The sequence below is a fragment of the Burkholderia sp. b14 genome (assembly GCF_900156195.1).
Lineage (GTDB): Bacteria > Pseudomonadota > Gammaproteobacteria > Burkholderiales > Burkholderiaceae > Mycetohabitans.
Genome location: NZ_FTPJ01000002.1, coordinates 1 through 230,686, shown reverse-complemented (window position 1 = coordinate 230,686; position 230,686 = coordinate 1). Strand labels below are relative to the sequence as shown.

Genomic DNA, 230,686 nt, shown 5'->3' with positions numbered 1-230,686 from the left:
TCGTGATCATAGCGCGCACCGATGCCGCCGCTGCCGAGGGCCTGGACGCCGCTATCGAGCGAGCACTCGCCTATGTCGAAGCCGGGGCCGATATGATCTTTCCCGAAGCAATGCGCACGTTGGATGACTACCGCCGCTTCAAGGCCGCCGTCAAGGTGCCGATCCTGGCAAATCTGACTGAGTTCGGCTCGACCCCGCTGTTCACTGTCAACGACCTGCGCGACGCCGACGTGGACATCGCGCTGTACTGCTGCGGCGCCTATCGCGCGATGAACGCAGCGGCGTTGCACTTCTATCAAACCGTGCTGCGCGACGGCACCCAGAAGGCCGCCGTCCCAACCATGCAGACGCGCGTCGATCTGTATCACTACCTGGGCTATCACGCATACGAGCAGAAGCTCGACGCACTGTTCGCCGCCAACAAATAACGCTTGCGTCCGGAGACGAAACCATGAGCGAAGCAGACAACAACGCGCCGGCAACGCGTGCCTTCAAGCCAAAGAAATCGGTCGCGCTGTCCGGCGTGGCCGCCGGCAATACCGCGCTGTGCACGGTCGGGCGTACCGGCAATGACTTGCACTATCGGGGCTACGATATTTTGGAGTTGGCCGACGCATGCGAGTTCGAGGAAGTCGCCTACCTACTGGTGCACGGCAAGCTACCGACCGTGGCCGAGTTGGCCGCCTACAAGGTCAAACTCAAGGCGCTGCGCGGGCTGCCGGCGAACGTCAAGGCAGTGCTCGAATCCATCCCGGCGTCGGCTCATTCAATGGACGTGATGCGCTCGGGTGTCTCCGTGCTCGGTACCATGTTGCCCGAAAAGGACGATCACAATCTGCCCGGCGCGCGAGACATCGCGGACCGGCTGATGGCCTCGCTTGGCTCGATTCTGCTGTACTGGTACCACTATTCGCACAACGGCAAGCGCATCGACGTCGAAACGGATGACGACTCGATCGGCGGTCATTTCCTGCGCCTGTTGCACGGCAAGGCGCCGACGCGCTCATGGGTTGACGCGATGCACGTGTCGCTGAACCTGTACGCCGAGCATGAGTTCAACGCATCGACGTTTGCCAGCCGTGTGATTACCGGCACGGGCTCAGACATCTACTCGGCGATCACCGGGGCAATCGGTGCGCTGCGTGGCCCGAAACACGGCGGCGCAAACGAAGTCGCGTTCGAGATCCAATCGCGCTATTCCACCCCCGACGAAGCCGAAGCGGACATCCGCCGCCGCGTCGAGAACAAGGAAGTGGTGATCGGCTTTGGCCACCCCGTCTACACGATCTCCGATCCGCGCAACAAAGTGATCAAGGAAGTCGCCAGGAAACTATCAAAGGAAGCGTCCAACACCAAGCTGTTCGACATTGCCGAGCGCTTGGAGAGCGTGATGTGGGACATCAAAAAAATGTTTCCAAACTTGGACTGGTTCAGCGCGGTGTCGTATCACATGATGGGCGTGCCCACCGCGATGTTCACGCCGCTGTTCGTGATCGCGCGCACGTCCGGCTGGGCGGCACACATCATTGAGCAACGCGTGGACAATAAGATTATCCGCCCGAGCGCCAACTATACCGGCCCGGAAAACTTGCCGTTTGTGCCGCTCGAGAAGCGGGGCTGATGTCGATGAATACCGCTTACAGAAAACCGCTGCCAGGCACCGACCTGGACTTTTTCGACGCGCGCGCCGCCGTCGATGCGCTGGCACCGGGCGCCTACGACGAACTGCCGTATACGTCGCGGGTGTTGGCCGAAAACCTGGTGCGCCAGTGCGATCCGGCCATGCTTGACGCGTTTCTATTGCAACTCATCGAGCGCAAGCGCGAACTAGATTTCCCCTGGTACCCGGCACGCGTCGTCTGCCATGACATCCTGGGCCTAACCGCGTTCGTCGATCTCGCCGGGTTGCGCGACGCGATCGCGGCGCGTGGCGGTGATCCGTCATGGGTCAATCCGGTCGTGCCGACCCAGCTGGTGGTCGATCATTCCCTGGCGGTCGAATACGGCGGCAATGACAAGGACGCGTTCGAGAAGAACCGTGCGATCGAGGATCGCCGCAACGAAGACCGCTTCGACTTCATCAATTGGACCAAGAAGGCGTTTCGCAACGTCGACGTGATCCCGCCCGGCAACGGGATCCTGCACCAGATCAACCTGGAGCGCATGAGCCCGGTTGTGCAGGTCAACAATGGCGTCGCCTTCCCCGACACGCTCGTGGGCACCGATTCGCACACGCCGATGGTCGATGCGCTGGGCGTGATCGCCGTTGGGGTGGGCGGGCTGGAGGCGGAAAGCGTGATGCTAGGGCGCGCATCGTGGATGCGTTTGCCGGATATCGTCGGCGTGAAGCTGAGCGGCAAGCCCCGAGCCGGCATCACCGCTACTGATATTGTGCTGGCCCTCACCGAGTTCCTGCGTCAGGAAAAGGTCGTGTCGGCCTACCTCGAGTTCTATGGCCATGGCGCGGCCAGCTTGACACTCGGTGACCGCGCAACGATCTCGAACATGGCGCCCGAGTTCGGCGCCACCGCGGCCATGTTCTACATTGACGAGCAGACGATCAAGTATCTGCGGCTGACCGGGCGCAGCGACGAGCTAGTCGCACTGGTCGAGCAATATGCGAAGCGCGCTGGCCTCTGGGCTGACACGTTGACACACGTGCAATACGAACGTGTGCTCGAGTTCGACCTATCGACCGTGGTACGCAACATCGCCGGTCCGTCCAATCCGCACAAGCGCGTGCCCACCTCGGAGTTGGCCGCGCGTGGCATCAGCGGCAAGGTCGAGCGCATGCCCGGCCGCATGCCTGACGGCGCGGTAATCATCGCGGCCATCACCAGTTGCACCAACACCAACAACCCGCGCAACATGATTACCGCGGGTTTGCTGGCACGCAACGCGAACCGGCGAGGGCTGACCCCTCAGCCGTGGGTGAAAAGCTCGCTGGCTCCCGGCTCGAAGGCCGTCACACTGTACCTGCAGGACGCGCAACTGCTGCCGGAACTGGAGCAATTGGGCTTTGGTCTCGTCGCGTACGCATGCACATCGTGCAACGGCATGTCCGGCGCGCTGGACCCGGCCATCCAACAAGAGATCGTCGAGCGCAACTTGTATGCGACCGCAGTATTGTCCGGCAACCGGAACTTCGACGGGCGGATCCACCCGTATGCAAAGCAGGCGTTTCTCGCCTCACCGCCGCTGGTAGTAGCGTATGCGATCGCCGGTACAATCCGTTTTGATATCGAGCGCGACGTACTCGGCCTCGACCGCGATGGTCACCCCGTCACGCTGCACGACATCTGGCCCGGCGACGATGAGATCGACGCGCTGGTTGCGGCCAGCGTCAAGCCAGAGCTCTTTCGCCAGGTATACGAACCAATGTTCGCGCTCAGCGTTGACGCAGGCCAGCAGACCAACCCGCTGTACAACTGGCGCGAGCGCAGCACCTACATTCGCCGTCCGCCGTACTGGGAGGGTGCACTCGCCGGGGAGCGTACGTTGCGCGGCATGCGTCCGCTCGCAGTGCTCGGCGACAACATCACCACCGATCACCTGTCGCCCTCCAACGCGATTCTGGCTGACAGCGCCGCCGGCGAGTATCTCGCCAGGATGGGCGTACCGGAAGACGACTTCAACTCGTACGCGACCCACCGCGGCGACCACCTGACCGCCCAGCGCGCAACGTTCGCGAACCCGACGCTGAAAAACGAGATGGTCTTGGAAAACGGCGCGGTTAAGACGGGTTCGCTTGCTCGCGTCGAGCCGGAGGGCAAGGTCATGCGCATGTGGGAGGCCATCGAAACCTACATGGCGCGCAAGCAACCGTTGATCGTCATTGCCGGCGCGGACTACGGGCAAGGCTCGTCGCGCGATTGGGCCGCCAAGGGCGTGCGGCTGGCCGGCGTCGAGGCCATTGTCGCGGAAGGCTTCGAGCGCATCCACCGCACCAACCTGGTCGGTATGGGCGTGCTGCCGCTAGAGTTCAAGTCCGATGTCAACCGCATCACGCTGGGTATCGACGGTACCGAGACCTTCGATGTGATCGGCGAGCGCAAGCCGAGCGCCGCTCTCACGCTGGTGATCCATCGCCGTGACGGCGGGCGTACTGACGTCCCGGTTACCTGCCGGCTCGATACGGCCGAGGAGGTCTCGATCTACGAAGCAGGTGGCGTGCTGCAGCGTTTTGCGCAGGACTTCCTCGAATCGGCGAAACCGGCCGCGTGACGGAGCGATACGCTGATGGTTCACTCATCCCAAATCAAGATCCCCGCCACCTACATGCGCGGCGGGACCAGCAAGGGCGTATTCTTCCGGCTACAGGACCTGCCCGGCGCCGCGCAGCAGCCCGGTGCGGTGCGTGACGCGTTGCTGCTGCGCGTGATCGGCAGTCCCGACCCGTACGGCAAGCAGATCGACGGCATGGGCGGGGCCACGTCGAGCACCAGCAAGACCGTGATTCTGTCCCGCAGTGAGCGCCCCGACCATGACGTGGACTATTTGTTCGGACAAGTAGCAATCGACCGCCCGTTCGTCGACTGGAGCGGCAACTGCGGCAACCTGTCGGCAGCCGTCGGACCGTTTGCAATCAGCAACGGCCTGGTCGACGCGTTGCGCATCCCGCGCGACGGTATCGCCACCGTACGGATTTGGCAGGCAAATATTGGCAAGACCATCATCGCGCATGTGCCAATCGTAAACGGCGCGGTGCAGGAGACCGGTGACTTCGAACTGGATGGCGTAACCTTCCCGGCCGCGGAAGTGCCGCTCGAGTTCATGGACCCATCCGCCGGCGACGAAGACGGCGGCTCGATGTTTCCAACCGGCAACCTCGTGGACAAACTGGACATTCCGGGTATCGGCATGCTGCAAGCAACGATGATCAATGCCGGCATCCCGACGATCTTTGTCGAGGCCGAGGCGCTCGGCTACCACGGCACGGAGTTGCAAGACGTGATCAACGGCGACGCAGACGCGTTGACCAGGCTCGAGACCGTCCGCGCCCATGGCGCACTGCGCATGGGGCTCATCTCGTCTATTGACGAGATCGCGACGCGGCAGCACACGCCGAAGCTGGCGTTCGTGGCTCGACCAGCCGACTACGTCGCGTCCAATGGCAAACCGGTCGCGGCGTCTGACATCGACCTGCTGGTGCGCGCGATGTCGATGGGCAAGCTGCATCACGCGATGATGGGCACTGCCGCCGTCGCGATCGGCGCGGCGGCAGCCGTGCCCGGCACGCTGGTCAACCGCGCGGCAGGCGGCGGCGAGCGCCGCGCGGTGCGCTTCGGGCATCCGTCCGGCACGCTGCGCGTTGGCGCCGAAGCGAGCTGCGTCAACGGCGAATGGGTCGTGACCAAAGCGTTGATGAGCCGTAGCGCACGCGTGCTCATGGAGGGCTTAGTGCGCGTGCCAGCCGATACGCTGCTGCTGCGCTAGTGCGGCGCAGGCTTGTCCGGACCATGCGCCGGTGGGCTGCCGGGCGGCACGGGCTCCTGATCGCTCTGCGGCGGTAGGCGAAGGCCGACGCGGCACCCGTAGGCAAGCCGCGCTTGAATGATTGGGTTAACGACACTGGCCATGCCGCTCGCGCTGGCAGCGGTAATCGCTGGCAGCGGCGGTATCACGCCGCGCCGGCGCGCGCTGAATGCCAGCCCGGATGTCAGCCTGCCGGCGGCTCAGGATACGTCAACGTTGCGCGTCGCAGAAGATCGCCGTCACGAATGGGCCGACATGGTGGACGATCGCCGGACTGCCAGCGTGTTCGGCACGGGCCTTGACCCGCTGGGTGGCCCCCATTACCACGACGCCATAGGCTGAGTCGCCGATGGGTTTGCTCCGGCCTTGCCGGAACAAGGGATCGTCCTTCTGGTAGCCGACGACTGCGATCACCGAAAACCCGAAAGCGCGCAAGTCCGCGCCGCGTACCGGAAAAAACGCATTGACCGAGTTGTCTTCGACGCGTGATGCCTTTGGGCCGATCAAGCCCTCGTCCACCAACGGCGCAATGAAATCATGGGCACGCAACTGGCACGCTAGCGCATCATCGAGCGAGCGGCTGGCCATGCGCGTGCCATCGGCCGCGTCCGCGCAAGCCTGTCCACACAACGCGGCGAAGGCCATGCCGGCGAATATGATGCGATAGCCGAGTAAGCGCATGATTCCGATCAGTGAAGTAGTACGCATGCCACGCGTCCATAAAGGTGTGCAGTTTACTCGAACCAATACCTTACCGCATCGCGCCCGCCAGTGTAGCGACACAACGCACCGAAGCAGGTTCACAGCGGCGCGTCGTAGACGTACGGGGTCGTGTCCGGCCCCCATGCACCGGCACGAGCCACTACGCGCTGCTGCACGCGTTCACCGACTGCCACACTTTGCAGCGCGGGCCACCCTCGAGCCGAACGAGCGCGGCTATTCTCGCCACACGCTCCGGCAAGCTGAGAAACGCAAAATTGATCTCGCTGCGCCAAATGCTGGCTAGCCCTTGTCTCACGCAAAGTCATATTGACTTACCCTGGATGAAACCGGTTGCTTGCAAAAACGCGGCGGGGGACAGCACCGCCTTACAACCTGCCCGACGTTCAAGTGTACCGCCATTCGCAACTTCGCTACGCCTGGGACCATTTGTGTCGGATGCACGTATGCACGGCCAAGTCGCGGTCGCTCCTGTGTGAGCGACACGACACGCACCTTGACCAATTTCACCGCCTCGGCTTTAAGTGCGTTGCTAAACCGCTTTATCTTCTTCATTCACTCCTTGGGCTTGCTGGCTCTCCCATTTGTCTAGCTTACAGGCTAGGATGGAAGCAATCGCGGCCGTGGGCTCTGGCTTAAGCATTTCTCCATGACTACAGTGAACGTCATGAACCTCTATCTTCCCGAGCACATACGGTCTCCACGCATCAGGCTTGACTAGCGGTTCACATCCCGCCTCTGCTACCGTGGCTCGAAACAATAGCGCATCACCGCCATACTGCGATGGAGAATAATCTCTTACGATACGCACATTATTCTTTGCGATTTCCTCAGTGTTTTCCAATAAACGCTCATCCATCGCCGAAACTAATTCGTTGCCATAGTGGGCGGCAAACACCTCTCTCACCATCGCCTGGTCAACTTGATTTCCTTGCTCTTCAAAAGCTTTGCCCGCAAAAGGGGAGCTATCCAGTAACGCCAGCAACGCCACTTTTTCGCCTTGGTGTTCGAGGCGCACAGCCATGCTATGCGCCACATTGCCGCCGAGGCTCCATCCTAATAAGCAGTAAGGCCCTTTGGGCTGAACGCAGCGCATTTGCTCAAGATAGTCTGACACCATCTCGTCAAGCGTAGACGCAAGCGGGCTTGCTCCATCAAACCCGCGAGCCTGCAAGCCATAAAGGGGCTGATCCGGAGGAAGATAGTTGGACAGACCCATATAGCTCCAGCTCAAACCCAATCCGGGATGAATGCAGAAAAGAGCAGGACGGCTACCTGTGGGTTTAAGAGGAAGTAGAACGGAAAACGAGTCTCCTTGCATCTTGTCATGCTTAACTAAATGACGTGCTAAGCCTGCAAGGGTGGGTGCCTCAAACAGCGTGCGAATGGCGAGTTCCACCCCTAGCACATTACGAACCCGGCTCATCAGGCGCATGGCCAGCAGCGAGTGACCCCCGAGTACAAAAAAGCTGTCGTGCCGACCGACACGTTCGACACCCAATAGCTCGGCCCAGATCGCCGCGAGCGTCGTCTCCAGCTCGCCTTGCGGCGCTTCATACGCTTGATGCGCCAGCGCCGCGTCATCCGGCTCAGGCAGTGCACGCCGATCAAGCTTGCCGTTCGGTGTCAGCGGAAACGCATCGAGCCGCACAAATGCGCTAGGCATCATATACTCGGGCAGGCTCGCCGCCACCTGTGCACGCAGTGTGCTCGCCAATGCCTCGTCCGCTTCGGCTTGCACATACGCGACGAGCCGCTTATCCGAGCCCTCACCGGTTGCCAGCACCACCGCATCACGCACCTGCGGGTGCGCGGTTAAGCACGCTGCGATCTCCCCCGGTTCAATCCGAAAGCCGCGGATCTTCACTTGCTCATCGTTGCGCCCCACAAACTCTAGGTTGCCATCCGGCCGGTAACGCGCCAAATCCCCAGTCTTATACAGCCGTGCATCGGCTTCACTTGAAAATGGATCCGGCACAAAGCGCTCGGCGGTCAGCGCCGGACGGTTTAGATAGCCCCGTGCCACCCCGGCGCCACCAAGATACAACTCACCGACCGCACCCAGTGGCACCGACTGGCCGTGCGCATCGAGCAGATAAACGCACGTATTCGCTATCGGCCGGCCAATCGGGATGCTGGCGTTTCTTCCCGGCACGGACGTGATCTTGTAAGTCGTCGCAAACGTGGTGCTCTCGGTTGGACCATAACCGTTGATCAGCTGCTCAGGAGGTGACTCGCGCATCACTTGCGCAACCCACCTCGCATCCAACACGTCTCCTCCGACAATTAATGTTTTCAGTTGAGAGAAAGCCGTGCCCACCTGCGCGGCCATCTGATTGAACAAGCCAACGGTGAGCCATAAGATGCTGATGCGCTGTTCGCGCAAAGTGTGCGCAAACGCAGCGGGCATCAGCACCGTGTCATGATCGATCACCACAACGGTGGCGCCATTTAACAGCGGTGCCCACACTTCAAATGTGCTCGCATCGAAAGCCGGGTTCGCTGCGAACGCCACACGATCATCGGTGCCAATGTCAACAAAGTCATTGTTGATGACCAACCGCGCAATCGCATGATGCGGCACCATCACGCCCTTGGGCGTGCCGGTCGAGCCCGACGTATAGATCACATACGCCAGATGCCGGGCCGTCGACTCGGCTACCGATGGATTCGTGTCCGGCCATGCTGGCAGGGTGGCCGGATCGAGCACCGTGCAGGACGCGAGTGCCGCCTCGCCCAACGCAGCGCGTCCAGCTGCATCCGCCAGCACAATCGTCGGGGCCGCATCGGCAAGGATGTACGCCAAGCGCTCACCCGGATACGCCGGATCCAACGGCACATACGCGCCCCCGGCTTTGAGGATCGCCAGCAGGCCGACGACCAGCGCCGGTGAACGCTCGACGCAGATCGCCACCCGGGTGTCTGGCTTGACGCCTAACTCGATCAACTGATGCGCGAGACGATTGGCTTGTGCGTTCAGCTGCGCATAACTGAACGTTTGGTCTTCATACACCAGCGCCGTCGCATCAGGCGTGTGCTCGACCTGCGCTTCGAATAGCTGGTGCACGCACCAGTGCGATGGATACGCCTGCTGCGTCGCATTCCATGTCTGCAGTAGCAACTGACGCTCGTTTGGCCCCAGTATCTGAAGCGTTGCGACCGGCTGTTTTGGGCGAGCCACCATGGCGCGTAACATCGTCTGCAGATACCCAACGTGCCGCTCGATCGTGGATCGCTCGAACAGCGCCGTCGCATACCCTAAGCTGCCGATGATCTCCTCGCCTGCCTCAGATAAGTGCAGCTCGAGATCAAACTTCACTGCGTCATACTCCAGCTCAGCCGACGTGGCCGTGAGTCCAGGTAAGCGCCACTCACCTGGCTCATGGTTCTGCCACGCCAACATCACTTGAAACAGCGGCGTATGATTCAATCGACGCGGCGGCTGCACAATCTCCACCACTTGCTCAAACGGCAGATCCTGGTGTGCTTGTGCGTCCAGCGTCGTGCGCCGTGCGCGCGCCAGCAGCTCCGCAGTATCAGGTTCGTCCGACAGATCCACGCGCAACGCCAGCGTATTGACAAAAAAACCAATCAACGGCTCGATCTGGCGGTGGTTACGATTCGCGCTGGGCGTGCCGATGACCACATCACACTGGCCTGACAGGCGCGCGAGTACCGCACTCCATGCGGCAAGCACCGTCATAAATAGCGTCGTGCCATGCTCACCGCTTAAGTGCTTGAGCGCTTGCGTGGTCGATGCATCAATACGCACCGGCACCTGTGCACCGGCAAACGACTGTTGCGCCGGGCGCGGCCGATTAGTCGGTAGTTCTAGTAGCACCGGCGCATCGGCTAGCTTCGCGCGCCAATAGTCACTTTGCGCCTGCAGCCGCTCACCCGTGAGCCACTGTCGCTGCCACGCCGCATAGTCCGGATACTGAACCGCCAGCGGCGGCAGCGGATCGGCTTGCGCGCCGACGCTCGCCGCGTACAGCGCGCTTAACTCGCGCGTGAGCACCCCGATTGACCAGCCGTCCGACACAATATGGTGTTGCGTGAGCAGCACCACGTGTTCGTCATCGGCCACTTGAATGCCGCACGCATGGATCAATGGGCCCTGCGCCAGATCAAACGGCGCGTGCGCGGCTTCGTGACGCAAGCGGGCCAGTTGCGCCTGCGCATCGGGCTCCCCGCGCAGATCATGCCAGCGCAGCGGCACACCCGTGTCCGCCGGCAACAATTGCACCTGCGGCTTTCCCTCGACGCTCACAAACGTCGAGCGCAGCGCTTCATGACGCGCCAAGAGCGCATCCAATGCCTGCTGCCATGCGGCTCGATCAAGCGGCCCGCGCACATGCAGCGCCAGCGGAATATGATACGTGTCACTAACCCCATCGAGCTGCGCGAGGAACCACAGCCGCTGCTGGGCGAACGACAGCGGCAAACTGCCTTCGCGCGACACCGGCGTGATCTCGGGCAGCGTATCGGGGCCTTGTTGCCAGTGGGCTTCAAGCGCCGCGGCAAACGCGGCCAACGTGGGCGTCGCGAACAAGGTCGCCAGCGGCACGTCAGCGCCCAGCCATCTGACCCGGTTCATCAACCGTACTGCCAACAGCGAATGCCCCCCGAGCGCAAAGAAGCTGTCGTGCCGACCGACCTGCTTCACACCCAATAGCTCGGCCCAGATCTCAGCGAGCGTCGCCTCGAGCTCGCCTTGCGGCGCTTCATACGCTTGATGCGCCAGCGCGGCGTCATCCGGTGCCGGCAATGCACGCCGATCAAGCTTGCCGTTGGGCGTCAGCGGCCACGCATCGAGCCGCACAAACGCACTGGGCACCATATACTCGGGCAGCCTCGCCGCCATCTGTGCGCGCAGTGTGCTCGCCAATTGCTCATCCGCTTCGGCTTGCACATACGCCACGAGCCGCTTATCCGAGCCTTCACCGGTTGCCAGCACCACCGCATCACGCACCTGCGGGTGTTGTATGAGGCACGCCGCAATCTCCCCCGGTTCAATGCGAAAGCCGCGAATCTTCACTTGGTCATCGTTGCGACCCACAAACTCCAGATTGCCGTCCGGTCGGTAACGCGCCAGATCTCCGGTCTTATACAGCCGCGCATCCGCGTCCTCTGAGAACGGATCCGGCACAAAGCGCTCGGCGGTCAGCGCCGGGCGGTTCAGATAGCCGTGTGCCACCCCGGCGCCACCAAGATACAACTCACCGACCGCACCCAGTGGCACCGGCTGGCCATACGCATCGAGCAGATAAACGCACGTATTCGCTATCGGCCGGCCAATCGGGATGCTGGCGTTTCTTCCCGGCACGGACGTGATCTTGTAAGTCGTCGCAAACGTGGTGCTCTCGGTTGGACCATAACCGTTGATCAGCTGCTCAGGAGGTGACTCGCGCATCACTTGCGCAACCCACCTCGCATCCAACACGTCTCCTCCGACAATTAATGTTTTCAGTTGAGAGAAAGCCGTGCCCACCTGCGCGGCCATCTGATTGAACAAGCCAACGGTGAGCCATAAGATGCTGATGCGCTGTTCGCGCAAAGTGTGCGCAAACGCAGCGGGCATCAGCACCGTGTCATGATCGATCACCACAACGGTGGCGCCATTTAACAGCGGTGCCCACACTTCAAATGTGCTCGCGTCGAAAGCCGGGTTCGCTGCGAACGCCACACGATCATCGGTGCCAATGTCAACAAAGTCATTGTTGATGACCAACCGCGCAATCGCACGATGCGGCACCATCACGCCCTTGGGCGTGCCGGTCGAGCCCGACGTATAGATCACATACGCCAGATGCCGGGCCGTCAGCGCGGCTACCGACGGATTCGTGTCCGGTAATGCCGGCAGGGTAGCCGGATCAAGCACCGTGCAGGACGCGAGTGCCGCCTCGCCCAACGCAGCGCGTCCAGCTGCATCCGCCAGCACAATCTTCGGTGCCGCATCCGCCAGAATATGCGCCAAGCGCTCGCCTGGGTAGCTCCGATCGAGCGGCACATACGCGCCACCCGCTTTTAAAATCGCCAACAACCCCACGACCAGCGCGGCACTGCGCTGCACGCAGATCGCCACCCGTGCGTCCGGCCTGACACCTAACTCAATCAATTGGTGCGCCAAGCGGTTGGCTTGGGTGTTCAGCTGCGCATAACTCAACGTTTGGTCTTTAAACACCAGCGCCGGCGCTTCGGGGGTATGCTCGACCTGCGCTTCGAATAACTGGTGCACGCACCGATGTTTTGGATACGCCTGCTGCGTCGCGTTCCACGTGTTAAGCAGCAACTCGCGCTCCGCCTCGGGCAGCACCTGCAGCTGCTGCACTGCAGTGTCGGGTGTCGCTTCGAGCGCGTCGGCCAAGCTGTGTAGCGCCTGTTGCATATACGCGCACACTCGCTCCGGATCCAGCGACGGCACGCTCTGGGCCGTTAGCCCCAGCGCCTGCCCGAAGTCCTCGACCGACAGTGTTAGCGGGTAATTGGTGCGCTCCTGCGCGCTCAAGAGTTCAACACCCGGTAGCCCGCTACGCGCGCTTGAATCCATCGCATTGTGCCGGTAATTGAACAGCGCACTAAAGAGCGGCGTGCCCGCTGGCACGCCACTGCAGCGCTGCGCGAGCGCCAGCGACGCGTGCTCATGCTCGAGCAACGCAGCCAGCCGCGCGTGCGTCGCATGCACAGCGGCTTGCACACTGCCGTCCAGGTCCACCCGCAGCGGCAGCGTATTGATAAAGAGCCCCATCGCACGGTCGGCACCCTCACCTGCTTGCATGCGCCCGAACAGCACGGTGCCCAATACCACGCGTTGCTGGCCGCTCGCACGGGCGAGCACCTGCGCCCACGCCAAGTGACACAGGCTCGCTAAACTCACGCCTAGGCGCTTTGCCTGCACACGCAGTTGATCGTTCAACGCCGGCGGCAGCATCCGGCGTGACTCGCTCACTTCACTGCCGTCGTGCTGTACCTGCGCGAGCCCAAACGGCAAGGTCGGCTCCACATCCGCGAGCAGCTCGGTAAAAAAGTGTTCGTGTTCGGCTTGGCTCACGCCCAGCCTGGCTTGCGCGACCAGATCGCGGAACGGCTGCGCCGGCGGCAGCATGTCGCCTCGACCTTCGATGAATGCGCGCACTTCCGCATGCATCACTTCCAGCGTCGAGTGATCAATGATCAGATGGTGCAGCCGCTGCATGAGTAGCCAGCGGCCCTCATTGTCTTGTGCGATCGCACCGTGCAGCAGCGGCGCTTGCGTCAGCGCCAAGCGCGTGTGACGCGGATCAAAGCGCCGCGCCAATTGTTCTGCGATCGGCCCGTCAGCGGCGTCCAACGTCAGCTCGGTCACCGGCAGCCGCGCGTGACGCCATACCACTTGCGCGGGCATGGACAGCCCTTCCCACACGAACGCGGTGCGCAAAATATCGTGACGATCGATCACTTGCTGCAGCGCGTGCAGATACTGGTCAAGCCGCGCTCGCGTGTCAAAGGCCAGCTGCTGCATTAGCAAATACGGATCACCTGTGCTGGACAGCAGATGGTGAAACAGCAGCCCGTCTTGCAGCGGCGACAGCGCATAAATGTCTTGGATATTGGCTACGCCCTGCGGCACCTGCTCGACAATCTTGTCAATGTCCGCTTGCGTCAGCTCAATGAGCGGCAGCATCGACGGCGTAATCGCACTCGTGTCGGGTGTGATCACGTTGGGCGGCACCACCACGTCACAATGCTGGCCCAACGACCGGGCCAGCGCGCTAAGCACCGGCATGTCGAACAGCGCGCGCACGGACAACCCGATTCCCCGGCGCCGCAAGCGCTCAATCAACTGCACCGCGAGCAGCGAGTGCCCCCCGAGTGCAAAGAAGCTGTCGTGCCGACCGACCTGCTTCACACCCAATAGCTCGGCCCAGATCGCCGCCAGCGTCGTCTCGAGTTCGCCTTGCGGCGCTTCATACGCTTGGCGCGCCAGCGCCGCGTCATCCGGTGCGGGCAGCGCACGCCGATCGAGCTTGCCGTTCGGTGTCAGCGGAAACGCGTCGAGCCGCACAAATGCGCTAGGCACCATATACTCGGGCAGCCTCGCCGCCACCTTTGCGCGCAGCGTGCTCGCCAGTGGCTCATCCGCTTCGGCCTGCACATACGCCACCAGCCGCTTAGCCGAGCCTTCACCGGTTGCCAGCACCACCGCATCATGCACTTGCGGATGCGCCGTTAAGCACGCTGCGATCTCGCCTGGTTCAATCCGAAAGCCGCGGATCTTCACTTGCTCATCGTTGCGTCCCAAGAATTCTAGGTTGCCGTCCGGTCGATAACGCGCCACATCCCCGGTCTTATACAGCCGCGCATCGGGCTCAATCGAGAACGGATCCGGCACAAAGCGCTCGGCGGTCAGCGCCGGACGGTTCAGATAGCCCCGTGCCACCCCGGCACCACCAATATACAACTCACCGACCGCACCCAATGGCACCGGCTGCCCATGCGCATCGAGCAGATAGATCGTTAGATCCGGAATCCGTGTGCCCACCGGACTGCCCGCTTGCTCGCTGTCTTGCTGCCGAAGTGGCCGATACGTCACATGCACGGTCGCTTCGGTAATCCCATACATGTTGATCAATTGCGGATGACGTTCGTCGTGCGTCGCATACCACGCCTGTAAGCTCGTCGGCTCGAGCGCCTCCCCGCCCAAGATCACATAGCGTAATTGATCGGATACAGCGCTGTGTGCTTGGCTGGCCATCAACGCTTTAAACGCACTGGGGGTCTGATTTAATACGGTGACACCCTGCTCACAAATCAACTGGTAAAAAGCGTCGGCAGAGCGGGCAATCGAATGGGGCACGATGACAAGCTTGCCACCGTAACGCAGTGCGCCCCACAGCTCCCAGACCGAGAAATCGAACGCAAACGAGTGAAACAGGCACCAAGTATCATGCTCGTTAAAGCCATACCACGGTTGCGTCGCCTCGAACAGCCGCACCACTTGCGCATGTTCGACCATCACGCCCTTGGGCATACCGGTCGAGCCCGACGTATAGATCACATACGCCAGATGCCGGGCCGTCAGGCCCGCCACCGACGGGTTCGTGTCCGGCAACGCCGGCAATATGGTGGGATCGAGCACCGTACACTCGGCCAGCGCCGCGTCGCCCAACACAGCGCGCCCGGCTGCATCCGCGAGCACAATCTTCGGGGCCGCATCAGCGAGAATGTGCGTCAAGCGCTCGCTCGGATAGCTCGGATCGAGCGGCACATACGCGCCCCCCGCTTTTAAAATCGCCAGCAGCCCCACAACCAGTGCGGCACTGCGCTGCACGCAGATCGCCACGCGCGCATCGGGCTTGACACCTCCCTCAATCAGCTGGTGTGCCAAGCGATTGGCCTGTGCATTCAGCTGCGCATAACTCAACGTTTGGTCTTTAAACACCAGCGCCGGCGCTTCGGGGGTATGCTCGACCTGCGCTTCGAACAACTGGTGGATGCATAAGTGCGATGGATACGCCTGCTGCGTCGCGTTCCACGTGTCAAGCAACAACTGGCGCTCCGCCTCGGGCAGAACCTGCAACTGCTGCACTGCGGTGTCGGGCGTCGCTTCAAGCGCGTCGGCCAAGCTGTGCAGCGCCTGCTGCATATACGCGCACACTCGCTCAGGCTCTAGCGACGGCACGCTCTGAGCCGTTAGCCCCAACGACTGCCCGAAGTCCTCGACCGACAGTGTTAGCGGGTAATTGGTGCGCTCCTGCGCGCTCAAGAGTTCAACACCCGGTAGCCCGCTACGCGCGCTTGAATCCATCGCATTGTGCCGGTAATTGAGCAGCGCACTAAAGAGCGGTGTGTCCGCCGGCACGCCGCTGCAGCGCTGTGCGAGCGCCAGCGACGCGTGCTCGTGTTCCAGCAACACCGCCAGCCGCGCGTGCGTGCTCCGCACACACGCCCGCACACTGCCGTCCAGGTCCACGCGCAGCGGCAGCGTATTAATAAAGAGCCCCATCGCACGATCGGCTCCGCTACCGGCTTGCATTCGACCAAACAGCACCGTGCCAAACACTACCTGTGACTGGTCGCTCGCGCGGGCGAGCACCTGCGCCCATGCCAAGTGGCACAGGCTCGCTAAACTCACGCCTAGGCGCCGCGCGTGCTCACGCAGCCGATCGTTCAACGCCGACGGCAGCATCCGGTATGACTCGCTCACTTCACTGCCGTCGCGCTGTACCTGTGCGAGCCCAAACGGCAAGGTCGGCTCCTCAATGTCCGCAAGCTGCTCAGTGAAGAAACGCTCGTGCTCAGCTTGGCTCACGCCAAGCTTGGCTTGCGCGACCAGATCGCGGAACGGCTGCGCCGGCGGCAGCATGTCGCCTCGACCCTCGATGAATGCGCGCACTTCCGCGTACATCACTTCCATCGTCGAGTGATCAATGATCAGATGGTGCAGCCGCTGCATGAGCAGCCAGCGCCCCTCACTATCCTGGGCGATCGCACAGTGCAGCAGCGGCGCTTGCGTCAGATCCAAGCGTGTGTGACGCGGATCAAAGCGCCGCGCCAATTGCTCGGCGATCGGCCCGTCAGCGGCATCCAACGTCAGCTCGGTGACCGGCAGCCGCGCGTGACGCCATACCACTTGCGCAGGCATGGACAGCCCTTCCCAGACAAACGCAGTGCGCAACATATCGTGGCGATCGATCACCTGCTGCAGCGCGTACAGATATTGGTCAAGCCGCTCGCGCGTGTCAAAGGCCAGCTGCTGCATTAGCAAATACGGATCACCTGTGCTGGACAGCAGATGGTGAAACAGCAGCCCGTCTTGCAGCGGCGACAGCGCATAAATGTCTTGGATATTGGCTACGCCCTGCGGCACCTGCTCGACAATCTTGTCAATGTCCGCTTGCGTTAGCTCAATGAGCGACAGCATCGATGGCGTAATCGCAGTGGTGTCGGGCGTGATCACGTTCGCAGGCACCACCACGTCACGGCGCTGGCCCAACGTCTGCGCCAATGCACTGAGCGTCGGCGTGTCGAACAGCGCGCGCACGGATAACCCGACTCCCTGACGCCGCAAGCGCTCAATCAACTGCACCGCGAGCAGCGAGTGGCCGCCGAGCGCAAAGAAGCTGTCGTGCCGGCCCACACGTTCGACACCCAATAGCTCCGCCCAGATCACCGCCAGCGTCGTCTCGAGCTCGCCTTGCGGCGCTTCATACGCTTGGCGCGCCAGCGCCGCGTCATCCGGTGCGGGCAGCGCACGCCGATCGAGCTTGCCGTTCGGTGTCAGCGGAAACGCGTCCAGCCGCACAAATGCACTGGGCACCATATATTCGGGCAATGCTGCCGCCACCTGCGCGCGCAGCGTGCTCGATAGCGCGTCATCGGGATCGGCCACCACATACGCGACCAGCCGCTTGTTCTGCCCTTCGCCCAACGCCAGCACCACCGCCTCGCGCACCTGCGGGTGCGCCGTTAAGCACGCTGCGATCTCGCCTGGTTCAATCCGAAAGCCGCGGATCTTCACTTGCTCATCGTTGCGTCCCAAATACTCCAGATTGCCGTCCGGTCGGTAACGCGCCACATCACCGGTCTTATACAGCCGCGCATCCGCGTCCTCTGAGAACGGATCCGGCACAAAGCGCTCAGCGGTCAGCGCCGGGCGGTTCAGGTAGCCCCGTGCCACCCCGGCACCACCAATGTACAGTTCCCCCATTGCGCCCAGCGGCACCGGCTGCCCGTGCTCATCGAGCAGATAAATCTTCAGGTCTGGGATCCGTACGCCAATCGGATTACCCGCTTGCTTACTGTCCTGTTGTCGAAGTGGCCGATACGTCACATGCACAGTCGCTTCGGTAAGCCCATACATGTTGACCAATTGCGGATGACGCTCGTCGTGCGTCGCATACCACGCCTGTAAGAGCGTCGGCTCCAGCGCCTCCCCGCCCAAGATCACATAGCGTAATTGATCCGACAAAGCGCTGTGTACTTGGCTGGCCATCAACGCTTTAAACGCACTGGGGGTCTGATTTAATACGGTGACACCCTGCTCACAGATCAACTGGTAAAAAGCGTCGGCAGAGCGAGCAATCGAATGGGGCACGATGACAAGCTTGCCACCGTAACGCAGTGCGCCCCACAGCTCCCAGACCGAGAAATCGAACGCAAACGAGTGAAACAGGCACCAAGTATCATGCTCGTTAAAGCCATACCACGGTTGCGTCGCCTCGAACAGCCGCACCACTTGCGCATGTTCGACCATCACGCCCTTGGGCATACCGGTCGAGCCCGACGTATAGATCACATACGCCAGATGCCGGGCCGTCAGGCCCGCCACCGACGGGTTCGTGTCCGGCAACGCCGGCAGGGTGGCTGGATCGAGCACCGTGCATGACGCGAGCGCCGCCTCGCCCAACGCAGCGCGCCCGGCCGCATCTACGAGCACCATGTTCGGTCCCGCATCGGCGAGAATGTGCACCAAGCGCTCGCCTGGGTAGCTCGGATCGAGCGGCACATACGCGCCCCCCGCTTTCAAAATCGCCAGCAGCCCCACGACCAGCGCGGCACTGCGCTGCATGCAGATTGCCACCCGTACATCGGGCTTGACGCCCAACTCGATCAACTGGTGCGCGAGGCGATTGGCCTGTGCGTTCAGCTGCGCATAACTGAACGTTTGATCTTCATACACCAGCGCCGTCGCATCAGGCGTGCGCTCGACCTGCGCCTCAAACAACTGGTGCACGCACCAGTTCGACGGATACGCCTGCTGCGTCGCGTTCCACGTGTTAAGCAGCAACTCGCGCTCCGCCTCGGGCAGCACCTGCAGCTGCTGCACTGCAGTGTCGGGTGTCGCTTCGAGCGCGTCGGCCAAGCTGTGCAGCGCCTGCTGCATATACACGCACACTCGCTCCGGCTCCAGCGACGGCACACTCTGGGCCGTTAGCCCCAACGACTGCCCATCATCGTCCACTGACAGCCCGATGGGGTAATTGGTGCGCTCCTGCGCGCTCAACAGTTCCACACCCGGTAGCCCACTGCGCTCATCCAAGCCCATTGCATTGTGCCGGTAATTGAACAGCGCACTAAAGAGCGGCGTGTCCGCTGGCACACCGCTGCAGCGCTGCGCGAGCGCCAGCGACGCATGCTCATGTTCCAACAGCGCGGCCAAGCGCGCGTGCGTGCTCCGCACACACGCCTGCACACTGCCGTCCAAGTCCACGCGCAGCGGCAGCGTATTAATAAAGAGCCCCATCGCACTGTCAGCGCCTTCACCGGCTTGCATGCGTCCGAACAGCACGGTGCCAAACACTACGCGTTGTTGGCCGCTCGCGCGGGCGAGTACCTGCGCCCACGCCAAGTGGCATAAGCTTGCCAAACTCACGCCCAGGCGCCGCGCGTACGCGCGCAGCCGATCGTTCAACGCTTGGGGCAGCATCCGGTGGGACTCGCTCACTTCACTGCCGTCGCCCTGTACCTGCGCGAGCCCAAACGGCAGGGTCGGCTCCACGTCAGCGAGCAGCTCGGTAAAAAAGTGTTCGTGTTCGGCTTGGCTCACGCCCAGCCTCGCTTGCGCGACCAGATGGCGGAACGGCCGCGCCGGCAGCAAGGTGTCGCCTCGCCCCTCGATGAATGCGCGCACCTCCGCATGCATCACTTCCAGCGTCGAGTGATCAATGATCAGATGGTGCAGCCGCTGCATGAGCAGCCAGCGACCTTCACTATCCTGGGCGATCGCACAGTGCAGCAGCGGCGCTTGCGTCAGCTCCAAGCGCGTGTGACGCGGATCAAAGCGCCGCGTCAATTGCTCGGCGATCGGCCCGTCAGCGGCATCCAGCGTCAGCTTGGTGACCGGCAACTGTGCGTAGCGCCACACCACTTGCGCGGGTGTGGACACGCCCTCCCACACGAACGCGGTGCGCAAAATATCGTGGCGATCGATCACCTGCTGCAGTGCATGCAAATATTGGTCAAGCCGCTCACGACTGTCGAAAGCCAGCTGCACCATCAGCAGATACGGATCGCTGTCGGGCGCGAGTAGATGGTGAAACAGCAGTCCATCTTGCAGCGGCGACAGCGCATAAATGTCTTGGATATTGGCTACGCCACCGGGCACCTGCTTGACGATCCGGTCAATGTCCGCTTGCGTCAGCTCAATGAGCGGCAACATCGACGGCGTAATTGCCGTCGTGTCGGGCGTGATCACGTTGGGCGGCACCACCACGTCACGGCGCTGACCCAACGTCTGCGCCAACGCACTGAGCGTCGGCGCCTCAAACAGCAGCCGCACCGACACACTCAAACCCCGACACCGCAGGCGCTCAATGAGCTGCACCGCGAGCAGCGAGTGGCCCCCGAGCGCAAAAAAACTGTCGTGCCGGCCCACACGTTCGACACCCAATAACTCCGCCCAGATCGTCGCGAGCGTCGTCTCCAGCTCGCCTTGCGGCGCTTCATACGCTTGATGCGCCAGCGCCTCGTCATCCGGGGCGGGCAGCGCATGCCGGTCGAGCTTGCCATTAGGCGTCAGCGGCCACGCGTCGAGCCGCACAAACGCACTGGGGATCATATACTCAGGCAGGCGAGCCGAGACATGTGCCCGCAAGGTACTGACTAAGGCTTCATCGGGCTGGGCCACCACATATGCGACCAGACGTTTATCCTGACCTTCGCCTGTTGCCAACACCACCGCATCACGCACCTGCGGGTGCGCCGTTAAGCACGCTTCGATCTCACCCGGTTCAATGCGAAAACCGCGGATCTTCACTTGCTCATCGTTGCGTCCCAAATACTCCAGATTGCCGTCCGGTCGGTAACGCGCTAAATCACCGGTTTTATACAGCCGGGCACCCGCGTCATCGGAGAACGGATCCGGCACAAAGCGCTCAGCGGTCAGCGCCGGGCGGTTCAGGTAGCCACGGGCCACCCCCGCACCTCCAATATACAACTCACCGACCGCACCCAGTGGCACCGGTTGACCGTGCGCGTCAAGCAGATAAACGCGCGTGTTGGCAATCGGCCGGCCGATGCTCTCAACCAATGTCTCACCACGCTGCATCGGCCGCCACGTCGAATAGGTGGTGCTCTCCGAAGGGCCATAAAGGTTACAGAGACGCTGGATGGGCGTTTGCTCAAAGATTTGCTTAATGAAGCGCGCTGTCAGCGGCTCACCCGCCACGTTAATCGTGGTGGCCGAAGATAGGTTAGCCCGATGCGCCAGCAGGGACTGCAGTGCGAAAGGCACCGTATTAATCAGCGAGACAGGCTGCGTCTGATGCATTAAAACCAATGCGTCCTTGACCAAGTGAACAGTCGAGCCTTGCGCAAGCGGCACAAAGCACTCATAGACGGACAGGTCAAAACTGATTGAGGTAGCAAATAGCGTATGTTGCGTCTCCAAGGGCGTAAAGGTTTGCACTGCCCAGCATAAGAAATTGACGGTTTGGGCATGTTCGACCATCACGCCTTTTGGAGTGCCGGTCGAGCCAGACGTGTAGATTACATACGCCAGGTGCCGGGCCGTCAGGCCTACCACCGAGGGATTCGTGTCCGGCCATGCCGGCAGGATGGCCGGATCGAGCACCGTGCAGGACGCGAGTGCCGCCTCGCCCACCGCAGCGCGCCCGGCCGCATCCGCGAGCACAATGTTCGGTGCCGCATCGGCAAGAATGTGCGCCAAGCGCTCGCCTGGGTAGCTCGGATCGAGCGGCACATACGCGCCACCCGCTTTCAAAATCGCCAGCACCCCCACGACCAGCGCGACACTGCGCTGCACGCTGATTGCCACCCGTACATCGGGCTTGACGCCCAACTCAATCAACTGGTGCGCGAAACGATTGGCTTGTGCGTTCAGCTGCGCATAGCTCAACGTTTGATCTTCAAACACCAGCGCTGGCGCCTCGGGCGTGCGCTCGACCTGCGCTTCGAATAGCTGGTGCACACACCGATGTTTCGGATACGCCTGCTGCGTCGCGTTCCACGTGCTAAGCAGCAACTGGCGCTCGGCCGGTGACAACAATTCAAGCGTGGCGACCAGCTGCTGGGGGCAAGCCACCATGGCGCGTAACATCGTCTGCAGATACCCGACGTGCCGCTCAATCGTGGATCTCTCGAACAGCGCCGTCGCATACCCTAAGCTGCCGATGATCTCGTCACCTGCCTCAGATAAGTTCAGCTCAAGATCGAACTTGGCTATGTCATACTCCAGCTCAGCCGGCGTGGCCGTGAGCCCGGGTAGACGCCACTCGCCTGGTTCATTGTTCTGCCACGCCAACATCACTTGAAACAATGGCGTATGGTCGAGCCGACGCGGCGGTTGCACAATCTCCACTACTTGCTCAAACGGCAGATCTTGATGCGCTTGCGCGTCCAACGTCGTGCGCCGCACGCGCGCAAGCAATTCGCTCGTATCGAGCTCGCCCGACAAATCCACGCGCAACGCCAGCGTATTAACAAAAAAACCAATCAACGACTCGATCTGGCGGTGGTTACGATTAGCGCTGGGCGTGCCGATGACCACGTCGTGCTGGCCCGACAGGCGCGACAGCACCACGCTCCACGCGGCGAGCACCGTCATAAATAGCGTCGTGCCATGCTCACCGCTCAAGCGCTTCAGTGCACGCGTGGTTTGCACATCGATCTGCACCGACACGTGTGCGCCGGCAAACGACTGTTGTGCCGGGCGCGGCCGGTCGGTCGGTAGTTCCAGCAGCACCGGCGCGTCAGCCAGCGTCGCGCGCCAATAGTCGCTTTGTGCCTGCAGCCGCTCGCCCGTGAGCCACTGTCGCTGCCACGCTGCATAATCCGGATACTGAACTGCCAATGGCGGCAACGGATCCGGTTGGCTTCTACAGGCGGCCATGTATAGCGCATTCAATTCACGCACCAGCACCCCGATCGACCAGCCGTCCGATACGATATGGTGTTGCGTGAGTAACATCACATATTCGTCGTCGGCCACTTGAATGCCGCACGCGTGGATCAACGGACCCTGCGCCAGATCGAACGGCGCGTGCGCAGCTTCATGACTCAAGCGTGCCAGTTGCGCCTGCGTATCCGGCACCCCGCGCAGATCATGCCAGCGCAGCGGCACGCCCCTATCCGCCGGCAGCAATTGCACCTGCGGCTGACCCTCGACGCTCACAAACGTCGAGCGCAGCGCTTCATGGCGCGCCAACAGCGCATCCAATGCCTGTTGCCAGGCCGCTCGATCAAGCGGCCCGCGCACATGCAGCGCCAGCGGAATATGATATGACTCACTGGTCCCATCGAGCTGTGCGAGGAACCACAGCCGCTGCTGGGCGAACGACAGCGGCAAACTACCTTCGCGCGACACCGGCGTGATCTCGGGCAGCATCTCGGTGCCTTGTTGCAAGTGGACTTCAAACGCCGCGGCAAACGCAGCCAACGTGGGCGTCGCGAACAACGTCGCTAGTGGCACGTCAGCACCCAGCATTCTCACCCGGTTCATCAACTGCACCGCGAGCAGCGAGTGGCCCCCAAGCGCAAAGAAGCTGTCGTGCCGACCCACACGTTCGACACCCAATAACTCGGCCCAGATCGCCGCGAGCGTCGTCTCGAGCTCGCCTTGCGGCGCTTCATACGCTCGATGCGCCAGCGCCTCGTCATCCGGCGCAGGCAGTGCACGCCGATCGAGCTTGCCGTTGGACGTCAGCGGAAACGCGTCGAGCCGCACAAATGCACTGGGCACCATATACTCGGGCAGCCTCGCCGCCACCTGTGCGCGCAGCGTGCTCGCCAGTGGCTCATCCGCTTCGGCCTGCACATACGCCACCAGCCGCTTAGCCGAACCCTCACCGGTCGCTACCACCACCGCATCACGCACTTGCGGATGCGCCGTTAAGCACGCTGCGATCTCCCCCGGCTCAATCCGAAAGCCGCGGATCTTCACTTGCTCATCGTTGCGTCCCACATACTCCAGATTGCCGTCCGGTAAATATCGCGCCACATCTCCGGTCTTATACAGCCGTGCCTCCGCTTCATCGGAGAACGGATCCGGCACAAAGCGCTCGGCGGTCAACTCCGGGCGGTTCAGGTAGCCCCGTGCCACCCCGGCACCACCAATGTACAGTTCCCCCATTGCGCCCAGCGGCACCGGCTGCCCGTGCTCATCGAGCAGATAAATCTTCAGGTCTGGGATCCGTACGCCAATCGGATTACCCGCTTGCTTACTGTCCTGTTGTCGAAGTGGCCGATACGTCACATGCACAGTCGCTTCGGTAAGCCCATACATGTTGACCAATTGCGGATGACGCTCGTCGTGCGTCGCATACCATGCCTGTAAGAGCGTCGGCTCCAGCGCCTCCCCGCCCAAGATCACATAGCGTAATTGATCCGATAAGGCGCTGTGTACTTGGCTGGCCATCAACGCTTTAAACGCACTGGGGGTCTGATTTAATACGGTGACACCCTGCTCACAAATCAACTGGTAAAAAGCGTCGGCAGAGCGAGCAATCGAATGAGGCACGATGACAAGTTTGCCGCCATAACGCAGTGCACCCCACAGCTCCCAGACCGAGAAATCGAACGCAAACGAGTGAAACAGGCACCAAGTATCATGCTCGTTAAAGCCATACCACGGTTGCGTCGCCTCGAACAGCCGCACCACTTGCGCATGTTCGACCATCACGCCCTTGGGCATACCGGTCGAGCCCGACGTATAGATCACATACGCCAGATGCCGGGCCGTCAGGCCCGCCACCGACGGGTTCGTGTCCGGCAACGCCGGCAGGGTGGCTGGATCGAGCACCGTGCATGACGCGAGCGCCGCCTCGCCCAACGCAGCGCGCCCGGCCGCATCTGCGAGCACCATGTTCGGTGCCGCATCAGCGAGGATGTGCGCCAAGCGCTCATTCGGATAGCTCGGATCGAGCGGCACATACGCGCCACCCGCTTTTAAAATCGCCAACAACCCCACGACCAGCGCGGCACTACGCTGCATACAGATCGCCACGCGCGTGTCCGGCTTGACGCCTAACTCGATCAGCTGGTGCGCGAGGCGATTGGCTTGTGCGTTCAGCTGCGCATAGCTAAACGTTTGATCTTCATACACCAGTGCCACTGCCTCGGGCGTACGCTCGACCTGCGCTTCGAACAACTGGTGCATGCATAAGTACGACGGATAGTCCCGCTGCGTCGCATTCCACTCGACCAGCAGCCGATACCGTTCGTCAGCGTCGAGCAGATCGATGCTGTCAATCGATTGCGTGGCATCGGCAGCGAGCACTTGCATGGACCGGATAAACCGGCGCTCATGCGCGTCGAGCATCTCCGCAGTGTAGCAACCAGGATTGGCATCAAAGTCGATCCGTAATTGACGGCTATTGGGTGTCCAATAGACATTGAGCATCAGATCCTCAACCGGACCCGCGAGCAGATTATGGCTCGTCGATGAATGCCCGCCAAACGACAGCGCGTAGTCAAACGGCATCACGTTGACCTTGATGCCGAAGAGCCGCTGCCCGGCCGGCAGACCAAGTAGACGCCGCAGCGCTTCGCTCGGGTAGCGTTGGTGCCGTAGCCCGCTTTGCATCGCCTGCGCGGCCTGCTGCATGAATGACGACAGGCTCATCCCTGGTCGTATTGTGAGCCGCAGTGGCAATGTATTGGACTTCATACTAGGAATATGCCGGTCTGCACCGAAGCGGGCCTTGACCGGAAGACCCAATACGACGTCTTGCTCACCCGTGAATCGATAAAGATACGCGGCCATCGCCGCCGTCATAAACTGCGTTAGCCGAGAAGCGTCCAACGCGGTGTCACCCAGCGCCTGGGTGGCCAGGTAAGTCGTCTGACGCAACCGCTGCTGTAAAGCCGGAGCGGCACGGTTGGCCAGTGTCGCAGGCTCAGGCCAATGGGCGCAGTGCTTGAGCCAATACGCTTCGTCCTTCTCCCGCTGCGCGGAGCTCTGATACTGTGCATCGCTTTCTAACAGCGTCAGTACCGAGCCCAACGTACAGGACGCGGGCTCATTCCCAGCACACAGCGCGCTATACACGTGTGCAACGCGTTGCGCGATCAGGTACTGGCCATGGCCATCCATCATGATATGGTGATAGCGCTGATACCAAAACCACTGCTCGGGCGCGACTTTCAACAATGCATACTGGAAAAGCGACCCTTGCACTAGATCCACCAGCTGTTCATAATCGGTGCGCATCCACGCCTGGGCCGCTGCCTGAGGATCGGCTTGTGTCGTGAGGTCCAGAACCGGTATTGACCACGCGGGTGTACCGATCCTCTGCCGCAACCCGTCATCGCTATCGACAAATTGCAAGCGCAGGGTGTCGGCCTCATTGATGACTTGGCGCAATGCCGCTTCAAAGACGGTCGCATCAATCACGCCATCGATCACCGTGTACTGCGCAATGTTGTAAACAGGGCTGTCTGGATGTAGTTGCTGCGCGAGCCAAACTTCGGTTTGCGCACTGGATAACGGCTGTGTAACAGGCGTGACGCTAACATCCATAACAAAGCTCCGACTCAGGCGACCAAGCGGCCTGTTAATTAATAGGTTTATCAATTAATTTCAATGCCGCACTCAGAATCTCTCGTTGTTCTTCAGGAACCACTCCGGCTTTTATGACACGTCGCGTGTAATCCTTAACCATTTACTGCGGCGATCAGGGCCATTCATCGGCACGCGTCAGTGCGCCGTTCGTATCACTTGGCTGACCAGTGATTGTGCCACGGTCAGTTTATGTCAAGCTTTAGTGGAAACATCAGGCATAACGCGCGTGAAGCTGCGCGAGAATTGGCACTACAGTGGGCCAAGCAAGACAGTTAAAACGAACAGAGCAAGCCAGTGCGTCGCACAGGCGCGGCGTCATTGGGCTCAGTGCTGGGATGCTTCTTCACCGTTCCCTCCAGACATCAATTTTATTTAGCCATACGGCTACGACAACGCACCTGTTCCCTGACCATCAGCTCGACACTCACTGCTTCACGTCTCGCAAGCACTGTGCCCAGCCACCAAGAGCCGCGATAAAAATTCAGCCAATTACTCCGTCTAACATCTATTTAAAAAACTATAGGGGCCCGTCACATAGTGTAAGCAAGCATATTACCTTTACTTAAAACGACAGATCTTGAGCGAATGAAACAATACATTAAAATTTGCAACCAAAGACCACATGATCGCCATACGAGATGGATGAAGTATGGTTTAAGGGCGTGCCTAGATCACCGTTCATGACCAGAAGAGTAAGGCTAAGCGGATACCATTGAAACTTCGATATCGCCGCGCATGACCGTACTACCGTCAATGGACAAGCAGCGTCGGTATCCCGCCCTGGCGTTGACAGAGATTTACGCCCTTGAACGAGCAGCACCCACAGTAAGCGCATTAAACTGAAGCTAGCCACCCATTTGCCTGTCACGTCTCGCAAGCAGGCTGTCGAAAGACTCGACGGGTATGCTTTACGATGAAAAAACTGAAGCGTTCCACCCGGTCCTAAAATTGGGCTGCAAGGCACACCGTTACGCACGGCAGAGCGGCTGCCTAATATCATTTCGGCACATATAACTGTCCGGCTATTAAAATGATCTTTACTAGATCAAACAAAAATAGTTCAAATAACGCTTGCTGATATATTTGGCAATTTCTTTTCAGTTAACTTGCCCATAGGACGTGCGGTGTTTCTGATACTGTGTCACCCAGGCGGGATCTTCGGGCACAGTAGCGAACGACGAGTTCATAGGGTTAATATTGCGGCGCTGCAGGTCACACACGGCCGCGCGCAATGCGTCAATGTGGATTCGGTCCGCTGCATCCACAGGAATTCAGATCAGGTAATCGCAACCGATCTCAAGCACATCCGCGGCTTTGCGCAACGAATAGTGCTCGCGCTCCGATACAAGGATAGCGAGCCCGTCGTAGCCGTAATGGCGAAGCGCCTGCATGAGCCCGAAACGGTTGACCCCGGCGAAGCCAGCTCGGGGACGCAGTAGATTATTGCGGCTCGCCCATAGCGCGGTGAGATTGGCCACCGTGCCGCCCGAGCAGAATCCACCGAGCGCATGATTGCCGCTATGCAGCCATCTTCGATAAAATGCATCGTCCTGACCCAAAACCAGCTTGTGCAGCATCCCGATGACCTGGCGCTCAAGCGCCGTCATCGCAGCAGAGGTTTCTAGCTTCACGACATTTTGGTTTAGCGCGGTCAGCATCTTCGCGAGCGACGGTAAAAACGACGGTAGCGACGAGGTCATGTGTCCGACGAAGGTCGGCGACGCGACCGGCATCACGCGACTGAACACGTCGTCGAGCAAGTGTACGGCGTGTTCGTCAGGCAACGCCGCTGTCTCAGGAAGATCGACCGTCGAGAACGTCGTTTCGGCATCGGCATGCGCACTACCTGACTTGAACCGGTTGCTTGCAAAAAACGCGGCTGGTACTGCGTGATCAGCTGCTCAAGCCACACGAATTCGCCGCGGTCCGCGTCGAACCATTGCAACACATCGTTCAGCTCGTGTGCTGCGCTGTCATTATCGGGCAGGCTAACCATGACCACTATCGGTTAACACGATCGAATTCTCGATTAAGAGTATTAAGCATTTCTGCATTGTAAAATTTATCGTACCGCATTCGTCTGTCCTTAAGCTTATTGATGCTCCAATTCATTTAGCTTGCGGGCTAGGATGGGAACAATGATAGCCATCGATTCCGGCTTGAGCATTGCGCTATGACTGCAGTGAATATTGAAAACTTCGATATTCCCCCGCACATAAGGGTTCCACGCATCAGGCGTGACTAGCGGTTCACATCCCGCCTCTGCTACCGTGGCTCGAAATAATAGCGCATCACCGCCATACTGCGATGGAGAATAATCTCTTACGATACGCACATTATTCTTTGCAATTTCCTCAGTCTTTTCCAATAAATGTTTACCCATCGCCAAGATGAATTCATTGCCATAGTGGTCGGCGAGCACCTCTCTCACCATCGCCTGGTCAATTTGATTTTCTTGCTCTTCGAAAGCTTTGCCCGCAAAAGGGGAGCTATCTAGTAACGCCAGCAACGCCACTTTTCCGCCTTCGTGTTCGAGTCGAACAGCCATGCTATGCGCCACATTGCCGCCGAGGCTCCATCCTAATAAGCAGTAAGGCCCTTTGGGCTGAACGCAGCGCATTTGCTCAAGATAGTCTGACACCATCTCGTCAAGCGTAGACGCAAGCGGGCTTGTTCCATCAAACCCGCGAGCCTGCAAGCCATAAAGGGGCTGATCCGGGGGAAGATAGTTGGACAGACCCATATAGCTCCAGCTCAGACCCAATCCGGGATGAATGCAGAAAAGAGCAGGACGGCTACCTGTGGGTTTAAGAGGAAGTAGAACGGAAAACGAGTCTCCTTGCATCTTGTCATGCTTAACTAAATGGCGTGCTAAGCCTGCGAGGGTGGGTGCCTCAAACAGCGTACGAATAGCAGGGTCAACCCCTAACGCTGTGCGTACACGCGCCGCGCAACGCCTGCAGCGCCGCACACGCGTGCCCGTCGATACCGTGTCCTATACTTGTAGGCAACATATACTTTGTTGGCGCTCCACGGCCCACGCGGACGGCGCATTCGATCCCGCCGCGTGCCCATGCCAGCGCAAGGAGAGCATCCGATGGCTACCGTTGCACAGATCTTGAAGAGCAAGCCGGACACTATCGTGCATACGATCGACGCGTCCGCACTGGTCTACGATGCAATGAAGCGTATGGCTGAGAAGCAAATCGGCGCGCTGGTCGTGACCGAGGACGGCAAGATTGTCGGCATCGTCACCGAGCGCGACTACGCCCGCAAGATCGTGTTGATGGACCGCTCCTCGAAGGCCACATCAGTGCGTGACATTATGACCCGTGAAGTCCGTTACGTGCGCCCGGAGGACAGTGCGCAAAGCTGCATGGCCCTGGTTACCGAGCGACGTCTACGGCATCTGCCTGTTATCGACGGAGGACGGCTCGTCGGCATGATTTCGATCGGCGACTTGGTCAAGAGCATCATCTCCGACCAGGCGTTTACGATCCAACAGTTGGAGCTCTACATCCGCGGCGAGCGCGCGTAGACTCGCGCGCGTGGACTAGCTTGCGAAATGGTCCATCGCGTGAGCGCGCGTGGATGCGCCAGCGCGCCGTAGCAATGTGCGCGCCCGCACATAAAACCCTGAATCGCCCCTCTAAGATCGGCTAATTCACGGACTGTCACCACCAAGACCATGAGCGCCAGATTAAAAACGCCCCATGGCGTGGCACCGGGCTTCACTAGACGGGGATCGGCGCGCAGCAGCAAACAGGTGCGCATCACGCGCAGAATCAAGCCCCGGCTGGGACCAGCAGGAACCCGCGCCGCCGCTACCCGCTCGCACGCCGACTCAACGGCAAACGACGAGGGTTCCTACTACGCGCGACGACAACAAGGGACTGAACCGGCGTACGCCACGGCACGCTCGTTCGATGCCACGCCGCCATCATTCGTTACGCCACCGTGGACCGGCCTGCAACGTGCTCCACTCGCGCGACGTCACATAGTCGCACTCGCCGCCTTGCTGGTGCTGGGCGCCGGCGCTTTGGGGGTAACAATCAGCCAGCTCTACCAGGACAAGACGTCGTCGGAGTCGCACCAGTATGCCGATATCATGCGCCGTGAGGCGCTGACGCAATCCAATGTGAGCGCCAGCACCGTCCCATTGTTCGATGCTGCCACGCTTGCAAGCCATACCGCTCGCTTGAGTGCGCAAGCACCGCAGCAGGCCGTCACGACACCGTCGAGCACCTTGCCGTCGCCGCAAGCGCGCATGCAGGCATCCGATATTGTGGCATTCGCGCGCATACCGCCAGCACGCAGCGCGAGTCCCGCGAGCACGGATTGGGACGCTGTGCAGCGCAGCCTACCGCGGGCACGCCATGCAAAGGTGCGCAAAGCTATCGCCCCGGAGACGCAAGACACCGACGGGCACACTGTACCGGTCAGGGCACATCCCGCCCAACATGCGGTGGCCGTTGCTGTGTCGCCCAAGCCGATGCAGCCACTCGCCGACACGCCGAGTGTGTCCCGCGCCGAGGCACGCGCGGCAACCGACGCTTTGACACAGGAGGCAATCACGCCACTGCCGCCGCAAGCCGCTCACGTCGATCCAACGCAGCCGCCGGTTGTCTATGGCATACAGACGGCCCCTTCGACCGCCGCGGCCGCGCCCCGCCCGCCGGCCGACGTGCCGTATGCAGCCGAGGCAACCGGTCCGTATGCCCCGCCATCCGCTGCCGAAGCAACCGCGGCATTGACGGCCCGGGCCGTCGCGCTACCGTCCCCGCAACCGATCCGGCCGGCCACCGCGGCTACGCGTCCGGCGCCCGTGCGACCACCTGCCGATACCAATGCTGCGGCTTCAATCAACGACGAACCGACGGCGCCGATCAATGATCAATACGGACCCTTAAATTTGGAGCCCCGGCGTTAAAGGTTCTGCCGGCTTGGCGGACTGCGTTTCGCAACTGTCTCCGCTGCCTTTGTATCTTAAAAATGAGTGTGGTAGGTTCAACTGATGGATGCAACACCAATGCTGGCGTTTAGTTTATCTGCTGGCGTCGCGAACCCCAAAGTTTTTTTTGGACGTTGATTCAACTGCATGGCGATTTTGTTCAATTCTGCCTGCGAGTAGCCCGCAAGGTTAGTACCTTGCGGGAAGTACTAGCGCAGAAGGCCGTTGGTGTTTGTAGTGGTCAACTGATTCCGGACACTGCATTAAGTTTTTCTTCCGCAACCGCTGGAGCCAGTGCGCCATTGAACTGATGCGGCCGTATCCAATTGTACCGGTGCATCAGGTAGTGACTGATATCCCGGTGTGCTTCCTGTGCCGACATGTAACCCATTGGTGGCAGCCATTCTGTCTTAAAGCTACGGAACAACCTCTCCATCGGCGAATTGTCCCAACAATTTCCGCGGCGACTCATGCTCTGCTTTATCCGATAGCGCCACAGCCGCTGACGCAATTTCCGGCTGGCATACTGACTGCCCTGATCCGAGTGGAACAACAATCCTTGCGCTCGGCCACGCTGCTCATAGGCCATTTCCAACGCCTGCACGACCCAGTCGGCATCCGGACGCGTCGAGAGAGCCCAGCCAACAACGCGCCGCGTGAACAGGTCGAGCACCGCCGCCAGATAATGCCAACGGCCTTGCGCCCAGACATACGTGATGTCGCCGCACCAGAGCTGATTCGGCGCATCAGCCTTGAACTGACGGTTGAGATGGTTCGCAATATCGATCCGCTCAACCGTCGCTTGCTTGTACGCATGGCCACCAGGCTGTTTGCAGATCAGTGCCAGCTCCTGCATCAAGCGACTGACCTTGAAACGGCCAATCGCCGTGCCTTCCTCCCGCATCATGCTCATGATGCTGCGGCTGCCGGCAGAACTGCGACTCTGGACGAACAGCTCGTGAACTCGGCTACGCAACGCCATGCGTTGGACATCAACGTGTTTGGCACGATCCCGGTACGCATACAGACAGGAGCGCGATACGCCCAATACCGAGCAGATCAGTTCGACCGATTCGCTCCCGCAGATCCGATCAATTACTTCGTACGTTCGATGCCTTCCGACATCAAGAGCGCGGTAGCCTTTTTTAAAATGGCCTTCTCACGCTCGAGGCGTTCTATACGCGCCTCGAGTCCTTTAATGCGTTGCTGATCCGGCGTGATCGCCTTGCCTTGAGGCATGATGCCCTGACGTTCCTGCTGAAGCGGGTGCACCCAGCGACGCAGTACCGTCTCGCCGACGCCCACCGAACGGCTCGCCTCCATATGGCTATAGCCCTGCTCGAGCACCAGACAGGCGGCTTGCTGTTTGAATTCCGGGGAAAACGTACGTCGCTGCTGCTTCATCAGACACCTCTTCATGGCGAGCATTCTCGCCTAGATCAGTGTCCGGTTTCATTAGACCACTACAGAAGATAGCGTTTAGCCGCCTTGGACCGCATGACAAGCCGATACTTCACTCGGATCAAGGTTGGCAGTACCAGATGTCGGTGTATCGCAAGGCGCTCCAAAAGCATTCCGTCATGCAGAGCATGTCGCGCAAAGGCAACTGCCTCGTGGATAACATCACAACAGCCAATCATCTTTGAGAAGGCGAAGGTATGCGAGTTTGAAGCAACCCTGCCAAGCCGACTTCTCTACTCACGGTCCGCGGCATCGCAGAGAAGCATAACTTTGTAAGCCTTTTCATCTGGGATCTAAAGCGGAACGATTTCCTTTATCTTTTTTTTATTTTACTAACAATATCGCAACGCGATCTATTGGAAAGGGCTTGCTACGTGCACAGGTGTGTCCACGGGTACCCGCTTTCATGCGGCCTTTATGTAAAGATTGTGTAATAAATTTCTCTATCTTTGCCGACGAGCCGTGCGAAATGGACAAGCTTCGCGCGCTCCAAGCTACGTGTGTACGGTGCGGCCCGAGATGGTGGAATGTAACTAAACCTGCACCATCACTTATTCGATCCGCACGTTGTTTCGGCTGCGTGCTGCTTACCATTGCCAGCTTCACACGAGCTTCTTCAGCAGTGTGCGTTACCAACAGACGATGTAATAGCTGCCGCATATGGGCATCGCACTATCCGCCAAGAACATGGCGTTTACAGCCCATCGCTGTGCTCAGCTTCCCGCTTTTAGCTAACCTGCCGTGCGGCTTCGCTTCGTGTCGCGCCGTTTCTTGTTATCGATTGCCGAGCTTACCGATGGACTTTGATCTGAATGCCGCTTTGAACGACTACCAAGCCTACATGCGTGCGTTGGAGTCGTGCCCGCAAGCTGCTGCGTCGGCGCCCCCGTCGACATTGAAACCAGCAAGCGGTGGGCTGGCGAACCCGTTGGCCAGCCGGCCCACGACATATCATGACCTGCCGCCCGAACTGATTCAGCAGATCGGTGACTACGTGCCTGTTCAAGACGTGGGAAGTTTTTCAGCAGTCGATCGTCGTACGTATCATGCGATGCATAGTCGGCGTTTAGTCTACCGCTACTGGCAACAAGCCAACCAAGTCGTAAGTCTCGCGTCAGTCAACCAGCTGCTCAATGAAATGGAGGGCACGCTCGCCGATCCGGCGCAGCACGTCGAGCCGATTGAGGCGTTGCGCCAGCGGTTGGAAGCGTTGCCGTATCGCGAGCAAGGCGAAGCCTTCAAGCGCATGTACGCGGCGGCGCAGCGTATTCCGAAGGATGGCGTGCAGATACAAAAAGCGCTGTTGTTGCACACATTGTCCGATTTTCATTGGAGCCATCGCGATGAATTATTCGACTTCGCTTACGCGATGGCGCAGCGGCGTGCGCCCGAGGAGGAGAATGTCTGGACGGAACTCGCTGACAGTTTGGGATTCTTGTTGTTTGGCTCAGCTGAGTTTGTCGAGCGTTATCAGGCGCTCGTGGCTCGGCTTGCATCCTTGAGGGTGTCCGAGCAAGCGGAGCTGATCCCGGTATTGTGTCTGCGAATGATTCACTTTGGTGGAAACGACGACCGTCGCCCTGAGCTGTATGCGGTGTTACTCGGACAAGCGCTGCAGTTACCGCTTTCTGTTCAAGGCGCATCAGTTGGCATGTTAGCAAGTTTCATATGGGTTTTGCCGCAAGCGGAGCACCTCGCACAGTACATGCAGCTGCGTGATTTGGCGCTGTCGCTGCCTGACGAACAGTTGGGCGTTGCGCTACGCGATCTTCCAGAGGGGTTGACGAATTTACCGCATGAGCATCACGCACACGAATTCCAGTTACTGGTGCCAGCATTGCTGCGCGTACTGCCAGCGCAGCGCGCGCAGGTCGCAGTGGGCCTACTAACGTGTACCTACAAACTGGACGATGCACTGATAAAGTGGGTGTGGCAGCAGGGTTTGAGTCTATTGAATGGCGCGGGCGAAGCTGCCTTATGCGATGTGCTTAGCAGACTTCGAGCGCAGGGTTCGATACGTAACTTAGACGATCGTCAATGGAATATAGCGAGGGGTGAAATCACCCGCTTTATGGAGGCCAACCAGTTCTCCGAACCGGCCCGGGTGCGAATTCAGGACAGTGTGCCTTGGTTCAGAAGTGTGCCACGTTAACCTGCGGCTGAACCAACATACTTCGTTTATCCGGGAGATCCTTCGCGGATCTGACAGGGCGATGCCAGTTCACCGTCTACCTTCAAGTGGTGAACCACCACCCTAGGATTCATCATGGATCACCGGATACCTCTTTCTTCCATTAATGTAGGCGCCAGCACCTCATCCGCGCCACCCAGCATTTCGCAGCGCTCAACGGCTCCCTTGCAGGGAACCCCTCGCTCTACGCCTTCGGCGCTTTCGGGGCTGTGTTGCCTAAGCCGAAGCTCAAGCACTGAGACCAATGGGTCTATAGCAGAAGAGACCCACGGACAATCGATCGGTCAGTCAGTGCTTTCTGGGGTGCACAGTTGTATAACGAGTTGCTTGCCGAGTTTGGGACCGAATCTTTCCAACTTGACACCAGAACAGCGCAGCAAGTACTACTGCAATCTGGCAGCGGATTATGCCAGGCGTTCCGCAGAATGCGATTCGAATGGTGATCCACTGCATAAAAAAGAAAATGAAGAATTGACGAGTAAAGGCAACGTATGTTGGGATGCGGTCAAGGACTGTGCATTTAAAGCAGGGGCCATCCCTAAAAATCGGTATAAATCGGTGAATGCTAAGACAGATTTGGTTACATCGTCCGATACACGGATAAATAATGCCAATGAATTGAGAAACGTGCCACCCGGACACACTCTCGGCTTCTTCGAGGCCGTAGGCAAATTAACCGAGTCCCCTCGCATAGCAACCAAACCCTTCCACGTGATGCTTACCACGGGCGACAATAAAGCCGCCGGACATAAAAATGGATGCATTGAAATCGGCAATCCTAGCGGCTGGGAAGAGCTTGATTTGAGCCAACTAAAATGGCATGAAGGCTACTTTATCGCTAGCTCGGAGGCAAAGGGTAAAGAGATTGACTTGAGCCGGTTAAGAGAACAAAATGGTCACTTTGTACTTAAAGAACCTAATAAAAAAGGCGTTTATTACAAGGCTTTTGTCGTCACCCATCGGCCCATCAGCGAAGCCGGCAAGCAACCGAGCAACGAAGCCTCCACCTCGGCGCAAGTGTGATGATCGAGCGGTGCTGGCAGCCACTCAAGGCAAGCTGCATGGCTTACCTTGCAACACAGGTGCCTATCTCCGTTGAAGTGCTGCTCGGGAAGCCCGGCTGATACCCTAGATTTTGTTCCGCAAAGCGGAAAAGCCTCAGGCGAAATACGGGTTTGCGGACTGCGACCCAAACTCGATTGCGGAACGGATTTTCCCATAAAAGTTAATATCTATAAAATTTTCGAGAGCCTCAAAAACCGAGCGGGCAAGCGATGACAGTACGTGTTACGCAGCAAGTGTTCGGCGCGCTGCTGTCAAAGCCGTACCCCCTCGGGCGCAGTGAGCGCAAGCTAGCGCTATACCGAACTCGGCTTCGTGAAATTGTGCAGCTGCTGCAGACGTAAGCCACTGAAAAGCGGCTGTCGAGTCACCGATGAGCCAAAACGCGCAGTCAGTCGATCGATGATGCTCGCTCTCGCCGTGGCGGATTAAGCTTTGACGAGCATCACGTTCGTTCACCATGGGCCAAGTCTTGCCTTTTTGGCACCGTCACTGCAACCCACCCTGTTCACTATTTCGCAGCGTAATCGCCTTGGCTCACTCGCCGAGGTGATGGTGACTGATTCAAAGCTAGACACCATACTTATTTTGTACCATAATGATCATTATGGTCAATGTGGCAATGGAGGGTGCGATGATTACCGAAGTCAATGCCGTGAATTTCCGACAAAATTTGGGCGAAATGCTCAATCAGGTACAGTATCGCAACGACAGTATCGTGATCAATAAGGACGGCAAGCCGGTCGCAGCGCTCGTCGACGCCGAATTATTCACCCGCATCCGGCGTATGCAGGACCGCTTCGATGCGCTTAGCAGCCGAATCGCCGAAGCCTATGCCGGCGTGCCGGTTCAGGAAGGTCAGGCGGAGATCGATGCCGCGGTGGCCGCTGAGCGGAAGCGGTGCTGATGGCTGGCTTACGTGTTGTGCTTGATACCAACGTGTTGGTTTCGGGCTTGGCTTACCCGAGCAGCGTGCCTGGGCGCATCGTTGCAGCTTGGCGTCAAGGCGGGTTGGAGGTGGCACTGTCGCACTACATTTTAGACGAGATGGTCCGGGTTCTACCGCGGTTGCCTAGGGTAGGCATGACACCGGCGCAAATTCGCGACCTAGCCGATAGTTTTATGTTATTAGCCGATGTAGTCGAGCCAGAAGGCGCGCAGGACGCAAGTTTGCGTGATTCGGCTGACCAGCCCGTATTACTTACGCTGCTGGCAGCGAAAGGGCAGTATCTCATTACGGGGGACAAAGATTTGTTGGCGCTGGTGGATCGATATCCCATCGTCACGCCGGCGGATTTTTGGAGGCGCCATGGGACCTAATTGAAATCGGCTGGTGATGCAAATACCAGGCGTGGGTCGAACAAAAGAATGGATCAGTCGTGCGCCGCCTCGTCGGGTATGGCCGGTTACGCGGACTTGAAGCCACGCAAACCCTTGCCTGCCTTTACGAGGTGCCACGTTTGTACATTAACTTCTTCCAGCCTTCATTTAAGCTGCAATCGAAGACACGTCATGGCGCGAGAGTCACGAAACGGTATGAAGCGCCGTTGACGCCGCTCGAGCGCGTGCTGCGCTCGGCGTCGGTGCCGCAGGCAACCACACCTGCTCGTGCTCCCCTCGCGGATTTCCTGGCGAGCCTTGGCACAGCGTGGCAGGACGGCGAGGTAAGACCAACGCATCAGCGAAAGGCGCGTGTGCCTCACACTTGGCGCAACCGGGAAGATCCATTCGAGCATACGTGGCCGACGATACAGCGATGGCTGGAAGCCGAACCGGGCATCACGGCCAAGAAGCTACATGAGCGTCTCGTTGCCATGGCGCCGGCGATGTATTCCGGCGCGCAGCTGCGCACTCTACAGCGCCGTGTGAAGGCATAGCGATCGAACCGCGCCAGAGAACTGGTAGCCAGAATACTGGGTGATGCCGATGCAATGAAGGCTGGGGTAGGTTCAACCGGTCGTCGCAACATCTTCTGGTCTAATGCAAATCCAGGAGGTCAGGTAAGTGCCCCAGAAAAGATGGGGCCTATCGGCCGCGCAGAAGGCTTTGTTGTGGCAGCGGTGGAAGGAGGGCGAGTCGTTAAGTGATACGGGCGCTCGCTGGGCAAACACGCGGCGTCGATCCATGCCATCGTACGGCCGAACGGCGGCATCATGCCTATCGCGCGCAAGCGCTCAGCTCGAGCATTGACGCTTGCGGATAGAGAGGAGATTTCGCGCGGCCTCGGCGCCAGCTATTCGCTTCGCAAGATCGCAAATACTGGGCGCAGCTTGGCCCGTTCCTCCAACGTCGCATCGTGGCGCACGTGCTGGTCGGTATCTCGCATGGTCCGTATTGCTCGATCAGTTGCACGCTGCGGGACAACGCGTATTGCACATACCGTTCATGTCATCCATGACATTTATTACCGTACCGCTCATGCCGAGTGCTGTACTGACGCCAACGCACCTTCGCCATTCGCGGCGCTGACGATTGCCACACGTAGCGCGTCCGCCTGCGGCAGCACGTGATGGGCAAAGCAATGCGCGGTCGCGATCTTCGCGTCGCAGAATACCGGATCCTGTGCCCGTATGGCATGCGCCGCAAGCATCGCGCGCGCAAGCTGCCACCCACACAGCACGATGCCGCACAGCTTCAGGTACGGCACACTACCGGCATAAACCGCGTTCGGATCCGTCATCGCGTGACCGATCACGAACTCGATCGATTCGGCCAGCGCAGCGCGCGCCGCCGCCAGGCGCTTGCGCATTGCCGCAAATACTGACTCCTCGTGATGGGCCAGCTCACACTCGGTGAGCGCAATCTGCTCGCACAGCCCGCGAGCGACCGCACCGCCGTCGTGCACGGTCTTGCGGCCCACTAAATCGTTCGCCTGGATAGCGGTCGTGCCTTCGTAAATCGGCAGAATGCGCGCGTCACGGTAATGCTGCGCGGCGCCGGTTTCCTCGATGAAACCCATGCCACCGTGAACTTGCACGCCCATGCTGGCAACGTCAACCGACAGCTCGGTGCTCCAGCCTTTGACGATCGGCACCAGGAACTCATAGCGCCGCGCATATTGTTCCCGCACCGAAGCGTCCGGATGCCGATGCGCGATATCGCAGGCAGACGCGGCAAAGTAGTTCAGCGAACGGGCACCCTCGGTCAATGCACGCATCGTCATCAGCATCCGCTTGACATCCGGATGCTGGTCGATCGTCACCGCCTGCTTGGCCGAGCCATCGACCGGACGGCTCTGCACGCGCTCGGCCGCATACGCAGCGGCCTGTTGGTAGGCGCGCTCGGCAATCGCCACGCCCTGCATGCCGACCGAAAACCGTGCCGAGTTCATCATGATAAACATGTATTCCAGACCGCGGTTTTCCTCGCCGACCAGCTCGCCAATCGCCCCCCCGTGGTCACCGAACTGCAGCACCGCGGTCGGACTCGCCTTGATACCGAGCTTGTGCTCGATCGACACGCAATTCACGTCGTTGCGCGCGCCCGGCGCGCCGTCACCGTCGAGCAAGAACTTCGGCACGATGAACAGCGAAATACCCTTGACGCCCGGCGGCGCGTCGGGTGTGCGGGCCAACACGAGATGGACGATGTTGTCCGCCATGTCATGCTCGCCGTAGGTGATGAAGATCTTTGTGCCAAACAGCTTGTAGGTGCCGTCTGCCTGGCGTTCCGCGCGCGTGCGCACCAACGACAGGTCCGAACCGGCCTGCGGCTCGGTCAAGTCCATCATGCCGGTCCATTCGCCGGCGATCAGCTTGGGCAGGTAACGCGCCTTCTGCACGTCGCTGCCGGCGGTCAACAACGCCTCAATCGCGCCATCGGTCAACAACGGGCAGAGCGCCCATGACAGGTTCGCCGCATTGATCATCTCGTTGCATGCGCTCGCAATGAGCTTGGGCAAGCCCTGTCCGCCAAACTCAGGCGGATGCACGACGGCCTGCCAGCCGCCTTGCGCGTATTGGCGATAGGCCTGCTTGAATCCCGCAGTCGTGGTGACCGCCCCGTCGGCCCATGTGGACGGCTGCGTATCCCCGGTACGGTTCAACGGCACGAGTACCTGCTCGGCGAATTTCGCGGCTTCCTCAAGCACGGCTTGCGCAGTTTCTAGCGTCGCCTCCTCATAGCCGGGCAGGCGGCTAACTACATCGATGTCCGCCAACGCGTTCATCGTAAACAACATATCTTTGACCGGTGCACGATAGCTCATCGCCTGGCTCCTTTTCAAACATCGCAGCGTCGTCCACCGAGAGCGCACGGCCTGCCGCTGCTTTGCCACCGTACGCGCCGAACGCACACGGCGTTCAATCACACACCATCGTAACGACGAATGGCTGCGAGACCATTATCCAAAGCTGCCTTTTCATTGACAAAACGTGCCGCGCGCCGGTGATTTACCGACTGCGGCGAACGGCCACGAGCGCTATCTCGACTGCACAATCTCAGCTATTGGCACTGACGCGGTATGGCTCGGCGCGATTGAACGAGGGAGCATGCAGGTCCATGCGCGGGAATTTGAGCGGCTCGGTTACGATACATGAACGAGGCACGCGAGGTACGCGACGGGGAGTCCGGCGCTATCCCATCTGCCGGTACATATTGGGTGTGCTGCCGGTCCACTGGCGAAACGCGCGGTGAAAAGCGCTTGGATTGTCGAACCCGACATCGTAGGCGATCGCCGCAATTGCATCGTGCGAGCGGGTCAGCCGCTGGATCGAGATATCGCGCCGCACCTCGTCCTTGATACCCTGGAATGTCGTGCCTTCCGCCGCCAACCTGCGGCATAGTGTGCGCACCGACCAATGCATCACGTCTGCAACCGCATCGACCGTCGGTACCGTCGGCAAGCTCTGTGCGATGAACTGGCGCACCCGGTGGCAAACCAGTTCTTGGCCAAATGACACGAAGATCCAATCCTCCGGCGCCCGCGCGAGAAACCGCTGCAGATCAGCCTTACGACGCCGTATCGGCATGTCCAGATAGGCTGCCGCGAAACGCATTTTGGTACACCGAGCGGCAAAGCGCACTGGACCAGGAAACAGATACAGGTAGTCACGCGCGTGCGGCGGGCGCGGGCAGTCAAACTCCACGTCGATCAACGGAATGCGCATCGCCACCAACCACGATGCGACACCATGAACCAATTTAAGCATCAACTCGCGGCCGAGCGGGCGGACAGCGCCGGAGTCCGAGTTGCCCACCACGAGCGTCACGCATCCAATACCGTCCTCGCAATGGGACTGTAGGCGGAAGTCGTCCAGGATCAAGTGAAAGAACTGGCCGAAGCGATGCAGTGCGACTTCCAGACGCGGCGCATCTAGCAAACTCAGGCACAGGTACTTGAGCGTGCCATTGCGCAGCGGACGGCTGAAGACGCCGGGCATCTCGTCGTCCAACTCAGTGGCAAGCAACCGGTATAGTGTGGAGAATTGCTCTTCGGTGACCCGCGCGTCCGGCTTCTCGAGCAGCGGACGCGGGATACCCGAGCGCTCGGCAAGTCGGGCGACGGCGTGCGGATCCGCGCCGGCAAGAAAGCCATTCACCAGAGAGATCGGCACGGTGGCAACGAGCGGATTCGCGGCATCAGACATGTGACGAACAGGCATAAGCACGGCGGCAACGGCACGCTGAACTGGTATTGTGTCACAAGCATCATGGCGGACCGCCGCCTCACCCGGCACCTGAGATAATGCCGGTTTCCCCGATATTGTTTCCAGGAGAAACGAAGTGACCGACCAGTCATCTCCTTCATCGAGCGAGACACCACGGCGCGTCGCGTTTCTCGGACTCGGCGTAATGGGCTACCCGATGGCCGGCCATCTCGCCAAGGCCGGGCTGGACGTGACAGTGTACAACCGCACGGCGGCCAAGGCGCAGCGGTGGGTTGCCGAATACGGCGGCCGGTTGGCGACTACGCCCCGCGAGGCCGCACGGAACGCCGACATTGTGCTCGCGTGCGTAGGCAACGACGATGACTTACGCAGCGTGACGCTGGGCGGGCACGGTGCGTTCGCCGGCATGTCGCGCGACGCGGTGTTCGTCGACCATACAACCGCCTCGGCCAATGTCGCCAGGGAGCTATTCTCGATCGCCGGTGAACAAAGCCTGCATTTCATCGACGCGCCGGTATCGGGCGGACAAGCCGGCGCTCAGAACGGCAAGCTGACGATCATGTGCGGCGGCGACGCCGCAGTGTTCGAGCGCGTCGCGCCCACGCTGCGGCACTATGGCGTCGCGGTCACGCTGCTGGGCGAATCCGGCGCGGGCCAGTTAACCAAGATGGTCAACCAGATCGCAATTGCCGGCGTCGTACAGGGGCTGTCAGAGGCCGTTCACTTCGGGCAACGCGCCGGGCTGGACATGCCGCGCGTACTCGAGGTCATCGGCAAAGGCGCAGCCGCGAGTTGGCAAATGGACAACCGCGGCAACACGATGATCGAAGGCCACTTTGATTTCGGCTTTGCGGTCGATTGGATGCGCAAGGACCTAGCGATCTGCCTGGATGAAGCCAAGCGCAATGGCGCGTCGCTGCCCGTCACCGCGCTGGTCGATCAGTTCTACGGCGACGTTCAGGCGCTCGGCGGCCGGCGCTACGATACATCGAGCCTGATCGTGCGACTGCGTCAGCTCAGCGCGTAACGGCGTCAGCCTTAAACATCGCCTTGATCCCGCGCACCGCCTGCCGTATTCGCGATTCGTTCTCGATCAAGGCAAAACGCACATGGTCGTCGCCGTGGTCACCAAGCCGATCCCCGACGACACCGATACCTTGGCCTTTTGCAGCATCTGCTTGGCGAACTCGAGCGAACCGAGTTCGCGATACCCGTCCAGTATCCACGCCCAGATATACATCGACGCCTTGGGCCGTTCCACCTGCCAGCCCGCCTCGTGCAATCCTTTGACCAGCACATCGCGCCGGCTCTGGTACTGCGCCGCAATGTCCCGCACGCATTGCTAATCCTATTCCAGCGCCGCAATCGCGGCAACCTATAGGGACGTGAACGCGCCGTAGTCGTGGTAACGCTTGATGCGCGCGAGTGCCGCGACCAGATCGGCATTGCCGACCATGAAGCCAATGCACCAGCCCGGCCACCACGCTGTTATTTATCGATCGTGTCCCGACGGAGCCCGGCGAAACACATCAACGCCCGCACCCTCCCGCGCCCGTTTGAATACCGCATCTACGTCGAGTGAGAATCCTGGCGTTGCAACCGGCGGCAACTGAAGCGTCACCGGGCCGAGCGCCTGCTGCAGTATCGTGCCCCATGCGCCAAGTTTTCTTTGTCGTTTCCGGGCCTCAATCATTTGACTGACCTGCCACTTTTCACCCATGCTGAGCCGCCCGCAAGCCGACTTCAGCCTAGCTTGCCCTTCCTTCTGCACATCTGCATCTGAAATTTTGAGTTTGTACAGCGACGGAATCCATTTGTCATCGAACACATCAAGAAACGACTCGAACACGGTGCAAGCGTCGTGACGAGCATGCCCGTCCTGATGGCCGAACGCATGCGCTGGGCCTGCGTTGGAATCCGATAGGTCTATCCTCTGTTGCAGCCGGTCGAGCATTTGCTGCAGTCGCCCCCAAGCGGGCTCTCCACGCTGGACCAGGACATTCTGCATTGCCGCCGTCCGGGTCATGAACTGCCGCAGTTCGGGCGTCACAGCGCGATTGATACCCTGTCGTCTCACATAACGCTCAATGTCATCGCATAAATCGGCCAGCGTGATCGGCTCTTTGGGAGGCGATGATGCGAAATCGGCACGACCACCATTGGCCGGTGCAGCGGACTGCTGCACCGGGCACATAAACATCAACGTAAGCAATATGGCATCCTGATTTCCTCTCATCTCCTTCGCATACGCCGATGGGCTGTCGCGGCGACATCCCGGTGTGATCCTGGATACGTTGAATAACGTATCGAGTGTCGGGTGTGCGCTGCGCGCACGCGGTGCAGCTTTTTCAGCAGCCTGCGGCCCCTTACGCGCCGCAGACGCGCCAGATGACTTTCTCCAGGTGCGCAAAGGCCAGCAACAGATCGACGAAAACACATTCGGCATCAAGCGCTCCCTCACGGCAATTCTCCAGTACGCAGCGTACCGCACCTTCATGTCGAAAGGACTAGCAATCACGAGCGCCCGGCCTGCAGAAGCGAAGCGTGGGGCAGCACCAGTGCCATTTAGGCGCACCGCGTCATCGCACCGATATTGCGACATCCATTCATTGAGCCGTGCCCTCAGGTCAACATCCAGCGTCACATCGACAACCGTAAGCGTGTCGACGAGTTGTTCGGGCCGGCTCGCAACGATGCTCGCACAGGTGGCGGCCAGATTGGCGAGCACCCATGCCACCGCGGCGATCGTCATCATGAGCCGGACAGCCCCACCACATCGCGCAATTGTTTTGTATTGCATATCATGTTAGTAACGCTCCTGGTAAAGCTTGGCGACATTGCCTAGCGCGAAGCAGTTACCGGCTCCGGGCCCGGCTTCACGCGAGTGTTTTCCTGTCAACAACCCGCCGGCCAGTGGGTTGTACGGCAACGCCGTGAGTTGGTCCTCCGCGGCAAGCGGCAGTAGTTCGCGCTCTATTTCGCAGTGCGGCAGACTGTAACGTGGCTGTACCGACACGAAACGGGCCGAGTTGCGTAACTGGGTACGCCCCCGCGCTTTTGCGAGGTGATACGCGAGAATCGCAAGCGAAATGTCCTCATCGGTCTGTACGCCGAACGTCATCGTTCTCATGCGCAAGCGCGAGACGGCCAGCCCGGTGTTGCCAAGCTTCATGTATTGCACCAGGCACGCCTTTGCGTGCCAGCATTGCGATCCAACATGATGACAGCAACACTTACTTGCTTCTGACGTGCCCCGCTCGCCAGTTGGCGTGCCGCTGTGCGACAGGCCACAGACAGCGCGATGGCGCAACGCCGACAATCGGCAGCTCCATTGAATCCCGGGACAACAGCACGGATGACACCGCGAACCGTACGCATGCTCGCCACGCTGCTCGCGGCGTTGGCCCTGGCGGCCGCGCTCGCCGGCGGCGCGTGGCTGTACCTGAACCGGCCGGGCCACGGCGGGCTACTATTCGAAATCGAGCAAAAACTCGACAAAATCGTGCATTTCGATAAGCGCGGCGTCGACTTCGGCACACTGCCGCTGGACGATGCGCTGCGCAGCGTCAACGGTGATGGCTCACGCCGGATTGTCGTGTTCTCCGATCCCTATTGCTCCTACTGCAAAACACTGGAGCACAGCCTTGCAGGACTACCCAACGTCACCGTGTACACGTTCTTGTACCCAATCCTCACGCCAGACTCGAAAATGATGTCCGCCCGGATCTGGTGCGCTAACAACCGCACCGGCGCGTGGTCGGCATGGATGCTCGAGGATCATGCGCCGCCGCCCGTTACGGCACCCTGCGATGCAACGGCGACAGTGCTGGCGCGTAACCTGATGCTGGGGCGCAAATTGCGTGTGATGGGAACGCCCACACTGCTGCTAGCCAACGGTCAACGGATCAACCGCGTGCCGTCGGCGGCCGAGCTAGAGCAAGCGCTAGCGGTCACCGCCAGGCCGAGCCGCGCTTCGATCCGCTAGCACCGCCCGGCGGTACGGCTACTCAGCTACTCAGCCACTCAGCCGCGCAACAGCGCGGCGCACAATGACGCAACCGGCAACGGCGCAGCACGCGGCACGCGTCAGCCCCACAGTAGCCAATGCGCAGCCATCCAGTACACCGTGATTCAATAGGCGTGGCCAGCAACAATAGGCCGACGTGCAACAGGATCAGCGCGTCATAAACCGCGCTATCGCAGCGTGGCCAATGCGTCGTCGAGTTCTTCGGCGCGGGTCGGGCGCACGACACGCGCCCGTTCCTGTCCGTCGCGCAGAAAAATCAAAGTCGGCCACAGTTTCACACGAAACGACCGTCCCAGCGGCCGCCCCGGTCCATCCTCGACTTTCAGGTGGCGCATCGCCGGATGGCGCCCAAGCGCCTCAGCGATCACCGGCTGCGCGCGTTGGCAGTAACCGCACCAGTTCGTGCCGAATTCGATAACTGTCCCGCCGGCGAGCGTGTACAACTGCTCGCGGTCCGGCGCATCAGGTGTGTAGGGAAATGGCTCCATTAGTCAACACTCCCGCCATACGTTGCATTCGTCACAGCATAGCCGCATGCGGCAAAACCTGCAGCAAGAAAGCAGCAGGCTGAGCGGCGAGGCACGCGGGCAATCGACTGGGCAGTAAGCCGGCACGAGAGCAACCGGTTGGGCAACGAGCCAGCATGAGGGCCACCAGCCAAGCGGCGGGCCGGCAGAAGGTCAACCCCCTATGCTGCAAGCCACACGTGCCGGCAAGGGCACAGTGCTTGCTCGGCCGCATTCATGTTGCGGAGCCCGTGCACGATGCGCGCGGCGCGACTACAATCCGCGGTTTGAACGGTTCAGTGATGTCTGCACGACAGGAGGGATGCTCGATGAGTGGAGTCGATCTCGATACCAGGGTTGAAACATACACTGTCAAGATTCGCGGGGCAGTGCAAGGAGTCGGGTTCCGGCATGCCGCGGTGCGCCGCGCGCATGCGCTGCAGGTACGGGGCTGGATCGCCAATCACGACGACGGATCGGTCAAGGCGGTCGTGCAGGGACCGGCCAACCAGGTGGACCTGATGCTGGAATTCCTGCGGCGCGGGCCGCCACGGGCCAGGGTGTCCGAGTTCATCGCGAATGAGGACTACTCGGAGCGCCGGTACGATCGCTTCGAGCAGCATTGAGCGCGGCGTCAGATCAAGTGCTTACGCTGTGGCCGAACACCACCTAGCGGTCCAGACCCTGCCGCTCCGCGGTGTACAACGCGGCATTGGCCTCGTTGAATAACACTGGGTAGCCGTGCATGTCGGGACGGGCGGCGGTCATGCCTACAGCGCGTCCCGCCGATCGTCGTTGAAGCGGATCTCTAGCATACAAGCCGGACCCCTTCAAGACGGGAAGCAGCCCCTCGCGCGTCCGACTAAGCGATGAGGCCGCCGCGCGCAGCGCCTTGGCAAACACTTTCCGGGCGAGCAGCGACGTGGTCAACACCCACTTGTCGAGTTCCGAGATGTTGCTGTTCCCCTCGGCGGCGGCAATAACGTTGGACGGCGGGACGATGGTCCCGCCGGCACCACGCATGCGCAGCATGCATTTCGAAGTCCAGCGCCTCGTCCGGCGTGCGCAGCGACATAATCAGCTGCATTTCGAGGAACAGCCCGATCGCCGCGAAACCGCCCTCAGTTGCTGAATCAGTCTCAGCGCCTTGGCACGCTCGGCCAGCGCGCCGGATTCCCGCCGACGGCCGCGCAGGCGGTTGTGCTTAGCTAACGCTGGGCCGATCCGGCACTTTACGGGCCAAGCTGTACGATCAAGCTTTACGGGCCAACTTCCTATCGATTATCGCCGCATCCGTTCAAAGACGATTGAAACACTATGGATGAGCAGCGGGATCGGACGGACAATCGAACGTTTTCTGACACGTTGCCGATCATGAGCCGGACCGCCCGCCTGACGCCTTTGCTGCTGCTGTGCCTGCTGGTCACCTATGTCGTCTGGGGCACCACATACTTCGCGATCTCAGTCGCCTTGCGAGCGATGCCGCCATTCATGCTGATGGCGTCGCGCTTCGCCGTCGCGGGCCTGTGCCTCGGCCTATTCGTACTTGTGCGGGGCCGCACGCGGGCGAGCTGGCGACAGGTGCGCAACGGCTCGATGCTCGGCGCGCTGATGCTGCTGGGTGGCATGGGCGGCACTGCGGTGGCCGAACAGACCATTTCATCGGGCGCGACCACCGTGATGATCGCCGCCATGCCGATCACCGCGATCGTCTGGCAACAACTGTTCGGTATTCGCCCGCGCGGCCACGAATTGGCCGCGATCGCCATCGGCACGGTGGGCGTGCTGGTGCTAATGTCGGGCGCCGAGTTCCGCACTAGCGGCAAGGGTGCCGGCGCACTGCTGCTGGCGATCAGCTGCTGGTCGCTGGGCACCCAGTTGTCGCGCTCATTGGACTTGCCGCCGCCAGCGCTGGCCGTGACAATCGAAATGCTCGCCGGCAGTATGATGCTGGCGATAGCCTCAGCGCTCAGCGGCGAGTCGCTTGCGACCGTGCCGCGCGGCGCGCCACTCGTGGCGTGGCTGTACCTGGTGACGATGGGCTCGCTGCTGGCGTTCTCCGCCTATATGTACCTGGCCAGTCACACCACAGCAGTGCTGGCGACAAGTTACGTCTACGCCAATCCGCCGATCGCGCTACTCGTGGGTGCAGCGCTGGGTGGCGAGCGGATTGCCCCACAAACGCTAGTGGCCATCGCGCTGATTCTGCGCGCGCTGGCGGTGCTCAGCTGGGGAATGTGGCGCCAGCCGACGACACCGTAAAAGCTACGTGAGTTTTTGGCGTGAAATAATGCCATTTTTTCAAATTGAAAGGCGAGGCAAAATGGGGCAACGAGCAAAATTCATCTTCGTCGCCGTGCTGACGGTGCTCGCGTTAATCGCCGCGCTCGGCAAAATGGGCCGAGCCGTTGGACAAGGTCTGTTGAGGGCGTGACGAGGTCGGTTGAGCATCTGATGAAGATCATTTGAGCCTCTGAAGCGGCCTATTGCCTCGTCCGACGAGGTCGGTTGAGCGTGCGATAGGCGGCTGAACCACGCGGCTGTGTCAACCACGGGAGTTAGCTGGGCCAGTCTGTTGTCAGCAAGGTCTGGCTAGACTTTCGAGCAGGTCGGCTTAGCCCCTACCGGATTCAATCGAAGTTCAGCGCCAGCGCACGCGAGGCCATCGCCATGTGGGCGACTTCGATGATGGCGCGAGCGCGTTCGACATTGTCACGAATAATCTCGACAAGCCGTGCACCGATCGGGGCAAGCCGGTCGCGCAGTGCTTCCTCGCTCAAGTCGGCCGGCAAGTTGAAAATAATAAATTGCATCTCGGTCTCCGTTGAAACATGACGTGAAAGCCATGATGCAACGCAATCCGTATGCCCAGTGTAGCAATTATGATGTGCGGTTTCGTAACCGGATGTGACAGGCAGAACGCAGCGACGCGTCACCCCGAGTGTCAATATGCCACCGCCGAGCGCTTGCACGCGATCAGCATCGACAGCGTACCGTCCGAGCGGTTGCGCTGCAGCGTGTCGTAGCCGGCGTCGCCGCATTGGGCCTGCGCACGCGCATCGCAGAACGGCCACCCTTCGGCGGCGGAGCACCGGATCAATTGCGTCGGCCGGCCATCGCCGGTGAACAGCGGCTGCGACGATCCGCAGCCGGACAACAGCAGTAGTACCCCGATCCATCGTGCTGCCTTCATCTCACCTCGCTCAGTGTCGTACGTCTTGTTTCGGATACGTGCGTCGATTCAGTGAAGGCTGAAATCGACACGGGTCGTGGCCCGCTTATCGCTAATCCCATCGGCGTCCAGCTTCGGCGCGACAGTATCAATCCGCGCGGCGTCTACCTTGCCTTCGATCCATTGCCGCACGGTCCTACGTCAACGCGCACAGCTTCTGCTCACCGACCGGCGCATGCCCGCCAGCAACTCGCGCCTCTGCTCGGCAGGCAACGATTTGGCGAAGCCGATAAAGTTGCGCTCCTTTTTGAAGTCCGCGGCCTTGTAGGCCCGGCAGCGCCTTATAGACTCGTGGCAGCGCGCTATTGAGCCGCACATCGGAGCAGACCCTACGCAAGGCTGGAGGCAACGGGGTGCTGCAACGAGGCGGCTGTACCCAGAACAGCGATGGCGACGGCGATTTACGGCAGCATGGTACCGGTTTGCGCCAGCCGCAGGTGGAACGAAAACGCCTGCGCCAGGTCATGCGGCGTGTGCCCCTGACCCTTGAGTGCGTCGCGATAGTAGTCGCGCAGCAAATCGCGGTACTGTGGATGCGCGCATCGCTCGATGATCAAACCCACTCGCTCGCGCGGCGCCAGCCCACGCAGGTCAGCCAGCCCCTGCTCGGTGACCACGATATCCACGTCATGTTCATTGTGGTCACAATGTGGCACCATCGGCACGATGCTTGAAATCCGGCCGTCCTTGGCCACCGACTTGGTCGCAAATATCGCGCAGCATGCGTTACGCGCGAAATCGCCTGAGCCGCCGATGCCGTTCATCATGTGGGTCCCGCCAACATGCGTGGAGTTCACGTTACCGTACAGGTCCACTTCGAGCGCGGTATTAACCGCGATCACGCCAAGCCGGCGCACGATCTCCGGATGATTGCTGATTTCTTGCGGACGCAATACCAGACGATCGCGATAACGCGCCAGCTCACGCAACACCTGACGCTGCCGCGCCGCCGACAGCGTGATCGACGAGCCGGACGCGAACGCCAGCTTGCCGGCGTCCATCAAATCGAACGTGGAATCCTGCAGGACTTCCGAGTACATTGTCATCGCTTCAAATGGCGAAGCGCACAATCCCCCCAGCACCGCATTAGCGATCGTGCCAATACCGGCCTGAAGCGGCGGCAGTTGCGCCGGCAAGCGTGCGCGAGAGACTTCATGCTGCAGGAACTCGATCAGGTATTGCGCGATGCGCGTGGTGTCGCTGTCCGCTGGCAACACAGCCGAGGAACTGTCCTCGTCGTTCGTGATGACAATGCCCGCGATCTTGTCCAATGGGATATCAATCGTGGTCGTTCCGATCCGGTCACGCGGGTCGGTGATCAACACTGGTGCGCGGTCGGGCCGGCAAGCCGGGATCCAGATGTCGTGCAAGCCTTCCAGCTCCACCGGCTGAGCCAAGTTCAGCTCGATGATCACCCGTTTGGCCAGAATGGCAAAACTGGCCGAATTGCCAACGGACGTGCTGGGTACAATGCCCCCGGACTCGGTAATGCAGATGGCCTCGATGACGGCCACGTCCAGCTGGCCGAGCAGATTGGCCCGCAGCATCTCGACCGTCTCAGACAGATGCTGATCGACAAACAATGCGCGTCCTGAATTGATCTCGCGACGCAATGTCGGGTCGGCCTGGAACGGCAGACGGCGCGCCAGCATGCCGGCCTCGCTCAGTGCCTTGTCATTGTCGTGACCGAGCGAAGCGCCCGTCATCAACGTGATGCGAGGCGGCGTCGGCTCGGTGCGCGCACGTTCGGCCAACGCGAGCAACACCGCCTTCGGATCGCCGGCTCGCGTGAAGCCGCTGGTGCCCACGCGCATTCCATCATGAACTAAGGCCGCCGCGTCGCGTGCGGAAATGATGCGGTTGCGCAGGCTCGCGCACCGAATGCGTTCTTCATACATAGCGTCTATGCTCCAATAACCTGACGGGGACCTGCTGCGGCCACACTCAATCTATGGGCGATTGGCCTGTGTGACAGGCCGCGGCGATATGCGCCATGGACCGACGCATTCCTCCGTTGCGTTACGTCCTGCGGCCTGCGCAACGGCACGCTGACGCGCGTTCTGCGCGCGTTGATACCGGAACGGGTCACGCGCGACATGAGCTTGTTCGACGCGTGCAGCACCGAGCAGCCGAATCCGCCGGCGGATTGGGGGCACGGACTCCTCCTCGGCCCGGTTCGCCATCGCGGTTTAGCGGTTTAACCGTCCAGCCGTCACCGGCGACGAACGCATCGACGACTTCGTACTTACCGCCACGCCGCGGCGGCACGGCGGGCCCGTACCGCACCGGCCAGCATCTCCAGCACCGGCTCGGTCTGCGCCCAGCCCAGGCACGCGTCGGTGATCGATACACCCCATTGCAGCGGCACACCGGGCTTCAAGTCCTGGCGCCCTTCCTCGAGGTGGCTCTCGATCATCACACCGCTGAGGCGACGCTCGCCCTGCGACAGCTGCGCGGCCAAGTCCCGCGCGACGTCGACCTGGCGCAGATGTGATTTGCCGGAATTCGCATGTGAGCAATCGACCATTACATGCTCACGCAGCCCCGCCGCCCTGAGCACCGCGCAGCTTTCCTCGATGGCGGCAGCATCGTAGTTCGGCCCTTTCTTGCCACCGCGCAGGATCACATGCGCGTCACAGTTGCCGCGCGTCTCGAAGATAGCTGCCATGCCCATCTTCGTCATGCCCATGAATGCGTGGCTGGCGCGGGCGGCCACAATCGCGTCTGTGGCGACCTGCACGCCGCCGTCGGTACCGTTCTTGAATCCGATCGGACAGCTTAAGCCTGACGCCAGTTGGCGGTGACTCTGGCTCTCGGTGGTACGCGCCCCGATTGCGCCCCACGCCACCAGGTCCGCGATGTATTGCGGGCTGAGCAGATCCAAGAATTCAGTGGCAGTCGCAAGCCCAAGGTCGTTGATTTGCAGCAGTAACTCGCGCGCGCGGCGCAGCCCCTCATTGATTCGAAAGCTGCCGTCCAAGCGCGGATCGTTGATATAGCCCTTCCAGCCAACCGTGGTACGCGGCTTTTCGAAGTAAACCCGCATCACGATCAACAAATCCTCGTGCAGCCGGTCAGCGGCACCTTTGAGCCGGCGCGCATAGGCGAGCGCTTGGTCGTGGTCGTGGATCGAGCATGGGCCGACCACCACAACCAACCGGTCGTCCCGGCCATTGAGCACATCGGCAATGCGCGCGCGGCTGTGCTCGACTAGTTGCTGCACCGAAGCCGGCGCCGGCAACTCGTCCAGCAACAACGCCGGGGAGATTAACGGCCGCACGGCGCCAATGCGCACGTCGTCGATGCGGGTCGTGTCCTGCGTGGCGTCGACCACGCCCACCTCCTGAGCGTGCGACAGGTTGTCGATGCGAGTCAAAATCGTCTCCAGGAAACTAGCGGCAAGACGAGATTATCGCATTGGTGCGCAGCCCGATACCCTATCGTTACTGCATCGCGACCTTCAGTCCCAGCGAGATAAAGATCACGCCGATGATCTTCTGTTGCCAGCGACGCAGCCAATGCAGCTTCGCGACAAAGCGCGCCAATGGCCGCATCGCGACGACAAGCAACGTCGTGTACACCGCACCCATCGCAACGAAAATCAGTCCCAGCACGGTAAACTGGACAAATGTGGTGCCGCGCTCCGGCTGCACGAACTGCGGCAGGAAGGCAAGAAAGAACAATGCGGTCTTCGGATTCAGCACTTCAGCCGGCACGGCCTGAAGGAACGCCTTCAGCGGCGAAATCTCGACTGCCGCAGGCGCCGGCGCGTGTCCGTCGGCGGTTCGTTTGCGCAGCGCGCACACGCCCAGGTACAGCAGATAGGCAGCGCCGACCAGCTTGACGATGTTGAACGCCAGCGCCGACGTCATCAGCAATGCCGACAGGCCCACGGCGGCAAACACCGTATGAATGAAATCGCCGACTGCCACGCCCAACCCGGTCAGCACGCCGGTCTTGCGCCCGCCCTGCACCGTGCGCGTGAGCACCAGCAGCACGGCCGGCCCCGGTATCAGAAACAGGCCGAGCACGACTACGATGAACGTGCCCAATGTCGAAAGCTCAAACATCGCACGCTCCCTGGATCAGCCAATTGACTCGAGTTGAGCACGGATCTGCTGTGCAATCGCCTCGAGCTTGCCTGGCTCGGCCGCCACACGCGCGTGATGCTTGAGTTCTTCGCCGGCATGACGTGGAATCACATGGAAATGCACGTGCGGCACGGTCTGCCCGGCCGCGGCCCCGTTGAACTGGGCCACCAACATGCCCTCCGGTTTCAGCGCAGCGCGCACAGCGGTGGCGACCCGACGGACCATCCGAAGGCACGCTGCCCCTGCCGCATCCGACAGATCGAAGATCTGCGCCGCCGCTTCCTTCGGCACCACCAGTACGTGGCCGTCGGCCTGTGGCATCAGGTCCATGAAAGCCAGCACGTCGCCGGTCTCCGCGACTTTGACGCATGGCAACTCGCCACGCAGGATGCGTGCGAATGGGTTATTGGGGTCATAGGGCATCACGGCTTTCACTCCGAGTCGTAGGCGTGCAGAACATAAGCGTAGCCGAGTTCCACCTGTTCCGTCATCTAAATTGCCGCGTGGTACACCAGTCCGGCACTCATATTTGGTGCTCTACGCCTACGTCTAGGTCCAGGTTGAGGCCTACGCCGCACGCCTACGCCCCGTCCGCGTTTCACGCCCCATACCCAGCACGGCTGTTCACAATCGCCGAGACGTAGTTCGTGTACTGCGCTCAGTGACATGGTCCAGCGGGAAAGCGGTCGTATGTTTGACCACCTCCATCGCAAAACTCGCGCTCACATCGAGCAGCTCGGCGACCTTAATCAGGCGCTTATACACGTTGTCATAGCCGGCGATGTCGGGCACCACCACTTTCAGCAAGTAATCAACGTCGCCGGTCATCCGGTAGATTTCCACGATTTCCGGGATCGCCGTCACCCCCTTCAGGAAACGGCTCGTCCATCCGTCGTTGTGCTGGCTCGCGCGGATCGTCACGAATGCAGTCAATCCGAGATTGAGCTTAATCGGATCGCATAACACGACTTGCCGCTGGATCACGCCGTCCTCGCGCAGTTTCTGTATGCGACGCCAGCACGGCGTCGGTGACAAATTCACCGCCTTGGCAATGTCGTTCAATCCGAGGGATGCGTCGTGCTGCAGCAACGACAATATCTTGGCGTCTATCTTGTCCATGGATGGGTCAATATTAGGAATTTTTTCTACTTTCACCTAGCATCGTGCACAAATTCGCAATCCTTTTTCAAGCCCCCGCCTATAAGATTGCCTTTGTTTCGCACGCAGCCGCCGGCTTGATGCGCGTCGGCCCATTGAATTAAACCATCGACTCGAGCGCTGCCCATGAGAATCCTATTCGGCGCGTTTACGCGGCACCCGGCCTCCGTCGGCGAAAGCTATCTGCAACACATGAGAGCGTCGTTCTCGTTCGGAGGCCCGATGCTGCTGGCCGCATTCGCTGCGCTCGTGCATGGATTGTTTCCGTTCCTGTTCGTCAAGACGGGTAGCACAACCGTGTCTCGACTCTACGAGCGCATGGTGCTCCACCGCTCTAGCGGTGCCCTCCGGCGTAAGCCGACATCCGGTCAGCCGCCGCTCGCCTGAACCACCCCTGTGCCGCACCCACGCGGCACAGCCGAGCAGTCGCGACGTTGCCCCAGCCAGGCGGACTCGCACGTCGAATTTGCACGATTTTGACAACCCCAGACTGCCTGATGAGGCACCTATGGGCAAATCACCGTCATCCCGCTCTTACATAGAATCGTGCGATCGTGTCGAACCGCACGTAAGCGTCCGCCTGAGATAGCTCGACGCCAGACGAAGGGTGGAACCATGCCCCTTACGCGTCGCGTCCATGCAGCAGGATCAGGTGGCCGGCCAGTCGCGAACGCCCACGCGCGGTCAGTGACTGCAACGGAAATGAACTGTCGTCAGGCCGCGATTGCCAAGGACTGCCAGAGTGACAAGCATCTGAAGCGGCTCAAGCGCTGTGGCGACGACAGCTTTTCCTCACTGCTCGTCTCGACGCGCATCGACGATACGACTTTGCGCTGGCGTCCAACATCCCGGCCGTCCGGCAACGCGTCGGCTTCGAGCGCGCGGGCGGCGCATTGGAGGCAGTGTTCTGACGACTGGGCAGCAAGCTCGGTTCCGTAAGGCACATCGACTGGTCGCCGCAGCCGTCGTCTGTTGGAGCGGGTGGACGCGCACGGCAAAGTAGTCGATGCCGTGCGCTTCGAGATACGCAGGGCATTCGTGCACGCCGACGCGCGCGTCGTCCACAGCAGCCCGCGCCACAGTGAAGATCAGAAGCCCATCGTGAAGAACACCGACCCCATATCCTGCGCGATCGCCGCACTACTTGCAAAGCGACGGCGGTATCCGATATCCAAGCTTGACGCTTTTACGGGTGTCGCAAACCGGCCACCGACACTAATCTCGCTCCATTGGCGTGTTGACTGCGCGCCGACCACAAACGGATCGAACCCTGGCACGCTGGCCGACACCGGATCGTTGCTCCTGCTCAATCGTTGGACGTGCTTGACGCCCGCCGAAATGACCGTTTGATCGGTGAAGCGCAGGTGACCGCTAAGTCCCACTGTGCCATATACGTTTTCGTCGGTACGGGCATTAAAACGAACCGGGAACTGGCCGGACGTCTCAGTGTAGTCGCCGAGTTTTGTGCGCAAGTAGTCAATGCCCAGGTAAGGCATGATGCTGGCGTTCCGTACGGCGAACACGTAACCACCCTGCGTCGACACGGCGCGCTGCGCGACCGTCGTGTCGCCGTTGGACCGGTCCACGCCGGAGGCAGTCAGGTAAGACCGGTTGATGGACAAGTCGCCTTGCTGATAGCCAAGCGCGACACGGGCAAACACGCCCGGGCGAGTATGGGTTCCGTACTCGGCGAATAACCCGAACAAGCTGGCACGGTTACGCATTGTGTCGTTACCTACGTCAAAGCGATAGCTCGGCGCCTGGTAGCCCAAACCGGCAGTCCAGTCGTCGTTGATTCGGTATGCCGTACTGAATTCGCCCTGCCAGTTCGCACCGTTCACTTTGCCCGCATTGTGGCTGTATAGCGCGCCAGCCGAGATGCACACGCCGTATTGGTCGAAGCTGCTGCAACGCATGCCGTCCTGGACAAACGTTTGCACCGCGGATTGCAACACGGAACTGTACAAGGTCGCGTTGTTCAACGAGTCGTTCAGGTCGAACAAGCCCACAATCCCGACCTTGCCTCCATCGTCACGCGCAATGAATGGCTGTGCGCGTCCGTTGATGAAGCCTTCGCCCACCACGATGGTGCCATCTTCCGACATGCGCTCGGCACTGTAAAGCGCGTTGCCCTCCAGCAGAGGGTACGAGGCGATCATTTCGCGCAGACGATCGTCGGGAGAAGGCTTGTCGTCGATCAATGCGGCAGTCTCGCGCGACTCCGGCTCGACGGCCGCGCTCTCTTGCTGCGTCGGTTCCTCTTCTACGACAGTCTGGACTTCTTCCTGCTGCTCCGTTTCCTCTTCTGGGATACTCCGGCTCTTTTGACGCTGCGCCGTTTCCTCTTCTACGAAACCCCAGCTTTCTTGATGCTGCACCGTTTCCTCTTCTACGAAACCCCAGCTTTCTTGATGCTGCACCGTTTCCTCTTCTACGAAACCCCAGCTTTCTTGATACTGCACCGTTTCCTTTCCTACGCGACTCGACACTTCTTCTGGCTGCTGGCGTGCCTCTTCCTTAGGGACCGGCGACGGCGTTTCCTCCTTTGGACCCACTTCCTGCTGTTGTATTAATTGCTGCTCTAGATCTGACAGATGCAGCTCGTTGTTCGCTTGCTGCGCTTCCTTTTCCCGCTCTTGCTGCCGCAACGTTTTCTCTTCTGCGCGATTCGACGCTTCCTTTGGCTGCTGGCGTACCTCTTCCTTAGAAACTGGCGACGGGGTTTCCTCCTTTGGACCCACTTCATGCTCTCGTATTACTTCTAAAAGAACCCGCTTCGCTTCCTGCTCGTCTAGAGCTGCCCGCTTCACTTCCCGCCTCTCTAGAGCTAACCGCTGCGTTTCTTTTTTCCACTTCTTCTGCGCCCTTTTACTTAGCCCCGCCGGCGGCTCAGAATTGGAAGAACCCGATACGTGCAACTCGTTTTTTCTTTCTTCTGTAGCATTTACATCCGCGCTATCTACTGCGAAATAGACGATTGCGCACGACATAATCGCGCGCAGCACGCGGTTCGATGAAAATCGACGGGTACGTTCTGCGCACTGACCACGAGTTAACTTTAAATTCATATCTTTAAAATAATGCCAATTTATTAACAAACCAAACAGTTAAAATTCTGAAATTACACAGCACAACTTCTTTTTTCATACTTGCACAAACAGCACGCCAGTTCTTTCACGATATCGATCTATAAGCCAGCAACGATGACCTACCGCACTCTAACGGCTTACTGACGATTTGCTTACATCGACTGCGTCATTAGGTAAGGAAATGGCGGATAAAGACTGAAATAAACTCCTCAGTATCAAGAGCGTTGAGCGCTATCTGACCGATGCCAACTACAAACCCGCTTAATAGAACCGGCTCCGACATTAATTACGGGATTTACAGAAAATAAACACCAAAACGAACAGACGCGACGGTTGTGCTTGTTGACACCCGGCCTGGTCTTCGCCGCTATACTCGGATGTACTCTACTGATCGACGGCTGCAACAATCCGCCAGTGGCCAAGCCATGCGCACATTGAAAGCAAATTTCAATTTGAACAAACCAGACTCGCTACTGTGCAAGAACTTCACGCCCGGGATCACGACTGAACAATAGATCCATGATCAGATGGGGAAACCGGAAACCAAAGGACCTTCGCGAGGGGATCGGGACGCCTCGAATACCCCCGCGGTCCTCAAGGCCTGAACACGGTCGATATCGGCGGAGACAGCAAGTGGGTTACGGTCACAGATGCATTGTCCGCTGACAATTTCACATGGACCCATGTCGGCATGACAGAAGACGAAGTGCGACATATCTGCTGGCAAGCCCGGTGACGTCGCCGTCTAACCAGTGAAGCAAGAAACGGTCTGGAGTTGGGCATGGCGTGAGGGTAACGTGACGCAGGCAGGCTATTTCAACGTGCACTTCGGCTCTGACCACACGGTGACGATGACCTCACGGTCGAGCATGATGCGCGGACACTAGTGGACGCAGTTCTCCACAGATTTTGTGAACGTCCCTGTGAATATCCTCGGGACAAACGGCGCAAGTGCTTGAGCCCGCGGCACTTGTTCCCCACCGCGCAATAACGTGCAACGAACAGCTGACCTTGCGCAGTTCGTGCCGGCCGACACCGCTTTCACGCCACGTCGGTCAGCTCAATGATCACCGACCCAAGCGGCGCAATTCATACGTCCTGCTGCGCGAGACTGATCGTGTCGCTGGGCCCTGGCAACTACCGAGTGAGATGAATATGCGCAAGCACAAGTTGCGCGGTGGCAAAAAAACAACACGACGAGCCACAGGCACGCGAGTCGAGGCCGGCAAGCAAAGATCATTTTCGACTCTCATTGGATTGAACGATAGCGCTCGACACCCGATGGGTGTCGCAGCCACCGACGCCCAAATCTACACCGGCTTATTCACAAATTTTGTTTGCAACGATGTGGACAACCATTGGATACGCATGCTAAGTGCCTGTCGCGCCAACAGAAAACGGGGCTGCTACGGCTTGATGCAGCGGCGTGCGGTACCGACGCAATCGCCACTGCAGCCGGGACAATAGTGGCGCGCGGCCAGGCCGGCACCACGCCACCCTTCACTGCTGCACGGCACAAGCGTGCCGATCGACTCACCCCCTTCCCGTGCATAGAACACCGGCTCGCCGGCCATGCCGCTCGCGATCATCGAATCGATTTCCACGTCGCCGAACGCCGCCCGTAGTGCATCCACGAATGCCGCCACCTGCGGCATCGAGCGACGCATGGGTTTGTCGGGCATTGTGGCACCTCCGGAAAAACGTGGCTTGCTTCAACACCTGTATAAATACACAGTATACACACACAAGGAGATGAAGATGGACGACGCATTTTTCTCGAAACGGGCGTTTGATCGCGCCGCCGCCGATTTGCGGCGAATCGTGCATGCGATCGCCGGACGCTATCGGGTTCGCGACGAGCCACTGACATGGCGGCGCCTTCACAACATCGAAGCAGAGGCGCTGTCCGACCTCGGACTGAGCGGCCGCCACGATGCCTCGTTGCTTGCTCTGTTCTCACCATCGCCGGAGCACGACTTTCCGCACTCGGACGAGGCGGTATGCGTGTCAGGCGTGCAACGCGTGCCGCTGATTACGTGGTTCGTGTTCGACGTCTATGGTCTGGTCGCGACGCCGGCGCCCGGGCCACCGCAAGTCCAATGCAAAACGGCTGCAATGTCGTAGCCTGTGCAAGCGCGCCGACTTGCGCAGAGACTGCGCGGGGCGACGGTGCGGACCGATAGCTTGCCGCGGTATCGTGTTATCCCCAGAATGTGTTGGGAAGGCTGTGGGTAAACTGGGCATATGCAGCGCAAACCGTTGACAGAACGGCAATCGCTGCCGACGATCGCACCGCGTGCAAACGCTGCCGGTCGCGCCAACGTGACATACCAGATTTGCACCAGGCGCTGTATGCATGCCCAGTGCCGCACAGTACTACACCGCGTTTGAACGACGTACGGCGAGTTGCCAGCGATACGTCCAAGGAAGGAGGCTTGTTGCGAGCGATCCTATTATGACTTGTGCTGACCGTTCGCATCGACGCGCCGTGCAGCGGTGGGGACCGGCGCCGGCACGCCAGGGCGATCCACTACGATCGACAGCCCTCGTGACCGCCGCGGTGGTCGCCGCGCGCGATCTGCTCAATGACAAACCGGGCCCGCTCACTCACCGGCCCGCAAGGCAGCTCGACCAACTGGTAGCCCAGCGTATCGTATGTCGAGACCATCACGTCGTATGTGCGCCGTGCTTCGTCGAAATCTTGCTTTCTTTCGACATCCTGCACAAAAATCTCGCGCCAAGGAGGCGCGATAAATACTTGGCGGTTATAGCGAAACGATTGCGCGGCGCGTAGCACGTGTGGCGGCACCGGCAAGCCGCAGAGACGAAGATAACCGACGACGTCGGGCACGCCTCGATCGAACAGTACCGGCACGCTGCGCTCGTGAGCCAAATGATACGAGCGCATCTCCCAGCACAGCATCCACTGCGCAAACAACACGGGATCATGCCACGGCAGCGCTGGGCCGCCAATCCGCACCTGGTCCTGGATCACCCCCCCTGCCTGCTTCGACCGAACGCGCATAGCCAGCCGCCTGCAGTGCGTCGAGCAGCATGCTCTTGCCCGATCCTGGTCCCCCGGTAATCACATGGAAGTGCTCAACATAAGTGAACTCGTTGTCGGCCATTGGCGTTGTCCCGATTCAATCCTTCACAGATCAGCTATTCACAGATTCAACCATTTGCACATCCAACCATTCGCAGGCTCCGCCGGCTCAGCCATACGTAGCCCCCTTCGCCTGCAAACTCATCTGCCTGCGGATTCAGCCGTTTCCAGCCACCCGCAGAACGAGCCGCTCGCAAACCTAGTCGGTCGCGGATTCAGCTACCGCAGGCTCGACTATTTGCAAATCAACCATTGACAAGCCCGTCCGGACGCGGCATCCGACTGCTGCCCGCAATACGCTATGTTGCGCGGGCAGCGTCCGCTTGATGTATTGCGAGTCCAGTGCAAAGGTTTCCGCTGCTGCCACCGCGGTCCCGACGTTCAAGTCGGCCATCCACCGCCAGTGCGCACGCCTGCATCAGGCGGTGCAGTTGCGGCGGATCGCCGTCATACAGCTGAGCCACACGCAACAGCAAGTCGTCCGGAGCCTGCGGCAACGACGATGGCGCTATGAGGTTATGTCAGCGGCACCGCGCAACGCCAACTGAATGGTCAACGCGAACACAATTGCATCGTTGCGTGCGGCACCCACGCCGGGCAGAGCGGCGACCAGTAGGTTCAATCAGCCGTCCAACCAAGGCCGTGCAGCGCCCAGCGGCCAGGGACCTAGATCACTTGCAGGCACCAGCGCCAATGGCCGGGCACACGTAGCGGCCAGGAGCCAGCGCCACGCCGCGGAAGGCATCAGACGCTCGGCAGCCTGCGCGTCGCGGCACGCTCCTCGGCACGCGCGTCAAGCAACCGACGCATCGTCGAAAACAATTCAGGATAATCCAGCGGCTTGCGCAGAAACGCGTCGTAGCGGACGAACGCGGGCGGACTGGATTCGCCCGACACAAGAATGAACAGCGTGTCGGCAAGCACGGGATGATTACGTATCGCCTGACACAATGCGCTCCCCGACATCCTGGGCATGCGCCAATCGGCCACGACAATATCGATTTGTGTCGCGTCGAGCAGCGCTAGCGCATGCCCGCCGTCAGTGGCACTCTGCACCCCATAGCCCTGCTGCGTGCAGCAAATGGCCCAGGCAGCGAGGGTTTCCGGGTCGTCGTCGACAAGAAGTACAGTCGTCGTCACGTTTAGCTCCAACCATCCGAGTGCCGCCGCTCCCGGATGCGGCAACTCGCGCGCACTCAAGCATATAAGAAAACACCCGCATACACGATCGACAACCAGCTTAGCAGGCGGACGCTCGTATGCGAGCAAGCAGCACGCCCGCCAACGCGACGGCGAATCCGATCCATTGCACCGGCAGCAACGTTTCGCCAAACGCCTAGTTAACTCCAGACGCAGCCAACGGTAGCACCAGGAACAGCAGGGCCGTCACCCGGCGTCACCGCGTCGCACCATCCGGACCAGCAGGGTCGTCGCGAAACCCGACGGCATCACGATACCCCATGCCAACTACGCCCACAGTTGGGGCGCGGCGACACAGCGGTGTTCGCCAAGCACCAGCGCGAAAGCGGTGGCGTCCAGCGCAGCGCCGGCGTTCTGTAACGCGGCGGCGCTGGTCAAATGCACATTCGACAACGAAGCTTTCTGATACAGCGTCCCCGCCATGATCGACAATACCGCGAAGATCGCCGCAATCACCACGATCCACTGCGCCGTGCCGGTCGCGCCAGCGACCGCATGGGGCAGCACAGCGGTATCATGCGCTGCGAGTTTAGGCAGCAGGACGCGTCACTGCGCCAAGCCCACCAACAAAGCCCGTCCAACCTAGCGACGAGAGTCGCTTTCCAAACAACCGCGATGCCACAACTGCCGTCAATAGCGGCTGCAGCGCACCTAACAGGGCCATCACAGCGGCGCCGCATCCCTGCTCAAGCCCACAACAGCCCGTGCCAAGATGGAAGCCCTACAGCAACGCTGCCGGCCAACAGATGTTTGCCCGACTCACTGCGATCGGGCCAGTGCGCCCGCACCGCCCATGCCGCCACAGTACACAGCAGTACGGTACCTGTGGCAGCCATGCCGTCAACCGCGCGTGGCGCCGCGGGCGCCACGGCTGCGGCTTTCAGCCACGCGACGCCGCAGCACCGCAGCGCCGACAACATTATCGCCAGTTACTTGGAGTCGGTTGCCCAAGCCGGCACCGAGCGCGAGCGCACTCCTTTCGAAACCGATTGCGTGCCAATGCTCTGTCGGGCGGCGGAAGGGCGATATGCATCGCCACTCCATGCGCCCTCCGGCAATATCGCATCCAAGCCGGTGATCGTGTGCCGGTTGAACACGGGTTGCGCGATGCCAGCGTTACGCTGAGCACAATAGTCGAGCCATGCAGCGCGTGCATACTTGCCAAGCGCCAAGACTGCCAACAAGTTGATCGTAGCCATCAGCCCCATGCTCAAGTCGGCCATCGACCAGATCAGCGGCAACTTCGCGACGCTGCCAAACATCACCATGCCGAGCACCGCGCATCGGAACCCGACCAACACGTCCTTGCGCCGTGTGATGAACATGACGTTGCCCTCGGCACACGCATAGTTGCCCATGATCGACGAGAACGCGAGCATGAAGATCGCACACGTCAGGAACGTCGCGCCCCAATCGCCGACATGGCTGGACATCGCGCGCTGCGTGAGCACTGCACCCTCGACCGGCGCGCCAGGCTGGTACTCGCCAGACAACAAAATGATCAACGCCGTCGCACTGCAGATCAGGATCGTGTCGACGAACACGCCGAGCATCTGGATCAGGCCCTGCGTGACAGGATGGCGCGTGGTGGCGGTCGCTGCCGCGTTCGGCGCGCTACCCATACCCGCCTCGTTTGAGAACAGTCCGCGCTTGATACCGACCGCGACGATCTGGCTGATGGCGTAGCCTGCGACGCCGCCGACCGCCTGCTCGAGGCCAAACGCACTGCGCACGATCAACGCGATCACCGCCGGGAACGAACTCAAGTGTGCCAACAGTACGTAGCCGGCCAGTGCAAGGTAGCCGAAGGCCATCACCGGCACGAGGAACTGCGCGATGCGTGCAATGCGGCGAATCCCGCCAAAGATCACCGGCGCGATCAACACGATCAGCAAGGCTCCCGTGACAACCCGGTCCGTGCCGAACGACGCATGCAGTGCGTCCGCGACCGAATTGGCCTGCACCGCGTTGAACACGAGGCCGAACGCAAGAATCAACGATGCGGCAAACACCATCCCGAGGCGCCTGGAACGCAATCCAACCCAGATATAGTAGGCCGGGCCGCCACGAAAAGTGTTGTCGTGATGGGACACCTTGAATATCTGCGCGAGCGTGGCCTCAACGAATGCGAGCGCCATGCCGAGCAGCGCGGTCAGCCACATCCAGAAGATCGCACCGGGACCGCCCGCGCTCAACGCAACGGCGACGCCCACGATGTTGCCCGTGCCGACCCGGCTCGCAAGCCCCGTGGCAAAGGCTTGGAACGAGGAAATGCCATCGCCCTTGCGCTTGCCTTCGCCATCGTCGCGAAACAGCGTCTGCACGCTCAGCGGCAGCGCGCGAAGCTGGATGCCGGCAAAGCGCCATGTGAACCATGCTCCCGCACCCAGCAACAGCGCGATCAGCATGTAGTTCCACAACACTCCGTTCAGGTGGCCAATGGCCGATGCCAGAAAAACTTCCACGCTCATTCCTGTTACAACCCTTACGAATTGATTTCAGCGTCCGAATTTTACACATAACGAGCCGCCGTAGGGGTGGTTCCAGGAGAATTAATTACGGGTATTTGCTGTATCGCTGCACGAATCGGTATTAATTACCGAAAACCCTAACAGTGAAAGAGTTCGACTTCGAAGTAGCAGCGGCCACCGTGCGCATCGCAGCCATTGCGGCTTATCAACGTTCCCGGATAGTGCCAGCCAGGACTACAAACAGCGCGATAGAGTATCGTTGAGAACGTCGGAACTTGGTTCATCGATGATCGCGGGTATTCTCGTTATCGACGTCGCCTGTCGCGTCGCCCCGAACCGTTGGCTGCCCTCGTGTGTCCGCGCGTGGAGAAAAAACACATCCTGTTTTGCGTCTGGGCAAATCGCAGCGGATGGAAATTGAATGCATTGCTGTTCGGCGAAACACATTGAATAGTCAACGAATTCCCCGTCGGATGCCCATTTGATTTGTAATCATCAGGTGGCGGGTTCGAGTCCTGCAGCCGGCACCAATACTGACGCGGGTCCCAGCAAATGGGGCCCGCTTTTTTTTGTTCTACAAAAATTGTTTTGGGTTGCCGTGTACCTGTACGGCGCTGCTACGGCTTGTGCGCGGGGCGCGTCAGCAGCCAGCAGACTCGCCACGGCCAGGCTCTTGGTAACTTTATTTGGATACTGTGTGGCCTGGGCCGCTGGCAGCCAGCCTAAGGTCGCTTTGTGAGGGAAATAGCCTAGTTGAAAGACCGCGACCTTAAGCGGCGAAATTTTGGGCGTGACGCCGCTGTTTAGCGTGGCACGGCTTCACCGATGCGATTGCTGTCAAATGCCCTAGAGCGTGTTATGCACTTTTCATAATGGGTACAGCATGAGCATAGCGAAGACGACGAAATGCAGGCCGGCCAGGGTTTCGGGCAGGCGCTCGTCGTCGCGGACCAGTCGCCTGAACCAGTTAAGCCAGACGAAGTTGCGCTCGACCACCCAGCGGCGTGGCAGCAGCACCAAGCCCTTCTTTGCCTCAGGCAGTTTGATGACCTGCAGCTCCACGCCTTCATCGCGACCGGCCTGCGCAGGCGTGTCGCCCGTAGAGCCCCAGTCAGCGAATGCAAGTTTCACCGTCTGAACGGTGACATGCTGAACCTGACGTGCAAGCTCGGCCACCTGTGTGCGCTCCTGCGCGTTGGCCGGCGTAATGTGCACCGCCAGCAGCAGACCCAGCGTGTCCTCAGCCATATACCTTACTGCCTTGCTTGCGCTGATGATCGTCGTAGCCCGCACGCGGACCGCTTTCGCACGTGGACTGCAACGTGCGACCATCCAGGATAACTGCACTGCACTGCGCTGTGCCTGGTGCTGTTGCGCCACGCGCAGCACCGAACGCAAATCGTTGATCACCGCTTCGAAGCAACCCGCGTTCAGCCAACGCTGCGTTTGCTGATAGACTCGTTCCTACGGCGGAAGTTGGTCGGCAGCATACGCCACGATGCACCCGCTCGCGCCATCCAGCGCAGCGCGTTGAACATTTCGCGCAGTTCGTATCAACGCTGCGGTGCGCCTTCGTTCATTAAAGTCAGGTAGGCAGTGGCAAAGCTCCATTCCTCGTTCGATACATCCGTCGGTAAGGCTTGCGTTCTGTCATCCCCACAGGGTAACAACTCTGATCAAAAGTGCCTAACACGCTCTAGAGGAAGCGCAGCCGGAAATCTTAACGCAGAGGTGGCCACTAAACTGAGGGAGACCCGTCCCAAAATTCTGATAACGCCCCGGAAGCGATACTGGTTGCACTGGCTGCGATACCGGCCACTGCGAGAGAGCAGCAAAAAGTAAGTTATTGTACTTGTCCAATTATTAACTCCGTTGTTTATATTACACAAAGCTCTTCCTATAGCATTCTTCGTAGTTCGCTTGGCTATGTCCTTCCGTCATTATGTAAGCAATCGGCAAGTCGTATGACTTGGGTGGTGAAGTATAGTTACAGTTTAACGACGATGAATCACCTACTCCTCACACCACCCATACAGAAGCAGCACTCCCATGAAGTTAAACAAGAATTGCACAAGTGCCACCTCGAGCACTACCCAAGGCAGCATATGATATTAACCATTTAAAATCGCTTACTCATATATAGAAACTTTATAAAACCAACTATCTCCCTTAATTTTCGAGCCATCTTGTCTTGCGGAAACATTGTTAACCCAAAGTGTTCCAACTGATCCCGGTGGAACGGGGATAACTACGCTGCAATCTCGATCTCCATTTTCTACAAAAGCATATTTATTTGGCGGAGAAGATGGTATTGGATTGATGAAATCATTCCCAAGCCATTCCGGCTTTTCTTTAGCCACAATACCTCCCGCACGACATACTCCATGATCATATTCTTTGGGAATACTATGAATCATGAACCACTGCGTCTTCTTTGATTCATTTCTCTTGGATAAATAGAGCATAGTAATATCGCCCTCAATTCTTTTTGCAGATGAGAAACCACATTCTTCTCGCCCAATACAAATATATTTTCCGCCACTTGCAGTTGCGTAGGACCAGCGACCGGACTGACAAAAGAGGGGCGTTCCATTAGCATCTCTTGCTATACGACCATTCTCAGGGCAAGCAGTATCTTCTGCCACGATATCCGTAATTTGGATTCCCTGAACTCGCATTACCCCGTCCTGCGGAGCGGGCGTAGCCGTGGTGTATCGTCCAATGTCCGACCAAGCAGGTACTGATACAAGCGAAAACAAAAAAATCAATATAACTGCAGATATTCTGCACATTGCCGCCTCACTAGGTTGAATTAATCCATTACTCATAGTTAGCATGCTTATTAGCTTGCTGGACTTAGCATATTTCCCCGTCGAGCGGGTAACAAGGAGCGTTGGCAAATGGGCCATGATAATTGGCGGCTTAGTATCTCCTATGTTTCGAAGCGGCTTTGCACTGAATAAAATCCGACACGCAATCACATGAGTACAAGGCTTACCTGTGCGATTCGCGGACATCATTTCACTTTTTAGAAGGCCGTTTTCGTCGCGTTGCTTCGCTCGCTCCAGAAGTGCGGCACAGATACGCGACTTGCGACAATGTCAGCAAGCCTCTCCAGTTGCGGGCGAAGGATGAAATGATGTGTTGTGTCAATAACGTGACTGAAATTAATTTACAGTCCGCAACGCGCTACAAACCGGTGAGCAGCAAGCAATTCCAGCAAATGGCAAATAGATAACCCGTCCTGAACAATACGCTTTGCTCTGCGGCGAGTTCATGCTGCCGACAACCTGTGAGCATCGCGATCGAGCAGAGCAACCAGGATCAAAGCGTAAAAAAGCCGCAGCTTCCTGAGAATCATGCGCAGGTTGTGGCCGGCGCCGCACAGCACCGCATGAATGGCATCGCCAAGCGCGCCTTTGAGCCAGTTGCGATCGAGCTTACCGTCTGCTTTCATATGGCCGATGACCGGCTCGATTGCACTGCGCCGCCGGATCATGAGAAGTGGCCTCGGTTGTTCGGACATTTTTTCGTGCTTGTTAGGTGGAACATCCGGGGCACTCATGCTGCCGATTTAATCGCAGGCAGCGTCGCGAAGTATGCCTCATCCGGCGTCTGATCTGCCAGGCTCGAATGGGGGCGTTTCTGGTTGTACAGCTTGATGTATTCGCCGATGGAGCTCCGGGCATGGTTGACCGACTCATACGCTTTCAGATAGACCTCTTCATACTTGATGCTGCGCCATACCCGTTCGACGAACACGTTGTCGCGCCAGCTTCCCTTGCCATCCATCGACAGTCGGATGCCTCGGCCCAGCACGGCCTCGGTAAATGCGTTCGCCGTAAACTGGCTGCCTTGGTCTGTGTTAACGATTTCGGGCTGTCCGTAGCGCGAAAACGCTTCCTCGAGCGCCTCGACAGCGTGCGTGGCTTCCAGCGTGATGGCCACTCGGTGCGCGAGGATCTTGCGACTTGTCCAGTCCACGACCGACGTCAGGTACACGAAGCCGCGCGCCATCGGAATGTAGCTCGTGTCCAGTGCCCACGCCTGGTTGGCCCGCTCGATCTTCATGCGGCGCAGCAGGTACGGCCAGAGCTTGTGCTGCGCGTTGCGGTGGCTTGTGTTCGGCTTGCAGTACAGTGCCTCGACGCCCATGCGCTTCATCAGCGTGCGCACACGCCGGCGGCCGACCTTATGCCCCTCACGATACAGCAAACGCGCCAGCATCCGTGCTCCGGCAAACGGAAATTCCATATGCAGTTCGTCGATTCGTCGCATCAGCAACTGATCTGCCTTGCTCGTCGGCTGCGCTCGATAATACGCGCTCGATCTTGCGATGCCCACTAGCCGTGCTTGCTGCAAAACCGGCAGCGCATGCGTACGGTCAATCATCGCTTTGCGCTCAGCAATCCCGCTTTGGTGAGCGCGCCTTCTAAAAAATCATGCTCCAGGGTCAACTGGCCGATCTTCGCATGCAGCGCCTTCAGCTCTACCGGCGGCTCACTCGAGAACGTGCCAGCCGTGCCGAACACGTCTGCCGCGCGTCTGCAACTGCCCTTTCCATTCCGTGATCTGGTTCGCGTGAACATCAAACTGCTGCGCTAGTTCGGCCAGCGTCCGCTCGCCTTTGACCGCCGCCAGCGCCACCTTTGCTTTGAACGTCGCTGAGTGCGTCCGTCTCGTTCTCTTCGTCATCTTCCAGGTTCCTTTGCCAGCATTATCGCCGGTTCAGGCCCCCTCCTTTCCACTTATCCAACTGTCCAAATTTGCTCAGCCTGTCTGGCGACAATTACTTTTGCCGGTGGCGACAACTAGATTTGCCGGTGTTGGGCGGCTGAACTGTTGAGGTTGCGGCCGTCGCTATCATGCGGCTCCTTGCGGAGCCAGCATGAAAAAAGACGGAGAAATCAAATTGTTGCGTGAAGAACGGCGTAAAGGAGCGAGTCAGAAGCTGGCGGCAGCGCGAACAGGTATGAGTGAGCGCACGCTCCGTAAGTACGAGCGTGCTGGCACGTTACCGAGTCAAATGAAGAAGCCGCGCATGCATCGCACGCGGGACAATCCGTTTAACGTCGATTGGCCATGGGTTGAGGAGCATCTCAAGCGAGATCCGGCATTGCAGGCCAAGACCTTATTCACGCTGCTGTGCCAGGCGTTTCCGGGGCGATATCAAGAAGGCCAGCTGCGCACGTTGCAGCGGCACATCCAAGCGTGGCGAGTTCGTCACGGCCCGGAACAAGAAGTCATGTTTGCACAGGAGCATGTGCCCGGGCGCATGGCTCAATCCGATTTCACTTCAATGAATAGGCTCAAAGTAACGATCTCGGGCACGGCATTCCCGCATCTGCTCTACCACCTGGTGCTGACGTACTCGAACGTGGAGGCCGTGCGCATTTGCTTCTCCGAGAGCTTTGAGGCGCTGGCTGAGGGGCTTGAAGCGTGCCTGTGGCAGATCGGCGGTGTTCCACAATGGCATCGCACCGATAATCTGAGTGCGGCCGTACGCGAGCTCGATCGCGAAGGCATGCATGAGTTCACGCAGAACTATCGTGCATTGCTTGCTCATTACGGCATGCAGCCATCAGCGAACACGGCCGGATGCGCGAACCAAAACGGCGACGTCGAGCAATCGCACTTTCGCCTCAAAGAGGCCGTGGACCAGGCGCTACGGGTTCGCGGCACGCGAGAGTTCGCAACGCGCAGCGACTACGAACACTTCCTTGGCGAACTTATTCGGCAGCGCAATCTTACGCGCTCGCAACGATTCGAGGCGGAGCGAGCCGCGCTTAGAGCGCTGCCCGCAGCGCCGCTGGAGTTCACGCGCGAGGTCACGGTGCGCGTTTCTCGTTTTAGTTTGGTTCGGGTACTCAACAATCACTACTCGGTGCCGTCACGATTGATCGGCGCCACGCTGAAGGCGCGCATCCGCTCGGAGAACTTGGATCTTTACCACGGCACGGCACATGTTCTGACTCTGCCGCGCCTAAGCGGGCGCAATCAGCGGCGAATCGACTATCGGCATCTGATCTGGTCACTGGTGAGAAAGCCCGGCGCGTTCGCGGCTTACTGCTACAGAGACGAGCTGTTTCCAACGACCATGTTTCGCCGGGCCTACGACGCACTGCTTGCCACAATGCCGACAAAGGCGGACCAGCAATACCTTCGCCTGTTGCATTTAGCTGCGAGCACATCCGAGTCGGAAGTTGACGAAGCAATCGGCCGCTTGCTGCATGAAGATCGCATACCGACGCTCGATGTCGTGCGCGAACTCGTCGCAAGCCCTACGCTGACGCCGGTGCCGAAAATCGGCAAGGCCGCCATCAACTTGCGCGACTACGACGCCCTAATCCCGTCGCGGAGCAATCATGCATAACGCCCGTGAAGAATTGCTGGTGTCGCTTCGTGCGCTTAATCTCGGTGCCATGGCGGCAGCTGTGCAAGACACAGCACTGCGAGCGGAAAAGGAAGGACTGACTCATGAGGCGTTTCTTCTCGAGCTGGCTCGTATCGAACGTGCCGCGAAAGCGTCGCGCCGAATCGAGCGACTACTGAGGCAATCCGAACTGCTGCCCGAGAAGAACTTGCGCACGTTAAAACTGGAAAGATTCGATCCGGCCACTCGCCTGCAGATCGAGCGGCTGCGTAGCGGCAGCTTCCTCAAGGATGCCATCAATGTGATTGCGCTCGGCCGACCTGGTGCCGGGAAAAGCCATCTTGCCTGCGCATTGGGGCACGCGCTCGTCGAGCAAGGGTACCCGGTCCTGTTCACATCCACGGGGGCCTTGGTGCAGCGGCTACTGGCAGCAAAGCGCGATCTGCGTTTGCTGCAGCAACTAGCAAAGCTAGATCGCTTTGAGTGCCTTATTCTGGACGACATCGGCTACGTCCAGCATAACCGAGATGAAATGGAAGTGCTGTTCACGTTGCTCGCTGAGCGCTACGAGCGCAAGAGCATCATCATCACGACAAACCTCGTGTTCTCGGAGTGGAAGCGCATCTTTAAGGATCCGATGACCACGCTCGCGGCCATCGACCGCGTCGTTCATCACAGTGTCATTCTTGACTTGATGAGCGTTGAAAGCTATCGGGCAAAAGCTGCCGGCGACAAGCCGACGGCATCAGCCCCCGTAGCAGCATAGGGCGGCAATTTTAGTTGTATTAGCCGGAACTTGATCTGACAGATAGTCGGGCCGATAGAAAAGAAGCGGTCAATGTGGAATGAGTTTCTCCTTGGCAAGTGCTAGTGAATCGAGGAAGGTGCGCATGGGCGTCTTGCCATAACACCATCGCCCCTGATGCTCACGTTCATTGTTGTACTGATCGAGCCATGCATCAAGATCGGTTTGTAAGGCGTCGATCGATTCGTAGATCTTCTTGCGGAACACCACCCGATAGAACTCGTTGAGCATGGTTTTGTGCAACCGTTCGACGATGCCGTTGGTCTGCGGCGACTTGGCCTTGGTGCGGGTATGGTCGATGTCTTCTACAGCCAAATACAGCTCATATTCGTGATGCTCGGGATTGCCACAGTATTCGGTGCCACGATCCGTGAGCACGCGCAGCAGCGGGATGCCGAAACTGTCGAAGAATGGGACAACACGATCATTGAGTAAGTCAGCCGCCGGCAGCGGTGTCTTGCGATCATAGAGCTTAGCCAATGCCACCTTCGAATAGGTGTCGACAAAGGTTTGTTGATAAACACGACCTACGCCTTTGAGGCTACCGACATAGAATGTATCCTGCGCGCCACAGTAGCCTGGACATTCAGACTCGAACTCGCCGTGGGCCTCTTTTTCCTGTTTGGCGCGCTCCAGCGCGACCAACTGGGCTTCGGTCAGCACCAGCCCGTCCTGAGCGGATTTGGCTTCCAGCGCCTTTAGACGCTTGTTCATGGTCTGCAGATCGTGACGCAGCCAGATGCTGCGAACGCCCTGAGGCGAGACCTTTAACGCATGGCGCTTGAGCACTTCATTGGCGATGCGGATCTGACCATAAGCGGGCAGTTCCAGGGCCAGTTCAACTACGGCCGCCTCGATCTGCGGATCCACGCGGTTTTTGGGCAGCGGGCGGCGGTGGGAGATTTCCTGCAGCGCCGCTTCGCCGCCTTTATCGTACAGTTCCTTGAATCGGTAGAAGCTGTCGCGTGAGTAACCCATCACGCGGCAAGCTTGGCTGACGTTGCCCAGTTGCCGGGCCAGTTCGAGCATGCCGACTTTGGCACGGATGACCTTCTGTTCCTGAGTCATGGCGGACCCCTTGCTGTTCGTGGCGCGCGTTGCCGCGCAGGGCGTAGCCCGTAGCGGCAACGCGCGCCAGCATGAAAAACCAACCACTGTCAGTTTTAGTCTAGTTCACTGCATTTTAGTTGTCGTCGGCGGCTTTTTTAGTTGACGTCAGACACTCAGCCACCTCTATCAGATCGGCCAGACGAACTAACGGATGCTTCAAGTTGATCTGCTCGCGCAGCGGCTGGCGGAACAAATCCCCCTCTAGCACCGGCGTCTTCGGACCCATTCAACCCTCGTCGAAATTTGCAGGAAATTCACGCTAATATGCCCGTCTCTTGCAAATCCCACCATACCATTCCGGCCTCAGAGCCTTACTGCACCAGCGTTTCCGAATTGTTCAGGGCGGACTTCTATGAGCAGAAAGTTGTCAAGAGTTTTGTGCAAGGAAAAAGTCCATAAGCAGATACCTCGACTTTTAGCCAAGCGATATCAACGCTCGTTAGGGTGGGGCCGAGCCGATTGTGCGCACGTGAGAGATTCACCTCTCACCCACTTCTATCCGCCGGATTTGGCCGGCCTCATCCTGTATGCGCGCTACGCCGGACATTCTGGTCCGGTGGATATGCCCCATCTAATGATCGGTTACATTCAGCAACCCGTCCGCCCTACGGGCATATCCCGGTTCAGCCCCTCCAATAGACGTTGATCCGACAGCTATAAGCCATGCCCACTCATGCCCCTTTGAACTGAGCGTTTTGTGGAATCACGCCGTCTTTAAGGTAGCGCCATAATGCAATCACTAACCGCCTGGCAAGCGCGACAATCGCAATGCGTCGCGCGCGGCGATTGGCTCCGGTGCCCTGCGTGCGCTTGTTGAACCACTGCGCCAGCGCACTGCTAGGCTGATAGCGCAGCCAGCACCAGGCCATCTCGATGAGCTGGGTTCGCACTCGCCTATTTCCCTGCTTGCTGATTCCCTGATCAATCCGGCTCTGTCCGCTATCGTAGGGCTGCGGGACCAAGCCTACGCAGGCGCCCAGTTGCCGCCGGTTACCAAACTCGCGCCAGAACAACTCAAGCATCAGGCGCGATGCCCCGAGCTGGCCTACACCTTTGAGGTGCCTAAGATAAGTGATCCGTTCGCGTACAGGTGCCGGTAGGCGTTCTTGCAGTGCGCGCTCAAGTGCCGCGAGTTGTTCTTCGGCAAGTGCCAGGCGGGCCGTCTCGCGTAACAGTCGTTCATGCAACTCGCTGGGCAGCGGTGTGCCATCGTGACAAACCAGTTTGCCGCTAGCTAGTCGCTTGGCAAACGTCCTATGATCGAAACCGTCCCAGCAACCCATCGTGATCAACAACTTACGCATACGCTCGCGGTGCTGCAGCACCTCTTTGTGCAATTGCCCTCGATCACGAATCAACTGACGCGAAGCTTCATCTTGCAGCGAGGGCACTCGCACTACGCGCATGCGGTCACGTTCGCCATGCAGCCATACTCGCAGATTCGTGACCAGCTTGATCGCATCAAGCCGATCCGTCTTAGCGCGACGCCTGTGCCGCTCCACCGGAATACTAGCCGCATCGATCACATAACAATCCATGCCACGCGAGCGCAGCGCTCTATAGATCCAAAATCCATCCTGCCCAGCCTCATAACTGACCACCACACGCACATCTTGGGGCAGCGACCATTTCTGCTTGTACCGCTCAATCACCTCCAATAGGGCTTGCACTCGCAGGGCCGCTTGCGCTCCCCTTACCGTGTGTACCGCTGGACTCTGTCTGCGTCCGTCGTGCAGCGCAATTTTCCATTGGGCCCCTGCCAGTTCGAGTGACGCTGCCAGTATTACGTTCTCAGCATCGGCTCCGGCTAAGTGATCTGTACGCATGATAGCCTCCGTTGCGTTCGCCTTGATTCACTTAAGCTTACAACTTAAGCTTTGGTTAGTCTCGCGCTACATAGGATCTAGGTATTCCACGTATAAACGACTATTGATTCCACGAAAAGGCGATTGGGATTCCATAGGAAAGCGACCTAGCTTTCTACTATGAAGCGACCAGCAGCCGGAGCGCTGGATGCGACTAGGGCAGCTCAGCGGAAACATTTTACGGAAGCAACTGATCGTGCCATTGAACAAGGCCTTACCTCCCGGTCCATGCATGGGTACGTGCACCATCGTGTCCTTTTCCGAACCGTTCTACAAAATCTAATTAAGTTCAGCACAGGTGTGCTGTTTTTTCGCCAACGATGGGCATTGCTGTAGAGCGATTCTCAACGTAACTTATTGAGTAAAAAAGGATTTTACGTGGCTCTGCCGGCAACACCTAGAGAACGCTGACACGCAAAGTATACATCCCAGCCATCCAACAGCACGTGGCCATTCGTTTGCCAAAACGTTTATGCGGATCCGACATTCAAACAGATACTGATGGCGGCGTAATGTAGACCCCACCTCCTATTCTCTCCACCGCCATGAGCATAAAGATCAACCCATTCCGCCAAGCACGCCAATCCGATCCGACACCCCGGGGCAATGTGACGACGTCCGGCAACACCGTCGCAGGAAGCGAGCGATCTTGGCACAGCAAATTCGACGGATTGTTTTCGCGCAAGAAAAAGACGATATCGACGCAACCGCCAATGGAAAAGCCAGCCTCCACCGACTCGAAAACGTCACAAACAGTCCGGAATGTGGCTAAGCAGCTGAAAAAGGCCTTCTGCCCATGCGGCTCGTCGGAGAGCAAGCTTATTAAGAAGTTTCCTCAAGTTCCGTCACGCCCTGCCCTCGCAGATAATCGCGCCGGCGTTGGAACAAAAGCTTCTACACAAACCAGCACGGCAAAGGGTAATACTCCAGACATCAAACTACCCGAACGAAAGAACTCGCTCGCACATCTAATCACCCACGAGGCTGGCTCGGCTCCCCGAAGCGGTAGCACCTCATCAAAACAGGCGTTCGCAAGGGTAAAAGTCGGCCAAGTCAACGTCAAAAAAGCTGAATTCAAAAAAATCGAAGTCGAAGTCAAAACAATGAAGGCAGAGTTGCTAAGTACAAAGGCTGTGATCTCCGAGGCGAAGAAAACGGTGAATGAAGCTACGCGGAAAAATCAGAGAGGCAAAGATAATGTTGCCTCAAAAGACATTGAAGATATAACAGAAACGGAGACCGAGCTCCTTAAGAAATTCCCTACAACTCCTGCCGTCCCAGCTTCCTGTCCCACCAAAGGCAACGTTTCGTCAAAGCAAACCACTCCGGCAGCGCCGCCTCGTCCGCCGAAATCAAGTAAAAGACCTTCGGTGATAGTCCAACTCGCCGCCAAAAAAATGAAGACTGCGTCTTTGCGCGAACAGACCCTGATCTTCGAAGGGTTGAAAACAGCGAGCGAGACGGATCGGTGGCTACCTGTCAAGCCTGTAAATCACGCCCCACCAACAGGTCTGAGCAAATTGGGTAAAGGCCCCGTAATAGAGTAACCACGGGGAACTTGCCATATGGGCCCGTCGCGAAGCGACAGGAACCGGAGTTCTGCGCACAGCGGCAAGCACCGGGCGCGTGCGGGCCCGCACAGGTCCACAACGACGGGTTGATGATGCCGCTTCTCAACACGCCGCGCTTCACCTCGCCCGCCAATACCTTGGATATGACCGAAACGGGCCGTATAGCGGCCGTTACGCTACTCGTCCTTTTTCCAGCATCGACGACCATCAGTGTGCAACGAATACGTTATTCGTTCCGTGCCATTTTTTCGCACGATCGGTAACCCGGCTTTTACTGCGTCACAAAGTCCCGAACCGTTGTTCGAATCCGAAGTTCAAATAGAAACTGATGGCGGCGTAATGTGGCCCCACCTTCTATCCCTACCCGCCATCATAAGCATAAAGATCAACCCATTTCGCCAAGCACGCCAACCCGATTCGACACTCTGAAACAATGTGATGACGCCCGGCAGCACCGTCGCGGGACGAGAGCGGTTTTGTCAAGGCAAGTTCGACGTATTGCCTTCCCGCAAGAAAAAGACGATATCGACGAAACCGCCAATGGAAAAGCGGGCCCACACTGACTGGTAAACGTCACGGACATTCCGCGATGCGGCCAGGCTACTGAAAAAGGTCTTCCGCCCCTGCGGCTCATCGGAAAGCAGGCTTAGTCAGACTGCAACCAAGTTGACTATGCCGGAGAACGAACTTATTACACCGGAAAGCAAATCCATTAAGTCGTTTACTTAAGTTCCGCCACATCCTACCCTCAACGACAATCGGGGCGGAGCTGGGACAAAAAAGTCGCCTCAAACTGGTACGGTCGCGGTAAATAGCACGACCATTACCCCGCCCAAACGAAAATAATTGCTTGCTCATTTTCAAGCCTACTCGTCGCGCGACGCGGCGCAACTTCGTGGCTCCGGTCCGTCTGATACGGAACTGCAGCAAGCCAACGCGGCCATACCGTCACGTCCATCGAAGTCAGCAAAAAGACCGCCCATCCCAACTTTCCGTCCTACCAAAGGCAACATTTCATCGAAGCAAACCACTCAGGCAGCACCGCCCCGTCCACGGAAATCAAATAAAAGACCCTCGCAAATAATCCTACTCGCCACCGATAAAATGAAGATAGCGTCTTTGCGCGAAGAGACCTTGATCATCGAAGGGCTGAAAACGGCGAAAGAAACGGGGCGTTGGTTACATGTCGATCCTGAAATCACACTTCATCAACAGGCCTAAGCAAATCGGATAAAGGTTCCGTGATGGAGTGACCAGGGAAAATGCCCCCATATGGGCCCTTCCGTAACTGGCGAAAACGGAAGTGCTGCGCACAGCGGTAATCACCGGGAGACGTGCCGGCCCGCATGGCTCGCCGCCATGCGCTAACGATGTAGCCTCTCGACACACCGCGCTTCGCTTCGATCGCCAATACATCGGATATGACGGAAAAGCAACGGACGCAACCCTTACTCTATTCGACATTCACCACTCATTGATGGTCATTGGTATGGAACGTCTCCGTTTTCCTCCTTCCTCCTTTTTTCGCCGCACAAATAATGAGTCAGCTACTCCCAAAAACGAGCGGTCATCGTCGTCAGCGACACGCCGCTCCGCATCGGGATTTTTATCGGGTCTTAACAACCTTTTCAAAAAAAAGGGAGGTGGCATATTTGATGGGCCCGCATATCTAGATGACGATGCCATTAGAAAGATCAATACTAAAAAGGGATTGCCTGAAAATGGCTCGATAAGATCACTTCGACCAGAAGATCGCGATTATTTTTCTAAATTGGCCGAAAGAGAAGCCTCCGCCGCAAAACAATCCCCGCAGCAGTCACCTGTCACCCCACCGCCGCCCTACTCGTCATCGGCGTCTAATAAGGAGTTACCATGGGCGTCGAGCAACCGGGCCGGCACGAGGCAGGGAAACTCGAACAGAGATAGCGCGGAAACAAAACTAATCCGGAATGTCCTACGCAACCGCCCTAAAGTAAACATCAGTGATCTGCCGCCAACACCACCGATTCCGCGAGAGTACGGGAATTGAGCAGCGCGATCGGCGACGTTCCAGCACAAGCATGGGACGGTGCTACAGCCAACAACTAAAGCACAAGGGGGAAACGCAGCTTAGGGCTTCCCCCATGTCTTCGCAGACATACCTGCCGCGAGCAATAGGGAGCAGCGGGCTGACCATTTGAAGTTCTGCAGTCGCCCGTCCCTCCGTTAGTGCACCATTACCGCACGCCCAATTTCTAAACCCTGTCAACGCAAGTGCCGATATAGACGTTTTGATGGCGTCTTTCCGCAACCTGAGCATCGCCGTCGTGAAGCAAAGCTGCGGTTTCTTGAAGTCGCGCACTACTCATGCGTCCCCAAATCAAACTGACTCTTTCGACCGCACGCGCCGAGACCCACCGCTGGGCCATGCTGCGACACGCGCAACGCCTGGTTACCCCAGCAATTGCATTGGGCGGCTGCGCGCTGCTGCTCGTACTGTTACAACATTTGTCTCACGCGGTCCATTACCGCTCGGTGATCCATCAACTGCGCCAATTAAGCGCCGCGGAATGGGCCGGCGCGCTCGCCGCCACGGTCCTGAGCTACATCGGACTCGTCGGGCGAGACATGGCCGGACTGCACCACATCGGCGCACGGGTACCGCGCGCATTGTTACTACTCGGTGCGACGGTCGGCTCGGCCATCGGCAACGCAACGGGCTTCGGCGCGTTGACCGGCGGGGCCGTACGTTGCAGGATCTACGGCGCGGCGGGCGTGACGCCGGCACAAGTCGGGCGCCTGACCGTCTTCACGGGCATCGGTCTGGCCGCGGCGCTGGTGCTAATAAGCGCCGCCGGCATGCTGATCGCCGCCGGCCAGCTCGAGTCAGCGCTGCACCTGCCGGCATTGATGCTGCGCTGCGCGGGTGTGCTCGCGCTCACGGCAATCGCGGCACTAATGATGGCATGCCGCAGCCAACCACGCACGATTGGCGGCGGCACGCGGCGCTGGCTCGCGCTGACGATTCCGTCGCGGCGCAATTTGATCGCCCAGCTGGGCTGGGCGGTTGTTGACGTCGCCGGCGCCGCGCTGGCGCTGTGGGTCCTGTTGCCGGATGCGTCGATTGGCTCCGCCACGTTCATGACGGTCTATGCGGCGGCGTTGCTGCTCGGGATGGTCGGCCACACCCCTGGCGGCGTCGGCGTATTCGAAGGCGTGGTGCTAATCGCCTTCGGTCGAGACCTGCCGATGCCGCAACTGGTGGCCGCGTTGCTCGCCTACCGGGCCATTTACTTCGGGCTGCCGCTGCTCGTTTGCGGTGGCGCGCTGGTTATGTTCGAAGGACGCACGCTCAAGCGCGTAGTGATGACTTCTCCCGCACTGCACGCCGCACGCAGCCTCGCACAGCTCGCGCCGCTACTGCTGAGCACCATCACGTTCGCAGTCGGCTGCATGCTGATTGTCTCCGGCGCAACACCAGCGTTCATGCACCGGATTGCGGTGCTAAGCACGCTCGTGCCACTGTGGGTCCTTGAAAGCTCGCAGTTGCTCGCCAGCGTACTCGGCGTGCTGCTGCTATTTGTCGCCCGCGGACTGCTGCGCCGGCTCGATGCCGCATGGTGGCTAGCCTTGCTGCTGACCAGCGTCAACCTCGGGCTATCGTTGACCAAGGGGCTGGCGTTCATTGAAGCCGGCGTGCTCGGGATCCTGGTGCTGCTGTTAATCGCAACGCGGCACCACTTCAACCGCCGCTCGTCGCTATTCGCGGAGCGCTTCACGCCCAGTTGGCTGGTGTCAGTCGGCATCGTAATCGTGATTGCGACATGGATCATGCTGTACGCGTTCCGCGACGTGCCGTACACCCACGAGCTATGGCGGCAATTCGCGTTCGACGGCCGGGCCCCGCGCGCGTTACGCGCTACGTTGGCTGCCGCACTATGCGCGGCAGCGCTGGCCTTCTGGCAGTTGCTACGACCGGCGGCCGGCCGCTTCGTGAAACCGGCTGAACAGGATCTGGCCGACGCGGCGCGTATCGTGCGTGCGCAAGAACGCAGCGACGCAGGACTCGCGATGATGGGCGACAAGAGCTTCCTGTTCTCCGCATCGCGCCAGGCCTTCCTGATGTATGCCAAGCGTGGACGCACGTGGGTGGCGCTGCACGACCCAGTCGGCCCGCGCGACGAATGGCCCGAGCTGATCCGCCGTTTCGTCGCGCTCGCGCACACGCACGGCGGCCGCGCCGCGTTCTACCAGGTGCGCGCCGACGCACTACCGTTCTACCTCGATACCGGCTTGCACCTGATGAAACTAAGCGAGGAGGCGAACATCCCGCTAGCCGACTTCGATCTAAAGGGGTCTCACCGCGCCCATCTTCGCTACGCCCTCAAGCGCGGCGAACGCGACGGGCTGGCTGTCGAAGTAGTTGAACCGGCGCGCATGCCGGAATGCCTGCCGACGCTCAAGTCAATCTCCGACGCATGGCTGCAAAGCCGCGTGGCGCGAGAAAAGAGCTTTTCGGTGGCCGCATTCAACCCGTCGTATCTGGCCGCGCAATCGGTCATGTTGCTGCGCCAGCACGGCCGTGCGGTCGCGTTCGTCACATTCATGACCACGGACGTGCACACCGAGGCGACCGTTGGCGTGATGCGCCACCTGCCGGATGCCTCCGGGTACGCGATGGAATATCTGTTCACTAAGCTGACCCTGCATTTAAAGGAGGCGGGACTGCGCACGTTGAGTCTGGGCATCGCGCCACTGTCGGGCGTGCAACCGACGCCATTTCCGTCGCTGTGGCAGCGCGTCGCGCGACTGGCGTGGCACCTTGGCGGACGCTTCTACAATTTCCGCGGCCTGCGTGGGTTCAAGAGCAAGTTTCAGCCGCGCTGGGAACCACGTTACCTGGCGGTGTCCGGCTCGCTCGGCCTATTCGTGACACTGGCCGACATCTCGCTGCTGGCAGGAGGCTGGCGCTCGTGAAAATTCGTTCCTTGATCGTCGCCGCGGCTCACGCGATCGCAGCATGCACGCTCGCGCTGCCCGCCGCGCACGCCGCCGCCACCAGCACGCTACCCGGCGGGCGCTATGGTGAAGTCACGCTGACCCGTCCGGACGGTCCCTTGCGCGGCTTCGTCGTGCTGTTCTCCGACGCAAACGGCTGGAGCGGATCGGATCACGACACCGCGCAGGCGTTGGCGCGCGAGGGCGTGCTGGTTGTCGGCGTCGATACCCGTCGCTATGCGGCGAATTTGGCCGCCAAACCGCAAAGCTGCCAACATCTGGTCGGTGACGCCGAAGCGTTGAGCCACCAGCTGGAACGACAGTGGAATTCGTCCCGTTATTTCGCGCCGATCGTCGCGGGAACCGGACAAGGCGCGACGCTGGCCAAGCAAGTTCTCGCCCAAGCTCCGGCGAATACGGTGGCCGGCGCACTATCGCTCGATCCAGCGCCTACGCTCGACGCGCGGTTCCAGCCGTGCCCGCCCGACCCGACGGTGAGCCGCGGCGCCGGGCTGCCAGGCTTTTTCGTGACCGGTACAGCCGCGGGCAAAAGCCCGGCGGAACGGCTGCGCGCATGGGCGGCGCCGTACCTGCGCGCGCCGTCCACCAGCGACGAGGACGTGTCCGATCTGCCACTGGTCGAATTGCGAGCGCCTAAGCCTTCCAACATGCTGGCGATCGTGATGTCCGGCGACGGCGGATGGCGCGACCTGGACAAGACCATCGCGGAAAATCTGCAAAAAGACGGCGTATCGGTGATCGGCTGGGATAGTCTGCGCTATTTCTGGAGCCGCAAGACACCGGAGCAGACCACACACGACCTTGCACGCGTGCTGCGCGTCTACGGCGCCCGTTGGCAGGCACGCGACATCGCGCTAATCGGCTATTCGTTTGGCGCTGACGTCATGCCGTTCCTGTATAACCGCTTGCCGCAGCCGTTGCGCGAGCGCGTGTCGTACGTGTCGTTGCTTGGCTTCGCGCCGGCCGCCGACTTTCAGATCCGCGTCACGGGCTGGCTCGGCATGCCGGCCAGCGCAGACGCACTGCCCGCCAAGCCCGAGGTCGCGAAGTTGCCCGCATCGATCGTCCAATGCGTGTATGGCGAGCACGAAACCGACACGCTATGTCCAGCGTTGGCCGGCACCGGCGTCGACGTGGTGCAAATGCCCGGCGATCACCACTTCGGACGCGACTACGATACGTTGACGCAACGGATCCTGGCCGGCTGGAAGAAGCAAATCGCGCTTCGCCACTAGTTTGCCGGTTGCGCCGTCCGCAGCGCTCGATTACGCCGTCGGTGGCGCTCAGTTGTGCCGCCCCTGTTCGCACATGCTCGTGCGTCGGCGGTAACGCACGCCTGGCTGATCAAAACCGGTGACGAATCCCCGCAATGGTGAGCAGTTGAGAATTGGCTCCGGCCTCCACGTTGTACGAGCCGATCACGGTTTGCGCGGGCCCCAGGCCGTTCTGACCGCAAGCATGTTGATAGCCGAGCATCGCATACACATCAGTGCGCTTGCTCAGCAGATAATCGACGCCAACGTTGACCTGCTGGTACACGGCCGACGAGGCGCCGCTGGAGCGGGTATAGTTGTATCCCACCAGCGCCTGCAGCGATGTCAATCCCTGCCAAAGTGCGAATACCGAGCCGTTGCCATACTTTTGCGCGTTGGAGAACCCAGACGAGGTGTCCGGATTGTATTGTGAAAAACTGAAAGCGGCACCCACTGTCACGAGGCCGAACACGTATTGCCCGCCTGCCCTGAAAATGCCGACCGAACGCGCGCAGGCATATGCCGAATTGACCGAAGTGTTGAACAGTGAATCGGGCGAGGACACGCCCCGCATCGAGCGCGCCGCATTGCCATTATCGATATGCAGGAAGCCAGTGCCCAAGCTCAGCGGCCCACCCGCATACACCAGTGCACCGGAATAAGCCTGACCGGACCCAGGTGCACCGGCAATTGCGCCAAACGCGTACATGGCTTCAACGGTCACCCCGCTCCAATTCGGACTCGTCCACTTCACCGCGTGGTTGAACGTGGCACTGCCGCCGCCGCTATCGACATCACCCGGCGCCACGAACACCCCGCTGTACGAACCGGCAGTCAGCGGTTGCAGCAAGTCCGCCACCGGATCGCTTTGCCGGCCAAACGTCACCGCACACCAACGCTCGTGCGACAGACCCACGAACGCCTTGGACCCGAACATCTGGCCCCTGCTGATCGACTGCCCGTGGCCGATGTCGAAGCTGTTCTCGACCGAGAAGTGGGCCGCGAGGCCGCCAACAAGCTCTTCGTTACCCTGCAATCCCCATTCGTTCGATGACAGCGTTCCTGGTGACATCTTCCATTGCGAGTGCTGTCCCGCACTGTGAAGAATGTACGCAATGCCCGTGTCCACCGTGCCATGCAGTGCCACGGAACGCTGCGCTTGGGCCGTCGTGGCTAATATCGTGCAGATAGTGGTGCTCGTGGTCAATATAGCTTTATTCAGCATCTAATCAATAAGTCTTACCTAATTTACTTCCTTGTGCACCGTTAGCTGGACACCCCAGCCTTGCCGACGGCGCGCGACACGGCGTCGAATTCGATCAACCCAAGGTCATCAGTGGCTATCCGCGCAACGCTCATGCGCCAATCTTCTTCATCAAGGGCCGGCCCGGACTCGTGCACACGGCCCGCTTTACCGACTACCGGGCACAGGTCCACCTTGCGGAACATGTCCGCGATCCATTTGCTATATTGAAGATCGGGTCTGGCGTAACACGCATGCGCGCTACGTCAGCAGGGCACGTAGAGAAACTCGCTGCGCGAAAGCTGACGAATCGGCGGGCGATGTCCGTCATTCCCACAACGTGGGCATCCCGATTTCGCCGATGTACAGTGAAGTAGGCCTTTACAGCTACCAGGGCGCAGCCTCGCGCGGACGCGAGCGCTAAGCAGCCCGGCAGCAATCCTTGGCGCGCGACGATTGAAAAGCAAAGCACTAAGACGCGTTTGTCATCGCGTGGCCTGATGACTTTCGATAGCTAGCGACCCGTGACGATACACCGACAACCTCCAAGCGTCACGGCTAAATGGCGCATCGCCGCAACTGTACGGCTGTTTCGAGACGGGCTTGCTCGCTGCACACGTGTTTACCGGCGAACGGCTCGTCAGCGGTATCCCGTGGATCGTGCTAGTTCCCGCCAACATGCTCGGCGTAAGTGTGAGTCTCGGCTATCTAACTTCAGATACGCGCCACCGGCTCGCCTATTCCGAGCCGTGAATCGGCTGGGCCGCAAGGATAGACTAAACGGCCGCCTCGATCGGCTGCTGCAGTGCCGCATCGGTCGGCGCAGAGGTGCGAATCAGGTGCTCGAACGCGCCCAGCGCCGCCTTCGCGCCTTCGCCCACGGCAACCACAATCTGCTTGTACGGAACCGTCGTTACATCGCCAGCCGCGAATACACCTGGCACCGACGTCTGACCCTTGGCATCGATTTCAATCTCACCGCGCGGCGACAGCGCGACGCCGCTGCCCTTGAGCCATTCGGTGTTCGGCACCAAGCCGATTTGCACGAACACGCCCTCGAGCGCCAGATGGTGACGCTCGCCCGACGAACGGTCCACGTAAGTCAAGCCATCAACCTTATTGCCATCGCCGGTGACCTCGGTCGTCTGCGCGTGCGTGTGCACCGTCACATTACCCAGGCTGCGCAGCTTGCGCTGCAGCACCTCATCGGCACGCAGCTGGCCATCGAACTCCAGCAACGTCACATGCTTGACAACGCCCGCTAGATCGATCGCGGCCTCAACACCAGAATTGCCGCCGCCGATCACCGCCACGCGCTTGCCCTTGAACAGCGGACCATCGCAATGCGGGCAGTACGCAACGCCACGATTGCGATATTCGCGCTCGCCAGGCACGTCGATCTCGCGCCAGCGCGCACCTGTGGCAAGCACCACGCTGCGCGCGCGCAGCCGTGCACCACTGGCCAACTGCACCGTGATCACGTCGCCCGGCTGCAACGATTCGGCGCGTTGCAAATCGATCACGTCGACGTCATAGCCCTTCACATGCTGCTCGAGCGCCGCCGCAAATTTCGGTCCATCCGTTTCCTGAACCGAAACAAAATTCTCGATTGCCAGTGTGTCCAATACTTGCCCACCAAAACGCTCGGCCACCACACCGGTGCGGATGCCCTTGCGCGCGGCATAGATCGCCGCGGCAGCGCCAGCCGGCCCGCCGCCGACGATCAGCATGTCGAACACTTCCTTCGCGTTGAGCTTGTCGGCCATGTGCGCGGCGCCGCTGCTGTCCAGCTTCGCCAACAATGCCTCGACACCCATGCGGCCTTGGCCGAACACTTCGCCGTTCAAATACAGGGTCGGCACCGCCATGACCTGTCGCGACTGCACTTCGTCCTGAAACAGCGCGCCATCGATTGCCACATGGTGAATCTTGGGATTGATCACCGACATCGCGTTCAATGCCTGGACGACTTCAGGGCAATTCTGGCAAGACAGCGAGACATAGGTCTCGAACGTGTAGTCGCCATCCAAACTCCGGATTCGCTCGATCACATCCGGCTCGAGCTTGACCGGGTGGCCACCGACTTGCAGCAACGCCAACACTAGCGATGTGAATTCGTGACCCATCGGAATGCCGGCGAAGCGCACAGCGATATCCGTGCCAGCGCGCCGGATCGCGAATGATGGCACGCGCTCCATGTCATGACCCGTGTGCTCGGTCACCACGATGCGCGTGGACAGCGATGCGATGTCCTGCAGCAGTGCGCACAGTTCACCCGATTTAGCACTGTCATCCACGAACGCGTCGATCTCGATCGCTTCAGTAACGTTGTCCAGGTAACTTTTTAATTGGGCCTTGAGATTGGCGTCGAGCATCGCGAGGATTCCAACGGAGGGAACGAAGAAGGGGCGCGCCGAGTAGGCGGCACGTCGCGGCGCAGTGCCGCGACGCCGCATTCATGCGCCGTCCGGCGTAGGACGGCGCATGAACGTCAGATCTTACCGACCAGGTCCAACGACGGCTTCAGCGTCTCGGCGCCCGGGGTCCACTTGGCCGGGCACACTTCGCCGGGGTGCGATGCGACGTACTGCGCAGCCTGCACTTTGCGCAGCAATTCCTTTGCGTCACGGCCGATGCCGTTGTCATGAATCTCATACAGCTTGATCTGACCTTCCGGGTCGATCACGAACGTGCCGCGCAGCGCCAGGCCTTCGTCCTCGATCAGCACCTCGAAGTTGCGAGCCAGGGTGGCCGTCGGATCGCCCACCAACGGATACTTGATCTTGGCAATCGTTTCCGACGTGTCGTGCCAGGCCTTGTGCGTAAAATGCGTATCTGTCGACACGCCATAAATCTCAGCACCGAGCTTTTGGAATTCGGCGTAGTGGTCTGCCAAATCACCCAACTCGGTCGGGCACACGAACGTAAAGTCAGCCGGATAGAACACGACGACCGACCACTTGCCCTTCAGGTTCTCTTCCGTGATTGTCACGAAATTGCCATTGTGGTAGGCAGTTGCCTTGAACGGTTTGACTTGCGTGTTGATAAGAGACATTGCGCTTTTCCTTCTTGAGTTGAAGACGACCACCCCGAAGCTTACGACAAATGGTGCGATGCGGTGAAGTTGTTTAGCTGTATCGGACCGATTGGCTACATCTATCGCCGAATATTTTTCGCATTATGAAACGCAGTGCAGGGCACGTTCGCGGCATGGATGATGGCGACTTGCTCTACCTGCGACCAACCACCTCGATAGGGAGCCCGCACTCAGTGGTGGCACGCCAGTGTCCCGCCTGTCACCGTCGAACACGAACCGTCGCACTCCGTCGTCAAGTAATTCAGCCTGTACAACGGGAAACGGTCCCGCTCCAATCTGGCCGAGCAGACGCCGGACAAGGCATACTTCGCGATGCTGCCTACAATTAATCGACGATGTGACTAACCCAATGTTCCACTTAAAAATCTCATAACATTATCCAAACAATTGAAGCCACTTATCCACATCGCAGGACTCACGCATCAGCCTACCAGAGCGAGCAGTTTAACGACTTCGCACAATGGCGGATGTTCAACGGCAAGGTGATTACATGATGAGTCTTTGGCGCCGTCTCTCCGTTCGACTCAAAGGAAAATTTTACATTAAAATCAAAAACTTAATTTCGAATATGGCGGATTTCAATGTAATTTAGGCTAATTGACACAACCTATCGCTCCGCCAAAGTTTGAGGCAAACTGTCGGTCGCAAATGATCAACGATGTTACTGTGACGGCCTCAACTTAAACCAATTCAGGATGTGCTGTTTCCTATATGGAGCGGAAGCGGCGGCTCGCTTTTATCAGCATTACCAGGATTGCATAGTAGCAAAGCGTATTGGGTAATTGCTTGAAGTGGAGAGAATAGTGATTCGAGGCATTGCTGCTGTCTACGCAATTTACCTATTACTGCCCATCCTGCTGTTGAGCATTGGTAGTGTGGGTGAGCTATGGATGAACTCGCTACTTCCTAGCGGGATAACAGTTAAATGGTACGCTGATATTTGGTTGGATTCTTCTTTTCGTAGTGCGTTTACGACGAGCCTCGTGGTGGCGCTGAGCGCGTGCGCGATCAATACGATTTTAGCCCTCCCACTTGCTTACTCCTTATACCATAAAGCCGGACGGGGTGGGAGCGCCGCAGCTAAAATTGTGAGTATGATGCCCATAGTCGTACCGACCATCACGTTGGGTTTTGGCTATATCATTGTGTTTAACACAGATGTTTTCCCTTGGCTCGGAACCTTGCCATTGCTGATCGTAGTACACGCTGTTCATACGCTGCCCTACCTTACTAATACTTTGTTATCCGACCTTCGGCATTCCGATTTGGCGACGCTAGAACGCGCAGCCGCGACGTTGGGAGCTACGGAACTACAGCAGTTTTTTGGGATTGCCATACCTAATCTACGAAAAAGCCTGTTAAGCGGTCTTATGATGGTTGCTGCTATTTCGGTGGGTGAATTTGGTTTATCCAATTTACTTGCCAGCTTTCAGAATCGCACTTATCCGGTTGTCTTGTGGCAAGCTTTTTATGGTACAACTGGGTTTGCTTGTGCGGCCACCGTTATTCTTCTTGTGTTAGCCAGTACAGCGGCATTTGTTTCTTCTACCGCTATCAAAAAATCATGAGCCTGGTTCTGGATAGAGTGAGTTATCAATACCCAGGGACCGGACATGGGTTAACTGATATTTCGTTTGAGGTCGAGACCGGTGAAATGGTAGCCGTGATTGGAGCAAGCGGTTCTGGTAAGTCAACGCTTCTGAAGGTTATTTCTGGCCTAATTAGCGAAGCATCAGGGTCGATCACCCTAGACGGCGAAAATTTAGCAGGAAAACCTGTGCATAAGCGCAATATCGGAATGGTATTCCAAAATTATGCGCTTTTCCCGCATCTCAATGTAATCGAGAATGTAGCATACGGACTCGCTTTAAAAAAGATCCCGCTGAAAAACCGACTAGCTAAAGCAGCCGAATTATTAGAAACAGTGGGTTTAGAAAACTTTGCCACCAGGCCAGTTTACAATCTATCAGGCGGACAACAGCAGCGAGTCGCGCTGGCTCGAGCTTTGGCAATCGATCCCAAAGCGTTATTGCTCGATGAGCCATTGGCTGCACTCGATGTAGGTATTCGAGGATATTTGCGCGATCAGATCCGGTCAATTCAGAAGAAATTTAACGCAACAACTATATTGGTCACACATGATCAAGAAGAGGCGTTGACGCTATCCGATTATGTCGCCGTGCTCAAAGACGGTAAGCTCCTACAATTTGGCTCGCCAAAAAATATTTACTGTTATCCAAATAGCCGAGCGGTAGCCGAGTTTGTGGGATTATCGACATTACTCCCCGCAAAAATTTCAGCACATAATCAGGTGGATTTAGGATTTGCTCAAATCGCTGCCAATACTGATGGGCGACGTTTGGGAGAGAAGGTACTTATTCTGATCCGTCCCGAGCATGTGGTAAAGGATCCTCCAGAAGGAACACTGAACTATTTGGTAGGTTGTACAGTTAACCAGCGCTACTTGGGCTCAGTGGTTCGGTACGACTTTCAAGTAAACGGCGCTTCCAAACCGATCGTAGGCGAAGCAATCGAGGTGCCGGTAAGCGGCATTTCTATTCCACCGCAGTGTGTTCAACTACTTGACGACGACCCTTCACAGGAGGTCTTATGAAACGCAGACGCTTTGTTCAATCGGCAGCGCTAGTGTCATTTGCAGGGTTTGGAACTACTGCTTCCACTGTTGCTTCTACTTCTGATATCGTTTGGGAAAAAGTGCAGCTTTATCCTGGTGAGCTTGCGCTTTACGAGGCTGCCAAAAAAGAAAGCGAGGTCGTTTCGTGGGATACGGGGCCAACATGGGCCAATTGGAAGGCACTATTCGATGCGTTCAACAAGCGCTATCCGGGAATCAAACTGCACTATAATGATTTGGGTTCTGCTGCGACTGTGACTGCGCTGAATAAAAGCCGGCGTCGGCCTCAAGCAGACACAGCTTATTATTTTGCAGCATCCGCGGTGGATGCTGTAAAACAGGGTGTGGTGGCACCTTTTAAGCCGATCCACTTCGATACGCTGCCCGAGGTGTTTCGAGATCCAGAGGGCAAGTGGTTTACCATCCATACGCTGAACGTGGCATTCATTGTGAACAAAAAACTTGTGCGCAATACGCCCACTTCTTGGGCTGATTTGCTCAAGCCAGAGTACAAGAATAGCATCGTCTACCTCGATCCGCGCTCCGCGGGTGTGGGACAGGTTGTCGTCTTCGCTACGGCCTACGCCAATGGAGGTTCCGTAGACGACGTTAAGCCCGGCATCGATTATTTGGGGAAACTGCATGCTGCGGGCAATGTCATTCGAACTGAAGGAACAACGCCTTATTCGAAGTTCATGAAGGGCGAAATACCGATCTGGATCGGTTACGAAAATGATGGACTTAAAGCTAAATACGCAGAAAAAGGCATGACCGATGTTGTTGATGTCGTGATTCCTAAAGAAGCTAGTGTTGCGGCACCTTATGGCATTAGCCTCGTGAAGAATGGGCCGCACCCGAATGCGGGAAAATTGTGGCTTAACTTCATCATGAGCGAAATCGGACAGCAACTGTTTGCCAAGGGCTTTGTCCGACCCTCGGTGAAGAGTATTTCACTGCCTCCCGATATTCAGCAAAAGATGCCAGACGCACCACAAACACGGCCTCTTGATGTGATTAAGGCATCTGCTCGCAAGAGCGAAGTCGATCGTTTATGGGCGAAGGCCGTTTTGAAAAATTAATTCATGAAGCGATTTGGCCTACTTCCAGCCTGGGCCTTTCTCGGCTTGTTTTTCGTTCTGCCGCTCCTTGCTCTCGTCCCCGAGACCGTTAGGAGCGGTGGCGAAGCATTCGGTCAAGTGATTGCCGATCATTTATTCCTAAGCGCATTTAGGAATACGGTGATGCTCGGCCTGTTCTCCGGCTGCCTCTCGGCTATCGTAGGTACTGCGATTGCTATCGAACTGACGAGGCAGCCGGAATCCCGCCGCCACTGGCTAATGATGTTACTAGGGATCCCACTTGCTTTTTCAGGTCTGGTTATTGCTTATGGTTTTATTTTAGCTTACGGTAGGGCGGGCTTCGTGACACAGCTTATAGTGATGCTTGGTGGCGACCCTGCTCAGGGCGGGCGATGGCTTTACTCAGCTGTCGGGCTTGCTTTAGCTTACGCGTATTATTTGATTCCCCGCGTGGCATTATCACTTTATCCGGTCTTCGCCAACTTGGATGAACGCCCGTGGCTAGCAGCTCGTACACTCGGCGCCTCGCGTACACGCGCATTTTTCGATACGGTCATACCTGAAGTTGCACCATCGATCATTGCGAACGCTTGCCTAGCTGCGGCTTTAGCCATGGGCACTTATGGTACCGCACTTGCTTTAGTGGGAACGCAACTCAATATTCTTCCGTTGTTCTTGTTTTCCAAAATCAATGATAGTAACGCCGATTTGGCTGCAGCATCAGCCGTTTCGCTAATACTATTGAGTCTTTGTGTTTTTGTCTTGGGAGTGGGTAATGTTTTCACAAGCCGGCGTGAATACGCTGCTACCCAAAAAAGTTAACAAGCAACTTCGCCGGTTAATCGAAATTCAAGCGGGGCCACATCGCAATCCTCAACCGGTAGGAATAATTGGACCAAGTATTTGTGATGAGGCATGCCGCTCAGCGGCATACAAAGTGGCAAGCGTCTTGGCAAGTGCCGGCGTGCCTATCATTTGCGGAGGACGGGGCGGTGTAATGGAAGCTGCATGCCATGGCGCATATGACATGGGAGGAATAGCCATTGGCATTCTCCCAGAAGAAGACCGGTGTAGCGCTAACAAATACGTTACATTGGCGCTTCCTACAGGGATTGGTGAAATACGCAATGTGCTGGTCGTGCGCGGTAGCGTATGCGTGGTTGCCATTGGAGGTGGAATGGGAACACTTTCTGAGATGGCATTGGGCGTAAAGTGGAGCAAGGCCGTTTTTACGTTATACGAAGAATTTAGGCTACCCGGTGCTCGGGCAGCTGAAAATACCGATCAGCTTCTCGAATGGGTAATCGAATATCTAGTTCGTGAGTCCGATGCGGGCCCTCAATAATAGCCTCGATCTTTGCATTTTCGTTGACTGGCGGCAACGCCGACTCTATTGGATTATGCCGCCGGAACCTTGTTACATAACTGTTCTGCTTTGTTGAGCGTAAGCATCCAAGAGTGGAACGCGGAAAATATCGGTCGATTCATTCGGTTTGGGTTGAAACACAGGTAATGCCCTAGATCAAACTCTATAGCTGGCCCTAATTGCATCACGATGCCTTGCGCAAGTTCTTCTTCTACAAGAATCTGCGGCACGAGGCCTACCCCTAGACCGTTTACAACTGCCTGGATTATGGCGGAATATTGTGTGAAACGCGGGCCTGAAAGAGTACTTGTTTCGTCTATGTTCCACTGCGCTGCCCATTTCCGCCAGACAAAAGGCGCTTCCTCATGGTGTAGTAAAGTCTGCTTTAATACGTCACTCTGTTTAATGGGGTAACCTAATTGTTGCTCCAGTTTGGCAGCGTAGATACAGATAAACTCTTTGCCTGCAATGTAATCGGAGATGACAGATGACCAATTACCTGGGCCAAAACGGATAGCCGCATCAATATCAGCTGGCTGCGAGTCATTCAGCCTGAGATGCTGACCAAAACTGAAGGTGACGCCAGGGTGAAGCTTGCGGAAGCTGGGTAACCGCGGAATAAGCCACTTTGTTAAAAAGGTGGGTACGCTAGCTAGGGTCAGCACACCCGCGCTAGACTCGTCTAGTCTAGCTTCAAAGGTTGCGGATTCAATCACGCGCAGACTTGGGGATATTTTTCTCCAATATTCCCGCCCTACAGCGGTCAGTGTGACTCCGCGTCCCGCTTTTTGAAGCAAAGGGCGCCCCACGAAGGATTCTAGGCTGGCAATTTGTTTACTGACGCCGCTGACCGTAACGCACAGTACGTTAGCTGCACGCGTGAAACTTTCATGCTTGGCGACTGCATCAAACGCAAGCAACTCCTGGATGGTTGGGCATGCTCTCTTCATTGGCCTAATTATTTCCTGTCACTCACGGTCATATATTCAATGGTCGCAGGTGATTTAGTCAACTTTTAGCTAAAAGATCATACAAAAAGAGCCACAAGGGACCACTAATTCTCCTGGGCGAGAGGTAGTTTAGTGGGCTGCGTGGCCATTCCTCGCTATAGTCCTGACGCCATGCCGCGGTGATTGCGCAGGCATGGGTCAGCGTCGTAGATCCGTGCTCGTTGAGACATTCGACGCGGAACTTACCGTTAGGCAATTTGATGTAGGCATTTTGCGTCGGCTTGCCTGGCTCAATCAATTTCAACGTCACGTCATTGGCGTACGGCCCATTGGCCGAGCGCCGACTCGTCAATTCCGGTCCCTGCTCCGTTCGCAGCACTTCGGAATCGCCCCGAACACGCGCTGCTCGGTCAACGCTCAAGAGACTTACAAGCCCGAGATGCCGGAGTTCACGACGATATCGACAGCATTCTTGTGGAAATCGTGGACGATGGTTACACTTCAGACGCCGCTCCTTCGACAATGCGTCCACCACGAAACCAATTGACCCAGCCTCGCGGCTCGCTCGGCAAAGCCCGTCGCTCGCGTTCAATCATGACACCGTGGTGCCGGCAACGGCACCGCACAGCCAGCCCCGCTTCACGATAAAAACGATCCACACGCTTGTAGTTCGCGTGGATACCGTCGCGCTTCATCAACGCGTGTAATCGCCGATAGTCGAACCGCCGACGTTCATGCGCCAATTCCACCAGACTCGCCATCAGCATTTCGTTCTCGTAGCCAGGACTCGCTTTGTCAAGCAACACGCTGCGAGAAAGTCCGGCAAGCCGGCAGGCGCAGCGCTCCGAGATGTTGATCTTCTCCGAATCGCTGCCACTGCTCCGCGTTTGGCTTGTGGGCTCAGGGCTTTACCTCAACGATAACCTTCAGCGCTTCCATGCGAGCATCGCTTCGGCCAACAGCTTCTTCAACCACCCGATGAACGCCTCCAACGTTTAAATTTTCTCACTCACGCCACTGACGGTAATGCATAAGAAGCTTGCTGATCGAGTAAAGCCTCATGCTTAGCGGCAGCATCGAGCGCCAATAGTTCCTGCATCGTGAAACATGCTCTTTTGAGCAGGGACAGTTTTCTGTTGTTCAACAATCGGCATCCAAATATTCAATGGTCGAGATGCCTTTTGTCAATTACATTTTCATCTCGACCACAACATTTTTGCGCTGAAACAGACGGCGTGCCGACGGACAGCATCTGCTGGTGTTGCGAGCGGGCCACCGATCTCCCTGATGAAGGTCGGCAAGCACATCGAACTCTTTATCATATTCACTTTTTAGCGATACTTGGGATTAAGCATGCTAAACAGTTTGAAAAGAACGGCCCAAGCATTTCTCGTCCAGATTCTTTACGGATTTAGCGTCTCAACCCACGCTTACCAATATAATTCGTCGGAATACGTGGACCTTCGTGACGGTAGGGTTCTCCAGTACATTAACAATGAGCTAACGGTTCTAAAAGACAACGGCAGTCAGCGAATGGTACTGCAGATACCAGTAATGTTACGCAAAAAATTGTTAACCGCGTCGAGCTTCACGTTCCCCACAATGCATTCAAAGATCATTGACGGAGCAGAATATGTCCTCACGGTGATCAACCATCGTTCCCACCGGCGTCCGAACCACTATTGTTCTTCAGGAGATGAAGGTGTCCTTTATGTGTTGCGGGTAAAAGATGACACTGCAGAACCCGTCTTTTCCTTAATTGTAGAAAGCTGCATGAAAGACATCCATCTGGAAAGGGGTGCCGCACGGTCATCGCGCCATATCGGAATCGATTGGGGAATCAACCCCATTGGAATAAAAATCGATTGGTCGTACCATGGTGATTGGATACCTGTAACGCGGTACTTTTTCTATCGCAACGGAGAATTCGTTCAAACGCCGTCTCATCGCACTACTAACATCATCAGCCAAGCCACTTGACCGAACGCCAGGCAGGACAACGCCAACGCCCGGGCGGCACACTCGCGCAACTGCACTTAATAATAGTAAAGGGCCTTCGCTGATGCAAGACGCTCCCGACGAAAAAACTTCGGCGCATGGCTGGGTGGCCCGGCTCAAACGCGGGTCGCGCAACGCCTGCACCCAACCCGTCGCGTCGCCACAACCGCATTCGACCCAGCCCCGGATGATGAAGGTCGCAACGACGTCGGCCAGCCGGGACAGTATCCCCGCGAATCCTGCCCGCTCCCCGCAAGACTCCCGTTCCATCGCATCGAGCATCGGCCCAATCTCCGGACAGCGCTCGAGCAATGTGCCCACGAGCATGACTTTGGGCATCGACGCGACCAGCGGCTGCATGCCACCAAGGTCAAACTCCATGCAGGCGCTGAAGATCAACGCATCATCCGGCGTGTCGCCGGCGTCATCACGGCCTTGCGCTCGCGCCGCCACCTGCATCGCACAACGCGGCACCGCGTCCACCAACACAACAGTCTTGCACAGCGTGGCCGCCTTGAACGCCGTGATGGATCGACTGGTCACGTCCGGCCCAAACAACAGTTCGTGTGCGCCACCTTGCGGCAGCAATAACGCATCGCCCGCTTGCAGCACATACGACATGGCACTGGATTTCGGCAATTGATGCTCGATGGTTGTCCGTGGGCGCAATCAACGCCGATCCGATGTATCCGACGGCCAGTCCGCCCGATCACGCAACGCTGCCTGCGCGCCAGCCATGAAGAGCCGCACGCTGCGCTCGAACAGTCGATCCGGATGCTCATCGGACAATGTCGCCCAGCCGCGCGCAAGGAGCGGGTAGGCAACAGGATCCGGGCCCGCATCGCCGTGCGCCGTCGAGGCGTCGGATCGCGCTACCGCCTGCTCTTCCAGTACCCAGCCTACGATGAAGCGGCCCAGCGAGAACATCAATATGAACGCCATGTCCGGCGACAATCCTGCGTCGCACAGGAACCGCATCTTGACCTCGATCGCATCAAAATGGGCGCCGCGTGGCTGGCTGCCAGCATGCAACCGTGCGCCGTCGCGGTACGCGAGCAATGCAGACCGGAAGCTGCGCGCATTGTCAAGCAGCCAAGCCTGCCACGGTTGACCGGGCTTGGGTGTCGAGTCGCGATGGCGCTCCAGCATGATCGTCTCCGCCATCGCCGCCAATAATTCAGCCTTGCTGCGAAAGTGCCAATACAGCGTCGGCGATTGCACGCCAAGCCGCTCGGCCAGCCTTCGCGTCGAAAGTGCGTCGATGCCGACGTCGTTAAGCAAGGACAACGCGGCACGCAGTACAGCCTGGCGGGTCAATCGCGCGGTGGAAGACAGGACGTTCTTTGGCATCTCTATCACTAATAAAGTATTTTTGCGATAATCGTCACTCTATCACTGATAGAGTGACATAGTGGCCAAACCTCTTTTCGTCATCCTAGCGACCGTGATGCTCGACGCTGCCGGCATCGGTTTGATCATGCCGATCCTGCCCGCATTGCTGCGTTCGCTGGGCAGCACACAGACGGACAGCAGCACCCATTACGGCATACTGCTCGCGTTGTATGCGCTGATGCAGTTCGTCTTTGCGCCGATACTGGGTGCGCTGTCTGACCGCTTTGGTCGTCGGCCGATATTGTTGCTTTCATTGGCTGGCGCAGCGGCGGATTATGTTGTGATGGCGTGGGCACCCAGTTTGCCGTGGCTATACGTGGGCCGGGCCCTGTCAGGCATCACCGGCGCGACAGCGGCCGTCGCGACTGCCTACATCACCGACATTACCCCAGAACCGCGTCGCGCACAGCGCTTCGGCCAACTGAGCGCGATGATGGGCGTCGGCCTAATCGGCGGACCGCTGCTCGGCGGCCTGCTGGGTACGATGCACCTGCGTGCGCCGTTCGTCGCGGCAGCCGTAATGAACGGCCTGAACCTGCTGCTCGCATTGCTCGTCTTGCCGGAATCACGCCACATCCGCGGCACAACGACGGGGTGGAAAATGAATTTGAAGCTAAACTGGGGAGGAAGCCTGAGTCGGCTTGGAGCTGGCACACAATTGCCGCCGCTGATCGGTATCTATGCCACGATCATGGTCGCGTCGCAGGTGCCCGCCACGCTCTGGATCCTGTATGGCCAGGACCAGTTCGGCTGGGGAGCCGCCGTAGCCGGGTTGTCGCTGGCAGGATACGGCGCATGCCATGCGTTGTCACAGGCATTCGTAATTGGACCACTGGTCGGACGGATCGGAGAATGGCGTTCACTGCTTCTAGGCGTGGCGGCCGACGCGGCGGGACTCGCGCTGCTGGCGGTAGCCTCCAGCGCATGGGTGCCATTCGCCCTGCTCCCGCTGTTCGCGGCAGGCGGGATGACGATGCCGGCGCTGCAAGCCATGATCGCGCGCCAGGTCAGCGATGAGGCTCAAGGCGAATTGCAGGGTGCCCTTGCCAGCCTGTCCAGCCTGATCGGCGTAGGCGGGCCCGTTGCGGTCACCGCGGTGTATGCGTGGAGCGTGACATGGTTCCCGGGACTGGTGTGGGCATTGGGTGCGGCAAGCTATCTACTGGTAGTGCCGTTGTTACTCAGCGCACGGATGCGCGGTCCGGCCGTCGCCGCAACGCAGGTTTCGCGTCGCGCCCCCTGAGACAACCTTAGCGATGCCTACCCCTTCACCGGTCCATGGCGATCCGCTTTCTGGCTCGAGCAGGAAATCCGCCAAATGCTGAATCAACGCTTGTTCGAGATCCGATTCGGAATACTCGTCCTTCAGATCGAGGAACTCGAGCACGAACGGGTCGCGGATCGCCTCCTCAGGCGTCAGCGCATCCTCCGGGCGTGACTTCCCCGTCTTGTCGAGCAACGCGACCTTGTTACGTGACAGCGCAAGCCGCTCATACAGCTGGCTGCCGATCTGCCGGTCCAGTTGCCGCACCGACCATCCTTGGCGCAATGCCTCACTCTCGTAGAACGCTCGCGCAGCGGGCAACTTAACCGACAATAGGCGCACATACGCGGGCCACGGCAGCGCGAAACGCGCGGCCAGTTGCGCAAACTGCGGGGGCGACACCGTGCCAGACGCTGCCGACAGGGATTTGCCAAACGATGTTTGGCCTTTTCCGCGTCAGCAGATTTGCCAGACGGTGTCTGACAAATTTGCTCCGGCGGCCAAGCCAGGTAAAACGCGCTCATGCTGACCAAATTCGCTCGACTGAAACCGCGGCCAAACCGGCCGGTCAAGTCCTCGGCCAGGCGCGTCAGCAACGCACTATCGCGCAGCCAGGAACGAACCACTCGGGAATCACAACGACGAGCGTTCCGCGTAGTCCATGGAAGACCCGCTACTTCCTCGATTCCAAGCTCACGTCTTTCGACGCCTACCTGTTCACGCAAACGAGATCACAAGCTTCTTGCCACACGCGGCGGCGTATTTGCGCATCGTTGCGAACGATGGCGAATGCTTCTCGCTGGCGAGCGAGGCTTCGAGTCGAGACACTGCGGACGCCGTGGTGCCCATGCGCTCGGCGATTTGGGCCTGCGTAAGTCCAGCTTCCCGTCGAGCGGCAAGCAGCGCGTGCAGTGCCGCGTACTCTTCTTCGAGTGCGTCGTATGCTGCCTTGAACGTCGGATCTGCAAACAAACGCGCATCATCCTCCGCAGTGTGCGGCACTGGGTTGTACCGCTCATCGAGTTCCTGTCCCAATCGGTTCTTAACCATTGCCTATCTCCTTGAGACGTTTGCGGGCAATGCGCAATTCACTCTCCGGTGTCCGCTGTGTCTTCTTCGTAAAAGAATGCAGCACGACAATGCGCCGGCCCACCTGCATGCAATAAAACACGCGCCCGATGCCTTCAGGCCCTTCGGGCGTAATTCGAACAAGCCTTCCCCCATCGCACGCGAATGGGGCAGTCGTAAATCCGCGCCATGGTCTTCCATAAGCGAGAGCAATCGCCGGTAATCAGCGAGGATGCCTATTGGCATGGCGAAAACGTCGCGTTTGACGCGTTCGTTATAATAGGTGACAGCCCAATTCATGGAGCAATCATAGCAAATTTGCTAATTTTCGGCAAACTGGACAGCGACAATCATCGTGGCCGGCGTGTTGCCTCATGGGAGGATGTTACTTCCGCAGTTCGCGCAACTGGCCACGCGTTTCGCGCTGCCGTGGTCCGTGTATGTGCGCCTGTTGTCAGTTAAGTCGCCCGCTGCACGAGCGTTCTACGAGAGTAAGGCATTGCGCCAGGATGGTCGGTGCGGCTACAGAGCGCCAGCAAGGCCGGTACGGCGAGAAGTTCGGTAAGTGCTGTTAAGCGGCAGCTGCGCAAGCATCGCATCGATCAGCATTGGCCATTCGATGGTTTCCACATCCATCGGAAACCGCGTTCGTGTCTCATCGTCCATCCATGTGAGCGGACGGCGGGCATGATGATCGAGGAATACCGTTGCATCGTCGAATGCAAAGCGGTAGGCCTCGAGCAGCGTTCTATTGAGTGCCGTGAGCCGCTTGTCACCGAGTTTGGCCAGCTCGGCATCGAGTTCGGCACGGTCACGCACATATGTTATCCCGCCGGCCCTTGAAATGACGTCACCGAGCGGCGGCATGTTACGCGCGGCGGACGCGCAGTGAATCACTGAAAAGCCATTGGTTGGATGCGCTGCCGCATTGGCTAGTAGCAGATTCGCGCACAGGTCAACCGGAATCGAATCGTTTACGGCCGTTCTTGCCGAGTCAGGAAAGACGCGTATACCTCGCGCGATCGCCTTTAACAGCGCGGGTAGCGCGTTGTCGAAGCGGCAAAAACCGCGTGCCGGGAACTCCCATGCGCCGCACGCTGACGTGACGCGCGCCAGTAAGATTGGCAAGCCGGGATAGCGCTCGTGCAGCAGCCGCTCGGCGAGATTTTTCGCGTATGAGTAGGCGTTCGGCCATTCATGCAGGCGTGCCTCGTCTCCGGCCAGTACGGCGCTAAGTTCCTGTTCGGCGGAATAGTCTTGAAACACCGTTTCCGCGATCCGCGGCGTGCGCAGATGCAACGCCGCCCAGTAACTAGAGGTGACGACGTAAGCGCGCAGCTTGCTGAACTGCGATGCAAGGGCAGCGCCTTCCAGGACGGGCAGCGTATTGGCGGCAACTTGTGCGGATAAACCGACATCCCAACGAGTGTATGCTGCCAAATGAAAGATGACGTGCACGTCGCGGGCCAATTTCTGCACCGTATCACAGTCTAAGCCCCATGCAGGTCGTGTCACGTCCGCATTGATCCACACGACCTTCGGATGGCTGCCCCCTGGCTGCTTTCTATATAAGCAGTAAATGCGGCCGATGTCAGGCAGTTTGTCCAATATGGTGCGCAACAGCACGGATCCGATGAATCCGGTGGCGCCGGTGATCAATACCTGCTTTTTGCTATAAAACCGCTGCATGATGCATGTCCTGTGTGGCTGGCGTAACCCGGATTTCATCAAGCCACGAGGTTCGGACACAGCAAAGTGCGACGCTGCATGCTGCAATGCGAAAATCTGTCCGCGGTATACCATTGGCCGACCGCTGGACACATCACTGTTTCGGCTGGCAGGTCGTCAATTTAGCTTCACGCTGTCGCAGGCCGACCGCTGGCAATCATTGCCGGTCGTTAACACATGGTTGACGAAATCACCGGGCTGTAGGCGTCACGCTTGCGTCCGAACGGTGCGGAATGCCGTAGGCGATCGTTGCGACCGACACGCCGCTGAAAATGATCGATAACGCAGTCATTCATCCGACATGCTCAAACAGCACAGTGCTTACGACATCCTCGCCGAAGGCCACACCGACGATATCCTCCCCCACGGCCAGATCCGCAGCGAATTGGGAACTGTGATCAGCCCGTGCCGGCACCGTCGTACGCTTGCTGGGGGCATACGGCATCACCCCACGACGGCTTACCGCCGTGAGGCGCGCCGACAACGTCCCGCTGGCCATCGGCAACGATGCAGCCATTCGCGTAACCAACCCGCGCGACGATACTGGTGCAATATTGAGGATCCAGCTACGCGCCGACGGCAGTCAGCGCTGCGCTAAATAGAGTCGACTCGTTCGACGCCCTGCACGGTTTGCGCCGCGTGGTACGAGGAGCGCACCAATGGCCCGGCGATCACCTGCCGGAAACCCAGTTCCATCGCCGTCGTGCGCAACGCGTCGAACGCCGCGGGGTTCACGTAGCGCTTCACCGGCAAATGCCCTGGCGACGGCGCCAGATACTGCCCGAGCGTGATGATGTCCACGCCGTGCCGACGCAAGTCCTGCAGTGTCGCAATAACCTCGTCGTCACGCTCGCCGAGGCCGAGCATCAGGCCTGACTTAGTCAGCAGCGCTGGGTTACGCGTTTTAACCTGTGCGAGCAACGCCAGCGATCCGGCATAATCGGCGCCCGGCCGCGCGACACGGTACAGTGAAGGAACGGTTTCGATGTTGTGGTTGAACACATCCGGCCACGACATCGACAGTGCGTCCAATGCTCGATGGGTCCTGCCGCGAAAATCCGGCGTCAGGATTTCCACGCCCACGCCCGGCACGCGTGCGCGCAATGTCTGCACGCAGCGCGCGAAGTGCCCCGCGCCACCATCGCGCAAGTCGTCGCGATCCACCGAGGTCACGACGACGTAGCGCAAACCGAGTACGGCCGCTGCATCGGCCAATCTCGCCGGCTCCTGCTCATCCAGCGGCGGTGGCCGGCCATGGGCGACGTCACAAAACGGGCACCGGCGCGTGCAAATGCCCCCCATCACCATGAACGTCGCACTGCGCTGAGCGAAGCACTCGCCGATGTTCGGGCACATCGCTTCCTCACATACCGAGTGCAGGCCGTGCTCGCGCAGTACCGCAGCCACGTGTGCGACGGCTTCGCTCATCATCGGCCGCGCCCGCAGCCATGCCGGCTTTGGCAACGGCGCACCGTCCGGATGCACGACCTTCACCGGGATACGAGCGAGCTTGTCGTGACTGCGCGCGCCGCGCTGCCCGAGCGCAGTCAAGCTCCGGTACGGCGTCACCGTTCCCATCGTCAGTCTCCGAGGAACGCGTTCAACACCTGGTTGACCTCGGCAGCCGCCTCCATCTGCACCATGTGCCCTTTGCCTTCGATGATGTGTGACTGCACGCCCGCAGGCAGCCCCTGTGCATGCAGCGACGGAATGATGCGGTCCTCGCTGCCCCAAATCACCAGCGTGCGCGGTGCCAGCTCGGCGAGCCGGTCACGGTACACGTGCCGCTGAACACCATCGCCGAATGCCGCCGCCGCGATCTTGGCGAGCGTCTCGTTTACGCCGTCCAGACGCTTGTACTTAACGATGTCCTCAACCAATTGGCGAGTGACCAGCGCAGGATCTGCAAACAGCTTCAGCAGGTGCGGCTTGAGCGTATTGCGGCTGGTCCCGGCCACGAATCCGCTAATGTAATCTGCGTCGATTTCGCGGCCTAGTCCTGCGCTGGCGATCAGTGCCAGCGACGCAACTCGCTGCGGCTCCACGCTGGCGATCTGCAGTGCAACGGCGGCGCCCATCGAATGGCCCACCAGGTGCGCACGCTCGATCCCCTCTTCGCGCATGAACGCGGACACATACTGGGCAAGCTCGTCCAATGTGCCGGCTTTCAGCGGCTTGCTCGACTCCCCATGCCCCGGCAGGTCCAGCGCCCATACCGCGCGACGCGCCGCCAGCTCGGCGTGGTTGAACAGCCAGTTGTTCAGGTCACCGCCGAACCCGTGGATTAACAACACCGGAACGCCGCCATCGCCTTGCTTCAAGTAGCGGATCGTATGCGAGCCGACGATGCGCTTCTGCGGCTGCGGTCCCGTGTCAGCCGCATCGGCCGCGGCCGGCACGAAATCGCGCTGGAACGCCGCAACGGCTTCGTCGATTTGGGCATCGCTCGCGTCGGTATCAGCCACCACCGCCAACAAGGCGCCGACCGGCAGCGTTTCACCTTCGACAGCAATCTGCCGGCGCAACACACCGTCAAATGCACATTCCACGCCAGAGGAAATTTTCTCTGTCTCCACGTCAAGCAACTCATCGCCCTTAGATACCTTGTCGCCGATCTGCTTGAGCCACCCGTTGACCTGGCCCTGCTCCATCGACAGTCCCCACTTGGGCATCGTAATCATGTGAATCGGCATCGATCAGCTCCTTACCTTCGTCACGGCCGCCGCGATCTTCTCAGACGACGGGATGTACATGTCCTCCAACACGCCGGCAAACGGGGCTGGCGTATGCGGCGCGGTGACCAGCTCGATCTGCGCCTTGAGCGATTTGAATGCGCGCTGCGCGATGAGTGCGGCAATGTCAGTCGCCACCGAGCAACGGGGGTTGGCTTCATCGACGACCACCACCCGACCGGTGCGCGACGCGCTCTCCAAGATCGTTTCCTCGTCCAGCGGCGACGTCGTGCGTAAGTCGATCACTTCGACGTCGATGCCTTGCCTGGCCAGCACATTGGCCGCCTCCACCGACTGGTGCACCATCCGTCCATAGGTGATAATCGTCGCATCGTCGCCGTCGCGCACCACGTTGGCCTCGCCAAACGGAATCGCATAAGACTCCTCCGGCACGTCCCCTTCTCGGCTGTACAACAGCTTGTGCTCGCAGAAAATCACCGGGTCATCATCGCGGATCGACTGGATCAACAGCCCTTTCGCGTCATAGGGCGTGGACGGACATACCACCTTCAGCCCAGGCACATGCGTAAACAGCGACGTGAGCATTTGTGAGTGTTGGGCGGCAGCGCGCAGTCCCGCACCCTGCATCGTGCGGATCACCACCGGGGTAACCGCCTTGCCGCCAAACATGTAACGGAACTTGGCCGCTTGGTTGAATATCTGGTCGAAGCACACTCCCATGAAGTCAATGAACATTAGTTCGGCGACCGGCCGCATGCCGCATGCGGCGGCACCAACTGCCGCGCCAATGAACCCGCCCTCGGACAACGGTGTGTCGAGCACCCGCCCAGGGTATCGATGGAACAGCCCCTTGGTCACCCCGAGCACGCCACCCCACGCATCCTGCTCGCCGGGCGAGCCCGCACCGCCGGCGTTGTCCTCACCCATCACGATGACGTTTTCGTCGCGCGCCATCTCTTGGCTCAACGCCTCGTTTATAGCTTGTTGGTAAGTGATCTTCCTGGCCATGGCCGTCTCCTGGTAGCTCGTTTCGAATTGGATCGGAGCGCGGCGCGCGCACGCCGCGCGTCGCTTCTCGCATCGTGCCGCGACGTCTGACGGGGCATCGCCCCGCTGCGCATCGCATCCATTACGCCCTCCTCACGGATAGGCGACGTAGACGTCGCTCAGCAAGTCCGCTTCGGTCGGCAGCGGGGCAGCCTTCGCGCTGTGCACCGCGTCGTCTATCAGCGCCTTGACGCGCTCATCGATCGCGCGCAGCTCATCCACTTGGACCAGTTCGCTGCGTACCACGCGCTCCTCGAAATGCTTTAAGCAGTCATTTTCTTCTCGAGCCTTCTGCACTTCTCCTGGTTCTCGGTACGTCTGCGCGTCGCCCTCGAAGTGCCCGTAATAGCGCGTGAACTTGACCTCGACCAGCGTCGGGCCGCCGCCGTGGCGAGCACGGCTGATGGCTTCGCCCAGCGCCTCGTACACAGCGAAGAAATCGAATCCGTCCACAATCACGCCGGGCATGCCGAAGCCATTGGCGCGGTCGGCAATGTTGTCGGCCGCGACGGACCACGCTGCCGATGTCGCTTCAGCGTATCCATTGTTTTCAGCCACAAAAATAGCCGGCAACCGCCAGACCGAGGCCAGGTTCATCGATTCGAAAATCACACCCTGGTTGGACGCGCCGTCACCGAAGAAGCAAACGCCAACACCGCCGGTCTTCTTGAACTTGGCGGCTAGCGCGGCGCCACACACCAGCGGCGCGCCTGCGCCAACAATGCCGTTCGCGCCTAACATGCCGCGCGACAGGTCAGCGATGTGCATCGAGCCGCCTTTGCCCCGGCAAACGCCAGTGCGGCGGCCGTAGATCTCGGCCATCATGCCATGCACGTCGACGCCCTTGGCAATGCAATGACCGTGGCCACGGTGCGTCGTCGCCACATAATCGATATCGTTCAGGTGCATCATCGTGCCGACCGCGGACGCTTCCTCACCCGCGTAAAGGTGAACGAAGCCTGGGATTTCACCGGTCGCGAACTCGACGTGCAAACGCTCCTCGAACTCGCGGATCGTACGCATCGACCGGTACGCGTCGAGCAATGTCTCGCGGGTAAGCTGGCTCGATATCGACATGGTTAGGCCTCCTATTAGTGTATCGTGCTAGTTAAACAACGCTGCTGCGCGTTCGCGCAGGAATTGCCGTGCCGCGCTGAAACGCAGGGTTCGTTCGACATCGACCGTCAGCGGTCCCTCCCAGTCGAGCGAAACGACATAGGTTTCACCTTTTTCAATTTCGATCTCGCGCTCGCCGTCGAACGCCAACGTGCCGTAAACGGCGTCGAGCATGACCTGCTGGCCGACCTCCAACCGCTTACAGTCAGTCATCCACACGGTGCCGATTTGGCCCGGCGCGATGGGTGCAACTAGCGGCACGCCAGCCGGCGGTGCATCGGCAAATGTCATCTGCAAGCCATGCGGCGCAGTGCGGGCCACCGGCGCCCACGCGGCGCCAATCGACGACAGGCCAATGGCATCGGCGGCGGCGAAGGTCAGGAACAAGGCGTGAATATCAGACGGATCGGATACCGCACGCGCGCCGATGAAGCGCTGCCGGCTCACGCACAGGTCAACCAGCGCAATCTCCTCATGTCCGCGCTTGCGTCCAGATACACAGCGCACCACGAGGCGTTTGTTGCGTGACAGTGCCGCGTCCGAGGGAACTGCGCCGATCGCGACCAGGGCGCCGGCCAGGCCCGCCACGGTCGCTTCGCGCAGATCCGGGAAGCTGTTGTTAGTGCCAGTGGACAACGTGAGCAGCGGCACGTCGCGGCAGTGCATCGCCACCGCGCGATGGGTGCCATCGCCACCCAGTACGGCGATCAGCGATACGCCGCGCTCGACCATGTACGCCACACCCGCATGCGTGTCGGCCACGCGCTGCGTCATCGGCAGGTCGATGAACTCCACCTGCGGCCACCGCTCGCGTCCGCCCAGGGCCGCCTGCGTCTGCACAGCGCGCAACACGAGCGCCGCGACACCTGTTTTGTCCCGCAGTGTTAATACGTGACGCACGCCCAACGCACCCAGCCCTGCAAGTAGCCGGACCACCATGTTCGCTTTTTCGGCAGTCGGGAACACCGACGCATGCGTGGTCAGGCGACGAATATCGCGACCCGATGCAGGATTGACGATGATACCGACCGCCGGAACGGTGCTTGACACGGCGTTGTCTCCTTGCCCGGCGTTGCCGCCCGGCGTCACCGCTCATCAGCATGAGCGGACATGTTGCTGACAGGCACTGTCATTGCAATGTGCATGCCAATATGAGCGAGCCACGTTCACGCCATCCGCGCCAGCCCATCGCGATGGGGCTGCGTGGCCCATACGAAGAAACTGCGCGCGCGGTGGCGCCACGCTGTGCGTCTCCTGGCTGTCTCAATACGTCGCCGTCCGTATGCGCTCGCCCGCATCGACTGGCGGCACAGCGTGACGACATCAAGCCGGGACAAGCCCGCTGCGACGGGGTGGGGACAAGTTGACAGGCCAGCGCAACATGCCTAGACGAGCGTGAGACGCGTGGCGCCGCCTGATGAGACGATCGTCTCACGCCACTGGCATGTTGCAATGCAACGTGTGCCGAAGGCGATGAATGTGCTAAAAACAGCTCAAGCTGCAGGTTCTCTGACGGAGTTCGCGATGCCGTACGTTTCATCCAACCAGCACATCAAGCGCGTACACAGCGCGATCGAAAGTCACAACACACCACTCAATAATGAAGCGTCGCGCCTCGTTTCGTCTTGGCAACGTTCGCTCGAGCGGTACCGGCTCGATCCGTCCTCGCGCGTGGGGCCGCGCGTCGTCACCGCTAGCGAACTGCGCGAGTTGCGCGAGCGCGAAGAGGCATTTTTGCGTGCATCGGGCCAATGCCTGTCTAGGCTGCACGCGACGGTCCGCACCGCTGACTATTGTGTATTGCTAACTAATGCACATGGCGTGACGATCGACTATCGGATCGACCGCGATCGTCGCCCGGACTTCAAGCAGGCGGGCTTGCACATCGGATCGTGTTGGTCTGAACAGGAGGAAGGCACGTGCGGCATCGCTAACGTGCTCGCCGACTTAGCCCCAATTACCGTGCATAAGACGGATCATTTCCGCGCCGCGTTCACCACGCTTACGTGCAGCGCGGCGCCGATCTTCGCGCCGGACGGGTGTCTGATTGGCGTGCTCGATGCGTCGGCAATCCGCTCGCCGGACAATCGCGACAGCCAGGGATTGATCTACCAATTGGTGCGACAAAACGCCCGATTGATCGAGGACGCCTACTTCCTGAACCAGACCACCCACCATTGGATCCTGTTCGGCCACACCAGCCGGCACTTCGTCGAGGCGTGGCCGGAGGTACTGATCGCGTTCGACGAGGGCGGCAACCTTGTTGCGGCCAACGCCCACGCTCGCGAGACCATTCCAGGGCTCTCCGGCGGTGCCCGTGGCCACCTGGCTGACTTGTTCGACGTGCCGCTTGCGCGCATGCTCGATGCGTCGAACCTGCATGACGTGCTGCCGTTGCGGCTGTACGCGTCGGGTACGATCCTGTATGCGCGAATCCGTAGACCGCAACGGCGCGGGCACGCGGCGGGCGTCTTGACTTCAGCGCGTGCTGCCAGGCCAGCGGCGTCAGCACGGCCTGCATCATCGTTACGCGGCGCGCTGCCGCACGATGGTAGGGCGCCCGGCCCATCCGGTATGCGGCCCGGTATGCCAGCCGGTCGTCTATCCGATACGCCGGCCGGCACTGGACCACTGGAAGCCTTCGCGCAGAGCCAGGATCGGCGGGTCGCCCAGGCGGCGAGCATTGCGCTGCGCGTCGCGGAGCGGCGCCTGCCGATCCTGATTCTCGGGGAAAGCGGCTGCGGCAAAGAGGTCTTCGCGCGCGCGATTCATGAGTCGGGCATCCGATGCCAGCAACCCTTCGTGGCGGTGAACTGCGGTGCGCTGCCGGAGTCGCTGATCGAAAGCGAGTTGTTTGGGTATGCGGCCGGCGCGTTCACGGGCGCACGCAGCAAAGGCACGCGCGGCAAGATCGCGCTCGCGCATGGCGGCACGCTATTCCTAGACGAGATCGGCGACATGCCGCTGTCGCTGCAAACACGGCTGCTGCGTGTACTAGCCGACGGCGAGGTACTACCGTTGGGCGCCGAGACGGCGACCCGCGTCGATGTAAACGTGATTTGCGCGACACACCGCGACCTGGACGCAATGGTCGCGCAAGGCACTTTTCGCGAGGACCTGTACTACCGCCTCAGCGGGGCGGTACTACGGCTGCCGCCGCTTCGCGAACGTATCGACATTCGGGCGCTGATACAGGCCGTTTTCGACGACGAAGCGCGCACCGTGCCGCATAAGCTCGTGCTCGATCCCGCGGTACTTGAACGCCTGTGCCATCATCCGTGGCCCGGCAACGTGCGGCAACTGCGCCACGCATTGCGCTACGCATGCGCCGTAACCGATACAAACCGGGTCGAATGGTGCCATTTGCCAGCCGAAATCGCATCCGAACTAAGCTCACCGGCGACGCCGCCGGTGACGCTCGAATCACTGACCGACGAGCGAGAACGTATCGTCGCTGCGCTGACGCGGAATCAGTGGCGCCCCATTCCGGCGGCGCAGGCACTTGGCATATCGCGCGCAACGCTGTACCGGCGCATCGCCAAGCTGGGCATCGTCCCACCCCACCGGCTGCCGGCCGCATAGGTCCACGCAGAACATACGGTATCCTGTCATTTGGCTCGGCGCCTGTCTTGCGCGTCTCGCCGGATGGCGGCATGCTTAGGCTGAATCGTCGACAGCCATTTGACACACAAGGGCTCAATGCGTGACGCGACGGTCCTCGCCTGCATGAAAAGATGGATCAGAGAGCCCGTCAAGTTCGCGCCGGCATGGACTGCTGGCGCGCCACTCCCTACGGCATTCCAGGCCGCCGCCGCGCGCCGACAGGTTTTGCCGGGTACGGCGTCAGCCTAATGCTATTCATTGTCGCATTGCGCAACCTAGGCACGGCCTGCGCCGGCGACTATTTCTTGGTGGCACCGCTGTTTAGTTGCACCGCTGTTCGGCGTCGTATTGTCGCTCGCGCTTTGGCCCGCGATGCCGCCAGGGCAATGCTAGTGGGCGGTGGCGTTGATGGCAATCAGGGGTAGGGCTTCATCCCTCATCGGCATCACCATCGATCGCGGGCTCTCACGCAAGCTTTGTGCGCATAAAGTTTTGCCGCGCAGCATAAACGCTCGCGCGCGAACGAAAAGGGTCCGCACAGGACTGTGGTATAACGCTTCGCGACTACGGGTACGCCTTCGCGCCATCAACGTGTCGTCGAGCCGTCATAGCCATTCACCACACAGCCATCCACCACACGCTGCTCATGGAACGATTATCATCGAGGGAGGCCGGCACGGCACAGCGCGTCCGGATTATTTTCCACATCACCGAATTTAACGACGGCGGCATTGAAAGCGCACTGATCCAATGGTTGCGCGTTTTCGATCGCAAGCATTTCAATGTGACGCTGTCAGTCATGTTCACGTCGGCTGCGTTGGAACGTCGTTTCCGTGCGTCGATCCCGGCCGACGTGTGCATCGAGACGCTGGTCGATCGCAGATGGCTGAATTTTTTCCAAACACGACGACACCTGCACAAGCGCAGCAAACTCGAACGCATCGCGCGCGACATCTTCAATACGGTTGTTGTGCGCCGTTATGTGTCACAGCGCATCGCCCATCTTGCCCGCGAGCATCATCTAATCGCCGATTTCGATATGTCGCTGCGTCGCATCGCAGGCCGGTACGGTGTTGGATGGCTCGGAGTAAATCACTTCAGCTTCGATGCTCGGCTTGGTGGCCGGCCCCGCAAAATCCGGCGCTTGCTGAAACAATATCAAGCCTACGACCGGATTGCGGCGCTGACCGAGCACATGGCCGATGAAGCACAGGCGATGTTCGGCTCGCGGCTACCTCCGCTGCTGGTGCTGCCGAATGCGATCGATATCGCGGCGATCCACGAACGTGCGTCCCATCAGGACGGCAGCGCGTCAATGCCTGATGAGCCCTATATCGTCTCGGTAGCCCGCCTCGACGAGATCCAGAAAGACCATCGCACGCTGTTGCGAGCATATCAACGTTTAGTGATGGCGCACGTCGTACGCGAGCATTTGGTGATCGTGGGCGACGGAGCGTTTCGCGCCGAACTCGAGCAATTGGCGCGCGAGCTGGGTATCAGCGCGCGCGTGCACTTCACCGGTCAATTGAACAACCCGCATCCAGTGATCGCCGGCGCGACACTCCAGATACTGAGTTCGCGCTACGAAGGCATGCCGATGGTGCTGCTCGAGGGCCTCGCGCTGGGCAGGCCGATTATCGCAACCGACTGCCCGACCGGGCCCAGCGAAATCCTCAATGGCGGCCGTGCCGGCATTCTCGTTCCGGTCGGTGACGTCGACGCGATGGTAGACGCCATGCGCACGGTGCTGACCAACCCTGCGCTGCGCACCGAACTCGCCGGACGCGCTCGCCAGCGAGCGCAACATTACGGCATCGACGCAAGCAACGCGAGACTGAAGGCGTATGTCGACACGATTCTTGCATCCAGGCGCGCCGTACCGGCGGCGACCGGAACATCCTGACCAGCGTCGAACAGCCGTCTTCATATCAATTGCACTATTGATTCGTTCGCGGCAATTTTGTCCGGCGTATGCTATAGGCGTCACGCCAGCTTGCAAGATACCCATGGAGATATGCCGCAATTACAAGGGCTACACGATATTGCCCAGCGCAGAGCCGCTGGGCAACGGCCTGTATGCCGCCAATCTCGACCTCGAAGGCCAGCAGCATGGCACACGGTCGCACGTGGAGCATTTCGAGGCGCTCGACTATTTCTTCGAGGCCGAACAGGCCACCGCATACGCATTGCACTGGGGAAAATTGTGGATTGATACACAGCACCGGCTCAAGGCAGCATGAGGTGACGTTCGGCATACCGGCGCCACGAGCCGGCTCGCGCGATGACGAATCGAAGGCCGACCTAACGCTACCGGCGATCGAGTGCCTCCTGGCATTATCGGCGAGCGCGAGCCGCGTAGACCGGTTGCACTGCGTCGGGCAAAACCATTGACGGCAATACGAACGTGTCCCAAGGATTCACTAGGGACACGCCGGTTTCAACAAATCGGCCATATTGCGCGTCACGACGGTCATGCGGTGCAGCTATGCCGTTGCGGTAATTAGATAGCGCCTGGATACCTTATAAAAGTCCGATGAAGTAACCAGCGGCCCAGCGCCATTCTCACGCCACCGGCAAGTCGGGCCACTTTCGCGGCACTGTCTCGGCTACTGGCGATCCAATGCCGGCGGCCGCCAGTTCGAGCGGCGCATCACTGCACTTGGGCCATAGATCCGCATGACCATCCTGAAATGGCCGGTCGGCGATACGAGCCAGTTCGCTGCGGCGGGGCGCGCTGGCGCGGTCGGCTGCACGGTGATATCAATCGACCCGTCCTGGTTGCGCACTAGATGATCGCGATCGGTCAGCACGACATGGCGATTACGCCACCCCGGCCTATGCGCGTCGCCCCTGAACGACGCGCCGACGCCGCCGGCTTCGTCGTCATCCAACGGCTCCGCGACGAGCGTCCAGCCGCCGGCCGAGACGGGCAACTGGTTACGCGTGAAATGCATCATGTAGTCATTCTTCCCCGATAGCGGGCGGTTGTCGCGGTCCACATCGGCGACCAGCGTCAACACATCCTCCGTCAGACCTGCGCCGGGCACCACCGTGGCAACGTACGCGCGATACGCATAATCCTGTCCGTAGCTGCCCGCATCGTCATCAAACCAACGCCATCCGTTCGCCGCCACGACACCGTTCGGGGGCACGCTACGCACGCGTGCCCTGCCCTGCTCGATACCGACCGCAAATGCCTTGGCCGAGACGGGCGACAGTGTAAAAGGCTGGCCCGGCACGATGCCGAGCTGCTTAAGCATTTGCAACGCGTGATCGTCCGTGTCAGCCACCGGTGGGCTATCGACCAGCGCCGCGGACAAGCGGGTAAAGAAGGCCTGAGCACTCATCTGGTCGACGCGGGCGAGCGCGGCGGCAACGGTCGAGCCATCATCGGCCGGGCGCCACGCGCCACGCGCGGCGCTACCGGTCATACGGCTGCCTGTTGATGTGCCGGCCGGCGACGGCGAAACGCGGGCAAACGCCGACGACGGTACGGCGCCGTGCTTGCCCAGCCATGCGGTTAGTGGCGCGACCCGTGGAGTTGCATTCGGCTTATGCGACCGTGCGGCACCGCGCGCCACCCCCGGCTCCACCACGCGAAGCATCAGATAACGGGTTGGCGAATCCACGCGTGCAACGCCAGGCGGCAAGCTGCCCATCCAGCCCGGCCCGACGAACGCGATGGTTTGCGCGCGCGAGCCGGTCGTGCGGGTGCCAGCCGACACGGCGACGTTGGTCCACATGTCATTGGCCTGCACCAGTGTGTAGCGGCCATGTGCGTCGGGCAACGACAGCACGACTGGCTCAGGGCCGAGATCCAGCCACCCGCTGCTGACAAAGCCCGGCTCACCGGACGTCCCCGTATAGAGTTGGTTGACCGGACGCGTCGCCGTCTGCGCCTCGCGCAGCGCGTCCATCACCACCAGGGGATAGCCGAACACATACGAATCGGCTACCTCTGTCGCCGTCCAGCCGGCATTGCTCGCGCTCAACGGCAAGGGCCCCGCGCAGCCGATAGCCAGCACGGCGGCGGCCAATGCGCCACAATATGAAACAGGGGTAGGCACGCGTGCGACGACGCGCGACGCATGCAGCAGCGACTTGAGTTGCATCATCAGGATTGCCTCGTATTTGTTATTCGCAGACCACCCGATGCGGCCCATTCCGCCCCGGACCCCGTGCTGCGACCTGCGGCCGTGGTCCTCGGCCGGCTGCAAACTATGAACCGCGACAAGATTGTTGACATGCGGTTGGCTCTTGTCAATTGGACAACACATGCTGCACCTACCGATGGACGACACCCATGTTTCTGCAGCACGCCGAAGGCCAACCCCATGCCTTTCAAAATCGATGCCGGCGCAGAATGGCTCGACACGCCGCAGCGCCCCGTCGCATACCCTGATCCGGTGTGACGCGACGCGCGCACTGATTCGGACGCGCTCGCTTTGTTGCAAGGCTCAAGCGCTTACGTGTCGCCAGGCTGGTATCCGAGCAAACAACAGGCCCATCGTGCCGCACCGACCTACGACTTATGCAGCGATGCACGCCTAGGACCGCCTCGTCGTACATGACGATTCGTGATAGGTGCGCGCGCTGTTCGCCCGGCTCATGCGACAGATGCAGGTACGTGTGACAGACTCGTTATGGAACGCATGTGACGGACTCACCATGGAAACTGAGCGACGCGCCGCCTGACTTTCTCGATCATTTAGCCAATCAAGTGGTCAGCATCGAATTAACGGTTACCCGTTTGCTCGGTAAGTGGACGGTTAGCCAGCATCGCAGCGCGCAGGATCGGGCACGCGCGAACGCGGGGTTGCGTTCGCAGGGGGTTGCGTTCAATGGCAACCACAGAGGCGGTCGCGATCGCCGAGTGGATTGACCGAGCAGCCCAGTAGGGGTGCACAGCCGCATGGTGCAACACGTGCCAGCCGCTTTGCACACCTTTGGTCACCACGATGAGGATAACTTGTGTCGGGTTGAAGTTGAGCGCGACCATCAACTGCATCAGTGCGATCATCGGCAGCACGAATGTAGGGTGGTACAACTGGCGTTCAATCAGCGCTCTCATCGGATGCTCCACTTGCGATGCGACATCGCCTCGTGCATCGTGGCCACCGAGCCGCACGATATCGCTGTTCCTACGTCGATGCATGGCATGGTAGGAACTACGCGAGAACGGATAAATCGGCTGCAACGAAATGGACTTGTTGGATTGGATGAACAATCGGCGCGGCAGCCATCCGTCGGATGACCGTCGCGCCGCTCCATGGCGGCCGGCGAAAAACCTTTAGCGCGCAGCCAGCGGCGAGGCCGGTTGCGTTGGAGACGTTGGCGCATCCCAGCCGCCGCCCAGCGCGCGTATCAGGTTCACCGTGTACACCGCCTGCGCGCCGGTCAGCTGCATGGCCGCACGCTGGTTCTGTAGCACCGTGCGCTCCGAATCGATCACGTCCAGATAGCTGACTGAGCCCTCGCGGTACTGCGCGCGCGACAACTGTGCAGTCCGACCCGATGCCTGCACGGAGCCGTCGTTCTGCGCCTGGATCTGGTCGGTCAGGATGCGCAAGTTTGCGAGGTTATCCTCAACTTCCTGGAACGCGACGAGCACCTGCTGCCGATCGGATGACATGCGACTTGCGTCGCCATAGCATGCCGAATACACAACCAGCGGAGTAATGGAGCAGTACGATGCTCGATACATCATCGAACTTGACCGATGAGTTTTCGTCGCTCGAAGACTGGACCCTGAGCACGCCGCTCTGGATGCCGTATCGACCGACTGTAGCCCCTTCGGTCGCGGCGCCGGACCCGGGATGGGCATCGTGGCGGTCGTGCTGTCGCGCGTGGCAGCGGCGTGACGGGTCGCCGTGTGACCTTGACCCTCCCATCATGGGAAGGCTGATACTGCATTCCTCCTGTATCGCGCCCCGACATGATGAAAACCTCCCCGACCTACATGACATCGCTGGATATTGAAGGCATGACATGCGCCTCCTGCGTGACGCGTGTCGAGCGCGCACTCGGCAAGGTGCCGGGGGTATCCCATGTGACCGTCAATCTGGCGACCGAGCGGGCATCGGTCACGGCCGGGCTCGATGTGGCGGCTCCCACACTCGTCGCCGCCGTCAAGAAGGCTGGCTACGACGCACGTCTGACGCCCGAGACGCCCGCTGCGGCTTCACACGAGAACGCAATGCGGCCGCTGGCGGCGGTGATCGTCTCCACCTTGCTGACACTGCCGCTGCTGGCGCCCATGATCGAGATGCTGGCAGGCGCCGCGCCATCGCCCCACTCCGGCGAGCCGATGGCGGACATACAGGCGGCGATAGGCCACGGTGCGCCGAGCGTGCCGATTCTGCTGCAAGCCGTGCTGGCGACCGTGATCCAGTTCGTGCTCGGCGCGCGCTTCTACGTATCCGGCTACACGGCCGTGCTAGCGCTGTCCGGCAACATGGACCTGCTTGTCGCGCTGGGCACATCGGCCGCTTATGGATTGTCCCTTTACCAATGGGCGACCCACCCACATGGCGGTGCTCCCCTCTATTTCGAGGCATCCGCCGTGATCATCACGCTGGTGCTGTTCGGCAAGTGGCTCGAAACCCGCGCTAAGCGACAGACCACCGCCGCGATCCGCGCACTAAACGCGCTGCGGCCCGATACAGCCCGCGTGCGTATCGACGGCACTGAACGTGAGCTACCACTGTCCGACGTGCGCGTCGGCATGCAAGTGATCGTGCGTCCCGGCGAGCGATTCCCGGTCGATGGCCGCATCGTCGGCGGCCGCACGCACGCGAACGAAGCCATGTTAAGTGGCGAGAGCCTTCCCATGGCGAAAGACGAAGGCGACACAGTGCACGCCGGCTCGCTGAACGGCGAAGGCGCAGTCGTGATCGAGGCGACGGGGATCGGTGCACAAACGATGCTGGCTCAGATCATCCAGCTGGTCGAGACCGCGCAAGCCGCGAAGGCGCCCATCCAGCGACTGGTGGATCGCGTCAGCGCCGTATTCGTGCCGGCCATCATCGCGATTGCACTGGTCACGCTGTGCGGCTGGTTGCTCGCCGGCGCACCGGTCCAACATGCGATCTTGAACGCAATCGCCGTATTGGTGATCGCCTGCCCCTGTTCGCTTGGGCTTGCGACGCCAACCGCCATCCTTGCCGGCACCGGCGTCGCGGCCCGGCATGGGATGCTGATCAAGGACGCCGAGGCACTGGAGCTTGCTCATCGAGTGAACGTCATCGCGCTCGACAAGACCGGCACGTTGACCGACGGCAAGCCCGTCGTCGTGGCCTTCGATGCATTAGAGGGCACAGACGAGGACGCGCTGTCGATTGCCGCCGGTGTGCAGCAGCACAGCGAACATCCGCTGGCGCGCGCAATCGTCGCCTTGGCACAGCAGCGGCAGGTGGTTGCCGCCAAGGCGCGCGACACCCGAGCTATCGCTGGACGTGGCATCCAGACAACGATCGGCGACGCGATCTTTGGCATCGGCAGCACGCGATGGCTGCGCGAGCTTGGCATCGCGCCCGATGCGGCACTGCAGGCGCGTTCGGACGCGCTGCAGCGGGCCGGCAACACCGTATCGTGGCTGGTGCGCGTGGCACCTTCGCCCGCCCCACTGGCGCTAATCGCGTTCGGCGACACGGTCAGGCCATCGGCCCAGGCGGCGCTCGCCCGGCTCACTGCATCGGGCATGCGCACCCTGCTGATGACGGGCGACAACGGCGGCAGCGCAGCGGCAGTCGCCTCAGCGGTTGGCATCGCCGAAGTGCATGCGGACATGTCGCCGCAGGACAAGGCCGCGATGATCGCGCGGTTGCGCGAGCAAGGCAATGTGGTGGCGATGGTTGGCGACGGTGTCAACGATGCGCCGGCGCTGGCCGCCGCCGACTTGGGCATCGCGATCGGCAGCGGCACGGACGTCGCGATGCACGCTGCCGGCATCACGTTAATGCGTGACGATCCTGCACTGGTAGCCGACGCACTGGACCTATCACGACGTACATATCGCAAAATCTGGCAAAACCTATTCTGGGCTTTCGTCTACAACGTCGTCGGCGTGCCATTGGCCGCGCTCGGGTGGCTCAATCCGATGATCGCAGGCGCGGCGATGGCCTTGTCCAGCGTGAGCGTCGTGGGCAATGCGTTGCTGCTGCGGCGATGGCGCAGCAGCAACGCACGGGCGCGCCGGCCCATGTAGAATCATTGGCATGCCCAACACTCCATCCCGTACTCCCGCTGCTCGCGCGGCGCAGGCCGGCTCACCGGTGGCCGATATCACGCAGGCGTTGCAGCTCGCGCACGCGTACTGCCAGGAGCGCGGCGAATCGCTGACGCCGCTACGGCAGAAAGTCCTGTCGTTGCTGCTGCAATCCGGCCGCGCCACCAAGGCCTACACGCTGCTCGACGAAATGCGCAAGATTCACCCGGGTTCCGCGCCGACGACCGTCTATCGCGCGCTCGATTTCCTGCAGTCCGTGGGATTGGTGCATCGGATCGAATCGATCAACGCGTTCACGGTATGTCATGACTTGACGCACTGCCGGCACGGAATCCTGATCGTCTGCCAGTCCTGTGGCGCAGTCGCGGAAATCGATGCGCCGGGTGTTCATCACGCGCTGGTGAACAAGATTGAATCGACCGGCTTCACACTTGTCCGAGGCGAACTTGAACTCAAGGGCTTGTGCGCAGAATGCGCGGCAAAGGCTGCGTAACGTAAAGCGTCTTTGGGCCAAGGATCGGGCCGTCGACCGGCCGATCGTTGCCTGATAGTCCATATCATTCGGGCCATCCATGGGTGAGCCATGAGAATCAAGGCGCTGAATACCGTTCTTGCTTCCTTCAAAGAAGCCTTCGCCTAGCAGACTCCAAGCCCAACTGGCCGGCGCCACTCGAAGACTGCCGGCTCACGCGCGGCGGCTACGCGCCGCGACCGCTATTGCTGCACCCGGCGCTGCGCAAGAAAACGCTGCAGCATGCCGCCCGAATACGCGCTCGCCACCTCGGCGAGGAACGTCGAGAACGACACCGCGGCGTGTGCGTCAGCGACATCCGAGATCGTGCGGACCACCGCGCAGCGCACGTCGTACTCATGACAGACCTGCGCCAGCGCCGCCCCTTCCATTTCGACCGCCAATGCGTCCGGCGCGGCCGCTAGCACGGCTTCGCGTGCGGCATGGTCGGCAATGAACCGGTCGCCGCTAACGATGAGCCCCCGATGCACGCGCGGCATATCGTCGATCACACCACGGTAGCGCTGGACGAGCTGCATCGCCTGCGCGCGCACAAACGATGCCGCAGCCACTGCCAGCGCGTCCGACAGGTTATCGTCAGTGCCGAAGCGGGAAACGCCGAGCAACGGCACTTCGAATCGCGGAAACAACGGCGATGCGTCCAGGTCGTGCTGCATCAGCGCATCCGCGATGACGATGTCACCCACCCGCACCTGCCGCGCGACACCACCCGCGACGCCAGTGAAAATAATGGCGTCAACACCGAATTGGTGGATCATCGCGGTTGCGGTGGTCGCCGCGGCCACCTTGCCCACGCGCGCCAGCGTCATCACGCACGGCAGGCCGCGCAGCGTGCCAAGCGCGTATTCGCGGCGGCCCAGCATCACCGTGCGCCAATCCTGTGCGGCACGCATTTCGTCGATTAGGGGGGCGATTTCCTCCGGCAGCGCGGCCATGATGCCGAGCGGACGAGCGTTCGATTCTTGTACTGTATTCATAGGTCGGAAAGGACGTTGCGTGCACCGGCCAAGCCGGGCGCGGCCGCCCATGGGTCGGGTCAGGTCGGGCTCTGGCGATACCGAGCCGCTAGCATAGCAGGCTGCCGGCCGCGCGCGACAGGTACGCACTCCATCGCCACGCCGACAGCAGGAAGGGGCAACAGTTGCGGTACACTCGCATCCCAGCCGTTCCCGGAAAAAAGCCTGTTGCATGAACCAGCCAAACTACGCCAGCGCAACCATCGACGAGTTGCACCAGCACCTGGCCAGCGTGATTTTGCCATTGTGGGCCACCCGGGGCTTCAATGACGCATTAGGCCTGCCTTATGACGTAATCGCGCCGCCAGGACAGCCTGCGTTGCCGCCCACGCGCTACCGGGCTATGGCCTGTGCACGCCAACTCTACGTGTTCAGCGCAGCTGGCTGGCACGATCACGCAGACCGCCTGTTCGAATCGCTGCGCAGCCGGTTCGTGGATACGACACATGGCGGCTGGCACTACAGCATCGATGTACAAGGCATGCCGCAAGAGACGCAAAAGGATCTATACACGCATGCATTCATCGTGTTCAGTTGCGCGGAATATTTCCGGCACCGGGGCAACCGGGATGCACTGGATCTGCTCGAAGCGACACTGCACGTGATTGAAACGCGCTTCGCGACCGACGCCGGTCTGTACAACGCGGTGCTATCCGCCGACTTTCGCACGCTCGTCGACGGCCCGCAGCAGAACCCGATCATGCACTTGGCCGAAGCCTACCTGTCCGCCCGCGACGTACAGCGCGACGCGTGGTTTTCCGATGCGCTGCAGCGTATCGCGGAACAGATGATTGCGACATTCGTGCATCGCCCGACCGGCTGCATCGCGGAGTTGCCGATCGGCTGCAGCGCCTTGCGCATCGAACCCGGACACCAGTTCGAATGGTTCTACCTCGCGTCGAGCGCGCCGGATGTCTTTGGACACAGCGACCTGCCCGAGTGGCTCGGCTCGGCCTATATGTTCTCGCTCCGGCACGGCGTGTCGCCTGTCACCGGTGGAGTGTGCGCTGCGTTGGACGAGCATGGCCATGTGATCGAGCCAAACGAGCGGTTGTGGGCGCAAACCGAATTCGCCCGCGCGCTGGCCACATCGCAAGCGCTGCAGGGCGCCAGCGAGGCGCAAGATGCGTACGTGTCCCTGAAGGCTCAACTCGGCCGTTTCAAGCAGCGCTTCTTGCGCGACTACGGCTGGGTAGAATCAATTGCGCAGGACGGCGCCGTGGTGCGCGCGGACATGCCGTCAACGACGCCCTACCACATGGCGACCATGTACCACGCGGTTGCCCGCTTGCGCACGGGGTCGTGACGCCGGTCCATTTGCAGCCCTATCGCAGGCGGGCCCCAGCGATAGGGGGCTCGTATGGGTACCTCGTCAATCAGTCTATCGCTTCCTCGAAGCGACGGCATTGCGAACATGCCGGGCGAGGCCCCTAGCAAGCTTGTCGGCGCATCACTCGATGACGCTGTCTCGCCGCCGCGGTGACTATTATTGCGCCACGAACGAGGTCTCGGCAAACGGCTACATGCCGTCCGTCCAGCCCACCCACGCGAGTAAAACCGGCCGTCTCTCCCCTCTGAGCGATCTCGTCCATGCTGTACGTCCAGATCGTCTCATGCTGCGCGGAACGAACTTCCAGGTCCAGGTCCGCCGCACGGCCTATGCACCAGCAGTTTTTAATATTCAGCCCAAGTTCACTGTCAGCCTTTCGAAACGAAGCACCGGTGCGGGCAAACGGTCGGTCTATGGCAGTTACATCGTATGTCTGTGCTGGTTTAATAAAACCACCGCCTTTTTATCTCGACGGCAAGCCAGTTTATGACAACCTTCTGTGTCACGGCCAACACGCGAATTACAGCGATGATATCGGTGTGATTAAAGCGCAACGCTCAAACGAACTCGCATAGGCAAAACAGCGACACCGCGATAAGCGAGGCGTTTTTAAGCGTTTTGTCTGCAGCGCGAGCTTGCTGTTCATCGTCGCGTACGACACAGCGAACTGATGACGCCCTACAGCAACGGCCTCGTCGAGGGGCATGTCAATCTCGTACACGCGTGTTGATCGGTGCTGACGGTGAAAAAGCCACTTCCAAGTTGCTGTTGACAGCATGGAATGACCGGGCGAATTCCGTGAAATATGCGAGAAGGCAACGTAGAACCGGAGTGGGACCGGTAGGAGGAAAGCGCGGGTTGACCATGTGGGAGGATACCTCACCTTATCGTTTGCCGCCAGAATGGCTCGCATGGCATGCCCTGGCTTCGGTTACTTCTCAGCGCCGTGCGGTGCGTGCCGCAACAATAACCTCACCTTTCTTGCCACCACAGGCAGCCGCCACGCGGCTGACAAGCCCATAATGGATACTCGTTATTTGTTTGCTCCCCACACATCGGATCCGACCTCGCTTCGAACCGAGATGGACAACAGGGCCGAAGCGCCGACACCGCAACCCGTTCAGCGACCAGCTCCGCGCTCGATGAGCGGGCATGCACTACCGATGCTGAGTTGGTCCTCCAGCGATCGGCGTGGACCGCATACGCGGCCGGAGAGCCGCCACGCGTATGGCATGACGTGGCACCAGACGGTCCAGGTGGGATCCGCCCACCGCCCCACATCGCCTATGACGTCAACGCCGGTGCGGCGAGCCGAATTGCCATCCGACGCCTCGCCGTCAGGCGTGGCGACCCGAACCGCGCCGGCCGGCCTGGGCAACGCCACCCGTGCCAGAAGTTACACGTTTCGTCCCAATCCCCAGGACGCTGCGCTTCTCCAAGATCTGTCCGCGCGCCTGGCTGCCTATTTTGCCTATTGCGACTCGCAGCAGGGGGTAAACCTTCGAAAAAAAAAGGATATAACGCATCACGTGCGTAACTTACAAGGGCTATCAGGATGGCTGATAGAGCAGCCTGAGCAAAGCCTGACCAATGTGCTGACACGGCTTGAAGCCGGTCATCTGTCCGATCTCGACCAAAAGCAATTATTCACTCGGTATCAGGCCAACCCGGTAGGCGGACACAACGCCCCAAATGACGCTTCGTCCATCGGCGCCTCAGTCCGGTGGCTACGAAAGTTGCGGGTATGGGAGTGCGAGCAGGCGTTGGACAGCATCGATTTGCCGGGAGTTGCTAAACACCCTGTGCCCGCAGAGATAGATACTCAGGTCAAACAGGAACTGATTGCGTACTGGTTGGCGACGCAATCTTCGACGCAAACCGATAAAAAAGTGCTTCAACAGGCTTCGCATTTGTCGCCGAAAGATAAAGTCGCCTTAAGATCATTGGCACGGTGGTTTTCCAAAGCATACGATCAAACGGACAAACTGGATTGCATTGCCAAAAATGCAAAGCCGGACATGATAGATTTAATCATTGAGCATTACAAGTCAAGCGCCAGTAAATCTTATAAAGAAAAAATCAATGCATCAATAAAACGCCTTATTTCAGGAGAAAAAATTGTATTCAACAGAAATCTGGATGCGCAGTTGCATACGGATGATAAGCTGGCAATCGATATTATCAAACAACATCCATTTGATAAGGCAACTATCACGGCATTTAAACAGCTTGCGATTTGGGAAAGAGATCATCCGCAGCCGGTGGGCTTGGCACAAATTATTGCAAATCCGGCCTATCAAGCTCACTCTGACAGGTTATTGAAAGCATTCGACAATGATAATAATATATTACCTGATTATAAAATCCGTGCAAAACGGGATATCCCTAAGGCCCAAGAAAGCGACGAGTTGAAGCAAGCGTTGAGTAAACTATTGCCTTAATGCGTGAAACGGCCTGCCATCGGTCATCGAGCGATTGACATTGAATTTTAACATACGAGTGTCACGCCATTGACAAAACTTGGCCCTGCAATATCCGATATTCCCTCCTATATCATTATTGAGAGCGAAGCTGGTGATCGGGCAAGCCTTGAAAGTTACTGAAGATCAGCGGCAACTATGCCGAAACCAAAAACAAACCCGCCGCTGGCATTGCCAAGGGACTGAAGCGCCTGCGCTATCCGCTACACATGATGTTGTTATAAATATGCTAGAAGCTGGCTGCTCCACAGTCCCCAGTATACTTTCAACTTGTCATACTGTGCCGCAATACCTGCAGCCGGTATGCGCTTGAGAATCGCACATGGCACCGGGACTCGAACAGGCGGCACAGGTCAGCGTCGCGGCGCACGAGCAAAAATAGTCTAGGCCGGAGACGGAAATGTAACGATGGCATCTGTTGCCTACTACTGTGAAAAACTCAAACTCCAGTGTTTGCTCCATCGGCCACAGGCAGTCATCGATCAACAGATCGAGGCCCATCTCCCGTCGTGCCAAGTGTGCGGGGCAGGGCCAACGCGATGCGCTCCCGCTGTTCCTCGATTGTACGCTGCCAACTATTATCGGATTCTTATACTGACACCAGATGTATTCGTGCAAGCACTTGGCGACCTGTCAAAGCTGGCGTCACTTAATCGAACAGTGTGGCGATCTGCTCGGGCGGCCGTCCGATTACAGCCCGGGAATCGCGAACAACAATCGGGCGTTGCAACAATACCGGATGGTCGGAAACCGCCTTGAGAAGCGCGTCCTCAGATAACGAGGTATCGTCCAACCCCAGTTCGGCGAAAGTCGGCTCGTTGTCCCGGATCATTTCGCGCACCGGCACACCCAACAATGCATGCAGCTGTTTCAAATCGTCGAGTGTAGGGGGTGTTTTCAAATATTCGACCGTTCGGACTTCCTCGCGTCCTGCCAACTCGTCAACCAGCAAGGCGTAGGCGGCGCGTGATTTCGAACAACGGGGATTATGATAAATCGTAATCATGGATACCTCGGTCACGACATGATGAGAAAATGAAGAGCATCATTGTGCACTGTGAATAACCTGCACGCATGTCACGCATCGCACCATTGCAAACGCTCATCCGCAGTGCTATCAGCAATATAATTTGATAAAAATTTAAACCACATCGATATGAATCGAATGAAGGCGGTCGTTGAGACCTGCGACGTTAAAGCCAATTGTGGCACGTGAGAATTAGCCACCGCGTAGTAAAGCAATACTGCATCAAATCTCTGGTTACCAGCAGCAGCGATGCATGACCGATCTTTAAGAATGCATCGAACCAATAGAGGAGACGAAGCTTTATGCGCATAAAGTCAGCAGCGTATGTACTGTGACAGCCGTTCACCCATTCCATCTTCCTAGCGGCCGGAGCTAGCTTTTAACGTCGATCTCTGGTACCTCCTACGCAAAACGCCTCGCCAAAACATTGGCTTTGCTTCGCAGCTGAAAATCAACACATGTCTAAGGTTCACCGCATCATGCTCACGATTCATGCAAAAGCCACTGACCCACCCCTTGACATGGCCTCCGCACCACTCTCTTGTGTATTGGAAGTCATGTCTGATCAAGGCTGATAAAGCACTCGTCGCGGCAAAGAAGAAATCATCGAGCATCAAATATCTTATTGCCAATAGGCTGTCAAATCACCTCCTCCAGGTGTGCACAGCATTCACTGTCCGTGAGACCTATTGGTGGTTACCTGGATCGATTGGATAGACCAGGCGACTCCAACCAACTGGCTTCTGATATAACGCAACTATCGGTAAGTCATGGGACACCCTTTACAAAACAATCAGACAAGCCTTCGTCGATATCGCTGTTACTCACCTCCTGCCGGCAGGCGGGCATCGTCAAACCGTACCCTGTCGACCACCACGTAGGCAGCCCATGCGAAGCTCTCCTGCCTCTGAGTCCCCGTCCTAATTTATGCGCATAAAGTCTCGGCTGAACGACATCCTCCGAACGGGTTATGGATTTTCAACCGCAAACTCCGATATACTCCTTAAAGTTTATCTAAGGGAGTAACGAGTGGCAGCTGAAATCATTGCGGTTACTCAGCAGAAGGGGGGCGTGGGCAAGAGCACGATCGCAATGCATCTTGGCGCAGCGTTCCACGAAAGAGAAAAGAAAGTTTTGGTCGTCGACGCGGACGGGCAAAATACATTGGTCCACTGGTCTAGCGCCGCCAGTGAAGAATCAGGCATTCCGTTCCCGATTGTGAACTTAGCGGAGGCAGGGGGCCAGATCCATAGAGAAATCAAGAAATTCGTCAACGATTACGATCTCATCATTGTGGATTGCCCACCATCGATCACAGAGAAGGTCTCCGGCGTTGTACTGCTGGCGGCCAGTATCGCGGTTGTGCCAACGTCGTCGTCGCCGGCCGACTATTGGTCGAGCGTTGGTCTGGTCAAGCTGATCCAGCAAGCGCAGACAATGAACGAAGATTTGAAAGCCGTCTTCCTCCTCAACAAGACCGAAGAAAAACGGATGCTGACACGCGAATTGAAGCGCGCGCTCGAGGAACTCGGCTTCCCACTTCTGAAGACACAGATCCCTACTCGCGAGTGCTACAAGCAGGCGATGGCGTTGGGACAAACCGTCCTGCAAATGTCGGACCGTGGCGCCAAACTGGCAAGCGCCGAAATCCGAGCCTGCGCCGATGAAATCGCGGCGCTGTTGCAGTGACTTTATGCGCATAAAGGAGCCGTATGAAATCCTCTCAACTCGCCCGAGGCTTCCAGGCACGGCCGGATACGACGACCAGCGAAAAGCGAACGGCACTGGAACGTCTCAACGCGATCGACACGTGGGTCAAGCAGCCCAGTAGCCCCGATACGCCCGAACCGGTCGCAATTGCTAAAAAGGACGGGGCGCCTGATCCGTCCGAGACCATCACCCCGCGCTCCAACGAATCAGCGGCGTACCGCGCGTGGCGTACTGCAAATGGATATACACCGGGACAGGTCATTGAGTTACCACTGAAAGCGATCAAACCCAGTCCCTTCAATCCGCGCCATTTCTACCTGAAGTCGTCGATTGCCGAACTTGCCGTGAACCTTGCCAAGCAAGGTCAGCAGCAGGCTATTCACGTCATTCCGGATCATCAAAACCCCGGCACATTCTTCGTCAGTGACGGCGGCCGCCGCGTGCGGGCATTGAGAGAAGCCAACAAGGAAAGTGTCAGGGCAATCGTCGTAGACTTGCCTATTGGCATTGAGAGCTATAAGCTCGGCTATGATTTGAACGTCCAGCGGGACTCGCAAACAGTCTTCGACAACGCCATCGTATGGCGACGCTTTCTCGACGAGCAGCATTTCCAAAGTCAACGCGAACTTGCCGAGCATCTTGGCATTGATGAGTCGACAGTTGCCGTCGCATTAGGCATTGCGAAACTCCCGGAAGCCGTCATGCAGGAAATGGTGGCTAGGCCGGATCGGTTTGGCTCTAACATGGCGTACCAAGTTGCCCGATATCATTCCGCAAAGGGTACAGATGCCACGCTTCGATTGATCAACAAAATCGTCGCCAACGACCTCAGCACCCGGCAAGTTGCCGATATCGTCAAGGGCAGGGGAGTATCTAGTGACGCGCCCAAGTCGCTGCGCCGACAGCGCTACGCGCAACGGCTGGAAATCAAAGTCGGCGGAGCGACGCTTGGCGACCTAAAGTCGTATGGTGACGACCGCCTTGAGTTGAAGCTGAAGGGACTGACACGGGAAAAGCGCGACGAATTGTTGGCACAGATCGAAGCGCTATTGATGCCAAAAACCTCGGACACCGGTGGCCGCGGCGCCAACACAACCGACGCGTAACACCCCGCACGCGCCACCGGCAGCATTCCGCAAGACGATTATGCTGCGGCGCGTGCGTGGTTCAACGTGAACGCGAGCAGGTCGCCATCCGTCGGCTCGCCCCACGTTTTCAGCGCCAGCCAATCAAAAAAGGCCGTCTCGACGATCTTTGACGCGATGCCACGCTTACGCCATTCGTCCCGCAGGTGAGCGCCCAGACCCGGCAACGCTTCGTCCTCGAATGATTCCCGGGCAAGCTCCCGCCCCGCATCGTCCTGCTCATCATAAAGCTCACGCGCCTGTTTGCGACGATATGCAGCGTATTCAGCCAATAGCCGGGCCTTTGGATCCTCTTCTCCAGCGACCTTCTTGACTTGCAGCGTTGGGACTTCCTCGACCGGCGGCGCGTAGCCTTTCTTCAGGGCGTCCTTGAACAGCGCCGCAGCACTGCGTACCGCAGGCAGCGTCGTGCTGCGCATCCGTTGTTCGGTCATCTGCAACGCGGCGCGAATGCGATTTTCTTCACTGTCGGCGTACAGCGTCTGCGCCTCTTTCAACGGAATACCGAGCTTGACCATGCGATCGACCAACGTGCTGTCGAACACGTTTGGATGTTCATCGAGCGCCAGCATCGGTTGCTTGCGCTCCGCTACTCGGAACTGGATTTCCGATACACGCCGTCCTTCACGATGCTCGATCAATTCAACATTGATATTGGTTACCGCATTCACTTCCGCGATGGCAGGACGAAGATAATCGCGCTTGAAATACTTGTATTCGCGCTTGGCTTCATCGCCAGCCTCCGAGTCCGGTGTCCCGGACAAAATGGGCCGCCACCACTCCCATGGCTCACGCATCGTAAGATGGCTCGGATTGGTTAAGTAGCGTACGCAGATCTCATACAGCGCCAACCCGGCACTGCTACGCAGTTGGCTTTGAAACTGCAAGCTCAGGCGGGCATACTGGACCGGGTCGAGAAGCTTCTTCTTGATCTTCGGGGCAAACGAGAATTCGACCCATACGCGCCGGGTAGTCGCATCCTCGAGAATTTCGGCGTCCGCGATTAACGTTGAGATGCCCCACTTGCGTCCCGGTTTCTGGCTCGATGTCCCAGTGCTCCATTCGACCTGCACCGATACCATCCGACGCAAATGTTCCTTGACCAGCGCCGTGTCATTAGAGTCGAACGCGGAATTTGCGACGATATCCGAAAGCAACGCCCGATAGGTGTCGCCCGACTCATCGGCTTGCTGCGCAACAGCCAACAGCACATTGAACAGCTTGCGAGTCAGCAAGGTAATCTTACCGCTCTTGGGCTGAATCGCGATGGCTTCAACGGCCTTGCGCAACTCCGAGGAGTTCGGGCTGACAACATCGGTCTTCTTCTTTGCAACGCGGGTGGCCATGTGTCAGGTCCGGACAGTGGTTGCTTGAAGAATACCCGCTATGGTGAGAGCCGTCTACATCCATCGTCTCACCCCTGATGGGTGAGACGCCGCGAAAACACCCACCTCACCGCGAGGTCCCCCGAAGATTCTCACCTATGAAAATCGGGCTGATACGGTAACGCCCCTTGTAGTCGGGGCTGCAGACGTATGCATAACCGTCTCCCCCTCTACGAACCCTAAAATTGAGTCCCGAAAAGCCTCACCTTTGGCCTGTCGCAAAATTCATACGTCGGCTGAAATGGACTGCATGTCCTTGTCCTTAAAGCGGTTTTTGTTACGATTGCAGATAAGCAAAGGTTTATTGCAGGCCTTTCCTGAAAACGCTCACCGTTGATCAACGACCTGCGCCCCGCTGGCGGGGGATCGACAGAACAACGCTCTCTTATTGCGCTGCAGAACCTCCCGAAAACGCTCACCTTTGTCGGGAGGAAAGCCGCCACAGTCCGTCATTAGCCATATAACACGCCGAAAACACTCGTCATAGCGCTCGAAAAAGGGGCACCTACCCGTTAAAAGTGCATGCGGCTTCGAGACCAAATGCTATAAGTCCCGAAAACCCTCACCCTTACGCAGAACATTGAACAGCATCAACCCCGGCGACAGTGCCCCCCTTCTTCTGTCCTGAGGCCCCGAAAAAGCTCACCTTTATAGTATAGCAGCAATGATACGGTGCTCAGAATCCCTTATAAATCAAATACTTCATGAAAAGTGACGGCTCACCCCACGTAACGGAACGGCCGAAATGGCATTGTATGCTCACGCTGGCCGATCCTGTAAAATCTCACCTTATTGCCCGGTAACGCATACTGAACGGCCTACCTAAGCTGCAATCCGGCTCCCGAAAAGACTCACCTAACGGTGCCGCCATGCTTACTTGAGCAAATATTCGTACTGAACTCCCGCTCAATGCGCCTTCATGCCGTTCGGAGGCGAACCATGATCCGCGAAGGAAGAGAAAACCACCGCCCCCGAAAAAGCTCACCTTTGCAGCGCCACGATACGCAGAACGCCGTCTACCTTACGTCTACTCCCGTATCGGCTCACCTTAAAAGACGCTTAAGTCCCGAAAAACTTCACCTTGCCAAAAAATTGAGCAACGAAAGGCAGCCCCGCACTGCGACCACTACCTCCTGAAAAAGCTCACCATAATGTTTTTCAACCAAATACTCCACCGCACCAACGCTTTACTGGTTGGGGGCCCGCGCGGGTATCGTCCTGAAAAGTCTCACCTATAGCCACCAAAGCTGCGTGACCTGCCCCCGAATCCGCTCACGATGTTTCCTGTCACTCCTCACCGGACTCCCTGAACCCCATCACCGTGGCATCCCGTGAAGTCTCACCTGAGTTCCTGGAAACCCTCACCTTGTCGCCCGGAAAGCCATGCCAGACAAGGGTTTGAGCTGGCGTTAACGTTTTTAAAGATACTTCTACGTGTTTCTGTTAACTGACTCAAGAAACCCGCGAGTCTCTGAAAAAGCTATGGCATAACGCGCTACTGTGGTTACCCTGTACCACTGCAATCATCGAAGTAGCAACCGCTACGCTTTTTCTCTTTAGCTAGCCGGCGTTCTGGGAGCACCCAGCGGGGATTAACTAGCCTAACCAACTGGGCTAACCGGGCTCGTGAAACATTAAGTTAAATCCTGCGGAGTGCGCCAAACACTTGGAACATAAAGATATTTTTGACCGCCCTATTTAATGTTTCACACCGATTCCAGTTCCTTTTACTCAAAATATGGTGATCCAACACCATGGCAGGGAGAGTAACGCTCAGTGAATAAATTGGTAGCAAATCTTACGTAGTTTGTTATGATTGCTCCAGTTGACTATGCTAGGCTTGCTCCGATGAATGATGAAGACAAGCAGGCGATACGGGACGAACTGCTAAGCTTGAAAGCGCAGGGCACCCGGCGTCGCGAATTGTCGCTGCATGCGTGTAAACGTCTATTTTTCGATCACGCGGTCCGCCCAACACTAGCCAATGTCCGGGAATTGACCGGTGTCGGCAGCGCCAGTGACATTCCGAAAGATATCGAGTTTTTCTGGGAGCGAGTACGCGACACGTCAAAGGTGCGGATCGATGCCGGTGTACTGCCGCCAGCGCTCCACAGCACCGCTGGCGAACTGCTTCGCAGCCTTTACGATGCCGCACTTGCCGCAGCACGGGATGAACTCGCGCAAAAACGTGTCGAGATGCAACAGACTATCGCCGCAGCAGAGCAAAAAGCCCGAGATGCGCAGCTATTGTATGAGCATGCCCGTGCCGAATTACAACGGCATCATGACGCGTGGACTGGTGCAACGCTCAAAGAAGGGGAATTGGCCGAGCGGCTGGCAACCGAACGAGCCATGGCCAGACGGGCGCACGAACAAGTGATCTTGCTGAAAGGCCGGTTGGCGGATAGCGAAGCAGAGATTTCGACGTTACGCAATAAAGTCGAGTCACTACAGACTGAGTTGAAAGCCCGTACTGAGCACTATGCAGCCGAGATTAAGGATGCCATCGCGAACGCTGAGCGCCGAGTCAAGCCGTTATTGGTCGAACTGGACACGCTACGTTCAGCCTCGTCTTCGTACCAAGCCGGCTTGCGTGAGCAAAGCCGTAAGGAATTCGAGCATGTCCAGCAACTAGCGGCAATCAAGGCGCGTGCCGACACGCTGCAAAACCAACTGGATACAAAGTCGGACGAAGTTGACCGATTGAGTCGGCAAATAGAGCAGTTCCGCGTACAAGCGGGCGTACCGTCGACACTTGGCAAATTGGTTGCCGACCTGGCGCTAGCTGGCCGTCTCACCCATGAGGAAATTGCGTCGATTGGTACCGCTGTTGACGGTTTCGTCGCACTGCCATCGACATGTGCGGCATGCGGTGATGCGGAGCCTGAACTGTATGAGCACGATGGACGCTTCGAATTGCAATGCCCAGCATGCGAGCGCACCTCCGGTGAAGCCCCTTCTCGGCTGTCCGCTTATAATCGATTTGCCGCTGCCGTCTCATCATCGGTATCAAGCTGAACGTGGGACAAGCGGCTTGCAACGCTGTCAGCTTGGCGGCTTACGATACAGCTAGGCTAAGCGATGCGCTGACGCAAGGCGTCACACTGCATTCAAAGGTGAGATTTTTCGGGAGCTATCATTTGGTACATTGCACTGCGGGGCGGCCGCGCTCGCATCTGAATAGGCCGTAAAAGGGCATTGCGGCGCTGGATATCTTTTGAGGTGAGCTTTTTCGGGAGATAAGGTGAGATTTTACAGGGCATTGATGGAAGCGCTTTCGCAGAAAACGATGGTGAGAATCTTCGGGGGCTGAGGAGTGAGCTTTTACAGGAGCAGGACATGAGCCGCCACGGGGGGGACCTGAGGCCTGCCGTCTTGCTGCGCCATCCGGTTGTTCGCTGAACACGTCCGACCACGTATCCTCGTTTGACTGGATGTCGGGGCTGAGCACGTTGCCTCTGCATCTGCGTTTACCATCGACGGATCCCTGTCATCGTGCTGCTGCCTGCATAAGCATAAAGGTGAGGGTTTTCGGGGCCTATAGCAAAATCCAGGCAATTCGTTCCACATCGCGGATGTCATCTTTCCCTCGGTAATCAGCGGAACGCGATGGATTGGCGGAGAGCCGCTGGCTAGAGCCTCTCCCTTTGACACGTCAGTGTTTACGCGTCGATAGCCTTGATGCGCCGTGTACAACCAGCTGTTCAGTATCGGGATCTATCTGCATTACTAGAAAATGGCCTTTGCCGTGCGTGGCAAGGTTTGGCAAATCGTGCGCATAGGTACGACCCGCCCCCCGGAAAAATGGCAACATGGACGTTGATCGTGGTGTGATCAACAGAATCCCGTGCAAAAATCGCAGATATGCCAACGATTGCCGACCTCGATTTAACATCGGACAACTAATGTTTGAAAAAATGGCGAGCAGTCGGCGTGAATGCGGCTTCTACGGCTAAGGTGAGAATTTACGGGAGAGGGGGAGGCTTTATCGGCGAGCTATGGTCGTGACTCGCCGACGTGGATGGGGATCACGTTGCCGTCGTTATGGGTGTACGACGACCAACAGTGCCGTGGCTTTGCCCTTGCCGGCGTTGCGGATGGCGTGCGGTTTATCTGCCGGGTAGCGTGCCGTTTCCCCCGCCTTCAGTTTGCGGCTCGACGGACCCGATTCCAACTCGATTGTGCCGTGCAGCACGGTCAGGTGTTCATGCGTATGGGGCTCGTGTGCACCGGAAACTAGCGCACCGGTGGACTGCAGTGTCAATTCATACCACTCGAATCGGCCTGCCAACTCGATCGGGCCCCAGACCCGCAGCTGATATTTCGCGTCCGTGCCGGACAGCGTCGGGATGTCATGCGGGCCGGCGACCTGTATGGGATCCGCGTCATGGCTTGCCGATGCGAACAGGCGATCCAGGTTGACGCCGAGCGCATTGGTCAGGCGCCAGGCCACTGCGATCGTGGGATTGGCTTTGTCGCGTTCGATGTCGGATAGCATCGACTTCGATACCCCCGCCGCGCGGGATAAATCCTCGAGCGTCATTTTGCGTTCGTTGCGCAACCGCTGGATGTGGGCGCCAACACGGGGAGGCGTAACACCATCGTCGCTCCGCGTGCTGCCTGGCGGTTTGCGCGGGGTGGTACGGCGCGCCGGCGAGCGTGGGCCGGAACTTGTCATGGATGTCTCGGTAGAGTAAATTGTTCGATATACCGAACATGGATTCGATATTGAATCGGTTCAGCAAGCCAGAATGCTTGGATGTTAACAGGCTAAGCGCTGCGGCTTGCATCGGCATTATGCATCCCACCTCAGGAGTGTTCATGAACGACGCTTATCTCGCGCACGTGCGCACTATGCTGGAGCAGATCCGTGCAGACGGATTTTATAAGTCAGAGCGCGTGATTGTCTCGCCACAATCATCGAGCATCGCGCTGGTGGACGGTGCTCAGGTGCTAAACTTCTGTGCGAACAATTATCTGGGCCTTGCTGATGACCCGCGCATCGTGAAGTCAGCAAAGGACGGCTTGGACCGGGATGGGTTCGGCATGGCGTCGGTACGCTTCATTTGCGGGACCCAATCGGTTCACAAACAACTCGAAGCGGCACTAGCCTCGTTCCTGCACACCGATGATGCTATTCTTTACTCTAGTTGCTTCGACGCAAACGGTGGATTATTCGAGACCCTGTTGACGGAGGACGACGCGGTCATCAGTGACGAATTGAATCATGCAAGCATCATCGACGGCATACGGTTATGCAAGGCCAAGCGCTTTCGATATCGGAACAACGACATTGACGACCTGCAAGCGCAGTTGCAGGCGGCCGACGCGGCCGGTGCGCGGTTCAAGCTAATTGCGACCGATGGCGTATTCTCCATGGATGGGAGCATCGCGCAGTTGAAGGCGATCTGCGATATGGCGGACCGTTATGGCGCGCTGGTCATGGTCGATGACTCGCACGCTGTCGGTTTCATTGGGGAGCACGGACGGGGCACGCCCGAGCACTGTGGTGTGCAAGACCGGGTCGACATCATCACCGGGACACTGGGCAAGGCGCTGGGCGGTGCATCGGGCGGATACGTCGCGGCCCGTGCGCCGATCGTCGAGCTGCTGCGACAACGCTCGCGGCCATACTTGTTCTCCAATACGCTCGCGCCCAGCATCGCGCATGCGTCGCTCACCGTGCTGGAATTGCTGCGCAGCGACGAAGGGGCGGCATTGCGCCGACGCGTTCGCGAGAACGGCGCCCGTTTCCGTCGCGCAATGAGTTCGCTGGGCTTTACATTGATTCCGGGTGAGCACCCGATTATCCCGGTCATGCTTGGCGATGCGCAACTCGCCGGCCGGATGGCCGAGGCATTGCTGGCCGAGGGAGTCTATGTAATCGGGTTTTCGTATCCGGTGGTGCCGAAAGGACGGGCGAGGATCCGCACCCAGATGAGCGCCGCGCACACGCCGGAACAGATTGATGCGGCCGTCGATGCGTTCGAGCGCGTCGGCCGAGCATTGAATGTCATTTGAGGAGCGCCCATGCGTGCGCTGGCGAAGCTGGAGCCGGGACCGGGCCTGACATTGACTAGGGTGAAAAAACCGGAGATCGGACATAACGACATATTAATCCGCATCGGCAAGACGGCGATCTGCGGCACCGACCTCCATATCTGGAAGTGGGACGAGTGGGCGAGCAAAACCATCCCGACTCCGATGCACGTCGGACATGAGTACGTCGGCGAAATTGTCGACATCGGGCAAGAAGTGCGAGGGTTCAAGGTGGGCGACCGAGTATCCGGCGAGGGTCATATTACTTGCGGGCTCTGCCGGAACTGTCGCGCCGGCCGGCGTCATCTGTGTCGTAATACTATCGGAGTCGGCGTAAACCGCGCAGGCGCGTTTGCCGACTATCTGGCGATTCCGGCCTTCAATGCTTTCAAGATACCGGATGACATCGACGACGAGTTGGCCGCGATCTTCGATCCATTTGGCAATGCAGTGCATACGGCGTTGAGTTTCAACCTTGTCGGTGAGGACGTGCTGATCACCGGTGCGGGGCCGATCGGCGCAATGGCCGCGGCAATCGCCCGCCATGTTGGTGCCCGCAATATTGTGATCACGGACGTCAACGAATACCGACTCGAGCTTGCCAAGAAGATGGGCGCAAGCCGTACTGTCAATGTGTCGCGCGAATCATTAACGCAGGTTATGCACGAACTCGGCATGACCGAAGGATTCGACGTCGGACTCGAAATGTCGGGCGCGCCGAGCGCGTTTACATCGATGCTGGAGCATATGAATCACGGTGGCAAGATTGCGCTGCTGGGTATCCCGCCGGCAAGCACTGCGATCGATTGGAACCATGTGATCTTCAAAGGACTGGAGATCAAGGGGATATACGGACGCGAAATGTTTGAAACTTGGTACAAGATGATCGCGATGCTGCAAAGCGGGTTGGACTTGTCGCCGATCATTACGCACCGCTTCCCCGTGGAGGCATATCGCAGTGGTTTTGATGCAATGTTGTCCGGACGCAGTGGCAAGGTCATCCTGGATTGGACGGCGTAGTCGATTCTGCAGGGCGTGTGAACAGAGGTTCCCCGCTGGGGATGCGGTAAAGTGCGTGTTTTCCGGCCCTGGCTTGCCTTTGGAGAAAGCATGCCTATTCGAACGATGTTTCAGCATCGCGATGCTCGCGTGCGCGTCAGCTTGACGTTGTTGTGCATAGCGATATCCGGATTCGGGGCGCCGCGTGCCTACGCCGGCTGGTGTGACCAGGGTATATGGATCGACGCAATGCTGAGGTCGTACCATATTGATCCCGATCCGTCGAAGCGCTTCGAGCAGTTTAATCCGGGGGGCGGCGTCGAGTGTTATTTCTCGCCGCAGTGGGGTGCGACGGCAGGGTACTTTCGCAATTCGATTCGGCGTCCATCGTTCTACGGCGGTGCTGTATGGGCACCGGAGTTTGTCCATTGGAGATGGTTTCGGGTTGCCGCGATGGGTGGCGTGATTTCCGGCTACAACTACGGTCGTTGGGGAATGGGACACAATCGGACCGTCGGGCCGGTTCTGGCCCCCGTACTAATGGCGAATTTCAAGCGTGTTGGCGCGAATTTCATTTTGATTCCACCGATACCGTCGGAGAAACTGCCGTTCACCGTGGGGTTCCAAATAAAGGTTCGTGTCGATTGAATCTCTAACGAAATCCAATAGAGGCCGCCGCCTGCGAATTTGAAGATCTGCGGGCACAGGCTAGTAGCCGATCATCGTGCATTCAGGTGAGATTTTTGGGGGAGTGCTACCGGTGTGACCGATGTCGCCCGGACGCTTGGGTTGACACGAAGGCGACAGTCATCGTCCCGCGTTACCCCCACCGTCGGAAGTCGCTGGTATTTTTCCATCTCTTTTTAAATCTTTCGATTGCTGGCTCCATTACCAACGTGGACAGCGGACCTCGTTGGTTTGGACGCGGTCATGGGCATTGGTTGACATCATGCGTCGGCGAGATCGGCTTTTTTTGTATAACTGATCGAAACCAAGATCCTCGGAACGGGAGAATGCTCGCCGCCACGTCGCTGTAGCGCGACGCGTCGAATCGGTGGCGCTTGAGTACAGCAGCGCAGACCTGCTGCGTCATGGTCGGTTTGCAGCCGGATATTGATAACTGGACCCGTAGGGCACAGACTTCAAACCGTGTGGAAGCGTCACGGCGGTCGCGGACCGGCTCAGTTGTGGCACTGGTATTACCGATTCATATAGTCAATAACGAATGTTTGATTTCCGCGCACGCGGTGCCTCTCATAGACTGCTCCTAACCCTTGAATACGCAGGAGTTGTTGTGAGCATCGAACCGGTCACCGCGTCGCCCCAGCCCCGCTTGTTACGGCACTACATCGATGGTGAATTCGTGGCGGGTGATGTCACGTTCCAGGACTTGAGCCCGGTCGACGGCTCGCAGGTTGCGTTGGTCTGCGAGGCTGACGCGCACGCCGTGGACCGCGCGGTGCGGGCAGCACGGGCGGCCCAACTAGCCGGTTGGCGTGACACGACGCCGGCGCAGCGGGCAGACTGGCTGTACCGGATTGCTCAGGGCATCGAAGCGCGCTTTGATGCATTCGTTGTCGCGGAAGTGGCGGACACCGGCCGTCCGGTTGCCCAAGCGCGGGCGCTGGATGTGGCGCGGGGCATCGCTAATTTCCGCATGTTCGCTGACTTGGTGCGTACCGCAAACAGCGAGTTTTTCGAAACTCATACGGCGGACGGCGGTGAGCTAATCAATTATGTGACGCGCAAGCCGCTCGGTGTGGTGGGCATCATTTCGCCATGGAACCTGCCGCTGTTGTTGCTGACGTGGAAGGTTGCGCCCGCGCTCGCGATGGGCAACTGCGTGGTGGCCAAACCGTCGGAGGAAACGCCCGGCTCGGCGACACTGCTGGCCGAGGTGATCCATGAAGTCGGCTTGCCACGCGGGGTATTCAACTTGGTCCATGGTCATGGGCCTAACGCGGCAGGCGAGTTCTTGTCCCGTCATCCGGACATCAGCGCAATCACGTTTACCGGCGAGTCGCGCACCGGCAGCACCATCATGAAGACGGTTGCCGATGGCGTGAAGGACATCTCGTTCGAGTTGGGCGGCAAGAACGCAGCGGTCGTGTTCGCCGACGCCGATTTCGATGCTGCGGTCGACGGTGTGGCCAAATCGAGCTTCACGAACGCCGGGCAGGTCTGCCTGTGTAGCGAGCGAGTGTACGTTGAGCGGCCGATCTTCGAGCGCTTCGTGGCCGCACTGAAGCAAAAGGCGCAGGCGCTGCGCGTGGGCGCGCCGGAGGATCCGGCCACTACGATGGGGCCGTTGATTTCACAACACCATCGCGACAAGGTGCTGTCGTATTTCCGGTTGGCTGTCGAGGAAGGGGCCAACGTGGTGACCGGCGGCGATGTCCCGCATTTCGGCGATGCTCGAGATCGTGGTGCATTCGTGAATCCGACCATCTGGACAGGCCTGCCGGATACTGTGCGCTGCGTGACCGAGGAGATCTTTGGGCCGGTTTGCCATGTAGCGCCGTTCGACAGTGAGGAGGAGGTGATCGACCGCGTCAACCATAGCGCCTACGGTCTGGCGTCAAGCGTCTGGACGACGCAACTGGCCCGAGGCCACCGTGTCGCGCGCCAGATCGAGACTGGCATTGTGTGGGTCAATGCGTGGTTCGTGCGCGACCTGCGCACGCCATTTGGCGGCGCCAAGCTGTCGGGCATCGGTCGCGAAGGCGGTCGACATTCGCTCGACTTCTACTCTGAGCTTACCAATGTTTGCGTGAAGATCGGATAAACGCACGAAATACGGAACCGTTATGACTGAATCGACTTCCCAGGGCCGCATTGTGCCAGGCAAGGCCACGCCGCGCGGCCGATTTCCGCACCTGCAGCGTGCCGGTGACTTTTTGTTCGTGTCGGGCACCAGCGCGCGCCGTCCCGATAATACGATCGTCGGCGCGTCGGTCGATGCGCTCGGTACGGTTAACCTGGACATTCGGGCACAGACCCGGGCGGTGATCGAGAATATTCGCGATATTCTGCGCGCCGACGAGGCCGAACTCTCGAATCTGGTCGACATCTCGGCGTTCCTGGTCAACATGAATGACTTTGGCGGATACAACGAAGTCTATGGCGAGTTTTTTGACGAAACTGGCCCAACCCGCACGACCGTGGCCGTCCATCAGCTACCCCACCCGCACCTGCTGATCGAGATCAAGGCTGTCGCGTATGCGCCGCGCCAGCGTTGAGGGCGGGGCGTCAGGAACGGAGTGCGGGACGTCTGGCACGTCGGCTATGCCGGCGTAACGCGGCGGCGGTACCGTGCATCAATAGAGGAAACCAACATGCTGGGATATGGGACGCCGTTCAACTTCCAACGCTGGATTGACGAACACATGCACTTGCTGCAGCCGCCGGTGGGCAACCAGCAAGTCTGGCAGAACAGCGACTTGATCGTGACGGTCGTGGGCGGTCCGAATCATCGTACCGATTACCACGACGATCCGCTCGAGGAGTTTTTTTACCAGCTGCGCGGCAACGCGTATCTGTATCTGTGGATCGACGGTCGCAGGGAGCGTGTGGACCTAAAAGAAGGCGACATATTTTTGTTACCGCCGCATGTGCGGCATTCGCCGCAGCGGCCCGAGGCCGGCAGCGCGTGCCTGGTGATTGAGCGTCAGCGGTCACCAGGACTGCTCGACGGGTTCGAGTGGTACTGCGACGCGTGCTATCACCGGGTGCATCGGGTCGAGGTCCAGCTCAAGAACATCGTGACCGACCTGCCGCCGTTGTTCGACGCATTTTACGGCTCCGAAGACAAGCGGCGATGTCCGCAGTGCGGCCAATTGCATGCGGGCAAAGCCGCTTAATTAACCGAACCTGACTGGATTGCCACACTGACTCGCGATGAAGCTTCGAATCGACATGCATTCTCATTTCTTCCCGCGCATCACGCGAGAAGAGGCGGCGCGCTTGGACGCCACACATGCCCCCTGGCTGAATATCGACGCAGATGGCCAGCATGGCATGATCATGACGGGGGACCGGTCATTCCGGCCGGTGTACCGTGCGCTGTGGGATCCGCGCACGCGTATCGCCGAGATGGACGAACGCGGCATCGGCATCCAGATAATGTGCGCAACGCCGGTGATGTTCGGCTATCGCTACGACGCCAGGGTGGCCGACGAATGGGCGCGACGGATGAACGATCTCGCGCTGGAAATGTGCGCGTATGCACCGGACAGGTTGATGGCGCTGGCGCAGGTGCCGTTGCAGGATGTCGAGCTGGCATGCCGCGAGGCGACGCGCGCGTTCCGTTGCGGACACCACGGTGTGCAGATCGGTAACCACCTCGGCGCGCGTGACTTGGACGACGAGCAACTGGTCACGTTTCTCACACACTGCGCAAACGATGGGATTCCGGTGCTGGTTCATCCGTGGGACATGATGACCGATGGCCGGATGAAGAAATGGATGCTGCCGTGGCTTGTCGCCATGCCAGCGGAGACGCAGTTGAGCATGGTGTCGTTGATTCTCTCCGGTGCCTTTGAGCGTATCCCGGCTTCATTGAAGCTGTGCTTTGCGCACGGCGGCGGCAGCTTTGCGTTCTTGCTCGGTCGCGTGCAGAACGCGTGGGAAAACCGGGATATCGTCCGTGAGAATTGCCCGCACCCGCCGCTGTCATACTTGAATCGGTTTCATGTAGACAGCGCGGTCTTCGATCCACGTGCGCTGAAAATGCTGGTCGATACAATGGGGGAGGACCGGGTGCTACTCGGCTCCGACTACCCGTTCCCGCTCGGGGAGCAGTTGATCGGCGAACTGGTTGCGACGCATCCGGAACTGAGCGATGACGCGAAGAGCAAGATTCTCGGTCAAAACGCGTTGCGCTTTTTTGGTTTGTCGGAGCTGGCCGCCGTATAGGTGAACAAGCTTGCCGCCCTTTAAAGCAGCAAGCCCGACGTGATCTTGACTGCCAACATCGGGTGCCAGGCCCATCTGAATGGCGCGGGGCGCACGTCGGTCATCTATTGGATCGAACTTGTCGACGCGTCGCTCGGCTAGAGTCGGTCGGCAGTGTGGCGCGGCTCCCCGTGTGTCCGACGAATTCTCGATAAGCGCGGTGGCAGTCTTACTCGTCGGTATTGTTATTCGGAATCGTGACGCGGCGCTTTCGGGTGACCACCACCGGTCGGGAAGCGGTGCCTGCTGACGCACCCGCGCGCGGGAGGACCGACAGGCGGGACGTCGGCCCCCCGCGGACGGGTCCGGCGCCGCGGCCCGATGTTGAGGGTCGGGCGGCACGGCTGTCGGGCGTGTCGTGCTGGACCGTCGAAATCGCTTTCTTATAGATGACCTGCATGCCGCCAGGGGTACGAAGCATCACGACGTATTGATCGAATGATTCAACATGGCCGACGATACGGATGCCATTGACCAAGTAGATCTGGACGCGCTTGCGTTCTTTGCGCGCTGAATTGAGGATGTCGTTTTGCGACAGGCCGGATTCTGACGCCATGCGTTGTGCTGAGCGTGCGTAGTGATCGATGCCAGGTGCATGACCACTGGAGGTTGATGGATACGGAATGCGGCGAAGTGGAACCACGGTTCAAGCCCAAATGGTATCAGACTGGCGGCGCGCCGGGGCGGCACGCTTTTTATCGCGCTCCGGCGCGGCGGTTATCCGGTGCTTACTTCGCACCCGTGGCCATTGATCACCGCCGGCAGGTCCCGTGCCAGCCAGCCGTCAATCTCGATGCCGATCCTGTAGTGCAGTGCGTGGTTTTGCCAGTGTAACGAGAACAGGCCATGCGCCATCCGTGTGAGGAATGCCGCGTGTCAGTGCGATGTGGTTCTCGCCATCCGCGACCGGCCGTGTGATAGAGCGGTGTGCGAAGATTACCCGGGTACCGATGCGCGCGCATAGCTCAGCAGCGTATCCTTGCCCGCGCCGGATGACCCCATGACGTAAATGACACATGGTCCGTGCCGTTGTGCTCATCGCGCGTGCCTGGTGGGGGCTAACGGGATCCGCTGCAACAGTTCGAGAGACGCGCCGGGGCCGGTGTCACGCCAGGTCCGCATCGGAAAGGCGTCACCAGGATTGCGTACTAGCCGTAACGGCGCTGCGCATCGGCGGCGGTTGTCGTTTTGAGGCGACAACCGATGCGAAGCCACGACCGGTTAAGCGAGGTGGCGCGCTAGGGACAGCCCAGCACAGCGTCAATATCATCAAATGCGGCGTCGCTAATGTTGCTAAGCGGATAGAATGCCGCTCATGTCCATCCAGCACGCCCTCCTTACGTCGCTGCTCGAAAAGCCAACCTCGGGTTACGACCTGGCGCGCCGCTTCGATCGCTCGATCGGCTATTTCTGGCACGCCACGCACCAGCAGATCTATCGCGAACTTGCCCGCATGGCGACCGTCGGATGGGTGGCGTCCGTCGATGACGTGAACGATCCGGCAAGGCGCAAGAAGTGCTATCAGGTACTGCCGACCGGTAGGGCAGAACTCGTGCGGTGGATCCGCGAGCCTTTGGACGACAGCGACCGGAACTGCCGGCAAGCGTTCCTAGTCAAGCTTCGTGCGGCCGCTGTGGTTGGCCCGGACGGGCTGGGGGAGGAGCTGGCACGACTGCTCGAGCAGTGGCAGGCCCGCCTCGACACCTACCGGAACATCGAGCAGCGGGATTTCTCCGCCCCCGTCCTCTCGACGAAGCAACGCCTGCAACACGCGGTGCTGCGGTACGGCATCCGTGCCGAAGAAACCTGGATCGAATGGGCGCACGACATCGTGGCACTGTTGCACGAACTCAGCCACTGAACGCATCGCGCGCGATGCTGCGCGATCGGGCACGAACGCGCAGCATCGGTGTCGCGCTTGTCGATTAAATTCGCGAACTAGCCTCATTGCTGCCTTTACCACGCCTTGTCCCCTTGGCGGCCGCGCGCGGCTTGCCCATGAAGGTATGGGATCCATCGCGACGCAGCCGGTCGAACATGATCCCGGACATCGAGACGTCGACCAACGGCTTGATATTGACATCGGTTGCAAAGCGGTGGTGAACCACTTCGTTCTCGTCGACCCGAGCCGCGCCCACGTTGGCATCCACAAGTAGCAGCGCCGTCGCCAGGCCTCTTGCCCACGGGGACAGGATCGGAGCAGACTCATGAGCCTCGCTACGTTCTTTCGTGATCAGGGAAGCCAATCTCCACGAAGTGGGATCGGCCAGGATCTGCTCGCGTTTGGCCTCGATGACCTGTTTCATTTTAGCGAGGTCTTTCGCGGACACGCGTTCTCGCGAGCCGGCCTCCCAAGGACGCAGGTAATGTTGCTCGAAGTGCGCCTGCAACAGGTTGATCTGTTCCGCAGCCGGATCCGTCAGCGCATAGCGATGGATATGGCTGTGCATTTGCCTCGTCCCGTTGCCCAGTTCCAGCACGTTTTTTACCGCGCTGGCCACCTGGTTTGCTAGCGGCTCGGTAGATTGAGCCCGTTTCTGTTCGAGATACGTGCCAACCGCCTTGATTCCGGTATCGTCATGGTCGCCATCGTGGTTAAGCAGCTGGCGCGTCGCATATTCATATGCGGTTGCGTCCGGGAAATCGACATCCAGAAAGCAGGCGCGCGGGTCGATTTTGCCGTGGTGGGTTTGCAACGTGCGCGAAAGCGACACCTTCACCTGGTAGATTTGTTTGTCCCATAAGCGTTTGGAGGTGGGGCCGGTGCTGACACCGCTCTTCGGGCTGCTCGAGGTGGTGGCTGAAATGGAAGCGCCGACCTTGGCCTCTATCTTGACTTCGATGCTGCGCTCCGTGTGCCGCTTTTCGGTTGACATGCGGCCGGAGTCGTTGCGGGACGTCGATATGCTGTTCACGTGCTTGCCAGACACCGGGACGGAAGCGCTGACGGACGTACTGAGCGGTGCCGGAAGCCCGATGGGAACGCCGGTGCTGACGAGGGGCCCCGTCGATGCGCCATGACGTTTTTCGTCCACGGTGCCTTCGATCCATCCGACGGACACATCGCGCGCGCCGACCAGCGATTGCGCCAGTGTGTTCCAGCATTGCTCGCTGGTGCCGCGTGATTCGGCTGCGGCGCCGGCGGGTGATAGGCTCTTCATAGTGTCGAGGATGTGATTCACGCTAGCTTGCATGGCTTCGTCGTCGTAGCCGGAACCGTCCTCCTTTAGCTGACGGGCCACTTGAACGAGGATGCCGCGGGGGCGCGCGTGCTCCGAATCGTAGAATTGCACACCGACGGTGCCACCGACAAGGCTGCCTGGTAACGAGGCGCCGACCAGCACACCGACGCCCGCGCCGTCGCCCGTCGCATGGGCCGTGCCGATAAAAAGCCAGGCGTGCTGCTCGGTACACCCCATTTGCACCGTGGCCTTGCGTTTGCGTGAGCGCTTGGCGTTGATGCTTGGGACCACCACGGGTAAGGGTACCGGGCTCGCTTGGGCGGCTTGGCTTACCGCCGCTGTTACCGACGCTGATACCCGTTCTGTCGTGACGGCGAGCTCGCCTCCGTCACTGAATTCGACCGCCATGCCGGGACGCAGCGATGGCACGATGTGTTTTAGTGCATCCCAGCCGCTATCGGTTGCGTCAGCAACAGCAGTCGTGACCGACTGAGTCGCGGTCGATGCCGCACGGGTCAGCTCGGAAGCCTCTGCAGTCGAAGCCGCTGACGCGTGGTCTGACGCCGAGGCCTGCATGTCAGCAGCGCTAGACTTCTCGGCGGCTCTGCTGGCGCCTGATGGGATGCGGGTCGCGATCATCGGGGCTTTCATGGCTCCGCGGATCCGCTGTATAAGGTGGGAGCCACAATGTTCGCGGTCCCTGAGCGCGACTTCCGACACAAACTTGTTCAAACGGTGCGATGCCTTCGCTTTATCGGTTTCGTGCAAGCCTGGTCGCTGATTGAAAAGTGCGGCAACCTTGGCAGGCACGACTTTTCCTATAATCGAAGTTACGACCTTTCTAACATTATTCAACCGGCCCGATGCCTTCGCCTTGTCCGTTCCCCGGCCGCTTTCATGGAAGCGCTGTTGCCAGTCAAATAATGCCTCTTTTTCGCTGGGCGCGAGTGTTCTAATGAACGAGGCGAAGCGGTCCTCTGGCGTGGAACCACTCGTGCTGTGCGGGTGTTCGGTTTGGTCGAAGTATTTCTTGGCGATGGCAAAGACCTGGCTGGCCAGTAGCGTGGCTTTGGCGTCCTGCCCGTTCATTGCCAAGTGACTTTGAAGCCACTGCTGACGCTTGGCAGTTCCCGATGGCGATGGGTCGTCAAAATCGAGCGCGGCGTGCACCGACGTCGCGTGACCGTCGCGCTGCTGAGCTAAGCGTACGTGGTTCTCGATCCGCTCGGCCGTATCCAACAGCACGTGGAGCATGTCCCGATCCGCGCTGCGGGACAGCGGCGCGCACTTCTCTGCGCGCAGCTTGAGCAGCGTCTCAAAGCCGTATTCCGTACGGGCGAGCACGCGAGCTGTTTCCCATGATGCGCGCCACGCTTGCCGCTGATCGGGTAAATGGGCGCCGCCCGCTACGGCGGATGCGTCGTGGAACGGCTGATCGAAGTTCAACGTGCGCAGCTGCCGCAGCATCATCGTGGCTGTCGTGCTGTCGCGTAGACCCGCTTCATGCATCGCAAACAAGACCAGCTGGGCGCGCGCGGCGCTTACCTTGCCCGTGCCGTCATTCAATCCTGTATGGAGCTGGTGCGCCAGTTCGGCTGTTGCCAGGTTCGGGCCTGGATAGTTGGCTTCGACAAGATGGTTCAGCAACTGCGCGCGCGTCCAAAGGCGCGGTTCGTCGACACCTAGCACGCCTATCGTGTCGATGCTGTAGCCGGGCGTGTCGTAATCTGCTGGCGTGACGCCGATCGCACGGGCCGGTATGGCGGCTCCCACCGACGAACGGGGCTGCTTTCCGCGAAGAGGAGCGCCGATTTTAGAACGCAGCTCGTGCAGGGCAGCCGTGCGTCGCGACGTGGCAGCAGGCTTGGGAGCGGTGGATCCGAGCGATTTTTTGCGATTGGATTTCGGGCCGGCGTGCTCAACCGCCGGGGACGCAGTGTACACGACGCCTGAGGAGGGCGAAACGATCACATTGGCGGGCATGGTCGGCGCTGGCTGAAAATGTCAACAGCTTCACTATTGCACTCCGGTGTGTCATATCGTCACGTTTAGCGCTCCGATGGCGCATCGAACGAAGTGTGCCACGGGTTTCCGGTGGTGTTTTCATCGATGCGCCAGAACGGCGCATCGGCGTTGGCGGCGAGCCACTCATTGACTTTCAGCATCGCTTGGCCGGCAATGCCGATGTCCCGTATCAAGCGTGAATCGATCAACCTCGACAGCGATGCATCGAGTACCGCGTTGTCCGGCATTGACGCCAGCTGTGGTATTCCTCTTAATCGATACAGCACTTCATCGTATGTCACGGCGTGCTCGAAAGTGGCTAGGCTGCGTAATATGACGTGCTCTAATGGGCCCAATTGGGCCATGCACTGCCGGATAAGCGGCAGGAACGCCGCCGCGCCGGGCGCCGCCATGCTTGCGTGGCCGGTATTGATGTTGCCGGCGGCCGGACGCATCGTGTCGGCCAGCGTCGCCAGCGCTGTCTCGAGCGGCTCCCCGACACGAATCCGCTGCGCGAGTACAAACGCGGCCAATTCCAATGCGAGCGGCATGCCTTCGGCCAGCGCCGCGACCCGCGCCGCCATCGCGATGGCCTCCGGGCTTGCGTCGGCGTACCACATCGAACCGGCAGCTGTCGGCGGGCGTCTTTGTTGCGTGGCGCCGCGCGGGCTCGTCAGGATGTGCAAACGGGCGAACAGTAATTGAAGCGCGTCGCATTGCGGGATCAACGATGAAGCGCCACAAGAAGGGGAGGGCGTCTGTAACGGCGATATGCGCACGACGTGTTCGGCGTGTATGCCCGGCGCATCCGTGGCTGTTACGATCACGCACGCTTCTGGCGCTTCGTCGATCAGTCTATTGACGTACCGAGTCGTTTCGACAGGTAGCCCGTCTACATCATGGATCAACAGCATCATACGGCGCGGCTTGAGCCATTCGCGCAAGTATGGGCCCGGCGCGTCGCCGCGGTACGCTTCGATGTGCGATGCTCGAATACATACTCGGGCAAATGCATCGACGTGCTGCTGCGGCGCGCAGTGCACAAGGGCGGTGCCGTGTGGATACAACGCGCCCAGACGGCGGACTAGCTCCAACGCGACGCGTGTCTTGCCTATGCCCGCTGGGCCGGTTAGTGCGACGACGCGGGCCGTTGGAACCACTGCCAACAACTCTGATATTTCGGCATGGCGCCCGACAAACGGTGTCGTACCGTGCGGCAGCATCAAGGTCGTCCGGGTTTGCGGCGCGCCGGCCGCCTCTTCGGAAAACGGCTCGGCCTGTGCCGATTCGACGCGAGGATGAGGCGGTGCCTGAGCGGTGCTTGCGCTTCCCATCGCCGTGACGGCGCCGTCGCCAGACGGTGCTTCGGGCGCAAGCGTTACGGAACGTTGCTCGCCGGTGAACCGGTATCCCTGGCCTCGGACCGTCGCAACCAAGTGCTCATCGCCGCCGAGCGCGCGCCGCAGTGCGGCAACCTTCGACTGGATCGAGTTGACGCTGATGTCCGCGTTGTGCCATACCTTCTCGCGCAATTCACCGGTGCTGACTGTGCGGCCGTTGGCCTCCAGTAGTATTCGAAGGATCGTGAGCGATCGGGAGCCGATCGTGACCGGTTTGCCGTCTACGTTCAGTTGTGCCGGATCGAGGATCAGTTGGTATCGCCCGAATGCGATAGCCACCATCGCGGGTTGAGTTGACATCGATGCAGGCTTTCCCTATAGGTGTGTCGACGGTCCACGCGAGCGCAGTGAAGTGAGCCTATGGACGGAAGTTGAACAGTGATAGTGACGAACTACGCGCAGGCAACAGTATGTTGTAATTGCGTGTCGTACTGCTATATCAAAATAGATGACATGCTCGGATAGGCGCAGCTTACGCACGCAGCCACGTGAAATCGCCCGCTACGATGCCTTCGAACATCTCGTCCGTCGATTCGATGATGTTACGCCGCCAGTAATGACCGTGCTCAGCGTAATGGGACAACAGGTCGGCTAGGGTCTCGCCGTCCAGGTCGGGATCCATCGGTATTCTAATGATGAGGATGATGCCGCCGGTATCGGTGTCCAGACCCATTTGAGCCTGATCTTGCGCGTAGATCAGCAAGTTGGCTTCGAGCATCAACCGGAATACGTTCAGCGTGCGGCCTGCGGTTACTGTGCCGAAATGGAAGTTTAGGTAGATTGCGTCTAGGTCATTTTCGAAGTATTCAAGACGAACATCGTAGCCCTGGACTTCTATGGTCCGCGTTTCCAGCACGTATTCCGGATCGGCGAGTCCGACGACATCGCACAGTTCGCGAACCAGTTCCCCGTACCGTTCGCCGTTCATTGGGGACTATTCATTTGAGGTGAATTGGAAGGCAATAGACCAGTGCGCATCAAATGCGCACTGGTCAGTCAGATTATATCTGTTTGCTGCCGACCTCTTTGCAGGCTTCCCCCAAATTTTCTATGAATTGACATTTCATCGCATGCAACTGAGTCTCAAGGATCATGTTGGAATACTGATCCATTTCAGCATTGGCAGCTGTTGAGGTTAACTTGCCCCCCGCGGCACTCGTGCCAAAATGACCCAGCGCGCTCGCTGTGTTTGCAGCGTCACTGCCGTGTTTGACTCCGTTAAGAACACTCATATATCACTCCATTTAAGCAATAGTCGGATAGAGAAGCGACAATGAGTCAGCCGGTGCTTCGCTTCTCATGCAACTGCGCGACGATCCGGCTCGCCGCGAGAAGACCGCGATAGAGTTTAGCCAAGCTGTCGCGATCCACTTCGGTTTCACCTGTATCCTCAGCGATCCGTCTCGCAGTGGCATCAAGTGCCGAGCGTATCGTTTTGACCTTGGACGCATCGGTGATGATCTTGGGCAGATCATTGAAATCTGCCGCGCATGCTTCCAGTGCTTCGTACATAGGTATTCTCCTGCTCTACTTACTGACTTGAGATGACTGCGACGTAGTGGCTGGAATCGCCGTGCCGGTTGCATCCTGACCTGACGGAACAGGAGCGTTGTCTGGAGGAATGCTGCCACTTTCCGGTGATTCGGCCTGGTCATTCGGCTGCTGCGCGACGTATATGTGTTTCGTGCCGTCGGGAGCCTGGGCATACTGGATCGCGTCGGAGGCGATCATTTCCGAGTACGTTGAAGGCAACAGATTTTTGTCGATGGTCGTGATATGAGTGCGTAGCGTTCTAACATTCCCGTTCAAATCGTGTCTTACCCGTTCGAGTGACTCCCGGAATTGTTGGGGGTCAGCGACTTTCGCTGTCACGTCAAATACACCATTTCCTGCGTAGGTGATTTGGACGCCCGGTATACCGAGCGATTCGGCAATGCTGCGTGCATCGACCTCGGCCACATCATACTGCCGTAGGGCGAGACCGGCTGCGGCACGTTGCAGAAGTTCGCGTGTATTGACATCTTCCGCGGGTGTCTGAACCATTCCCGTGACCCGAATGACAGATCCGGATACCTGTGCACGTAACTCCGTCAACTTCTGCTCCGCGAGCAAATGATTGATGTGCTGCGCAAGATCGTTGATGTCACGCCTGCGGGCAGCTCGGCTGTCCTGCGCCGACATTAACAGCGCACTGAGCCCAATGACCATGCCGACCGCCGTACAGGCAAGCGTGATGCCCGCGATTTTGCGATGGCGAGCACGCTTCGCTTCGCGCCTGTCTTGGTCCGGCTTAACTAGCAACGTCGAAAGTAGTTCGACGTCAGACGGCCATGAGGAATCTGCCGGGCCAACGCAGATGACGGTATCGTCGAATTGCATCGGCACGAAGTCCAGCAGCAGAATCGGTTCCTCGCCCTGTTGGGTGACTTCTGACGAGGGTGTGATCGTGCGTTGGTCCAGCATCTGTGCCGGGCTTTTCGCATGTTGCTCAATAGGCTCGTCGTGGGTTACGGCGTGATGCGCGTTGACATTATCACCGTTTGCCGGTGCTGCGCCGCGTCGTGCATGTACAGTGTCCTGCGGGTCGATCGTCAAGACAAGCTCCGCGCCAGTCCAATCGGACAGTCGGATGTCGGCGTCATCGTCTGCTGCCAGCCGATATGCGCCGGGCACCAGCTTCAGCTGAGCTCCTGCGTGCATACCGGTGAGAATGCGTAACAGCTTCATGATCGTCAAGTTCCGATGGGTCGGCGTACATTCGCCCTTGGGCGCGATGTTGGCTTGCAACTACTCTAACGTGGCGGATCAGAAAAGCAATGCGCAACACGAACCGGATGTGGATTACGCGAAGCCCACCTCGGCTATCGGTAAGAGCCGGCGCTATGCCAAGGTGTCGCCGTGCCGAGTGGTCGTTGAAGCAATTCGCAGTGCTTGGTAACACTTCGCACGTTTAAGTTGGCTCGGTGTTCTCGGCCGCAGGGCGTTGAATGCGATCAGCGGCATCATGGGATTGAGCCGCTGTCCGCGGTTCAACTCACCGGCGTGGCTCTGTGGGCTAGCTAAAGCGGGTTTCTGTCGGATACTAACCAACATTTCTATCACATGCTGTAGTGACAGCGGTTCCGGTGCCAGACGGGCTTGCAGGTCCAGACACTCGCTCATCAAATGATGAATATTGGCATCGATGCTTGCGTGTGGGTTTCGCTGCGCCTGGTCAACCAGATCCCGTAGTTTCGCGATTAATACGTGCATTACATCATTGCTGGCGATTGTCTTACCCGATCGGGCCAACTCGTGCAGTGGGCCCGCGTCGAGCCTCGATATGCCGGCACGTCGCGTAGTCCTGCTTTGCCGAAAGCAGGGAACTTCGCTTTGGGCGTCGACGTCTTCCTCTTTTTGGTCACGCTGTCCACGCCCTTGGCCACCGCCACCGCCTGATCCGTCACGCTGTCCAATACCCGTGATGTGTGCCGGCGTATCCGCTGCGCGATCGTCCGACTCATCCGCCTCGTTTTCCAGCAGGCTCGTCCTGCTACGCAACCGGCGGCGAGTCAGACGCGCCGACGCACGTATCGATGCCAGCAAGCGTGCTCGGGCGGCCGCCTTTCTCACTTGCTGCACATTGGCCTGCGCGGTCGCGGAATGGGCGAACACAATAGATCCGCGATGCAGGACCGCCTTGCGGGGCCGGCGAACAGGTGTGCGGACATGCTGGCGGGCGGGGGATCCAGTCGGACCGCCCGCATGATCGGTGGGAGCCAACTTGCGGATGCTTATCATTGTGGTATGGCGGCCTGGAACACTTCGTTGGCGAATCTGAGTACCGCGGCGGCGGACATGGGCGCTCCGACAACGATCGCGATCGTCACAGCAATGAGCTTCACTCCGTGAGACAACGCCTGGTCCTGCATGGACGTGATCGCTTGCAGGAAAGACACAGCCAACCCCACCGCCGCGGCGACGCTGACGATTGGTAGGGACACGTACATGCATAACAGCATGCCGTGCATCGTTAGCCGGATCAGTGTATTGATGTCCATGGTGGCGCTTAGCGATATGTCAGAATCAATCCGTGGATCAGCGTTGACCAGCCATCCATCACGACGAACAGCAGTAGCTTGAAGGGTATTGCGACGTTGGTTGGCATGACCTGGTTGAGACCCATCGCGAGCAGCACATTGGCGATGATCAGGTCGATGACCACAAAGGTGATGTAGAGAAGAAATCCGATCTTGAAGGCGTCGGTGAGCTCGGTTAAGGTGAATGCCGGCGCCAGTATGATGAAATCATCCTCACGGAGGCCGTCGGCCACCTCCTTGGGCCAGATGACAGTCGCCGTACGCATGAAAAAGCGCTTTTCTCTTTCGTTGGCATGTTGTTTTAGGAATGCACGGAATGGCTCCTGCGCCGCACTGAATGCTTGCACGACCGACTGGGAGGGGGTGCCGGCATTCGGCTGGTTCTCCAGTTGTTTTGCTGCCGCCATGCCGATGGGTGCCATGATGTAGAGCGAAACGAGGATGGCGATACCGTTTAGCACCATGTTCGGTGGAACTTGCTGTGCGCCGAGTGCGTTGCGCAGCAGGCTGAGTACCACGACAATCTTTGTATATGACGTGATGACGACGGCGACGAGGGGGACGACGCTGATTGCAAGAACAATCAGCATCAAGCTCGTCAGTTCACTGGGCTGGAGCATTGCCTTGCACCATTCGGAGGATTCGGATGCCGAGATGATCACCGACGCTGACGAGTTCCGCGTAGCCTATCGTACGCCCATGGGTGACAAGTTTGATCTGGACAGCGTCCACCGGATTGGGCAACTCAAGGACGTAACCGGCGCGCAACGCACAGATTTCGTGCAACGGCAGTGCGATGGTGTCGATCTCCAATTGAATCGGCAGCTCGAGTTGATCGACGCAGGCAGCCTCGTCGCGCGCTTCGGCGGTAAGTGTGTCGTTGGCGAGCGACTTATCGACATGTTCGGTCATGTACGGGTCCTTCAAAATAGAAAGCGTCTGGCCGCCTATTTCGGCTTGTGCGTGGAGGCGGACGAGCCCGGGCGTACCCCACGCGACGGTCGTATGGACTGGAGCGTGGTGGCCGGCTATCAGCGGCTCGACATCTGCTGATACCGCGCGCAGGATGACGTCGCCAGGAGCAAGTCTGTCCAGCGTGGACACTGTCAAGGTCTTGTATCCGATGATCAGTCTGCCTGGCACGCGGACTTCGGCGAGCGGGTGACCGCTGTGCGACGGGCGCTGAGCGGCGGTCGTAGCGTGCTGGTCCAAGCAGTGCTGCATCAATTGCAAGAGCGGAGCATCCGGTACGACGATTACCGCGTGGGTGCGGCCGTGATGGACAAACGTCATCCGCATAATCGGTATGTCGACAGACGGTCGAATCGGCAAGCCACCGCGTTGGGGAACCCGGTATAGGCCAGCCAGGCGAAGCTCCTTGAGGCCGACGGCTGCCAGCGCAGCTAGTACCGGTTGGGCCAGTATATGGGCGATTGCCAACTGCAAAGCCGGATCGCCATGCGACCGGTCCGAGTCCGACACATCGTCCGCGCCGGTAACAGGCCCCAGGGCCGGGTATTGTGCCAGGTCGAAGCTGATTCCCAGCCGTCCGGACGGATGCGCAAATTCCAACCATGCCGGTTCGATCCACCGGGCTGCGCCGACGAGGTCCATCGCCGGTGCGGATGAAGGTTCCAGCGTCGCGGTCCATTGCTCGATGCCGCACAGCCTCTCGAGCGTGTCGGGTAGGCGATTGTCGCAAAACAAGCGCGCAGCGCGAGCGATGGCGGGCTGTAGTGGCCGGGGGAGCCAGCGCGTGTCGCCAACGTCACTGGTCAGCAAGTCGACGGTCGGATCAATCATCCACTATGGCGGTCATATTATGTGAAGGTCCGGCGGTGACGGCCCCGGTGACCAAAGTCGGTCACCAGACCGTGAGCTGGATCTGGCGCGGCACGTCCCATGCTCGCATCAATGCGTCGAGTTCGCGTTCGAGCATTGGTGTATGAGTCAAGAGTAGTTGCTTGATATCGTCGTCGTCTGTGTCGAAGCGAAGTGATAGTGTCGAATACGAAAGCGTCAAATTGAGTGTCGTGTTCCGCAGCAGGCTGGCATCGAGCGGCAACTGCGCGTCCCAGGTCCCGGTCTCGTTAATCGAGCGGTCACCGCAGAAAGCAGCGATTTCCTGCGTGAGTTTGCAAACCAGGTCCATCACCTTATCTTGGGTTCGAAGGATTTTCGCTACGACAGGCTGTAGCGCTTTGCGTAGCCGTTTGTCCACCATGGACGATGCGTCTGCTGTGCCGTCTTCCGAGGATTGCGAATCATCGTCGCTCGTGTCGGCGTCTTGACCGGATGGATAGGTCAGCGCGAGTTTTGTACTGGCTATGCCATGATGTAAAACCGGCAAGGTGTCTTCATGCGTGTCGGCCGACCTGCCGCGGCGCGCGAGCGACGCATAGTCGGGCCGCGCACGGCGACCGTACACGGGAGCGGCGTGTTCACTGTCGCGAGCGATGATTCGTACCGGCCGGTGTCGAATGGATGTCATGGCGCGCAACCCTATGCCGTTACCCGCCCGAGCGGTTTCAGCTCGACGTGCTCGCCAAGTTCCTGATAGGAATAGACTGGTAGCCAGCTGATGCGATTCTCTACCATGCGCCGAACATAGCGTCGGATGTCCATCGACGTGACCAGCGCTACGCCGTCACGCTCGTCAGTACCCGCCAACGATTGGATCTTGTCTACCAGAAAGGTCACCTCGTCGGGGGCTAGCGCCAGATAGTTACCGGTGGGTGTCTGCTTGATCGCTTGACGAATGTGTTGCTCAACGGGCAGGTCGAGCAACACCGCCTGGAGCACGCCCGCACCTGCGGCAGCACGATGGGCGAGGAACCGCGCAAGGTCTCCCCGCACATACTCGGTGAGCATCAGCATGTCCTTTTCTTTCGTTCCCCATGCAAGCATGCTTTCTAGGATCGTCCTCATGTTGCGGATAGGTACTTGCTCTTCCAGCAGGCGCCGCAATACCTCGGCGATACGCTGAGGCGGTACAGCTTTCTGCACTTCAGCAACCAGCCCGGGATATTCGTTACCCTGCTGCTCGAGAATCCATTGAACTTCCTGGATGCCCAGGAACAGTGATGCGTGACGTCGCAGCAACGCAATCGCACCGTGAGCAATGACGTGCTCGGCGCGCCATACCTGGACCTTTGGAGGAACCGCTTTATCATCCACCCACCAAGTGGGGCCTGCGCCACCGTCTAGCCCGGCCCTAGGTTCGGCACGGGCGCGCAATGCAGCCAGCACTGCATCGGCCTGATTGGCGTCGAGATCGTCATTGCCTGGTGGTAACATGAACTTGCCGGGCGGTAGTTCGATTGTCACGTATGGCACGTCGTGTATCAGGATCTCAAAGTGTGACGCACGGATATTCTCGCCTACCCACATCGTGATACCCGGAAAAGGCAGGCCCAACTCCTCCTGGAGTTGGTTGCGCTCTGACGCAAATGACTGGTCCAGCGCGGCAGCGGACAGGCGTGGCATCAAATCGGGTGCGATTCTGACGCCCACTGCAGGCGTGAACTGTGGCGCACGTGGCAGGATGCCGCTTGCTTCCCCCTTGCTACCTGCGCGCTGCATCGAAGTGACCGGCTCGCTATGATGTTCGCCCGAAAGGGGGCGCTTATGGTTCAGCTTGTAACCGCAAAATGCCAGCATGGCGGAGAGCAGTAGGAACAGCGGGGCGGGAAAGCCCGGGACGGCGGCGAAGCCGAGCAACAAAATCGCTGCAAAAAAAAGCGCTCGCGTGCTTGAACTGAGTTGCCGACCCATCTCGCTGCCAAGCGACTGAGGATGCGCGTCGCGTTCGTCGGCTACCCGGGTGATCATGACGCCGGCAGCGACTGATAGAAGCAACGACGGAATCTGCGAGACCATCGCGTCGCCAACCGACAAGACCGAAAACCGATTGGCTGCTTCCCCGGCACTCATGCCATGGTATGCGACGCCCACGGCGATGCCGGCGATGATGTTGATTCCGGTGATGATCAACCCCGCTATCGCGTCGCCCTTGACGAACTTCATGGCGCCATCCATGCCACCATGAAGCTGGCTTTCGATGGCCAGCGTTGCACGTTTGCGGCGTGCTTCGTCAGCGGTGAGCAGATTGGCTCGAAGATCGGCATCGATGCTCATCTGCTTTCCGGGCAGCGCGTCCAGCGTGAACCGGGCGCCGACCTCCGCTACCCGCTCCGACCCCTTGGCGATGACGATGAATTGAACCGTGGTGATGATGACAAAGACAACCAGGCCGACCACCAAGTTGCCTCCGACGACCAATTGCCCGAAAGCCTCGATAATATGTCCCGCGTCGGCATGCAACAGTATGGATTTTGTCGATGCGATATTCAACGACAAGCGATATAGTGTCGTGAACAACAGCAATGACGGGAACACCGATAGCGCTACGATGTCTGGTACGTACATGGTGATCATCAACAATGTGACGCTGATCGCGATGTTGCATGCCAGCAGTACATCGATCAAAAGAGTCGGAAGCGGCAGGATCATCAGCGAGATGATTGCCACCACGACGAGGGCGACGCCGATTTCGCCGGCGGCAGGCAGCTTCAGTGCTTTCGACATGACAGTATGGGGCTGGAACTCAGTGGGTCGAAGTGGCAGCGCCGCCAGAGTCCGTTTGCCTTGGGCCAAGGGAGTCGACCCAACGCAGAATGGCTGCAACTGCTTCGAACAGTGCTTCTGGAATAGGCTCGTCAATCTTCACGCGGTGCAGCGCGCGGGCGACTGGCGGATTGCCGATGATCGGCACGCGCGCCTGCGCGGCGTACCGTCTTAACTCGGCCGCGCTCTCATCGTGACCCTTTGCGATTACGACGGGCAGTGGACACTCTTCGGGTGCATAGCGAATTGCTACAGCATAATGAGTTGGATTGACGATGAGTGCGTTTGCAAGGCCGACGCGCAGCCTCGGTGGTGCTTCCTGTGCCCACTCCCGCGCGATGCGCTTGCGTTCGCCTTTGAGTTGGGGATCGCCTTCCTGCTGCTTGTACTCCCGCTTGATTTCATCCTTGCTCATGCGCATTTGCCGCGTGAAAAGAAATTTTTGCAGCTTGAAGTCGAGCGCCGCAATCACAATGAAGACCAGCGCGGCGGCGGAGAATAGCTTGAGCAGAACCGTCCAGAACAGTCTCGATAGTTCGGGAAGTGGCTGGTACAGCGAGGTGGCGATGAGCGGTATCAGCCCGCGAATCGTGTACCACATGACGCAGGCGACCAGCGCCGCCTTGAGCAGTGACTTGGCCATATCGACCACAGTACGAAGCGAGAAGATCCGTTTAATTCCGCTTGCAGGGTTGACCGCCGTGGGATTCGGAGTTACGGGTTTCGTGCTGATTTGGAAGCCCACTTGTGCGAACAGTGCTGCGAACGCGCAGAGCGCCGCCGCGGCCACGCATGGCACGATGATGGTCAACGATTGGCGACCGAGCTTGAATGCTGATGCGACCAGCATCGTATTGCTGCGGTCCGTTGTAACGAAGTCCAACGTCGTATGGATCAGCGCACGAAAGGCGTCGGTGAACATGCTGGCGGCAGCCACTAATACGGCGATGGATGCGCACATAACCGCAGCGTCGGCCAAGTCAGTGCTTTTTGCTACTTGACCGTCGCGTCGAGCGTCACGTAGTCGCTTTTCGGTCGGTTCTTCGGTTTTCTCGTCGCTCATGATGCACTCTCCGTCGATCCGGTCCCGGACCGGGGGCAGGCCGTTGGGCGAGGGCCCACACTAACAACATCTCGCTGAACCTGGTGTAAGAAGGCGAAGCGGGAACTTGACTATGCGAAGCAGCCGGCATGCTTCGCATGGACGACGTGTGCTTCGCGGCCGCTAATTGATTGTGGCGGCCGTTACGCTAATGTTGTCGCATCGGCATCGCGTATGAGGCGAGTTGGCGTCGTCGTACAAAAATCGAAGGAGCCTGCGATGGGATTTGTCTGGAGCCTTACACCATGAGCATTTCGTCACAGCAGTACATGAAGGCCGACAAGCTTATCGTCGGCGGACTGATCGAGGTCGTGTCGCTTTTTCTGCAGGTAAATTTTCAGGCTGCATCTGGCGATACTGAGGATGCGGAAATGGTTATTGACGCGTTGCGGGTCGTGCGCCCTAACGCTCCGGAGTTCGAAACGCTGGAAGGCATGTTATGGCTCTCTCGGGGACGATGGGATGACGCAGTACAGGCGCTGGAAGCGGTACTGCACGAGCGCCCTGGCTTCTTGTATGCAAAGGCATTACTTGCACTCGCGTTGTTTTATAGAGGCGATTCCGCATGGCAGGTGCTTGCCGACGAAATTGATGAATCGGACGCGGGCGAAGACAGCCGCAAGCTTGTGCGCGCCATGCGCGCCCGTGCTGATTTGCGTATGGCCATGGATGCGTATCGCAGGACAGGTAACTTTGTGCTACCCGAGTCTTGCGCAGAACAAATGCGGGAGATTGAGCAGCAAGGGACGGCGCCGGACAAAAGCGAACTGACCGATGCCGGTACTGCGTTTACCCCGCAGGCCAACTTTCTTCGACTGTAGTGTTTGATCCGATATGGAGCAGTGACATGACTCAGCCGCTTCAAATGGCAGGTATGGAGACCATTCTGGGCCGGGCTCAGGACGCTGACAAGGCGATGCCTTCACCGGAGGCGGTCAGTCGATTTCAGGCGTTGATGCAGCAAGCCGACGTCGCAGCACCTACCACCGAGCCGAGTGGTGATATGTCGGCGCTAAGCAAGATCGTCGGCACACACGATGTACAGATGGAGCAGGTGCTAAATGACGTCGATGCATTACAGCATAATATGGGAAGCTTATCTCCTGGTGAGACGGCAGCGGCATCAAACTTGGTGATGACCAGGATGGCGAGTCTTAATGTAGAGACCACCGTTGCGATGTCGTTCGCAACTTCGACAAAAGGTTCTATCGAAACATTGCTGAAGAATCAATAGCACATGTCGACGGGACAACAAACTATTATCATCCGAATCAGCCGGATGGTGCTGGCTCTGCTGGTGTGTGTCTCGTTATGGGGTTGCCATAAGGAGCTGTATAATAACCTGTCCGAACAGGACGTCAACGAAATGATGGTCGCTCTGCTGGAGCGCGGCGTAGACGCATCCAAGAGCACGCCAGATAACGGAAAAACGTGGTCGTTGAGCGTAGAAGAAGCAGAGATTGTGCGTGCGATGGAGGTGTTGCGTGCACGTGGATTGCCGCATGCCAAGTATGACGACCTCGGAAGCCTGTTTAAACGAGATGGGTTAGTTTCCACGCCGACTGAGGAGCGCGTGCGGTTCATATACGGACTGTCGCAGGAATTATCCAACACGTTGTCCAAAATCGATGGTGTTGTAGTCGCGCGGGTGCAAATCGTATTACCCAATAACGATCCACTTGCCTCGCAGACCAAGCCCTCGTCTGCATCGGTATTCATCAAGTACCGGCCGGATTCCGATGTGGCGGCATTGGTGCCACAGATTAAGACGCTGGTGGTACACAGTGTCGAGGGTCTGACCTATGAGGCGGTCAGCGTTACCGCGGTTCCGGCGGATCCACTGGATCTATCGCGTATGCCAAAGAAGCAGTCCTATATATTGCCCGTCGTGGTGGCGATACTGCTTTTGATACTGCTGCCGACAGCTTGGTGGCTGTTTCGCAATGACGCGAGCGATGGCCGTAAGCTGTTTGACCGCATAGCCGGGCTATTGCGCGGGCGAACGAAGCAGGATGGTGCGGCGTCGGCTCCGTAAGCGGGATGGTCGCGATGTCGCCTTTCGACCGTGCCGCTGCAGCGCTTCAAGCATACGACCGTAACGTACGCGACGCGATTTGCTGGGCGCACCCATCGTGGCTCGCCGGGGCACTGAGCATCGATGTCCGCGCAGCCGAAACGTTACGAGCCGCGTTGTCTAGCGGGCCGCGTACGCAGCTGGACAAAGCTTCCTTCATTCTATGTCGTGCCAGCGGCGTGCCGATGCCTAGCATGACCTCATTCCTTGCGCCAGGCGCGGCGATGTTGGATGCGCTTCCGCCCGAGCAGGGCTTGCGCATGCTCAGAGTGCGCGCGCTGTTGTTCCGTAGTGCGCAGATCCGTCACCTGATTGATAAGGGAAGCCGCATGCGCTTGGTTGACTGGACGGGTGTTCCTCTCGACTCGATTGTACAGGCATCTTCTGGCGCGCCCGACATTTCGACGTTTGAATTGGGTGGAACAATGCTGCCATTGGATGAAATAGACGCGCAGACATTGGCGCAGGAAGGCTACTTCCTGGTTATCCGGGATGAAGAGGGTGCTGCGGCCATGACCACACGCCGTACGCTTTTGCGGCTTGCGTTGCCACGTGATGCTGGTCCGTCGCGATGGTTCAATGGGCGCGTGGGCGGACTGGACAAGCAAGGAACGCGCAATATGATAACTCATTTGAGCGCGTGGCTACCGGAGTGGAAATGGCTATTTGGCTGAGGTCGCCGTATTGCTTGCCTGAGACACTCGTTGCTCGCGTTGGCGCCGGCAGCGACATCATTCCGGCGCAAGAGTTTGGCGCACTGATGACTATTGAGCAGGCCTATGCTCAGCTGGAAGCGGACCGGCGCGCGGCAATCGAGCGTGCAGAGAAAGAGGCTGCTTCATTGATCGACGCAGCGCACGAGGCTGCCCAACAGATACTCGATGATGCCAAGCGGGAGTATGAGACAGCGGCAAAGCGCGGATATCAGGAAGGGGAGCAGCGCGCGCTGTCCGAGTGGATGGAGCGGCTGGCGGAACTGGCCGACGGCGAGCGTCGAATGCAGGTCCGCATGCGTGAACGATTGGCGCAGATAGTGACTGTCGGTGTCGAACAGATCGTACAGGTTCAGCATAGCGACGCACTGTTCGAGCGTGCATTGGAGGTTGTCGACCGAATCGTCGAAGGCGCAGCATATGTGCGGGTGGTTGTCAGCGAGGTGGATCACGACAAGGCTTGTGTTGCGTTTGAGCGCTTGGCAGCGCGGTGGCGGGAAATGGGGCGCCCGTTTCCACTCACTGTCGTTGCGGACCGGCAATTGCCCGCCGGAAGCTGCATTTGCGAATCAGACTTTGGTTCGATAGATGCGAGCCTTGCTACTCAATTGCGGGCCATGCGTACCGCAATCACAAAAACCCTGAAACGTTCGTTGGTCGAGATGGAAGAAACCGGAAAGGGGACGGACCGTGTCGCGCAACCAGACGTCCGCCTGTCCGCCGACGGCGATGAAGATCAACTGGGCGACGATGTGTATGATGAAGGGGCAGGTGACGAAGAGATTTTGGATGGCTATCTTGTTGATGATACGGATGACGAAGAGGATGCCATGAATGTCGGCGAGGACGCCGCGGATGCAGAGGAGGAAGACACCGCGGATATCGGCGAGGATGCTACGGATGTTGAGGAATACGTCGCGGATGTCGATGAGGACGAAGGCGAGTTGGACGACGATGCGGACGTCGTGTCGGACGAATGGGGCCGATTTACTCGTGGGGAGTCGGAGCGCGCGCCATGAACCGTGCACACAACGTCGGCCGTACCGGTGACGCCGAATATGAGAAAGCGCTTGAGCTTGATGCGCATCGCCTGACCGATGCAATCGAGAAGGCCATTCTGTCGACCCAGGCGATCGCGCGCAACGGTAAGGTGCTGGAGGTCATCGGCACGCTTGTGAAGGTCGGCGGCTTAGATGTGACACTGGGCGAGCTATGCGAGTTGCGCGCGGCGGACGGCAGCTTGCTGCAGCATGCCGAGGTAATTGGTTTTACGCGCGACGTAGCATTATTGTCGCCGTTTTCGCGGTTGGAGAACATATCACGCTCGACCCGGGTGATCGGGCTTGGACGTCCGCTGTCGGTTCCCGTCGGCGATGTGTTGCTTGGCCGTGTGATTGACAGCCTGGGCCAGCCGATCGACGGGTTGGGCTCCATCGACGCAGACGAGGAGCGCCCGATCTTTGCGGATCCTCCCGATCCGATGAGTCGTCGTATGATCGAGTACCCGATGGCCACGGGCGTGCGTGTCGTGGATAGCATGATGACGCTCGCGGAGGGCCAACGCATGGGCATTTTCGCACCCGCTGGCGTCGGCAAGAGCACGCTGCTCGGTATGTTCGCGCGCGGTGCGCAATGCGACGTTACAGTCATTGCGCTGATCGGCGAACGGGGCCGCGAGGTGCGGGAATTCGTCGAGTTGATTCTCGGCAAGGAGGGCATGGCACGATCGGTGGTCGTCTGTGCAACATCGGATCGGTCCTCGATCGAGCGCGCGAAGGCGGCATATGTCGCCACTGCAATTGCCGAATATTTTCGCGATCGCGGTCAACGCGTGTTGTTGATGATGGATTCGCTGACGCGGTTTGCCCGTGCGCAACGCGAGATTGGACTGGCAGCGGGCGAGCCACCGGCGCGACGCGGTTTTCCGCCCTCTATTTTTGCTGAGCTGCCGCGGCTGCTGGAGCGTGCCGGCATGGGCGCGACCGGCTCGATTACGGCGCTATATACGGTATTGGCCGAGGACGAGAGCGGTAGTGACCCGATAGCGGAAGAAGTCCGGGGCATCCTGGATGGCCATATGATCCTGTCGCGCGAGATTGCAGCGAGGAACCAGTATCCGGCGATCGACGTGCTCGGAAGCTTGTCTCGCGTGATGTCGCAGGTGATGCCCCGAGAGTATGTGGACGCCGCCGCGCGCGTGCGCGAACTGCTCGCAAAGCACCGAGAAGTTGAGATGCTGCTGCAGATCGGTGAATACCAGCCCGGGGGGAATCCGCTTGCCGACGAGGCGATCGCCAAGATTGACGCAATCCGCGATTTCCTGAGCCAGCGCACCGACGAGCGGGCGGACCCCGACGATACACAGTCCCGCTTGTTTGATCTGGTAAGCAACTAGCGAGAGCGTCATGCGAGGCTCAGATCGCCGAATCACTGCATTGCGCCGGGCGGTGGCTCGCCGAAAGCGCATAGAAGACGAATTGTGCGAAATGCTCGCTCGGCAGCGCGACGAACAAGCGACGTTGCTCCATAGCTGTGAAGACAAAGGCACCCAGATCGAGCGGGAGCGGGACGTAGTGCGCGCCCATGAAGAGCGCATTGCCCAAATGATGACCGGCAGCAGTTGCTTTTCAATCGCTGAAATGCAGGCTTCGATGCGATATATGGATCTTGTGACGGATCGTATCCGAGTGCTGCAACGTGAGTTGGCTGCGCTCGAACAGCAATATCGGGAAAAGACCGATGAAATCTCCCGTACTGCACAGGCCATCGCGAGCAACCGTGGTCGGATCGATGTATGCGAGCGTCGCATTGGCGTGTTGCGCCGCAAACTTGATGAACTTGCGAGCGACATCGATGACGAGGAAACTGAGGAAGCGGCGTTGGCACGAGCCAGAAACCATATACGATTAGGAACGGGGCGGAGATGAACAAACTATTGGAGATCTATGGCGAGTATCACGACGCGATACACGGCTATTTGGCAATGCTGACATTATGCTCAGAACGCGCCTTTATTTTATTCTTTATGTTTCCACCGACCGCCGACGGCGTTCTGCAAGGCGTTGCGCGCAATGGCGTTGTGCTATTGTTCAGTTCATTCATCGCTTACGGCCAGCCCGTGGCTTTCTTTGAATCAATGTCGAGCCTAAGATTTGTTGAAATCTTCGCACGTGAGGCCGTCATCGGACTTGCACTCGGCTTTTCGGCGTCGATCGTATTCTGGGTTGCGGAAAGTGCCGGGACGTACATTGACGATTTGACCGGCTACAACAATATCCAGATTACTAATCCGGCCCGCTCCGAACAGAATACACCTACTGGTACATTGCTGACACAGATCGCCACCGTGGCATTCTGGACCCTTGGCGGCATGCCTATCCTGCTCGGCGTGCTATACGACTCATACAACTGGTGGCCGATCACGTCTCGTACACCGATTGCCGAGAATATCCTCGAGAGCTTCGTATTGCATCAAACGGATACGTTGATGCAAATGACGGCAAAACTGGCTGCTCCGATCATGTTCATTCTTCTGCTGGTCGATTTGGCTTTTGGTTTCGTCGCCAAATCGGCGCAGAAGCTAGAAGTCATGCAACTGAGCCAACCCGTCAAAGGCGCATTGACCGCCCTGATCCTCGCGCTATTCGTCGGCATCTTTGTCGAGCAAGTCCGCGGTCAACTCGTGCTGGCAGGGCTGTCAGACTATATGCGGGAGTTGGTGCACGGACCGCGGTGAAAAAAGAGCCGGCCAGCGACAAATCCACAGTCGGCATTGATTCTGCCGCTGGTGTGCGGCGATCAGCACCGCCATTACATCGCCATCACGCACAGCGCGACAGTGACATGAATATGCATACGTACTATGCATCCGAACGGCAAAGCCAACCGGCCGTTCGTCATGGTCGAGACAAACGCAAGCGCTGCCTCAGCGGCAAACTATTTCACCCCACACGCAGGCATCTCAGACTTGCAATTCGCCTCCACTGCCTGCTGGGAGACATCGGTCGTGCCATCACCCGGCGTGACGGGCTGCCCGCGCCGATAAAACAGATAAGTAGCCGAGTACGGTACATAAAGCGCCGTGCGTTCAACCGAGCAGGCGGGATCGGGAGGCAGTCCTCCAGACGTTTGCACGCGCTGTATCGACGTGATGTTGGCGAACCTGCCGGCTTCTCCGGGTTCCGCGGAGGAATGGACGGCGGTCAGCCGTTGCCACGGCAGCGTCGACGCACTGATTATTTCCTGCGCAAGCAACCTTGTCACGACGTAGCTGCCGTCGGTTGCTATGAAATATCCGCCTGGTGATATAACTCCAGCGCTGTGGCGCGACGCATCAACCAGTGTCGCCAGCGTTCCGGTGGCATGCCAACTCAGTTGGTTGCCGTTGCGTTGGCACACATACGTTTCATTCCCGTGTACGCGGAATACTTCCTGCAGTACTTCGACTGGCTTGGCTTGGAGCGAAGCGGGCAGTGTGCTGTTCGACGGCGGCACATCGGGCGCCGCACAAGCCGCCAGCCCTAACGCGCAAGCGCCCGACACCAGTATGGCGGCGCGTTGGCCATGCGCGGGCGGCCGGCGTGCCGGCCCGCCGTCGTTGCCGCTTGACGGGACTCGATGTGCCCGCGCCCAGTTTAGAAGATAGGTAAGAGGATTCACCGTGCGGCATCCGTCAAGATCGGCTGGAAAGAACCGAAGTACAACGCTATCGGGCCGCGGCCGATGGACGGCATGCGAAACGATGAATGACCAGGCGTAGTAATGGGCTGCTGTCTACATCCCACCAGCGGCGGTTCCGATATGCTCTGTGCCGGTGTCGCGTTCCTAATTGCGCGAAAGAATTTCAACAGTCCTCAAAATATCGCAGTTTGGTCAGATTTGTTGAAAATGTTGCAGGATGGTTCGACTAGATTCCGATATGTCAGACCCGCAAGGGCGCTTGTAATGACGTTGTGCGTCAGGCCATGAGGCGCGCGCATATTGGAGTCTCACGATGCTCATAACACCGTATTTCCCATTGGCTGCAGCCCTGTCGTCGAAAGACGTGCCAGCCGAATTCATGAACAAGTTGGTCGAAGCGAATCTCACCGCCGCAGGTGGCCAGGCAAGCCGGTGGGGCGAGGATGAGCGCGAGGACCAACAGGTCGCCGGGCTGCTGCAACTGCACGCCGATATGCAAATGACGCTGGGTATCGATGACGAGGCAGAAACGTCGTATCGGCGCGCGCAGCGCGCGGTGCGAGAGTGTGCTCATGCAGTTCGGGCCGCCTCTTGTCGCAATGCCGGTTGGCAGGCGCTGTTCCGCTGCAGGCTGGCGACGGCGCTGTCTTGCTTTGTCCGCCTGGTCGACGACGCGGAGCTGAGTCCGTTGCAGCGCTTGGAGGCTCAGTTCGGTCTGGTGTGCACATTGCACGAACTCGGGCAGGGCCGCTTCCTGCGCGATGCGATCAAGCAGCTGATCGAGCTTACCGAGGAGGCGCCGCCCGAGGTGGCGGAACGCTGGCAGGAGGTTGTGCTGACGCTGCGTCTGGATATCGCGGTGCAGCGCGAGTTGAGATTATCGTCCCAGCTTGGTGACCACGCCTACTGGCTGTCTGGTGCTGGTGATGAACGATCGCTTGGCAGCCGTGATTCCGGTGCGTTGATCGAAGCGCTGGAGACCGATGCGCAGCGTGTCCAGATGCCGTTGCTTAAGCAAAGAATCATGTACTTGCGTCATTTGCGGCTGTTGTCGCACGGCGTGCGCGACGCAATGATGAACATCCAGCAACACTTGGACTGGGCGTCGCGTAACGGATTGTCCGAGTATGGGCGATCAACTCGGATCGAGATCGGATTGGCGGCGTTGCACGCAGGCGCGCCCCAGCTGGCCGAGTCGGTGGTGGAGTCGCTGAACCGCGTCGATTACGTTTCCAGTACCGGACGCCGGCAAATCGACTATCTCTATTGCCTTGCCAAGATCAGGCAAAGCCAGGGTAAGGTCAACGAGTCGATGCAGTACTACACGCGCTATGCGGTTGTCTCAACGCAATGCCTGCGGGATGACTCCCAGGCGTTGGTGTCGTTCTCCAGCCGTGCGACGCCCCAGACGGGCCAGCTGGACGACATCAGCGCGCGGCTGCCGGCCAAGTACCGGCGAGCGTACCGATACATGCAGGAGAACCTGAATCGGCATGACCTATCGGTGCGCGAGATCGCCGCGGAGGTTGGCGTGACCGAACGGGCCTTGCAAAGTGCTTTCAAGAACTTCCTCGGATTGTCTCCAACCGAATTGATTCGACGCCAGCGCATGGAGCGCATCCGGGCGGAGCTGTTGAGTGACTCGCTGGAGAGTGAACGCAGCGTGCTGCGCATCGCGAACAAGTGGGGCGTGCAGAACCGGTCGACGTTGGTGAGCGGGTATCGGAAAGAATTTCAGGAAGCGCCGTCGGAGACGCTCGACCGGTAGACGAATACCCGTTAATCGTCTTGCGTGTCCGACCGTGGGTGAAGGATCCATGCAACCTTGACAACGCGTAAATCGATGACAACAATGAACTGGATGCAGTCAACTCGGGGTGTGGTTTCAGCAGGCGCGGGCACGATGCGCAAGAAGCTGGTCTGTGCGGCATGCATTGCATCGCTTGCTTTGGCCGCCACGCCGGTCTTCGCCGATGACATACCGATACGCTGGCATAGCCGAATGGTCCATGTGTCCGTAGAGGGCAAGGATATCAAGGATGTCCTGCGAGACTTGGCGTCCAGCCAGGGCGTGCCCGCGACGATATCCGGCGATGTTCACGGTAAGGTCACGGGCCGTTTCGACATGCCACCGCAACGATTCCTCGAGACCTTGGCATCGACCTTTGGCTTCGTCTGGTTCTACGACGGAACGGTGTTGTCGATCAGCGATTCGAGCGGCGTGACACGGCAGGTCGTCCAGTTGCAGCACGCAACCATCGACGACTTGAAGGCAGCACTCGACAGACTGCGGATCACCAATCCGGCCTTTCCGTTGTCCTACGACGATACCCGCAATACGGTACTCGTTAACGGGCCGCCGCAGTACGTCCAGCTGATCGCCGAGGTTGCGCGGCGAGTCGACGCGGCCGTGGCCCGGCAAGCCGGTTCGCAGGTACGCGTTTTTTCACTCAAGCACGCCTGGGCCGCTGACCATAATGTGGACGTCGACGGACAGCGCTATGTTGTTGCTGGTGTGGCCAGTGTGTTGTCAGCGCTATACCACCCTGAGAGCAAGGCGGCGCTGGGTGGATCGGAAAACGGCTCGCAGAGCGGCTTCGCGAAGGCTTACATGCGGCGCGTCGATCCAATGGCCGACGCTGGCGGCAATCTCGGCGGTACGGCAGCCGGCGGCGGACCGAACGGTTCCACGGTGTTGATGCCGCCCTTGCCGGATAACATGCCCGCGGGTACTGTGTCGCCAGGACTGGCTGGGCTGCTGGGCGGGATCGGCTCAGGTGGCCGTACCATGGGCGGGAGCATGGCCGGGCTGCCGGGGCAAGGCGCAGGCGATTATGGCGGCGGCGCCGCACGCTACACGGCTGGCTTCTCCGGTGATTTGGGGCCGGCCGCCGATACCGCGTCACTGCCCGTCATCCAGGCGGACGAACGCACCAATTCGGTGCTGATCCGCGATTTACCGGAGCGCCTGGCACAATACCAGTCGCTGATTGACGCGCTTGATGTCAAACCACGGCTGGTGGAAATCGAGGCTCACATCATCGAAGTCGACGATGACGCGCTCAAGCAGATTGGGGTGGACTGGCGGGCACACAACAGTCATATCGATTTGCAGACCGGCAATGGTTTGCACAGTCCCTCGTCATACGACGGCACCCTCAATCCTACATTTACGTCCAAAAGCAGCGACGGCACGACCGTTATTAGTACCGCGCCTCTTGGCGCGTCTCTGACGGCTGTGCTAGGTAATGCCGGACGCTACCTGCTGGCGCGGGTGGACGCGCTGCAGAGTGCCAATCTCGCGCGTATCGACGCAAGCCCGAAGGTCGCGACATTGAGCAACGCGGAAGCCGTCATGGATCACAAGACACGCTTCTTCGTGCGCGTGGCCGGCTACACGTCGGCAGACTTGTACAGTGTGTCAACGGGCGTGTCATTGCGTGTTCGGCCCCTGGTCGTGGAAGAGGATGGGCGCACGCAGATCAAGCTGGAAGTTCACATCGAGGACGGGCAAGTGACTAATCAGTTGGTAGATAATATCCCTGTTGTCACGACTAGTACGATCAATACCGAAGCGTTTGTAGGGCAGAACGAAAGCTTGCTGATAGCGGGATACCGAACAGACTCCTCGTCCAATCTCGAAACGGGGATACCGCTGTTGTCCAAGATTCCGCTGATCGGCGGCTTGTTTAGATATCGTAGTGACCAACGCAGTCATATGGAAAGAATCTTCCTGTTGTCACCGCGCATCATTGAGTTCTAGGATCGGTGCCACGGACGCCGGGCACTGCCATTCGTGCCTGGCGTCGAGCACGCATTCCACCGTCGGATTGACGTCGTCGTGGCGACGTAAAACCTTTTCGTCGCCGAGCGACCTGTGGGCCGTGGCAAGCGGAGTCTCGAGGGGGCTGTCCATCATCGCCGACGTCGCGGTATCGGCCTCAGTGGCTTCGACCCGATAGCCATGTGCATACATGGTGCGCAGACGCAGGCCATGCGTGCCATGTAGTTCCAGCTTTTTGCGCAGCTTGTAAATATGCTGCTCCAATGTTCGGCCTACGATGTCCTCGGAACTGCTCCACACCGCACCAGCGATTTGCCGACGGCTGACATATTCCCCGTAGTGTGAAAATAGCAGCCACGCAATCGCGAACTCTCGCGGTGTCAGCCGCACCGCATCGCCGTTGACGCGGACAATGCACGTATTCGGATCGAGACGATAAGGGCCGCACTCGATCACGCTGGCATGGTCTGTACGACGGGTGACATTGAAGCGTCGGATCGCCAGATGCACCCGCAGCAACAATTCTCGTGGATCGATGGGTGTGAGCACAACATCATCCGCGCCGGCATCCAGCACGTGCACGATACTCGCCCGGTCCTCGAGCGCCCCGATGACGATCAAGGGCGCGCGACGGTCCGCATAGCAGGCCCGGCGCGCGAGGAATGGTCGCAAAGGGTGAATTCCAATGGCTGAATCGACCAGGATGGCTTGAAATTCCTCACGATAGACTGCACGGGCGAGCGCCACATCGTCGACGAACTGCTGGCATGGCTCGTCGTCGGCCTTGAAGCACGCTTCGATAAACTGAAATAAAACTCTATTTCCGGTAAGAATGGCAATTCCCATTTCTTCTCCAGTAGATTCTTAATTGAACCGCTTTTCGCGACTGGCGCTATGTCAGGGAGCGGACAGGGATGCGACATTCCAACTGTACGGCAATACGAGTGCCAACTATGTAACGCGTTGTTTCAAACAAGCGAACGCGCATTGCTTTATCCGCAGCGTAGGTGAGTTGTCGATAGCACTGTCCAATATTTGTCTTGTGAGCCAGGATCAGATTTTTGAGATTTGTAGACTCGGCGCGACTGTTTGTATTATCGGATACCGCTGTGCAGAGCGTCTCCGAGTCCATGCAGCCGGTAAGCCCAGCGTAGCGGTAGTGTGGTGGCTGCTACAGCGGATGGCTGTTTTACGGGTAGCCTGCGCTAAATTGATGTGTATGGATTTTGAAAGGGAATTGTGATATTTCAGTAAGCGATATATTGCTGGTACCTCAAATCTGCCACTTACCGCAGGTACGCGTCGGCATAGGTATTGCACCATTGGAACCATTATTCTTTATTGCGACACCTGGAAAGCTGATATTCTGATATTGAAATAGTACAAGCTAATTTGCTTTGTGCTCATGCTGCGTAAAGCGACGTCATATTGACGTGCCCTGTCGTCGACAAAAATGGATTGCTTGCGAGGCACGGCCGCGGACCCAGGGTGCTGGGTTTGCGTCATCGTGCCAGCAAGAATAGATTAAGCCGACTGGCGTAACGGGTAGATTGGCCGAAGGATGATAACAGAGACGCTGGTGTAACCTGACCGACCGAAGCGGAGTTGGAGTTGTATGACCGGCCTATTCTAGTTACTAGCTCAGCCTCAGCCTCAGCCCAGCCCAGCCCAGAGCTCAGCTCAGCTCAGCTCAGCTCAGCTCAGCTCAGCTCAGCTCAGCTCAGCTCAGCTCAGCTCAGCTCAGCTCAGCTCAGCATCCGTCTCGGATGTAGTCGGCGGCCAATGGCCACCCTGCGCAGGGCGCGCTCGACAGGTAAGTTGTCGATTTCAAGCCGCCTCATCGCAATAGCGTGTCAGCGCCTAGACGGGCGGCAGGTCGGCACGATATGCTGATTGTGCCCGGCGGAGCGCCGATGCGGATGCCGCACTATCGTCGTAGCACCGGTGTGACCCCGGCACGCGCGTTTCTGCGCCGTTTGCATGTCAATCCGTCCGACTGCCGCCGGTTCTCATCGGGATCGTGACGGTGCGGCGGTGCGCCTCGCTAGTACGGTAACCGGTATTCAGCGTGCACACGCCACCGCATGCTCGATTTGTGCGCGCATATGCTCGTGAGCGTCGCTGTCCACGCCCGAGGTGTTGCCCTCCGGGCGCATATTGAGCCGAAGAAAGGTGGCGACCACGGACAGGGCGACTGGATTGCCGTCTTCTAACACCAGCTCGACATAGCGCCGCCATTCAGTGTCCCGCAGGTGATAAAGGCAACACGCGATCAGGGCAGCACAGGCCGCGCCGCCTTGATGCCGTGCCTCTATCGACTTGAGCACGCGCAGCGCACCGATCCAGTCCGACTGCCGCACACGCAGATTCGCTTCGCTGAAGTCGACGTGGGTTGACGATGGCTTGAGCACGCGCAACGCCAGCAGTAGGTCGTCGAGATCTTCGGATGGCACACTGGCCATGCCCAAGGCGAAGAGCCGCAGCAGCGCGCCAACTGTCTTGTCGCTGCAGTTTAGGTAGGAGGCGCGGCGAACGGACGATAGCGCATTCATGACGATGTCGCAGTGTGTTATCAGACTTGACGTGTCGCCGATCACGTGCCGACGACCCTGTCGATGGTATGTCGACAGACGCAACGCACCGGCCATACGTGCGAACTCATGGATGGATATCGGAAATAGATGCTCGAGCCAGGCCGACTCCGCGTCTGGCTGCGTGCGTAACGGATTGCATGTGGTTGGGTTGGCCTGATCGTCGAGCGTTTCGTGCTGATAGGCGTGTGGTTTGATCACCGCGGGCCATCCGTTGTCTTATACCTTCGTCGCTTAACTCTGTATCGTATTGTGCTTCTGGATATTTATAAGCCATACTAAGGAAATGGATTTGATAAGGATAACGATTTATTAGGAGAGTGGGTAAGAATTGGGTCATGGCGTGGCTTCAGCGGTGACGCGTCATCCGGTGATTGCGCGTCAGGAACGAGCGTAGGCCGTTGCGCGGTTCGTTGACTGGGTCGACGGCTTCGCATAACCGCCATGGTGGTCCGCGATTGTCGAATAAGCTTCTGCTCCTCGACACTGTCATCGTGGTGCGTTTGCATTCTTTGCCTGCAGCCGATTTTCGACTGCATCGTCAGCGCGGAGCGCGAATGTACTAACGCGTGGCCCGACCGCCGCGACCACGCGGCTTTCGCGTAGCTGCGCCTTCCTGCGGGAGGCGTGTGCTGTGCAACGACTCCGGAGGTGCGTCAGCCGCCGTGATACACCGGTCGATCCGTGCCGTAACAGTCGATGTCTAATCGCATTTGCCTGGCGTGGCATTGGCGATATGTTGCTGGCTGGATGCGACTTATATGGCCTTTGTGAGCGGAATAATTTAATGAGCGTGCCCGATTTATTGGCAAATTGTGAAATTGCTCAACGAGTTGCATATGGCCTAGCCGACATATCCCTTTTGATTTCCGCACGAATATTCTTGTCCGATTGCATTCGGAAGTGCGTAGACATACATTCCGCTTACATCCCGTTCCGAGGTCAAGCGCCTACAAGGGGAGTCAAATGAGCGGATTTACGAGAGGACTCGGTTATGAAAGGCCAACGTTGATGCAACAGATCGCGTTCCAGTGTCGCTCGAATTACCCCCTATTTAGAGCATCGGGTAACTTGCGCATGCTTGGTATTGCTGTGGGAATAGCGCTCTCACGAGCGGTAGCGGCGGCGGATAATGTTTATGTTAATAATGGCGTCAGCCCGTTCGATCCTGCCTTTTCAAGCGCTGCGAGAAACGTCGTAGACCATTACACCGTTGACTTGTTATCTCCAGTAGTGTCGCCGCTTCCACGGCGCTTGGATTCCCGTAGCCAGCGTGACTTGACCAGTCCTGGCATTGAAGGCAACAATGGAAATGGGGAGCGACTTGTTACCCGCAAAAGTCAGCAAAGTCCGCAGCATCAGATCAGCCCTGAACTAGTTTCGCGCCTAGACGGGATGGGTCGTCAAATTCGGGCGCTGATTGAGGAAGGTGCGGCAGCCCTTGTAATGCCTGCTCCTAAGATGATGGAGCCGAACTCCCCGTTGCCTCTGTATGTTCGTCCTGTGCAGCTGCCCCACGCGGGAGAGCGTGCATCCATGTTGGAGGAGGTCCATGAACTGGTCGATAAGGCGATATCGCAGTGGGAAGCGGCCAACGAAAACTCGGCGGCGATCAGTCAGCGGTTCGCCGCTGAAACGCACATGAAGAACGTCTACGCGCATTTGCTCAAGCGCGAGAAAGCAAAGGCGAGCATTGCTGCTGCACAACTGGCTCCTGCTGAAGACGGCAGCGTTGTTGTCAATACACCTTCCCCCACAGGTTTAGTCGAGGCTGGACATCCGGACTCGGATCAGCCTGTGCCGAGCGGATCGATGTCCGGCAGTGAATCACTTAATTATGCCCTACATCCCGAATGGCTGCACTCATTGGTCGCCGAGATTATCTCAACAACGCCGTTGAGGTTGCCTCCGGGCATTAGCATCGATGACGCTCGCATGTCCGTCGGGGCGCCAGGTAGCGAACGCAAAATCGTCAACGTCGCGCGTGGCACTCATTCCACCGACGCAGTCAATAAGGGGCAGTTGGATGAGGCTGTTGCCCGCGTTGATGGCGACGCGTCCGCCGGCATCGCGTCGGCGATGGCCGTCGCCGGATTGCCACAACCCACTTCTGCTGGACGAAGCATCGCGACAGTATCCAGTGCGTCGTACCGCGGTAGGCCAGGCATGGCATTGGGCGTATCGCACGTGACGTCGGATAACCGTTGGGTGATGAAACTTGCCGCAAGTGCCAATGGACGAGGTTACTTCGGAGCGGTCGCGGCAGGCGGTTTTCAGTGGTGATGGAGCGGTCGATGGCTTGTAACACGACGTCGCGTGCGGTCCGGATCGATGAGGCTTCCCCCATCCGGCGCGTGCTTGACGCGGCGACGGAGCCGAATCGCAGCACAGGCAACCGCGCGAGTCTGGGTCTGTGGGCATGTCGTGGCAGCCCGCTATGGCGCCGGCCCAATGCCAGGGGTGCTTGCCGAAAGATGAAAGCAAATTAGCGGATACCCGCCATTAGTTTTCGTTCATCCGACGCGCAACGTTCGAAAACCGGCAATGAAGCTTACGATGCATGTTGATGCATTGGCTCTTGCCAAAGATAGTTTTGACAGGCCATATGGGATACTTAAGACATACAGAGTTATTGGAGGAAGTCAGGGGCGACGTCGGGGTAGCCAAAGCCTCAACCGACCGGGTCGTCGTGATCTTTCTCTACGAGTCATTCTCGCTGGCGGACGTCGCTGCCGTGGCGGATGTGCTTAGCGTCGCTAACCGGGTGCTGGAGCGCAGCAGTGAATGGCGCAACCGCTATGTGGTCAGGCTGATGTCCACGCGTGGCGGCGTGATGGCCTCGACCTCCGGCATTCGTGTGTGGACGGATGGGCTAGACGCTCGCTATTTCGGCGCTTCCACGGATACGGTGCTCATTGCCGGCGGCCCAGGCGCTCGCGCGGCGTCTGAGGATTTCGGGCTGGTCGGCTGGTTGCGTAAAATCGGTCCGTCCACACGGACCGTGTGTGCAGTGGGCGAGGGCTCAATGGTGTTGGAAGCAGCCGGCGTGCCTGCTTGGCCTGAGCAAAGTCTGCGGCGTATTCGCTCCTCGCCAAAGCCGGGGCCTGCGTCCGGTTGTGTTTCGGACTGCTATCGATCTAACGATGGCTTCTTTACTGCGATGTCGCTGGTTTCGCGCGATTACAGCCAAGAGGTTGTCCGGGACGTAGCTGAGTTTCTGATGCCCCGTTGTGCGCGCCGCGTCATCGAATGGATGGGGCATCCGACCGCGGCAGTCAGCGACACGATTCGCGCCGCGGCGCGTCGGTTGCAGTCTGGATGCGAGCGCGCCTTATCGATTTCAGATGCAGCACGGGCAGCCGCCATGAGCGAGCGTAATTTTCTGCGCCGTTTCAAGCTAGAAATGGGTATTACGCCGTCGGAGTTCCTGCTCCGTTGTCGCTTGGAAAAGGCATGCGAATTGCTAGTCCGCTCAGACTTACCGGTCGACAAAATTGCCCGCCGTACCGGCTTGGGTAGCGGTGTGCGGCTGGCGACATTGTTTCGTAAGCGCATGTTTACGTCGCCGACGTCTTACCGAAACGCCGCCCGCAGGCGCATGGATCAACCCTGATCGTCTTGCGCGCGGTCAGACGCGCAGCGCGCGACGCAACCAACGGATGAGCGCGGTCGCGACGGGCGACGCTGTATTATGGAGGCGGCTTACCCGAGTCACGGGTGAACGGATGATCATGGATATGCAAAGCAGCCTGCGCAGGGAACTGGATATCTACACCAGGCGTTCCAAGGCGTTGGCTGAAGCAGCATGGATCGATGCCAGCCGCGTGATCGATCTCATCGCCCGCGATGGCTTGGATGTGCGCTATGTCCCCAAGATCGCCGCGTCGAACTTGCAGTGCGTCGGATTCGAGGCTCAGGCCCGCCTCAAAGGTACGTTCGGGCGTGCCGGAACGGACAGCTTCCTCGGTTGCTTGGAGCGCGCTGGTATCGTCAGCCCAGTGGATGTGTGGCTCTGTGAAGAAGTCGAGCGGGCCATTGGTCGATGGGCGCAGCGCGAGATGTACCCGGCTGTCTCGATCAAGCTTCATTCGGATACGATGGCATGCGGTCCGGCATTTGACGAAGTGATCAAGGCGTTGCGCTACTTGAATGTCGAGATAGAACTCGGTGCGGGTGTGTCGCTTGCCAAGGACAGCACACTGAGTTGTGTTGGGCGCTTGCGTGACAGCGGTGCAAGAGTGATTATTAATGACTTCGGCGTCGGCTATACGAACTACCAGCGACTTGCCGGCACGCATTTCGACTCGGTAAAACTGGATAGGGACCTTATTTGCGGATTGGATTGCGCCCGAGGGCGCGTCGTTCTCGCCGGCGCGTGCGATCTGTGTCGGAAACTCGGTTTGAAAGTCATCGCGGCAGGCATCGAGACGCAGAACCAGTTGGAAATCGCCAGAACGCTGGATATCGATTTCTTTCAAGGCCTATATTTTGGACCGGAGTTGTCGTGGGACGAGGCGAGCGAGTATTTTGCCATGCAGCGCGTGCGTCACACGGCCTGAACGGTCAAGCTGGGCAAATATTATGCGCTCGTTGAGATTTGCCAGATCCGCGCTCCTCGTGCTGATAGCGGGCAGCGTCAGCTTTGAGGCATTTCGTATTGCTTATCTATTTTACTACGGTGGCGCTGCACAAGTGTTCGACCACGGCGCCGAGACGTTGCACGCGCTGTGGATGGGTTGGCGATTTGACTTGAGGGTGCTGTCGATCGCGATCCTGGTGGTGCTGCTGCCCGTCTTTGTGGTGACGAAGTGGCGCCCCCTTAGGCGTGCCGCCGGGCTGCTGCAGCGCCTGTCCATCGCAGCGATACTGCTGTGCGTGAACCTCGGCTCCGCTTGCCAATTCTATTACTACGATTTCTATGGCAGCCCATTTAATCCGATGGTGTTTGGGTTGCTGGGTGCCGATCCGTGGGGAACACTGGTGGCGGCGCGAAGTCAGTACCCGGTCGTGCGATGTGCGCTACTGATGGCTCTCGTTACCGCTTTGCAGATGTGGGTCATCCTGCGGCTTTCCGGGAGCGCGCGTGTCGATCGAAACGGGCAAGCGCGGCCTCGCGAACGCATGCGTTGCGTGCTGGACGGCGCAGTGCTGGTCGTGTTACTGCTCGGCTTGGCTCGTGGTGGCCTGGGCGAGGCTGCGCTCGGCTCACGCGAGGCGGAGATCTCCACGCGTGCATGGATCAATGACTCAGTGCGCAACGCAGCACAGGCGCTATACGACGCCTATGCCGACCGGCGCAGCCAAGCCAAAATCGACGAAGACTCCGCATGCCAATTGGCGCGCTACGGGTTCCGCTCTACCGATGAGCTGGCCCGCGCGGTCGGCGCCGCCTCCGGTGCGCCGCCGGATCTGGAAAGCGTGGTGTTCCGCCGCACTCCGGAGAACCGATTTCTGGCCGCGCATCCACCCCATGTGGTTTTCGCGCTGATGGAATCATGGGGCGCGCATCCGCTCGAATTCAGCACAGCCTCCACCGACCTGGCGGGCGTGATGGCAGAGCACTTGCAAAGCGATTACCTGTTCCGCAATGTTTTCCCAGCTCGGCTTGGCGGCCACGCGGCGCTCGAGGTGCTATTGCTCAACTCGCCGGTCTCGCCGCTGACGCAAGGTGACCAGGGGTTTGTCACGTATTCGACATCCGCCGCGCTGCCATTCAAGACCAAGGGCTATCGAACCGTGTTCGTCTATGGCGGCAGCGGTGCGTGGCGGTCGGTGGCGCGTACGATGCGGCGTCAGAACTTCGACGAAGTGTACGACATGGCAGACATCATTGGCAGGTACCCGGATGCAAAACGCACGATCTGGGGCGTGTACGATGAGTACCTGTTTCGATTCGCGTTCGATTTGCTTGCCACTCGTGACGCGCTGGGCCAGAAGATCCTCCTGTTCGTCATGAGTACGACGAACCGCCCCCCTCACGTCGTGCCGAGTCATTATTTACCTCCGCCGCTGGACTTGAGCGACATGCGCCGGCATTTCGCGGCCGATTTCGACAAGGGTAGCCGTATGGTGCAGACGTATCAGTATGCCACTCACCAACTGGGCATGTTCGTCAGCCGGGTCGAGGCCGCACCGTTCGGCAGCAAGACTATTATCGCGGCAACCGGCGATCACAACATGCGCGGGCTGTTCCGGTATCAGCGGCCGGAGCAGAGCCGGGAGCTGTATCGTGTACCGGGTTTCTTCCGTGTGCCGCCGCCGTACCGTCCCCGCTTCGTGCCGGATCTGGAGCGATACGCCGGGCACGCAGATTTCTTTCCGACACTGTATCATCTCGCGTTGTCCGACGCGCGCTATCCGGCGTTCGGGCACAGTTTGTTTGCGCCCGCCCCGCAGACCGAGCAATTTGCCGTGATCGGCTTCAAGACGATGTTCAGCCGCGACGGCGCGATGATGCCGCTGGTCGGCGAGCCAGCCGCATTCCGCTGGCAGGGCCCCACGTACGCGCTTGTGCCGGATGAGGCACCATCAACGCTGCTGCGCGAGCAGGCCGCACGGGCGCGGGCGCGGATCGCGCTGGCGGACTGGTACGTGCGCTACCAGGTCATTCGTGCGCGCACGGGAGAAGGATACTGACTGATAACGTGTTGGCTGCGGCGCAGGCTGATGCGCCGCTTCAGGTTCCCGTCACGTTGCGGCCGCAGTACGCTGCGCAACTGCTACGATTCGCAGCCTGAGACATGCTCAGCTTGCACGGTACGTGCAAATCGACTACGGCCGGGAGATGGCGCTCATTGCGTGCACGCAGTAGGACACGCGCCCGGTTATTCATGGCGTGGCGCGAGCGGGAACTGATTCGGACAACGACAAGGCTGAGTTCGCGAATGTTGTTGTTTGCGCGGGACTGTGGGTTTGCGCTTCACAGCGACGATCCGGAGGTCGTCGAAGTCGAATTGCCGCTTCGGTAGCGGGAGCGCCACTCCTTTGTGGCATCGGGAGCTTCGCCGCGACGGGCGGCAACCGTATGCGTCACGCGGTCGCATCCACGGCGTAGGGCGCGATTCATGCCGCCGGCATCGGTATAATTTGCGCCATGATGCTCTCTATAGCCGAATACCATGCCGGGCCGCCTGCCGATGCTGCACATCGCGCAAATGTGGCGAACTGTCACAGCGTGCATCACGTCGACGAGCATGTCGCGGTCAACAGCGGCGAATCGATGCGGCGCGACGTGTCGCGCTGCTCGGGCTGTGCATTGCGCAACCTGTGCTTGCCGCCGGAATTATCGAGCGACGACATCGAGCAGTTTCATCAGGTCGCCAGCATGAAGCGTCTGGTGCGCCGTGGCGACGTGCTGTATCGTTGCGATGATCCATTTCGCAATATCTTTGCCATCAAGACCGGCTCGTTCAAGACGGTCATGGTGCTGCGCGATGGTCGCGAGCAGGTTACCGGCTTTTACTTGCCGGGCGATGCGCTAGGCCTCGATGGTGTGTGTTCGGACCGCCATCGTTGGGATGCCGTTGCGCTCGAAGACAGCCTGGTGTGTACGGTGTCGTTTGCTCGGCTCGAGGCGTTCTGTCATCGGCAGCCGGCGATGCAGCGGCATCTGCACCGGATGCTCAGTGGAGAGATCGTGCGCGAATCCGGGCTTAACGTATGGCTGGGCACGATGAACGCCGCGGAACGCGTGGCGGCGTTCTTGCTGAACCTATCGAAGCGCTTCGCCGTGCGGGGTTATTCGCCGAACGAGTTTCAATTGAGGATGACTCGGGCGGAGATGGGCAGTTATCTGGGTTTGAAACTCGAAACCGTGAGCCGGATATTGTCCGGCTTCAGCCGGGCAGGGCTGGTCGACACGCAGGGCAGGAACATTCGAATCCTTAATGCGACTGCGCTCGCCGCCGTCTAGGCGCGCCGCTGCCCGCTTGGACGGGGGCGCTGCCTGGCGTGCCGATGAGGGAGTGACCCATTCGCGCACGCCGGTGACGGACCACGCCTGCCGCGTAGCTTGTTGAATCTGTTGCAGTGTCGTACGCCAAGCCTGCGAGTTCAACTCCGTCACCTTTTCGACACCATCGAAAACTTTGCCGGCTAACCCGAACAGCGTATTGATACCGGATTTTTGCGCAGCGGCAAGTTGTTCCGTGATCACGAGACTCATGACTAGGCTTGTTGGACGTTAGAGGCGGACGCGGGCTCGGATGGCTTGGCCGGCGGAACTACGCGGAAAATCGCACACGCGAGCATGCGTCGAGGATCGACTGGCCAACTCGCGTCAGCTGCGGCGAACGGCCGCCGGAGGCCTGATCGTGTAATACGACGAGTTGGCGCTCGAGCAGCGTGCCAAGTTCGGCGCGACTCAGATCGATCTGGTCTGGCGAGTGCTTGATGAGCATGAGGGTCGCGAATTCGTGTGGACTCAACATTTTCGGCTCCTGACTAACAACCCCGGTTCTGTAAAAATGACTTGGCTCGCAAAAAATCCGGTTAAATATGCCAATTTTCCTCGGCGGCTGGAAAACAATTCTTCTCCCACCATTGGACGGAATTTTTGACTGTATCCAATGGATTAACCGCAGCGAGTAGGTATTAATTGCAGCCTGGACAGAATAATGTGCTGGCTCGAATTGCGTTGCACCACAAACGTTTTACGACGCCAGGAGCGCATATTAATCTTCTCTAAATCGCACCGCAATAGCTGAAGAAAAATTATACGGTTGCTTAAATCACGATGTGATGAATGGACAAGCGCAGGAACCGTTTGAATGAGGTAAATGAACGGCAGAGCGCGGACTGGGGCTTGTATGTGGACACCTCGGCATCTAACAGGCGTTTGAAACAAGCATCCTGCTGCCGTTCATTGATACGGAAATGCGGAGCGGTGGGATGCCGCAGGGATGCGACGTATTGAATCTTGAAATAATGCTACGCAGCTAATTAACTTGCTATAAATGGACACGGCAAATTTATCGCGCGCTGCGTTTACTTTACGACAGCATGGGAGAGACGACGCTCGAAGGACTGGGATACCACCCGAGTTGTTAGATTCCCATAATCAACACCCGCCAGAGTACTTCATTCGTGGCACGAGGCAAACGCCCTGCTCGCGGAGGGCGACAATGAAGAGGCAATCTCGACAGCCTGGAGGAGCTTGAAGCGCGCGCGACTACTGGCTTAGGCATATGTAATGCCAAGCACTTTCCCTGCGGTTATCCAAAATCTTCTGTACGAACTTCCGTGCCATGGCTGGCATGCTCCGATACTCGCTGGAATCAGGCGAAAGCAGCCAGCAATATGCGCTGCTTCGTGCCGATCCACTGCGCGAACTATTGGACATGCATTGAGGCAGTCGCCGAACGGGAGGTGGTAGCGGGCGCTGGTCTATGCAAGCCGCTCATGCCGCAAGGTTCGGCGCTCCAGTGCATCAACGTGTGTATGCATAGTTGAATGATCGCATCGGCGCCTTGTGTACCATACACCGAGTGATCGAGTTGCGCGATGGTTTGCACGTCGATCTGCCGTTGCCTGCGAAATGCCCGGTGAACAGGCCCGAAGTGACGGGACAGTTCGTCCAGTCCCGGGTCGAACTCGCCATAGACCAATAGTGCCTTCACTCCACGGCGCGCCAACGCGTGCATCACCCCGCGCTCGGAGTGAGCCGGCGGGCGCCAACCTGCCCGTTCGAGCAGCCGCATTGCTGGCACGCGTAGCTTGGCGGCCGTCAGCCGTACGAGCGCCTTGACAACGGGGCGCAGGTCACGCCGGCGTCGCAATAGGCTTTTCCACTTCTGCGGGTTGCGTGCTGACGCGAGGTAGCCGCGTGCCGAATTGGTCTGCTGAGCAATCGCGTCTGCGAGCGTTAAGCCGGCCGGCCAGATGAACCGGGGCAAGTTGATCACGATCATCCCGGTGACGGCCGCCGAACGCGATGCAGCCTGAAGCGACGCATACGCACCCGAGCAGATACCGAGCGCCACGACATCGCGGTATCCCTGTTCCACGAGCCAGTCCGCGGCCGCAACCACGTCCGTTACGGCTTGGTCAGAGTATGGGACGACGGATTGGTCGTCCAGCACGCAGGCGCCACTGTCGCCGACGCCGCTCACGTCCACGCGCAACGAGGCGATGCCGTGGGCTGCGAGTTGCCGCGCGACACGCACCGCGAGTCGTGCATCGGCACTGCGAGGATTGGAGGCGGTCGTGACGAACAGCAACGCCGGCATGCCCGAGCGGCCCGGCATCGGGGTGGCCGGCCGACACAGCGTTCCGATCAGCGGTGCGGCGCCGATCTGTACGGTGCTCTCGGTGGCGTCGGGCAGCACCAGGTGCGCACCCGTCGTACGCAACGAAGCGGCCGGTTCTGGCATAGGTTGCGCCACGGGGGCATCCTGCATTTGCCGCGTGGCGATCCATGCGACGCTCGCTTCGATGGTGGCGAGCGGCAGTCGGGAGCGGATGCTTTCGACCAATGTCGTGGCGGACTCGGGAAACGGCTGCACGGTGGTCTGGACGCCACGCGCCTGCAACGCCGTTTGCAGCACGGCACTGTCACCACGATCGGTATCGATGAGCAGTACGGAGCGTGGTAGCGAAGCCGCGCCCCCGATGGTGGCGCACAGGTCAATTGCTCGCAACGCGGCGACGAAGTCAGCAGGATAGCGATGCCCGAGCACGCTCAGGCAGGGCTCTTTCGCATGGGCCTGCTGCACTGCGGGCGGCGTCGTGTCCAGCCATTGACGCTCGACCATGGCTACTTCGCGCATATAGGTGCGCCCTCGCACGACGGGCGACAGTGCGACGAGTGTATCGACCTGCAGGGCGGCAGATGTATCCATCGTGCAGGCCAATAACGCCATGGCGGCACCGGTGCGCAGGCCGACCAGCGTGACATCGGTCAGCTGCGCATGGGCGCGCAGTGCGTGCACAGCCCGGCCGATACTGGCAATGCTTTTGTCAAACCGGCCGCTGTCCAGGTCGTCGCCCGCCGAGTCGCCGCAGCAGGGGTAGTCGAACCGCAGCGCCCAGATGCCCTCGCGCGCCAGCCGCTGCGCTAGCGCACGCATCAGCTTGTGGGTCCACAGACCTTCGTGGCCGACGGCGGCGCACAGCACGATGCCTCGTGACGAGCGTCCTTCGTGCAGCCATCCGACGCAATTATCGAATGTAATTGGTATCACGATGGTTTCCTCAAGCGAATGACTTTGTTGGAATTGACGGCGCGTATCTCAATCGTTCCCGGGCCGTCGTGCGTGTCCAGATGCGGGGTTCCCAAGTAAAATGACGTAAGAGGGGAGTGCAAGGGTGTCGATTCTGGCAGCAGCGGGATAGACACGTTCGCGCCGGGCGCCAGATGGAACCAGTCGTCCTTCGGCAGCAGACCTGGCGCAGTGATCTGCACATAGCGCGCGCTCGCGCGCGTGCCGACATTGATCCACCATTGGCCGTCACGCTGTTCCAGCGAGGCGTTCAAACCGATATCGTCGCGTTCGAAGACGGCCGGCGCGGTACGTTCGGGGAAATAGAACGATTGCGCGAGCAGCCGCTCCTCGTGGTCGTACAGCGATGCGATGACCGTGTCATGTTCGCGCGGGCCAAACCGATACGCGTAGGTGAAGTCGAAGAAGCGCCCTAGGCACTGCGCCGCGCTGACCTGGAGTGCACCGTGCGGTTCGATATGAAGATCGCAACGGGCCCGTGTGACCGGCACGACGGCGTCGCGCAACGCGACCAATTCCAGCCGTCCCCGCAACGGGGCGGGGCCGTCGTTGAACACGTGTACGTCCAGTCCATTCAACCCCTCGTCACACAGGCACACTTGCTGCGATTGGAGCACGTGCTTGAGTGCATACCAGGTCGACTTGGGACGCCGGAACGCGTCCACGATGCCCCATCCGGCGCCTGGCATCACGTCCTGGAATTGCCACAGTAGTGCGCCCGTGCAGCTGGACGCAGTGCGGCGCCATTCCACCATTGTCTCGGATACGACGTCGGCGAGCACGGCTCGCGATAGTTCGAGGTAGCGTGACGGATCCTGTCCCCTGAGCCGCGCCGGGTCTTGCCCATACAGCTCGCGCAAATAATGATCGCGCACATCGTCGAAATCCCATGGCGCGCCGGGATCGCGCGGCACGGCCATTTTCCACGCGATTTCGTGCACCGACGGCGAGCCGATTGCAGCGAGCGTTGCATCGGCGGGAACGTGTGCAAACGCTAGGCATTCGCTGGCGAAGCGGACCGCTGCGCGGCGCGCATCGTCCAAGGGCCGCAGATAGGCGCCGACCCCGTAGTAATGCGAGATGCCCGTGCGGGGATAAAATGGCAGTACCTGCCCGGACGGCGTGTCCGATACGTACGGTACGTCGCCCCGATGTGTCGCGGCAAGCTCGGCGAGCAAGCTGGCAGTCAACGGCATATCGCGCTGCTCGTCACTCAGGCCGACCATTGACGCTTGCTGCGCGATTTCGCTGCCTCCGCATAGCACGGCCAATGAAGGGTTGCCTGCCGTACGCGCGAGAAACTGGCTGGCTTCCAGCTTTACCGATGTGACGAAATCAGGAGCGGTACACGGATAGTCGAAATTGGCGAACATGAAGTCTTGCCAGACCAGCAGGCCCAGCTCGTCGCACGACGCATAGAACGCGTCGTCTTCGTACGTCATGGTGCCACCGACGCGGATCATGTTGAAGCCGGCGTCCCGGGCCAGCGTTAACCACGTGCGATAGTCGTGCGCGGACACGCGCAACCCCAGCGGATCGGCGGTGCTCCAGCACGCGCCTCGCACGAAGATCGGCAGCGCGTTGACGGACAACGCGAAGCCCTGGCCGTCGTGGCCGCGCGTGACCTCGATGGCGCGGAATCCGACGTATCCCAGGGCCACGGTCGTGTCGCCCAGGTGCAGCGAGACGGCGTAGCGCGCTGGTTCGCCATGCGTGTGCGGCCACCATCGCTTGGCGTTTGGCACGGTGAGCCGCGCGCGCAGCGTGAACCGGTCGTGGCGTTGCAGGCGTACATGATGGCCCTCGCAGTCCAGGACCGCGTCCAAATGGCCGGAAACCGGTGCGGCAAATGTGATGGTCGCCTCCACGATTCCATCGCGGCCTTCGATCGAGGCGCTCAGCTTGTGGTGCACGATCTGCGCGGCCGTATCGGCGTCAGCGTTGATGACGGCCACGGCGCCCCACGGGCCGATTGGCTCGATGCGCGGAAACCAGCCTGGCATATGGCCGAACAGCGAGATTCGTACCGCCCGCAGTGCTGGCGCATCGACCAGGCGCGTGCGCCAGCGGGCGCGGCGGGGCGCGGGCATGGTATCGAGGTGGCGGGCCAGTGACCGAAAGCATAGATACAACGCGCTATCCTCGGGCAGCGGGTCGATGTACACCTGCTGCGAGACGAACATGTTCGTCGACTGCAGCAGCAAAGTGTCGTTCAGCCAGACCTGCGCGATGCCCGCCAACCCGTCAAACCGTATCAGGCGGGCGCCGCCGCGTCGCAGCGGTAGCCGGTACCAGTGGTCGTATTCACCCAGCCGGCTTGTACCCAGCGGGGTGAGCCGGTTCGCGGCCGCGAGTGCCTGGCCGACGGTCCCAGGCACGGGCGCGTCGATCCACTGCGATGCATCCACGTGCGGCAGATCGCTTGGTCGGGTAGCGGCGTCGGCCGGGGTAGTGCACAAGCGCCACATAGGCGGAGCCGCGCGCCCATGAACAGTTCCGGGGCCGGCAGTGCTGCGCCCGGCCGGGGCAGGCTGCGGATTCATTGCAACGAGGACCTGGCGTCGGGGCGGGCCGTGTTCGAGTCGTGGCACAGCCGTGGCGGTGCATCGTTGTCGCCCAACCGCACACCCAGTTCGTCAATCAACGACCCGTACGCGTGCTCGATGGTTTCCAGCGTACTTTCGCAACGGTCCTCGTTGCGTCGCGCGCAAGCCCTGGCGAGCCGGAATTCGAGCACCATCGCCTCGGAGGCGATCGTGTTGCAGGCGGCCACGCAAGCGGTAAAGGCCCCGTTGCCGTCGGTACCGTTCGCATCGGGTGCGTCCAGCCATCGCAGGCAGCGGCCCAGTAGCTCGAAGTTCGCACCGAGTTGACGCAACGTGTTGAATGAATACGAATGAAAGTACGAGATCGGGCGCGATGCGATGACTGCAGCGTCTTTGGCAAGCGCAGCCCGAAACGCGGCGATCGGGCTACTGGTGGGGCGGCGTTTGAAGTGCCGCGTCAGCAGCGAGAGCGCGGTTTCGTGCAGTGCCGGGCCGCGCAACGGCTCGAAGCGCCGCTTCGCGCATTCGACGTAGGGCGCCAGCGACGTACTGGAGCTGATGTCGAACAGCCCACGATAGTCGTCACCTGCGGCCCGATAGTATCCAGCGTTATGGAAATAGCCGATTTCGCCAGCTTGCAAGTCGATCGCGTCGATGCCGATGGTCGTCTTCGTGTGCTCGCGTTGATAACTGATGCCACGGGTGTCGGGCAGATGCCACGCATCCACCTCGACCAGCATCACGTTGCCGCGTCGGACCTGCTGCTCAATATGGTACGGCAGTGGCTCGAAGATAACGTGCTCTTGCACGACAATCCCGTACAGCCGCTCTAAGTCTTCCAACGGCACCTTGAAAAAGGTGAACTGGTCTCCCTCAAAGTCTTGCGTGACTGTGAAGGGCAGCATGGCATGGGGCTCGAAACCCCATTGTGACAGCAGCTCAATCCACAGGTCGACGTAGCAATTGGTCTGCTTCCAGACCATGGTTGAGTCATGTAGCGCGTGCGGACGATAGCCAGCCGGGTCGCGCGGCAACGTCATCGGCAGCGCTGGCCGTGTGAGTGCGTGCGGCGTGGCCATGGGCGAGACGACGTCATTCATTAGCTCCCCCACAGCGCGTTGCGTACCGATTCTGGCCACGCCTGCACATCGAATCCATGATGATTGAACAGTCCGAGCGCCAGGCGTTCCATGCCGAAACCTACACAACCGGTATGCGCGACGCCGGCATCGCTCGTCTTAATGCCCCACAGCAGGCCGAAGTGGTCCATGTGGTAGTTGAAGCTCAGGCAGGCAGTGAGTCGGGTGTCGCTCTCGATCGGCACCAGCATTTCGAATTTCAGGTTTTGCTCACGCTGGCTCGACGCGGCAATGCGGCCGCCGCGGCCAAAGAATGGGTCGTTGGCCAAGTCTACTTCGTGCGGCAGCGCCAGTATCGCCATCATTCGCTTGCCACGCTCGATCCACTCGGTGCGAAATGCCAGGATCTGATCTGGCGTACCCAGGCGCACATACTCGCGCATGCGAAACAGCTGCATCCGGGTTGCGTCCAGCGACGGCTCGTGGCGAAAGCAATACGAGAACAGATCCAGCGTCCTGCCCTGCGGTGGCAGCGCGCCGCGCCGCGCGATGACCGGATAGGCGGGATAGCATGCAGCCGGCGTCATGACCACGTAGGTCGGCTTTTGGAACTCGGTCCAATCCTCGCCCCGGTCCAGGCATTGCAGCACACGTTGATGCTCGTGCTCCGAGCCGCAGAAGCTATGGACCGTCCCGGCGAGCTGCGGAAATCCCTTCAGGTATTCGCTATGCTCAAAATCGGTCCGGTTCATTGCGGGCGGAAAGCGCAGTACCTCGGCGTGCTGATCAGCGCCCAGGCGCGTGACCAATGCATCGATGGCCCCGATCACGTTCTCGAACACTTCGCTCCTGCCATACAGGCCTTGCACGCCCATCGGGATTAACAGGCCCGCGTCCACGAGCGCATCGCGTAGTGCGTTCACGCCGTGCCGATCATCGATGTCGGCCGCGTGCGCCGGTGGGTTTTGCAGCGTAATATCACCCATTATTCTTTCTCCAGCGAAGCGGGCCGTTGCGCCAGCAATAGGCTGGCCGTATTGGCATCGATACGGTCATTGTTGATCATAAGGGGTGCAGAATAGAGATCGCGAATGTGCCGGCTCAGCGTGAACGGCGTGCCGTTCTTGTACGCCGCCATGCCGCAAATCATCACCGCATGCATCACGACCTGTAGCGCGGTGATGGACACGTAAGTCTTGAGCGTGTTGATCTGAGCTGCGTCTGCCATTGTCTCGGACCACGAGCGCGTGGCTGATGCGCTGGCGCGCGCGTGGACGCGCAGCGCGCTGTCGATGCGTCCCTGCATGGCTTGCAGCAGGCCGAGCGCTTCGGCGATTCGACTACCGGCGGACGATGCGCCGGTCGGCTTGTCTTGTGCCTGTGTGCGGAAGTAGCGATGCGCGCGGGAAAACGCGTCGCTGGCGATGCCGGTCCACAGTGACGACCACAGGATGTGGGAGGCCGGCACCATCGTGCGCTCGGCGATCTCGCCGAACGGTACGGGGAAGACCTGTTCCTGGCGGCCGCGCGACTCGAGCACGAAGCCTTCGCTGCACGTGCCCCGCATGCCGAACGTATCCCATCCGCTGCGGCGAGTCAGGGTCGTGTCGTCTTTCAAAATCGTCACGAGCACCTGCTCCACGGCCGGCGCGTCCGGCGAGCGCCGGGCGGTCGTCAGAATGGCGTCGGCATAGGCGCCGTAGGAGATCGTCGGCGTGCGCTTGTGCAATGTGAACGCACCGTCGCCGTCGGGTTCGATCGCGCAGCGGCTGTTGCGCAAATTGCCGCCCACGCCATCTTCGGACGTCGCGGACGCCAGCAGCCACTCATGCTCGGCAACCTGTCGGAGAAACCCGCGATGCCATGGCACCGACATCGCATGTTCCAGTACGCAAATCACTTCGATCTGATGCATCGCGTAGATCATCGCGGCGGACGAGCACGCATGGCCGAGAATGCGGCACGCTGAAGCGACCGCTTCCAGCGACGCGCCCATGCCGCCCAACTCGACGGGCACCATCGCGCCGAGCAGCCTATGCTCGCGCATGGCGTCGATGGCTTCGCTTGGGAACCTGGCTTCGCGGTCCACGGCATCGGCGAAACGCGCCGCGACCTGCGCCACCGCGATCGCGGCTTGGTCCAACGCGTGCTCGCCGGCGCCCGACGGGTGCGCGTCAGGTTCGGGCAATGCAATGGCGTGCACCGGCTCACCACCGTTGGCGGATTGGATAACGCTCATGCTGATTGCACGTCGCGCTGCAATTGCGAGACGGCCTCAGCCAGTGAATCGATGCTCTGAAACAGATGGCGATTCAGCATGCGGTCGGGAATTTCGACGTTGAAGTGTTTTTCGATCGCAAGCATCAATTGAATCGTGTTCAGCGACGACAAACCTGCTTCGTAGAGGTCGTCACTGTCGGAAAGGCGGTCAACGGATAATTCCAGGTGAGCGACTTCCTGGATGATCTGTCTTAATTCGTTTTTCATCGGATGCTCCGGTATCAATCATTTTCCGGCTCGGGTCGTCCAAATCCCGGCGGCGGCACTCCCCGTGCGCGAAGCTAGTAGACCAGTCCGTACTCGCGAGATCTGTGCGGCACCCGACAAAACGCCAGTGTCTCTAACAGCGTGAAAAAGTGCGTGCAAAACGCAGCGTTCACACAAAGAAGCGCTGTGCAACGCGGTTTGGAGGCGCTGCACACTACGGCGGAGCACCAATCGGCGGCGCCGGGCAATAAAAAACCCGGTGGCAGCAGGTGCAATTGGCGGAAAAAACGGTATCCAAGACCCGCAGCCCGAATGCGACTACGCTGATTGTGCGCGCTCGCACGTTGGAGGTACTGCTTCGGCATGCAAAATACCTGGCATGGCTTGCCGCGCAGACGGCGGGAAGCGAGCGAGATGGATTACCCGGACTGCCCGCCTGAGGGACCAGCGGCGCGATGCTGGAGCGGTTCGCGCGACAGCCGGCTGTGCGCAATGCGTCGCGCAACGGTGCGACGATCCGCTCCTGGCACACCACTGCTGCCACCACAGTGCCAACCAGATAGGCCGGGTAAAGCGCCATCGACGGCACGACGTCGCGTGACGCGTTTACACATGCCGTGAACTGCTGCACGCATTGTAGCGGGTCCATGCCGATCGCCAGCAACTTTCCCAGCTTGGTGAAGACGAGAAACAATGGCAAATGGATGGCGAACAGCGACAGCGCTGCGTTGCCGAGCCGGGTGGCGAGCCGCGCGGCCGCGGTGGGCATCGTAACATGAGCACACACCAGGATCAGTGCGGCCTGGGATGGCAGCAGCGCGCCGTTATGGACAATGTACTGCCAGCCAAATCCGCCATGCTCGAGCGCCTTGACGCCGCCGATGAAGGACAGCGCGACGAAAGCGAGCGTTGCGGCACGGACCGCCCGCGCCCGGCTATGCCAGGCGTGGGCGCCCATGATTGAGCTAGATGTGGATGAACCGGGGAGGACGCTTGGGGAACGACGGAATGAAAGTACGGAACCGGTCGGTCCCCGCCGGCGGCGAGCGCCGGACAGACAGCATGGGAGGGACGTTGGCGCACGTGCGGCATGGCAGGGCGCAACACGCGTCGACGCAGCACAGCCGTCCGTGGGGGCAGCTGCAGCGGTCGCTGTCGTGCGCTTGCTGCGGCCGGGCCGTCGCTTGCGTCGCGTATGCCGTCGCGCGCGCGGCAACGCGTGCGCCGTGGGTGCGCACCGCCGGCGTCGCGCCAGGCGCGAACGCTGGAACCAGCGTGTTTCTGACGTGGTGGCTGTTGTATGCGTACGACAGCGATGGCATTGCCGTCGCAATATGTCGCGATGGCGATGAATCCGTGCCGGCCGGCTGTTACGCTTGAACGGGCGACGGCTCCCGTCGGTGCTGCGTATTGTGCGACTGCCGCACGCCGACGTCGCCAAGCAGGTGTAGCGGCGTTGCCGCACACGGGATTTTGTGAACGAATTGGTAGCGTAGTGCGTGGTAGCTGGCATCCGGATCATCGAAGGCTGCCTTCATCCGCTGCAATTCTTCGTCCCGATAGGCTTGCAGCGGCTTGCGCCGTTCGTCCATGCTTCGCACGCGCGCCTTGATGTTCAGATACGTCGAGAACCGTTCGTCCTGCGCGATCGTCTGGCAATGGCGTGACAGCAAAGCGTGATATTCAGTCCAATCCTCTGGCAGCACGTGGTCGACGAGGTTCATGCCTAGCGCTTCGTCCGCCACTACCGGCAAGCATGCGTCGACTAGGGCCTTCGCTCGTGCGGCGCCGGTGCGACGCGGCAATAGGTAAGTCCAGTACTCGGAGCCGTATAAGCCCATTGTCTGGTAGTGTGGATTGAGCACGACGCCGCGGCGGGCCAGCACGAAGTCGCATGCCAGTGGCATGATGGCGCCGCCGGCGCCGGCGTTGTTGCGCAGCGCGGCAATGGTGATCTTGCGTTCGGTCAGCAGGATGGTGCGCACTAAGTCGTTTATCGCATTGATGTTGCGCCACGACTCGCCGGCCGGATCCGGCGATGCCTCGATGCAGTGCAAATGAATGCCGTTGCTCCAAAAATCGTTGCCGCCCATTAGTACGATCACGCGCACGTCGTGGCGCCGACTCAGCGCGTCAAGCACATGAGTCAAGCGCGTGCATTGGCCGGTGCTCATCGCGCCGTTGTGGAAGTCGAATTCGACGTATGCCACCCGATGTTCGACATGGATGCGGATATCCTCGATAGCAGGCGAGTCCATCTCGGGTAACTGCTCTAGCCAGGCTGCGTCGCCGAACGCGGCGCGCAGCGCCAGCATCGCCGGGAGCTTGATGCCGGCGCCTGGACCGCGGCTCCCCGCCTTCATCTGCTTGATCCATACGGCACCGTCCCGCGTGGCGCGGCACACCGCGCCGTGCCGCTGGCCCAGCCATGCCCCCGGCGTGGCCTCATGTGCGATGCCCGTATCCGCTACCGCACCGAACAGATACACCGGCTGGCCATGGATCTCGTCACGCACGCCGGGGAAGCCGTCAGCCGCATGGATGCGGTTGACGATCGTATCGGTGTCGTCGGTGCTCCAGTCGATGCGGCGTGCATCCTGTCGCATCAGCACGTGGGGACGGCCCTTGACCGACGGGCGAGAATAGTCTTGCGGATGCGGCCGGAACCGCGGATTCGCGAAATCGACCAGTGCCTGCCGGATGAGCTTCACCGCGCCGGGTATGACATCACGTCGATAGATGCTGCCTTTGCTGGCCGTGCGCATCGCAAACCGGTGCGTCCCCCACACATCGCCGCCGTCCATTTCGGCGTTGGCTTGCAGCAGGGTAACGCCCCACTCGGATTGCCGGTGGGTAATCGCCCAATCCAACGCGGACGGCCCCCGATCGCCCTCGATTCCCGGGTGCACGACCAAGCACGGCCAGGCGCGCCATACCGTGTCGGGAATGCGATGTTTCAGGAATGGACAGATGATCATATCCGGATTGACCTGTTCAGCGCGAGCCAGCATCGTGTCCGGGTCCGGCGACAATTCAATGCAGACGCGATGCTCCAGTGCAATGAGTTCGCGATGAACACGCTGGACCATGCCGTTATAGGCCGAGGCAAACAGCAGAATATCCAAGCGCCCCCCAGATGGTGTTTGCGATATCGAGCAATCAAAAAACGCGAATACAGCGTGAAGCGTAGCAATCCCACCTCGCGCGACGACAGGGATGCCGAAGAAAGCGACGGGAAGGCGAAGTGATGGGCGTTGAAAGGGTGCTGTGTGGCGCCTAAGCAAACAGAAATCCGCTTTCGGAAACATCGACCGGTGATGCCCGGATGCCCGGAAAAATGTGCCGGACTCAGCCCGGCCGGACTATCAAGACATGGGTAAAACTGAGCTGCGAAGCAGGCATATCATGCCGGCTACCGTGATGTCGCGGAAAATTAATCCATATTGTCCGATGAGTTAGCAATCCAAAACAGAAAGACCCAATTTGTACTATACCAATAAAACCGGTGTGGGTGACTTGATTGGTTCATATATTTCGCCCAAATCGTTATATAAGCAACGATTGTTTCCTTATTGATCTTTACTTGGCGCTTCGCGCGTGATACGTTTCGCGCCTCATACTTTCAATTGCATTACATGCAGTTCAGCCAGCAAATGAGTTGACGCGCACGCCGGTGCCGAGGCAGCGCTATTGCTCTGCGTCTAACATTTAATAGAAGGCCGTCGGTCTTTTTTAAAGATTATCCGGTTCTTCGGAGGGCTGCTTTTAACCACTTAAAATGGTGACCATCATGAAAATGGAATTAAATAAATGTCTTTGCCGGTTGATTAAGCCAGGTCGAGTATCCTCCAGCGCAATGGTGATCGCTGTTGCGCTGTCCATGAATGCGTGTGGCGGAGGAGGAGGCGAGCCCGGTGTCGGCGACGCGATGGTTGCCGGCCAGCCTGATACGCGGACCGTGACCGTCCTTCATACTTCGGCGCTGTCCAAGCAGCCGGCTTCGATGTCCTCCGAAAACTCGGCTTCGGTGCTGTCCGAAAGGCCGACTTCGGCGTCATCCGAAAAGCCTGCTTCAGGGCTGTTCGGGGAAGCTGTCACGAGTTATTTTCAAATGCAGGTCAGTGACGGAACACTGGATTTAGCGGCTACCGTCGGCATGGTGCCTATTGAGGGCGCATCCGACGACGACCGGATCGTCTACGTGGCCTACACCCAGCGCGATGCGGAACCCTCGTCCCGCCCAGTCACCTTCTTGTTCGGTGACAGCGTTCGACAGGATCCGCTGCGTTCTACCGGCTATCTGTTGCTGGCAACGGTCGGTCCTATCGTCGGGAACCTTTCGGGCCGAGAATGTTGGGATCGATATGACAACGTCTCTACGTTGCTCGACGTGTCCGATCTGATTTTCGTCCATCCTACCGGATCGGGATTGGGCGATTTTTGGGGCAGCCCTCATGCGGGGAGGATGGCAATGCGTTTCATTGATAACTATCTAGATGCGCATCAGAGGCGTGGCTCGCCAGTGTACCTTGTCACTCACGGTGCACGTGTGGCCGGTCATGCAATGGATTTATTGAAAACGAGGCCTCACGGGTTCGCCGGCATGGCGATGCTCTCGCCGGTCTTGGGGCCGGACGGGCGTGCCGAACATCGGGAGCCGCCTGCCGAGATATCGTGGGAGCTGGGCGCGCAATGGCTCCTACACTTGGATGCCGATCTTGGTCTTGACGCCACGCGCCATTTGCCTGCCGAGCTCGATCGTCTGTGGCAGTCGCCGTACGATGTCGCTGGCGATATCCGACGTTGCGCCAATGATTCGTTCTGCGCCCAAAGCAGCGAGGCACCGCCATGGTCAGCAGGCGCGCTAGTCGAAGCGTTGTCGGTAGCTGACGCGCCTCGGCTGTTTATCGCATATGGTTCAGACGTTCAGGAGCAGGCGTTTTCGTCTGAACTGAGCCGCCTGAATGTGCATCCCACGCTTGCCAATCGAATCCAGGTGGAAAGCTATCGCGGCTTTCAAGAGGGTGATTCACGGCGAGACTTGTTTTATCTGGACGAAGTATCGCGGTTACTACTCCGAGGAGGCCTCCAGTGGCTTTATGCGTCGCGCGACGATGCATCCGTTGGCGGTTTGTCACACAAGGAGAAGCCAAGTCGAACGATCGCACGATCCGATATATTGTTGCAAGAACGCGATAGCGGCCTGGAGCTGAACATGATGGGTGACACGACGCGCAACTCACTGGCGGACAGCGTGCTTGTGCAGCAGGAGGACACCTGGATATCGATGCCGCGCCAGTTGGACCGCAGTTGGCTCGACCAGCTAAGCAATCCGTTCCGGGAAGGTCTGTCAGAGGACGAGTGCCTCGAACGAGCGTGCCAGTTAACCTTTGCACTGTTGCAAGAAGCCGAAAATTGTTTGCGGACGGGCCCGACATGGCAGCCAAGAAGGCGCCAGTCGGCCGATAGTGTTTTCGCGCAGGACGATGGCGTGCTCCATCTGCCGCGGACCAGCGTATCGGAGACGACGGTGTCTGGTCATGGCGATGTGCGGAGACGGGGTTCAAGGCTGACGCCAATCCGAGTCGAGCCAGAATTGACAGAACCGCGTTGGCCTGACCTACCGACGCCGCCGGCCTCGCCCGAGAAATAACCCTCCAACGGTGCGCGTGGGCAGCGTGCGAGAGAATGCGCACGCTGCCATACAGAGGTGACCTGGTGACACAACGTCACATGCTACCGGCGCAGGCGCTGATAGACGGGTCACTCCAAGTGGACACTTTGTTGCCGGCCACCACCGGATTTCGCGGTCACGGTATGAAGCAGGCAAGTAGTGCTGCACCCGCTTGCTTGGTGAGGTGGTTGCGTTGGACAAAGGCTATTGTTTCTCTCACGGCATTTTGCCGTTGTCCTTTGCCCAGCATGTTAATCACGCCATCGCGCCGGGCCGCATCCAGCACTTCCAGCGCATCGACGCCGTTTGTGTCACTGCCATCGAGCAAACGCAGCGCACGCTGCCAAATCTGCCGCGACAGCGTGTCGTGCAACCGAGGCGTGGTTTCGATCAGCCGGTGGACTGCTTGTATGCGCACCGGAGGGGGCGTGCGCAACAGTGCGGACTCCAGCATCGAGAGTTTGTCGGCGTGCTGCGCTGCGGGCAAGGTGGCCAGCCCCAGCAGCAGTTGTTGCAGCGTGATCATCAGCTGTTCGGATGGCAGCCCCAACGCCAGCTGCTGCATGTCTGCGTAGCGAAACGGGCGTTGTGCATCGGGCAGTCCGCTCACAGCCGCGGCTAATGCGCCGACTGGCGCACCTTGAAGCGAGGGCGGCAGGCGCCGTGTCCAGTCCTGCAATATTCCGGTATTCCATCGACACGTCGAGGGCCGCGCCGTGGCTGCTGTCGCGCAATACAGATAGTTGCGTCGCCAACACGGCGATGAGTTCGGCTTGTTGCGTCTGGTCAAGCGAGGGTAGGCGGCCCAACAGCGCCTGATACCGCGCCGCGAATTGCGACGGCCCCAATGGCAGGCATGACAGCGTCGAGGCAAGCGACGCCCACAGGTTCTGATGGCCGTTCCGATGTTGCTCGGCAATCGCCTGCATGAAGTCGAATAATTCCACGCGCTGTTGCGGTGCGTATTGGGCAATCGATACGATCATCGGTTGTTGGATGACATGGCCATGTCGGGGGATTCCGTCTGCCGCGCGGAATAGGCGTTTGAAGGCCTCCGGTCGTTCGGCGGCCGGCAGCCATGGCAGCCGGTACCAGAGCGCCACGACGGGGTCGGTGCGCAGGCGGGGCTCGAACTGGAGGTCCTGCGTATCGTCGAGCAACTGTTGCAGCGACGCGAGGTCCACGATCGTTTCGGCCCGTCGGCAGTTGCGCCATGCCAGTCGTCGTTCGCGCAGGATCCCATAGGAGCGTTGGTTCAGCGCGGAAAGCTGTGCGATATCGTCACACGACAGGTACGACGCGATTTGCTGGATCACCTCCGGCGGCAGATCATCATACGTGGTTCGGCTTGCTGGCGCGGGCAATGCAGCGTTACAAACGACGTGACCGGTGCGCGCGGGCCGCGGGGGCGCGGCAGCGGCCTGCACGGAGTGTCGGCCGTCGGTGGCATAAACGGCGAACTTGACGGCATTAAAAGCGTCGTTGAAGTCGAGATCCATCGGCGGGTCAGTTAGTCGTGATCCACGTTAGATGAAAGCCATTCGAAAGATTGTATGTCAACAAGGGGCGAAGATCAGTCATATTTTTTCTTGATGCGCGCCAATCTGAAATATATTGGTTAATTGCTTACAATTTCGACACTGTTGCGTGTACCCGTGCCGCGGCCTGTGTGCCTACGATCGCGTGTCCTCGCGCACGAACACGCGCAGGCGCTCATGCGTATCGCCTTGGCGGGCACCTTGCCACACGCGTTTCCAGCCGTCGTAACCTGCGTCCAGCTTCGACGTATCATCCTGCACGATCAGCCAGCGGCAGGCGCTCGACGCGGCCATGTCGGGCGGCACAGGCCGATGCACGATACCGGTCACGTATTCGAGCATTGGCGCTTCCGATTCGCCGAGGCCAACGCTGGCCATGCAATCGCCGCTGTGCCAGTCGGCATGGAGCGACGCGGCCAGTTGCTCGAACACTGGCGTATAGCTCTTTGCGCGGTCCAGCCACGGCAGCAGCAACGTGAAGACAAGCCCCCAGGCGAGCGTCACGCCGGCGCACCAGACAAATGGCGCTTGGGCGGGTCCGAGCCGTCGTGCATATTGGCATGCGGCGAACCAGGCGATGCACAACGCAATGGCCAGCGCCACCGCTGGCGGCTGGAACGGAACCACGTAGTCCAGCGGCAGCCACTTTTGTAACCATCGGGCGGCGTCGTGCGCCGCGATCGGCCGCATCATCACCGCCCAAACGAACCAGGCCAACGCGCCGAACGCGGTAAACAGCACGAGGCTCAGCGCGCTCCATCCGCGTCGCAGCGCGGCGGGCAATTGGGCCACTCCATCCGCGCCGAGCACGGCGAGTGGAGCCACGAACGGCAACAGGTACAGCACCCGTGCGGTCGCCGACAGGCTGAGCAGTCCGATGCCGAACACGCAGAAAAGCAGCGCAATGCCGGTCGCCGGCTCGGTGATCTTGCGCCAGCCGCCGCGTGCGAGCGCGTACAGGGCCAGTGGACCGCTCGGAAACGCGCCGATCAGCAGCGCGCGCAGTACCACCGCATGATCGTTGTCGGAGCCCAGCCGATCCACTGAGAAACCGAGAAAGCGGCCCACGTTGTTGTCCCAGAACCAGTCGATGAACAGCTCAGGCGAGCGATGGGCGAGCAGTGCCGGCCAGACGAGAAAAAACGGTACGCTTAGCCCCATCGCGAGCACCACCGCCGCGACGTAGCGGCGCGAGCGGCACGCGGGCGTGAGCGCCGGTAATGCGGCCGCGGTCAGCGCCAGCACGCCGGGGATGAACAATCCCTTGGTCATCTGCGCGATGCCGGTGCCGATGCCGAACCATGCCACGTTGGTGAACGTTGCGCTGTGACCAGCCTGCATGCGCAGTGCGATCCGGTATAAGCCGTACAGTGCGCAGACGGTCCCGGTTACCAGTGCGACGTCCGTGAACAGGTCGTGTACGTGCTTGACCATGATCAGGGTGCCGCTGAACAGCGACAGTGTGACGAGCGTCGCTTGCCATGGATCGCGGCACTCACGCGCTGCTGCGCCGCCGGTATGACTCTTGTCGCGCGCGCGCAGGCGGCTCCACGCCGCTAACACCAGCAGTGTGACGGCGCCGCACAGCACCGTCGTGAGCCGGGCGCCGTCATGCAGCGGCAGCCATCGCGACAGGCTCCCGGCTACCAGCGCTGCGACCCAGTAGTACAGCGGTGGCTTCTCCATGAACGGCTGCCCAGCGTTGATGGGGACGATCCAGTCCTTGCCGTGCAGGAACGATTGGATCATGCCGAACGAATAGGTCTCGTCTTGCTTCCACGGCGCGTGGCCGAGTATGCCGGGCAGCAGGTATAGCAGGGCGGCGAGTACGATAAGTGCAGTGCGACGTAGCGCGAAGGGCGGCGCGGCCCATGAGTTGCTGGCCGACAGCGCATCCGGCGTCGGCGCACCTGGATGCGTGCCGCGAGCCGGCTGCTGCGGCGTGCGAATTGGCTTGGACTTCATACAGCGTTGTGAGAGGGTACTGACCATTTCAACGGCCAGGTTGGCCGGCAGGAGTGGTGAGCATACAGGAAGCCGCCCTGTCCGTTTGTCAAATGGCGGATCGCACGCCTGTTCGTTGCGGCTTCGGCGTTCGGCGCCGGGCATCGCCGGTCCTCGTGCTGCGGCACGGGGCAAGCTCGACTATAGTGTCGGACATGAGGATCACAATCATTCAACTGGTCCAGGCACTGGCGGTGTTGCTGTTGTATTTTGCCCCGTCGATCGTGGCTGACCGGCGCAAGCGGCCGGATACGTTGATGCTGGCTCTGTTCAATGTCTGCCTGGGGTGGACGGTTCTTGGATGGCTGCTTGCGCTGCAATGGGCGCTTGGACCAGTCGCGCATACGGTCGATGTCGGCAAGTTGACGGTGCGGCGGCGCACGTCGACCATGCGCATGTTGTCGAACAGCTTGACGCAGCGCGCTCGGCGCACGGATGCGCGCGATGCGCAACGGGAAGCGGACGTCAAGGCGGCGCGGGCGCGGGCGCGCCGCGGTGAATTCTAAACCGTAAGACGGCCGCATCCCCCGGCGCGTCGCCGCTCGAGCCGCACGGCAAACAGGCGCAGCCTCCCATCGCGCCGTGCACGCTGGCGCAGCGTTTGCGACACTGGCTGCGTTGCTCAGCCCAGGCCGTCGAGCATTGAGCTGAGCACTTCGTCGAACGCCTGTTGGGCGTCTTCCAGTTCCTGCAGTGCCGCGTCAAAGGTACTCAGCGCGAAGCCCGATGGGCGGCCGTCGCCTTCAGGCGGGAATTGTTTCTGCAGCGCGGCGAATGCACTTTGCACGCCAAGGGTCGCGGTCACCACGCGCTGCATGGCCCGCGTTTCCGCTGCCCGGATCTGTTCTACCGACATGGTGTGCATCCTGAATGGTTGGGACAAAAAAGATACTATCAGGGCTCATGCGTCGTTTCGTCGTTCTATGCTGGATCTTTTTGATGACGTTCCGAAACCGGACATAGATTGGTATCCGAATTGCCTCACACCTGCCGTGGTGGCGGACTCGCTGCGCCAGCTTATGGACGAGGTCGCGTGGCGACAGGACTGGATCAACACGCCGCGCGGCCGCATTCCGCTGCCGCGGTTGACCGCTTGGCAGGGCGATCCCGACGTCGTCTATGTATATTCCGGCATTGTGAACGTGCCGGCGCGATGGACGCCCACGGTGCTGGCGCTGCGTCGAATCGTGGAGCGCGTGGCCGCCACGCGGTTCAATAGCGTATTACTCAATCGCTACCGTCACGGCAAGGATGGCATGGGTTGGCACGCCGATGACGAAGCGTCGTTGGGCCAGCAGCCTATCATCGGCTCACTCAGTCTCGGGGCGGCGCGCACCTTCGAGTTGCGCCATAATGCGACCGGGGTCGTGCATAGGCTCAGGCTCACCAGCGGCAGTTTGCTCGTGATGCGAGGCCGGACGCAGGCTGAATGGAAGCACCGCGTGCCGAAGGCTGCTGGACTGGCTGCTGAACGGCTCAACTTGACCTTCCGTTGGGTCGAACCCACGCAGCGCACAGCGGCCGGGCGTGCGTGAGTGCGGCGCCTGTGCCAGACTCGATCACGGTCGCCTATGCGCTCGGCATGGGCGAGGTGAAACTGCTCGGCAAGATCGGCACCACGAAGGCGGACATCGATCACTTGTGCAAGCGACTGCAGTCGAAAGCGCGCCACGTCTGCGTCGTCTACGAGGCAGGCCCATGCGGCTATGGACTTTACCGCCAGCTCCTGCAGAAGGAATTCGACTGCATGGTGTGCGCACCGTCATTGATTCCCAAAAAGCTGGGCGAGCGCGTGAAGACGGATCGGCGCGATTCGATCAAGTTGGTGCGTTCCCTGCGCACTGAATTTGTGCGATTCACGGACATCGTTTCGCTTTTTAGGGGGCCGTTTTCGTGACATGTTGGAACTTGCATCTCCTATCGGAGCCACGAGTTCCAACACGCGCCGGTGATGTTTAGCAAGGGTCTTGTCGAGTCGCCATTCGCGGTGTTGGACGCGCTCTTTCAGTTCGTCGTAGGCACTGGCTACCTCTTGCGCGAGAGGTGTCAGTTCGCCCAGTTCTGCTATGCGATCGACGGGCGTCTTGCCACCGATGTCTGTGAATCGCACACCGCCTGCCGACTCAAGTCGCCTCGTGCACTATACCCAGTTTTTCAGGATGAGCGGCGCTTCGATCCGATCGTAATGGCGACTGTTGTTGGTGACCAATATCGCACCCGCTGAAAGCGCGTGCGCGGCAATCATCATGTCCATCTCGCCAATAGGTTGCCCGGTGCTGATCAACTGGTGACGAATCTCAGCATACCAATCAGCCGCTTCGGCGTCCCACTGTAAAGTACGAACGATTTTGAGGAACTGACGTACCGCCAAATGCAAACGATGCCCGAGAGGCAAACGCTTCAGGCCGTACAGCAGTTCGGCCCGGGTCATCACCGAAATACAGACTGTCGCTGGTACTAAACTCACCAATTTGGCCTCAATCGCGGGCGACTTGTCTTTGATTAGATAGCTGGTGATGTCGGTGCCCAAGAGATACAGCATAGTTACCGACACGCTTGGTTCTTCAAGGGAAGTTCATCACCCAAAATCCCTTGATCTTGCGGCGCCATGTTCAACGGGCGGTCGCCAAAAAATTCGTCCGGCACATCAATGGAACGGAGTAACTCAAAGAAATTCTAGCGGCAAGCGTACTGCTTGGCTGGCCCCATTTTTGAAAAGCTTGGCAATACGGGTATCGATCATAAAAAACCTTTACAGACTACGTCTATACAGCAGTATAGATTTTTTGGCGGCGACTGTTGAACACTGTTTTCCCCGCCCTGAATGACGAAGCTTGTCGCGCTTCGGGTCAGCCTGCCAATCAACTAGCCAGCATCACCCCAAAAAGCAGCCAAACGATTTGGCTAACCTTATTAGTTGTCCGCACGCCAGCATTGTAGATCCGGCCTACCCGATTCAGTTTTGCGTCGCTCACGACGCTTTCTTGCATCGACCTCAGCCACACAGGCTTTCCAAATCGCAGCGCGCCAGCTGTAGTCTAGCGAACGCGCCCACTGAATAGCTTCGAGCGACGTATTGGCCTCAACCATGGTTCGAGCCGCTTTCTCACCATCGCTTCGGCTTCTACCTCGGGCGTTTTGTCTCCCTTATACGCAATAATGATCTGCACAACGACACCGCGGGGAGAAAAGGTCACCTGGCGCACATCGACGACTGAATATAGACTGAAATCTCCCGCAGGCGGCCAATTCGGCGAAACGGCGATCAGCAACGCCGGCGGAATCGATCCGACCATTTCCGCAACGCCCGTTGTCAGGCCAGGCACCTCAAATGCTGGCTGGCGGTTCTGTTGTGTTGACAATAGATACACACTAGTTTAGTGTATCTGTTGTATATGCAAAGGAGCTTAACATGCGAGACGCCGCTATTAATCTGCGTGCATTGCCTGAACAGCGCGATCTAATAGACCATGCCGCAAGCCTACTCGGCAAGAACCGCTCTGACTTCATGCTTGAAGTTGCGTGCGAGCGAGCGCAAGCGGTTGTGCTGGATCAGGTCTTTTTCCATCTGGACGCTGACAAGTTCCAGCAGTTCGTGGCAATTTTAGATGCGCCGCAAAGTGCCAATCCGGGCCTTAAGCGCTTGATGAAAATTAAGGCCCCCTGGAAGTGAGGGTGGAACTTTTTGCCCCACAGCCCCTATGCGCTCAGCATCGGCTTGACGAGTTCGACTGTGGCGAGTCAGCTTTGAATGAATGGCTTAAGCGTCGAGCGTTAATCAACCACCTGAGCGGAGCCAGCCGTACATTTGTCGCGGCTAATGCAGACCATCGCGTCTTCGGTTACTATGCGTTGGCAGCAGGGGCGGTTTCACATCAGCAAGCCACTGGCGCGGTTCGTCGCAATATGCCGGACCCGGTTCCGGTAATGGTACTGGCCCGGCTTGCAGTCGACCTACGAGCCCAGGGCATTAAATTTGGCGCAGCCTTGCTGCAAGACGCGGTATGCCGGGTGCAAGCTGTATCGGAAAATGTCGGCGTTCAAGCTTTGCTTGTCCATGCGCTGCATGAGCGTGCGCGTCAGTTTTACGAGCGCTACGGATTCCAATCCTCGCCAGTGCATCCTATGACGTTAATGCTGCGCTTACCACAAGACAGCCGCCCGTAAAGGATCGCTGGCTGTAACGATGCGAGCCGCCAATGCGGCGTCGAATTCGTCCAAGCGCTCGTCTGTCTTACGGCGAACGGTTTGATCGCGTTTATGCCGAAAACGAGTGCGAACCGCAAAAAGGTTCGATGCCAACGGAAAGCCGATCACGGCAAACTTGACTGGCGCCAACCGTCACGATGTAACACAACTGATTCCGCTGGTTGAGGCCATCGTGCCAATTGTGGCGTATGTGGGCGGCCTCTGAACTATTCTGGCCGCGTGTACGCCGACCGTGATTGCGACCACAAAAAATACCGACGCATCCTTAATGAGCGATACATTCCCACAAGCATTGCCCGACGAAGCCACTCACACGGCAGTGGCCCCGGGAAGTTGCGTTGGGCCACCGTCGAGCGTACGCATGCTTGGCTGCATCATTTCCGCCGTCTGCGTATTTGCTTTGAACGTCGCGCTGACATTCACGAAGCGTTTCTCAAACTCGGTTATTGCTTGCTCTGCTAGAACACCTGTCAGTGAGCGCAATAGTCTTTACGAAACCGTCTCTTAATAGTGAGATATTGGAAGTGCTGCTTCTCTAGTTCGCAAAGTGTCGTTACCTGGACACTGGTAAAGGCCGGTGGATGCTAGCGGGGATAGGGCTCCAGCATCGCGTCGCAATCGAGCAACATAAAGCATTGCATATCGTTATTGACTCGCCCAAATGATTTGGATAAATCCAATAAATTCAGGCATTAACGCGCGCCATGCGCTTTATCACAGATAACGAAAAGGACTATTGCGCGATGCGGCATGCGACCCTTCCAGTGTGGGCATACATTCGACTTAATCCCACGGCGTATGCTGGACTATCGATTAGCCGAATGCACAGACGGCACGGTCTCGGGAGGCCCAATCTAAATAGCATAGGAGAAGCAGATGAAAAAGACTCTATTGGCTGCCGCGGTGTGCGGCACGTTTGCTGTCTCGGCTCACGCGCAAAGCAGCGTGACACTTTACGGCACGCTTGATGCAGGTCTGGTCTATACCAACAATCAACTGGGCCACAGCAATTGGCAGCAAGCAAGCGGCTCGGTATCGAATACCTATTTCGGACTGCGTGGCGACGAGGACCTGGGCGCCGGCCTGCATGCCCTCTTCAAGTTGGAGAACGGCTTTAACTTGAATAATGGACGATATAGCGAAAGTGGTTCGATCTTCAATCGGCAAGCTTATGTCGGGCTACGTAGCGATCAGTATGGCGCGTTGACCCTGGGACGCCAATACGATTCGGTGGTTGATTACTTGGCACCGCTGTCCGCGGCGGGCTATGGGTATGGTAACAACCTCGCTGGCCACCCGTTCGACAACGACAATCTCGACCACGCGTTCTCGATCAAGAACGCGGTTAAGTACACGAGCCCAAACTATGACGGCGTGCAGTTCGGCGGCTTGTATGGATTCAGCAACGCGGCCGGCCAGTTCTCGAACAACCGCGCATGGAGCGTCGGCGCGTCTTATGCGAACGGTCCGCTCAATGTGGCCGCCGCGTATCTGCAATTGAACAATTCGGGCAGCACAAATACCGGTGCGGTGGCCCTGGGCAATGGCGATGCAAACGTAGCTGCCGCGCTTCAACGTACGTATGGCGTCGGCGCAAGCTATGCGTACGGCCCGGCGAATGTCGGTTTCGTATGGACGCATACGCGCTTTGACAATATGCAAGGCGTAAATCTCGGCGGTCAAACTTTTGGCGGCCTCGGCGGCCCGAATCTCGGGATGGACAACTATGAGATCAACGGCCGCTATGCGCTGACGCCGGCGCTGAGCCTTGCAGCGGCTTATACGTACACCGACGGGCGCGTCAGTAGCGCGGACGGCAACGGCGATCCGAAGTGGCATACCGTCTCGCTGCAGGCGGATTACGGCCTGTCTAAGCGCACCGATGTCTACGTTGAAGGCGTGTACCAGCATGCGTCCGGCCAGTTGGGTAAGCTCGGCGCGAACTTCGCCGCGATCAACACGCTGTCGCCGTCGACTACCGGCAACCAGGTTGCCGCGGGAATCGGCTTGCGCCATCGGTTCTAATCGCGGTACGCGACGCTTTGCTCGAAGCGTCGCAAACGAGTGGCACGCTCGTGATTCGCAGTGATCGCACTGCGCGGCGTTGCGCCCGATGCCGCGCGCGATCCCGCCCGCCTCTATCTCGGCAATTCGGCCATATTGGCCACCGAATACGACGGCCAGAACCTGTGTTTTTCTAGATCAGTCCGGTGACGTAGAATACGGCGATCACGAAGAACACGGCGAGCGTCTTGATGACAGTGACCGCGAAGATGTCGCGGTAGGATTCGCGGTGAGTTAGACCGGTGACGGCCAGCAGCGTGATTACCGCGCCGTTGTGCGGCAGCGTGTCCATGCCGCCGCTGGCCATGGACACGATTCGGTGCAGCACGTCCAGCGGAATCTGGGCCGTCTGCGCGGCCTCCACGAACATGTTGGACATCGCCGCCAGCGCGATGCTCATGCCGCCGGACGCCGAGCCAGTAATGCCGGCGAGCGAGGACACCGAGATCGCGGCGTTGACCAGCGGATTGGGAATGCTGCGTAGTGCGTCGCTGACCACCAAGAAGCCGGGCAGTGCCGCGATCACGCCACCGAAGCCGTACTCTGATGCGGTATTGAGCGAAGCGAGCAGCGCGCCGGCCACCGCGGCCTTGGTGCCGCTGGCAAAACGCTCACGAATGCGGGTGAACGCGCTGAGCAGCACCAGCACGATACCCAGCAGCAGCGCGCCCTCCACTGCCCAAATCGCAATCACCCCCTTGGTGGCGATACTCAGCGGCGGGTGCACGCCGGGCAGCACGCTGGGCGCCACTGTATATTCGGCGCCATACCATTGTGGGAGCAGTTCGGTCAGCGCGAAGTTGGCCACCCCCACCAGCACTAGCGGCGCGAGGGCCAGCGCGGGATGTGGCAGGCTTGCCGACTCGACGTGCTCCGGTTCGTTGACCAGTGACGTGCCGTAGCCCTCGCCGCGCTTGAGGGCAGTGCGTCGGCGCCATTCGAGATACGCCAGCCCCACGACAAGGATGAATGCTGCGCCAATCATACTCAGCGCCGGCGCAGCCCAGGCGGTGGTTTTGAAGAAGGTGGTCGGGATGATGTTCGGGAGCTGAGGCGTGCCGGGCAATGCATCCATCGTGAACGAAAATGCGCCTAGCGCGATCGCGCCAGGCATCAGCCGCTTCGGAATGTTGCTTTGCCGGTACAGTTCGGCGGCGAATGGATACACGGCGAACACCACCACAAACAGCGACACGCCGCCGTAGGTGAGTAGCGCGCAGACGGCGACGATGACGGCGTTGGCGCGTGAGCGGCCGATGTACCGGATGGCCGCGGCTACGATCGACTCGGAGAATCCGGATAGCTCGATGACTTTGCCGAACACGGCGCCGAGCAGGAATACGGGGAAGTAGAGTTTGATGAAGCCGACCAGTTTCTCCATGAAGATACCGGAGAATACCGGGGCGACGGCGGTCGGGTCGGTGAGCAGTACCGCGCCCAAAGCGGCCACGGGGGCGAATAAGATCACGCTGTAGCCGCGGTAGGCGGCAAACATCAGAAACGCCAATGCGGCAATTACGATCAAGAACGACATGTCGACTCCCGCTCCATGATGGCCTTCGAAGGCCACTTGTATGATTTTCCTTGCAGTGCCCATGGCGTGGTGTAACGCTGGCTTAAGCACGAGCGCGCCATTGTGCCGCAAGCCGCATCCCACCGGTGATAAAGGGCACCTAAGGCCAGCTGTATCGATACTCGACCGGTGATAATGCCGCAAAGCGCCAATATTGTCTCATGATGTCGGTATGATGGGGTCGGGACGTAGATTTCGACAGGCACTCAAAATCGCTTGGGGGTATCAGGTATCAGGTATCGGGCGGCGGAAGCCGTGCCGATTGCTGGTAAAGTTTCGAATCCTTGTTTGACGAAGTAGCGAGGTGGATGTGGCAGTTTTGCAGATTTCCCGGCATAGGCGGCTGATCACGGCCGCAACAATCGCTTTTGCGGCATTGGCGTGGCTCGGCGCGTGCGCACCAGTCGCCGGCCCGAGCGAGGTGGATCCCGCCGGCGCAGCGGCGCTGAGGGCCGGGTCTGGGCGCGGTGGGCTGCCGTCCTCCGCTGCCCCAGCAACGGCCTCGACGCTCGCGGCGGCACCTGGCGCCGAAGCCACGTCATCAAATGCCGAAAAAGGACAGAATGCTCTGGCACGGGATATCGTGGTAGGCGGCGTTTCAGGCTATCACGTCACGTTGAGAATGACTCCCCCGGCGCAAGTGTGCGATGCCGATGCGTTCGTCGATGGTGTGAGAACAGGATATATCACCACATGGAACGGCCTGGTTGCCGCCTCCGGTGGCGCGTCCGACAACGGCGCATTGCATCGGCCGGTGTTCGACCCGGCGCCCGTCGTGCTATCCGATGAGCGTTACCGATTACTGTGGAAGGGCGGCCCTGAGCCGGCCAATGCATGTGCGGCGTACGGCTATCAGATTGGCAAGGTCATGGGCACCCGCCAGGCGTACATCGACGCGCGTGGTGCTTCCTGAGCGCGGCGCTCGCGGCGATTTCCGAGCGTGCGTAAGGCGGACGTCGCAGATGTTGCTTCAGAGCGCCACCGCTGAACCGTCAGCGTCAACGATGGCCGACGATGCGGTTCCAGCCGTGCCGGATCGACGCCTTCAGACGGTGCCACCCACCGCTCGCAGGGGCGACCCGTGATGCACCGCGCGTGGCGCATACGTTACCGGCCTGTGCAGGCGGGCGACTCAGTAGTCGGAGAGAGTTGTCCGCCAGCGGGTCGGTAAGTCCCAGTTCATCAGTCAGAGAGCGGACGGTGTTGTTGGCGCCGTCCGGATCGCGTGGCGGCGCGGGCTCGGCACATGAGGCATCCGTGCGTGCGGCACGTGATGCAGCCGGATGCGCGGTGCGGCTCGTGAGTACATCGTCATTTTGTAACGGGGTGATGTGGCTGTCGACGTACTGTGCGCCGGCGCATAGCAATGTGTCTCGCGCCACCGGCACCTGCAGGTGCGCGTAGACGTCGACACTGACTAGCGCCGATCCGTCACGCGACGCTTGCCGATACCGGGCAGCCTGGAATGGAAAGCGTCGGTGGTGGAATACGGCGGCAAGCCATTGCTCGATCGGCTCCCACGGGAGATGGACTGGCACCTCGTTAGCGCCTGCCGGTGTCTCGGCATCACGTGCAATCGGCGCCGATAGTCCGGTGCTGAGCGGCGATGGCGTGTCTCGCGCAGTATGCTCGGCGGCGGTCTCATTGCGTGGCGCAGCGGGGGCCGGCTCGGCGTGCGCCGCTTCGGCCCGCTCCCGATTCTCGCCGAGTGGGCGCGCGCTGCAGCGCGCATCATGGATTTTGATGTCTGGACGTGGGAAGCCGGCTTCGGCCAATGCGTGTTCGGCCCGCATCGCATCGTTGCGGTTGTCGAACACGCCGATCAATGTGTGTTTCATTTCACTACTCCATTGGGCAGATGTTCGCTTATGTAACGAGTACGCAATTTTCAGGCCTAGTCAACGCTTTTACAAATACTGCGATATTGAGTTGCTTTGCCGGCGCTTTATTTAAGAATTATGCAACTCTACCCTCCACAGCGAGCACCGTCACGCGCCCAGCGCATCGCCCGCGTCGGACACGTTGGTGTCGCCTTGCCGCACGTGGCCTTGCGAGATCGCGCTGCCCGGCGGCACGCTGTGTGTGAGCCACACGTTGCCGCCGATCACTGAGCCGCGACCGATCGTGATGCGACCCAGGATCGTGGCCCCCGCGTAGATGACCACATCATCCTCGACGATGGGATGCCGTGCATTGCCCTTAATTAGCGTCCCATCTGCGCAGGCCTCGAAGCGCTTTGCGCCGAGCGTGACCGCCTGGTACAGCCGCACGCGATCGCCAATGATCGCGGTCTTGCCGATCATCACGCCGGTGCCATGGTCGATGAAGAAGCTGCTGCCGATTTGCGCACGTATTGACTCAGGTTTTTTGCTACCGGGCGAAGCCTGCTGCCTCATGTAATTTGTTACCCGTCAGAATGCTGGTGGGGACGACTGATGGCGAGGCGGCTCAGCATGTTAACACGACGGGAATGGATAGGGATGGTTGGTGAGAGGTACCGCCGTTCTGACCAAAGCGAGAAGCGCGAGATACTGGATGAGTTTGTCCAGGTGACGGGATACCACCGCAAGCACGCCATCCGTGTGCTGTGCCGCGAGCCTCTGCCGCCGAGGGCGAAGTCCGGCCTTTAGCGACGCTACGACGATCAGGTGCGGGCCGCGCTGATCACGCTGTGGGAGGCTGTTGCGCGCAAAGTAAAAATGGCTCTGGTAGGTTCAACTGATGGATGCAACACTGATGCTGGCGTTTAGTTTATCTGCTGGCGTCGCGAACCCCAAAGTTTTTCTCGGACGTTGATTCAACTGCATGGCGATTTTATTCAATTCTGCTTGCGAGTAGCCCGCAAGGTTAGTACCTTTCGGGAAGTACTGGCGCAGAAGGCCGTTGGTGTTCTCATTCGTGCCGCGCTGCCATGGACTTTGAGGATCACAGAAGTAGACTTGAACCTTAGTTGTCACCGTGAATTTCTTGTGTTGAGCGAGCTCCATGCCCCGATCCCAGGTGATTGATCGGCGCAGTTCAATAGGTAGCTTGCGAACTTGCTTGCTTAACGCTGAAACGACGCTTTCCGTGTCTTTTCCGTTCACTTTTATGAGCATAGTGAAGCGCGAATGACGCTCTACTAAAGTTGCGATATGTGTATTGTTCGAGCCGCTGAGCAAGTCGCCTTCCCAATGGCCGGGAACGGCTCTGTCCTCTGCTTGCGCAGACCGTTCACGGATCGATACCGCATCGATGATTTGTCCACGCGGCTGTCTCTTCGCGCAAGCTTTTTTCGAACGACGCATCATGCGGCGTGTGCGCAGATGCTTCATCAGTTCCGCTTTCAGTACGCCACGGGCTTGGACGAAGAGACTACGATAGATCGTTTCGTGCGAAATCTGCATAGATGCATCGTCAGAGTAACTCAGCTTTAACCCGCCAGCGATCTGCTCTGGCGCCCATCTTTGTTGCAGCTTCCGGGCAATCCATTGTCGAAGCTTGACGTTGACGGCCAAGCGGCATAGTTTAGGCCGCCTCGCCAGCTCCCAGGCCCTCGCGTCCGCTAACGCCGCTCTGTACTGACTCAAGCCGCCATGGCGAGTAACTTCCCTGCTGATCGTAGACGGCGATCTACCAAGGCTGGCTGCGATCTTGCGAAGCGAATAGCCGGCCCCGATGCCGCGCGAAATCTCCTCTCTATCCGCAAGCGTCAATGCTCGAGCTGAGCGCTTGCGTGCGATAGGCATGATGCCGCCGTTCGGCCGTACGATGGCATGGATCGACGCCGCGTGTTTGCCCAGCGAGCGCCCGATATCACTTAACGACTCGCCCTCCTTCCACCGCTGCCACAACAACGCCTTCTGCGCGGCCGATAGGCCCCATCTTTTCTGGGTCACTTACCTTACCTCCTGGATTTTCCTTAGACCAGAAGATGTTGCGACGACCGGTTGAACCTACCAGAGCCAAATTTCAGATGCGCTTGACAGCGCTCGCTTGGCCGCTCCGATATCGCTCGCTTCGACCGCCGCCGCGACACGAGACCTTGCGGCCCATATTCGCGTAGTCGTGAAGAAACGCGCGCGGCGAGCGGTATTTCATCGCGCTATGCAGGGGCCTTTCGTTGCAGTGCTCAAAGGCGACAGCCAGGTCGCGCACGGCGGTCGCTGCGTCAGGTTTGGGGATAAACACAACGTAGTTGTGCTTCATTGTCTTCACCAAGCTTTCTGCCATGCCATTGCTCTACGGGCTACACGAGCGTTATCAGTGGCTTGAGACCGATGTCGAGCCTGCCAGAGTTTTAGTGTGCCGAGGTCATGAAACGATAACGAAAATAACGATTTATGACCGACACGACAGTGGCTAAGAAGAGTAAGAACTCAAAGGCGCCGAAGCTGTTCCGCGATGAGTTGATTGATCAACTGTTGGCGCGGATGCAGAGCAAGGATGCGGAGCCTGCACGACATTTTGATCGCGGTAGTCGACGGCCCGCGTAGCTTTCCCGAGGCGATTGAGGTGGTATGCCCGGCCGCCCAAATCCAGACTTGCATCGTGCATTTGATCCGCAATTGGCTGGACCTGGCAAGCTGGAAAGGTCGTAAGCTGCTGGCCACGGCGCTCGACGCCTTCGCGCACAGCGACACGTACCTGATTCGATCGCTACGCTGACGCATCGCTATGTCGGTTCATAATCCCAGTTCGGTGGCGATGATGTTGCGTTGAATATCAGACGTTCCCGAATAGAGGAGGGATGCGATGGCGTCGCGCAGTCCTCTTTCAGTAGGGGTTTGAGCGAGGTAACCTTGTGCGCCGTAAATGCGCAGTGCGTCTAGCGAAAACTTCGTGTACGTCTCCGAGACGAACAGCTTTGCACAGGCCGCTTCCAGCGTGGCATCTTTGCCCGCATCCTTGAGCCGCCCTACCCGATAGACGAGTTCACACGCGGCATCGAGGTTGACTTTCATGTCGGCGAGGCGATGGGAGATGGCTTGATTCTTTCCAATGGGTTGACCGAACTGGCGGCGGGTACGCGTGTGGGTAATGCATGCTTCAAGGCGGCGGCGCATGGCGCCCAACGTGGTGGCAAGAATGCATCCACGTTCATATTCCATGGCACTTTCAAAGACCTTGACGCCTCGTCCTTCTCGTCCCAGTACGGCATCGGCCGAGACACGGCAGTCCTTGAGTGTGATCCGGCCCATCTGTGCAGTGCGCAGTCCCATCTTTTCCAAAGGCGGGCTCAGCTCCAGGCCCGGGTTGGTCGTCTCGACCAGGAACGCGGTGACGCCCAGTGGACCGAGCGTGGGGTCAAGGGTGGCGTAGAGGACGCATAGATCCGCGATAGGGGCGTTGGTGATGTAGGTTTTCGAACCGTTGAGGACATAGCTGTCGCCGTCTCGTACCGCTTGGGTGCGCATGGAGAACACGTCTGAGCCTGCTTCGTCTTCCGTCGAGGCATTGGCCCCGATCAACGAGCCATCCATCAAGCCTGGCAGAAAGCGCGAGCGCTGTGCCGGTGTGCCGTGGATGGCCAGCGGCAGGGCCACGGTCCACAGGTGCGCGTTGAGCGAGAACAGCAGTCCCAAGTCTTCGCTGCCGTATCCCAGGCCGTCCATGACGGCAAGCAGGTCGGACAGCGGCGCGCCCGCTCCCCCGTACTCCTCGGGTAGGGCCATACTGAACAGGCCAAATTCTGCGCATCGGCGCCAGCCGTCCCGATGAAAAGTGCTGGCGCGGTCGGAAGCTGCGATGTCTATACTGAGCTGGTCGCGGGCAAAACGTGCGGCATGCTCGCGCAGCGCGACTCGTCGTTCATCAGGCGGGTTTGGCATTGCACTGACGCTCCAAAAGTTGATAGTGGGTCTTGCCCGTCGAGGTGCGGGGCAGATCAGGAAGGTAGCGGAATTGGTCAGGCACCATATACTGTGCGAGTCGGTTGTAACAGAACCGACTCAAATCTGTGGGGCAGACCGGGGCATCGCGGGCCACGACAAATGCCGTGATGGTGGTGTTCCCGTCGGAGCCGGAGCTGACCACCGCACAGGCGGTCAAGTCAGGGTGAGCAGCCAGACACGATTCAATCTCATCCAACTCAATCCGGTATCCATGACGCTTAATCATACGATCAAGCCGCCCCAGCAAGAGGTAGCCTTCGCACGAGGAGCGAACGACGTCTCCGGTGTTGTACCAGCGTTGGCCGTCGAGTTGAAAAAATCGCTGAGCCGTTTTCTCGGGAGCATGCCAATAGCCGGTCACGACAGATGGCCCTGCGACGCACAACAGGCCAGGTTCACCGTCGGGTACCGGTCGCTGATGCTCATCGACGACGATCGTGTTGCAGTGGTCGCAGGGATGACCGATCGGCAACGGTTCGACGCGCTCTGCCGGTATGGGCGTGGGTACACGGTAGGCAGTGCACACGTTGGTCTCAGTGGGACCATACAGATTGTAGTAGGCTGGTTGGGGCCACAGCTGCAGCAACCTGCGCAACTTCGCGATGGGGAAGACTTCGCCGGCGAAGAGCACGAGCCGTAGCTGGTTCGGAGTAGGGCTGCGCCCTTTGTGCTGTTCGGCCAGCATACCTAGAATGGCCGGTGCCGAATACCAAACCGTGATCGCCCGGGCGGATAGGAATGTGGCGAGATGACGTGGGCTTGCAGCAAGGTCGGCGTCGATCAGGTGAAGGCATGCACCGTTCTTAACGGAGACATAGAGGTCGAAGATCGACAGGTCGAAGTGCAAGGGGGCGTGGCTCGATACCTGGTCTTGCGCTGTCACCTTGAAGGCAGCCGAGGCCCATTCGACGAAGCTCACGGCGTTGCGCTGGCTGATGGCGACCCCTTTCGGTGTCCCGGAGGAACCGGAGGTATAAAGAATGTAGGCGAGCCGGTTCACATCCGGCGGGCTGCGTGGATACGCGTGTTTCTCGCCGTGCAGCATGTCCAGCGTTCGCCAGCTTTCATATGTGTCGTTCGTTTCCTCGTGACGTGGCTGCATCACCACCACGCGAGGCTTAAGCTGGTGTGTGTGTTGGATTAAATGCCGCGCTGATTCGGGGTCGGTGAAGATGATCCGAACGTCACAATCGCTGAATAAGGTGGCGGCACGCGTGCTTGAACTGCCCACGTCGGTGGGCACATAGGCCGCGCCTAGACGGAGTATGCCAAAGATAGCCGCAAGCGTCCGCGCGCTTTTGCGCATAAAAAGCCCGACACGTTCCCCTGCCACAATCCCGTTGCGGTGAAGGAAAGCGGCGATCCTATCGGCTGCTGCGGACAGTTCTGCATAGCTCAACGCAGATCCGTCGGAGTCGACGAGCGCACGAGCACTCGGCTGTCGCGCTGTCGTGTCGTCTAAGTATTTGGCTAAGTTCGCTGGTGGCTCGGACTGTTGTCCCCGCGGCACAATGTCGGTCGTCATTTTTCGCTCTCCGATGACTTTTCATCCACATAGCACGCGATCTCACGAATGGTGGTAAAGCGCGTCCTCGGGTCGCTGACACCGACGATGAGGCCGAATTCGTCCTCGACAAATGAGACCAGGCGCATGGTGGCCAACGATGAAAGCAGCCCCGACTCCCTCAGATTTAAATCGTCAGCAATATCCGAGCCATTTTCTTTTAGGATAGTGCCGATCACAAAAGCACGAATTTTCGCCAAGGTATCCGACATGGGCTTCTCCTTTAACAATCATGGACGAGGGACGTTCACGGTGTCATAGGCTCAAAAAAGCGCTGTAGAGGGGCATGGTGCGCAACTCTTTACGTATCGGACAATCGCCATAGCCGGTGCACTAACGTACCCATTGGGGCGCCTTGATATGACGTTAGCAAGCGCGGTACCCACTGGGACCCTGTTTCGTCAAGGTTGGCCTATTTCTCGACATGGACAGCGCACGTTGTGGCCGCTCCCCGAATGGTGACGGCTGCCCGCCTACACCCGCTGGCACGGCCTGGTGCAAGAAGTGAGGCGGAGCCACCGCCGCAGAGCGACTGCCTTGCCGGCTTGCCTTTGCATGTAGGGCCAATTAGGAGGAGGAAGGGCAACGCGAGTCCATGTCGATTAGAAACTCTTTGGATGTGTTTAATAGCAATAGACATAATATCATCGGTACACACGCGCTAAGTTAGCGTTATCGCACGCCCTATGAAGTCGCCGTTTGCCACCGTGTCCCGAAGATCGCAGCTGGGTGAGGGAGAAACACCTCACATCCTATGGGCAAGCTAACTGAAAGGACGTTGTCAAACTCACCGGCACGCATTATTTAAGCTAATTTTTTGCAGATCTAGTAAAAATTATCTCAATAGCCGGGCGGTTTTATGTACCGAAATGAGATTAGGCAACCGCTCTGTCGTGCGCAACGGTGTGCCTTGCAGCCCGATTTCAGGACCGGGTGGAACACTTCATTTTTTCATCGTAAGGCATACCAGCCGAGTTTTTCGACAGCCAGCTTGCGAGACGCGACAGGCAAATGGGTGGCCAGCTTCTGTTTAATGCGCTTCCTGTGGGTGCTGCTCGTTCAAGGGCGTGAATCTCTGTCACCGCCAGGGCGGGATACTGACGCTGCTTGTCCATGGGCGGTAGCACGGTCATGCGGGGCGATATCGAAATCCCAGTATTGCCCGCTCAGCCTTTTCTGGTCACGAACGGTGACTTCAGACACGCCCTTAAGCCTTACTTCATCCATATCACGGGCGATCATGTGCCCTTTGGTTGCAAGTTTTAATTTATTGTTTCATTCGTTCAAAACTTGTCGTTTAAGTAAAGGTAATGGATTTGAACGCATTATGGTGGGCGCTTTACAGTCTTTCAACCAGGCGCTAAGCGTTGCGATTACTTGAATTTTTGTAGCGGCTCCGGACAGCTGGGCACAGTGCTTGCGAGACATGAAGCACGTAACGTCGAGCTGATGGGTCAGCGAACGGGTGCGTAGCCGTATGGCTAAATAATGTGATGGCTGGGGGGAAATGAAGAAGTACCCCAGTTCTGCACCCAATGACGCCGCGCTGCGCGCTGCACTGGTTTGCCCTGTTCTTTTTAGCTGTCTTGCTTGACCGACTGTCATGCCAATTTGCGCGCAGTATCACTATGTCCAGTGTTTTCACTAAAACTTGCTATCGATTGGACGTGGCGTGATCACTGGTCGGCCAAGTGCCGCGAACGGTGCACTGACGCGTGCCGATGAGTGGCCCTGATTGCTGCAATGAATGGCTAAGGCTTGCACGCAACGTGTCATAAAAGCCATAGTGGTTCCGAAGAGTAACGAGAGATTCTGGTTGCGTCGTTGTATCGTTTCGTACACCTTTTAAATATCAGGCCGCTCGGTCGCCTGAATCGGAGCTTTGTTATGGATGCTAGCGCTACGCCTGTTACCCAGCCGTTATCCAGTGCGCAAACCGAAATCTGGCTCGCGCAGCAGCTGCATCCCGACAGCCCCGTGTACAACATTGCGCAGTACACGGTGATCGAAGGCGTGATTGAGCCGGCCGTCTTTGAAGCCGCATTGCGCCAAGTCATCGATGAGGCCGACACCCTGCGCTTGCAATTTGTCGACAGCGATGACGGGCTGCGGCAGAGGATTGGTGCGCCCGCATGGTCAATGCCGGTGCTGGACTTCACGGCACAAGCCGATCCTCAGGCAGCGGCCCAGGCGTGGATGCAAGCCGATTATCAGCAACCGGTCAATCTGATGCAGGGACCGCTTTTTTGCTATGCGTTGCTGAAAGTGGCGCCCGTGCAATGGATGTGGTATCAGCGCTATCACCATATCATGATGGATGGCTATGGCCAGTATCTGATCGCACAACGCGTTGCACACGTGTATAGCGCGCTGTGCGCGGGAACGGCGCCGGCGGCATGTGATTTGGGTTCGGTCCGACAGCTAGTAGAGAGCGATGCACAATATCAGGCATCCGCCCAACGGGCGCAAGACGAAGCGTATTGGCTCAAGCACTGCGCCCATTGGCCTGAGCCTGCGACGCTGGCAAGCCGCGCCGCCCCTGCTTTACAGCAGCGGTTGCGTCAGACGACGTACCTGACCACCCAATGGGTGGACGACTATGTGCTGGATGCGGGCCGGCTGGCGCAGTTCTTGAGTGCTGCACTGGCCGCGTATCTGCATCGCATGACTGGCGCGCAGGACGTGGTGTTCGGTTTTCCAGTGACTGCCCGCTTGGGGGCAGATTGGCACATTCCTGGCATGGTCGCCAATACGGTTCCGTTGCGGTTCAGATTCGAGCCGGAGATCAACTTAGTGTCGTTGATGCGGCAGGCGGCGAAGGAAATCCAAAACGGACTTCAATATCAACGCTACCCGAGCGAAGCGCTGCAGCGTCAACTTGGGCTGGTGCCTGGGCAGTTGCTATCTGGCATCAAGGTCAACGTGATGCCGTTTGACTACGAGCTGTCGTTTGGCGAGCATTCATCGACGAACTATAACCTGCTCGCTGGTCCGGTTGATGATTTGATGCTCGGTGTTTATTGGACACCCAATAGCCGTCAATTACGGATCGACTTTGATGCCAATCCTGCTTGCTACACCGCGGAGATGCTCGACGCGTATCAGCGCCGGTTTATCCGGTTTGTACAAGCGTTGGCTGCCGATGCCACGCAACCGATTAGCGAGATCGATCTGCTCGGCGCTGACGAGCGGCATCGGCTGCTAGTCGAGTGGAATGCGACGCAGCGGGTCTATCCGGCACATCAATGCATTCACCAGTTGTTCGAAGCGCAGGCCGAGCGTACGCCCGAAGCGCCAGCGTTGGTGTTTGAAGCGCAGACACTGAGCTACGCAGAACTGAACGCACAAGCCAATCGTCTCGCGCACCAGTTGATCGAATGGGGTGTCAGGCCGGACACGCGGGTGGCGATCTGCGTGCAGCGTAGTCCCGCACTGGTCGTGGGGCTGCTGGCGATTTTGAAAGCGGGTGGCGCTTATGTGCCGCTCGATCCGAGCTATCCGAGTGAGCGCTTGGCGCACATCCTCGCTGATGCGGCACCGAACATGGTGCTCGCGGATGCGGCCGGGCGCGCTGCGTTGGGCGACGCGGCGCTCGCCGAGTGCACGGTGCTCGATCCGGCCATATTGCCGGCATGGCCGGACACGAATCCGTCGGTAGCCGCGCTCACCGCCCGGCATCTGGCGTATGTGATCTATACGTCGGGCTCGACCGGCACGCCCAAGGGCGTGATGGTCGAACATGCGCAAGTGGTGCGGCTGTTTGAGGCGACGCAACCGTGGTATGGCTTTAACGAGCATGATACTTGGTGCCTGTTTCACTCGTTTGCGTTCGATTTCTCGGTCTGGGAGCTGTGGGGCGCACTGCGTTATGGTGGCAAGCTTGTCATTGTGCCCCATTCGATTGCTCGCTCTGCCGACGCTTTTTACCAGTTGATCTGTGAGCAGGGCGTCACCGTCTTAAATCAGACCCCCAGTGCGTTTAAGGCGTTGATGGCCAGCCAAGCACACAGCGCTTTATCGGATCAATTACGCTACGTGATCTTGGGCGGGGAGGCGCTAGAGCCGACGCTCTTACAGGCGTGGTATGCCACACACGACGAGCGTCATCCGCAATTGGTGAACATGTATGGGCTTACCGAAGCGACCGTGCATGTGACGTATCGGCCGCTTCGGCAACAAGACAGCGAGCAAGCGGGCAGTCCGGTGGGTACACGGATCCCAGACTTGACGATTTATCTGCTCGATGCGCACGGCCAGCCCGTGCCACTGGGGGCGGTTGGCGAGCTGTATATTGGTGGCGCGGGGGTCGCACGCGGTTATCTGAACCGCCCAGCGCTGAGCGCTGAGCGCTTTGTGCCGGATCCGTTCTCCGATGAAGCGGGGGCCCGGCTGTATAAGACCGGGGATGTGGCGCGTTACCGACCGGACGGCAATCTGGAGTTTGTGGGGCGCAACGATGAGCAAGTGAAGATCCGCGGCTTTCGCATTGAACCGGGGGAGATCGAAGCGTGCTTAACGGCACATCCGCAGGTGCGTGATGCGGTGGTAGTAGCAACCGGTGAAGGCTCGGCGAAGCGGCTAGTGGCGTATGTGCAGGCCGAAGCGGACGAGCAGCTCGCGAGCACACTGCGCGCGCAGGTGGCGGCGAGCCTGCCCGAGTATATGGTGCCCAGCGCATTCGTGCGGCTCGATGCGTGGCCGCTGACGCCGAACGGCAAGCTCGATCGGCGTGCACTGCCCGAACCGGACGCTGACGCGTTGGCGCATCAAGCGTATGAAGCGCCACAAGGCGAGCTCGAGACGACGCTGGCGGCGATCTGGGCGGAGCTATTGGGTGTCGAGCGTGTGGGTCGGCACGATAGCTTCTTTGCGCTCGGGGGCCACTCGCTGCTCGCGGTGCGGTTGATGAACCGGGTGAGAATGCTCGGTGCCGACGTGCCGCTGGCGACCTTGTTTGCGACGCCCACGTTGGCCGCGTTTGCCGCGGTGCTCGACGCCCACTGGCAACAAGGCACCGAGGTGCGGCCCGAGATCACGCCGGTCTCACGTGACGGCAGTTTGCCGCTATCGTTCGCGCAGCAGCGGCTGTGGTTCCTCGCGCAGCTCAATGGGGTCAGTGAGTCGTATCATATGCCGCTGGCGCTACATGTGCGCGGGCCACTTGATCGGGCCGCATGGCAACAGGCATTGGATGCGTTGTTCGCGCGTCATGAAGCGCTACGCTCGACGTTTGTCAGTGTTGACGGTCAGCCGCAGGTGCGGCTGCTGCCGGCGCACACGGGTGTGCCGCTGCGCTGGCATGATCTGCGTGGGGTGCCAAACGCGGATGCGCAACTAGCCCGCTTGCGTCATGAAGCCGCGCACGTGCCCCTGGATCTGGCGCGCGGTCCGTTGATCCACGCGTGCGGCATTCAAGTGGCCGATGATGAACACGTGGTGCTGCTCACGCAACACCATATTGTGTCGGACGGCTGGTCGCTTGGCGTGCTCGCGCGCGAGTTCAGTGCACTGTACGCGGCGAGCACAGCCGTCCAAGTCGATCCGCTGCCACCGCTGGCGGTTCAGTATCCGGACTATGCGGCGTGGCAACGACAATGGCTCACGGGTGAGCGGCTTCAAGCACAGAGCGACTATTGGCGTGCGACGCTGGCCGATGCGCCGGTGCTGCTGGCGCTCCCGACGGACCGGCCGCGCCCAGCGCAACAGTCGTTTGCCGGCGCGCACGTGCCGGTGCAGATCGATGCGTCAACCATGCAAGCACTGAAGCGCTTGAGCGCGGAGCACGGCACCACGCTATTTATGACGGTGCTTGCCGCATGGAGCGCGGTGCTCGCGCGCCTGTCAGGCCAGGACGACGTGGTCATCGGCACACCCAGTGCCAATCGCGGGCATGCCGCCATCGAGCCGTTGATCGGCTTCTTTGTCAATACGCTGGCGTTGCGTGTCGACTTATCCGATGAGCCCAATACGAGCGAACTGCTCGCGCGCGTGCGGCGCACGACGTTGGACGCACAAGCGCACCAGGACCTGCCATTCGAGCAAGTGGTCGAGATCGTGCAACCGCCGCGCCGGCTCGATCATACGCCGCTGTTTCAGGTGATGTTCGCGTGGCAGAGCAATGAGCCAGGGCAGTGGCGCTTACCCGGGCTAGATGTCACGCCTGGTGAGCTTGACTACGACATGGTCAGGTTTGACCTGGAAATGCATCTGTATGAGGCAGGTGAGCAGATCATCGGGTCTTTGCACTATGCGAGTGCATTGTTTGACCGCGCGACGATTGAGCGGTATGTGGGGTATCTGACGACGATGTTGCAGGCGATGGTGGCCTGCCCACAGCAGCCGGTGGCAACGCTGCAGGTGCTGGGAGCGGATGAGCGTCAATTGCTGCTTCAGACATGGAATGCGATGACGGCTCCCTATCCAGCCCACCAGTGTCTTCATCGGTTGTTTGAGGCGCAGGTAGCGCGCAGCCCGGAAGCCACTGCGCTGGTATATGAAGCGCAGACACTCAGCTACGCAGAGCTGAACGCACGGGCCAATCGCCTCGCGCATCGGCTCATTGAATTAGGCGTTAAGCCGGATGCCCGAGTGGCGAGCTGCGTCGAGCGCTCGCCGGCAATGGTCGTGGGGCTATTGGCGATCCTGAAAGCCGGCGGCGCTTGTGTGCCACTTGATCCCGCGTACCCGTGCGAGCGCCTCGCGCATATTCTGCATGATGCCGCGCCAACGGTCGTCCTAGCTGATGCAACGGGCAGGGCCACGTTGGGGGAAGCGGTGCTTGCGTGCCGAATCGTACTTGAGCCGGATGTAGCGCTCGATCAAGTCGCACCCAACCCACGGGTAGCCGAACTGACTCCTCGCCATCTTGCCTATGTCATCTACACATCGGGTTCCACTGGCACGTCGAAGGGCGTGATGATCGAACATGTTCAAATTGCACGCTTATTCAAGTTTACAAAGCCTAACGGGATCCTCAATGACGATCAGGCGCTGATCCACCAACCACGAGGTTATAGCTTGGCGCCTGCCGATCGCGTTCTTCAAAAAACATCCTTTAACTTCGATATCTCAATTTGGGAGCTTTTTGAGACGTTGCTCAAGGGCGCGACCCTTGTTGTCGCAGACGCCGACGCTCATAAAGATCCTGTTGCCTTGAAGGATCTTATTGTCCAGGAGCGCATCACAACAGTTCACTTTGTGCCATCCATGCTCAGTATTTTTTTGGATGCGGAAGGTGTTCAGCGATGCACATCGGTAAAGCATTTGATTTGCAGTGGCGAAGCACTGCCCGGTGCGACTGTCCAGCGGTGTCAAACGCTGCTGCCTGATGCGCAAGTTCATAACTTGTATGGTCCCACTGAAAACGCCCTTGGTACCACGTTTTGGACCTGTCCAGTGGCCTGTACCGAGGACAATATTCCGATTGGGCGGCCAATCGTGAACACGCAGGTCTACCTGCTTGATGCATGCGGTCAGCCGGTGCCACTGGGGGCGGTCGGTGAGTTGTATATTGGTGGCGCCGGGGTCGCACGCGGTTATCTGAACCGCCCCGAGCTGAGCGCTGAGCGCTTTGTGCCGGATCCGTTCTCCGATGAAGCGGGGGCACGGCTGTATAAGACCGGGGATCTGGCGCGTTACCGACCGGACGGCAATCTGGAGTTTGTGGGGCGCAATGATGAGCAAGTCAAGATCCGTGGCTTTCGCATTGAACCGAGTGAGATCGAAGCGTGCTTAACGGCGCACCCGCAGGTGCGTGATGCGGTGGTGGTGGCAACCGGTGAGGGTTCGGCGAAGCGGCTGGTGGCGTATGTGCAGGCCGAAGCGAACAAGCAGCTCGCGAGCACACTGCGCGCGCAGGTGGCGGCGAGCCTGCCCGAGTATATGGTGCCCAGCGCATTCGTGCGGCTCGATGCGTGGCCGCTGACGCCGAACGGCAAGCTCGATCGGCGTGCACTGCCCGAACCGGACGCTGACGCGCTGGTGCACCAAGCGTATGAAGCGCCACAAGGCGCGCTGGAGACGACGCTGGCGGCGATCTGGGCGGAGCTATTGGGTGTCGAGCGTGTGGGTCGGCACGACAGCTTCTTTGCGCTCGGGGGCCACTCGCTGCTGGCGGTGCGGTTGATGAACCGGGTCAGAGGACTGGGCGCTGACGTGCCGCTGGCGACCTTGTTTGCGACGCCCACGTTGGCCGCGTTTGCCGCGGCGCTCGAAGCCCACTGGCAACAAGGCACCGAGGCGCGGCCCGAGATCACGCCGGTGTCGCGCGAAGGCAGATTGCCGCTATCGTTTGCCCAGCAGCGGCTGTGGTTCCTCGCGCAGCTTGAGGGCGTCAGTGAGTCGTATCATATGCCGCTGGCGCTGCGCGTGCGCGGGCCGCTTGATCGGGCCGCATGGCAACAGGCATTGGATGCGTTGTTCGCGCGTCATGAAGCGCTACGCTCGACGTTTGTCAGTGTTGACGGTCAGCCGCAGGTGCGGCTGCTGCCGGCGCACACGGGTGTGCCGCTGCGCTGGCATGATCTGCGTGGGGTGCCGGATGCGCAGGTGCAACTGGCCCGCTTGCGTCATGAAGCCGCGCACGCGCCTCTCGATCTGGCGCGCGGCCCATTGATTCACGCGTGCGGCATTCAAGTGGCCGATGATGAACACGTGGTGCTGCTCACGCAACACCATATTGTGTCGGACGGCTGGTCGCTTGGCGTGCTCGCGCGCGAGTTCAGTGCACTGTACGCGGCGAGCGTTGGGGCGCAAGTCGATCCACTGCCGCCGCTGGCGATCCAGTATCCGGACTATGCGGCGTGGCAACGGCAGTGGCTGTCGGATGAGCGGCTGCAGGCGCAAAGCGACTATTGGCGCGCGACGCTGGCCGATGCGCCGGTGCTGCTGGAACTGCCGACGGACCGGCCGCGCCCAGCGCAACAGTCGTTTGCCGGCGCGCACGTGCCGGTGCAGATCGATGCGTCAACCACGCAAGCACTGAAGCGCTTAAGCGCGGAGCACGGCACCACGCTATTTATGACGGTGCTTGCCGCATGGAGCGCGGTGCTCGCGCGCCTGTCAGGCCAGGACGACGTGGTCATCGGCACACCCAGTGCCAATCGCGGGCATGCCGCCATCGAGCCGTTGATCGGCTTCTTTGTCAATACGTTGGCGTTGCGTGTCGACTTATCCGATGAGCCCAATACGAGCGAACTGCTTAAGCGCGTGCGGCGTACGATGTTGGACGCACAAGCGCACCAGGACCTGCCATTCGAGCAAGTGGTCGAGATCGTGCAACCGCCGCGTCGGCTCGATCATACGCCGCTGTTTCAGGTGATGTTCGCGTGGCAGAGTAACGAGCGTGCCGCGTGGGATCTGCCGGGGTTGGAAGTCACGCCAGCGGACTTAGCTTACGAGGCGGCTAAGTTCGATCTGGACCTGCATTTGCATGAAGTAGGTGAAGAGATCGTCGGTGCGCTGGGCTATGCGACGGCGCTGTTTGAGCGATCCACGATTGAGCGGCACGTCGGGTATTTGCAGACGATGTTGCGCGCCATGGTGGCTCGCCCCCAGCAGCCGGTGGCCACGCTTGAGTTGCTGTCACCGGCCGAGCGCCAGTTGCTGCTGCAGACATGGAACGCGACGCAGCAGGCGTATCCAAAACATCGGTGCGTGCACCAGCTATTCGAAGCACAGGTCGAGCGCACGCCCGAGACGACGGTGCTGGTGTTCGAGGACCAAACGTTGAGCTATGCGCAGCTGAACGCACAAGCCAATCGTTTCGCGCACCAGTTGATTGAGTTAGGTGTCAAGCCGGATACCCGGGTGGCAATCTGCGTGCAGCGCAGCCCGGCGCTGGTCGTGGGGCTGCTGGCGATTTTAAAGGCCGGGGGTGCGTATGTGCCGCTGGACCCGAGCTACCCAGGCGAGCGCTTGGCGCACATTCTCGCTGATGCGGCACCCAGCATTGTGCTGGCGGATGCAGCCGGGCGCGCTGCGTTGGGCGAGGCGGCGCTGGCAGAATGTACGGTGCTCGATCCAGCGACTCTGCCGGCGTTACCGGACACGAATCCGTCGGTGGCGGGGCTGACGGCCCGGCATCTGGCGTATGTGATCTATACATCGGGCTCGACCGGCACGCCCAAGGGCGTGATGGTGCCGCATCATGCGATTGCGCGGCTGGTCATCAACAATGGCTATGTTGACATTCGCGCTGGTGATCGTGTGGCGTTCGCAGCGAACCCGGCTTTCGATGCGAGCACGTTTGAAGTATGGGCACCGCTGTTAAATGGCGCCACCGTTGTGGTGATCGATCATGACACGGTGCTGATGCCCGCTGCGTTTGCGCACACTTTGCGCGAACAGCGCATCAGCATCTTGTGGCTCACCGTTGGCTTGTTCAATCAGATGGTCACACAAGTGGACACGGCCTTCTCTCAACTGAAGGCATTGATTGTTGGAGGAGACGTGTTGGATGCGAGGTGGGTTGCGCAAGTGATGCGCGAGTCACCTCCTGAGCAGCTGATCAACGGTTATGGTCCGACCGAGAGCACCACGTTTGCGACGACTTACAAGATCACGTCCGTGCCGGAAACAAACGCCAGCATCCCGATTGGCCGGCCGATTGCGAATACGTGCGTTTATCTGCTCGATGCGCACGGGCAGCCGGTGCCACTGGGTGCGGTCGGTGAGCTGTATCTTGGTGGCGCCGGGGTGGCACGGGGCTACCTGAACCGCCCGGAGTTGACTGCTGAGCGCTTTGTGCCGGATCCGTTCTCCGATGAAGCGGGGGCACGGCTGTATAAGACCGGGGATGTGGCGCGGTATTTACCGGACGGTAATTTGGAGTTTGTGGGGCGCAACGATGAGCAAGTGAAGATTCGCGGCTTTCGCATTGAACCGGGGGAGATCGAAGCGTGCTTAACGGCGCACCCGCAGGTGCGTGATGCGGTGGTGGTGGCAACCGGTGAGGGTTCGGCGAAGCGGCTGGTGGCGTATGTGCAGGCCGAAGCGAACAAGCAGCTCGCGAGCACACTGCGCGCGCAGGTGGCGGCGAGCCTGCCCGAGTATATGGTGCCCAGCGCATTCGTGCGGCTCGATGCGTGGCCGCTGACGCCGAACGGCAAGCTCGATCGGCGTGCACTGCCCGAACCGGACGCTGACGCGCTGGTGCACCAAGCGTATGAAGCGCCACAAGGCGCGCTGGAGACGACGCTGGCGGCGATCTGGGCGGAGCTATTGGGTGTCGAGCGTGTGGGTCGGCACGACAGCTTCTTTGCGCTCGGGGGCCACTCGCTGCTGGCGGTGCGGTTGATGAACCGGGTCAGAGGACTGGGCGCTGACGTGCCGCTGGCGACCTTGTTTGCGACGCCCACGTTGGCCGCGTTTGCCGCGGCGCTCGAAGCCCACTGGCAACAAGGCACCGAGGCGCGGCCCGAGATCACGCCGGTGTCGCGCGAAGGCAGATTGCCGCTATCGTTTGCCCAGCAGCGGCTGTGGTTCCTCGCGCAGCTTGAGGGCGTCAGTGAGTCGTATCATATGCCGCTGGCGCTGCGCGTGCGCGGGCCGCTTGATCGGGCCGCATGGCAACAGGCATTGGATGCGTTGTTCGCGCGTCATGAAGCGCTACGCTCGACGTTTGTCAGTGTTGACGGTCAGCCGCAGGTGCGGCTGCTGCCGGCGCACACGGGTGTGCCGCTGCGCTGGCATGATCTGCGTGGGGTGCCGGATGCGCAGGTGCAACTGGCCCGCTTGCGTCATGAAGCCGCGCACGCGCCTCTCGATCTGGCGCGCGGCCCATTGATTCACGCGTGCGGCATTCAAGTGGCCGATGATGAACACGTGGTGCTGCTCACGCAACACCATATTGTGTCGGACGGCTGGTCGCTTGGCGTGCTCGCGCGCGAGTTCAGTGCACTGTACGCGGCGAGCACAGCCGGCCAAGTCGATCCACTGCCGCCGCTGGCGATCCAGTATCCGGACTATGCGGCGTGGCAACGGCAGTGGCTGTCGGATGAGCGGCTGCAGGCGCAAAGCGACTATTGGCGCGCGACGCTGGCCGACGCCCCGGTGCTGCTGGAACTACCGACGGACCGGCCGCGCCCAGCGCAACAGTCGTTTGCCGGCGCGCACGTGCCGGTGCAGATCGATGCGTCAACCACGCAAGCACTGAAGCGCTTAAGCGCGGAGCACGGCACCACGCTATTTATGACGGTGCTTGCCGCATGGAGCGCGGTGCTCGCGCGCCTGTCAGGCCAGGACGACGTGGTCATCGGCACACCCAGTGCCAATCGCGGGCATGCCGCCATCGAGCCGTTGATCGGCTTCTTTGTCAATACGCTGGCGTTGCGCGTGGATGTGTCGGGTGAGCCCGATACCGCCCAGCTGCTCGCGCGCGTGCGGCGTACGATGTTGGACGCACAAGCACACCAGGATCTACCGTTCGAGCAAGTGGTGGAGATCGTGCAGCCGCCGCGTCAATTGAATCATACGCCGCTGTTTCAAGTGATGTTCGCGTGGCAAAACAATGAGCCAGGCAAGTGGCGCCTACCTGGGCTCACGGCCACGCCGGCTGAGCTCGAGTATGACGTCGTAAAGTTCGATATCGAGCTGAACTTATCTGAGGCAGGTGACGAGATCATCGGCAGCTTAGCGTATGCGACGGCGCTGTTTGAGCGATCCACGATCGAGCGGCACGTCGGGTATCTGCAGGCGATGTTGCGCGCCATGGTGGCGTGCCCCCAGCAGCCAGTCGCAACGCTTGAATTGCTGTCACCGGCCGAGCGCCAGTTGCTGCTGCAGACATGGAACGCGACGCAGCAGGCGTATCCAAAACATCGGTGCGTGCACCAGCTATTCGAAGCACAGGTCGAGCGCACGCCCGAGACGACGGCGCTGGTGTTCGAGGACCAAACGTTGAGCTATGCGCAGCTGAACGCACAAGCCAATCGTTTCGCGCACCAGTTGATTGAGTTAGGTGTCAAGCCGGATACCCGGGTGGCAATCTGCGTGCAGCGCAGCCCGGCGCTGGTCGTGGGGCTGCTGGCGATTTTAAAGGCCGGGGGTGCGTATGTGCCGCTGGACCCGAGCTACCCAGGCGAGCGCTTGGCGCACATTCTCGCTGATGCGGCACCCAGCATTGTGCTGGCGGATGCAGCCGGGCGCGCTGCGTTGGGCGAGGCGGCGCTGGCAGAATGTACGGTGCTCGATCCAGCGACTCTGCCGGCGTTACCGGACACGAATCCGTCGGTGGCGGGGCTGACGGCCCGGCATCTGGCGTATGTGATCTATACATCGGGCTCGACCGGCACGCCCAAGGGCGTGATGGTGCCGCATCATGCGATTGCGCGGCTGGTCATCAACAATGGCTATGTTGACATTCGCGCTGGTGATCGTGTGGCGTTCGCAGCGAACCCGGCTTTCGACGCGAGCACGTTTGAAGTGTGGGCACCGCTGTTAAATGGCGCCACCGTTGTGGTAATCGATCATGACACGGTGCTGATGCCCGCTGCGTTTGCGCACACTTTGCGCGAACAGCGCATCAGCATCTTGTGGCTCACCGTTGGCTTGTTCAATCAGATGGTCACACAAGTGGACACGGCCTTCTCTCAACTGAAGGCATTGATTGTTGGAGGAGACGTGTTGGATGCGAGGTGGGTTGCGCAAGTGATGCGCGAGTCACCTCCTGAGCAGCTGATCAACGGTTATGGTCCGACCGAGAGCACCACGTTTGCGACGACTTACAAGATCACGTCCGTGCCGGAAACAAACGCCAGCATCCCGATTGGCCGGCCGATTGCGAACACACGCGTTTATTTACTTGACGCGCACGGCCAGCCGGTGCCACTGGGTGCGGTCGGCGAATTGTATATTGGTGGCGCGGGGGTAGCACGGGGCTACCTGAACCGCCCGGAGTTGACTGCTGAGCGCTTTGTGCCCGATCCGTTCTCCGATGAAGCGGGTGCACGGCTGTATAAGACCGGAGATTTGGCACGTTACCGACCGGACGGCAATCTGGAGTTTGTGGGGCGCAACGATGAGCAAGTGAAGATTCGCGGCTTTCGCATTGAACCGGGGGAGATCGAAGCGTGCTTAACGGCGCACCCGCAGGTGCGTGATGCGGTGGTAATAGCAACCGGTGAGGGCTCGGCTAAGCGGCTGGTGGCGTATGTGCAGGCCGAAGCGAACGAGCAGCTCGCGAGTACACTGCGCGCGCAGGTGGCGGCGAGCCTGCCCGAGTATATGGTGCCCAGCGCATTCGTGCGGCTCGATGCGTGGCCGCTGACGCCGAACGGCAAGCTCGATCGGCGTGCACTGCCCGAACCGGACGCTGACGCGCTGGCGCATCAAGCGTATGAAGCGCCGCAAGGCGAACTCGAGACGACGCTGGCGACGATCTGGGCCGAGCTATTGGGTGCCGAACGTGTGGGCCGGCACGATAGCTTCTTTGCGCTCGGTGGCCACTCGCTGCTGGCGGTGCGGTTGATTGAGCATCTGCGGCGTCGGGGAGTCGGGTTATCCGTGCGTGCGCTATTCGACACGCCGGTGCTCAGTGCGTTGGCGCAGACGTTGGGTCAGCACCGTGACGTGGTGGTGCCGCCCAACGCGATCATGCCCGACACGAGTGCGATTACGCCGTCGATGCTGCCGCTCATTGAGCTGACGCAAGCGGACATCGACAAGATTGTCGAGCAGGTGCCGCAAGGTGTAGCCAATATCCAGGACATTTATGCCCTGTCGCCGCTGCAAGACGGGCTGCTGTTTCACCATCTACTCGCGCGCGACGGCGATCCGTATCTGCTGATGGTGCAGTTGGCCTTTGACACGCGAGCGCGGCTTGACCAGTATCTGCACGCGCTGCAGCAGGTGATCGATCGTCACGATATTTTGCGCACCGCGTTCGTGTGGGAAGGCGTGTCGATGCCCGCGCAAGTGGTATGGCGCCACGCGCGGCTGCCGATCACCGAGCTGACGTTAGACGCCGCTGACGGCCGATCGCCGAGCAATTGGCACGGCGCTTTGATCCGCGTCATACGCGGCTGGATCTGACGCAAGCGCCGCTGCTGCACTGTGCGATCGCCCAGGATAGTGAGGGTCGCTGGCTACTTATGCAGCGGCTACACCATTTGATTGGCGATCATTCGACGCTGGAAGTGATGCACGCGGAGGTGCGGGCGTTCATCGAGGCTCGAGGCGACATGCTGCCGCCGGCGCAGCCGTTCCGCCATCTGGTCGCGCAAGCCAGGCTAGGCATGAGCCAAGCTGAGCACGAGCGTTTCTTCACTGAGCTGCTCGTGGGTGTGGAGCCGACCTTGCCGTTTGGGCTCGCGCAGGTCCAGCGCGACGGCAGTGACGTGAGCGAGTCACACCGGATGCTGCCGTCGGCATTGAACGACCGGCTGCGCGCGCATGCCAAACGGTTGGGCGTCAGTCTGGCGAGTCTATGCCATCTGGCGTGGGCGCAGGTGCTCGCCCGTGCGAGCGGCCAACAACGTGTCGTGTTTGGCACCGTGCTGTTCGGTCGGATGCAAGCGGGTGAAGGCGCCGATCGTGCGATGGGGCTCTTTATCAATACGCTGCCGCTGCGTGTGGAGCTGGACGGCAGTGTGCAGGCGTGTGTGCGGAGCACGCACGCGCGCTTGGCCGCGCTGTTGGAACATGAACATGCGTCGCTGGCGCTCGCGCAGCGCTGCAGCGGCGTGCCGGCGGGCACGCCGCTCTTTAGTGCGCTGCTCAATTACCGGCACAATGCAATGGGCTCGGATGAGTGCAGCAGGCTACCGGGTGTGGAGCTGTTGAGTGCCCAGGAGCGCACCAATTACCCGCTGATACTGTCGGTCGAGGACTTTGGGCAGGCACTGGGGCTGACCGCGCAGAGCGTGCCGTCGCTGGAGCCTGAGCGGGTGTGCGCGTATATGCAGCAGGCGCTGCACAGCTTGGCCGACGCACTCGAGGCGGCGCCCGATACTGCAATGCAGCAGTTGCAGGTGCTGCCCGAGGCGGAGCGCGAGTTGCTGCTGCAGACATGGAATGCGACGCAGCAAGACTATCCGTCGCACTTATGCATCCACCAGTTGTTTGAAGCGCAGGTCGAGTGCATGCCCGAGGCGCCAGCGCTGGTCTATGAAGACCAAACGTTCAGTTATGCACAGCTGAACGCCCGAGCCAATTGCTTGGCACACCAGCTGATCGAGTTAGGTGTCAAGCCCGATACCCGAGTGGCGATCTGTGCCGAGCGTAGTCCCGCGCTGGTGGTGGGGCTGCTGGCGATTTTAAAAGCGGGGGGCGCGTATGTGCCGTTGGATTCCGCGTATCCGAGTGAGCGCTTGGTGTATATCCTCACCGATGCGGCACCGGCGATTGTGCTCGCGGATGCGGCCGGGCGCGCTGCGTTGGGCGACGCGGCGCTGGCAGAATGTACGGTGCTCGATCCAGCCACCCTGCCGGCATGGCCAGACACGAATCCGTCGGTAGCCGCGCTCACCGCCCGGCATTTGGCATATGTGATCTATACGTCGGGCTCGACCGGCACGCCCAAGGGCGTGATGGTCGAACATGCGCAAGTGGTGCGGCTGTTCGAGGCGACGCAACCGTGGTATGGCTTTAACGAGCATGATACTTGGTGCCTGTTTCACTCGTTTGCGTTCGATTTCTCGGTCTGGGAGCTGTGGGGCGCACTGCGTTATGGTGGCAAGCTTGTCATTGTGCCCCATTCGATTGCTCGCTCTGCGACGCTTTTTACCAGTTGATCTGTGAGCAGGGCGTCACCGTCTTAAATCAGACCCCAGTGCGTTTAAGGCGTTGATGGCCAGCCAAGCACACAGCGCTTTATCGGATCAATTACGCTACGTGATCTTGGGCGGGGAGGCGCTGGAGCCTGCTATCTTGCAGGCATGGTATGCCACGCACGACGAGCATCATCCGCAATTGGTCAACATGTATGGGCTTACCGAAGCGACTGTGCATGTGACGTATCGGCTACTTCAGCAGCAGGACAGCGAGCAAGTGGGCAGCCCGGTGGGCACACGGATTCCGGATCTGACGATTTATCTGCTGGACGCGCACGGTCAACCGGTGCCGCTCGGTGCGGTCGGTGAGTTGTATATTGGTGGCGCCGGGGTGGCACGGGGCTATCTGAACCGCCCGGCGTTGACCGCCGAGCGCTTTGTGCCGGATCCGTTCTCCGATGAAGCGGGGGCCCGGCTGTATAAGACCGGGGATGTGGCGCGTTACCGACCGGACGGCAATCTGGAGTTTGTGGGGCGCAACGATGAGCAAGTGAAGATCCGCGGCTTCGCATTGAACCGGGGGAGATCGAAGCGTGCTTAACGGCACATCCGCAGGTGCGTGATGCGGTGGTAGTAGCAACCGGTGAAGGCTCGGCGAAGCGGCTAGTGGCGTATGTGCAGGCCGAAGCGGACGAGCAGCTCGCGAGCACACTGCGCGCGCAGGTGGCGGCGAGCCTGCCCGAGTATATGGTGCCCAGCGCATTCGTGCGGCTCGATGCGTGCCGCTGACGCCGAACGGCAAGCTCGATCGGCGTGCACTGCCCGAACCGGACGCTGACGCGTTGGCGCATCAAGCGTATGAAGCGCCACAAGGCGAGCTCGAGACGACGCTGGCGGCGAATCTGGGCGGAGCTATTGGGTGTCGAGCGTGTGGGTCGGCACGAATAGCTTCTTTGCGCTCGGGGGCCACTCGCTGCTCGCGGTGCGGTTGATGAACCGGGTGAGAATGCTCGGTGCCGACGTGCCGCTGGCGACCTTGTTTGCGACGCCACGTTGGCCGCGTTTGCCGCGGTGCTCGACGCCCACTGGCAACAAGGCACCGAGGTGCGGCCCGAGATCACGCCGGTCTCACGTGACGGCAGTTTGCCGCTATCGTTCGCGCAGCAGCGGCTGTGGTTCCTCGCGCAGCTCAATGGGGTCAGTGAGTCGTATCATATTCCGCTGGCGCTACATGTGCGCGGGCCACTTGATCGGGCGCATGGCAACAGGCATTGGATGCGTTGTTCGCGCGTCATGAAGCGCTACGCTCGACGTTTGTCAGTGTTGACGGTCAGCCGCAGGTGCGGCTGCTGCCGGCGCACACGGGTGTGCCGCTGCGCTGGCATGATCTGCGTGGGTGCCGGATGCGCAGGTGCAACTGGCCCGCTTGCGTCATGAAGCCGCGCACGCGCCTCTCGATCTGGCGCGCGGCCCATTGATTCACGCGTGCGGCATTCAAGTGGCCGATGATGAACACGTGGTGCTGCTCACGCAACACCATATTGTGTCGGACGGCTGGTCGATCGGGGTGCTCGCGCGTGAGTTCAGTGCACTGTACGCGGCGAGCACAGCCGGCCAAGTCGATCCACTGCCGCCGCTGGCGATCCAGTATCCGGACTATGCGGCGTGGCAACGGCAGTGGCTGTCGGATGAGCGGCTGCAGGCGCAAAGCGACTATTGGCGCGCGACGCTGGCCGACGCCCCGGTGCTGCTGGAACTACCGACGGACCGGCCGCGCCCAGCGCAACAGTCGTTTGCCGGCGCGCACGTGCCGGTGCAGATCGATGCGTCAACCACGCAAGCACTGAAGCGCTTAAGCGCGGAGCACGGCACCACGCTATTTATGACGGTGCTTGCCGCATGGAGCGCGGTGCTCGCGCGCCTGTCAGGCCAGGACGACGTGGTCATCGGCACACCCAGTGCCAAT

At 59.5% G+C, this 230,686-nt stretch carries 161 protein-coding genes and 27 pseudogenes (1 of these 188 cut by a window edge); 88 read left to right on the top strand and 100 right to left on the bottom strand.

What is annotated here, in order from left to right:
* The 4 genes in view from prpB to prpF are tightly spaced (at most 23 nt apart) and all read left to right on the top strand, a layout consistent with a single transcriptional unit that may run on beyond the window.
* On the top strand, positions 1-428 hold the end of the coding sequence (gene prpB / locus B0B13_RS02130; RefSeq protein ID WP_076794127.1) for a methylisocitrate lyase. The gene continues 469 nt to the left of window position 1, outside the view; 428 of the gene's 897 nt are visible here — the last part of the coding sequence; its start codon lies off the left edge, out of view; the stop codon is at positions 426-428.
* 23 nt (positions 429-451) lie between these two features.
* Positions 452-1,621, top strand: a complete 1,170-nt coding sequence (prpC, locus tag B0B13_RS02125; protein WP_076794125.1) for a bifunctional 2-methylcitrate synthase/citrate synthase — start codon at positions 452-454, stop codon at positions 1,619-1,621.
* Between the two features lie 5 nt (positions 1,622-1,626).
* Complete coding sequence (acnD, locus tag B0B13_RS02120) at positions 1,627-4,224, top strand: Fe/S-dependent 2-methylisocitrate dehydratase AcnD (protein ID WP_076794537.1); 2,598 nt, start codon at positions 1,627-1,629, stop codon at positions 4,222-4,224.
* Between the two features lie 15 nt (positions 4,225-4,239).
* A complete protein-coding gene (gene prpF, locus B0B13_RS02115) occupies positions 4,240-5,436 on the top strand; it encodes a 2-methylaconitate cis-trans isomerase PrpF (RefSeq protein WP_076794123.1) in 1,197 nt (398 codons plus the stop codon).
* A 249-nt stretch (positions 5,437-5,685) separates the two neighbouring features.
* Here the strand turns inward: prpF and B0B13_RS02110 are convergent, their stop codons facing one another.
* The 4 genes from B0B13_RS02110 to B0B13_RS02090 form a co-directional block, all read right to left on the bottom strand.
* Positions 5,686-6,183 carry a hypothetical protein gene (locus tag B0B13_RS02110; protein ID WP_076794122.1) on the bottom strand — a complete coding sequence of 166 codons (498 nt, stop codon included), beginning with the start codon at positions 6,181-6,183 and terminating at the stop codon, positions 5,686-5,688.
* Between the two features lie 544 nt (positions 6,184-6,727).
* Positions 6,728-26,653 (bottom strand): non-ribosomal peptide synthetase, encoded by a 19,926-nt coding sequence (locus B0B13_RS02105; RefSeq protein ID WP_076794120.1) that lies wholly within the window; start codon positions 26,651-26,653, stop codon positions 6,728-6,730.
* A gap of 1,313 nt (positions 26,654-27,966) precedes the next feature.
* Positions 27,967-28,479, bottom strand: a complete 513-nt coding sequence (locus tag B0B13_RS18890; protein ID WP_237574062.1) for a pyridoxal-dependent decarboxylase — start codon at positions 28,477-28,479, stop codon at positions 27,967-27,969.
* Positions 28,480-28,787: 308 nt separating this feature from the next.
* On the bottom strand, positions 28,788-29,540 hold the full coding sequence (locus tag B0B13_RS02090) for a thioesterase domain-containing protein (protein ID WP_076794115.1): 753 nt from the start codon (positions 29,538-29,540) through the stop codon (positions 28,788-28,790).
* Positions 29,541-29,792: 252 nt separating this feature from the next.
* Between B0B13_RS02090 and B0B13_RS02085 the strand changes: the two genes are divergently transcribed.
* Both B0B13_RS02085 and B0B13_RS02080 read left to right on the top strand, forming a co-directional pair.
* Positions 29,793-30,233 carry a CBS domain-containing protein gene (locus B0B13_RS02085; protein WP_076794534.1) on the top strand — a complete coding sequence of 147 codons (441 nt, stop codon included), beginning with the start codon at positions 29,793-29,795 and terminating at the stop codon, positions 30,231-30,233.
* A gap of 150 nt (positions 30,234-30,383) precedes the next feature.
* The gene (locus B0B13_RS02080) at positions 30,384-31,625 is read left to right on the top strand and encodes a hypothetical protein (RefSeq protein WP_076794114.1); all 1,242 of its coding nucleotides are present in this window, start codon (positions 30,384-30,386) and stop codon (positions 31,623-31,625) included.
* Between the two features lie 77 nt (positions 31,626-31,702).
* Here the strand turns inward: B0B13_RS02080 and B0B13_RS18885 are convergent.
* Positions 31,703-31,879: pseudogene (locus tag B0B13_RS18885) on the bottom strand (IS30 family transposase); the annotation flags it as partial.
* Between the two features lie 8 nt (positions 31,880-31,887).
* A protein-coding gene (locus B0B13_RS02075; protein ID WP_139337311.1) for an IS3 family transposase occupies positions 31,888-33,050 on the bottom strand; the annotation gives its coding sequence in 2 pieces (ribosomal slippage) (positions 31,888-32,795 and positions 32,795-33,050; 1,164 coding nt in all).
* Positions 33,051-33,088: 38 nt separating this feature from the next.
* On the opposite strand from B0B13_RS02075, the pseudogene B0B13_RS19695 reads away from it, so the two are divergent.
* The 8 genes and pseudogenes from B0B13_RS19695 to B0B13_RS19925 form a co-directional block, all read left to right on the top strand.
* Positions 33,089-33,259: pseudogene (locus B0B13_RS19695) on the top strand (DDE-type integrase/transposase/recombinase); the annotation flags it as partial.
* 644 nt (positions 33,260-33,903) lie between these two features.
* Positions 33,904-35,259, top strand: coding sequence for a hypothetical protein (locus B0B13_RS18165; RefSeq protein WP_076794110.1), 1,356 nt, complete (start codon positions 33,904-33,906; stop codon positions 35,257-35,259).
* A gap of 396 nt (positions 35,260-35,655) precedes the next feature.
* The gene (locus tag B0B13_RS02060; RefSeq protein ID WP_237574063.1) at positions 35,656-36,321 is read left to right on the top strand and encodes a hypothetical protein; all 666 of its coding nucleotides are present in this window, start codon (positions 35,656-35,658) and stop codon (positions 36,319-36,321) included.
* 251 nt (positions 36,322-36,572) lie between these two features.
* Positions 36,573-36,704: a hypothetical protein gene (locus tag B0B13_RS18875; RefSeq protein ID WP_255785507.1), complete on the top strand. Its 132-nt coding sequence runs from the start codon at positions 36,573-36,575 to the stop codon at positions 36,702-36,704.
* Positions 36,705-36,994: 290 nt separating this feature from the next.
* Positions 36,995-37,267, top strand: coding sequence for a type II toxin-antitoxin system Phd/YefM family antitoxin (locus tag B0B13_RS02055; protein WP_170872367.1), 273 nt, complete (start codon positions 36,995-36,997; stop codon positions 37,265-37,267).
* Complete coding sequence (locus tag B0B13_RS02050) at positions 37,267-37,680, top strand: putative toxin-antitoxin system toxin component, PIN family (protein ID WP_076794105.1); 414 nt, start codon at positions 37,267-37,269, stop codon at positions 37,678-37,680. The genes B0B13_RS02055 and B0B13_RS02050 overlap by 1 nt, the downstream gene beginning before the upstream one ends.
* A 59-nt stretch (positions 37,681-37,739) precedes the next feature.
* The gene (locus B0B13_RS02045) at positions 37,740-38,237 is read left to right on the top strand and encodes a hypothetical protein (RefSeq protein ID WP_237574064.1); all 498 of its coding nucleotides are present in this window, start codon (positions 37,740-37,742) and stop codon (positions 38,235-38,237) included.
* A gap of 127 nt (positions 38,238-38,364) precedes the next feature.
* Positions 38,365-38,615: pseudogene (locus B0B13_RS19925) on the top strand (IS30 family transposase); the annotation flags it as partial.
* A gap of 161 nt (positions 38,616-38,776) precedes the next feature.
* On the opposite strand, the gene B0B13_RS02040 reads toward B0B13_RS19925, so the two are convergent.
* Together B0B13_RS02040 and B0B13_RS02035 are read right to left on the bottom strand one after the other, a co-directional pair.
* Positions 38,777-40,567 carry an acyl-CoA dehydrogenase gene (locus B0B13_RS02040; RefSeq protein ID WP_076794104.1) on the bottom strand — a complete coding sequence of 597 codons (1,791 nt, stop codon included), beginning with the start codon at positions 40,565-40,567 and terminating at the stop codon, positions 38,777-38,779.
* A 367-nt stretch (positions 40,568-40,934) separates the two neighbouring features.
* Positions 40,935-41,909, bottom strand: coding sequence for an AraC family transcriptional regulator ligand-binding domain-containing protein (locus tag B0B13_RS02035; protein ID WP_076788573.1), 975 nt, complete (start codon positions 41,907-41,909; stop codon positions 40,935-40,937).
* A gap of 175 nt (positions 41,910-42,084) precedes the next feature.
* On the opposite strand from B0B13_RS02035, the gene B0B13_RS02025 reads away from it, so the two are divergent.
* Positions 42,085-42,996 (top strand): NAD(P)-dependent oxidoreductase, encoded by a 912-nt coding sequence (locus B0B13_RS02025; RefSeq protein WP_076794102.1) that lies wholly within the window; start codon positions 42,085-42,087, stop codon positions 42,994-42,996.
* On the opposite strand, the pseudogene B0B13_RS02020 reads toward B0B13_RS02025, so the two are convergent.
* The 3 genes and pseudogenes from B0B13_RS02020 to B0B13_RS18870 all read right to left on the bottom strand — a co-directional run.
* A pseudogene (locus B0B13_RS02020) lies at positions 42,986-43,443 on the bottom strand (aminotransferase class I/II-fold pyridoxal phosphate-dependent enzyme); the annotation flags it as partial. The gene B0B13_RS02025 and the pseudogene B0B13_RS02020 sit on opposite strands and share 11 nt — an antisense overlap.
* Positions 43,444-43,461: 18 nt before the next feature.
* Complete coding sequence (locus B0B13_RS02015) at positions 43,462-44,724, bottom strand: hypothetical protein (protein ID WP_286137204.1); 1,263 nt, start codon at positions 44,722-44,724, stop codon at positions 43,462-43,464.
* A gap of 51 nt (positions 44,725-44,775) precedes the next feature.
* The gene (locus B0B13_RS18870; RefSeq protein ID WP_076794100.1) at positions 44,776-45,141 is read right to left on the bottom strand and encodes an aldo/keto reductase; all 366 of its coding nucleotides are present in this window, start codon (positions 45,139-45,141) and stop codon (positions 44,776-44,778) included.
* 183 nt (positions 45,142-45,324) lie between these two features.
* Between B0B13_RS18870 and B0B13_RS02005 the strand changes: the two genes are divergently transcribed.
* Positions 45,325-45,954, top strand: a complete 630-nt coding sequence (locus B0B13_RS02005) for a DsbC family protein (protein ID WP_237574066.1) — start codon at positions 45,325-45,327, stop codon at positions 45,952-45,954.
* 209 nt (positions 45,955-46,163) lie between these two features.
* Here the strand turns inward: B0B13_RS02005 and B0B13_RS02000 are convergent, their stop codons facing one another.
* Entirely contained in the window at positions 46,164-46,484 is a 321-nt protein-coding gene (locus tag B0B13_RS02000) for a thioredoxin family protein (RefSeq protein ID WP_076794098.1), read from the bottom strand.
* Between the two features lie 347 nt (positions 46,485-46,831).
* Here B0B13_RS02000 and B0B13_RS01995 point away from each other — a divergent pair, with 347 nt between their 5' ends.
* Positions 46,832-47,128 (top strand): acylphosphatase, encoded by a 297-nt coding sequence (locus tag B0B13_RS01995; RefSeq protein ID WP_076788568.1) that lies wholly within the window; start codon positions 46,832-46,834, stop codon positions 47,126-47,128.
* A gap of 43 nt (positions 47,129-47,171) precedes the next feature.
* Here B0B13_RS01995 and B0B13_RS01990 read toward each other — a convergent pair whose 3' ends face one another.
* The gene (locus B0B13_RS01990; RefSeq protein WP_076794096.1) at positions 47,172-47,534 is read right to left on the bottom strand and encodes a hypothetical protein; all 363 of its coding nucleotides are present in this window, start codon (positions 47,532-47,534) and stop codon (positions 47,172-47,174) included.
* Positions 47,535-47,876: 342 nt separating this feature from the next.
* Here B0B13_RS01990 and B0B13_RS01985 point away from each other — a divergent pair, with 342 nt between their 5' ends.
* Positions 47,877-48,764 carry an EamA family transporter gene (locus B0B13_RS01985; protein WP_083703626.1) on the top strand — a complete coding sequence of 296 codons (888 nt, stop codon included), beginning with the start codon at positions 47,877-47,879 and terminating at the stop codon, positions 48,762-48,764.
* Positions 48,765-48,792: 28 nt separating this feature from the next.
* Positions 48,793-48,936: a hypothetical protein gene (locus B0B13_RS18160; RefSeq protein ID WP_170872332.1), complete on the top strand. Its 144-nt coding sequence runs from the start codon at positions 48,793-48,795 to the stop codon at positions 48,934-48,936.
* 196 nt (positions 48,937-49,132) lie between these two features.
* On the opposite strand, the gene B0B13_RS01980 is transcribed toward B0B13_RS18160, so the two are convergent.
* The 8 genes and pseudogenes from B0B13_RS01980 to B0B13_RS01940 all read right to left on the bottom strand — a co-directional run bounded on the left by B0B13_RS01980 (position 49,133) and on the right by B0B13_RS01940 (position 54,944).
* Positions 49,133-49,315: an RNA-binding protein gene (locus B0B13_RS01980; protein WP_076787914.1), complete on the bottom strand. Its 183-nt coding sequence runs from the start codon at positions 49,313-49,315 to the stop codon at positions 49,133-49,135.
* A gap of 131 nt (positions 49,316-49,446) precedes the next feature.
* On the bottom strand, positions 49,447-49,695 hold the full coding sequence (locus B0B13_RS01975; RefSeq protein ID WP_076787912.1) for a hypothetical protein: 249 nt from the start codon (positions 49,693-49,695) through the stop codon (positions 49,447-49,449).
* Between the two features lie 48 nt (positions 49,696-49,743).
* Positions 49,744-50,007: pseudogene (locus tag B0B13_RS19920) on the bottom strand (hypothetical protein); the annotation flags it as partial.
* A gap of 128 nt (positions 50,008-50,135) precedes the next feature.
* Complete coding sequence (gene scpC, locus B0B13_RS01965; protein ID WP_076794094.1) at positions 50,136-51,632, bottom strand: succinyl-CoA:acetate CoA-transferase ScpC; 1,497 nt, start codon at positions 51,630-51,632, stop codon at positions 50,136-50,138.
* 347 nt (positions 51,633-51,979) lie between these two features.
* Positions 51,980-53,110 (bottom strand): 3-deoxy-7-phosphoheptulonate synthase, encoded by a 1,131-nt coding sequence (locus B0B13_RS01955; RefSeq protein WP_076794093.1) that lies wholly within the window; start codon positions 53,108-53,110, stop codon positions 51,980-51,982.
* A 67-nt stretch (positions 53,111-53,177) separates the two neighbouring features.
* Positions 53,178-53,804: a LysE family translocator gene (locus B0B13_RS01950; protein WP_076794092.1), complete on the bottom strand. Its 627-nt coding sequence runs from the start codon at positions 53,802-53,804 to the stop codon at positions 53,178-53,180.
* A 15-nt stretch (positions 53,805-53,819) separates the two neighbouring features.
* Positions 53,820-54,248, bottom strand: a complete 429-nt coding sequence (locus B0B13_RS01945; protein WP_076794090.1) for an HIT family protein — start codon at positions 54,246-54,248, stop codon at positions 53,820-53,822.
* 201 nt (positions 54,249-54,449) lie between these two features.
* Positions 54,450-54,944 carry an Lrp/AsnC family transcriptional regulator gene (locus tag B0B13_RS01940; protein WP_076794089.1) on the bottom strand — a complete coding sequence of 165 codons (495 nt, stop codon included), beginning with the start codon at positions 54,942-54,944 and terminating at the stop codon, positions 54,450-54,452.
* A 165-nt stretch (positions 54,945-55,109) separates the two neighbouring features.
* On the opposite strand from B0B13_RS01940, the gene B0B13_RS01935 reads away from it, so the two are divergent.
* The gene (locus B0B13_RS01935) at positions 55,110-55,370 is read left to right on the top strand and encodes a DUF6356 family protein (RefSeq protein WP_076794087.1); all 261 of its coding nucleotides are present in this window, start codon (positions 55,110-55,112) and stop codon (positions 55,368-55,370) included.
* Between the two features lie 701 nt (positions 55,371-56,071).
* Here B0B13_RS01935 and B0B13_RS01925 read toward each other — a convergent pair.
* A complete protein-coding gene (locus tag B0B13_RS01925; protein WP_237574067.1) occupies positions 56,072-57,793 on the bottom strand; it encodes an autotransporter outer membrane beta-barrel domain-containing protein in 1,722 nt (573 codons plus the stop codon).
* A gap of 666 nt (positions 57,794-58,459) precedes the next feature.
* Here B0B13_RS01925 and B0B13_RS18865 point away from each other — a divergent pair.
* A pseudogene (locus B0B13_RS18865) lies at positions 58,460-58,959 on the top strand (hypothetical protein).
* Between the two features lie 519 nt (positions 58,960-59,478).
* On the opposite strand, the gene B0B13_RS01915 reads toward B0B13_RS18865, so the two are convergent.
* The gene (locus B0B13_RS01915; RefSeq protein ID WP_076794082.1) at positions 59,479-59,754 is read right to left on the bottom strand and encodes a hypothetical protein; all 276 of its coding nucleotides are present in this window, start codon (positions 59,752-59,754) and stop codon (positions 59,479-59,481) included.
* A 76-nt stretch (positions 59,755-59,830) separates the two neighbouring features.
* Between B0B13_RS01915 and B0B13_RS01910 the strand changes: the two genes are divergently transcribed.
* Positions 59,831-60,196: a DUF2471 family protein gene (locus B0B13_RS01910; RefSeq protein ID WP_235091578.1), complete on the top strand. Its 366-nt coding sequence runs from the start codon at positions 59,831-59,833 to the stop codon at positions 60,194-60,196.
* A 406-nt stretch (positions 60,197-60,602) separates the two neighbouring features.
* Here the strand turns inward: B0B13_RS01910 and B0B13_RS01905 are convergent.
* From B0B13_RS01905 to B0B13_RS19915, 9 genes and pseudogenes are all read right to left on the bottom strand, one after another.
* A pseudogene (locus tag B0B13_RS01905) lies at positions 60,603-61,200 on the bottom strand (AAA family ATPase).
* 722 nt (positions 61,201-61,922) lie between these two features.
* A complete protein-coding gene (locus B0B13_RS01895; RefSeq protein ID WP_076788726.1) occupies positions 61,923-62,318 on the bottom strand; it encodes a response regulator in 396 nt (131 codons plus the stop codon).
* Positions 62,319-62,645: 327 nt separating this feature from the next.
* A complete protein-coding gene (locus B0B13_RS17510) occupies positions 62,646-62,885 on the bottom strand; it encodes a hypothetical protein (protein WP_139337275.1) in 240 nt (79 codons plus the stop codon).
* Between the two features lie 422 nt (positions 62,886-63,307).
* The gene (locus B0B13_RS01885) at positions 63,308-64,843 is read right to left on the bottom strand and encodes an alanine/glycine:cation symporter family protein (RefSeq protein WP_338893376.1); all 1,536 of its coding nucleotides are present in this window, start codon (positions 64,841-64,843) and stop codon (positions 63,308-63,310) included.
* A gap of 873 nt (positions 64,844-65,716) precedes the next feature.
* Positions 65,717-66,519 (bottom strand): annotated as a pseudogene (locus B0B13_RS01880) (IS5 family transposase).
* A gap of 459 nt (positions 66,520-66,978) precedes the next feature.
* Positions 66,979-67,677, bottom strand: coding sequence for a hypothetical protein (locus tag B0B13_RS17505; RefSeq protein WP_170872331.1), 699 nt, complete (start codon positions 67,675-67,677; stop codon positions 66,979-66,981).
* Between the two features lie 446 nt (positions 67,678-68,123).
* Positions 68,124-68,348, bottom strand: a pseudogene (locus tag B0B13_RS01875) (IS5/IS1182 family transposase); the annotation flags it as partial.
* Positions 68,349-68,410: 62 nt separating this feature from the next.
* Entirely contained in the window at positions 68,411-69,259 is an 849-nt protein-coding gene (locus tag B0B13_RS01870) for an IS3 family transposase (RefSeq protein WP_502686587.1), read from the bottom strand.
* A 90-nt stretch (positions 69,260-69,349) separates the two neighbouring features.
* Positions 69,350-69,544, bottom strand: coding sequence for a transposase (locus B0B13_RS19915; protein WP_502686583.1), 195 nt, complete (start codon positions 69,542-69,544; stop codon positions 69,350-69,352).
* A 193-nt stretch (positions 69,545-69,737) separates the two neighbouring features.
* Here B0B13_RS19915 and istA point away from each other — a divergent pair, with 193 nt between their 5' ends.
* Both istA and istB read left to right on the top strand, forming a co-directional pair.
* Positions 69,738-71,222, top strand: coding sequence for an IS21 family transposase (istA, locus tag B0B13_RS01860; RefSeq protein ID WP_076794074.1), 1,485 nt, complete (start codon positions 69,738-69,740; stop codon positions 71,220-71,222).
* Positions 71,215-71,988 carry an IS21-like element helper ATPase IstB gene (istB, locus tag B0B13_RS01855; RefSeq protein ID WP_076794072.1) on the top strand — a complete coding sequence of 258 codons (774 nt, stop codon included), beginning with the start codon at positions 71,215-71,217 and terminating at the stop codon, positions 71,986-71,988. Before istA ends, istB begins: the two co-directional genes overlap by 8 nt.
* A 69-nt stretch (positions 71,989-72,057) precedes the next feature.
* Here istB and B0B13_RS01850 read toward each other — a convergent pair whose 3' ends face one another.
* The 3 genes from B0B13_RS01850 to B0B13_RS01845 form a co-directional block, all read right to left on the bottom strand.
* A complete protein-coding gene (locus B0B13_RS01850) occupies positions 72,058-73,095 on the bottom strand; it encodes an IS481 family transposase (RefSeq protein WP_076793855.1) in 1,038 nt (345 codons plus the stop codon).
* Positions 73,096-73,210: 115 nt separating this feature from the next.
* Positions 73,211-73,363 (bottom strand): hypothetical protein, encoded by a 153-nt coding sequence (locus B0B13_RS18155; protein ID WP_170872330.1) that lies wholly within the window; start codon positions 73,361-73,363, stop codon positions 73,211-73,213.
* A 445-nt stretch (positions 73,364-73,808) separates the two neighbouring features.
* Complete coding sequence (locus B0B13_RS01845; RefSeq protein ID WP_076794071.1) at positions 73,809-74,963, bottom strand: IS110 family RNA-guided transposase; 1,155 nt, start codon at positions 74,961-74,963, stop codon at positions 73,809-73,811.
* Between the two features lie 584 nt (positions 74,964-75,547).
* Here B0B13_RS01845 and B0B13_RS18625 point away from each other — a divergent pair.
* The 4 genes from B0B13_RS18625 to B0B13_RS01835 all read left to right on the top strand — a co-directional run bounded on the left by B0B13_RS18625 (position 75,548) and on the right by B0B13_RS01835 (position 82,806).
* Positions 75,548-76,549, top strand: a complete 1,002-nt coding sequence (locus B0B13_RS18625; RefSeq protein ID WP_212667338.1) for a hypothetical protein — start codon at positions 75,548-75,550, stop codon at positions 76,547-76,549.
* Positions 76,550-77,419: 870 nt separating this feature from the next.
* On the top strand, positions 77,420-77,794 hold the full coding sequence (locus B0B13_RS17500; RefSeq protein ID WP_139337273.1) for a hypothetical protein: 375 nt from the start codon (positions 77,420-77,422) through the stop codon (positions 77,792-77,794).
* 1,185 nt (positions 77,795-78,979) lie between these two features.
* Positions 78,980-81,529, top strand: a complete 2,550-nt coding sequence (gene mprF, locus B0B13_RS01840; protein WP_076794524.1) for a bifunctional lysylphosphatidylglycerol flippase/synthetase MprF — start codon at positions 78,980-78,982, stop codon at positions 81,527-81,529.
* A complete protein-coding gene (locus B0B13_RS01835; RefSeq protein ID WP_083703582.1) occupies positions 81,526-82,806 on the top strand; it encodes a virulence factor family protein in 1,281 nt (426 codons plus the stop codon). The genes mprF and B0B13_RS01835 overlap by 4 nt, the downstream gene beginning before the upstream one ends.
* Positions 82,807-82,915: 109 nt before the next feature.
* Here B0B13_RS01835 and B0B13_RS01830 read toward each other — a convergent pair whose 3' ends face one another.
* Positions 82,916-84,049 (bottom strand): porin, encoded by a 1,134-nt coding sequence (locus B0B13_RS01830; RefSeq protein WP_076794069.1) that lies wholly within the window; start codon positions 84,047-84,049, stop codon positions 82,916-82,918.
* Between the two features lie 107 nt (positions 84,050-84,156).
* Between B0B13_RS01830 and B0B13_RS19690 the strand changes: the two genes are divergently transcribed.
* Together B0B13_RS19690 and B0B13_RS17495 are read left to right on the top strand one after the other, a co-directional pair.
* Positions 84,157-84,444: a class II D-tagatose-bisphosphate aldolase non-catalytic subunit gene (locus B0B13_RS19690; protein ID WP_139337310.1), complete on the top strand. Its 288-nt coding sequence runs from the start codon at positions 84,157-84,159 to the stop codon at positions 84,442-84,444.
* Positions 84,445-84,670: 226 nt separating this feature from the next.
* Positions 84,671-84,820 carry a hypothetical protein gene (locus B0B13_RS17495; protein ID WP_370643213.1) on the top strand — a complete coding sequence of 50 codons (150 nt, stop codon included), beginning with the start codon at positions 84,671-84,673 and terminating at the stop codon, positions 84,818-84,820.
* Positions 84,821-84,843: 23 nt separating this feature from the next.
* Here B0B13_RS17495 and ahpF read toward each other — a convergent pair whose 3' ends face one another.
* The gene (ahpF, locus tag B0B13_RS01820; RefSeq protein ID WP_076794065.1) at positions 84,844-86,442 is read right to left on the bottom strand and encodes an alkyl hydroperoxide reductase subunit F; all 1,599 of its coding nucleotides are present in this window, start codon (positions 86,440-86,442) and stop codon (positions 84,844-84,846) included.
* 116 nt (positions 86,443-86,558) lie between these two features.
* Positions 86,559-87,122, bottom strand: coding sequence for an alkyl hydroperoxide reductase subunit C (gene ahpC, locus B0B13_RS01815; protein ID WP_041754923.1), 564 nt, complete (start codon positions 87,120-87,122; stop codon positions 86,559-86,561).
* Positions 87,123-87,967: 845 nt separating this feature from the next.
* Here ahpC and B0B13_RS01810 point away from each other — a divergent pair.
* The 5 genes from B0B13_RS01810 to B0B13_RS01790 are packed head-to-tail and all read left to right on the top strand — an operon-like array spanning position 87,968 to position 92,223.
* Positions 87,968-88,732 carry an ABC transporter permease gene (locus tag B0B13_RS01810; protein WP_076788723.1) on the top strand — a complete coding sequence of 255 codons (765 nt, stop codon included), beginning with the start codon at positions 87,968-87,970 and terminating at the stop codon, positions 88,730-88,732.
* On the top strand, positions 88,729-89,778 hold the full coding sequence (locus tag B0B13_RS01805) for an ABC transporter ATP-binding protein (protein ID WP_076788543.1): 1,050 nt from the start codon (positions 88,729-88,731) through the stop codon (positions 89,776-89,778). Before B0B13_RS01810 ends, B0B13_RS01805 begins: the two co-directional genes overlap by 4 nt.
* Positions 89,775-90,878, top strand: a complete 1,104-nt coding sequence (locus tag B0B13_RS01800; RefSeq protein WP_076788542.1) for an ABC transporter substrate-binding protein — start codon at positions 89,775-89,777, stop codon at positions 90,876-90,878. Before B0B13_RS01805 ends, B0B13_RS01800 begins: the two co-directional genes overlap by 4 nt.
* Positions 90,879-90,881: 3 nt before the next feature.
* Positions 90,882-91,700, top strand: coding sequence for an ABC transporter permease (locus B0B13_RS01795; RefSeq protein ID WP_076788540.1), 819 nt, complete (start codon positions 90,882-90,884; stop codon positions 91,698-91,700).
* Entirely contained in the window at positions 91,654-92,223 is a 570-nt protein-coding gene (locus B0B13_RS01790; RefSeq protein WP_076794063.1) for a TIGR00725 family protein, read from the top strand. The genes B0B13_RS01795 and B0B13_RS01790 overlap by 47 nt, the downstream gene beginning before the upstream one ends.
* Positions 92,224-92,276: 53 nt before the next feature.
* Here B0B13_RS01790 and B0B13_RS01785 read toward each other — a convergent pair whose 3' ends face one another.
* From B0B13_RS01785 to B0B13_RS01765, 4 genes and pseudogenes are all read right to left on the bottom strand, one after another.
* Positions 92,277-93,194 carry a LysR substrate-binding domain-containing protein gene (locus B0B13_RS01785; protein WP_076794061.1) on the bottom strand — a complete coding sequence of 306 codons (918 nt, stop codon included), beginning with the start codon at positions 93,192-93,194 and terminating at the stop codon, positions 92,277-92,279.
* A 115-nt stretch (positions 93,195-93,309) separates the two neighbouring features.
* Positions 93,310-94,165: pseudogene (locus tag B0B13_RS18855) on the bottom strand (integrase core domain-containing protein); the annotation flags it as partial.
* A gap of 838 nt (positions 94,166-95,003) precedes the next feature.
* Positions 95,004-95,813, bottom strand: a complete 810-nt coding sequence (locus tag B0B13_RS01770) for a cupin domain-containing protein (protein ID WP_076794058.1) — start codon at positions 95,811-95,813, stop codon at positions 95,004-95,006.
* Between the two features lie 48 nt (positions 95,814-95,861).
* On the bottom strand, positions 95,862-96,542 hold the full coding sequence (locus tag B0B13_RS01765) for a TetR/AcrR family transcriptional regulator C-terminal domain-containing protein (protein ID WP_076788529.1): 681 nt from the start codon (positions 96,540-96,542) through the stop codon (positions 95,862-95,864).
* A gap of 61 nt (positions 96,543-96,603) precedes the next feature.
* On the opposite strand from B0B13_RS01765, the gene tet reads away from it, so the two are divergent.
* A complete protein-coding gene (gene tet, locus B0B13_RS01760; RefSeq protein ID WP_139337272.1) occupies positions 96,604-97,827 on the top strand; it encodes a Tet(A)/Tet(B)/Tet(C) family tetracycline efflux MFS transporter in 1,224 nt (407 codons plus the stop codon).
* A gap of 54 nt (positions 97,828-97,881) precedes the next feature.
* Here the strand turns inward: tet and B0B13_RS19685 are convergent.
* From B0B13_RS19685 to B0B13_RS01740, 3 genes and pseudogenes are all read right to left on the bottom strand, one after another.
* Positions 97,882-98,447, bottom strand: a pseudogene (locus tag B0B13_RS19685) (PDDEXK nuclease domain-containing protein); the annotation flags it as partial.
* A gap of 118 nt (positions 98,448-98,565) precedes the next feature.
* Positions 98,566-98,898 carry a helix-turn-helix domain-containing protein gene (locus tag B0B13_RS01745; RefSeq protein WP_076794054.1) on the bottom strand — a complete coding sequence of 111 codons (333 nt, stop codon included), beginning with the start codon at positions 98,896-98,898 and terminating at the stop codon, positions 98,566-98,568.
* A pseudogene (locus B0B13_RS01740) lies at positions 98,891-99,216 on the bottom strand (type II toxin-antitoxin system RelE/ParE family toxin). Before B0B13_RS01740 ends, B0B13_RS01745 begins: the two are co-directional and overlap by 8 nt.
* A 100-nt stretch (positions 99,217-99,316) precedes the next feature.
* On the opposite strand from B0B13_RS01740, the pseudogene B0B13_RS19910 reads away from it, so the two are divergent.
* Positions 99,317-99,438: pseudogene (locus B0B13_RS19910) on the top strand (PDDEXK nuclease domain-containing protein); the annotation flags it as partial.
* Here the strand turns inward: B0B13_RS19910 and B0B13_RS01735 are convergent.
* The 7 genes from B0B13_RS01735 to B0B13_RS01705 all read right to left on the bottom strand — a co-directional run bounded on the left by B0B13_RS01735 (position 99,439) and on the right by B0B13_RS01705 (position 106,550).
* Positions 99,439-100,605, bottom strand: a complete 1,167-nt coding sequence (locus tag B0B13_RS01735) for an SDR family oxidoreductase (RefSeq protein ID WP_170872328.1) — start codon at positions 100,603-100,605, stop codon at positions 99,439-99,441.
* 331 nt (positions 100,606-100,936) lie between these two features.
* Positions 100,937-101,161, bottom strand: coding sequence for a hypothetical protein (locus B0B13_RS01730; protein WP_076794051.1), 225 nt, complete (start codon positions 101,159-101,161; stop codon positions 100,937-100,939).
* A 77-nt stretch (positions 101,162-101,238) separates the two neighbouring features.
* Entirely contained in the window at positions 101,239-102,222 is a 984-nt protein-coding gene (gene lipA / locus B0B13_RS01725) for a lipoyl synthase (protein ID WP_076788521.1), read from the bottom strand.
* A gap of 2 nt (positions 102,223-102,224) precedes the next feature.
* Positions 102,225-103,337 (bottom strand): acetoin dehydrogenase dihydrolipoyllysine-residue acetyltransferase subunit, encoded by a 1,113-nt coding sequence (locus B0B13_RS01720; RefSeq protein ID WP_076788519.1) that lies wholly within the window; start codon positions 103,335-103,337, stop codon positions 102,225-102,227.
* A 3-nt stretch (positions 103,338-103,340) separates the two neighbouring features.
* Positions 103,341-104,345, bottom strand: a complete 1,005-nt coding sequence (locus B0B13_RS01715) for an alpha-ketoacid dehydrogenase subunit beta (RefSeq protein ID WP_076788518.1) — start codon at positions 104,343-104,345, stop codon at positions 103,341-103,343.
* Between the two features lie 132 nt (positions 104,346-104,477).
* A complete protein-coding gene (locus B0B13_RS01710; protein ID WP_076788516.1) occupies positions 104,478-105,461 on the bottom strand; it encodes a thiamine pyrophosphate-dependent dehydrogenase E1 component subunit alpha in 984 nt (327 codons plus the stop codon).
* A gap of 27 nt (positions 105,462-105,488) precedes the next feature.
* Positions 105,489-106,550 (bottom strand): ATP-NAD kinase family protein, encoded by a 1,062-nt coding sequence (locus tag B0B13_RS01705; RefSeq protein WP_076794520.1) that lies wholly within the window; start codon positions 106,548-106,550, stop codon positions 105,489-105,491.
* Positions 106,551-107,024: 474 nt separating this feature from the next.
* Here B0B13_RS01705 and B0B13_RS01700 point away from each other — a divergent pair, with 474 nt between their 5' ends.
* From B0B13_RS01700 to B0B13_RS01690, 4 genes and pseudogenes are all read left to right on the top strand, one after another.
* Complete coding sequence (locus tag B0B13_RS01700) at positions 107,025-109,082, top strand: sigma-54-dependent Fis family transcriptional regulator (RefSeq protein ID WP_076794518.1); 2,058 nt, start codon at positions 107,025-107,027, stop codon at positions 109,080-109,082.
* Positions 109,083-109,169: 87 nt separating this feature from the next.
* A pseudogene (locus tag B0B13_RS19905) lies at positions 109,170-109,484 on the top strand (EamA family transporter); the annotation flags it as partial.
* Between the two features lie 265 nt (positions 109,485-109,749).
* Positions 109,750-111,006 carry a glycosyltransferase gene (locus B0B13_RS01695; protein WP_076794049.1) on the top strand — a complete coding sequence of 419 codons (1,257 nt, stop codon included), beginning with the start codon at positions 109,750-109,752 and terminating at the stop codon, positions 111,004-111,006.
* Between the two features lie 103 nt (positions 111,007-111,109).
* Complete coding sequence (locus tag B0B13_RS01690) at positions 111,110-111,343, top strand: hypothetical protein (RefSeq protein ID WP_076788511.1); 234 nt, start codon at positions 111,110-111,112, stop codon at positions 111,341-111,343.
* 366 nt (positions 111,344-111,709) lie between these two features.
* Here the strand turns inward: B0B13_RS01690 and B0B13_RS01685 are convergent, their stop codons facing one another.
* Entirely contained in the window at positions 111,710-113,218 is a 1,509-nt protein-coding gene (locus B0B13_RS01685) for a DUF1254 domain-containing protein (protein ID WP_170872327.1), read from the bottom strand.
* Between the two features lie 105 nt (positions 113,219-113,323).
* Between B0B13_RS01685 and B0B13_RS18145 the strand changes: the two genes are divergently transcribed.
* On the top strand, positions 113,324-113,515 hold the full coding sequence (locus B0B13_RS18145) for a hypothetical protein (protein ID WP_170872326.1): 192 nt from the start codon (positions 113,324-113,326) through the stop codon (positions 113,513-113,515).
* Between the two features lie 21 nt (positions 113,516-113,536).
* Positions 113,537-113,674, top strand: a pseudogene (locus B0B13_RS19675) (FMN-binding negative transcriptional regulator); the annotation flags it as partial.
* Between the two features lie 164 nt (positions 113,675-113,838).
* Here B0B13_RS19675 and B0B13_RS01670 read toward each other — a convergent pair.
* Both B0B13_RS01670 and B0B13_RS01665 read right to left on the bottom strand, forming a co-directional pair.
* Complete coding sequence (locus tag B0B13_RS01670; RefSeq protein WP_212667351.1) at positions 113,839-114,174, bottom strand: hypothetical protein; 336 nt, start codon at positions 114,172-114,174, stop codon at positions 113,839-113,841.
* Positions 114,175-114,393: 219 nt separating this feature from the next.
* Positions 114,394-114,738: pseudogene (locus B0B13_RS01665) on the bottom strand (TolC family protein); the annotation flags it as partial.
* Positions 114,739-115,008: 270 nt separating this feature from the next.
* Between B0B13_RS01665 and B0B13_RS01650 the strand changes: the two are divergent.
* Positions 115,009-117,309, top strand: a pseudogene (locus B0B13_RS01650) (heavy metal translocating P-type ATPase); the annotation flags it as partial.
* 10 nt (positions 117,310-117,319) lie between these two features.
* Entirely contained in the window at positions 117,320-117,823 is a 504-nt protein-coding gene (locus tag B0B13_RS01645) for a Fur family transcriptional regulator (protein ID WP_076794042.1), read from the top strand.
* Between the two features lie 221 nt (positions 117,824-118,044).
* Here B0B13_RS01645 and B0B13_RS01640 read toward each other — a convergent pair whose 3' ends face one another.
* Positions 118,045-118,839, bottom strand: coding sequence for a 5'-methylthioadenosine/adenosylhomocysteine nucleosidase (locus B0B13_RS01640; RefSeq protein WP_076794041.1), 795 nt, complete (start codon positions 118,837-118,839; stop codon positions 118,045-118,047).
* Positions 118,840-119,050: 211 nt separating this feature from the next.
* Here B0B13_RS01640 and B0B13_RS01635 point away from each other — a divergent pair, with 211 nt between their 5' ends.
* The 3 genes from B0B13_RS01635 (at position 119,051) to B0B13_RS01625 (ending at position 122,649) form a co-directional block, all read left to right on the top strand.
* Positions 119,051-120,184: an AGE family epimerase/isomerase gene (locus tag B0B13_RS01635; protein WP_076794040.1), complete on the top strand. Its 1,134-nt coding sequence runs from the start codon at positions 119,051-119,053 to the stop codon at positions 120,182-120,184.
* A 151-nt stretch (positions 120,185-120,335) separates the two neighbouring features.
* The gene (locus B0B13_RS17475; RefSeq protein WP_139337270.1) at positions 120,336-120,698 is read left to right on the top strand and encodes a hypothetical protein; all 363 of its coding nucleotides are present in this window, start codon (positions 120,336-120,338) and stop codon (positions 120,696-120,698) included.
* Between the two features lie 796 nt (positions 120,699-121,494).
* Positions 121,495-122,649, top strand: coding sequence for a hypothetical protein (locus tag B0B13_RS01625; RefSeq protein ID WP_076794036.1), 1,155 nt, complete (start codon positions 121,495-121,497; stop codon positions 122,647-122,649).
* 688 nt (positions 122,650-123,337) lie between these two features.
* Here the strand turns inward: B0B13_RS01625 and arsC are convergent.
* Complete coding sequence (gene arsC / locus B0B13_RS01620) at positions 123,338-123,694, bottom strand: arsenate reductase (glutaredoxin) (RefSeq protein WP_076794035.1); 357 nt, start codon at positions 123,692-123,694, stop codon at positions 123,338-123,340.
* 1,050 nt (positions 123,695-124,744) lie between these two features.
* On the opposite strand from arsC, the gene parA reads away from it, so the two are divergent.
* A complete protein-coding gene (gene parA / locus B0B13_RS01615; protein WP_076788492.1) occupies positions 124,745-125,404 on the top strand; it encodes a ParA family partition ATPase in 660 nt (219 codons plus the stop codon).
* Positions 125,405-125,427: 23 nt separating this feature from the next.
* Positions 125,428-126,531 (top strand): ParB/RepB/Spo0J family partition protein, encoded by a 1,104-nt coding sequence (locus B0B13_RS01610; protein ID WP_076794033.1) that lies wholly within the window; start codon positions 125,428-125,430, stop codon positions 126,529-126,531.
* A 38-nt stretch (positions 126,532-126,569) separates the two neighbouring features.
* Here B0B13_RS01610 and B0B13_RS01605 read toward each other — a convergent pair whose 3' ends face one another.
* A complete protein-coding gene (locus B0B13_RS01605; RefSeq protein WP_076794031.1) occupies positions 126,570-127,916 on the bottom strand; it encodes a replication initiation protein in 1,347 nt (448 codons plus the stop codon).
* Positions 127,917-129,803: 1,887 nt separating this feature from the next.
* Here B0B13_RS01605 and B0B13_RS01600 point away from each other — a divergent pair.
* Positions 129,804-130,973 carry a DNA-binding protein gene (locus tag B0B13_RS01600; protein WP_076794029.1) on the top strand — a complete coding sequence of 390 codons (1,170 nt, stop codon included), beginning with the start codon at positions 129,804-129,806 and terminating at the stop codon, positions 130,971-130,973.
* Between the two features lie 1,024 nt (positions 130,974-131,997).
* Here B0B13_RS01600 and B0B13_RS01595 read toward each other — a convergent pair.
* Entirely contained in the window at positions 131,998-132,633 is a 636-nt protein-coding gene (locus tag B0B13_RS01595) for a helix-turn-helix domain-containing protein (RefSeq protein WP_076794027.1), read from the bottom strand.
* 143 nt (positions 132,634-132,776) lie between these two features.
* On the opposite strand from B0B13_RS01595, the gene B0B13_RS01590 reads away from it, so the two are divergent.
* The 7 genes from B0B13_RS01590 (at position 132,777) to B0B13_RS01560 (ending at position 139,907) form a co-directional block, all read left to right on the top strand.
* On the top strand, positions 132,777-133,976 hold the full coding sequence (locus tag B0B13_RS01590) for a glycine C-acetyltransferase (RefSeq protein WP_076788482.1): 1,200 nt from the start codon (positions 132,777-132,779) through the stop codon (positions 133,974-133,976).
* 9 nt (positions 133,977-133,985) lie between these two features.
* Positions 133,986-135,014 (top strand): L-threonine 3-dehydrogenase, encoded by a 1,029-nt coding sequence (tdh, locus tag B0B13_RS01585; RefSeq protein ID WP_076788480.1) that lies wholly within the window; start codon positions 133,986-133,988, stop codon positions 135,012-135,014.
* 90 nt (positions 135,015-135,104) lie between these two features.
* Positions 135,105-135,641, top strand: a complete 537-nt coding sequence (locus B0B13_RS01580; RefSeq protein WP_076794025.1) for a hypothetical protein — start codon at positions 135,105-135,107, stop codon at positions 135,639-135,641.
* Positions 135,642-136,287: 646 nt separating this feature from the next.
* Positions 136,288-137,778 (top strand): 2-hydroxymuconic semialdehyde dehydrogenase, encoded by a 1,491-nt coding sequence (locus B0B13_RS01575; RefSeq protein ID WP_076794023.1) that lies wholly within the window; start codon positions 136,288-136,290, stop codon positions 137,776-137,778.
* A 22-nt stretch (positions 137,779-137,800) separates the two neighbouring features.
* Positions 137,801-138,232 (top strand): RidA family protein, encoded by a 432-nt coding sequence (locus B0B13_RS01570; RefSeq protein ID WP_076794021.1) that lies wholly within the window; start codon positions 137,801-137,803, stop codon positions 138,230-138,232.
* Between the two features lie 96 nt (positions 138,233-138,328).
* On the top strand, positions 138,329-138,853 hold the full coding sequence (locus tag B0B13_RS01565) for a 3-hydroxyanthranilate 3,4-dioxygenase (RefSeq protein ID WP_076794514.1): 525 nt from the start codon (positions 138,329-138,331) through the stop codon (positions 138,851-138,853).
* Positions 138,854-138,890: 37 nt separating this feature from the next.
* Entirely contained in the window at positions 138,891-139,907 is a 1,017-nt protein-coding gene (locus tag B0B13_RS01560) for an amidohydrolase family protein (RefSeq protein WP_076788474.1), read from the top strand.
* Positions 139,908-140,115: 208 nt separating this feature from the next.
* On the opposite strand, the gene hfq is transcribed toward B0B13_RS01560, so the two are convergent.
* A complete protein-coding gene (gene hfq / locus B0B13_RS01550) occupies positions 140,116-140,502 on the bottom strand; it encodes an RNA chaperone Hfq (protein WP_076788472.1) in 387 nt (128 codons plus the stop codon).
* 759 nt (positions 140,503-141,261) lie between these two features.
* On the opposite strand from hfq, the gene B0B13_RS01545 reads away from it, so the two are divergent.
* Positions 141,262-141,807: a PadR family transcriptional regulator gene (locus B0B13_RS01545; protein ID WP_076788713.1), complete on the top strand. Its 546-nt coding sequence runs from the start codon at positions 141,262-141,264 to the stop codon at positions 141,805-141,807.
* A gap of 64 nt (positions 141,808-141,871) precedes the next feature.
* Here the strand turns inward: B0B13_RS01545 and B0B13_RS01540 are convergent, their stop codons facing one another.
* Entirely contained in the window at positions 141,872-144,382 is a 2,511-nt protein-coding gene (locus B0B13_RS01540) for a hypothetical protein (RefSeq protein ID WP_212667337.1), read from the bottom strand.
* Between the two features lie 249 nt (positions 144,383-144,631).
* On the opposite strand from B0B13_RS01540, the gene B0B13_RS18620 reads away from it, so the two are divergent.
* Positions 144,632-144,814 carry a hypothetical protein gene (locus tag B0B13_RS18620; RefSeq protein WP_212667336.1) on the top strand — a complete coding sequence of 61 codons (183 nt, stop codon included), beginning with the start codon at positions 144,632-144,634 and terminating at the stop codon, positions 144,812-144,814.
* A gap of 362 nt (positions 144,815-145,176) precedes the next feature.
* Here the strand turns inward: B0B13_RS18620 and B0B13_RS01535 are convergent, their stop codons facing one another.
* The 12 genes from B0B13_RS01535 to sctU all read right to left on the bottom strand — a co-directional run bounded on the left by B0B13_RS01535 (position 145,177) and on the right by sctU (position 156,300).
* A complete protein-coding gene (locus B0B13_RS01535) occupies positions 145,177-146,832 on the bottom strand; it encodes a winged helix-turn-helix domain-containing protein (protein ID WP_083703571.1) in 1,656 nt (551 codons plus the stop codon).
* Between the two features lie 172 nt (positions 146,833-147,004).
* Positions 147,005-147,460 carry a CesT family type III secretion system chaperone gene (locus tag B0B13_RS01530; protein ID WP_076794018.1) on the bottom strand — a complete coding sequence of 152 codons (456 nt, stop codon included), beginning with the start codon at positions 147,458-147,460 and terminating at the stop codon, positions 147,005-147,007.
* Positions 147,461-147,533: 73 nt separating this feature from the next.
* Positions 147,534-147,764: a hypothetical protein gene (locus B0B13_RS01525; protein WP_013428979.1), complete on the bottom strand. Its 231-nt coding sequence runs from the start codon at positions 147,762-147,764 to the stop codon at positions 147,534-147,536.
* 46 nt (positions 147,765-147,810) lie between these two features.
* Entirely contained in the window at positions 147,811-148,044 is a 234-nt protein-coding gene (locus tag B0B13_RS01520) for a hypothetical protein (protein ID WP_013428978.1), read from the bottom strand.
* A gap of 15 nt (positions 148,045-148,059) precedes the next feature.
* Entirely contained in the window at positions 148,060-149,127 is a 1,068-nt protein-coding gene (locus B0B13_RS01515; protein WP_235090607.1) for a prominin family protein, read from the bottom strand.
* A 285-nt stretch (positions 149,128-149,412) separates the two neighbouring features.
* Complete coding sequence (locus tag B0B13_RS01510) at positions 149,413-150,186, bottom strand: hypothetical protein (RefSeq protein ID WP_235090608.1); 774 nt, start codon at positions 150,184-150,186, stop codon at positions 149,413-149,415.
* A gap of 122 nt (positions 150,187-150,308) precedes the next feature.
* Positions 150,309-150,572, bottom strand: a complete 264-nt coding sequence (gene sctS, locus B0B13_RS01505) for a type III secretion system export apparatus subunit SctS (RefSeq protein ID WP_076794015.1) — start codon at positions 150,570-150,572, stop codon at positions 150,309-150,311.
* Positions 150,573-150,580: 8 nt separating this feature from the next.
* Entirely contained in the window at positions 150,581-151,231 is a 651-nt protein-coding gene (gene sctR / locus B0B13_RS01500; RefSeq protein ID WP_076794013.1) for a type III secretion system export apparatus subunit SctR, read from the bottom strand.
* Complete coding sequence (gene sctQ, locus B0B13_RS01495) at positions 151,215-152,414, bottom strand: type III secretion system cytoplasmic ring protein SctQ (RefSeq protein WP_076794011.1); 1,200 nt, start codon at positions 152,412-152,414, stop codon at positions 151,215-151,217. Before sctQ ends, sctR begins: the two co-directional genes overlap by 17 nt.
* A gap of 61 nt (positions 152,415-152,475) precedes the next feature.
* Complete coding sequence (sctP, locus tag B0B13_RS01490) at positions 152,476-153,102, bottom strand: type III secretion system protein SctP (RefSeq protein ID WP_076788710.1); 627 nt, start codon at positions 153,100-153,102, stop codon at positions 152,476-152,478.
* An 11-nt stretch (positions 153,103-153,113) separates the two neighbouring features.
* Complete coding sequence (gene sctV, locus B0B13_RS01485; RefSeq protein WP_076794009.1) at positions 153,114-155,198, bottom strand: type III secretion system export apparatus subunit SctV; 2,085 nt, start codon at positions 155,196-155,198, stop codon at positions 153,114-153,116.
* A gap of 19 nt (positions 155,199-155,217) precedes the next feature.
* Positions 155,218-156,300 (bottom strand): type III secretion system export apparatus subunit SctU, encoded by a 1,083-nt coding sequence (gene sctU / locus B0B13_RS01480; RefSeq protein ID WP_076788456.1) that lies wholly within the window; start codon positions 156,298-156,300, stop codon positions 155,218-155,220.
* A gap of 308 nt (positions 156,301-156,608) precedes the next feature.
* Between sctU and B0B13_RS01475 the strand changes: the two genes are divergently transcribed.
* The 8 genes from B0B13_RS01475 to sctT are packed head-to-tail and all read left to right on the top strand — an operon-like array spanning position 156,609 to position 162,862.
* The gene (locus B0B13_RS01475) at positions 156,609-157,160 is read left to right on the top strand and encodes an HrpB1 family type III secretion system apparatus protein (RefSeq protein WP_235090609.1); all 552 of its coding nucleotides are present in this window, start codon (positions 156,609-156,611) and stop codon (positions 157,158-157,160) included.
* A 26-nt stretch (positions 157,161-157,186) separates the two neighbouring features.
* Complete coding sequence (locus B0B13_RS01470; RefSeq protein WP_235090610.1) at positions 157,187-157,573, top strand: type III secretion protein SctI; 387 nt, start codon at positions 157,187-157,189, stop codon at positions 157,571-157,573.
* 3 nt (positions 157,574-157,576) lie between these two features.
* Complete coding sequence (gene sctJ / locus B0B13_RS01465) at positions 157,577-158,374, top strand: type III secretion system inner membrane ring lipoprotein SctJ (protein ID WP_076794006.1); 798 nt, start codon at positions 157,577-157,579, stop codon at positions 158,372-158,374.
* A 5-nt stretch (positions 158,375-158,379) separates the two neighbouring features.
* Positions 158,380-159,087 carry a type III secretion protein HrpB4 gene (locus tag B0B13_RS01460; protein WP_076788450.1) on the top strand — a complete coding sequence of 236 codons (708 nt, stop codon included), beginning with the start codon at positions 158,380-158,382 and terminating at the stop codon, positions 159,085-159,087.
* Positions 159,072-160,145, top strand: coding sequence for a type III secretion system stator protein SctL (gene sctL, locus B0B13_RS01455; RefSeq protein WP_076788449.1), 1,074 nt, complete (start codon positions 159,072-159,074; stop codon positions 160,143-160,145). Before B0B13_RS01460 ends, sctL begins: the two co-directional genes overlap by 16 nt.
* Positions 160,142-161,521 carry a type III secretion system ATPase SctN gene (gene sctN, locus B0B13_RS01450; RefSeq protein WP_076794004.1) on the top strand — a complete coding sequence of 460 codons (1,380 nt, stop codon included), beginning with the start codon at positions 160,142-160,144 and terminating at the stop codon, positions 161,519-161,521. The genes sctL and sctN overlap by 4 nt, the downstream gene beginning before the upstream one ends.
* A 40-nt stretch (positions 161,522-161,561) precedes the next feature.
* Positions 161,562-162,053, top strand: coding sequence for a type III secretion protein SctO (locus B0B13_RS01445; RefSeq protein ID WP_286137201.1), 492 nt, complete (start codon positions 161,562-161,564; stop codon positions 162,051-162,053).
* Positions 162,050-162,862 carry a type III secretion system export apparatus subunit SctT gene (gene sctT / locus B0B13_RS01440; RefSeq protein WP_076794001.1) on the top strand — a complete coding sequence of 271 codons (813 nt, stop codon included), beginning with the start codon at positions 162,050-162,052 and terminating at the stop codon, positions 162,860-162,862. Before B0B13_RS01445 ends, sctT begins: the two co-directional genes overlap by 4 nt.
* A gap of 200 nt (positions 162,863-163,062) precedes the next feature.
* Here sctT and B0B13_RS01435 read toward each other — a convergent pair whose 3' ends face one another.
* Positions 163,063-163,785: a DUF3455 domain-containing protein gene (locus tag B0B13_RS01435; RefSeq protein ID WP_076793999.1), complete on the bottom strand. Its 723-nt coding sequence runs from the start codon at positions 163,783-163,785 to the stop codon at positions 163,063-163,065.
* 334 nt (positions 163,786-164,119) lie between these two features.
* Between B0B13_RS01435 and B0B13_RS01430 the strand changes: the two genes are divergently transcribed.
* Together B0B13_RS01430 and sctC are read left to right on the top strand one after the other, a co-directional pair.
* Positions 164,120-165,574 carry a helix-turn-helix transcriptional regulator gene (locus tag B0B13_RS01430; protein WP_076793998.1) on the top strand — a complete coding sequence of 485 codons (1,455 nt, stop codon included), beginning with the start codon at positions 164,120-164,122 and terminating at the stop codon, positions 165,572-165,574.
* An 84-nt stretch (positions 165,575-165,658) separates the two neighbouring features.
* The gene (gene sctC, locus B0B13_RS01425; protein ID WP_370643044.1) at positions 165,659-167,569 is read left to right on the top strand and encodes a type III secretion system outer membrane ring subunit SctC; all 1,911 of its coding nucleotides are present in this window, start codon (positions 165,659-165,661) and stop codon (positions 167,567-167,569) included.
* On the opposite strand, the gene B0B13_RS01420 is transcribed toward sctC, so the two are convergent.
* Positions 167,546-168,436, bottom strand: a complete 891-nt coding sequence (locus tag B0B13_RS01420; protein WP_076793996.1) for a response regulator transcription factor — start codon at positions 168,434-168,436, stop codon at positions 167,546-167,548. The two genes, sctC and B0B13_RS01420, sit on opposite strands and share 24 nt — an antisense overlap.
* 844 nt (positions 168,437-169,280) lie before the next feature.
* Here B0B13_RS01420 and B0B13_RS19900 point away from each other — a divergent pair.
* Positions 169,281-169,340, top strand: a pseudogene (locus B0B13_RS19900) (hypothetical protein); the annotation flags it as partial.
* A 22-nt stretch (positions 169,341-169,362) separates the two neighbouring features.
* On the opposite strand, the pseudogene B0B13_RS19895 reads toward B0B13_RS19900, so the two are convergent.
* A pseudogene (locus B0B13_RS19895) lies at positions 169,363-169,450 on the bottom strand (IS66 family transposase); the annotation flags it as partial.
* A 203-nt stretch (positions 169,451-169,653) separates the two neighbouring features.
* Positions 169,654-170,382 (bottom strand): HrpB1 family type III secretion system apparatus protein, encoded by a 729-nt coding sequence (locus B0B13_RS01415; RefSeq protein ID WP_237573900.1) that lies wholly within the window; start codon positions 170,380-170,382, stop codon positions 169,654-169,656.
* An 810-nt stretch (positions 170,383-171,192) separates the two neighbouring features.
* Between B0B13_RS01415 and B0B13_RS16920 the strand changes: the two genes are divergently transcribed.
* The 5 genes from B0B13_RS16920 (at position 171,193) to B0B13_RS01390 (ending at position 178,093) form a co-directional block, all read left to right on the top strand.
* Positions 171,193-172,464, top strand: a complete 1,272-nt coding sequence (locus B0B13_RS16920; RefSeq protein WP_212667335.1) for a YadA family autotransporter adhesin — start codon at positions 171,193-171,195, stop codon at positions 172,462-172,464.
* Positions 172,465-172,786: 322 nt separating this feature from the next.
* A complete protein-coding gene (locus tag B0B13_RS01405) occupies positions 172,787-173,794 on the top strand; it encodes a GlxA family transcriptional regulator (RefSeq protein ID WP_076788709.1) in 1,008 nt (335 codons plus the stop codon).
* A gap of 118 nt (positions 173,795-173,912) precedes the next feature.
* Positions 173,913-174,740: an EAL domain-containing protein gene (locus B0B13_RS01400; protein WP_237573903.1), complete on the top strand. Its 828-nt coding sequence runs from the start codon at positions 173,913-173,915 to the stop codon at positions 174,738-174,740.
* Positions 174,741-174,798: 58 nt separating this feature from the next.
* Entirely contained in the window at positions 174,799-176,817 is a 2,019-nt protein-coding gene (locus B0B13_RS01395) for an LTA synthase family protein (protein WP_286137200.1), read from the top strand.
* A gap of 457 nt (positions 176,818-177,274) precedes the next feature.
* Complete coding sequence (locus B0B13_RS01390; RefSeq protein ID WP_139337268.1) at positions 177,275-178,093, top strand: helix-turn-helix domain-containing protein; 819 nt, start codon at positions 177,275-177,277, stop codon at positions 178,091-178,093.
* Positions 178,094-178,207: 114 nt separating this feature from the next.
* Here B0B13_RS01390 and B0B13_RS19670 read toward each other — a convergent pair.
* The 10 genes and pseudogenes from B0B13_RS19670 to B0B13_RS01335 form a co-directional block, all read right to left on the bottom strand.
* A pseudogene (locus B0B13_RS19670) lies at positions 178,208-178,345 on the bottom strand (phasin family protein); the annotation flags it as partial.
* 58 nt (positions 178,346-178,403) lie between these two features.
* Entirely contained in the window at positions 178,404-178,610 is a 207-nt protein-coding gene (locus B0B13_RS01380; RefSeq protein ID WP_076788431.1) for a hypothetical protein, read from the bottom strand.
* A gap of 900 nt (positions 178,611-179,510) precedes the next feature.
* Complete coding sequence (locus B0B13_RS01375; protein WP_076793992.1) at positions 179,511-181,361, bottom strand: alpha/beta hydrolase family protein; 1,851 nt, start codon at positions 181,359-181,361, stop codon at positions 179,511-179,513.
* Positions 181,358-183,868, bottom strand: coding sequence for a glycosyl hydrolase 2 galactose-binding domain-containing protein (locus tag B0B13_RS01370; protein WP_076793990.1), 2,511 nt, complete (start codon positions 183,866-183,868; stop codon positions 181,358-181,360). Before B0B13_RS01370 ends, B0B13_RS01375 begins: the two co-directional genes overlap by 4 nt.
* 71 nt (positions 183,869-183,939) lie before the next feature.
* On the bottom strand, positions 183,940-184,986 hold the full coding sequence (locus tag B0B13_RS01365; protein WP_237573908.1) for a DUF1839 family protein: 1,047 nt from the start codon (positions 184,984-184,986) through the stop codon (positions 183,940-183,942).
* Between the two features lie 59 nt (positions 184,987-185,045).
* A complete protein-coding gene (locus B0B13_RS01360; protein WP_076793987.1) occupies positions 185,046-186,011 on the bottom strand; it encodes an amino acid--[acyl-carrier-protein] ligase in 966 nt (321 codons plus the stop codon).
* Positions 186,011-187,264 (bottom strand): acyl-CoA dehydrogenase family protein, encoded by a 1,254-nt coding sequence (locus B0B13_RS01355; protein WP_139337266.1) that lies wholly within the window; start codon positions 187,262-187,264, stop codon positions 186,011-186,013. Before B0B13_RS01355 ends, B0B13_RS01360 begins: the two co-directional genes overlap by 1 nt.
* Entirely contained in the window at positions 187,261-187,512 is a 252-nt protein-coding gene (locus B0B13_RS01350; protein ID WP_076788423.1) for an acyl carrier protein, read from the bottom strand. The genes B0B13_RS01355 and B0B13_RS01350 overlap by 4 nt, the downstream gene beginning before the upstream one ends.
* Before the next feature lie 214 nt (positions 187,513-187,726).
* Positions 187,727-188,470 (bottom strand): hypothetical protein, encoded by a 744-nt coding sequence (locus B0B13_RS01345; protein WP_076793985.1) that lies wholly within the window; start codon positions 188,468-188,470, stop codon positions 187,727-187,729.
* Positions 188,471-188,882: 412 nt separating this feature from the next.
* A complete protein-coding gene (locus B0B13_RS01335) occupies positions 188,883-190,637 on the bottom strand; it encodes a hydrogenase maturation protein (protein ID WP_170872324.1) in 1,755 nt (584 codons plus the stop codon).
* A 665-nt stretch (positions 190,638-191,302) separates the two neighbouring features.
* Here B0B13_RS01335 and B0B13_RS01330 point away from each other — a divergent pair.
* Complete coding sequence (locus B0B13_RS01330; protein ID WP_286137199.1) at positions 191,303-193,165, top strand: acetoin dehydrogenase E1 component beta-subunit; 1,863 nt, start codon at positions 191,303-191,305, stop codon at positions 193,163-193,165.
* A 157-nt stretch (positions 193,166-193,322) separates the two neighbouring features.
* Here B0B13_RS01330 and B0B13_RS01325 read toward each other — a convergent pair whose 3' ends face one another.
* Complete coding sequence (locus B0B13_RS01325) at positions 193,323-193,796, bottom strand: hypothetical protein (protein WP_139337265.1); 474 nt, start codon at positions 193,794-193,796, stop codon at positions 193,323-193,325.
* 1,063 nt (positions 193,797-194,859) lie between these two features.
* Complete coding sequence (locus B0B13_RS01315) at positions 194,860-196,689, bottom strand: ArnT family glycosyltransferase (protein ID WP_235090628.1); 1,830 nt, start codon at positions 196,687-196,689, stop codon at positions 194,860-194,862.
* Between the two features lie 194 nt (positions 196,690-196,883).
* Here B0B13_RS01315 and B0B13_RS01310 point away from each other — a divergent pair, with 194 nt between their 5' ends.
* Positions 196,884-197,234 carry a superinfection immunity protein gene (locus B0B13_RS01310; RefSeq protein WP_076793977.1) on the top strand — a complete coding sequence of 117 codons (351 nt, stop codon included), beginning with the start codon at positions 196,884-196,886 and terminating at the stop codon, positions 197,232-197,234.
* 116 nt (positions 197,235-197,350) lie between these two features.
* Here B0B13_RS01310 and B0B13_RS01305 read toward each other — a convergent pair whose 3' ends face one another.
* On the bottom strand, positions 197,351-197,584 hold the full coding sequence (locus B0B13_RS01305) for a hypothetical protein (protein WP_076788704.1): 234 nt from the start codon (positions 197,582-197,584) through the stop codon (positions 197,351-197,353).
* 67 nt (positions 197,585-197,651) lie between these two features.
* Here B0B13_RS01305 and B0B13_RS01300 point away from each other — a divergent pair, with 67 nt between their 5' ends.
* Together B0B13_RS01300 and B0B13_RS01295 are read left to right on the top strand one after the other, a co-directional pair.
* Positions 197,652-198,263, top strand: coding sequence for an alpha-ketoglutarate-dependent dioxygenase AlkB family protein (locus B0B13_RS01300; protein WP_076793975.1), 612 nt, complete (start codon positions 197,652-197,654; stop codon positions 198,261-198,263).
* Positions 198,260-198,568, top strand: a pseudogene (locus tag B0B13_RS01295) (IS110 family transposase); the annotation flags it as partial. The gene B0B13_RS01300 and the pseudogene B0B13_RS01295, both read left to right, overlap by 4 nt.
* Positions 198,569-198,601: 33 nt before the next feature.
* Here B0B13_RS01295 and B0B13_RS18850 read toward each other — a convergent pair.
* Positions 198,602-198,823 (bottom strand): annotated as a pseudogene (locus tag B0B13_RS18850) (IS481 family transposase); the annotation flags it as partial.
* A gap of 45 nt (positions 198,824-198,868) precedes the next feature.
* Positions 198,869-199,270, bottom strand: a complete 402-nt coding sequence (locus B0B13_RS01285; RefSeq protein ID WP_076793973.1) for a type II toxin-antitoxin system VapC family toxin — start codon at positions 199,268-199,270, stop codon at positions 198,869-198,871.
* 870 nt (positions 199,271-200,140) lie between these two features.
* On the opposite strand from B0B13_RS01285, the gene B0B13_RS01275 reads away from it, so the two are divergent.
* The 4 genes and pseudogenes from B0B13_RS01275 (at position 200,141) to B0B13_RS01260 (ending at position 202,962) form a co-directional block, all read left to right on the top strand.
* Positions 200,141-200,401 carry a type II toxin-antitoxin system TacA family antitoxin gene (locus B0B13_RS01275; protein ID WP_076788410.1) on the top strand — a complete coding sequence of 87 codons (261 nt, stop codon included), beginning with the start codon at positions 200,141-200,143 and terminating at the stop codon, positions 200,399-200,401.
* On the top strand, positions 200,398-200,895 hold the full coding sequence (locus B0B13_RS01270; protein ID WP_076793970.1) for a GNAT family N-acetyltransferase: 498 nt from the start codon (positions 200,398-200,400) through the stop codon (positions 200,893-200,895). The genes B0B13_RS01275 and B0B13_RS01270 overlap by 4 nt, the downstream gene beginning before the upstream one ends.
* 127 nt (positions 200,896-201,022) lie before the next feature.
* Positions 201,023-201,399: pseudogene (locus tag B0B13_RS18845) on the top strand (transposase); the annotation flags it as partial.
* A 414-nt stretch (positions 201,400-201,813) separates the two neighbouring features.
* Positions 201,814-202,962 carry a porin gene (locus B0B13_RS01260; RefSeq protein ID WP_076793968.1) on the top strand — a complete coding sequence of 383 codons (1,149 nt, stop codon included), beginning with the start codon at positions 201,814-201,816 and terminating at the stop codon, positions 202,960-202,962.
* A 172-nt stretch (positions 202,963-203,134) separates the two neighbouring features.
* Here B0B13_RS01260 and B0B13_RS01255 read toward each other — a convergent pair whose 3' ends face one another.
* Complete coding sequence (locus B0B13_RS01255) at positions 203,135-204,535, bottom strand: GntP family permease (protein WP_076793967.1); 1,401 nt, start codon at positions 204,533-204,535, stop codon at positions 203,135-203,137.
* Between the two features lie 349 nt (positions 204,536-204,884).
* Between B0B13_RS01255 and B0B13_RS01250 the strand changes: the two genes are divergently transcribed.
* Positions 204,885-205,487 carry a hypothetical protein gene (locus B0B13_RS01250; RefSeq protein WP_286137198.1) on the top strand — a complete coding sequence of 201 codons (603 nt, stop codon included), beginning with the start codon at positions 204,885-204,887 and terminating at the stop codon, positions 205,485-205,487.
* A gap of 85 nt (positions 205,488-205,572) precedes the next feature.
* Here the strand turns inward: B0B13_RS01250 and B0B13_RS01245 are convergent, their stop codons facing one another.
* From B0B13_RS01245 to B0B13_RS01225, 4 genes and pseudogenes are all read right to left on the bottom strand, one after another.
* Positions 205,573-206,412 (bottom strand): hypothetical protein, encoded by an 840-nt coding sequence (locus B0B13_RS01245; protein ID WP_076793964.1) that lies wholly within the window; start codon positions 206,410-206,412, stop codon positions 205,573-205,575.
* A gap of 150 nt (positions 206,413-206,562) precedes the next feature.
* Positions 206,563-206,922: pseudogene (locus B0B13_RS01240) on the bottom strand (serine O-acetyltransferase); the annotation flags it as partial.
* A 366-nt stretch (positions 206,923-207,288) separates the two neighbouring features.
* Positions 207,289-208,452: an IS30 family transposase gene (locus tag B0B13_RS01230; protein ID WP_076793962.1), complete on the bottom strand. Its 1,164-nt coding sequence runs from the start codon at positions 208,450-208,452 to the stop codon at positions 207,289-207,291.
* 175 nt (positions 208,453-208,627) lie between these two features.
* Positions 208,628-208,835 (bottom strand): annotated as a pseudogene (locus tag B0B13_RS01225) (integrase core domain-containing protein); the annotation flags it as partial.
* Positions 208,836-209,008: 173 nt separating this feature from the next.
* Here B0B13_RS01225 and B0B13_RS01215 point away from each other — a divergent pair.
* A pseudogene (locus tag B0B13_RS01215) lies at positions 209,009-209,173 on the top strand (transposase); the annotation flags it as partial.
* A 65-nt stretch (positions 209,174-209,238) separates the two neighbouring features.
* On the opposite strand, the gene B0B13_RS01210 reads toward B0B13_RS01215, so the two are convergent.
* The 3 genes from B0B13_RS01210 to B0B13_RS01200 are packed head-to-tail and all read right to left on the bottom strand — an operon-like array spanning position 209,239 to position 212,223.
* Complete coding sequence (locus B0B13_RS01210; protein ID WP_076793960.1) at positions 209,239-210,384, bottom strand: acyl-CoA dehydrogenase family protein; 1,146 nt, start codon at positions 210,382-210,384, stop codon at positions 209,239-209,241.
* Positions 210,368-211,972 (bottom strand): amino acid adenylation domain-containing protein, encoded by a 1,605-nt coding sequence (locus B0B13_RS01205; RefSeq protein ID WP_076793959.1) that lies wholly within the window; start codon positions 211,970-211,972, stop codon positions 210,368-210,370. The genes B0B13_RS01210 and B0B13_RS01205 overlap by 17 nt, the downstream gene beginning before the upstream one ends.
* Positions 211,969-212,223 (bottom strand): acyl carrier protein, encoded by a 255-nt coding sequence (locus B0B13_RS01200; protein ID WP_076793957.1) that lies wholly within the window; start codon positions 212,221-212,223, stop codon positions 211,969-211,971. The genes B0B13_RS01205 and B0B13_RS01200 overlap by 4 nt, the downstream gene beginning before the upstream one ends.
* A 1,675-nt stretch (positions 212,224-213,898) precedes the next feature.
* Here B0B13_RS01200 and B0B13_RS18840 point away from each other — a divergent pair.
* Entirely contained in the window at positions 213,899-227,041 is a 13,143-nt protein-coding gene (locus tag B0B13_RS18840) for a non-ribosomal peptide synthetase (protein ID WP_076793956.1), read from the top strand.
* Positions 226,999-230,686: pseudogene (locus tag B0B13_RS19890) on the top strand (amino acid adenylation domain-containing protein); the annotation flags it as partial. The gene B0B13_RS18840 and the pseudogene B0B13_RS19890, both read left to right, overlap by 43 nt.

Excerpts from the sequence above, each read along its gene's own strand:
- prpC (WP_076794125.1), top strand. The coding sequence starts at position 452 with ATGAGCGAAGCAGACAACAACGCGCCGGCAACGCGTGCCTTCAAGCCA.
- acnD (WP_076794537.1), top strand. The coding sequence starts at position 1,627 with ATGAATACCGCTTACAGAAAACCGCTGCCAGGCACCGACCTGGACTTT.
- prpF (WP_076794123.1), top strand. The coding sequence starts at position 4,240 with ATGGTTCACTCATCCCAAATCAAGATCCCCGCCACCTACATGCGCGGC.
- B0B13_RS02110 (WP_076794122.1), bottom strand. The coding sequence starts at position 6,183 with ATGCGTACTACTTCACTGATCGGAATCATGCGCTTACTCGGCTATCGC.
- B0B13_RS02105 (WP_076794120.1), bottom strand. The coding sequence starts at position 26,653 with ATGGATGTTAGCGTCACGCCTGTTACACAGCCGTTATCCAGTGCGCAA.
- B0B13_RS02090 (WP_076794115.1), bottom strand. The coding sequence starts at position 29,540 with ATGCAAGGAGACTCGTTTTCCGTTCTACTTCCTCTTAAACCCACAGGT.
- B0B13_RS02085 (WP_076794534.1), top strand. The coding sequence starts at position 29,793 with ATGGCTACCGTTGCACAGATCTTGAAGAGCAAGCCGGACACTATCGTG.
- B0B13_RS02080 (WP_076794114.1), top strand. The coding sequence starts at position 30,384 with ATGAGCGCCAGATTAAAAACGCCCCATGGCGTGGCACCGGGCTTCACT.
- B0B13_RS18165 (WP_076794110.1), top strand. The coding sequence starts at position 33,904 with ATGGACTTTGATCTGAATGCCGCTTTGAACGACTACCAAGCCTACATG.
- B0B13_RS18875 (WP_255785507.1), top strand. The coding sequence starts at position 36,573 with ATGACAGTACGTGTTACGCAGCAAGTGTTCGGCGCGCTGCTGTCAAAG.
- B0B13_RS02055 (WP_170872367.1), top strand. The coding sequence starts at position 36,995 with ATGATTACCGAAGTCAATGCCGTGAATTTCCGACAAAATTTGGGCGAA.
- B0B13_RS02050 (WP_076794105.1), top strand. The coding sequence starts at position 37,267 with ATGGCTGGCTTACGTGTTGTGCTTGATACCAACGTGTTGGTTTCGGGC.
- B0B13_RS02040 (WP_076794104.1), bottom strand. The coding sequence starts at position 40,567 with ATGAGCTATCGTGCACCGGTCAAAGATATGTTGTTTACGATGAACGCG.
- B0B13_RS02015 (WP_286137204.1), bottom strand. The coding sequence starts at position 44,724 with ATGATGACGATCGCCGCGGTGGCATGGGTGCTCGCCAATCTGGCCGCC.
- B0B13_RS18870 (WP_076794100.1), bottom strand. The coding sequence starts at position 45,141 with ATGAAGCTTGGCAACACCGGGCTGGCCGTCTCGCGCTTGCGCATGAGA.
- B0B13_RS02005 (WP_237574066.1), top strand. The coding sequence starts at position 45,325 with ATGACACCGCGAACCGTACGCATGCTCGCCACGCTGCTCGCGGCGTTG.
- B0B13_RS02000 (WP_076794098.1), bottom strand. The coding sequence starts at position 46,484 with ATGGAGCCATTTCCCTACACACCTGATGCGCCGGACCGCGAGCAGTTG.
- B0B13_RS01995 (WP_076788568.1), top strand. The coding sequence starts at position 46,832 with ATGAGTGGAGTCGATCTCGATACCAGGGTTGAAACATACACTGTCAAG.
- B0B13_RS01990 (WP_076794096.1), bottom strand. The coding sequence starts at position 47,534 with ATGCTGCGCATGCGTGGTGCCGGCGGGACCATCGTCCCGCCGTCCAAC.
- B0B13_RS01985 (WP_083703626.1), top strand. The coding sequence starts at position 47,877 with ATGAGCCGGACCGCCCGCCTGACGCCTTTGCTGCTGCTGTGCCTGCTG.
- B0B13_RS18160 (WP_170872332.1), top strand. The coding sequence starts at position 48,793 with ATGCCATTTTTTCAAATTGAAAGGCGAGGCAAAATGGGGCAACGAGCA.
- B0B13_RS01980 (WP_076787914.1), bottom strand. The coding sequence starts at position 49,315 with ATGCAATTTATTATTTTCAACTTGCCGGCCGACTTGAGCGAGGAAGCA.
- B0B13_RS01975 (WP_076787912.1), bottom strand. The coding sequence starts at position 49,695 with ATGAAGGCAGCACGATGGATCGGGGTACTACTGCTGTTGTCCGGCTGC.
- scpC (WP_076794094.1), bottom strand. The coding sequence starts at position 51,632 with ATGTATGAAGAACGCATTCGGTGCGCGAGCCTGCGCAACCGCATCATT.
- B0B13_RS01950 (WP_076794092.1), bottom strand. The coding sequence starts at position 53,804 with ATGTTTGAGCTTTCGACATTGGGCACGTTCATCGTAGTCGTGCTCGGC.
- B0B13_RS01945 (WP_076794090.1), bottom strand. The coding sequence starts at position 54,248 with ATGCCCTATGACCCCAATAACCCATTCGCACGCATCCTGCGTGGCGAG.
- B0B13_RS01940 (WP_076794089.1), bottom strand. The coding sequence starts at position 54,944 with ATGGACAAGATAGACGCCAAGATATTGTCGTTGCTGCAGCACGACGCA.
- B0B13_RS01935 (WP_076794087.1), top strand. The coding sequence starts at position 55,110 with ATGAGAATCCTATTCGGCGCGTTTACGCGGCACCCGGCCTCCGTCGGC.
- B0B13_RS01915 (WP_076794082.1), bottom strand. The coding sequence starts at position 59,754 with ATGCCCGACAAACCCATGCGTCGCTCGATGCCGCAGGTGGCGGCATTC.
- B0B13_RS01910 (WP_235091578.1), top strand. The coding sequence starts at position 59,831 with ATGGACGACGCATTTTTCTCGAAACGGGCGTTTGATCGCGCCGCCGCC.
- B0B13_RS17505 (WP_170872331.1), bottom strand. The coding sequence starts at position 67,677 with ATGAGTAATGGATTAATTCAACCTAGTGAGGCGGCAATGTGCAGAATA.
- B0B13_RS19915 (WP_502686583.1), bottom strand. The coding sequence starts at position 69,544 with ATGACGAAGAGAACGAGACGGACGCACTCAGCGACGTTCAAAGCAAAG.
- istA (WP_076794074.1), top strand. The coding sequence starts at position 69,738 with ATGAAAAAAGACGGAGAAATCAAATTGTTGCGTGAAGAACGGCGTAAA.
- istB (WP_076794072.1), top strand. The coding sequence starts at position 71,215 with ATGCATAACGCCCGTGAAGAATTGCTGGTGTCGCTTCGTGCGCTTAAT.
- B0B13_RS01850 (WP_076793855.1), bottom strand. The coding sequence starts at position 73,095 with ATGACTCAGGAACAGAAGGTCATCCGTGCCAAAGTCGGCATGCTCGAA.
- B0B13_RS18155 (WP_170872330.1), bottom strand. The coding sequence starts at position 73,363 with ATGGGTCCGAAGACGCCGGTGCTAGAGGGGGATTTGTTCCGCCAGCCG.
- B0B13_RS01845 (WP_076794071.1), bottom strand. The coding sequence starts at position 74,963 with ATGCGTACAGATCACTTAGCCGGAGCCGATGCTGAGAACGTAATACTG.
- B0B13_RS18625 (WP_212667338.1), top strand. The coding sequence starts at position 75,548 with ATGAGCATAAAGATCAACCCATTCCGCCAAGCACGCCAATCCGATCCG.
- mprF (WP_076794524.1), top strand. The coding sequence starts at position 78,980 with ATGCTGCGACACGCGCAACGCCTGGTTACCCCAGCAATTGCATTGGGC.
- B0B13_RS01830 (WP_076794069.1), bottom strand. The coding sequence starts at position 84,049 with ATGCTGAATAAAGCTATATTGACCACGAGCACCACTATCTGCACGATA.
- ahpF (WP_076794065.1), bottom strand. The coding sequence starts at position 86,442 with ATGCTCGACGCCAATCTCAAGGCCCAATTAAAAAGTTACCTGGACAAC.
- ahpC (WP_041754923.1), bottom strand. The coding sequence starts at position 87,122 with ATGTCTCTTATCAACACGCAAGTCAAACCGTTCAAGGCAACTGCCTAC.
- B0B13_RS01805 (WP_076788543.1), top strand. The coding sequence starts at position 88,729 with ATGAGCCTGGTTCTGGATAGAGTGAGTTATCAATACCCAGGGACCGGA.
- B0B13_RS01800 (WP_076788542.1), top strand. The coding sequence starts at position 89,775 with ATGAAACGCAGACGCTTTGTTCAATCGGCAGCGCTAGTGTCATTTGCA.
- B0B13_RS01795 (WP_076788540.1), top strand. The coding sequence starts at position 90,882 with ATGAAGCGATTTGGCCTACTTCCAGCCTGGGCCTTTCTCGGCTTGTTT.
- B0B13_RS01790 (WP_076794063.1), top strand. The coding sequence starts at position 91,654 with ATGTTTTCACAAGCCGGCGTGAATACGCTGCTACCCAAAAAAGTTAAC.
- B0B13_RS01785 (WP_076794061.1), bottom strand. The coding sequence starts at position 93,194 with ATGAAGAGAGCATGCCCAACCATCCAGGAGTTGCTTGCGTTTGATGCA.
- B0B13_RS01770 (WP_076794058.1), bottom strand. The coding sequence starts at position 95,813 with ATGTCGTATGTGCTGCAAGCGGGCGATGCGTTATTGCTGCCGCAAGGT.
- B0B13_RS01765 (WP_076788529.1), bottom strand. The coding sequence starts at position 96,542 with ATGCCAAAGAACGTCCTGTCTTCCACCGCGCGATTGACCCGCCAGGCT.
- B0B13_RS01745 (WP_076794054.1), bottom strand. The coding sequence starts at position 98,898 with ATGGTTAAGAACCGATTGGGACAGGAACTCGATGAGCGGTACAACCCA.
- B0B13_RS01735 (WP_170872328.1), bottom strand. The coding sequence starts at position 100,605 with ATGCAGCGGTTTTATAGCAAAAAGCAGGTATTGATCACCGGCGCCACC.
- B0B13_RS01730 (WP_076794051.1), bottom strand. The coding sequence starts at position 101,161 with ATGGCTGCATCGTTGCCGATGGCCAGCGGGACGTTGTCGGCGCGCCTC.
- lipA (WP_076788521.1), bottom strand. The coding sequence starts at position 102,222 with ATGGGAACGGTGACGCCGTACCGGAGCTTGACTGCGCTCGGGCAGCGC.
- B0B13_RS01720 (WP_076788519.1), bottom strand. The coding sequence starts at position 103,337 with ATGCCGATTCACATGATTACGATGCCCAAGTGGGGACTGTCGATGGAG.
- B0B13_RS01715 (WP_076788518.1), bottom strand. The coding sequence starts at position 104,345 with ATGGCCAGGAAGATCACTTACCAACAAGCTATAAACGAGGCGTTGAGC.
- B0B13_RS01710 (WP_076788516.1), bottom strand. The coding sequence starts at position 105,461 with ATGTCGATATCGAGCCAGCTTACCCGCGAGACATTGCTCGACGCGTAC.
- B0B13_RS01700 (WP_076794518.1), top strand. The coding sequence starts at position 107,025 with ATGCCGTACGTTTCATCCAACCAGCACATCAAGCGCGTACACAGCGCG.
- B0B13_RS01695 (WP_076794049.1), top strand. The coding sequence starts at position 109,750 with ATGGAACGATTATCATCGAGGGAGGCCGGCACGGCACAGCGCGTCCGG.
- B0B13_RS01690 (WP_076788511.1), top strand. The coding sequence starts at position 111,110 with ATGGAGATATGCCGCAATTACAAGGGCTACACGATATTGCCCAGCGCA.
- B0B13_RS01685 (WP_170872327.1), bottom strand. The coding sequence starts at position 113,218 with ATGATGCAACTCAAGTCGCTGCTGCATGCGTCGCGCGTCGTCGCACGC.
- B0B13_RS18145 (WP_170872326.1), top strand. The coding sequence starts at position 113,324 with ATGAACCGCGACAAGATTGTTGACATGCGGTTGGCTCTTGTCAATTGG.
- B0B13_RS01670 (WP_212667351.1), bottom strand. The coding sequence starts at position 114,174 with ATGAGAGCGCTGATTGAACGCCAGTTGTACCACCCTACATTCGTGCTG.
- B0B13_RS01645 (WP_076794042.1), top strand. The coding sequence starts at position 117,320 with ATGCCCAACACTCCATCCCGTACTCCCGCTGCTCGCGCGGCGCAGGCC.
- B0B13_RS01640 (WP_076794041.1), bottom strand. The coding sequence starts at position 118,839 with ATGAATACAGTACAAGAATCGAACGCTCGTCCGCTCGGCATCATGGCC.
- B0B13_RS01635 (WP_076794040.1), top strand. The coding sequence starts at position 119,051 with ATGAACCAGCCAAACTACGCCAGCGCAACCATCGACGAGTTGCACCAG.
- B0B13_RS17475 (WP_139337270.1), top strand. The coding sequence starts at position 120,336 with ATGACGCTGTCTCGCCGCCGCGGTGACTATTATTGCGCCACGAACGAG.
- B0B13_RS01625 (WP_076794036.1), top strand. The coding sequence starts at position 121,495 with ATGACGTCAACGCCGGTGCGGCGAGCCGAATTGCCATCCGACGCCTCG.
- arsC (WP_076794035.1), bottom strand. The coding sequence starts at position 123,694 with ATGATTACGATTTATCATAATCCCCGTTGTTCGAAATCACGCGCCGCC.
- B0B13_RS01610 (WP_076794033.1), top strand. The coding sequence starts at position 125,428 with ATGAAATCCTCTCAACTCGCCCGAGGCTTCCAGGCACGGCCGGATACG.
- B0B13_RS01605 (WP_076794031.1), bottom strand. The coding sequence starts at position 127,916 with ATGGCCACCCGCGTTGCAAAGAAGAAGACCGATGTTGTCAGCCCGAAC.
- B0B13_RS01600 (WP_076794029.1), top strand. The coding sequence starts at position 129,804 with ATGAATGATGAAGACAAGCAGGCGATACGGGACGAACTGCTAAGCTTG.
- B0B13_RS01595 (WP_076794027.1), bottom strand. The coding sequence starts at position 132,633 with ATGACAAGTTCCGGCCCACGCTCGCCGGCGCGCCGTACCACCCCGCGC.
- B0B13_RS01590 (WP_076788482.1), top strand. The coding sequence starts at position 132,777 with ATGAACGACGCTTATCTCGCGCACGTGCGCACTATGCTGGAGCAGATC.
- tdh (WP_076788480.1), top strand. The coding sequence starts at position 133,986 with ATGCGTGCGCTGGCGAAGCTGGAGCCGGGACCGGGCCTGACATTGACT.
- B0B13_RS01580 (WP_076794025.1), top strand. The coding sequence starts at position 135,105 with ATGCCTATTCGAACGATGTTTCAGCATCGCGATGCTCGCGTGCGCGTC.
- B0B13_RS01570 (WP_076794021.1), top strand. The coding sequence starts at position 137,801 with ATGACTGAATCGACTTCCCAGGGCCGCATTGTGCCAGGCAAGGCCACG.
- B0B13_RS01565 (WP_076794514.1), top strand. The coding sequence starts at position 138,329 with ATGCTGGGATATGGGACGCCGTTCAACTTCCAACGCTGGATTGACGAA.
- B0B13_RS01560 (WP_076788474.1), top strand. The coding sequence starts at position 138,891 with ATGAAGCTTCGAATCGACATGCATTCTCATTTCTTCCCGCGCATCACG.
- hfq (WP_076788472.1), bottom strand. The coding sequence starts at position 140,502 with ATGGCGTCAGAATCCGGCCTGTCGCAAAACGACATCCTCAATTCAGCG.
- B0B13_RS01545 (WP_076788713.1), top strand. The coding sequence starts at position 141,262 with ATGTCCATCCAGCACGCCCTCCTTACGTCGCTGCTCGAAAAGCCAACC.
- B0B13_RS01540 (WP_212667337.1), bottom strand. The coding sequence starts at position 144,382 with ATGCTCCACGTGCTGTTGGATACGGCCGAGCGGATCGAGAACCACGTA.
- B0B13_RS18620 (WP_212667336.1), top strand. The coding sequence starts at position 144,632 with ATGCATCGCAAACAAGACCAGCTGGGCGCGCGCGGCGCTTACCTTGCC.
- B0B13_RS01535 (WP_083703571.1), bottom strand. The coding sequence starts at position 146,832 with ATGTCAACTCAACCCGCGATGGTGGCTATCGCATTCGGGCGATACCAA.
- B0B13_RS01530 (WP_076794018.1), bottom strand. The coding sequence starts at position 147,460 with ATGAACGGCGAACGGTACGGGGAACTGGTTCGCGAACTGTGCGATGTC.
- B0B13_RS01525 (WP_013428979.1), bottom strand. The coding sequence starts at position 147,764 with ATGAGTGTTCTTAACGGAGTCAAACACGGCAGTGACGCTGCAAACACA.
- B0B13_RS01520 (WP_013428978.1), bottom strand. The coding sequence starts at position 148,044 with ATGTACGAAGCACTGGAAGCATGCGCGGCAGATTTCAATGATCTGCCC.
- sctS (WP_076794015.1), bottom strand. The coding sequence starts at position 150,572 with ATGGACATCAATACACTGATCCGGCTAACGATGCACGGCATGCTGTTA.
- sctR (WP_076794013.1), bottom strand. The coding sequence starts at position 151,231 with ATGCTCCAGCCCAGTGAACTGACGAGCTTGATGCTGATTGTTCTTGCA.
- sctQ (WP_076794011.1), bottom strand. The coding sequence starts at position 152,414 with ATGATTGATCCGACCGTCGACTTGCTGACCAGTGACGTTGGCGACACG.
- sctP (WP_076788710.1), bottom strand. The coding sequence starts at position 153,102 with ATGACATCCATTCGACACCGGCCGGTACGAATCATCGCTCGCGACAGT.
- sctV (WP_076794009.1), bottom strand. The coding sequence starts at position 155,198 with ATGTCGAAAGCACTGAAGCTGCCTGCCGCCGGCGAAATCGGCGTCGCC.
- sctU (WP_076788456.1), bottom strand. The coding sequence starts at position 156,300 with ATGAGCGACGAGAAAACCGAAGAACCGACCGAAAAGCGACTACGTGAC.
- B0B13_RS01475 (WP_235090609.1), top strand. The coding sequence starts at position 156,609 with ATGAAGGCCGACAAGCTTATCGTCGGCGGACTGATCGAGGTCGTGTCG.
- B0B13_RS01470 (WP_235090610.1), top strand. The coding sequence starts at position 157,187 with ATGACTCAGCCGCTTCAAATGGCAGGTATGGAGACCATTCTGGGCCGG.
- sctJ (WP_076794006.1), top strand. The coding sequence starts at position 157,577 with ATGTCGACGGGACAACAAACTATTATCATCCGAATCAGCCGGATGGTG.
- B0B13_RS01460 (WP_076788450.1), top strand. The coding sequence starts at position 158,380 with ATGGTCGCGATGTCGCCTTTCGACCGTGCCGCTGCAGCGCTTCAAGCA.
- sctL (WP_076788449.1), top strand. The coding sequence starts at position 159,072 with ATGGCTATTTGGCTGAGGTCGCCGTATTGCTTGCCTGAGACACTCGTT.
- sctN (WP_076794004.1), top strand. The coding sequence starts at position 160,142 with ATGAACCGTGCACACAACGTCGGCCGTACCGGTGACGCCGAATATGAG.
- sctT (WP_076794001.1), top strand. The coding sequence starts at position 162,050 with ATGAACAAACTATTGGAGATCTATGGCGAGTATCACGACGCGATACAC.
- B0B13_RS01430 (WP_076793998.1), top strand. The coding sequence starts at position 164,120 with ATGCTCATAACACCGTATTTCCCATTGGCTGCAGCCCTGTCGTCGAAA.
- sctC (WP_370643044.1), top strand. The coding sequence starts at position 165,659 with ATGAACTGGATGCAGTCAACTCGGGGTGTGGTTTCAGCAGGCGCGGGC.
- B0B13_RS01420 (WP_076793996.1), bottom strand. The coding sequence starts at position 168,436 with ATGGGAATTGCCATTCTTACCGGAAATAGAGTTTTATTTCAGTTTATC.
- B0B13_RS16920 (WP_212667335.1), top strand. The coding sequence starts at position 171,193 with ATGCAACAGATCGCGTTCCAGTGTCGCTCGAATTACCCCCTATTTAGA.
- B0B13_RS01405 (WP_076788709.1), top strand. The coding sequence starts at position 172,787 with ATGGGATACTTAAGACATACAGAGTTATTGGAGGAAGTCAGGGGCGAC.
- B0B13_RS01400 (WP_237573903.1), top strand. The coding sequence starts at position 173,913 with ATGGATATGCAAAGCAGCCTGCGCAGGGAACTGGATATCTACACCAGG.
- B0B13_RS01390 (WP_139337268.1), top strand. The coding sequence starts at position 177,275 with ATGATGCTCTCTATAGCCGAATACCATGCCGGGCCGCCTGCCGATGCT.
- B0B13_RS01380 (WP_076788431.1), bottom strand. The coding sequence starts at position 178,610 with ATGTTGAGTCCACACGAATTCGCGACCCTCATGCTCATCAAGCACTCG.
- B0B13_RS01370 (WP_076793990.1), bottom strand. The coding sequence starts at position 183,868 with ATGTGGCGCTTGTGCACTACCCCGGCCGACGCCGCTACCCGACCAAGC.
- B0B13_RS01365 (WP_237573908.1), bottom strand. The coding sequence starts at position 184,986 with ATGACGTTGCCGCGCGACCCGGCTGGCTATCGTCCGCACGCGCTACAT.
- B0B13_RS01360 (WP_076793987.1), bottom strand. The coding sequence starts at position 186,011 with ATGGGTGATATTACGCTGCAAAACCCACCGGCGCACGCGGCCGACATC.
- B0B13_RS01355 (WP_139337266.1), bottom strand. The coding sequence starts at position 187,264 with ATGAGCGTTATCCAATCCGCCAACGGTGGTGAGCCGGTGCACGCCATT.
- B0B13_RS01350 (WP_076788423.1), bottom strand. The coding sequence starts at position 187,512 with ATGAAAAACGAATTAAGACAGATCATCCAGGAAGTCGCTCACCTGGAA.
- B0B13_RS01345 (WP_076793985.1), bottom strand. The coding sequence starts at position 188,470 with ATGGGCGCCCACGCCTGGCATAGCCGGGCGCGGGCGGTCCGTGCCGCA.
- B0B13_RS01330 (WP_286137199.1), top strand. The coding sequence starts at position 191,303 with ATGAAAATGGAATTAAATAAATGTCTTTGCCGGTTGATTAAGCCAGGT.
- B0B13_RS01315 (WP_235090628.1), bottom strand. The coding sequence starts at position 196,689 with ATGAAGTCCAAGCCAATTCGCACGCCGCAGCAGCCGGCTCGCGGCACG.
- B0B13_RS01310 (WP_076793977.1), top strand. The coding sequence starts at position 196,884 with ATGAGGATCACAATCATTCAACTGGTCCAGGCACTGGCGGTGTTGCTG.
- B0B13_RS01305 (WP_076788704.1), bottom strand. The coding sequence starts at position 197,584 with ATGTCGGTAGAACAGATCCGGGCAGCGGAAACGCGGGCCATGCAGCGC.
- B0B13_RS01300 (WP_076793975.1), top strand. The coding sequence starts at position 197,652 with ATGCTGGATCTTTTTGATGACGTTCCGAAACCGGACATAGATTGGTAT.
- B0B13_RS01285 (WP_076793973.1), bottom strand. The coding sequence starts at position 199,270 with ATGCTGTATCTCTTGGGCACCGACATCACCAGCTATCTAATCAAAGAC.
- B0B13_RS01275 (WP_076788410.1), top strand. The coding sequence starts at position 200,141 with ATGCGAGACGCCGCTATTAATCTGCGTGCATTGCCTGAACAGCGCGAT.
- B0B13_RS01260 (WP_076793968.1), top strand. The coding sequence starts at position 201,814 with ATGAAAAAGACTCTATTGGCTGCCGCGGTGTGCGGCACGTTTGCTGTC.
- B0B13_RS01255 (WP_076793967.1), bottom strand. The coding sequence starts at position 204,535 with ATGTCGTTCTTGATCGTAATTGCCGCATTGGCGTTTCTGATGTTTGCC.
- B0B13_RS01245 (WP_076793964.1), bottom strand. The coding sequence starts at position 206,412 with ATGAAACACACATTGATCGGCGTGTTCGACAACCGCAACGATGCGATG.
- B0B13_RS01210 (WP_076793960.1), bottom strand. The coding sequence starts at position 210,384 with ATGCCAAACCCGCCTGATGAACGACGAGTCGCGCTGCGCGAGCATGCC.
- B0B13_RS01205 (WP_076793959.1), bottom strand. The coding sequence starts at position 211,972 with ATGACGACCGACATTGTGCCGCGGGGACAACAGTCCGAGCCACCAGCG.
- B0B13_RS01200 (WP_076793957.1), bottom strand. The coding sequence starts at position 212,223 with ATGTCGGATACCTTGGCGAAAATTCGTGCTTTTGTGATCGGCACTATC.
- B0B13_RS18840 (WP_076793956.1), top strand. The coding sequence starts at position 213,899 with ATGGATGCTAGCGCTACGCCTGTTACCCAGCCGTTATCCAGTGCGCAA.